The organism is Draconibacterium halophilum (assembly GCF_010448835.1).
In the GTDB taxonomy this organism is placed as follows: Bacteria; Bacteroidota; Bacteroidia; order Bacteroidales; family Prolixibacteraceae; genus Draconibacterium; species Draconibacterium halophilum.
Genome location: NZ_CP048409.1, coordinates 1 through 230,686 on the forward strand (window position 1 = coordinate 1; position 230,686 = coordinate 230,686).

Annotated in this window: 146 protein-coding genes, 1 tRNA gene, 1 pseudogene and 1 riboswitch (1 of these 149 cut by a window edge); of the genes and pseudogenes, 63 read left to right on the top strand and 85 right to left on the bottom strand. The window is 41.3% G+C overall.

All coding sequences use genetic code 11. The annotated features are described in order from the left end of the window. The first annotated feature begins 88 nt into the window (after positions 1-88). The gene (locus tag G0Q07_RS00005) at positions 89-841 is read left to right on the top strand and encodes a LytR/AlgR family response regulator transcription factor (RefSeq protein WP_163344042.1); all 753 of its coding nucleotides are present in this window, start codon (positions 89-91) and stop codon (positions 839-841) included. 117 nt (positions 842-958) lie between these two features. On the opposite strand, the gene G0Q07_RS00010 is transcribed toward G0Q07_RS00005, so the two are convergent. Then, on the bottom strand, positions 959-1,384 hold the full coding sequence (locus G0Q07_RS00010) for an OsmC family peroxiredoxin (RefSeq protein ID WP_163344044.1): 426 nt from the start codon (positions 1,382-1,384) through the stop codon (positions 959-961). Positions 1,385-1,408: 24 nt separating this feature from the next. Then, on the bottom strand, positions 1,409-1,933 hold the full coding sequence (locus G0Q07_RS00015) for a peroxiredoxin (protein WP_163344045.1): 525 nt from the start codon (positions 1,931-1,933) through the stop codon (positions 1,409-1,411). A 305-nt stretch (positions 1,934-2,238) separates the two neighbouring features. On the opposite strand from G0Q07_RS00015, the gene G0Q07_RS00020 reads away from it, so the two are divergent. Both G0Q07_RS00020 and G0Q07_RS00025 read left to right on the top strand, forming a co-directional pair. Beyond that, positions 2,239-3,747, top strand: a complete 1,509-nt coding sequence (locus tag G0Q07_RS00020; RefSeq protein ID WP_246222951.1) for a Gfo/Idh/MocA family protein — start codon at positions 2,239-2,241, stop codon at positions 3,745-3,747. 146 nt (positions 3,748-3,893) lie between these two features. Then, positions 3,894-3,967, top strand: a tRNA-Ile gene (locus G0Q07_RS00025). 122 nt (positions 3,968-4,089) lie between these two features. On the opposite strand, the gene G0Q07_RS00030 is transcribed toward G0Q07_RS00025, so the two are convergent. The 5 genes from G0Q07_RS00030 to G0Q07_RS00050 form a co-directional block, all read right to left on the bottom strand. Further along, positions 4,090-5,553: a sulfatase-like hydrolase/transferase gene (locus tag G0Q07_RS00030; RefSeq protein WP_203532621.1), complete on the bottom strand. Its 1,464-nt coding sequence runs from the start codon at positions 5,551-5,553 to the stop codon at positions 4,090-4,092. 5 nt (positions 5,554-5,558) lie between these two features. Next, the gene (locus G0Q07_RS00035) at positions 5,559-7,166 is read right to left on the bottom strand and encodes a sulfatase family protein (protein WP_163344047.1); all 1,608 of its coding nucleotides are present in this window, start codon (positions 7,164-7,166) and stop codon (positions 5,559-5,561) included. A gap of 81 nt (positions 7,167-7,247) precedes the next feature. Further along, positions 7,248-9,962 carry a PAS domain-containing hybrid sensor histidine kinase/response regulator gene (locus G0Q07_RS00040; protein WP_163344049.1) on the bottom strand — a complete coding sequence of 905 codons (2,715 nt, stop codon included), beginning with the start codon at positions 9,960-9,962 and terminating at the stop codon, positions 7,248-7,250. A 5-nt stretch (positions 9,963-9,967) separates the two neighbouring features. Next, the gene (locus G0Q07_RS00045; protein ID WP_163344051.1) at positions 9,968-10,591 is read right to left on the bottom strand and encodes an MEDS domain-containing protein; all 624 of its coding nucleotides are present in this window, start codon (positions 10,589-10,591) and stop codon (positions 9,968-9,970) included. Between the two features lie 631 nt (positions 10,592-11,222). Beyond that, positions 11,223-11,495, bottom strand: a complete 273-nt coding sequence (locus G0Q07_RS00050) for a DUF493 family protein (protein ID WP_163344053.1) — start codon at positions 11,493-11,495, stop codon at positions 11,223-11,225. Between the two features lie 201 nt (positions 11,496-11,696). Here G0Q07_RS00050 and G0Q07_RS00055 point away from each other — a divergent pair, with 201 nt between their 5' ends. The 7 genes from G0Q07_RS00055 to G0Q07_RS00085 all read left to right on the top strand — a co-directional run bounded on the left by G0Q07_RS00055 (position 11,697) and on the right by G0Q07_RS00085 (position 25,819). After that, entirely contained in the window at positions 11,697-14,567 is a 2,871-nt protein-coding gene (locus G0Q07_RS00055; RefSeq protein ID WP_163344054.1) for a ligand-binding sensor domain-containing protein, read from the top strand. A gap of 422 nt (positions 14,568-14,989) precedes the next feature. Next, positions 14,990-18,220, top strand: a complete 3,231-nt coding sequence (locus tag G0Q07_RS00060; RefSeq protein WP_203532622.1) for a SusC/RagA family TonB-linked outer membrane protein — start codon at positions 14,990-14,992, stop codon at positions 18,218-18,220. A gap of 19 nt (positions 18,221-18,239) precedes the next feature. Continuing rightward, positions 18,240-19,955: a RagB/SusD family nutrient uptake outer membrane protein gene (locus G0Q07_RS00065; protein ID WP_163344056.1), complete on the top strand. Its 1,716-nt coding sequence runs from the start codon at positions 18,240-18,242 to the stop codon at positions 19,953-19,955. 22 nt (positions 19,956-19,977) lie between these two features. Further along, entirely contained in the window at positions 19,978-20,769 is a 792-nt protein-coding gene (locus tag G0Q07_RS00070) for a hypothetical protein (protein WP_163344058.1), read from the top strand. Between the two features lie 187 nt (positions 20,770-20,956). Then, positions 20,957-22,219 carry a T9SS type A sorting domain-containing protein gene (locus tag G0Q07_RS00075; protein ID WP_163344060.1) on the top strand — a complete coding sequence of 421 codons (1,263 nt, stop codon included), beginning with the start codon at positions 20,957-20,959 and terminating at the stop codon, positions 22,217-22,219. A gap of 9 nt (positions 22,220-22,228) precedes the next feature. Continuing rightward, entirely contained in the window at positions 22,229-23,560 is a 1,332-nt protein-coding gene (locus tag G0Q07_RS20105) for a family 16 glycosylhydrolase (protein WP_203532623.1), read from the top strand. Between the two features lie 18 nt (positions 23,561-23,578). Next, positions 23,579-25,819, top strand: coding sequence for a glycoside hydrolase family 3 N-terminal domain-containing protein (locus tag G0Q07_RS00085; RefSeq protein ID WP_163344062.1), 2,241 nt, complete (start codon positions 23,579-23,581; stop codon positions 25,817-25,819). Between the two features lie 98 nt (positions 25,820-25,917). On the opposite strand, the gene G0Q07_RS00090 is transcribed toward G0Q07_RS00085, so the two are convergent. After that, positions 25,918-26,475: a Tll0287-like domain-containing protein gene (locus G0Q07_RS00090; RefSeq protein WP_163344063.1), complete on the bottom strand. Its 558-nt coding sequence runs from the start codon at positions 26,473-26,475 to the stop codon at positions 25,918-25,920. Positions 26,476-26,766: 291 nt separating this feature from the next. After that, positions 26,767-26,877: riboswitch (SAM riboswitch) on the top strand. Between the two features lie 207 nt (positions 26,878-27,084). On the opposite strand from G0Q07_RS00090, the gene G0Q07_RS00095 reads away from it, so the two are divergent. From G0Q07_RS00095 to metF, 6 genes are all read left to right on the top strand, one after another. Beyond that, a complete protein-coding gene (locus G0Q07_RS00095) occupies positions 27,085-28,248 on the top strand; it encodes a homocysteine biosynthesis protein (protein ID WP_163344065.1) in 1,164 nt (387 codons plus the stop codon). Further along, complete coding sequence (locus tag G0Q07_RS00100; protein WP_163344067.1) at positions 28,241-28,651, top strand: NIL domain-containing protein; 411 nt, start codon at positions 28,241-28,243, stop codon at positions 28,649-28,651. Before G0Q07_RS00095 ends, G0Q07_RS00100 begins: the two co-directional genes overlap by 8 nt. A gap of 89 nt (positions 28,652-28,740) precedes the next feature. Then, entirely contained in the window at positions 28,741-29,493 is a 753-nt protein-coding gene (locus G0Q07_RS00105) for a UPF0280 family protein (RefSeq protein WP_163344068.1), read from the top strand. A gap of 95 nt (positions 29,494-29,588) precedes the next feature. Beyond that, positions 29,589-29,966: an endonuclease domain-containing protein gene (locus G0Q07_RS00110; protein ID WP_163344070.1), complete on the top strand. Its 378-nt coding sequence runs from the start codon at positions 29,589-29,591 to the stop codon at positions 29,964-29,966. A gap of 69 nt (positions 29,967-30,035) precedes the next feature. Next, positions 30,036-33,704: a methionine synthase gene (gene metH / locus G0Q07_RS00115; protein ID WP_163344072.1), complete on the top strand. Its 3,669-nt coding sequence runs from the start codon at positions 30,036-30,038 to the stop codon at positions 33,702-33,704. A gap of 141 nt (positions 33,705-33,845) precedes the next feature. Then, a complete protein-coding gene (metF, locus tag G0Q07_RS00120) occupies positions 33,846-34,868 on the top strand; it encodes a methylenetetrahydrofolate reductase [NAD(P)H] (RefSeq protein ID WP_246222952.1) in 1,023 nt (340 codons plus the stop codon). A 109-nt stretch (positions 34,869-34,977) separates the two neighbouring features. Here metF and G0Q07_RS00125 read toward each other — a convergent pair whose 3' ends face one another. The 6 genes from G0Q07_RS00125 to G0Q07_RS00150 all read right to left on the bottom strand — a co-directional run bounded on the left by G0Q07_RS00125 (position 34,978) and on the right by G0Q07_RS00150 (position 40,891). Beyond that, positions 34,978-36,021: a DUF4837 family protein gene (locus G0Q07_RS00125; protein WP_163344074.1), complete on the bottom strand. Its 1,044-nt coding sequence runs from the start codon at positions 36,019-36,021 to the stop codon at positions 34,978-34,980. Positions 36,022-36,174: 153 nt separating this feature from the next. Next, on the bottom strand, positions 36,175-36,375 hold the full coding sequence (tatA, locus tag G0Q07_RS00130; RefSeq protein ID WP_163344075.1) for a twin-arginine translocase TatA/TatE family subunit: 201 nt from the start codon (positions 36,373-36,375) through the stop codon (positions 36,175-36,177). A gap of 45 nt (positions 36,376-36,420) precedes the next feature. Further along, entirely contained in the window at positions 36,421-37,761 is a 1,341-nt protein-coding gene (rseP, locus tag G0Q07_RS00135; protein ID WP_163344077.1) for an RIP metalloprotease RseP, read from the bottom strand. Between the two features lie 10 nt (positions 37,762-37,771). Beyond that, positions 37,772-38,932, bottom strand: a complete 1,161-nt coding sequence (locus G0Q07_RS00140; protein WP_203532624.1) for a 1-deoxy-D-xylulose-5-phosphate reductoisomerase — start codon at positions 38,930-38,932, stop codon at positions 37,772-37,774. 1 nt (position 38,933) lies between these two features. Continuing rightward, positions 38,934-39,782, bottom strand: a complete 849-nt coding sequence (locus G0Q07_RS00145) for a M23 family metallopeptidase (RefSeq protein ID WP_246222953.1) — start codon at positions 39,780-39,782, stop codon at positions 38,934-38,936. A 104-nt stretch (positions 39,783-39,886) separates the two neighbouring features. After that, positions 39,887-40,891 (bottom strand): SRPBCC family protein, encoded by a 1,005-nt coding sequence (locus G0Q07_RS00150; RefSeq protein WP_163344081.1) that lies wholly within the window; start codon positions 40,889-40,891, stop codon positions 39,887-39,889. A gap of 245 nt (positions 40,892-41,136) precedes the next feature. Between G0Q07_RS00150 and G0Q07_RS00155 the strand changes: the two genes are divergently transcribed. From G0Q07_RS00155 to G0Q07_RS00165, 3 genes are all read left to right on the top strand, one after another. Next, on the top strand, positions 41,137-43,293 hold the full coding sequence (locus G0Q07_RS00155; protein WP_246222954.1) for a S46 family peptidase: 2,157 nt from the start codon (positions 41,137-41,139) through the stop codon (positions 43,291-43,293). Between the two features lie 166 nt (positions 43,294-43,459). After that, the gene (gene rnhA / locus G0Q07_RS00160; RefSeq protein ID WP_163344083.1) at positions 43,460-43,921 is read left to right on the top strand and encodes a ribonuclease HI; all 462 of its coding nucleotides are present in this window, start codon (positions 43,460-43,462) and stop codon (positions 43,919-43,921) included. Positions 43,922-44,022: 101 nt separating this feature from the next. Further along, positions 44,023-44,991, top strand: coding sequence for a phosphatidylserine decarboxylase (locus G0Q07_RS00165; RefSeq protein ID WP_203532625.1), 969 nt, complete (start codon positions 44,023-44,025; stop codon positions 44,989-44,991). Positions 44,992-45,073: 82 nt separating this feature from the next. Here the strand turns inward: G0Q07_RS00165 and G0Q07_RS00170 are convergent, their stop codons facing one another. Both G0Q07_RS00170 and G0Q07_RS00175 read right to left on the bottom strand, forming a co-directional pair. Beyond that, positions 45,074-45,685, bottom strand: a complete 612-nt coding sequence (locus G0Q07_RS00170; protein WP_163344085.1) for a ribonuclease HII — start codon at positions 45,683-45,685, stop codon at positions 45,074-45,076. A gap of 49 nt (positions 45,686-45,734) precedes the next feature. Further along, positions 45,735-46,859: a glycosyltransferase family 4 protein gene (locus G0Q07_RS00175; RefSeq protein ID WP_163344087.1), complete on the bottom strand. Its 1,125-nt coding sequence runs from the start codon at positions 46,857-46,859 to the stop codon at positions 45,735-45,737. 97 nt (positions 46,860-46,956) lie between these two features. Here G0Q07_RS00175 and G0Q07_RS00180 point away from each other — a divergent pair, with 97 nt between their 5' ends. Then, on the top strand, positions 46,957-48,405 hold the full coding sequence (locus tag G0Q07_RS00180) for an oligosaccharide flippase family protein (protein WP_163344088.1): 1,449 nt from the start codon (positions 46,957-46,959) through the stop codon (positions 48,403-48,405). Continuing rightward, positions 48,392-49,027: a DUF3267 domain-containing protein gene (locus tag G0Q07_RS00185; RefSeq protein WP_163344090.1), complete on the top strand. Its 636-nt coding sequence runs from the start codon at positions 48,392-48,394 to the stop codon at positions 49,025-49,027. Before G0Q07_RS00180 ends, G0Q07_RS00185 begins: the two co-directional genes overlap by 14 nt. 92 nt (positions 49,028-49,119) lie before the next feature. Here G0Q07_RS00185 and frr read toward each other — a convergent pair whose 3' ends face one another. The 10 genes and pseudogenes from frr to G0Q07_RS00235 all read right to left on the bottom strand — a co-directional run bounded on the left by frr (position 49,120) and on the right by G0Q07_RS00235 (position 63,962). Beyond that, positions 49,120-49,683 carry a ribosome recycling factor gene (frr, locus tag G0Q07_RS00190; RefSeq protein ID WP_163344092.1) on the bottom strand — a complete coding sequence of 188 codons (564 nt, stop codon included), beginning with the start codon at positions 49,681-49,683 and terminating at the stop codon, positions 49,120-49,122. 103 nt (positions 49,684-49,786) lie between these two features. Next, positions 49,787-50,497 carry a UMP kinase gene (pyrH, locus tag G0Q07_RS00195; RefSeq protein ID WP_163344094.1) on the bottom strand — a complete coding sequence of 237 codons (711 nt, stop codon included), beginning with the start codon at positions 50,495-50,497 and terminating at the stop codon, positions 49,787-49,789. A 452-nt stretch (positions 50,498-50,949) separates the two neighbouring features. Beyond that, positions 50,950-52,602: an AMP-binding protein gene (locus G0Q07_RS00200; RefSeq protein WP_163344096.1), complete on the bottom strand. Its 1,653-nt coding sequence runs from the start codon at positions 52,600-52,602 to the stop codon at positions 50,950-50,952. A gap of 15 nt (positions 52,603-52,617) precedes the next feature. Continuing rightward, entirely contained in the window at positions 52,618-53,193 is a 576-nt protein-coding gene (locus tag G0Q07_RS00205; protein WP_163344098.1) for a helix-turn-helix domain-containing protein, read from the bottom strand. Between the two features lie 291 nt (positions 53,194-53,484). Continuing rightward, positions 53,485-56,057 (bottom strand): annotated as a pseudogene (gene glgP / locus G0Q07_RS00210) (alpha-glucan family phosphorylase). Between the two features lie 153 nt (positions 56,058-56,210). Further along, on the bottom strand, positions 56,211-57,539 hold the full coding sequence (locus tag G0Q07_RS00215) for a glycoside hydrolase family 57 protein (protein ID WP_163344100.1): 1,329 nt from the start codon (positions 57,537-57,539) through the stop codon (positions 56,211-56,213). 10 nt (positions 57,540-57,549) lie between these two features. After that, positions 57,550-58,842, bottom strand: coding sequence for a glycosyltransferase family 4 protein (locus G0Q07_RS00220; RefSeq protein ID WP_163344102.1), 1,293 nt, complete (start codon positions 58,840-58,842; stop codon positions 57,550-57,552). Positions 58,843-58,894: 52 nt separating this feature from the next. Further along, entirely contained in the window at positions 58,895-60,841 is a 1,947-nt protein-coding gene (locus G0Q07_RS00225; RefSeq protein ID WP_163344104.1) for an amylo-alpha-1,6-glucosidase, read from the bottom strand. Positions 60,842-60,911: 70 nt separating this feature from the next. Continuing rightward, positions 60,912-61,943: a GSCFA domain-containing protein gene (locus G0Q07_RS00230; protein ID WP_163344106.1), complete on the bottom strand. Its 1,032-nt coding sequence runs from the start codon at positions 61,941-61,943 to the stop codon at positions 60,912-60,914. Further along, positions 61,944-63,962 (bottom strand): alpha amylase C-terminal domain-containing protein, encoded by a 2,019-nt coding sequence (locus G0Q07_RS00235; RefSeq protein ID WP_163344108.1) that lies wholly within the window; start codon positions 63,960-63,962, stop codon positions 61,944-61,946. It lies immediately after the preceding gene. A gap of 689 nt (positions 63,963-64,651) precedes the next feature. On the opposite strand from G0Q07_RS00235, the gene G0Q07_RS00240 reads away from it, so the two are divergent. Further along, on the top strand, positions 64,652-65,884 hold the full coding sequence (locus G0Q07_RS00240) for a PLP-dependent transferase (protein ID WP_163344110.1): 1,233 nt from the start codon (positions 64,652-64,654) through the stop codon (positions 65,882-65,884). A gap of 314 nt (positions 65,885-66,198) precedes the next feature. Here the strand turns inward: G0Q07_RS00240 and G0Q07_RS00245 are convergent, their stop codons facing one another. From G0Q07_RS00245 to G0Q07_RS00300, 12 genes are all read right to left on the bottom strand, one after another. Beyond that, entirely contained in the window at positions 66,199-74,574 is an 8,376-nt protein-coding gene (locus tag G0Q07_RS00245; RefSeq protein WP_163344113.1) for an Ig-like domain-containing protein, read from the bottom strand. A 133-nt stretch (positions 74,575-74,707) separates the two neighbouring features. Continuing rightward, complete coding sequence (locus G0Q07_RS00250; RefSeq protein WP_163344115.1) at positions 74,708-75,085, bottom strand: GxxExxY protein; 378 nt, start codon at positions 75,083-75,085, stop codon at positions 74,708-74,710. A 147-nt stretch (positions 75,086-75,232) separates the two neighbouring features. Next, a complete protein-coding gene (locus tag G0Q07_RS00255; RefSeq protein ID WP_163344117.1) occupies positions 75,233-75,955 on the bottom strand; it encodes a hypothetical protein in 723 nt (240 codons plus the stop codon). 138 nt (positions 75,956-76,093) lie between these two features. Next, positions 76,094-76,582 (bottom strand): hypothetical protein, encoded by a 489-nt coding sequence (locus G0Q07_RS00260; protein WP_163344119.1) that lies wholly within the window; start codon positions 76,580-76,582, stop codon positions 76,094-76,096. A 688-nt stretch (positions 76,583-77,270) separates the two neighbouring features. Beyond that, on the bottom strand, positions 77,271-78,512 hold the full coding sequence (locus tag G0Q07_RS00265; RefSeq protein ID WP_163344121.1) for a hypothetical protein: 1,242 nt from the start codon (positions 78,510-78,512) through the stop codon (positions 77,271-77,273). A gap of 1,129 nt (positions 78,513-79,641) precedes the next feature. Then, positions 79,642-79,998, bottom strand: coding sequence for a hypothetical protein (locus tag G0Q07_RS00270; protein WP_163344123.1), 357 nt, complete (start codon positions 79,996-79,998; stop codon positions 79,642-79,644). A gap of 988 nt (positions 79,999-80,986) precedes the next feature. Beyond that, complete coding sequence (locus G0Q07_RS00275) at positions 80,987-91,321, bottom strand: HYR domain-containing protein (protein WP_163344125.1); 10,335 nt, start codon at positions 91,319-91,321, stop codon at positions 80,987-80,989. An 11-nt stretch (positions 91,322-91,332) separates the two neighbouring features. After that, on the bottom strand, positions 91,333-99,657 hold the full coding sequence (locus G0Q07_RS00280) for a PKD-like domain-containing protein (protein WP_163344127.1): 8,325 nt from the start codon (positions 99,655-99,657) through the stop codon (positions 91,333-91,335). A gap of 293 nt (positions 99,658-99,950) precedes the next feature. After that, positions 99,951-100,895, bottom strand: a complete 945-nt coding sequence (locus G0Q07_RS00285; RefSeq protein ID WP_317165138.1) for a PorP/SprF family type IX secretion system membrane protein — start codon at positions 100,893-100,895, stop codon at positions 99,951-99,953. Between the two features lie 281 nt (positions 100,896-101,176). Further along, a complete protein-coding gene (locus G0Q07_RS00290; RefSeq protein WP_163344131.1) occupies positions 101,177-102,280 on the bottom strand; it encodes an HYR domain-containing protein in 1,104 nt (367 codons plus the stop codon). A 53-nt stretch (positions 102,281-102,333) separates the two neighbouring features. Then, a complete protein-coding gene (locus G0Q07_RS00295) occupies positions 102,334-115,758 on the bottom strand; it encodes an HYR domain-containing protein (RefSeq protein ID WP_163344133.1) in 13,425 nt (4,474 codons plus the stop codon). A 478-nt stretch (positions 115,759-116,236) separates the two neighbouring features. Further along, complete coding sequence (locus G0Q07_RS00300) at positions 116,237-117,451, bottom strand: dipeptidase (protein WP_163344135.1); 1,215 nt, start codon at positions 117,449-117,451, stop codon at positions 116,237-116,239. A 145-nt stretch (positions 117,452-117,596) separates the two neighbouring features. Here G0Q07_RS00300 and G0Q07_RS00305 point away from each other — a divergent pair, with 145 nt between their 5' ends. Both G0Q07_RS00305 and G0Q07_RS00310 read left to right on the top strand, forming a co-directional pair. Then, positions 117,597-118,673 carry a DUF3810 domain-containing protein gene (locus tag G0Q07_RS00305; protein WP_163344137.1) on the top strand — a complete coding sequence of 359 codons (1,077 nt, stop codon included), beginning with the start codon at positions 117,597-117,599 and terminating at the stop codon, positions 118,671-118,673. A 50-nt stretch (positions 118,674-118,723) separates the two neighbouring features. Beyond that, positions 118,724-119,560, top strand: coding sequence for an MBL fold metallo-hydrolase (locus G0Q07_RS00310; RefSeq protein WP_163344139.1), 837 nt, complete (start codon positions 118,724-118,726; stop codon positions 119,558-119,560). Here the strand turns inward: G0Q07_RS00310 and G0Q07_RS00315 are convergent. The 9 genes from G0Q07_RS00315 to G0Q07_RS00355 form a co-directional block, all read right to left on the bottom strand. Continuing rightward, complete coding sequence (locus tag G0Q07_RS00315; protein ID WP_163344141.1) at positions 119,552-119,974, bottom strand: META domain-containing protein; 423 nt, start codon at positions 119,972-119,974, stop codon at positions 119,552-119,554. The genes G0Q07_RS00310 and G0Q07_RS00315 overlap by 9 nt on opposite strands. A gap of 85 nt (positions 119,975-120,059) precedes the next feature. Next, entirely contained in the window at positions 120,060-121,079 is a 1,020-nt protein-coding gene (rlmN, locus tag G0Q07_RS00320) for a 23S rRNA (adenine(2503)-C(2))-methyltransferase RlmN (RefSeq protein ID WP_163344143.1), read from the bottom strand. 112 nt (positions 121,080-121,191) lie between these two features. Next, entirely contained in the window at positions 121,192-122,796 is a 1,605-nt protein-coding gene (locus tag G0Q07_RS00325) for an amidase (protein WP_163344145.1), read from the bottom strand. Positions 122,797-122,891: 95 nt separating this feature from the next. Continuing rightward, positions 122,892-123,875: a glycosyltransferase family 9 protein gene (locus tag G0Q07_RS00330; RefSeq protein ID WP_163344147.1), complete on the bottom strand. Its 984-nt coding sequence runs from the start codon at positions 123,873-123,875 to the stop codon at positions 122,892-122,894. Positions 123,876-123,986: 111 nt separating this feature from the next. Then, positions 123,987-124,229: an ATP synthase F1 subunit epsilon gene (atpC, locus tag G0Q07_RS00335; protein WP_163344149.1), complete on the bottom strand. Its 243-nt coding sequence runs from the start codon at positions 124,227-124,229 to the stop codon at positions 123,987-123,989. Between the two features lie 17 nt (positions 124,230-124,246). Continuing rightward, positions 124,247-125,752 (bottom strand): F0F1 ATP synthase subunit beta, encoded by a 1,506-nt coding sequence (atpD, locus tag G0Q07_RS00340; RefSeq protein WP_163344151.1) that lies wholly within the window; start codon positions 125,750-125,752, stop codon positions 124,247-124,249. A 135-nt stretch (positions 125,753-125,887) separates the two neighbouring features. After that, on the bottom strand, positions 125,888-126,871 hold the full coding sequence (locus G0Q07_RS00345) for a polyprenyl synthetase family protein (RefSeq protein ID WP_163348842.1): 984 nt from the start codon (positions 126,869-126,871) through the stop codon (positions 125,888-125,890). Continuing rightward, entirely contained in the window at positions 126,871-129,273 is a 2,403-nt protein-coding gene (locus G0Q07_RS00350) for an efflux RND transporter permease subunit (RefSeq protein WP_163344153.1), read from the bottom strand. Before G0Q07_RS00350 ends, G0Q07_RS00345 begins: the two co-directional genes overlap by 1 nt. Before the next feature lie 100 nt (positions 129,274-129,373). Continuing rightward, positions 129,374-130,732: an outer membrane protein assembly factor BamB family protein gene (locus tag G0Q07_RS00355; protein WP_163344155.1), complete on the bottom strand. Its 1,359-nt coding sequence runs from the start codon at positions 130,730-130,732 to the stop codon at positions 129,374-129,376. A 295-nt stretch (positions 130,733-131,027) separates the two neighbouring features. Here G0Q07_RS00355 and G0Q07_RS00360 point away from each other — a divergent pair, with 295 nt between their 5' ends. Beyond that, complete coding sequence (locus G0Q07_RS00360; protein ID WP_163344157.1) at positions 131,028-132,209, top strand: hypothetical protein; 1,182 nt, start codon at positions 131,028-131,030, stop codon at positions 132,207-132,209. 229 nt (positions 132,210-132,438) lie between these two features. Here G0Q07_RS00360 and G0Q07_RS00365 read toward each other — a convergent pair whose 3' ends face one another. Then, positions 132,439-133,143 (bottom strand): protein-L-isoaspartate(D-aspartate) O-methyltransferase, encoded by a 705-nt coding sequence (locus tag G0Q07_RS00365; RefSeq protein WP_163344159.1) that lies wholly within the window; start codon positions 133,141-133,143, stop codon positions 132,439-132,441. Between the two features lie 221 nt (positions 133,144-133,364). On the opposite strand from G0Q07_RS00365, the gene G0Q07_RS00370 reads away from it, so the two are divergent. Next, positions 133,365-133,793, top strand: a complete 429-nt coding sequence (locus tag G0Q07_RS00370; protein WP_163344161.1) for an RrF2 family transcriptional regulator — start codon at positions 133,365-133,367, stop codon at positions 133,791-133,793. A gap of 15 nt (positions 133,794-133,808) precedes the next feature. Here the strand turns inward: G0Q07_RS00370 and G0Q07_RS00375 are convergent, their stop codons facing one another. Further along, a complete protein-coding gene (locus G0Q07_RS00375) occupies positions 133,809-135,212 on the bottom strand; it encodes a PQQ-dependent sugar dehydrogenase (RefSeq protein WP_163344163.1) in 1,404 nt (467 codons plus the stop codon). A 182-nt stretch (positions 135,213-135,394) separates the two neighbouring features. Here G0Q07_RS00375 and G0Q07_RS00380 point away from each other — a divergent pair, with 182 nt between their 5' ends. The 3 genes from G0Q07_RS00380 to G0Q07_RS00390 are packed head-to-tail and all read left to right on the top strand — an operon-like array spanning position 135,395 to position 137,955. After that, the gene (locus G0Q07_RS00380) at positions 135,395-136,174 is read left to right on the top strand and encodes an SDR family NAD(P)-dependent oxidoreductase (RefSeq protein ID WP_163344165.1); all 780 of its coding nucleotides are present in this window, start codon (positions 135,395-135,397) and stop codon (positions 136,172-136,174) included. A gap of 4 nt (positions 136,175-136,178) precedes the next feature. Further along, a complete protein-coding gene (locus tag G0Q07_RS00385; protein WP_163344167.1) occupies positions 136,179-137,285 on the top strand; it encodes a metallophosphoesterase in 1,107 nt (368 codons plus the stop codon). A 1-nt stretch (position 137,286) separates the two neighbouring features. After that, the gene (locus G0Q07_RS00390; protein WP_163344169.1) at positions 137,287-137,955 is read left to right on the top strand and encodes an NAD-dependent epimerase/dehydratase family protein; all 669 of its coding nucleotides are present in this window, start codon (positions 137,287-137,289) and stop codon (positions 137,953-137,955) included. A gap of 7 nt (positions 137,956-137,962) precedes the next feature. Here G0Q07_RS00390 and G0Q07_RS00395 read toward each other — a convergent pair whose 3' ends face one another. After that, positions 137,963-139,462 (bottom strand): DoxX family membrane protein, encoded by a 1,500-nt coding sequence (locus G0Q07_RS00395; RefSeq protein ID WP_163344171.1) that lies wholly within the window; start codon positions 139,460-139,462, stop codon positions 137,963-137,965. A gap of 12 nt (positions 139,463-139,474) precedes the next feature. Next, positions 139,475-142,189 (bottom strand): family 78 glycoside hydrolase catalytic domain, encoded by a 2,715-nt coding sequence (locus tag G0Q07_RS00400; RefSeq protein WP_163344173.1) that lies wholly within the window; start codon positions 142,187-142,189, stop codon positions 139,475-139,477. A gap of 133 nt (positions 142,190-142,322) precedes the next feature. Here G0Q07_RS00400 and G0Q07_RS00405 point away from each other — a divergent pair, with 133 nt between their 5' ends. The 8 genes from G0Q07_RS00405 to G0Q07_RS00430 all read left to right on the top strand — a co-directional run bounded on the left by G0Q07_RS00405 (position 142,323) and on the right by G0Q07_RS00430 (position 154,160). Continuing rightward, a complete protein-coding gene (locus G0Q07_RS00405) occupies positions 142,323-143,615 on the top strand; it encodes a cysteate synthase (RefSeq protein ID WP_203532628.1) in 1,293 nt (430 codons plus the stop codon). Between the two features lie 830 nt (positions 143,616-144,445). Beyond that, positions 144,446-146,056 (top strand): glycoside hydrolase family 2 TIM barrel-domain containing protein, encoded by a 1,611-nt coding sequence (locus G0Q07_RS20535; protein ID WP_246222955.1) that lies wholly within the window; start codon positions 144,446-144,448, stop codon positions 146,054-146,056. Next, the gene (locus tag G0Q07_RS20540) at positions 145,945-147,642 is read left to right on the top strand and encodes a beta-galactosidase small subunit-related protein (RefSeq protein WP_246222956.1); all 1,698 of its coding nucleotides are present in this window, start codon (positions 145,945-145,947) and stop codon (positions 147,640-147,642) included. Before G0Q07_RS20535 ends, G0Q07_RS20540 begins: the two co-directional genes overlap by 112 nt. Before the next feature lie 77 nt (positions 147,643-147,719). Next, a complete protein-coding gene (locus G0Q07_RS00415; protein WP_163344175.1) occupies positions 147,720-149,225 on the top strand; it encodes a glycoside hydrolase family 30 protein in 1,506 nt (501 codons plus the stop codon). Positions 149,226-149,352: 127 nt separating this feature from the next. Beyond that, positions 149,353-150,042: a lycopene cyclase domain-containing protein gene (locus G0Q07_RS00420; protein WP_163344177.1), complete on the top strand. Its 690-nt coding sequence runs from the start codon at positions 149,353-149,355 to the stop codon at positions 150,040-150,042. Between the two features lie 11 nt (positions 150,043-150,053). Next, entirely contained in the window at positions 150,054-150,746 is a 693-nt protein-coding gene (locus G0Q07_RS20115; RefSeq protein WP_203532629.1) for a 3-deoxy-D-manno-octulosonic acid transferase, read from the top strand. Continuing rightward, complete coding sequence (locus tag G0Q07_RS20120) at positions 150,719-151,294, top strand: 3-deoxy-D-manno-octulosonic acid transferase (RefSeq protein WP_203532630.1); 576 nt, start codon at positions 150,719-150,721, stop codon at positions 151,292-151,294. The genes G0Q07_RS20115 and G0Q07_RS20120 overlap by 28 nt, the downstream gene beginning before the upstream one ends. A 313-nt stretch (positions 151,295-151,607) precedes the next feature. Further along, entirely contained in the window at positions 151,608-154,160 is a 2,553-nt protein-coding gene (locus G0Q07_RS00430) for an adenosylcobalamin-dependent ribonucleoside-diphosphate reductase (RefSeq protein ID WP_163344179.1), read from the top strand. Between the two features lie 111 nt (positions 154,161-154,271). Here the strand turns inward: G0Q07_RS00430 and gcvH are convergent, their stop codons facing one another. Further along, positions 154,272-154,652 (bottom strand): glycine cleavage system protein GcvH, encoded by a 381-nt coding sequence (gcvH, locus tag G0Q07_RS00435; protein ID WP_163344181.1) that lies wholly within the window; start codon positions 154,650-154,652, stop codon positions 154,272-154,274. A gap of 244 nt (positions 154,653-154,896) precedes the next feature. Here gcvH and tsaE point away from each other — a divergent pair, with 244 nt between their 5' ends. The 4 genes from tsaE (at position 154,897) to G0Q07_RS00455 (ending at position 158,241) form a co-directional block, all read left to right on the top strand. Further along, positions 154,897-155,319, top strand: a complete 423-nt coding sequence (tsaE, locus tag G0Q07_RS00440) for a tRNA (adenosine(37)-N6)-threonylcarbamoyltransferase complex ATPase subunit type 1 TsaE (protein WP_163344183.1) — start codon at positions 154,897-154,899, stop codon at positions 155,317-155,319. A gap of 107 nt (positions 155,320-155,426) precedes the next feature. Further along, positions 155,427-156,638 (top strand): alanine dehydrogenase, encoded by a 1,212-nt coding sequence (locus G0Q07_RS00445; RefSeq protein WP_163344185.1) that lies wholly within the window; start codon positions 155,427-155,429, stop codon positions 156,636-156,638. A 17-nt stretch (positions 156,639-156,655) separates the two neighbouring features. Then, positions 156,656-157,504 carry a LytTR family transcriptional regulator DNA-binding domain-containing protein gene (locus G0Q07_RS00450; RefSeq protein WP_163344187.1) on the top strand — a complete coding sequence of 283 codons (849 nt, stop codon included), beginning with the start codon at positions 156,656-156,658 and terminating at the stop codon, positions 157,502-157,504. A gap of 224 nt (positions 157,505-157,728) precedes the next feature. Next, positions 157,729-158,241, top strand: coding sequence for a hypothetical protein (locus G0Q07_RS00455; RefSeq protein ID WP_163344189.1), 513 nt, complete (start codon positions 157,729-157,731; stop codon positions 158,239-158,241). Here the strand turns inward: G0Q07_RS00455 and pulA are convergent. From pulA to G0Q07_RS00470, 3 genes are all read right to left on the bottom strand, one after another. Beyond that, the gene (gene pulA / locus G0Q07_RS00460; RefSeq protein ID WP_163344191.1) at positions 158,223-160,169 is read right to left on the bottom strand and encodes a type I pullulanase; all 1,947 of its coding nucleotides are present in this window, start codon (positions 160,167-160,169) and stop codon (positions 158,223-158,225) included. The two genes, G0Q07_RS00455 and pulA, sit on opposite strands and share 19 nt — an antisense overlap. Beyond that, positions 160,169-160,717 (bottom strand): hypothetical protein, encoded by a 549-nt coding sequence (locus G0Q07_RS00465; protein ID WP_163344193.1) that lies wholly within the window; start codon positions 160,715-160,717, stop codon positions 160,169-160,171. The genes pulA and G0Q07_RS00465 overlap by 1 nt, the downstream gene beginning before the upstream one ends. 113 nt (positions 160,718-160,830) lie before the next feature. After that, entirely contained in the window at positions 160,831-162,201 is a 1,371-nt protein-coding gene (locus G0Q07_RS00470) for an aminopeptidase P family protein (protein WP_163344195.1), read from the bottom strand. A 188-nt stretch (positions 162,202-162,389) separates the two neighbouring features. Between G0Q07_RS00470 and G0Q07_RS00475 the strand changes: the two genes are divergently transcribed. Continuing rightward, entirely contained in the window at positions 162,390-164,627 is a 2,238-nt protein-coding gene (locus tag G0Q07_RS00475) for a GH92 family glycosyl hydrolase (protein WP_163344197.1), read from the top strand. Positions 164,628-164,678: 51 nt separating this feature from the next. Then, positions 164,679-165,296 (top strand): hypothetical protein, encoded by a 618-nt coding sequence (locus G0Q07_RS00480; RefSeq protein WP_163344199.1) that lies wholly within the window; start codon positions 164,679-164,681, stop codon positions 165,294-165,296. A gap of 73 nt (positions 165,297-165,369) precedes the next feature. Here G0Q07_RS00480 and G0Q07_RS00485 read toward each other — a convergent pair whose 3' ends face one another. Both G0Q07_RS00485 and G0Q07_RS00490 read right to left on the bottom strand, forming a co-directional pair. Next, the gene (locus G0Q07_RS00485; protein ID WP_163344034.1) at positions 165,370-165,594 is read right to left on the bottom strand and encodes a hypothetical protein; all 225 of its coding nucleotides are present in this window, start codon (positions 165,592-165,594) and stop codon (positions 165,370-165,372) included. A gap of 24 nt (positions 165,595-165,618) precedes the next feature. Beyond that, positions 165,619-167,466, bottom strand: a complete 1,848-nt coding sequence (locus G0Q07_RS00490; RefSeq protein WP_163344201.1) for a Xaa-Pro dipeptidyl-peptidase — start codon at positions 167,464-167,466, stop codon at positions 165,619-165,621. A 264-nt stretch (positions 167,467-167,730) separates the two neighbouring features. Here G0Q07_RS00490 and G0Q07_RS00495 point away from each other — a divergent pair, with 264 nt between their 5' ends. The 3 genes from G0Q07_RS00495 (at position 167,731) to G0Q07_RS00505 (ending at position 170,710) form a co-directional block, all read left to right on the top strand. Further along, entirely contained in the window at positions 167,731-168,168 is a 438-nt protein-coding gene (locus G0Q07_RS00495; protein ID WP_163344203.1) for a DUF4395 domain-containing protein, read from the top strand. 276 nt (positions 168,169-168,444) lie between these two features. After that, positions 168,445-169,749 (top strand): MFS transporter, encoded by a 1,305-nt coding sequence (locus G0Q07_RS00500; RefSeq protein WP_163344205.1) that lies wholly within the window; start codon positions 168,445-168,447, stop codon positions 169,747-169,749. Beyond that, the gene (locus G0Q07_RS00505) at positions 169,742-170,710 is read left to right on the top strand and encodes a glycoside hydrolase family 130 protein (protein WP_163344207.1); all 969 of its coding nucleotides are present in this window, start codon (positions 169,742-169,744) and stop codon (positions 170,708-170,710) included. Before G0Q07_RS00500 ends, G0Q07_RS00505 begins: the two co-directional genes overlap by 8 nt. A 95-nt stretch (positions 170,711-170,805) precedes the next feature. Here G0Q07_RS00505 and G0Q07_RS00510 read toward each other — a convergent pair whose 3' ends face one another. From G0Q07_RS00510 to G0Q07_RS00540, 7 genes are all read right to left on the bottom strand, one after another. After that, positions 170,806-171,549, bottom strand: coding sequence for a LytR/AlgR family response regulator transcription factor (locus tag G0Q07_RS00510; RefSeq protein ID WP_163344209.1), 744 nt, complete (start codon positions 171,547-171,549; stop codon positions 170,806-170,808). Positions 171,550-171,644: 95 nt separating this feature from the next. Next, on the bottom strand, positions 171,645-172,022 hold the full coding sequence (locus tag G0Q07_RS00515; protein WP_163344211.1) for a GxxExxY protein: 378 nt from the start codon (positions 172,020-172,022) through the stop codon (positions 171,645-171,647). Between the two features lie 140 nt (positions 172,023-172,162). Next, positions 172,163-175,171, bottom strand: a complete 3,009-nt coding sequence (locus tag G0Q07_RS00520) for a sensor histidine kinase (RefSeq protein ID WP_163344213.1) — start codon at positions 175,169-175,171, stop codon at positions 172,163-172,165. A 230-nt stretch (positions 175,172-175,401) separates the two neighbouring features. Then, a complete protein-coding gene (locus G0Q07_RS00525) occupies positions 175,402-175,917 on the bottom strand; it encodes an OmpH family outer membrane protein (protein ID WP_163344215.1) in 516 nt (171 codons plus the stop codon). A gap of 199 nt (positions 175,918-176,116) precedes the next feature. Then, the gene (locus G0Q07_RS00530) at positions 176,117-176,827 is read right to left on the bottom strand and encodes an outer membrane lipoprotein-sorting protein (RefSeq protein ID WP_163344217.1); all 711 of its coding nucleotides are present in this window, start codon (positions 176,825-176,827) and stop codon (positions 176,117-176,119) included. Positions 176,828-177,000: 173 nt separating this feature from the next. Next, on the bottom strand, positions 177,001-177,669 hold the full coding sequence (locus tag G0Q07_RS00535; RefSeq protein ID WP_163344219.1) for a ferredoxin--NADP reductase: 669 nt from the start codon (positions 177,667-177,669) through the stop codon (positions 177,001-177,003). Positions 177,670-177,713: 44 nt separating this feature from the next. Next, positions 177,714-178,814: an Sb-PDE family phosphodiesterase gene (locus G0Q07_RS00540; protein ID WP_163344221.1), complete on the bottom strand. Its 1,101-nt coding sequence runs from the start codon at positions 178,812-178,814 to the stop codon at positions 177,714-177,716. Positions 178,815-179,007: 193 nt separating this feature from the next. Between G0Q07_RS00540 and G0Q07_RS00545 the strand changes: the two genes are divergently transcribed. The 3 genes from G0Q07_RS00545 to nagB are packed head-to-tail and all read left to right on the top strand — an operon-like array spanning position 179,008 to position 183,329. Next, positions 179,008-180,225: an ROK family transcriptional regulator gene (locus G0Q07_RS00545; RefSeq protein ID WP_163344223.1), complete on the top strand. Its 1,218-nt coding sequence runs from the start codon at positions 179,008-179,010 to the stop codon at positions 180,223-180,225. Between the two features lie 3 nt (positions 180,226-180,228). Continuing rightward, positions 180,229-182,535, top strand: a complete 2,307-nt coding sequence (locus G0Q07_RS00550; protein WP_163344225.1) for a glucosamine-6-phosphate isomerase — start codon at positions 180,229-180,231, stop codon at positions 182,533-182,535. 14 nt (positions 182,536-182,549) lie between these two features. After that, on the top strand, positions 182,550-183,329 hold the full coding sequence (nagB, locus tag G0Q07_RS00555; RefSeq protein ID WP_163344227.1) for a glucosamine-6-phosphate deaminase: 780 nt from the start codon (positions 182,550-182,552) through the stop codon (positions 183,327-183,329). A gap of 384 nt (positions 183,330-183,713) precedes the next feature. Here nagB and G0Q07_RS00560 read toward each other — a convergent pair whose 3' ends face one another. The 4 genes from G0Q07_RS00560 to yidD all read right to left on the bottom strand — a co-directional run bounded on the left by G0Q07_RS00560 (position 183,714) and on the right by yidD (position 186,533). Beyond that, the gene (locus G0Q07_RS00560; protein WP_203532631.1) at positions 183,714-184,523 is read right to left on the bottom strand and encodes a metal ABC transporter permease; all 810 of its coding nucleotides are present in this window, start codon (positions 184,521-184,523) and stop codon (positions 183,714-183,716) included. Position 184,524: 1 nt separating this feature from the next. Beyond that, a complete protein-coding gene (locus G0Q07_RS00565; protein WP_163344229.1) occupies positions 184,525-185,271 on the bottom strand; it encodes a metal ABC transporter ATP-binding protein in 747 nt (248 codons plus the stop codon). Then, entirely contained in the window at positions 185,271-186,146 is an 876-nt protein-coding gene (locus G0Q07_RS00570) for a metal ABC transporter solute-binding protein, Zn/Mn family (RefSeq protein WP_163344231.1), read from the bottom strand. Before G0Q07_RS00570 ends, G0Q07_RS00565 begins: the two co-directional genes overlap by 1 nt. A gap of 117 nt (positions 186,147-186,263) precedes the next feature. After that, entirely contained in the window at positions 186,264-186,533 is a 270-nt protein-coding gene (gene yidD, locus G0Q07_RS00575) for a membrane protein insertion efficiency factor YidD (RefSeq protein ID WP_163344233.1), read from the bottom strand. A 391-nt stretch (positions 186,534-186,924) separates the two neighbouring features. On the opposite strand from yidD, the gene G0Q07_RS00580 reads away from it, so the two are divergent. The 7 genes from G0Q07_RS00580 (at position 186,925) to G0Q07_RS00610 (ending at position 200,080) form a co-directional block, all read left to right on the top strand. Further along, entirely contained in the window at positions 186,925-187,902 is a 978-nt protein-coding gene (locus G0Q07_RS00580) for an ROK family protein (protein WP_163344235.1), read from the top strand. A gap of 121 nt (positions 187,903-188,023) precedes the next feature. Then, positions 188,024-188,431 (top strand): hypothetical protein, encoded by a 408-nt coding sequence (locus tag G0Q07_RS00585; protein ID WP_163344237.1) that lies wholly within the window; start codon positions 188,024-188,026, stop codon positions 188,429-188,431. Then, positions 188,428-190,971, top strand: a complete 2,544-nt coding sequence (locus tag G0Q07_RS00590) for a sensor histidine kinase (RefSeq protein WP_163344239.1) — start codon at positions 188,428-188,430, stop codon at positions 190,969-190,971. Before G0Q07_RS00585 ends, G0Q07_RS00590 begins: the two co-directional genes overlap by 4 nt. A 49-nt stretch (positions 190,972-191,020) precedes the next feature. Beyond that, complete coding sequence (locus tag G0Q07_RS00595; protein ID WP_163344241.1) at positions 191,021-191,770, top strand: LytR/AlgR family response regulator transcription factor; 750 nt, start codon at positions 191,021-191,023, stop codon at positions 191,768-191,770. Positions 191,771-192,188: 418 nt separating this feature from the next. Next, positions 192,189-193,217, top strand: a complete 1,029-nt coding sequence (locus G0Q07_RS00600; protein ID WP_163344243.1) for a hypothetical protein — start codon at positions 192,189-192,191, stop codon at positions 193,215-193,217. A gap of 36 nt (positions 193,218-193,253) precedes the next feature. Beyond that, positions 193,254-194,303 carry a hypothetical protein gene (locus G0Q07_RS00605; RefSeq protein WP_163344245.1) on the top strand — a complete coding sequence of 350 codons (1,050 nt, stop codon included), beginning with the start codon at positions 193,254-193,256 and terminating at the stop codon, positions 194,301-194,303. A 23-nt stretch (positions 194,304-194,326) separates the two neighbouring features. After that, positions 194,327-200,080: a T9SS type A sorting domain-containing protein gene (locus tag G0Q07_RS00610; RefSeq protein ID WP_163344247.1), complete on the top strand. Its 5,754-nt coding sequence runs from the start codon at positions 194,327-194,329 to the stop codon at positions 200,078-200,080. Positions 200,081-200,368: 288 nt separating this feature from the next. Here the strand turns inward: G0Q07_RS00610 and G0Q07_RS00615 are convergent, their stop codons facing one another. Then, positions 200,369-201,493, bottom strand: a complete 1,125-nt coding sequence (locus tag G0Q07_RS00615) for a DNA polymerase III subunit (protein WP_163344249.1) — start codon at positions 201,491-201,493, stop codon at positions 200,369-200,371. 540 nt (positions 201,494-202,033) lie between these two features. Here G0Q07_RS00615 and G0Q07_RS00620 point away from each other — a divergent pair. The 4 genes from G0Q07_RS00620 (at position 202,034) to G0Q07_RS00635 (ending at position 207,567) form a co-directional block, all read left to right on the top strand. Beyond that, the gene (locus G0Q07_RS00620) at positions 202,034-203,230 is read left to right on the top strand and encodes a phosphoglycerate kinase (RefSeq protein WP_163344251.1); all 1,197 of its coding nucleotides are present in this window, start codon (positions 202,034-202,036) and stop codon (positions 203,228-203,230) included. Between the two features lie 604 nt (positions 203,231-203,834). Next, on the top strand, positions 203,835-204,023 hold the full coding sequence (locus G0Q07_RS00625) for a YgaP family membrane protein (RefSeq protein WP_163344254.1): 189 nt from the start codon (positions 203,835-203,837) through the stop codon (positions 204,021-204,023). 234 nt (positions 204,024-204,257) lie between these two features. Next, a complete protein-coding gene (locus G0Q07_RS00630; RefSeq protein WP_203532632.1) occupies positions 204,258-206,852 on the top strand; it encodes a beta-mannosidase in 2,595 nt (864 codons plus the stop codon). Positions 206,853-207,039: 187 nt separating this feature from the next. Continuing rightward, the gene (locus G0Q07_RS00635) at positions 207,040-207,567 is read left to right on the top strand and encodes a hypothetical protein (RefSeq protein ID WP_163344255.1); all 528 of its coding nucleotides are present in this window, start codon (positions 207,040-207,042) and stop codon (positions 207,565-207,567) included. Positions 207,568-207,692: 125 nt separating this feature from the next. On the opposite strand, the gene kbl is transcribed toward G0Q07_RS00635, so the two are convergent. After that, positions 207,693-208,880, bottom strand: a complete 1,188-nt coding sequence (gene kbl, locus G0Q07_RS00640; RefSeq protein ID WP_163344257.1) for a glycine C-acetyltransferase — start codon at positions 208,878-208,880, stop codon at positions 207,693-207,695. 203 nt (positions 208,881-209,083) lie between these two features. On the opposite strand from kbl, the gene gltX reads away from it, so the two are divergent. After that, positions 209,084-210,610, top strand: coding sequence for a glutamate--tRNA ligase (gene gltX / locus G0Q07_RS00645; RefSeq protein ID WP_163344259.1), 1,527 nt, complete (start codon positions 209,084-209,086; stop codon positions 210,608-210,610). Positions 210,611-210,685: 75 nt separating this feature from the next. On the opposite strand, the gene G0Q07_RS00650 is transcribed toward gltX, so the two are convergent. Genes G0Q07_RS00650 through G0Q07_RS00670 form a run of 5 tightly spaced genes read right to left on the bottom strand, consistent with a single transcriptional unit; the run spans position 210,686 to position 216,692 of the window. Continuing rightward, positions 210,686-210,931, bottom strand: a complete 246-nt coding sequence (locus G0Q07_RS00650; RefSeq protein ID WP_163344261.1) for an LPXTG cell wall anchor domain-containing protein — start codon at positions 210,929-210,931, stop codon at positions 210,686-210,688. A 24-nt stretch (positions 210,932-210,955) separates the two neighbouring features. Continuing rightward, positions 210,956-212,899: a tetratricopeptide repeat protein gene (locus G0Q07_RS00655; RefSeq protein WP_163344265.1), complete on the bottom strand. Its 1,944-nt coding sequence runs from the start codon at positions 212,897-212,899 to the stop codon at positions 210,956-210,958. After that, positions 212,892-213,809: a glycosyltransferase family 2 protein gene (locus tag G0Q07_RS00660; protein ID WP_163344266.1), complete on the bottom strand. Its 918-nt coding sequence runs from the start codon at positions 213,807-213,809 to the stop codon at positions 212,892-212,894. The genes G0Q07_RS00655 and G0Q07_RS00660 overlap by 8 nt, the downstream gene beginning before the upstream one ends. A gap of 8 nt (positions 213,810-213,817) precedes the next feature. After that, positions 213,818-215,158 (bottom strand): Gfo/Idh/MocA family protein, encoded by a 1,341-nt coding sequence (locus G0Q07_RS00665; RefSeq protein WP_163344267.1) that lies wholly within the window; start codon positions 215,156-215,158, stop codon positions 213,818-213,820. 1 nt (position 215,159) lies between these two features. Next, complete coding sequence (locus G0Q07_RS00670) at positions 215,160-216,692, bottom strand: SUMF1/EgtB/PvdO family nonheme iron enzyme (RefSeq protein WP_163344268.1); 1,533 nt, start codon at positions 216,690-216,692, stop codon at positions 215,160-215,162. A gap of 279 nt (positions 216,693-216,971) precedes the next feature. Between G0Q07_RS00670 and G0Q07_RS00675 the strand changes: the two genes are divergently transcribed. After that, the gene (locus tag G0Q07_RS00675) at positions 216,972-219,449 is read left to right on the top strand and encodes a LamG-like jellyroll fold domain-containing protein (RefSeq protein ID WP_163344269.1); all 2,478 of its coding nucleotides are present in this window, start codon (positions 216,972-216,974) and stop codon (positions 219,447-219,449) included. A gap of 9 nt (positions 219,450-219,458) precedes the next feature. Here G0Q07_RS00675 and G0Q07_RS00680 read toward each other — a convergent pair whose 3' ends face one another. Beyond that, complete coding sequence (locus tag G0Q07_RS00680; RefSeq protein WP_163344270.1) at positions 219,459-220,853, bottom strand: tryptophanase; 1,395 nt, start codon at positions 220,851-220,853, stop codon at positions 219,459-219,461. A gap of 380 nt (positions 220,854-221,233) precedes the next feature. Between G0Q07_RS00680 and G0Q07_RS00685 the strand changes: the two genes are divergently transcribed. Then, positions 221,234-222,001, top strand: a complete 768-nt coding sequence (locus tag G0Q07_RS00685) for a beta-phosphoglucomutase family hydrolase (RefSeq protein WP_163344271.1) — start codon at positions 221,234-221,236, stop codon at positions 221,999-222,001. Positions 222,002-222,043: 42 nt separating this feature from the next. On the opposite strand, the gene folK is transcribed toward G0Q07_RS00685, so the two are convergent. From folK to ileS, 9 genes are all read right to left on the bottom strand, one after another. Beyond that, on the bottom strand, positions 222,044-222,922 hold the full coding sequence (folK, locus tag G0Q07_RS20545; RefSeq protein WP_246222957.1) for a 2-amino-4-hydroxy-6-hydroxymethyldihydropteridine diphosphokinase: 879 nt from the start codon (positions 222,920-222,922) through the stop codon (positions 222,044-222,046). Positions 222,923-223,070: 148 nt separating this feature from the next. Continuing rightward, entirely contained in the window at positions 223,071-223,424 is a 354-nt protein-coding gene (locus tag G0Q07_RS00695; RefSeq protein ID WP_163344272.1) for a dihydroneopterin aldolase, read from the bottom strand. Positions 223,425-223,428: 4 nt separating this feature from the next. Then, positions 223,429-223,836: an SDR family oxidoreductase gene (locus tag G0Q07_RS20925; RefSeq protein WP_163344273.1), complete on the bottom strand. Its 408-nt coding sequence runs from the start codon at positions 223,834-223,836 to the stop codon at positions 223,429-223,431. Positions 223,837-223,862: 26 nt separating this feature from the next. Continuing rightward, complete coding sequence (locus G0Q07_RS20930) at positions 223,863-224,156, bottom strand: SDR family NAD(P)-dependent oxidoreductase (RefSeq protein WP_163344274.1); 294 nt, start codon at positions 224,154-224,156, stop codon at positions 223,863-223,865. Between the two features lie 732 nt (positions 224,157-224,888). Further along, complete coding sequence (locus G0Q07_RS00710; protein ID WP_163344275.1) at positions 224,889-225,500, bottom strand: riboflavin synthase; 612 nt, start codon at positions 225,498-225,500, stop codon at positions 224,889-224,891. Between the two features lie 123 nt (positions 225,501-225,623). Beyond that, positions 225,624-227,105: a cysteine--tRNA ligase gene (cysS, locus tag G0Q07_RS00715; protein ID WP_163344276.1), complete on the bottom strand. Its 1,482-nt coding sequence runs from the start codon at positions 227,103-227,105 to the stop codon at positions 225,624-225,626. A gap of 114 nt (positions 227,106-227,219) precedes the next feature. Beyond that, complete coding sequence (locus G0Q07_RS00720) at positions 227,220-227,876, bottom strand: lipoprotein signal peptidase (RefSeq protein ID WP_163344277.1); 657 nt, start codon at positions 227,874-227,876, stop codon at positions 227,220-227,222. A gap of 87 nt (positions 227,877-227,963) precedes the next feature. Next, complete coding sequence (locus G0Q07_RS00725; RefSeq protein ID WP_163344278.1) at positions 227,964-228,341, bottom strand: TraR/DksA family transcriptional regulator; 378 nt, start codon at positions 228,339-228,341, stop codon at positions 227,964-227,966. Positions 228,342-228,435: 94 nt separating this feature from the next. Then, on the bottom strand, positions 228,436-230,686 hold the 3' portion of the coding sequence (ileS, locus tag G0Q07_RS00730; RefSeq protein ID WP_163344279.1) for an isoleucine--tRNA ligase. Its footprint extends 1,187 nt past the window's final position; only the last 2,251 of its 3,438 coding nucleotides appear in the window; the start codon falls outside the window, past its right edge; the stop codon is at positions 228,436-228,438.

Consider the following 230,686-nt stretch of genomic DNA (forward strand, 5'->3'; position numbering starts at 1 on the left):
AACTCATCCTGAACCGCAATGTGGAAACACAGGAAACTGCTGATGAATTTATTGTGAAAGTGCCATTAAAACTGAACAACCAAAGCAAATGAAGGTAGTAATTGTAGAAGACGAGCACTTTGCTGCTGAAAAACTGATGCAGCAATTAAATACCGTCGCCCCGGAGGCGGAGGTGCTTGCGGTGTTGGAATCGGTGGAGGAATCGGTGAACTGGTTTGCTGAGAATCCTGCTCCCGATTTGGTTTTTATGGACATTCAGCTCGACGACGGACTTTCGTTCGAAGTTTTTGATGAACTGGAAATAAAAGCCCCAATAATTTTTACCACAGCTTTTGACGAATACGCCATTCGTGCCTTTAAAGTAAACAGTGTTGACTACCTGCTAAAACCCATCGAGCTGGAAGCTTTGCGCTCGGCTTTGGAGAAATACACGGAGTTGTATGGCCAGCACCAACTGCTGGAAGACAAGGTGGCTAAAGTGATCGAACAGTTGTCGAGAACCTACAAGTCGAGGTTCTTTATTAAAATCGGTAACCGTTTTCAGTCCATCCAGGTGAGTAAGATCTGCTGCTTTTTTGTGCAGGAACGCAGCACTTTTATAAAAACCATGGAAGGCAAAACGTACGACCTTGACTTTTCGTTGGATCAGCTGCAAAAAATGGTCGACCCCGATCAGTTCTTCCGCATTAGCCGGAATTACCTGGTAAACATTAACTGCATTAACGAAATTGTGGGCTACTCCTCTACTCGATTGAAACTAAAACTGGCTGCGGAGCTGGGCGAAGATGTTATCGTTAGCCGCGATAAGGTTTCGGGTTTTAAGCGGTGGATGGATCAGTGAGAAAAGAGTTGGAAGCTCGAAGTCCAAACTTCCGTCTTCGGACTCCAGTCTTACGTCTTGCACAAAAAAAAGGAGCCATCGCTGACTCCTTTTCTATATACAATTATAGCTTTTCTTTTAAGCCAATTTTGCGTCAAGTTCAATTTCTGCAGTACCACCTGCATACAAGCGCGAAATCGGGCATTTTTCTTTTGCAGCTGCTGAAAGTTCCGCAAATTTCTCTTGCGACAAACCTTCGCATTTTGTTACGTTTGTTAATTTAATCTTGGTAATGGCTGGTCCGCCATCCACTTCGCCAAGCGTAACTGCTGCCTCTGTTTCAACACTTTCGGGTGTTAAATCTTCGCCGCTAATTAAAGCTGCCAAAAACATAGAGAAACAACCCGAGTGTGCTGCACCTACCAGTTCTTCAGGGTTGGTTCCTTTTCCATCTTCAAAACGCGATGCAAAAGTAAACGGCCCGCTGTAACCGGTGATGTTCATATTTCCTTTTCCCTCTTTAAGAGTTCCGTTCCAAACTGAATTTACTTTTCTTACTGACATAATTCTCAAGTTTAAAGTTTTCGATTATAATGTTTCGTCGCCTGGATTCCAGTTACATCCGGTAAGACCAGGATTCTGAGTAGCTTCCAAAGCACGTAATACTTCTGTTACGTTTCGTCCGGTAGCATCGTTGTTGCAATTTACCCATTGTATTCTTCCTTCCGGATCAACAATAAATGTTGCACGATAAGCAACGCTACCAGGTTGTAAGATACCTAATTTTTTGCTTAACGACTTTGAAGTGTCTTCGATGAGTGGATAGCTGAGATTTGACAAACGCGGATCATTCGATTTCCATGCCAGATGAACCTCTGCAGTATCGGTTGATACACCGTACAATTCGGCATTCAGCTCTTCAAATTTAGCGTGGTTGTTGTTAAACTCAACAATCTCGGTTGGACACACAAAAGTAAAGTCTTTCGGGTAAAAATAAATTACCATCCATTTCCCTGCTTTTTTATGATCTTCAGATGTTACTGTTCCGAATTGATTGTCGGCTAAAATTGCTTGCTTTTTAAACTTTGGGAATTTATCTCCTACTGATTTCATGATTCTTTGTTTTTGATTTTTAAAATTCTACACAAATGTAGATGGAAATACCACTCGTGTCAAATTGATTTTTTTTAAGCTAAATAGACAAAAGCTATACTAAAAACAGTAAACCACTGAGGTTGAAGTTTGTTCACAATCGATAATCAAAAAAATGACTCCGAAAAGAGCAACCATATTTCGTTTTTTCTGCTTGTTTCACAGCATTGTTTGTTGAACCGTCAGCATATATCATTATATTTAACCGTTTTTTGAATTATATTTCAAGATTATTTAATACCTATCCGATTAAAACTAGTATTGTTATGGAGGAAAAATCAAAAATGACATCAGTATCAAGAAGAGCATTTCTTGGTACAACAGCAGCAGCCGCTGCAGGATTTACAATTGTTCCGCGCCACGCAGTAGCAGGTCTTGGGCACAAAGCACCAAGTGACAAATTAAATATTGCCGCTGTGGGTATTGGAGGAATGGGAAATTCAAACCTTAGAAATCTTCAGTCTGAAAATATCGTTGCATTATGCGATGTTGACTGGAAGTACTCAGCACCTGTATTCGAACAGTATTCGAGTGCAAAAAAGTACAAAGACTGGCGTAAAATGTACGATGAAATGGGTGACAGCTTTGACGCTGTAGTAGTTGCAACTGCCGACCACACGCACGCAATTGTTGCCGCTCATGCCATTACAATGGGTAAGCACGTTTATGTGCAAAAACCATTAACTCACACTGTTTACGAATCAAGATTACTTACCAAACTGGCAGCCAAACATGGTGTTGCTACGTCAATGGGTAACCAGGGTTCTTCTGGCGAAGGTGTAAACCTGACCTCGGAATGGTTAGCCAACGGCGAAATTGGTGAAGTAACAAAAGTAGAAGCATTTACCGACCGTCCTATCTGGCCTCAGGGATTGAATACTCCTGAAAGAGGTGATTGGGTGCCGGATACATTAGATTGGGATCTGTTTACCGGTCCTGCAAAAATGCGTCCGTTTAACCAGGTTTATCATCCATGGAACTGGCGTGGCTGGTGGGATTATGGTACTGGTGCACTTGGCGATATGGCTTGCCATATTCTTCACCCGGTATTTGTTGGGCTTGATTTAGGTTATCCTATTCATACTCAAGGAAACTCTACACTGTTATTACAAGATTGTGCTCCTACTGCCCAATCGGTAAAACTTACTTACCCGGAACGTAAAGCAAATGCCGATAAACCATGGAAAGGCTTGAAGAAAAACACGCTTCCTCAAGTTGACGTACACTGGTACGACGGTGGTATTAAGCCAATGCTCCCTGAAGGTTGGCCAGATGGAAAAGACCCTAACGATCAGGGTGGTGGCGTAATTTTCCACGGAACAAAAGACAAACTGATTTGCGGATGTTACGGTGTAAACCCATGGTTATTATCGGGTCGCGAGCCTAACGCTCCTAAATTCCGTCGCCGTGTAGAAACCAGTCACGAAATGGATTGGGTACGTGCATGTAAAGAAACTACTGAGAATCGAGTTCCAACTGCATCAGACTTTAAAGAAGCAGGACCATTTAACGAAATGGTTGTAATGGGTGTTCTGGGTGTTCGTTTACAAGGGCTGAATAAAGAACTGGATTGGGATGGTGAAAACATGCAATTCACTAACCTTACCGACAGTGAAGAAATCAGAACTGTTATTAAAGACGGTTTTGCTATTCATGATGGTCATCCAACATTCCAGAAAACGTGGACTGATCCTGTTCCTGCAAAAGATTTTGCTGCTGAATTGATCAAGCATACTTATCGTAAGCCTTGGAGTTTACCTGATATGCCTGCATAATTTCATTTTTAACAGATAATAGAAAGGTGTTTGCAATTGCAGACACCTTTTTATTTGTCTAATTTTTAGCAAATGCTTGCGTATATTCATCCAAATTTGTAAACTTGCACCCCGAAAATCGTATATATTAATTACATTTTCACTCCGGGCCTATAGCTCAGTTGGTTAGAGCACCTGACTCATAATCAGGGGGTCGCTGGATCATGCCCAGCTGGGCCCACTTAAACATCAAGCAGTTACGAAATTAATCGTAACTGCTTTTTTATTTCCTTGCATACCATTTACGTACAAAGTTGTAGATAACAAGCAACCAAAAGAAGTTTCCAAAGTAACTTTTAGATTTTAAAATAGCTCTGGGAAATAGGAATGTAAATTCAACGGGTCATCCATAAGTTTCTGTTGTTGTTTTAATCTCTCGGCCAATTCTTTAACTACCTTCTTATATTCAGGTTTTTCTGCCAGATCGTAGATTTCTTCCGGATCATTTTCTACATCGAACAAAAGAATTTTATCTGCTTCAGGATAGACTATCAACTTATATTTTTCATTGCGGACCATACGCTGTAAATTTATATAAGCGCCATAAATTTCAGAATAGGGACTCGATTTAACGTCATTGTTAATTGCCGGCATTAAACTATTAAATTCAACGTATTGCGGTTTTTCGATTCCTGCCAAATCCAGGGTAGTAGCCATAACATCCTGAAGATAAACCTGCATATCTCTTTTCTCATTTCCCGGAATATTGGGGCCTACAACAACCAGTGGCACTCGCATACTATGATCAAACATATTTTGTTTTCCCACAAGCCCGTGGTGCCCTACCGAAAGACCATGGTCAGCACTAAAAAGGATATATGTATTTTTATCCTGCCCCGTTTCCTTCAAATGAGATATAATTCGTCCAATCTGCTCATCCATGTGTGTGATAATTGCGTAATATTCCTGGCGGTGCACTTTAATGGAATACGCTGTGCGTGGGAACGGAGCTAGTTTTTCATCCCGTAATTCGGCTCCACAACCAATTGCGTCTTTATAAGGATACAAGTCCATAAAGTTTTCCGGCACAGCAACATTCTCCAACGGATACATATCCACATATTTTTTTGGCGACTGACGCGGATCATGCGGCGCATTAAAAGCCAGATACATAAAAAACGGATTTTTACTCAATTTTGCTGAATCCAAAAATTGAATTGCATTGTCGCCAACCACTTCGCTCCAGTGTTTTCCTCCTTGCCAAAAACCGCCCCGCTTTTTTTGCCAGGGTAACCAGGTTGTATCGGCTGAAGATTGTGGCCTGTTATAGGCTTCGGGAACTGATGCCGGCATTCCCGGGCGAATATCAATGGCTGTATTAAAAATGGTCTTTGCATCTTGCTTCACATGCCATTTGCCGGTCATATAGGTATCGTATCCGGCATTTTGCATCAATAAACTCCAGAATTGACCATCCTCTTTCATTTTCGGATAGTTTTTTTCTGAATTGCGGGCATGCCATATAAATCTTCCGGTATTCAGCATTGCACGACTGGCAACACAAACTGCACCATTCCAACCTCCCATATTATAGGTATGAGTGAATGTAACTCCCGAATTTGCCAGTTTATCAAGATTTGGCGTAATTACTTCAGAATTCCCCATTGCATTCACTCCCAGGTAGGTTTGATCATCAGCAAAAATAAAAAGGATGTTAGGTTGTGCGTCTATAAACCCTGGTGTCAAAATCAATAGTATAAGAAAGAAATACATCGATTTCGAGGTATTTCCCTTTAGATATAACTGGTCAAGGTTGAATAAAGCCATTGTTTTCAATTATTGTTTCGATTTCTTCGTTGTTCCTGATGATCGAGATATGCTTTCAGGTATTTTTGATTTAGTTCATCGCTGTCGCCATATTTAACGCGAACCTCTTCAAGTTTTTCATGAAGCATCTTTTGCACATCGGCATACTCCGGATTGTTGTAGACATTTTGCATTTCCTTAGGATCTTTCTCCAAATCGTACATTTCCCATTCGTCGATATCGTAATAAAAATGCATGAGCTTGTAACGATCGGTGGCCACTCCATAATGCCGTTTTACCATGTGTACCGATGGATATTCATAGTAAGTGTAATAAACGGCATCGCGCCACTCATCAGCTTCGCCACTCACCAGTTTGCGGAACGATTCTCCCTGCATCTCTTCCGGAACCTCAACACCTGCATAGTCAAGAATAGTCGGCGCAAAATCGAGGTTCTGTACCAGCCTGCCAATTTCTGTTCCGGCTTCAATTTCTTTAGGGTAACGCACCAAAAGTGGTGTGCGGAAAGATTCTTCGTACATAAAACGTTTGTCGAACCAACCATGCTCGCCTAGATAAAATCCCTGATCAGAGGTATAAATTACGATGGTGTTTTCTGCCAGTCCCGATTCTTCGAGATAGTCGAGCACTTCACCCACACCGTCGTCTACCGATTTAATGGTGCGTAAATAATCTTTTATGTAACGGTTAAATTTCCAAAGGCCAATTTCTTTTTCAGAAAGATTTGGATATTCAGCTTTGAAGGCATCATTCTTTGGCGTATAAGCAGCAAGCCAGTCCACTAACTGTTTTTCGTTAAAACGGTTTAATTCGCGCTGAAAACCGGTGCTGTCTCCATTCGGATCAACAATCATTTTAAAATCGTGTCCCCAGCCTGCATGTCCGTCAATTTGCATTTCCTGCTCTCTGGCAGCTGTTCCCATACCACTGTAATCATCAAAATAATTTGATGGAGGATTGAATGTTTTGTCATCATACAAACCAAGGTATTCCGGTGCTGATTTCCAGTTGCGGTGTGGTGCTTTCTGGTGGTAAAGCACACAGAAAGGCTTATTGGGATCGCGTTTGTTTTTTAACCAGTCGAGAGTGGTTTCAGTAATAATATCGGTACAGTAGCCTTCTTTTCGTACCCGTTCGCCGTCAATCAGAAAATCCGGATTGTAGTAATTACCCTGTCCGGGAAGTACCATGGAAAAATCAAATCCCTGAGGAATTCCGTCCAGATGGATTTTACCGATCATAGCAGTTTGGTAGCCGTTTGCCTGAAGCAACTTTGGGAAGTTGGGTTGGTCCCAGTTAAAAGGCTGAACATTGTCCACTTTCCCGTTGATAAAACTGTGCTTGCCCGTAAGCAAAACTGCTCGGCTCGGAGCGCAAATGGAGTTGGTTACACATGCGCGGGAAAAAATGGCACCCTCGTTGGCCAGCCGGTCGATGTTTGGTGTTTCATTCAATCCATGCCCATAAGCACTTATAGCCTGGTAGGCATGATCGTCACTCATAATGTAAATAATATTGGGGAGTTGTTCGGTTTCTTTCTGTTTTGATGAACACGAACATAAAAAGGCCCCAACTAAAAAAATAGCAGCAACTATTCTAAATGGTCTAATCATAGTATTGTACTTAAGATTCTAATATAAATATTGCAAAAGATGGCCTCCAGCTAAAACTGGGAGCTATCATAACTAACTATGTTATTCAAAATACCTATCAATCATTTCAATAAGTTTTCCCTTGTTTATAGGCTTGGCAATATAATCATCACAACCAGAGATTCTTGCCTGTTCCCGATCACCTTGTAAAGCATGTGCTGTTTGAGCAATTATTTTTACCTTCTTATTAAATTTTCTTATTTTTTCAGTTGCTTCTAAACCATTCATTCCCGGCAATTTAATATCCATTAAAACAAGGTCGAAATTTGAGTTATTTTTACATATTTCAACTGCTTCAGTTCCGTTTCTGGCTATCTGAATATTTTTAGCTATGTCTTTTATAATCGTTGATAAGTATAAAGAACTGACATCATCATCCTCAACAATTAGAATATTCAAATTTTTTGCTTTGTCAGAGATCTTATTTTGAACCTTCGTTTTACTTTTTGTCTCTGATTTTACGGGCTTATATGATACTGTAAAGAAAAATGTTGAACCTTTGTTTTCTTCTGATTCCACCCAAACAGTTCCACCTAACATCTCGACATAAGATTTCACAATTGCCAGCCCCAGTCCAGATCCTTCACGTGCCTGTTTGTCTTCAATGTCGGCCTGCTCAAAACGGTTGAAAACAGCGTCTTTCCTTGCAGCAGGAATTCCAATGCCAGTGTCTTTCACATAAAATTCAAGTAAATCAACTTTCTTTTCACAGCCAATTTTAATGCTTCCTTTTTCAGTAAATTTAATTGCGTTTTTTATAAGGTTCGTAAGAATTGAATCTAATTTGTTTTTATCCGAAATTATAAAAGATTCATTCTCCGATAATTTATTTTCTAGGGTTAACTTCAATCCTTTCTTTGTTGCTTCAAAATTGAAAAAATCATATAGGGCTAAAATATGTTTACTAATATTTAGTTTATTTGAATTTATAGTTATTTGTCCGGAATCAATTTTTGAAATTTCAATGATATCATTGACCGTACTCAACATCCGATTACCACTTTTTTTAATAATCTCAATGTATTTTTGCTGCTGTGCTCCAGTCAGGTCGTGTTCTTGCAATAAACTAGTGAACCCCAGAATTCCATTCATAGGTGTTCGGATTTCATGGCTCATATTAGCCAGAAAAGCTGATTTTAAGCGGTCGCTTTCTTCTGCTTTTTCTTTGGCTTTTCGTAGTTCTATCTCCATTTGTTTTCGCTCGGTGATATCAATTTCAATACCATCCCAACAAGCTACTCCATTAATTATGCGTGGTTTTGAGATGAAATAAGCCCACCTGATGTTTCCATTGGGAGTAATTGCTCTTGCCTCTGCTTCAAATACAGACATGTTTTTTAATGCTTCTTTTTCTTTTTCAATAAGCCCTTCAACATCATCAGGGTGCAACTTGCCATAAATTAAATTCGCATCTTCTTTTGCTTCTTCCTCCGTACAGCCATATAAATCTTGTACATTGTTACTAATGTAGTTGAATTGCCTACGATTTTCATCAAGCATGGCTACCTGATAAATCATGCCATTAACAAAATTATCGGAGATAAGTCTTAATTGTTTTTCACTTTCTTCCGCTTCTTTCTTGGCTTTCAGTAATTTTTCTTCGGCTTTTTTACGATCTGTGATATCTCTGCCAACACCAAGAACTCCGATTATATCATTGTTACTACCGGCTAGCGGCGTTTTTATAGTTTCCAGTATTTCAGAATGACCATCAATAGCAAATGTAATTTCTTCTTCATTAATGATAGGACCTCCTGCATTCATTGCGCGGTTATCATGATTTCTGAAAAAATCCGCTAATTCTTTTTCTACAAAATCATAGTCAGTTTTACCGATTATTTCACTTTTACTTTTACCAAAGAAATCTTCAAAACGTTTATTACAATTTAAGTATATTCCATTGGTATCTTTCACCCAAATCAAATCAGGAGTAGCGTTAACAATTGTCTTGAGTAATCTTCTGTTTTCTTCTGCTTTTTCTTTAGCCTCAATAAGTTGGCTTTCCAACTCTTTTCTTTCCGAGATATCAACGCCCACGCCCACGCTTCTTCCATCGGGAATTTCCACATTGGCCCAGGTAGTTTCAATATCTCGCCCATCTTTTGTGCGCATAATTAAATCCTGAAATACAGGCTGGAGAGCTGCCATAAATCCTAAAACGTGCTCACGATATTCAGGGTCAGGATAAGCGAGTTCCATAATATTATTATGCTGCGCATCTTCATTCGTCCAGCCAGTTATGTTTTCTACCGCATTATTCAAAATTACCGAATTTACTTCACTGTCGTAAATAGTTACCATAACCGGTATAGTGTCGATAATGGTTTGTAGAAGCTGTTTCTCGTTATTCAGCTGTTCTGTACGTTCTTTAACTTGTTGTTCTAATTTTAACTGATGATTTGCAAGTAGCTTTCGTTGCTTTTTTTGTTCCAAAATTACACCAATCATAAACATAAAGTTGGAAAGATAATCTTGGTAGGGCTGAAACTTATTCGTATCTGAAAGCGTCAGGTTTATATATCCGTAAAAAGAATCATCCACTTGGATTGGCAGGGAGATTTTTTTTGATTCATGATTGGAAATTTCCTCCTGATTGCCGTAATATTTAGCTTTTTCAATGCCTGGCACATCCAATAATCCTTTACAAACAAAACTAAATATTGAATCTTCATTTGGCAGGTTTATAACAAAATTTTGCATGAGCATTAGTTTCCCTAATACTTTTGAATCAAGCGGATCTAAGGATTTTGATAACATTCGGATCAATTTGTAAGATCGTTTAAAAATTCATCAGGATTTATATAAAATGGATTGCGAACTACAGTCCCCCGAAGAATCATATAGGGATGTACTTTTAAAATATCCAGAATAGATGAACCACTGAAATCATTACTGTTATACTGGCAAACGGTTGTTATGGGATATTCTTCAATCAGTTTATTTACTTTCGACTCATACTCCAACAGTTTTTCTCCACCCTTTATTTGCTCAATATTTTTTGTCATCTCGCCAATTATCCTTGCTCCGGACAAATTTTGGGTTACGCTTCTGTTGTGAAAGCTTTTTAATAGAGATATCATTCTGTTAGGATCGAATTCATTGTCTTCAAAATAGGTTTCATTGGCACCAGACAAAGTAAACTTATCTGATTCCAAATAATCATAGAGTGATATTCCATTTTGCTGTAAAAAATGATTAATTTTCTTCTTGTCTTCCTTATCTGAAAAACAGGCGACTTTTTCGTTTGATTTCAGACCGCTAAGGATAAATTTTGAAATGGAATCAGTACGTTCTTCTTCATCACTATAAATTTGACAGATATGAATTCCTGAATCAAATTGCTCATTTGTAAATCCTAATGATACCTTTTTATTCTTTATACACATGATTCAATTAATGTAATTAATTTTAACCAGCAATGCAAAATATTACCGATTTATATGGTTCATGGTGCCTGTGTAACAGGTATGTATTGGAATAGCCAACAAAACAGACCGCGGTCCTTCAGCTGTTTAAACTCCTATATCAGCTAAGGCTCTGACAATTCCCGGAAGGGTTTAACAAAGTAACTTTATGATTTATTTTTTTTTTGATATACTGATACATTTTTTCACCAAATGATTAGCTGAATATTAAAAATAATACTTGCAATTAATACAACTATAGTTTCACTAAATGTATAATCATTGTAATATCGATCATCTAAAAAAGATCAATCAAATCATTTGTATTATGCTATTTTTGAAGGAAACTTTTATTCAACTAAATCGTTTTGGATTAAATTTGGTGTTCTTTCGCATAAACATGTTCGTATAGTTCCTTTAGTGCTTTATTAATGAACTCCCCCGCCGCAGAGCAGAAGGGGTATCAATAAGGAATTAATCGTTTAATCGCCCCAAGGGGCGGGGAATAAAACCTATAGATCACTCGACAAAAGCTCGGGATCAGTTCGACTTTGTAATTCCAGTTCACTTTGTTTCTGAAATCAAAGTCTCACTGAGATAATTCATAAGCGAGTTAAAGAACAATCACCCCTTCAATTTTATCCGCCTTTTCAGTTATCTCAACAATCTGATCCGCCGATTCCATAAGTGTTACACAGGTAACCGAAACGTGTTTCAGGTTAGCAGTATGCTTAAATGTTACATTTCCTTCCTTCGGAAGAATGGCTTTTATTTGCTCAACCTTACCATCTTCATTAGGTGTTATAAATTTAAACATATATTTCAGCGGCCAGGTTTCCGTTTCCATTAACCGGTAGCGCAGGTTTTTATATTTATCAGTACTCATATTTTTCACTTACTTTTAGTAATACAGCTAAGGCTTTCTTTTCGTTCACTATTTTAACCAAAAATTTAATTTTGGTGCTGCGATACGAGGGCTTAAAATTCCATGCAAATATTAGAATTTTAGACTAATTTCAACTCTTAACATTATTATTGTATTTTAGGAACTGGTTTTAATTAATTATTCAACCAACAAACCTGAGATTTGAAAAAGACTTTACTTATATTAATTCTTATTTTCCCCTTGCTTGGTATTGGCCAGGTAAAAAGGATTGGAGTACCCAATATTCTGAATTATACGAAAGCAGCTTATAATGCCGGAACCCAAAACTGGGGGGTAGCACAAGACCCGAATGGGTTTATGTATTTCGCCAATAACGATGGCCTTCTTCGTTTTGATGGTCTTAACTGGGATTTGTTTCAGGTCTCAACCACTTCTGCTGTGCGGTCAGTTTGTATCGATGATGAAGGAGTAATTTATATTGGGCTGGATGACGATTTTGGAATTTTTGAAACCTATTCGGAAAGTGGCCCGGTATTTCATAGTTTGCTCGACAAACTCCCCGACAGTACTATTGAAACTGATATTATCTGGAAAATTTACAACACACAATATGGCATCGTCTTTCAATCCTATCAGAACATTTTTATTTATAACAATGGAGCGATACAGACAATTAAACCTGAAGAAGCGTTTTCCTATTCATTTTATGTAAACAAACGGCTCTTCTTTCACGAACCGGGAGTGGGTTTGTTCGAATATATAAATGGGTTTGTAAACAAAGTCCCCTGGGCAGAAGAACTTCAGAACAACGAAATATTGTCGATGGTAAGTTTTTTCGAGAATCATTTATTAATTGGAACAGCACAGGAAGGTTGGTTCGAATACAAAAGTGGGAAGCTCGAAAAATGGGATGTCCCTGCCAACGAACAGGTTAAAAAAGATATTTTGTTTTGCGCAATAAAACTAAGCGGCAACAACCTGGCCATTGGAACAATATTGAACGGATTGATTATTGCCGATTCTGATGGCAATATTATTCAACAGTTAAACCGCGATAACGGACTGCAAAACAACACCGTTCTTAGCCTTAACACCGACCATTCAGGCAACTTATGGCTTGGCCTCGATAATGGTATTGACTATATCGAGCTAAACTCGCCTTTAAGCTATATATCAAGCGAAGAGGGAATAAGTACCGGCTATTGCTCCATTGTGCATAATAATATTCTTTATTTGGGAACCAACCAGGGACTTTTTGCCAAACCCTTCAGTCCAACCGTTCAGAATACTACTGAATCTTTTGAGTTGATTTCAGGAACAGAAGGCCAAGTATGGAGTTTAAAAGTAATTGATAAGCAATTGTTTTGTGGCCACCACCTGGGAACTTTCATTATTAATGGAAAAAAAGCCACTCAAATCAGCAGTGAGCCCGGAGGCTGGACTTTCATTCAGTTAACCAAATCGCCTGAACTGGCTATTGGAGGAAATTACAGCGGAATTTCCCTATATCATTTTGAAGAAAACCAATGGAAATTTAAACAGAAAATTAAAGGCTTCAGCGAGTCGAGTCGTTTTTTAACGGAAGATAACAACGGCAATATTTGGGTAAGCCATGGAACACGAGGTGTTTTTCGTGTTCGTTTAAACACCCGCCGCGATTCGGCAATCAACGTTAAAAAGTATAGTACTAATGATGGATTACCCCAGGATCATCTCAATATTCTTCTCAACATTGGTGATCCATGGATTATTTCAACAGTTGACGGAATATACATTTACAATGGTGCTACCGACCGCTTTGAAAAAGACCAGTCAAGAAACGAGATGTTTGACCTTGACGATCGCCTAAAATATGTCGAGGAAGATATACAGGGAAATTACTGGTACATTACTGAAAGCGGTGTAGGAGTTCTTCTTAAAAACGACGATGGGAGTTACACCAAGCTTACAACTCCATTTAAACAACTGAACAACAAACTGGTGCAAGAGTGGGAATTCCTCTATGTACATGGTACCGACAATGTGTTTATCGCCACCGAAGATGGCTTCGCACATTACTCTTCGCGTATTGTTGCATCATACAATCAGCCATTTCCCAGTTTTATTACCAGCGTGGATATTCCTAATTCCGACACGGTTATTTTTCCAAACGAACTGCAAACCCAATTTGAGTTCCCCTTCCAAAAGAATGCATTTCGTTTTCATTTTTCAGCACCGTTCTATCCCAACCCCGAGCAACTTGAGTTTAGCTATTTTATCGACAATTATTCTGAAGCCTGGTCCCCCTGGTCCTCCGATAATTACCGCGATATAAACAATCTGCCTGAAAATGATTATAAATTTCGAGTAAAGGCCAGGAATAGTTTTGGCATTGAAAGCGAAGAGGCCAGCTTTTCTTTTGTGATCACCCCGCCCTGGCATCGTTCAAAAATGGCCATATACGTTTACATTTTCATTCTATTTATATTGGTGTTAATTGTGGCCTGGATTATTAACAGACGCTTTGAAAAATCGCGAAAAGAAGAACGCAAGAAACACGAAAAAACACTTCGGAAGAGGGAAAAAGAATTTAAAGAACAGTCGTTGGTTGCCGAAAAGGAAATTATTCGTTTAAAGAATGAAAAACTAGAGGCCGAAAAACTCGCACTGGATAAGGAGTTGGCCAACCAAACGTTGAGTATCGTCAATAAAAATAAGTTCCTCATGAAAATAAACCAGGAACTAAAGCAGGTAGCTAATGAAACTTCTGATGGAGCCCTTAAAACGAAAATGGCCATTTTAAAAAAACGTATTGAAAAAGAGATCGATAATCAGCATCAAAAGAAAATATTCGAAAGTTATTTTGAAGAAGTGCATGCTGATCTCTTTAATCGTTTAAAAGATAAATTCCCGCAGTTATCACCAAAAGATTTGAGGCTTTGCGCCTACATTCGAATGAATATGTCGACCAAGGAAATAGCAACATTGTTAAACATCTCTGATCGCGGAGTGGAAATCAGTCGATATCGACTTCGAAAAAAACTTAATATTTCACGTGATGTAAATCTATCTACCTTCCTTCTGAACTTTTAAGAAAATCATTTCCTGTTGTATAGCATATATAACATGAGATATTAAATCCCATTAAAACACAGACACACCAATGCTGATTATCAATTGTCTAACTAACTATTGATGTATTTTTGATGTATTTTTGATTTATCCGAGATGTGTTTTTGAAGGGCTATTTTCTAGTCATTTTCGGATTAATTCATCAATCTTCGAATTGTTAATTTTTGTTTAACCAATAATAAATGTTTAAGATTGTACCAATATTGTACATGTAACAATAAGATATTAACTATTGCTAATCTAAATACTATGAATTTAAATCACACTTTGGATCCCTCCAGAACTATTATTCCATTTATAAAGGAGTCTTAAACAATCTAAATTCACAATTTAGATATGATGTGCATAAATTGACTATTAATACTATTATCAAAATTAGATCTATGAAAGAAAAACTAGTAATGAGAAAAATGCTCATGTTATTCGTGGGTACATTTTTCGTCTTGGGGGCATTTGCCCAGGAAGTTGTTCTGAAAGGTGTTGTAACCTCTTCTGACGATAATCAGCCTTTACCAGGGGTGACTATAACAGTTGCAGGAACCACCAACGGAACAGTAACCGACTTTGATGGTAATTACGAATTTACGGTACCATCAGATGCAACGCTTGTGTATTCGTATATAGGAATGAAGACACAAACAATCGGTGTAGAAGGAAGAACAGAGATCAATGTTCAACTTGATCCTGATTTATTTAACGTTGACGAGGTAGTTGTTGTTGGTTACGGTGTTCAGAAGAAAATCCTGACCACTGGAGCCAATTTAAATGTAAAAGGAGAAGATATTGCAGAACTTAATACTGGTTCAGCAATGGAAGCTTTACAGGGAGTTGCTGCCGGTATTAGTATTACACGAAACAATGGTTCGCCAGGCGCAGGAACCCGGGTTACTATTCGTGGTTTAGGAACCATCGGAAACTCCAACCCATTATACATTGTTGATGGTGTGGCTGTTGGAGACATTGACTACTTGAGTCCTTCGGACATTGAGTCAATTGATGTATTGAAAGATGCGGCATCTGCAGCGATTTATGGTTCGAGAGCTGCAAACGGAGTTGTGTTGGTAACAACCGTAAAAGGAAGCGAAGACCGACCAGCAAAGATCTCCTACGACGCTTATTATGGAATTCAGAATATATATAAAAATCTGGATCCGTTAACTGCCCAGGAGTATATGTATATTATGGATGAAGGCCGAGTTAACGATAACAAGGCGCCAATGGATTGGCAGAAGGAAATTACAGGAAACAACTGGCTTAGAAGCAACTATGGCGACGCATTAGCAGACCAGTTAGGTAATGACGTTTGGGGAGCACTTCAAAATGGTTGGGAAGGTACCAATTGGATTGATGAAATTACCAGTAGTAATGTTCCAATGCAAAGTCATGCTTTAAACATTACCGGCGGAAGCAAAGATATAACCTACTCTGCAGGGATTTCGTATTTCGACCAAAAAAGTATTATCGGAAGTGAAATAACTGATGCCGGATATAAAAGATTGACAGCGAGGTTAAATACCGAGATGGTATTGAAGAAGAATAAGGAACACAGTATTATTACAGTTGGGGAGAATATCACCTATACCAATACAGAAAACAGAAGTGCCAGAACCGGTAATATCTACTGGAACGACTTGCACAATGCACTTGTTCAACACCCTTTAATGCCTGCTTACTGGCAACCAGCTATTGATAATAATATCAACCAATTTGGTTTTACGCCAACCATGGATGACATAAATCAAGCTACCAACCCAATAGCCTCAATGTACTATGCTACTAACTACAACTATGGTAAAGGAAACCGGGTTGTTGGAAACGTGTATGCAATAGTTGAACCTATTAAAGACTTAAGATTAAGATCTTCATACGGACTCGATGCATGGTTTGGATGGGGCAGATCGATGAACCCGACTTATCGGTTAGGAACACTTTATACCGATGCCACTGACGGAGCTTCGCAAAACCAATACCTGGGAAGTAACTGGACATGGACAACCACACTTTCATACGATCGTCAGTTTGGCGACCATGACATAACTGGTTTAGTTGGTTATGAGCTACTTCAAAACGACATCAATATGAATGTATCAGGTTCAAGAAATAATTTATTATTCCCTGGTGATCCTCGCTATGCCTATATTAATAATACCGAAAGTCCGGGTTCTATCAGCGATATTACTACATCAGGAGCTGACTGGGCTGCCGGCGGTGGCGGTTTAATGTCGTACATGGCAAGAGCACAATACAATTACCAAGAGAAATACCTGCTCTCTGTTACAATGCGTGCAGATGGTTCTTCTAACTTTGCAAAAGGTAACCGTTGGGGATATTTCCCTTCAGTATCAGCAGGATGGGTGCTTACCAGTGAAGACTTTATGGAAAGCACTTCAGATGTTCTTGATTTCGCTAAAGTGCGTTTAAGCTGGGGACAGAACGGTAACCAATCAATCGACAACTTTATTTACTCTTCGCAAATAACCTATGCTTTCCCTGGTTATTTCTTTGGAGATACAAAACCGGTATCGGGTACAACAGCATATCCTTCAAAAGTTCCAAACCCAGACGTAACATGGGAAACTTCGGAGCAGTTGAATATCGGACTTGATGCGAGACTACTTGGTTCAAGACTTGGTGTTGCGTTAGACTGGTATAAGAAAACCACAAAAGACTGGCTGGTTGTAGCACCTATTTTGGGTACGTCAGGCGCCGGAGCTCCTTTTATCAATGGAGGAGATATTGAAAATAAAGGTTTTGAATTGGTACTAAACTGGAACGACAATATCAGTGATTTTAAATATGGTGTTATTTTAAGCGCTGCACATAATAAAAACGAGGTAACAAGAATTGCCAATACCGATGGAATTATTCACGGACCTTCTCACGTAATATCGCAAGGTACAGCAGAGGTTTCAAGAGTTGAAGTTGGTCAGCCAATCGGTTATTTCTACGGATACGAAACGGATGGAATTCTGCAGAATCAGGATGAAGTTGATGCTTATGTGGGACCTGATGGAGCACCTTATTTTAACGATCAGCGTCCTGGTGATGTTCGTTTTGTAGATAAAAACATGGACGGAACAATCGACGAAAATGATAAAGGATATTTGGGAAATCCTAATCCTGATTTAGAAATGGGACTGCAACTAAACCTTGCTTACAAAGGATTTTACGTAAACACCACTTTGGCCGGAAAATTCGGAATGCAGGTAATGCAATCGTATCGTTCATTTGCTGATAGTCCAACACAAAACTACACCTCAACTGTTTTTGAACGTTGGCATGGTGAAGGTACTTCTACTAAGATGCCTCGACTGTCTTCTGTATCAAACCGAAATCAGCAGTACGTTTCTGACATTTACATGCATGATGCAGACTATGTGAGAATCAATAACTTGACATTTGGATACGATTTCAGCAAAATGCTTTCAAGTTTTGATGCTGTTTCAACACTTAAAGTATACGCTGCAGTAAATAACCTGCACACTTTTACAAGCTACGACGGAATGGATCCTGAAGTTCGTTTTGGACACGATGCCGGTTGGGCATCAGGAATTGACCTCGGATTATACCCATTACCAAGGACAGTAATGTTTGGATTAAGTGTTGCCTTTTAAATTTTAAAAACAAATGATGATGAAAAAACTAATATATATTACATTCCTTGCAGGATTACTTTTTGCAACGAGTTGTAGTCAGGATTATCTGGATACAGATAATTTATACGGGAAAAGTTTAGAAACCTTTTACAGCACTCCTCAGGATATAAAGGAGGCAATGGCAGGGGTTTATAATGCAATCTATACGCCTAACGTGCACAGTAACGAATCTGTTGCTGCAAGTTTAATGTCTGATTTAATGCTTGGTGGCGGTGGTGCTGATGATAAATCGGCAAAATGGGTTGATAACTTTGAAGACCCGGCAGAAGATACTTACAGAGATATGTGGGTACAATGCTACAATGGTATATCAAGGGCAACTGCAATTATCGACAAAACAGCAGAAGCTGACTTTTCAACCTATTTCAGCAGCCCTGAAGAAGCTCAGAACTTTAAAGATCAGGCGATTGGTGAAGCACTGTTCATGCGTGCGTTCTACTATTTCAGATTAGGGAAGTTTTTTGGTGGTGTACCTTTGATTGTTACATTCGATGCGCCAAGAGATGTGCCAAGATCGACTTATACAGAGACTTTTGCGCAAATTGCATCTGACCTTAAACTTGCAATCGAAACCATGCCAGCGGTTGCGTTTTCCAATATTCCGGAATCTGATTATGGTCATGCAAACAAATGGATAGCAGAGGCATATCTGGCCAGAGTATATTTGTTCTATACTGGTTATATGACCAATATTGAAGGTCAGGCTACCACTACATTACCTCTTGTTGATGGAGGTTCTTTGTCGGCATCAGATGTACAGAGCCATTTGGAAGACTGTATGAATAACAGTGGCTACGGACTGGTTGATGATTTCAGAAACCTTTGGCCGTACTCGTACGTAAACATTGCAGCCGGTGATACAACCATATTACCATGGGCAAATGAAAACGATCTTTCGTGGGTAGGCCAGGATGGCCACACACCTACTTTTGGTCGTGGAAATAATGAATCCATGTTTGTACAAAGGTTCTCTTTTGGTGACTGGGGATGGTCAAACGGAAATATTTATACCAACAGACTTGCTCTATTCACAAGCCTTAGAGATAACTCTTTAGTACCTTTTGGTCAAGGTTGGGGATGGTGCACTGTTAATCCAAGATTGTATACCGGATGGGATGACAACGACCCAAGAAAACTAGGTTCTATCCTTCAGGTTGGACAGGCCGACCAGGGAACCGGCGATTATGTGGGAGACAAAGGTGATCATGAAACAGGCTTTTTTAACAAGAAATATACTGCTATTCAATACTATAATACTGATGACCAGGCAAATGTGGGTATGTTCATTCAGTTGTACAATTGGGGAAATACCGATATGCAATTAATGCACGCACAGGATTTCATTTTTATGCGCTATGCTGACGTTTTGTTGATGCACTCTGAAATTTCAGGAACAGCAGATGGAATGAACGCTGTTAGAGCAAGAGCCGGATTAGATCCTGTTGCTTATTCTTTAGATGCACTTAAAGAAGAAAGAATGCACGAGTTAGCTTTTGAAGCGTTACGTTGGTTCGACCTTGTTCGCTGGGGAGATGTTAACACTGCTTTTGATGAAACAATAAGCGTGAGAAATTCAGGAAGTGAAGCGAATTACTCAGTTAACTACCGACCAGAGACCAAAGGGTTGGTTCCGATTCCGGAAACGGAAATGAGGTTATCAAATGGCATTTATGAACAAAATCCTGGATGGTAACAGGTTTTTAATATTAAAAGATATGAAAAGAAATAATATAATAATAAGTCTTTTTGTTGGATTGCTGGCACTGCTAATTGTGTCGTGCGATGCCATTGTTGACGAACAATTCCTTGAAAACAGTACAACTGTTGAAGGTGTTGAATTAGTTGCAACCCAGAACTCAGCAAATGGTAATCTTGTTGAGTTAAGCATGAATACGCCGGGAGTTACCGGTTATTGGGATTACAACTTAGGTGTGGCTTTAACCAATAAAGTTGAGATTGTTTATCCTATTCCAGGAACTTCAACTTTTACATTTGTAGGTACTTTGGGTGCTGAGTTTTTCGAGAAAACAATTGAAGTAACAGTTGATGTACTGGATACTCCTCTGGAGCAGGATTGGTACGACCTTGTTAGTGAAAATACGTCTGCAGGTAAAACATGGGTATTTGATGGTGGTCCCGAACCTGATGGTGGAATGTGGTGGTTTATGTCTGATCCCGGTAATCCATGGGGATTATGGTGGAATGCAGCAGGAGATTGCTGTCCTCCGGGTGATGCCGCTGGAAGCATGACTTTTAACCTGGATGGTGCTGCAAATTATATTTACGACGATGGTAACGGCAATGCAACCAATGCTTCCTTTGTGTTGGATACAGAAAACCAACAACTCCATCTGAACGGAGCTTCAATATTGGGTTATGATGCTGATCGAGTAAATCCCGACGGTGTTTATAATATTGTTGAACTGACCGAAGATAAAATGGTTCTTTTTACACCTACAAACGCTGGTGGCACAGGCTGGACTTGGGTGTTGGTTCCTGCTGAATAATAGTTTTGATTATTTATAGAGTTTAGCTATCAAAAGGGGAGGTAATTCTCCCCTTTCTGATAGCTTTTTATTCACCACTTAATGGTACTTAAAATTGTTGGTATCAGGGTTTTGTATTGTCTAAACCAAAATAATTCTTATCATACTAACAATCTGAATTCCTTTACTTTATTACTTAAAAAAACAAATGAAATCCAGTCTTTTCATACTGTGTATTTTTCTAACCAATCTTAACACTTTTGGGCAGGTTGGCGAATTATTGTGGGAAGACGATTTTAACGCCGGACAGCTCGACCTTGAAAACTGGAATATCGAAACAGGAACCGGGGTAAACGGCGATTTTGGAACAGGACAGCTAGATCGTGCGACAAACCGCCAAGAGAATATTAGTTTCCAAAATGATGTGTCAGGAGCAGAAAATGGCTGCCTGGTAATTACAACACGAAAAGAATTTTACATCGACAGAAATTATACCAGTGGCAGAATTAATACAGCCGGGAAAAAATCGTGGGGACCGGGACACCGAATTGTAGCCAGAATTTATCCGCACGATGTAAAACAAATGGGACAAGGTTTTGCCTTTTGGATGATGCCCGATGAAATTCCGGAGGGCTGGAACAGCCTGATGTGGCCGCAAGGTGGCGAAATCGATATTATGGAATATGTTGGACCTATTCCCTTTCATAATCTTGGTAGCGTACATTATGCCTGGTTTTGGCAAAACAACGAATGGGCCGAATGGAACCATGGACACCAGGGAGCATATTACAGCTACGAAACAAAACAAGTACCGAATCCTGTTGAACCGGGCTACGGAAATTATCCGCCCGATGAAAACGATTTGAATGCCGGGAGTTACGGATTTCATACTTATGGAATCGACTGGTATTCAGACCGGATAGAATTTTTTATCGATGACAATACCTATCATATCCATCACTTGAACGACGGCGGCGTCTTCGCTGTGGATGGAGAAGACGAATCAGCTGTTATACTAAAGGAAGGAAGAAGAGTTAACGTTTCAGAATATTCCAATCATTTCTCTGAGTGGCATCCGTTCGAGCACAAAATGTATCCAATTCTAAGCGCCGGAGTAGGTGGATCTACCTATTCATATGGTGGAGCCATTGTTTCAGCGGCAGAATTCCCATGCTCTGTTTTTATCGATTGGTTGCGGGTTTATAAACTGGATATTAATGTAGGAATTAATCAGGTTACATCCCGGGAATTTAAAATCTACCCTAATCCCGCAAAAGACAATTTTACTATTAGCGCCAAAAATACCGGTAAATACGAAGTTAAACTGGTCGATATTTCAGGAAAAACAGTTAACCAGAGCACCTTTAGCCATACAACAGAAATAAATACCTCTGAAATTGAGAAGGGTATGTATATGATTCTGATCGACGATGGAAAACGATCTGTTTCAGAAAAAATAGTAATTCAATAAGTAAAAAATATGCTTAAATCATTCAATAACCAAAAACAGAACTGGCCATTTTTACTGGCACTTCTAATACTCATCTCACCCTTAAACGGATGCAGCGAAGATGATACTGATGCAGGTTTCACTTCCGATTTTTCGTATTCATTTATTGATGATAATAACGTTCAGTTCACCAATGAATCAGAAGGAGAGTACTTAAGAATGAACTGGGATTTTGGAAACGGGCAGACCGAAACAACAACATCTAAAACACAATCTTATGATGTTTATTACCCGGTAGCCGGAGATTACGATGTTAATCTTTTGGTAATTGGTTTTGATGGAGAGCAAAAATCTGCCTCGAAAAAAGTAAACATTGCAACTACTGATTTTGCAATTAGTTTTACTGCCGAACCCGATGGCAGCAATGCGAACCTAATCAACCTCGAAAATACTTCAGACGGGAATTACGATTCCTTTCAATGGGAATACCGCAATAAAATTGTAGCTGACGAAACCAATACAGCTGCCTATTTCCCTTATGCCGGAACGTATAAAATCGAACTTATTATCACCAAAAATGGGGAAACCTATACTACTACAAAAAATGTAACCATCGCAAACGACGACCCCGATCACTTTTCAAGATTGGAAATGGTTTGGTCGGATGAATTTGATGGAGATGCAGTTAACTCCGACAACTGGACTTTCGAAACCGGCTCAGGAGGTTGGGGAAACAACGAGTTGCAAAATTATACCAATGCCGCAAATGCAGAGATAAATGATGGTATTCTTACCATTACTGCCGAAAAAGTAAACGACAATAAAGTTCCGGGGTCCTATACTTCAACCCGCATAATTACCAGCGGCAAACAAGAATTTACTTACGGACGAATGGAAATACGAGCCAAACTGCCTTCGGGCAGAGGAATCTGGCCGGCAATCTGGATGCTAGGTGCCAATATTGGCAATGTAGGCTGGCCAGCCTGTGGCGAAATTGATATTATGGAATACGTGGGCTACCAACCCAACACCGTGCATGCAACAGTGCATACTTCGGCAGGTTCCGGCGGAGATGGAAGCGGAAGCAGCAAAACGCTCAACACGGCCGAAGAAGAATTTCATGTTTACGGAGTGTTTTGGACCGAAAAGGAAATGGTTTTCTATACCGATTCACCTGAGAATGTGACTCATCGATATGCACCGTCAAATAAAACCAGCGACAACTGGCCGTTCGACAAACCACAGTTTTTTATTCTGAATGTGGCTGTCGGAGGTAATTGGGGCGGCGCACAGGGAATTGATAATTCAATCTTCCCACAAATGATGGAAGTAGATTACGTTCGTGTATACCAGGAAATGTAGAACTAAAAACTAACTAAAATGAAGATTAGAGCATTAATTTTGATTATTGGGACTTGGCTACTGGCAGGTTGTTCAGCCACATTCACCGACAGTCCTGATCAGACAGAACAAAGAATCAACAGTTTGTTGAACGAGATGACACTTGATGAAAAAATCGGACAGATGCAGCAGGCTAACGATGGTTTTTTCGGAGATGAAGAGGCGACAAAACAAGCCATTAGAGATGGAAAAGTTGGATCATTTCTAAATATGATTGGCGCTGATAAAGTTGCCGAATTTCAACGTGTAGCACTTGAAGAAAGTAAACACGGAATTCCATTGCTTTTTGGACGTGATGTAATTCACGGATATCGAACCATTTTCCCAATTCCACTGGGAATGGCTTCGTCGTGGGAACCTGAATTGGCTGAAAAAGCTATGCGCATTTCGGCCATTGAAGCCTCATCGATGGGTATTAACTGGACTTTTGCACCGATGATGGACGTTACCTGGGATCCGCGCTGGGGACGAATTGCTGAAAGTTGTGGCGAAGATCCGCTGCTGACTTCTGAATTTGCAGTGGCCATGGTAAAAGGTTTTCAGGGCGACTTAAGTGATCCAACGGCAGTAGCCGCATGCGCCAAACATTTTGTAGGTTACGGCATGTCAGAAGCCGGCCGCGATTACAATACCACGTACATTCCCGAAGCGCTGTTACGAAACGTTCATCTTCGTCCGTTTAAAGCTGCAGCCGACGCCGGAGTACTAACATTTATGTCGGCATTTAACGATTTAAACGGCGTGCCAACATCTGGAAACGAATTCACGCTGAAACAAATTTTACGCGACGAGTGGAACTATAAAGGGATGGTAGTTAGCGACTGGGGATCGATTGAGGAAATGATCAACCACGGTTATGCGGCCGATAAAAAACATGCCGCCGAAATTGCAGCAAAAGCCGGTGTTGATATGGAAATGGCAACTACCTGTTACGCTGATAATTTAAAGACTTTAATTGAAGAAGGCGCGATTACCGAAGCAATGATTGACGAGTATGTTGGCAATATTCTGCGTGTAAAACTAAAAATGGGCTTGTTCGAGAAACCTTACAACAACCACGTTTCAACAGATACGATTTTGGCACCTTCACACCTCGAAGTATCGCGCGAAGCGGCACGAAAGAGTATGGTTTTGCTGAAAAACAATAATAACACTTTGCCCATCTCAAAAAATATTCGCTCCCTGGCAGTAATTGGCCCACTTGCCGATGCAGCCCGCGATCAGTTGGGAACATGGATCTTTGATGGACAAGGCGAAGACTCGACAACTCCAAAAGAAACTTTCGGAGAGATTCTTGGAAGTAAAATGAACTATGTTCCCGGATTGGAATACAGTCGCGATAAATCGACAAAAGGATTTTCAGCAGCCATTGCTGCAGCAAGAAATTCTGACGCTATTTTATTCTTTGCCGGCGAAGAGTCAATTCTTTCGGGTGAAGCAAATGCACGCGGAATTATTGATTTGCCGGGTATTCAAACAGAACTGATTACAGAACTCAAAAAGACGGGGAAACCACTTATTTTGGTTGTGATGGCCGGAAGACCACTGGGAATTGGTGCCGAGATGGAAATGGCTGATGCGGTTCTTTATGCCTGGCATCCGGGAACAATGGCCGGACCGGCAGTGGCAGATTTAATCTTTGGCGACTTCTCGCCTTCAGGTAAATTACCCGTAACTTTTGTTAAAGGTGCCGGACAAATTCCATTCTATTACTACCGTAAAAACACAGGCCGCCCTGCAACCGAAGATGATGTTACCTATATCGATGATATTCCTCGCGATTCAAAACAACTTTCGCTCGGGTTTAAATCCATGCACATCGATTATGGAGTTACTCCTCTCCTGCCGTTTGGATATGGCTTGAGTTACACCGATTTTGAGTACGGCAATCTAAAACTGTCTTCTGATGAAATGTCAACAGATGGAACGATCACGGTTTCGGCCGACATTAAAAATATTGGGCATTACGAAGCCGAAGAAATTGTACAGCTATATATACGAGACCAAGTGGGAAGTATTACCCGACCTATTAAAGAATTAAAAGGTTTTGAAAAAATCAATCTAAAACCGGGAGATGTAAAAACAGTGAGCTTCGAGTTGAAAGCAGAAGATCTGCAATTTTTTAACGGCGACGATTTCGTAATTGAACCGGGAGATTTTGATGTTTGGGTCGGTCCGAATTCGGATGAAGGATTGCACCATACTTTTAGTTTACAATAAGTTCATTTAACGCGAATAGCAGACCTGAGGAAACATCAGGCTGACATTCAGGAACAGGCATTTCCATTTGCGAAATGCCTGTTGTCGTTTATAACTATTTACATTTCACGTTCAAACTCAACCTTCCACAACCCCCTAAAATCATTTAAGTGGTAACCCGTTGCCAAATCAGCCGGATACAACTCTTCAAGTTTTTCTTTGGTTGCGGCGTTTATATCTGTTGTATTCCCATGGCACTTTAAACAAGCCGGCATACCAATTCTTATTGGCTTATAATACACCAGTTCGTTACCACTTTGTATTACAGTGTCAGCCAGCTGTTCTTCCGTAAAAAGTTTCCACATCTTTTTTTCCTGTTTTGTATCCAGGGCATTTTGCGGATTACGGTTTTTAGCAGAAACTCTTGAAATATTACAATTAAATTCTTTGTTCAAACTGTCGACAATTGAACTGGCTTCCAGGTTACAAAACTCAACAGCATATTCTGGTCCGCCGGTTTGAATGGCTTGTCCAACGTTACTTAAAAGCACAGTTTGTACATTCGCAGTAATTTCCTTTCCGCTTTTTTGATACTTTTTATACGTCTCAATATCCATCTTTGTGGAACAGGCAAAACAAAATAGCATCAGTAAAATTGGTAAGAATTTGTTTTTCATAGCTTACATTTATTAAGTTAATGGTTTAAAAAGTCTTTAATTCGTTAACTGCAAGTTCTACTTGATACCAATTTTAATTCCAAATGAACTTTACAAATTTTTAGAGATTTTGGATTTAGACAAGTTAATAAAATTTTGGCATAGCCTAAGTTCTGGCAAAATTTTTTAGCGAAGTATAAATTCAAAAGAATAATAATTTTAAGCTTATTTGGTGTTAATATTGGTATTGTTTGTCAAATCACAAAATCAACTATATTTGCGGTATCAAATATTCTTTTGATTAAGAGTGTTTGCTTATACAGAAGAGTGGAGAGATCGGGCTCTGCGAAACTCTGGCAACCTTGTCAGCCAAATGGCGGATGAAAAGGTGCCAATACCCGGCCGGAAACGGAATTATAATTTAAACACTATCGATGAAGAAACTGCACTACAAATTATTTTTTACAAGCTATCTGCACGGGGCAAATATGTGTATGCGCCAGCGGTTTTAGCCGCATATAAAATAAGCAGAGTAAAAAATATCAGTAAAAACTTTTAAATGAAGATAGTTGCCGAGTTTGAAGCTACATGCTTCGGTCTTCCGGCTACGAACTTCCGACTTTTTTAAATATGTCGAAAACAAAATCGTACGAAGAAATTAACCAAAAACTGAAGGCTGGAAAAGCAGTAGTTTTAACTGCCGAAGAAGTTGCTGAAATGGCGAAAGAAATGTCGCCCGAAGAAATAGTTGAAAAAGTAGATGTAGTAACCACAGCAACCTTTGGCGCCATGTGCTCGTCGGGGGCAATTATAAATTTTGGGCACGCCGACCCGCCAATCCGAATGGAAAAGATTCGCCTGAACGGTGTTCCGTGTTATGAAGGACTTGCCGCAGTAGATTCATACATTGGTGCTACTGCCTGTGATCCTGACAATCCGGAATACGGCGGAGCACACGTTATTCAGGATCTGCTGGAAGGAAAAGATGTGGTTTTGGAAGCCTGGGGAAAAGGCACCGATTGTTATCCGCGGAAGCACATAAAAACCAAAATCAATATTAACACCATAAACGAGTTTACGCTTTTTAATCCGCGAAATGCGTATCAGAATTATAATGTTGCTGTGAATACCACTTCCACTATAAAATATACGTACATGGGCAGTTTGCTTCCTAATTTGCGTAATGCCACCTACTCCACTTCGGGCGAATTAAGTCCGCTGTTGAACGATCCTGAGTTTAAAACAATCGGGCTGGGTACACGCATATTTTTAGGAGGTACACAAGGATTTGTGGTTTGGCCGGGAACACAGTTTCATACAACAAAACCCAAAAACGAGCTGGGAATTCCGGTTACCAATGCAGCTACTATAGCTGTTATGGGAAACCTGAAAGAAATGTCGGCCGATTATATTCAGGCTGCATCGTACGAAAAATATGGTGTGAGTATGTTTGTGGGAATTGGAATTCCTATCCCGGTATTGAATGCTGATATTGCCAAACGCGTTTCGATTAACAACAGCCAGATTGAAACTTCGGTGCTTGATTACGGAACGGTTGGAACACCCAAGTTGGGTCAGGTTACTTACGAAGAATTACAGTCGGGAACGATAAAAGTAAAAGGCAAAAAGATTCGAACAGCGCCGGTAGCAAGCTTAAAGAAAGCTCGCAAAATTGCCGATGAACTAAAAGAGTGGTTAAAAAACGGTAATTTCGAAGTAACCAAACCCGTGCAAATGTTCCCTTCAAATACATCGTTAAACGGACTAAAAGAAACGGAGGTTGACAATGATTAAAAAAAGATACATACTGAATTTCCCTCCGCAAAGCGGCGACAAAGCGTTTACCTATCACCTGGTGAAAGAATACGATATCCGGATAAATATTCTGAAAGCAGAAGTCTATCCGGGAAAACGCGGTAGTCTTTTACTTGAACTGCAAGGCAAAAAAGAAAACATTGAAAAAGGCGTTGAATACATTAAAAGCCACAAAATTACCTGCGAATCACTCGACAAACGCATTCGCTGGAAAGAAGAAAAATGTATCGACTGCGGAAACTGCACCGCCGTATGTTTTGCCGGAGCCTTGAATATGAACAAGGAATCGTGGGAACTGGAATTTGACAAAAGCAAGTGTGTGGTTTGCGAATTGTGTATTCCGGCTTGCCCGCTAAATTTGTTTGAAATTGATTTTAGATGAGTTTACTCGTAAACCGTCATTCCGAACTTGATTCGGAATCTCATCGTAAAAATGCTGAATCAAGTTTAGCATGACGTAATTAGAAAAATATGAAACTTTTTGAAGAACGTACATACCGCAGCCAGTTTAACAACGAACGTTTTACAGGTTTTGAAGTAAAACATCAGGAAACTGATCTCTGGATTGGAGTTGATCCGGCTTCATACAAAGAAGAGATGAAGGAAGTGGCTTTGGCAAAAATGAAAACGCTGCGCCAAATTTTCGATGATTATATCGAAAAAGAACCGTTTTTCAGGAAAAGCCTGAAACCATTTCAGCCGTCTGATTTTGCTCCGGAAGAAGCAAAAGCAATGGCGCTGGCTGCCGAAAAAGCGGGAATTGGCCCGATGTCGGCAGTGGCAGGTTTGTTTGCCCGCGAAATTGGAGAAGAAATTTGTAAAAACTTTTCGGTGAAGGAACTGTTAGTTGAAAACGGCGGCGACATCTTTGTGCTTTTACAGGATGAATTGATTTTATCGGTTTTTGCAGGCGAATCCATTCTATCCGAGCGTATCGGGCTGGTAATTCCAGCAGGGAGTAGTACCTTTGGTATTTGTACTTCGGCCGGAACCGTTGGCCCATCGCTGAGTTATGGAAAAGCGGATGCAGTTGTGGTGGTTTGTGAAGACATTCTTATGGCAGATGCGTTGGCGACAGCCCTGGGAAATAAGGTGAAAACACCTGACCATGTTGAGAAAGTGATTAAACAGGCAGAAAATTTTAACGAGATACAATCGTTGCTCATTATTTGCGAAGACAAGATCGGAATTAAGGGAGACAACGAAATTCGAATATTGAAGTAAATGAAACAAACGATAAATTAAATAAGATGCTTGACCTACTTATTCAGTTCCCCCTTTGAAGGGGCCAGGGGGATGAACTTATTAATTTTAAAACCATGTCCGAAGATTTTTCAAATAATAATTACAATAAAAATCTAAAAGAATATGCCAGAAAACTTAGAAGTAATTCAACACTGGCAGAAGTCATTTTATGGGACGAAGTTTTAAAACAAAAACAACTAAAAGGATATGCGTTTTTAAGGCAAAGACCAATAGGAAATTATATTGTAGATTTTTTCTGTAAAGAGTTGAAAATGATTATAGAACTGGACGGAACAATTCATCGGTTTCAGAAAAGTAAGGATAAAAAGAGAGAAGAGGATTTACAAGCAATGGGATATAATATTATACGGTTTCATAATGAGGAAATTCTAAAAAATATTCGCAATGTGAAGATATCTTTGGAACTTTACATAGAGGATATAAAAGCGTAAAATCACCCCTTAATCCCCTCAAGGGGAGATCAGAAGAAACAAAGGTTGGTAATAAGAAAAAGAAACAGAATGAACGAAAAGAAAAATATACGGGAAGAACTCAAGAACAGAGTATTGGTATTGGATGGAGCAATGGGTTCTCTGATTCAGGAATATAAACTTGACGAGGCAGATTACAGGGGCGAACTTTTAAAGGATCATCCCAGCGATCAGAAAGGGAACAACGATATGTTGTCGCTAACCCGCCCTGATGTAATATCAGAAATACATGAAGCTTATTTGGAAGCCGGTGCCGATATCATTTGTACCAACACCTTTAACGCAACCAGCATTTCGCAGGCCGATTATAACACAGAAGGCTATGTTTATAAAATGAATAAGGCTTCGGCAGAAATCGCACGAAAACTGGCTGATAAATACACAGAAGATAACCCGGATAAACCACGATACGTGGCCGGATCGATTGGTCCTACCAACAAAACATTGTCGCTCTCCCCCGATGTAAACGATCCCGGATATCGTGCTATTAGCTTCGACGAGGTGAAAATAGCTTATCGCGAAGAGGTGGAAGCATTAATTGATGGTGGTATTGATCTGATACTCATCGAAACGATTTTCGATACATTAAACAGCAAAGCAGCCATTTTTGCCATTGAAGAAGTTCTTGATGAAAAAGGAATAAGCATTCCGCTGATGGTTTCGGGAACAATAACCGATGCCAGCGGCCGCACACTTTCCGGACAAACATTGGAAGCTTTTCTAAACTCCGTTTCACATATCGATTTGTTGAGTATCGGACTGAACTGTTCGTTGGGAGCAACCGATCTTCAGCCATACATTAAAGAGCTGGCGGGTAAAGCACCGTTTCACATTAGTGCACACCCCAATGCCGGATTACCCAACCAGTTTGGGGAGTACGACGAAACGCCCGAAATTATGGCCGGACACATTAAACAGTACCTCGACAATAACTATGTAAATATTATTGGTGGTTGTTGCGGTACTACACCTGCCCATATTAAAGCTTTTGCTGATATGGCAGCCAAAGCCAATCCGCATCACCTTGCCCAACCTAGCAGCTATACTAAACTCAGTGGGATGGAGCCGGTTACCATTACCGAGAACACCAATTTTCTAAATATTGGCGAACGTTGTAACGTGGCCGGATCACGCAAATTTGCACGTCTCATCAGCGAAGAAAAATACGAGGAAGCGCTGACCATCGCACGTCACCAGGTTGAAAACGGTGCACAGGTAATCGATGTAAACATGGACGATGCCATGCTCGATGCCGAAAAGGAAATGACTACTTTCCTGAACCTGATTATGGCAGAACCCGACATTGCCAAGCTGCCTATCATGATCGACTCATCAAAGTGGTACGTGATTGAGGCCGGGTTAAAATGTCTGCAGGGAAAAGCCATTGTAAACTCCATCAGCTTAAAAGAGGGCGAAGAAGTTTTTATCGAGCAGGCACAAAAAATTAAACGTTACGGTGCGGCCGTAGTCGTGATGGCTTTTGATGAAAAGGGCCAGGCCGACAACACCGAACGCCGCAAAGAAATATGCAGCCGGGCCTATAAAATTCTTACCGAAAAAGTTGGATTGCCTGCACAAGATATTATTTTCGATCCGAATGTGCTGACGATCGGTACCGGAATTGAAGAGCATAACAATTACGCCGTTTCGTTCATCGAATCGGTAAAATGGATAAAAGAGAATCTGCCCCTGGCAAAAGTTAGCGCCGGTGTAAGTAATGTCTCGTTTGCTTTCCGCGGAAACAATGTGGTGCGCGAAGCTATGCATTCGGTGTTCTTGTTTCACGCCATTAGAGCCGGTCTGGATATGGGAATTGTAAACCCGGGAATGTTGCAGATTTACGATGAAATTCCAAAAGACTTTCTTGAAAGAATAGAAGACCTGGTATTAAACCGCCGACCGGATGCCACAGAAAGGCTGCTTGAGTTTGCTGAAAATCTGCAGTCGACTTCGAAGAAAGAAGTAAAAAAAGATGAATGGCGCGAACTGCCTCTTGAGAAACGAATTGCACACGCTTTGGTTAAAGGATTTCCTGAATTTGTTGACGAAGACATGGCCGAAGCTATTAAAAAATATTCGCCGGCACTAAATATCATTGAAGGTCCGTTGATGGACGGAATGAATGTGGTTGGCGAGTTATTTGGATCAGGAAAAATGTTCCTGCCACAGGTGATCAAATCGGCGCGGGTAATGAAAAAAGCGGTGGCTTATTTGCTGCCATATATTGAAGCTGACAAGGCCAAATTTAAAAACAGCACTGCGCAGAAAAAGGTATTGATGGCCACCGTAAAAGGCGACGTGCATGACATTGGTAAAAACATTGTTGGCGTGGTACTGGCTTGTAACAACTTCGAAATTATCGATTTGGGTGTTATGGTTCCAACCGAAAAAATTCTCGAAGAAGCCATTAAAAACGAGGTGGATGTAATCGGGCTGAGCGGACTTATTACTCCTTCGCTGGAAATCATGGTCGATGTTGCCAAAGAAATGGAACGCCGCAAGATGAATATCCCGGTGATGATTGGCGGTGCAACCACTTCAAAAATTCATACCGCTGTTAAAATTGCGCCTGAATATTCGGCTCCTGTAGTTCATGTAAAAGATGCCTCGTTGGCCGTAAATGTTGTTTCGAATCTGGTATCTAAGAACGAGACGTTCATTAAAAATCTTGATGCTGAGTACGCCCAGATTCGGGAATTCCAGGGAAAACGGAAATCGAAAGAATACCTTAGCCTTGCTGAAGCGCGTAAAAATAAATTCCCAATCGACTGGAACAACACACCAATCTACAAACCAAATTTTACGGGTGTAAAACATTTGATCGACTTCCCGCTTGAAGAACTCCGGAAGTATATCGATTGGACATTTTTCTTCATCACCTGGGGATTAAAAGGGCATTACCCGCAAATTCTGGCCGATGAGAAACAGGGTGAAGAAGCCAAAAATCTATTTAAAGAAGGGAATGAATTCCTGGATGAAATTATAAAGAAAAAAATGCTGCAGGCCAATGCTGCGTTTGGAATATGGCCGGCTCAATCGGATGGCGATGATGTTGTTCTTTACGAAGATGAATCGTGCCAGAAAGAAATCGGGCGATTCTATCACCTTCGTCAGCAGGAAAAGAAAAAAGAGGGTGTGGCGAATTTTTGTCTGGCTGATTTTGTGGCGCCAAAAGAATCGGGGAAAGTTGATTATTGTGGTGGTTTTGCCACCACTGCCGGTATTGGTATTGAGAAATGGACCAAACAATTCCGCGAAGAACACAACGATTATAAGGCGATAATGGTGGAGGCTCTGGCCGACCGTTTAAGTGAAGCTTTTGCAGAATTGCTTCACCTCGAGATTCGTAAAAATTATTGGGGCTACGCACCGGATGAGAATTTGTCGCTCGACCAGATATTGAAAATAAAATACCAGGGAATTCGCCCGGCATTGGGTTACCCGGCTTGTCCGGAGCACTCTGAAAAAGAGAATCTCTTTAAGCTGATCAACGCCGAGGAAATTGGCATTTCTCTTACCGAACATTTTGCTATGTATCCGAATGCATCGGTTTCAGGGCAGTACTTTGTACATCCGGAATCGCGTTATTTCAGCCTCGAGAAAATGAGCAAAGACCAAGTTGAAGACTATGCAACACGTAAAAACGTATCGGTGGAATTTGTCGAGAAGTTCCTGCCGACAAACCTGAATTACAAGTAAAGTATAATATAATGTACAATGGGAAATAGGTCGCAAGAATTGAATTCATTTTAAAAAACTGTCATTTATTTTTCAATTCGTTGTTTAAACAAACGATCGGGTGCTAAATTGTTAAATTTGCATTCGCAAAACAGATTAAAAATGAAACGAGTTCTGATTGATCGGAACGAGTTCCATGTGATGCAGCTAAAAACAAACTATTTTAATCACATGAAAGTTATAGACACAATAAACCAGGCAGAGAAAACCGTATTTTCTTTTGAACTTCTGCCTCCTTTAAAAGGCAACGATGTTTCGCGCCTGCACAAAACGATTGAAAGCTTAACAGAGTTCGATCCTAAATACATTAATATTACCACCCATCGCGACGAGATTGAATTTAAAGAGCTTCCTGATGGGTCGATTGTAAAACGAACGGTACGAAAACGTCCGGGCACAGTTGCCATTGCTGCCAATATTCAACACAAATACGGCATTCCGGTGGTTCCGCATATTTTATGCGGCGGTTTTACAAAAAGCGAAACCGAACATGTTTTGATCGACCTGAACTTTTTAGACATTAACAATGTACTTGCCATGCGTGGCGATGGACTTAAGAGCCAGCATGTATTTAAACCAACTGTGAACGGGCATTCAAATGCCAGGGAGCTGGTAAAACAAATTAAAGATCTTGGAAAAGGAAAATACCTGGAAGAAGACCTGAAAAATAATAAACCGCTTGATTTTTGTATCGGTGTTGCCGGTTATCCGGAGAAGCATTTTGAAGCGCCGAACATGGATCAGGACATGGCTTTCCTGAAACAAAAAGTGGACGAAGGAGCTGATTACATTGTTACCCAGATGTTTTTCGACAACCAGGTATATTACGATTTTGTGGATAAGTGCCGGGCAATGGGAATTACAGTGCCAATTATTCCGGGTATAAAACCTATCAACCTGAAAAACCAACTAACAGTGCTTCCGAAAATTTTTAGCATCGACCTACCACAGGAGCTTACAAAAGAACTGGCAAAATGCAAAAATAACGATGATGCACGCCTTGTTGGAACAGAGTGGGCCATCCACCAATCGAAAGATTTGGTTGCACACAACGTACCGTCATTACACATTTATACTTATGGCATTTCTGATAACGTTAATAAGATTGTAAAAGCGGCATTCTAACAGGCTGGTATATTTACAGTAAACAACAAAAAAAAGGCAGGCTGGAAAAATCAATTTCCAGCCTGCCTTTTTTATATTCTGAAAGTTCTAAACGCTAAACGATGAACTTCTATCCTTCCACCTGTATTTCAACATCTTGCAAATTCAATTTATCGTTATCAGCCTGGTTGTTTTGTTTTAGCGAGTAAATCATTGCCTCCACCTGGCGCAAAAGGTTTCGTTTATCTTTGTTGGGAGCATAAACAAAACCAAACGCATTAATTACGCGTTGGTTCGAGATATCTAATTCAGAAAGTGAAACGTAAGGTCCACCCATAAAATCATTCTCAACGCGCCATAAACCACGCATTTCTGATGCATAATTCCCATTATGCGTAATTACATTATGGATCTGGTCGAGTCGTTTTTCTGTTGACATGTAACTCCCATCGGTTGGTCCGGGAACATATTTTTTTAACAAACTGTCGCGAATGGGCAACTGGTAACCAACTGTAAAAGCACTATCAGAAACATAAGGATACGAATAGATTACAATTCCCTGTGTAATTTCAGGCGAATCAAACTGTACCCACAGAAAATCCTTTTTCTTTTCCATGATCCGAAAGCCCGGCGGTACTTTCATGGTTACACCAAAATCAGTATTAAGCGTATTAAAAACGGCTTTTTCGTAGGTGTTCTTGTAATTCATTGTTACACGCTCTTTCTCGGCCTGCACAAAATACGAAAGTATCCTTTCCTTATTTTCATTAAAAATCTTTATAAACTCGTCGGCATTTTTAGCCCTTATTTGTACAGTAGCCTGAGGATAAGCCCACACATCATCGGTAAATTTAATTCCGCTTTCCTCCACATTTGATGAAATAGATGTTTGTATGATATTTCGTGTCGACCGAAAAATATCTTTAAAGGCGTTGTGTGGCACATCTATCAAATCGAAAAGGGGCTCGTCTTGTGGCAATCCGGCATGTGGTTGTGCCAGTGTTTCACGAACAACTTTTCCGGGTGCACCATCCCACGAATTTTTTGAAATAACAATAACCATTTCTCCGGCTTTTCCGGTAATGTTCTTGTACATATGAGTTGAATCGGATCCACAGCCGGAAATTATTGCGGCGATGAACAATAGAAAAACAAGGTGGTTAATACGTTTCATATAATCAGTTTTTTGGATTTCTAACTTAGATAACAAAAACCTTACCATACTGTTAATCTGCAATATGGGGAAATAAAAAGCAATCCGTTGAGAAACAAAAAATCCCGTAACTGTAACACAGAACGGGATTTGTAATATCTGATTCGATATTAATTACTTCTCAATTTTTTCGCTTTCCGGATTTTTCTCCTCAGCCTCTTCCTCTTTTGTGGCATTCTTAAATTCCTTCATCCCTTTTCCAAGTCCTTTCATCAACTCCGGAATCTTACGGCCACCAAACAGAAGTAAAACAATTATTAAGATGATTATTATTTCCTGAGGTCCGACAAATCCTGCTACTACAAATAAATTCATATCTAATAAGTTAATTGGTTCCACGACAAAAGTAATTTTTTTTCATTAAAATGTACCGTTAATCATTTTAATTATATCGTTGGCATTAGCATAAAGTACCAGTGCCAAAAGTAATATCATTCCCGCAATTTGTGCATACTCAAGGAATTTTTCTCCCGGTTTGCGGCCAGTAATCATCTCGCCAAATAAAAACATTACGTGTCCGCCATCCAATGCAGGAATAGGCAAAAGGTTCATAATAGCCAGTATAATTGAAATAAACGCTGTCATATTCCAGAAATGCGCCCAATCCCAGGTGGGTGAAAAAATATTTCCGATGGTTGCAAATCCTCCCAACGATTCGTATGCTTTTGTTTCTTTTTTAAAGAATAGTTTGAACTGTTTCAGGTAATTTCCGGTAGTTTGAACTCCACGGTTGATGCCTGCGGGGATGGACTCTAAAAAACCATATTTGATGGTTTTGTAATCGAAAATTCCTTCCGGATTGTTAAATGCCGCATTAAAGCCCATCTTCCCATCTTCATTCACGGTTAATGTTTTAGTCATTTTCTGACCATCCCGCGTAATGTCAATCGTTATTTCCTGACCTTTCTTAGTGCCTAAATAACTGATAAACTGATTGTAATAGTCGAACGATTTTCCATCTACATCTCCCAAGACATCACCAACTTCCAGTCCAGCTTGTTGCGCCGGTAAATCTTTAGCCAATCGGCCAATGTTGATGTCGTATGGAATACGCTCTTCCCAAATACCTTTGCTTTTTAATAGCAGCGCCAGGTCTTCACCTGTTATCTCCACATCAACCTTTCGTCCATCGCGCTCTACCTGAACGGTTTCTGCACCATCTAATACAATGGTTGGCACAATTTTGCTGAATTGCTCGATGTATTGATTGTCAACCGTAAGAATTTTATCGCCGGTTTTAAAGCCGATTTGCTCGCCTGTATCGTTAACAACAACGCCGTATTTTACATTCTCGGTTGGCAGATATTGTTCTCCCCATGCGTAAAGCACACCAATGTAGATTACCATGGCAAACAGGAAATTCATTAACACACCACCAACCATAATCAGCAGCCGTTGCCATGCCGGTTTTGCGCGAAATTCCCAGGGTTGAGGTGGTAGTTTCATCGCTTCCTTGTCCATCGACTCATCGATCATCCCCGAAATTTTCACATAACCACCAAGAGGTAACCACCCTATTCCATACTCCGTTTCGCCCTTTTTTATTTTAAAAAGCGAGAACCAGGGATCAAAAAAGAGGTAAAATTTTTCTACCCGTGTTTTAAATAATCGGGCAAACATAAAGTGACCTGCTTCGTGCAGAACCACTAATATTGACAAACTTAAGAGTAACTGCGCTGTTTTAATTAATATCGACTCCATTAAATTCCTTCTAAATTTTGTTTTCTGTTAACAACTGTGCCACTGTTCTTGTTTCGTTGTTGGTCTCAATTAAATCATTGAGTGTTGGCCGACTTACAAAATCAATCTTATTCATGGCTTGTTCTATTATTTCGGGCATCTGTAAAAACTTAATTTTTTGCTCTAAAAATGCCTCAACAACTATTTCATTTGCCGCATTTAAAATACAAGGCATATTTCCGCCTTTTTCCATTGCCGCAAAAGCGAGTGCAAGGTTACGAAAAATTTCTGTATTTGGCTGCTCAAAACTCAAAGTTGGGTAATCTAAAAAGTTGAACCGTGGGAAGTTATTTGCAATCCGGTTCGGAAATCCCATGGCATATTGTATAGGCAACTTCATATCGGGCAATCCCATTTGCGCTTTCATCGAACCATCTTCAAACTGAATGATGGAGTGAATAATTGACTCGGGATGCACGATAACATCGATTTTTGAAGCCGGCAAACCAAAAAGCCAGTGCGCCTCAATTACCTCGAAACCTTTGTTCATAAGCGTTGCCGAATCGATGGTGATTTTTGCACCCATATCCCAGTTCGGATGAGCCAGCGCATTGTCAACAGTAACATGCTGTAATTCTTCCAATGTTTTGCCTCTGAAAGGACCACCTGAACAGGTCAGGTAAATCTTCTCAATCGGATTCATAAATTCGCCAACCAGACACTGAAAAATTGCTGAATGCTCGGAATCTACCGGCAGCAAATCAACCTGTTTTTCACGAGCGGCTTTTGTAATAATCTCGCCGGCAACAACCAGGGTTTCTTTATTGGCAAGAGCAATTGGTTTTCCGGCTTTTACAGCATTGTAAGTTGGTATCAATCCGGAATATCCCACCATGCCAGTTAGTACCAAATCGATGGTATCCATTTCAACTACCTGGTTCAATGCCTCTTCTCCGGCGTATACTTTTATATCTTCAGCCTCAAGGGCATCAGAAACCAATCGGTAGTTGCCCTTGTTGGCAATAACCACCACATTCGGCAGAAATTTTTTGGCTTGCTGAATGAGCAATTCCACACTGTTATTTGCCGTTAAAACCTCAACTTCAAACAAATCGGAATTTTGCTCAATTACCTCGAGTGCCTGGGTTCCTATGGATCCGGTAGATCCAAGAATTGCTATTCTTTTCTTCATCTTAAAAGTCAATGTACTGTTCCGGATCAAGTGCTATTCCATCGTGCCACAGCTCAAAATGCAGATGCGGTCCACTTGATAATTCTCCTGTATTTCCGATTATGGCAATTGCCTCGCCGGCTTTCACCGTCTGTCCTGTTTTTTTCAATATTTCAGCATTGTGTTTGTACACTGATACCAAATTTGCTTCGTGTTGAACGTAAGCTACATAGCCAGTCTCTAATGTCCAGCCGGCAAAAATTACCGTTCCATCGAGTACGGAAGAAATTCGCGCATTGGGCTCACTCACTAAATCCACACCAAAATGATCGGGCGTGTTTTTAAAATGCCCCGAGATCACTCCTCTTACCGGCACAAAAAAATGCACCTGACTGATCTGTGTAACATCCTCGTTATTGTTCCGAATGGATAGGCTCAACTGTTCGGCCATTAATTTATCCTGAAAAACAGAGTCGTGATTGTACTCTCTAAATTCTACCTCATCTTTTTCAATATCGGCTGCTGCCAACTGATCATCTTCAGGAACCTCACCTGCCATGATCGCCTGAATACCTTTAAAAAACTGATCGCGTTTTGCTAACTCCTGTTCCAGCGAATCCACCACCAAAGCATTACGCACCAATATTTGACGATACTCTGCTTTTGGGTAACCCGGAATATATTCGCGTAATCCGGTTGTTGCAATCAGCAGAATGACCAGGATAACCAAAATCGCCGATGTTAAACTGGTTACGGTGAACACTTTCAACCGTGAGAGCTTCATGCTCCACACCGACTGAAACGTGGTGTCGTTGTAAATAATTAACCGGTATTGATTCTTTAGTTTCTCAAAAAACTTCTTCTCTTCCACCCCAAAATTTTTAAGGCTACAAATTTAGTAAGAATTGAGACATAGCCCTGCCGTTTAGCTATTTTTAACCAATTGATTTATAATCAGCAGAATTTGAATTTTTCCTATTGTTCTATAGGATAGCAAATTCGGGTTATCCATTTTGTCGGATCGGTTTCCTGTTGTGGATCGGTGAGGTAAAATTCCATTGGTGCACTTATCAGGTTAAAACCGTGTGCTTCCACCCATTTTTGCAAGGCAATGTGTCCCTCCTGTAAATTGTTGTAGTCGCCATAAAAATCTAAGCTGGCACAAGTAGTCGTCGGGAAAGTAGCGATTTTTACTTTAGCATTCCCTTCAACAGTTTCGTCAATCGGAATACCACATTCAAGGTCTATTTCTTCTTCATCCATCAGGTGATACATGGCAAAAGGTATTCCGGCCATTTCAACTTCCTTTTGCGCCAAAAACTTGCTGATTTCGTTGTACATCTCACTCATCTCGCGGCTCACCTCAATAAAAGGTACGGTTTCGCGAATGCCGGCGTAATTCATTTCTTTAATTTCGTCCAACAATATCACTTGTTCTTCTTCTTTTTCTATCACGTGGCAAATTGCCTTGAGTTTCACCAAACCATTATCGAAGTCGGTTGCCATACTTTTCTTCATCAACAGCCCGATCCACCGTGCAAAAGGGTTATTACCAACATCATAAGTCAGTGTCCACTTCACCGTTGTTCCATCGCTGTTTTCCGTTAGAATAAAACTACTTAAAGCTTCTCCTCGTTGCATAAAATCCAGCGATACGGTAACTATGCTATACGGATTTGCCTCGGTAATTATTATGGTAGCACCGCTCCCTTCTTTATTTTCATTTTTCCAAATGTAGCCTCCGCCCAAACCAACTCCATGATTGATGTACTCCACACTTCCGTTTTCACTCATGCGTTTCCATGGCGACCAATGATCCCATTGATGCAAATCAATTAGTTGTGCATAAACGGTTTTTGTTGGAGCCTGAATATCGGCACTCCGCTCAACTATTACCGTTTTGGGCAAAAAATAAGCGATGGCAACAAACAACGCTCCCCACAACAAAATCCACATAAAAATTCTGGCAAATCGGCTCATAACAAGTTTTTAGTTTCAATATAATGCAATATGTGTAATTCAGGCAGTATTTCAAATACAAATGTTAAAACCGGATCAAAATTTGCAGGAAAGTTAAAAGTGCTCCTGTTTAACGACCTATCAACTTTAACCTTTATAGTCTTCCTTTCTGGTCAATTGTAAGAACAAAAGAGATATAAATCACGTTGTCAAATATTTTGAAAAACTATATTTGCACAAAATTTTTGAAAAGAACAATTAATAATATGATGAGAAAATTAAATCTTTTACTGCTGTTAACGATCTTCGTGTTTGGTTCGGCAGTTGCAAAAGAAGGAATGTGGCTTCCTTCGCTTATTCACAAACTGAACATTAACACCATGCAAGATATGGGTTGCGAATTGAGTGCTGAAGATATTTACAGCATTAATCAATCGAGCCTGAAAGATGCCATAGTAGCACTCGATCGTGGATCATGTACGGCAGAAGTAATTTCAAAAGACGGTTTGCTTTTAACCAACCACCACTGTGGTTTTGGCGAAATTCAACAACACTCGAGCGTTGAGCACGACTATTTGCAAGATGGTTTCTGGGCGAAAACAAGAGACGAAGAGCTGCCAAATCCGGGAAAAACAGTTACTTTCCTTATCTCGGTTGAAGACGTTACCGACAAAGTTTTAGCCGATGTAACCAGCGAAATGAGTGAAAGCGAACGAAATAATAAAATCGATCAGGTAGTTCGCGAACTGGAAAGAGAAGCAAAAGGTGATTCGCACTACGAAGTTTACATCAGAGATTTTTTTAAAGCCAACCAATACTTCCTTTTCGTTACCGAAACATTTAAAGATGTTCGTTTGGTAGGTGCTCCTCCACAAGCATTAGGTAAATTTGGCGGCGATACCGACAACTGGATGTGGCCACGCCATACCAACGACTTTTCGATGTTCCGCGTATACTCCGGGCCTGATGGGAAACCAGCAGAATACTCGGAAGACAATGTGCCTTACCAGCCAAAATACCACCTGCCAATTTCTTTAAAAGGTGTTGAAGAAGGCGATTTTGCTATGGTATTTGGTTACCCTGGAAGCACCAACCGTTATAAAACATCGTGGGGTATTGATTACACCATGAAAGTAACAAACACTGCACGTATTATTGTTCGCGAGAAAAAACTGGACATTATTGCCGATTATATGGCTAGCAGCCAGAAAGCAAAAATCCAGTATGCATCGAAACATGCAGGCAGTGCGAACTACTACAAAAATGCAATTGGCCAAAACGAAGCTTTAATAAAACTGGGCATCATTGCACAAAAGCAGGAACTGGAAAACCAATTTACTGAATGGGTAAATGCTAATGCCGACAGAAAAGCAAAATATGGAGAAGCACTTCCATTGATTAAAGAATCGTACGAGAGTGTAGAGGCTGAAAAAGCCATGACATTTGCTGCCGAAGCATTGTTGCGCGGACCAGAAATTTTCATGTTTGCCTACCGGGCAAATCAATTGGCAGACTTATTGGAGAAACCAGATGAAAACAAAGATAAGATTGATGCTTTTACCTTAAGGATAAAAGAATCGTTGGATAATTTCTATAAAGATTACAATGCCGCTACTGATGAAAAAATTGTTGCTGCATTAATGAAGATTTATGCAGAAAATATTTCATCGAATTACTACCCTTCTTTCTTTGCTGAAATTCAGAAAAAGTACAAAGGTGATTATGCCAGGTATGCGGAAAAGATGTTCAAAAAATCGATCTTTGACGATCAGGAAGAGCTGACAGAATTCCTTGAAGATCCAAAATTGAAGACACTGGAAAAAGATTGGGTTTTTCAGGCAGCTGTTGATATTTTTGACATGTACCGTTCTACATCAATGACACTCAGCAGTGGAAATGAAAAGCTGCTAAAAGGAAGAAGATTGTTTGTAGCCGGGTTAATGGAAATGCAGCCCGACAAGAAATTTTATCCTGATGCCAATTCAACCATGCGTTTAACCTACGGAACTGTAATGCCTTACAATCCACGCGACGGTGTAAAATACAAATATTATACAACCACCGATGGTTATCTGGAAAAAGAAATTCCTGGCGATTATGAGTTTGACGTTCCAAAACGGATGAAAGAACTGTTGCTGGATGAAAACTTTGGTGAGTATGCTGACGAAGATGGAAAACTTCATGCCTGTTTTATCACCGACAACGACATTACCGGAGGAAACTCAGGAAGTCCGGTAATTAACGGAAAAGGAGAGTTGATAGGTGTTGCATTCGACGGAAACTGGGAAGCCATGAGTGGCGATCTTGATTTTGAAGAAAATCTGCAACGCTGTATTAACGTTGATATCCGTTTTGTACTTTGGGTGGTAGACATTTATGCCGGAGCGCAGAATCTGATTGATGAAATGACAATTGTTCGCTAAGCAAACAAAAGATATTCAACTAAAACCTCGTCAGTATTTGGCGGGGTTTTTTGTTTATCAGATATGAGATTAATAGTATTGAGCAATGAGACTAATAAAAACAAAGTTTGTTTATTAAAAAGAATACTCACTACTTTGCACTTTTAATCTCACTACTATAAATAAAATGGCTCGTCCAAAAATAACGATATATACTGATGGTGCAGCCCGAGGAAACCCCGGCCCCGGAGGATACGGCATTGTATTGCTTTCAGGACCTCACCGAAAAGAACTTGCGGAAGGATATAAATTAACTACCAATAACCGAATGGAGCTGCTGGCGGTTATCGTGGCGCTTGAGTCGTTGAAGATCGAAGGCAGCGATGTTACCATTTACACCGACTCGAAATACGTTGCCGATGCCGTAGAAAAAGGCTGGGTTTTTAATTGGGTGAAGAAACGTTTCAAAGGCAAAAAAAATGTCGATCTTTGGATGCGTTTTCTCGAAATCTATAAAAAGCATGTAGTAAAGTTTGTTTGGGTGAAAGGCCACGCCAATAATCCGCTTAACGAGCGTTGCGATGAGCTGGCGGTTGAAGCATCATTACAGCCCAAACTATTGGAAGATGTTGGTTATAACCCTGAATAATTTGAATATAACGACCTTGAGAAATTCTTTCACACATATGCAGATAATTATAATCAAGGGAGTTCCATCTGTTACCTTAAAGATTAAGCAATTATAAACAGATGAAAAACCTTAGTTTGTTGCTGCTTCTTTTGGCTTTTATTTCCTGCCGCCGAGAAGTTGAGCCGCATAAAAAAATGGATAGCATAAAATACATAGAAAGAACAAGCGGGGAAGTTAAAACCGAAAAGGTTCCCAGCGACGGAATGCTGAAATGGTTGTATTCATCGGCTACCGGAAAAGCTGCCCTGCATTTGCTGTTTAAACGCAAAATTATTTCGGCAATTGGTGGCTGGTATATGAACACGAGCTTCTCAGCACGGCGAATAGAAGATTTTGTTAACGAGCATCAGATCGATAAAAAAGAATTTGAAATTGAAGAGCTATCAAAATACAAATCATTTAACGATTTCTTTTATCGAAAATTAAAACCTGAAGCTCGTAAAATTGGCGATCATATCGTTTCTCCTGCCGATGGAAAGATTCTGGTTTTCCCAACGTTAAACGATGTTGCTGCATTCTTTGTAAAAGGTTCGGAATTTACACTGCAGGATTTCCTTCAGGATGAAACACTTGCAGATAAATATAAAAATGGCGCGATGGCCATTATCCGCCTTGCGCCACCTGATTATCACCGCTATCATTTCCCTGCATCAGGCAAAGCTTCTGAATCTGTTAAAATTAATGGCCACTATTTATCGGTTTCGCCACTGGCCTTGCAAAAAAGCCTGAAAATTTTCTGTGAGAACAAACGTGAGCACTGCACACTTTCAACTGCAGATTATGGCGATGTGCTGATTGTAGATGTTGGTGCTACCATGGTTGGAAGTATTATTCAAACCTACCAGACAAATACCAAAGTGAATAAAGGAGACGAAAAAGGCTACTTTGCTTTTGGCGGATCAACGCTAGTACTGTTGTTCGAAGAAGGAAAAATTTCGTTTGATACGGATTTGATCGAAAACACAAACAAGGGAATGGAAACCTCCGTGAAAATGGGTGAAAATATTGCTACCACTGTACACGAATGACAGCATGAATTTGAGTCATACTATCACAATCCCTTTTCATTAATCAGATTTAGTTTGTAACACTCGAACCATCATAAATTTATTAAAATTTTAATTCAAGCTGTTCATCCAACAAGCGAAACGACATACGGTGGTATTTACAAGGGCCGTGTTCTTTTATTCCAGCCCGATGTTTTTTTGTGGGATAACCTTTGTTTTTGTGCCAGTCGTAATACGGAAACTCCTTGTGGATCTCTGCCATATAATCGTCGCGGTAAGTTTTTGCCAATATTGATGCTGCAGCAATGGAATAAAACCGTCCATCGCCTTTAATCATACAGGTGTACGGAATTTTACATCTCGTTCGGAACCGGTTCCCGTCAATCAGCAAATGTTGGGGCACAGTAGTAAGCTTTTCAACTGCCCTGTTCATGGCCAAAAAAGAGGCATTTAAAATATTCACCTCATCAATTTCCTTGTTATCAACAGCAACAACAGCCCACGCCAGGGCTTGCTCTTCAACAATCGGTCGCAACTGATAACGTTGTTTTTCGCTCAATTTTTTAGAGTCGTTTAGCAAGTCATTCTTAAAGTCGGCAGGAAGAATTACGGCTGCTGCAAATACCGGACCGGCCAAACAACCGCGCCCAGCTTCGTCGCAACCGGCTTCAATTGTATTTTTGTAATAAAAGGAAAGTAGTGATTGTTTATTCATGTGTAAAACTGCCAATTTGTAATTGCTGTTTAACGGCGACTGGAAACTGTTACTGAAGACTTTTTTCCACGCTCATCCACAGCAAACGAGCTGTTTCGTCCCAACTAAATTTATTTTTCTGAATAAAACCTTTGTCCACCAGTTGGCAACATAAAGCATCGTCTGTTCTGATACTTACCATCGCATCGACAATCTGGTCAATCTTTATTGGATCGGCATACAACACCGCATTTCCACCCACTTCGGGAATAGATGTAGTATTCGAACAAATCACCGGAATACCGGCGCTCATAGCCTCCACTATCGGAATACCGAACCCTTCGAAAAAAGGGACAAAAGTAAGCGCCATTGCTGCTCCAAAAATATCGTGCAGGTCGGCTGTTGATACACGTCCGGTAAAAACAACATCATCTTTGTGACGCAGGTTTTCGTATGTCTCAAAAATAGGTCCTGTTTTGTGCATTTCTCCTCCTACAATTACCAGTTTTGTCGAGTCGTTTACCACACTTTTAAAGGCATCGAAAGCTTTTAAAAGTCCACAAACATTTTTGCGTGGATGCAGTGCTCCAACAAACAGGAAATATTCTGCTCCGTTGGTAAACATCGAACGTACTTTTGTTTTATCCTCGTCTGAAATCGGTTCAAAAACCTGATTTATCCCGTCGTAAACCACATCAATTTTATCGTAATCGACCTTAAACGAACGGGTAATATCTTCTTTTGAATAAAACGAAACCGTAGCAATTCGTTTGGCCAGTTTTGCAAATTTCGGGAAATAGTAATTGTAGTATTTTGCTTTTAGCCAGGGCAGATCATCGGGTCGGTGTACAAAGTTAATGTCGTGAATTACGCCCAACTGCGGCACTTTGGTACGTCGCGAAAGGTAACCATCGGGCGAAAGGAAAAGATCAGCTTTGTACTTTTTCAGGATCTTTGGTATCTGATATTCAAACCACAAATACCACAACACCGGATGACGGGTTGGCGGCCCAATAACAACCGGAGTAACATTTTCGGCAAAAATAAAATCCTGACTATAGGCTCTGTCGAATATGAAAATAAACTCATGCTCCGGATGGTTGATCGTCATCCGTTTGAGCGTTTCATAAGTAAACCAACCTATTCCTTCAAGCTTCCCTTTTAATAATAAACGAGTATTTACGGCAATAACCATAAGTGCTGTCGATTTTTCGTAAATGTACAAAGTCTGTTCAAATATTTGTTACTTTTAAACGTTCAAATTCTATGTACAATACAAGAAGCCCGGTGTTTTGAAACGCAAATTTGTAACCAATCTTATATTACTGCTTTTTCTCAATCTTTTAATTAAGCCATTTTGGCTATTTGGTATCGACCGAACAGTTCAAAATACCGTTGGTGACGAAAGTTTCGGGATGTACTTTGCGCTGTTCAATTTCTCGATGCTTTTGAATATTCTTCTCGATGTTGGAATTACAAATTACAACAACCGAAATATTGCACAGCATAACTTTCTTTTATCCAAACACCTTTCAAACATTGTAGGGCTAAAGTTTATGCTTGCCATTGTTTATGCTGTTTTTAGTTTGTCAATTGCTGCAATTATCGGCTACAACAATGTACAGTTTCATTTACTCTTTTTCCTTATTCTGAATCAGTTCCTTATCTCATTTACACTGTATTTGCGATCGAATATTAGTGCGCTGCATTTATTCCGAACCGACAGCATTATTTCGGTACTCGACCGAAGCTTTATGATCATAATTTGTAGTGTGCTACTTTTTACCAACATCCTTCCGATACAATTTACAATCGAGTGGTTCATTTATGCTCAAACCATTGCGTATGCGCTAACCACGCTTATCACTTTTGCCATCGTTTTAAAAAAATCAGGAAAAATAGAAGTACGTTTCAACTTTACGTTTTTTGGGGTCTTTCTCCGAAAATCATATCCCTATGCACTGTTAATTTTATTGATGTCGTTCTACAACAGAATAGATTCTGTGATGCTCGAACGCTTACTTCCGCATCCCATCGGAAAACAACAGGCAGGAATTTATGCACAAGCTTTTCGTTTATTGGATGCCGTATCAATGTTTGGTTTGTTATTCGCCGGGTTGCTGCTACCCATTTTTGCTAAAATGATCAAACAAAAAGAACATGTTGGGCAAATAGTAAAACTCTCTTTTACCCTATTAATTATTCCGGCCATCATAATTGCTATCTCATCTATTTTCTACAACATGGAAATAATGGGAGCTTTATATACGTCAAACACCGAACATTCATCCGGTATTCTGGGTATTCTAATGACAGGATTTATTGGCATTGCCTGCACTTATATTTTCGGCACACTTCTCACCGCCAATGGCAGCATGAAACAGTTGAACATGATGGCTTTTGGCGGCATGGTACTCAATGTAGTACTTAACCTGTTTCTAATTCCTCGATTTATGGCCTTTGGGTCTGCTTATGCAAGTTTATCGACTCAGCTGTTTACCGGATTTGCACAGCTTGCACTCGCACTTTACATTTTTAATATAAAACCTCAGATTTCTTACATCGCCCGGTTAGCCCTTTTTGCCGGGGCAGTAGTAGTACTCGGGTTGCTTTCAAAACAAATTGGCCAATGGTTTTACGGCTATCTCATAATGCTGGCAGGTGCGGTAATTTTGGCAATTCTATTCCGGCTTTTTAACCTGAAAGACCTTTATCAGATTATTCGTTATGAACAGGCCTAATCCATCAATTGAAACATTAAAAAAAGGAGACAATTACGAGCTTTTTGCAGAATTGGAACATGATGAAATAAAATCGTTTGTGCTTTCACAACTGGAAAAAGGAGGTTGGCTGGTTAAAGGATTTATGTTGTACCAGATATTTATGGTTCTTTTTGGTCTTTTTATCATAGCCCGGGTGCTGATCTTAAGTTTCAAAGGCCTGTACGCACCACTTTGGTATAGTATCGGAACCCTAATTTTCTGTGTAACGGTATTAATTATCATTCACGAATTACTCCATGGTATTGCCCTAAAACTTACCGGTGCAGAAAAAGTTCGGTATGGAGCTTATTTAAAAAAGTTTATTTTTTATGCTGAAGCCAACCGGCATGTTTTTAATCGGAAGCAATTTACATGGATTGCTATAGCCCCTCTGGTGGTGGTTAAGCTAATCACTTTGGCTGGGGTTATTCTTTTTTTTAATGATCCTCTGATTTACACCTTTTTACTGATAATGTGTATTCACAGTTTGTTCTGTGCCGGCGATATTGCATTACTATCCGTTTTCTATTCTACAGAATCAGAGGTATTTACATTTGATATTAAAGAAGAGCGAAAAAGTTATTACTTCAGAAAGAAGTAAAGTTTAGGGCAAAAAAAAGGCAGCTTCTACAAGCTGCCTCAAAGCCATGAAAACAATTAAACAATGTTCAGAAAACAGAAAACTAGAAACAATTAAATAGTCATTATATCTTCTTCCTTAGCTTCCACCAAGGTATCGATAGTCTTTCCAAATTCATCAGTCAGTCGTTGCACTTCCGCTTCTGCGTCTTTCTCGATATCTTCTGACAAACCATCTTTTTGTAGTTTTTTCAACGTGTCGTTCGATTCTTTTCGTGCACCACGAACACTTACTTTTGCGTGTTCACCTTCCTGATGGGCTTGTTTTACCAAGCTCTTTCTTCTTTCTTCAGTCAGTACGGGAATATTAATTCTAATAATCTCGCCATTATTATCGGGGTTTAATCCCAGATTTGCATTAATAATTGCTTTTTCAATTACCGGGATCAAATTCTTTTCCCAAGGTTGAACGGCAATTGTTCTTGCATCGGGTGTACTAATATTAGACACCTGACTTAGTGGCGTTTGACTTCCATAATATTCTACCAGAACTCCATCTAACATAGCTGGATTTGCTTTACCTGCTCGGATATGAACTAATTCCTTTTCAAGGTGTTCAACGGCAGCTGCCATCTTCTCTTTACAATGATCTAAAATGAATTCTACTTCTTCTTGCATCGGTATTACACTGTCTTTCCAACTACGGACTGTCAAATATAGAAAAAATATAAAACCCCGAAAATTTTTTAATTAATTTATTCTTGTTTCAAATAAATGAAAGTTAAATATAAACCAGTGTCCCAAGATTTTCGCCGCTCATAACCTTCTGTAAATTACCCTTTTGATCCATATTGAACACATAAATTGGCAGATTATTCTCTTTACATAAGGTTGTAGCGGTAAGATCCATTATTCTGAGGTTACGATTATAAATTTCGTCAAAACTGATCTTATCGAATTTGCTTGCCGTTTTATCTTTTTCCGGATCGGCTGTATAAATACCATCAACGCGAGTTCCTTTTAGCATCACATCGGCCTCAATTTCAATTCCGCGCAGAGCACTTGCTGTATCGGTAGTAAAATATGGGTTTCCGGTTCCGCCTGAAATAATTACTACTTCGCCGTCTTCTAAAGCCTCAACAGCCTTGTCTTTCGAGTAATATTCACCAACGGGCTCCATTCGGATTGCGGTTAGCACTTTTGATTTGATTCCTTGATTAACCAATGCAGAGTTTAAAGCCAGACTGTTTATTACGGTTGCCAGCATTCCCATCTGGTCGCCTTTTACCCGGTCGAAACCTTTGTCTGCACCACTTAATCCACGAAAAATATTACCACCGCCAATTACAATTCCAACCTGGATACCAGACTTTACAATTGCTGCAATTTCTTCGGCATAGTCGGCTAGTCGGTTCTGATCAATTCCGTGTTGCTGATCACCCATCAACGACTCGCCACTAAGTTTTAGAAGTATACGTTTATATTTTGTCATAATAACGATCTGTTTTTTTGCTACACAAATATAATATAACCTCTATTATATTAGAACGTCGATACTGGTTTATACCAAATAAAAAAGCCACTTGCATTTTGCAAATGGCTTCAAAAAACTCTGTGCTGTCTCATCAATTACCCTTCGCAGTGATAATTAAATACTCATAAAAAAACTGCTTTTCTGAACGCCTGCGAAAATTGCGCTTTTTACACAGCCTAAACATGACAAATGTCAATAGTTATCAGAGCTAAAATCTGTTCGATTTAACGCTTCTTAAGTGAATTCGAAAAAAATAAACGAAACCTTAATTGAAAATGCATGAAGGATAGAAAATGACAGTGTTTTTTCTGTTTATCTAGCAGAATGAAACTTACTAAAAAGTTAAAATTTTTCTTCGGTAATTTCAATATAAAAACACATTTACATAGGCAGATTCGATAGTCTTAGCTTCAAATAATTTCGATTCCTTTCTCTTTGCAGAGATCTACCGACATTTCGCTCAGTTTGTATTTTTGAATCTTTCCGCTGGCAGTCATCGGGAAATCATCGACAAAAAAGATGTACTTTGGAATTTTAAAGCGTGCAATATTACCGCGGCAAAAATCAACAATCTCTTCTTCGCTGAGGGTTTCTCCTTTTTTCAATTTGATAAAAGCACCAACAGCTTCACCGTATTTTTTACTGGGAACTCCGGCAACTTCTACGGCTTCAATTTGTGGTAAACGATAAAGATAATTTTCAATCTCGCGCGGGTATATATTTTCACCACCACGCACAATCATATCTTTAATACGTCCTGTAATTTTATAAAATCCATCTTCGGTTTTTACAGCCAAATCGCCCGAGTGTAACCATCCTTCTTTATCGATAACCTTTGCTGTTTCATCAGGATTATTGTAATACCCTTTCATTACATTATAACCGCGACAACAAATTTCTCCCTGCTCTCCCAGCTTACATTCTTCGCCGGTTTCAGGATCTACTATTTTCACTTCAACATTTGGGAATTCAAAACCAACCGTGGCAGACCGAACTTCAACAGAATTATGGGTACGGGTAGCAGTCATTCCGGGCGAACTTTCGGTTAAGCCGTACACAATAATAATGTCTTTCATGTTCATTTTATCCATCACCTGTCGCATGGTTTCAATCGGGCAAAGAGAGCCCGCCATAATTCCGGTTCGCAACGACGACAGATCGAACATATCAAACATGGGATGATTCAGCTCGGCAATAAACATGGTTGGCACACCGTAAAGTGCCGTACACTTTTCTTTTTGCACCGAAGCAAGAACCAGTAAGGGATCAAAATCTTCGGTGAATACCATTGTTGCTCCGTGCGAAACAATGGCGCATACGGCCAGCACACAACCAAAACAATGGAATAATGGAACACAAACCAATAAACGGTCATCTTCGGTGTATTTCATGCATTCGCCGGTTGCAAATCCATTATTCAGAATATTGTGGTGCGTAAGCATTACTCCTTTCGGAAAACCTGTTGTTCCTGAGGTATATTGCATATTCACCACATCGTGGCAATTGAGCGTTTCTTTTACACTTTCCAGTTCCAGGTCATCAATGTGGCTTCCCAGCAGCATCAACTCATCGGTATTGTACATACCACGATGTTTCTGCTGGCCCACAAATCCAACATTTTTAAGTTCCGGAAATTTTTCAGACTTCAGCTTTCCGCGTGCCTGGGTTTTTAGTTCCGGAACCAGCTCAAACATCATCTTCACATAATCGCTGTCGCGGTAACCATCAACAATAAAAAGCGAGTTGATATCGGCATTTTGCAGCAGATACTCCAATTCGGCCAGTTTGTAATTGGTATTAACCGTTACCAGGATTGCACCGATTTTTGCCGTGGCAAACATTAGCGTAGTCCAGTCAGGAACATTTTTTGCCCAAACACCTACTTTATCTCCCGGTTTTATACCAATAAAAAGCAGCCCTTTTGCCAGGCGGTCAACCCGTTCGTTAAACTGCTTATACGAAAAACGCAGGTTACGATCGGGATAAACAATAAAATCTTTGTCTGGTGTTTCGAAAGCCCATTTTTCAAGTATATTTCCTAAGGTATAATCAAGTAGTTGCATGTAAACGGTTTTAAATTATACGGGTGTGTAAACTACTGCAAGAATTTTGGCAGCTTGTTCGCCGGCTGCGTGAATATTATGAGCTACAACCGAATCAAGGTAAATGGTGTCGCCTTTATGCAGGAGATACACTTCTTTTCCATAATTGATCTCAACACTTCCGTCGAGTATATAAAGAAACTCTTCGCCCTCGTGCGATGAAAGTTTATAATCCGACTCTTCAGAAGGCTCTATTTCCACCAAAAACGGCTCCATATGTCTACCGGCTTTTGCCTGAGCCAACGAGAAAAAGTTCAGGTGCTCACGCGTACTTTCGTCTTTGGTAGAAAAGCTTAAGCTCTCTTCAGCATTGCCGGCATTTACCAATGCCGGACCAATTGTTTCCTGATCGTCGAGAAAAGTACCGATTCGTACTCCCATTGCTCGCGATATTTTAATCAATACGCCCAACGAAGGAACATTCCCTTCGTCTTCGATCAACTGCAGTTGTCCTTCATCTAGATTAGCCTGCAATGCCAGATCTTCACGAGAAAGTTGTCTGAACTCACGAAACTCTTTAATTTTACTACCTATCTTTTTCCGGTTTTTCATCTTAGTAAATTTTTACTTTGTATGATATAAGATGCCTGCCTGTCGGCAGACAGGGAACTCGCCCCGATTTACCGAGGCTCGTTTCATAAGACATATGATTTTGGTGTAAAAATAATAGTTTGAATGAAATGTAAAAATGACGTAATTACTATTTTGTCTTTCATTTATTTTTTGAAACTTAAGTTGCACTGCAGCCAGAACAAATACGGCAATAAAAAAGGTGCCCAAACGAGCACCTTTCCATATATTTCATTATTGTTTTGTAAACAATGTCAATGTATCACCGCTGATTTAGCTAATCCATTTAACAAATCTGAAATCCTGGCGATGTGGCAATTCCGGATGTTTGGCATACAACCTGAAACTGTAGGAGAAGGATCCCGGATGATCAGGTAAAATTGCATGTTTATAACAACAGGTTGTACCTTCGGTTTTCTCAGGAATAAATTCAACTGTATCTACAATTTTTTCCTGTCCGTCGTCTTTACTTTCGGCAACCAACAACTCAACACCAACTTCCTCCGGCTTAAGACCTTTTAAGTCAACCGTTACTTTTACCGGATACTTATCGCCCATCATCATAGTGTGTGCAATACCATCGATGATTTCGATGTTTTTCACCTCAATACCATCCCACTTTGCAGCCACTTTTGCTTTCCAGGCAGCAATTTCTTTTGCCAGCTTAAAACCATCAGCATTCACACGTTGTGCACGCTCAAACTGAGGGTTATAATACCGATCCTGGTAATCGCGCACCATTCGTGATGTGGTAAAGTTTGGCGATACATTAGCAATGGTATTTTTAACATACCCCACCCATTTTTCCGGAATATCGTGCTGGTTGCGACCATAATACGCAGGCACAACTTCCTCTTCCAGAATATTGTAAATGGTTTCGGCATCCAGTTCATCCTGAAAATCCTGAACATCGTAGGCACGTTCGGCAGGCAGTGCCCATCCGGCATCTTTCTTATAGCCTTCAACCCACCAGCCATCAAGAACAGAAAAGTGCAGGGTACCATTCATTACACCTTTTTCTCCACTGGTTCCCGAAGCTTCTAACGGCCGGGTTGGCGTGTTCATCCAAACATCAACACCTTGCAACAGCATTTTTGCCAGGTTCATGTCATAATTCTGAACAAAAAGAATTTTACCTCTAAATTCCGGGCGTTTTGATACTTCAACAATATTTTTGATCAGATCCTGTCCTGCTTTGTCGGCAGGGTGAGCTTTACCGGCAAAAATAAACTGTACCGGACGACCGGGATCGTTTACAATTTTAGCTAAACGGTTGAGATCGCGAAACAACAAGTGGGCACGTTTATAAGTGGCAAACCTGCGCGCAAAACCAATTGTCAATGTATTCGGATTCAGTTTTCCCAGGATTTCGCTGATCAACTTCGGATTCTCCGACCGCTTAATCCAGTTATCTGAGAAACGATCCTTAATATAGTTAATCAGCTTTTGACGTAATTTTTTACGCAGCTCCCAAATCTCGGAATCCGGAACGTTGTATATATTTTTCCAAACATCAAAATCCAATTGATTGGTTGGAAATTCCTCACCAAAATATTTTTTATGAATGTCTTTCCATTCCTGTGCTGCCCAGGTTGGGTAGTGAACTCCGTTGGTTACATAGCCAATTTCCAGCTCTTCCTCCAAGTATCCCTGAAACAGATCTTTAAGTACTGCTTTACTAACATCGCCGTGCAACATACTTACCCCGTTAATTCCCTGCGATAGGTTGCTGGCCAGGTAACTCATGTTAAAATGATCTTCTTCAACCCTGGCTTTACCCAACATTTCGAAGTCTTCCCAGGTCAGTCCAAGCTTTTCAGGGAAGAAATTCATATAATGACGGAACATATCATTATGGAAAGAGTCGTGCCCGGCCGGAACCGGCGTGTGTGTTGTAAACACTGTTGATGCATTTACAGCCTCTTTTGCTTCAGCATACGAAAGCTTCTGTTCTGCCATTAAGTTAGCAATGCGCTGTATACCTATAAACGCGGCGTGTCCTTCGTTACAATGGTAAATATCTGAATTTACTCCCAGTTTTTTTAGTGCCTGAATACCCCCAAACCGAGTAACATTTCTTGTTTCAATCGGTTTTCGTTGTCGCCACCGTATAAATGGTGGGTTACAAAACGGTCGGCATCGTTGTTTTCGTGATGATCGGCATCAAGCAAATACAGTTTTACAGAACCAATATTGGTTTGCCAAACACGTGCAATTAATGTTCTTCCCGGATATTGCGCCTCAACGCGCACCCATTCGCCATTTGCATCCAAAGCGGGTTGCACCGGAATTTGCGAGAATTGCTGTGCATCGTAAACAGCCATCTGCTCGCCATGTAAATTCAGTGTTTGTTTAAAATATCCATAACGATACAATAACCCTACAGCAACCAGCTTTACTTTCATATCACTAGCCTCTTTCAGGTAATCACCGGCAAGAATCCCCAAACCTCCTGAAAATATTTTTAAGCTATCGTGCAAACCATACTCCATGCTAAAATAGGAGATTCCAGGTCCTGAAAGATCCTTACGTGCATCGAGATATTGGTTGAACTTTGCATTTACTTCGTGCATTTTAGCTACGAACATTTCGTCGCTTTCCAGCTCTTTGAAACGATTATAGCTTACGCGGTCGAGTAAAACAATTGGATTATGGGCACATTCTTCCCAAATATCTGCATCAATTTTCTCGAACAATTCGCGTGCTTCAGTATTCCAAACCCACCACAGGTTTTTTGAAAGATCACGCAGTGGTGAAAGACTTTCGGGAACGTTTGATTCTACAATTATCCGTTTCCATACCGGTTCTCCCACAACCGGGTTCTTTATAAATTTTTTATCTTCCATTTTCTTCTTATTTTTTAAATTACAAACTATGCTCCACGAGCAAGTTATTCGCTTTAACTCTCTTATTGCAATCTGCAAAACTAACCTAACATTTTTATAAACTGTTTGTTATACAATTATCATTAAGTGAATTTAATGTTAGCAACAAATTGCCTATTTCTTTTTCCGTGAAGTCGTCTTTTGCTTTTTTGTTTTTTGCAAACGTCGCAAATCGGCTTCCATTCTTATTATCTTTTCTTCTTTCTCCTCCAATAAACGATGAAGTGATGCTATTTCATTTTCCACTTCACTTTCCGGAACGTGCGCATTTAAACGGATTTTAAAATCACTCAGCACATTCATATAATTTATAAAAGCTTCGTAGGGCGAATCGAAATGACTATATGACCGGTGCGGATTTCCATCGGCAAAATACTTGGTCGACATATAAAAGAAATGGTCGCTTGCCTGCAGGTAATTCCAATCTTTCCGAATTTCAGCATCGGTGCATCGGGCCATTTGTGCTTTCATTGCATACAACTTTTCAAAGGCCTCTTTCTGCATCTCGTTACCCAGCCAGGCACTTAAATCGCGCTCTTCGTCGGACCATGAAATTGGATGCGGAACACTAACAACCGAAACCGGCTGAAGTTCCTCCACCGCTTCGGACGGTGTTGCAAACTTTAAGGTCTCGCTTTTTATTATTTGCTCAGCCAACGCTTTTAAAAAGGCAAAAATTCCGGCCTCTTTTGGTTGGCGACTTCCGAACGAATCGTAGCCCATAAATAAGTTTATAAGCTCTTCTTTCTCTCCGGAATTTTCCAACCAGCGCACATACTTTTCTGCTGTCAACGGGTACTCATCCCAGTTTTCATCTGAAAACCGAAACCCAATATCGTCGCTGAGTGTATAATTGCGCATCAACACTTTTAAACGCGGGTTTATGGCGTTTACATACAGGAAATTCGGACTTTTCCATCCCAGAACATGTTTTGCTCCTTCGGTTAACATGGCCGAATAGCCCAATTTGGCCACCTTCTCTCCAATTTCGTCGGAATATATCATTTCGGTATTTCGAAAAACACGTGGCTTCTGACCGAATAGCCTGTATATCTGATCGTCGTGCGTTTTAACCTGATCGGTAAACGCCTCTAAATCGTTATAGAAACTTAACGAATGCGAGTATGTTTCGGCTAAAAATTCAACACAACCTGTTTTTGCCAATTTCTGAAACGACTGGATAACTTCTGGCGCATAAAGCTCCAACTGCTCAAGAGCCACGCCGGTTATCGAAAAAGCCACTTTAAACTTATCGCCCAGTTTATCAGCCAGCTCGAGTAACAATTTATTGGCCGGTAAATAACTTGCATCGGCTATATTTCGGAGAATACTTTCGTTTGAATAATCGTCGTAATAATAGTGGTCGTTACCGATATCGAAAAAACGATAACGCCGGTGCCTAAAAGGTTGATGTATTTGAAAAAACAAACAAATTGACTTCATAATAGCTGGATTAATGATCTTGTAAAGTACTCTGATAAACTTTTTTCACTTCGTTGGCCGAGTGGGTCCACTTTAATTCCTCCACTTCAATTTTTCCTTCACTCTTAAAGTGCTGTGCCAAAGAGGTATAATTTAATACACCATAAATGGCATCGGCCATTGCATAGGTATCCCAAAAATCGATTTTTATGGCATGTTTTAAAATTTCGGATACTCCCGATTGGTTGGATATAATAACCGGAACGTTTAGCTGCATGGCTTCAAGCGGTACAATTCCAAAAGGTTCCGACACCGATGGCATTACAAACACATCGGTCATGCTAAAAAGATCTATCACATCGTTCCCTTTCAAAAAACCGGTAAAATGAAATTTGTCGGCGATACCAAGTGCTGCTGTTCGCGCCACCATTTCGTTCATCATATCGCCACTTCCGGCCATTACAAAACGGGCATTCTGCATTTTTTTCAGCACCATGTTTGCAGCTTCAACAAAATAACCGGGGCCCTTTTGTATGGTTATCCGTCCTAAAAAAGTAACCACTTTATCGTTTACACCTTTTGTCGGCAAAGTTCCTTTTTCTTTATTTACTGAATCAACAGCATTATAAACAGTAACTACTTTTTCGGGGGAAATACCGTATTTTTCGATTACCATTTTCCGGGTGAGATTGCTCACTGCAATAATTTTATCGGCAGCTTCCATTCCTTCGCGCTCAATGGCATAAACCCGTGGGTTTACATCTCCTCCGCTTCGGTCGAAATCGGTGGCATGCACATGAATAACCAATGGTTTTCCACTGGCCTTGCTGGCAGCAATTCCTGCCGGATAAGTAAGCCAATCGTGTGCATGAATTATATCGCAGGGATTATCTTTAGCTATTAAACGGGCCACAAGCGCATAATCGCGAATTTCTTTTAGCAAATCGGGGCCATAACCTCCGCTAAATTCAATTTTAGAGTTTTCGTCGGTTTCAACAAATTTTGTTTGGCGCGTGTAGCGTTTGCTTTTTAATGTCCAGAATTCGTCTTCGGAAACATAGGGAAGAATGGGCGAATCTACTTCAAGGTATTCCATTGTTTTCTCGCTCTCATCAAAACTAAAGGTCGTTCGGTTAACGGGAATAGTATTGGCTCCAATCAATTTCATTCGCGATGGATCTTCATCGCCAAAAGCCTTCGGAACAACAAAAGTCACATCAATTTCTTTAATTTCCGCCATCCCTTTTGTAAGTCCGTAACATGCCGTCCCCAATCCACCGGAGATATGGGGAGGAAATTCCCATCCAAACATTAATACCTTCATGTGCTATTTAAATTAACCGGTTGTTTCCAATACTCAAAAACATTTTTTTGGTTTACTCTATATAGTTCTGTACTAAATCGAGAGCATACGATACTCCTGCCACATTCCACGCCTGAGAAATTGCTCCCTTACCAACATGCGGCGGATCGCCATCATACATCTCAGGAATATTCCCAATACAATGCTCTGTCATTTCGGCTTCAAAACTTTCCATAATCTGTTTCACAAACGGCAAGCCTCCCCGCTTATGAATTTTTAAATAGGCTTCAACAAAGAACTGTAGTAACCACGGCCACACCGCTCCCTGATGCAACGCCAACTCCCTGTCTTTCGGGCTTCCTGAAATAATACCAAAATAGCGCAAATGATCGGGCGACAATGTTCGCAGCCCCCTGTTTGTTAACAACTTACGCTTAACAACACTCAACACCTGCTTTTGCTGTTCTTTTGCAAGCGGTGTATAATCCATAGCCACGGCAATAAGCATATTCGGCCGAACTGCCCATTCGTGCTGCTCGTCTTTCACTACATCAGCCAGATAACCGTGCTCCGCGCTCCAAAAGGTTTTAAGAAACGACTGTGCTACTTTTTTGCACATGTGTTTCCATTCAAGGATAAACTCGCGATCGCCTGCCATATCGGCCAAATCAAGCGCAAAACAAATGGCATTGAACCACAATGCATTCACTTCAACAGCCATTCCGGCACGTGGCAACACCGCTTTTCCATCGATACTGGAATTCATCCAGGTTAATGCCGTGTCTTTCTTTTCGGCATAAATCAACCCGTTGGGCAGTACTTTTATGTAGTCCAGTTTCTGATCGGTATAAGCGTTTAGAATCCGCTTAATCACTTCGCCATACATTTTCCAAAGCAGCTTTGGGTTGTTCTTTTTCTTTAAGTATTGCTGAATTACCCAAATAAACCATAACGAAGTGTCGGCCGAATGATATTGCAACTGTTTATCCTTAATCTGATCGGGGAAAAAACCTTCGTTAAAATATTTTAGGTACGAATCCAGTATTTTTGCGCAAAGTTTCGAATCGTTAAACGACATACACAATCCGGGCAGCGAAATAAAGGTTTGCCGTGTAATACTATTGTACCAGGGAAACCCGGCAATTATGTCGGCCGTATAACCTTCGTGCATGATAAACTGATGAGCAGCGCGTTCTAAAACACTGTTGAACGTCTCTTTGCCGCCACGTTTTTTCTGTTCTTTTGTAAAACGTTGTTTTAACGACACCGGATTGGCCTCTTTTAAACCTGCCGCAAAAACTATGGACTCACCTTTTTTCATCGCAAACTCAAAATAGCCCGGAACAAAAAGATCTTCAAGGTATTCGTAACCCCGGGTCAGCTCTTTCAGGTACTCAATATCGTAATACCAATCGGGCACGGCCACGTAGTCTACCGCTTTGCTGCATTGCATAAACAAATCGGGATAACCTTCGTACAAGCATGTTTTTATGCCGTTACCGGCCTTTCCAAACTTCCGGTTTACAAACATGTTTGCCTTGCTCAATTGATGAATATTTCGGAAAGCCAAAAATGGTTTCAATCGTAATGTTGTTGGCGAGGTGGCTTCTTCAAGCGTATATTTTATCAGTATTTGTTCCTCTTTTTCTACCAGCAACCGTTCTTTTGTAAGCACTACTCCGCCAACCCGGTAGGTTATTTTGGGTATCGCATCGAACTCTACATTACGGATGTATTTGTGCCCCTTTGGTTCATAGGTACCGCCTTTATAACGATGGATTCCTAGGTTGAATTCGGCCTCGTTTTGTATAACTGTTTCATCGAGCGATGAAAGCAACACATGTTTTTCACCCCCAAAATTTTCAATAGGACACACCAGCAAACCGTGGTATTTTCGGGTATTGCAGCCGTTTAGCGTGGTGCTTAAATAAGAACCGGCTCTGTTTGATCGCAGTATTTCTTTGAACAGCGAATATTCAAGATTTACCAGCTGTTCCTTATCAAATTGAAGGTAATGCATAACAGTATCACTTTGGTAAATTGAGTATTGATTCAGCGCAGAACGATGTTGCCCTACTAAGTTAAGAGATTTAACTCACAATTGTTTGATCGCCACCACCAAATTCCTCAATCTGTACATTAAAATATTCTTTTTCTAACTTTAAATTAAGATACGGAAATCTTTTTTCCAATAGCTCTAATTTTTTAAGAAAACTAAGGAGAAATTTGGAATATTCAAGCGATTTTTTGTTGATAGGACGATGCTTTACAGCATTGCCTATTTTTTGAACTTCTTTAGCAATTTCAATACTTTCAGCATCAATTAGTGCCGCTTCAAAACGCGACCAGATATGTTTTATAGCCACCTCCGAAATGTGCAACATATCTTCGGCATAAAAACGATAATCACGCAGCTCATCCATTACAATTTCATACGACGGAAAATACGCACATTTTTCAGAGTTAAATTCCTGAATAAGTTGATCTACTGCCAATATCAGTGTCGATTTACTACGTTGATTTTCAATAGCTCCATCTTTCCAATGGCGAATGGGACTAACGGTAAAAACTACTTTTAGATCCGGATTCACCTGCCACAGTTCTTTCAATAAATCGTTATAAACCTCAACAATCTGCTGTACCGATAATCGTTCGCGCAGAAACTCCCGTGCCGGAATTTTATGGCAATTCGAAACCAAATCGCCGCCTTTTTTGTGGCGATAAATCCAGGCAGTACCAAAAGTGAGAAAAAGGAAATCGGCATTTTTTAAAAAGGCCGCCGAGCGTTTAATACGACTGTTTATTTCATCCAGCGCTTTACTCTGCTCAGTATTCGAAAAGCGACCGTGATGACTAAAGCTATGCCACAGTCCGTTGTGTTCAATAAGGTCGTTGGTAGTAAACGTCTTTTCTTCGAGCAATAGTTGCAGTCCGTTGGCAACCGATAGCGGATTATATAAAATTCCAAACGGATTAATGTCGACCGGGTATTTCAGGGCTTCCATTTTTGCCCCCACATTCTCGGTAAAACACGACCCCATAAACAGGTTCTTTTTTTTATAACCTGTTTGCCACTGAAACTGTGGCACTTCTACTGTAGTTTGAAATTTTATTTCAGTCATTTATTTCACTTTCGGAATATCAACTTTTTTCAATACCAGTGCCGTTCTCGCCGGCAGGTAAAGTTTCAGATAATGCTGGCTGTCCATTCCTCTGCTTGGCATGGTATAATAACTGATTTCCTCATCAACCCTGTCGTGACCCCCAAAACGCCCGGAGTCGGAATTCAGCACAATTTGATATTTCCCGGCGCCTAGTGGAATTCCGTAATCGGTAAACGACTGTGTTGGGTTGAAATTGAAAACAAACAAAAACAGTCCGCGATGGAAAGCCAGTACTTTATCGGGGTTGTTTTCCAAAATCTTGTCAACCGAAGGAATGGAAAGTATTTTGTTTTTATTGATCAGTTGGATCATATCCTTATCAAAATCGTACAGCCAATGATACTTCAGATCCTGATTTTCGGCAATGCTCCACATTCTTCGCGCATGCTGGTAGGACCAGTTGTTGCCTTCGCGCGGAAAATCAATCCACTCGGGATGCCCGAATTCATTACCCATAAAATTCAGGTAGGCACCGCCTGCCGTACTTGCTGTTGCCAGTCGAATCATTTTATGCAGCGCTATTCCACGGTCAACAGTCAGGTTGGGCTGATCTTTTCGCATGGAATAATACATCTCTTTATCTATCAGTCGGAAGATTATGGTTTTATCGCCCACCAAAGCCTGGTCGTGCGATTCGGCGTAACTCACCACCTGCTCATCCATACGTTTCGAGGTTAGCTGGTGAAAAATATCGCCCACTTCCCATTCATCGTCCGATTTTTCTTTAATCATTTTTATCCAGAAATCAGGAACGCCCATTGCCATCCGGAAATCAAAACCCAAACCGCCATCTTCAATAGAAGCTGCCAGCCCGGGCATTCCGCTCATATCTTCAGCTACCGATAAAGCTCTTGGATTTATTTCTTTAATGAGCTTATTCGCCAATCGGAAATAAGTGGTTGCTTCGTGGTCGACATTGGCATTAAAATAATCGTCGTAATTGGTAAATGCAATCTCCAAACCGTGGTTGAAATACAACATACTGGTTACCCCATCAAAACGGAAACCGTCGAATTTATATTCCGTCAACCAATAGCTAATGTTTGACAGCAGGAAATGCAGCACCTCATTTTTATCATAGTTAAAACAATAGCTGTCCCATGCCGGATGTTCGCCTTTTCCTCCCTCGTGGAAAAACTGGTAACGCGTTCCGTCGTAATTACCAAGACCTTCAATTTCGTTTTTCACAGCATGCGAATGCACCAAATCCATAATAACCGCTATTCCCATTCCGTGTGCCTCATCAATCAGCTGTTTCAGTTCCTCGGGCGTTCCAAAACGCGACGATGCAGCAAAAAAGTTACTTACATGATAACCAAAACTCCCATAGTACGGATGCTCCGGAATAGCCATTAACTGAATAACATTATAGCCGTTGGCTTTTATGCGTGGCAACATCTTTTCGCGAAACTCATTATAAGTATGCACACACTCCTCTTCGCCGGCCATACCAACATGCCCTTCATAAATCAGTGGTGGCTCGTTGGCACGCTGAAAATCAGGATTTACCCACTGGTATTTATCTTCGGGTGCCCAAACCTGCGCATTAAACGTGTGTGTATTTTCATCCTGCACAACACGTGTAGCCCAGGCGGGTACTCGTTTTCCAAAATTTATCGACCAATGCACATTTAAGGCATACAAATCGCCATGCGCTATTTGATCCTCCCCGAGATGAAGCTCCCAAACACCATGATCGAGATGCGAGAACGTGTAATCAGTACTTTCCTGCCAATCGTTAAAAGTACCAACCAGGAATATATGCGTTGCATTGGGTGCCCATTCGCGGATTACCCATCCCGACCCGGTTCGGTGCAAACCAAAATACAGATGCCCGGTAGCAAAATCGGCCAGCGAACGGCCGCCGGTTATTTCTTTTTCTTTCCGCCCGGCAAGAATCATTCGGTCGGAAATAACTCCGGCATAGGGCTCCAGCCACTTATCGTTCTGGACTAATTTGGGCAGGTATTTTTTCATGGGTTTGGCTCCTTTCTTTTAAATCTTTTTAATCGGAACAAGGTTCCTGATTTTGTTTTTTAAAGATATAGATTCGGTTGTGAAAAAGAAGTTTATTAATAGAAAATGCGGTGAGAAAAGTTAAAACATTAAACTCCCTGCCAACAATCCCGTAAATTTCGTGGAAATACAAAAATAATATGCGCATAAACAAGCCGCTTTTCGGGAATGTACTATAGTCCCATGCTCACAAACGGGGAACTGTGGCGCAATAATAATTAGTGTTTGTTTATTAACAGTAGGCTTTCGTTAAGCAATAACAAATCCATTTCGATCGATTGGAAACGAGACTCATTTGACACAAGCATATTCGCTAACAAAATGGAGAAAATGAATTGCGCCATTAAATTTTGCAGCAAAACGCTATTACATAAACCTTAGAAAATCCAGCCTTTTTATAAGGCATAAAAAAACCATGACGGGGGACGTCATGGTTCACAAGTATTAATTAAATGCTGTTTAATTATAACTTAAAATTGAAGTTCTTACATCAACATTCGTACCAAATTCTTTCATTCAAAGAAAAACTTTTGTGTTGTACAATTGTTTTCGGGGTAACAAATATCAGGCTTTTTCATCTGGCAATTTATGATTGGCCGAAACAGATACAAGCAGCAAATGATTACTTTTACGCCTTTAAAAATCGATAAATGAAACGAACCGGATTTACTACTACCGCATTAAATGTGCCTTTTGCCAAACCCGATCCACACAAAGCATTGCAAATGCCTGTTTACGAATCGGTAGCATACGAATTTGATTCGGCAGAGCAAATTGAAGCCAATTTCAAAGGCGAATATATTGCCCACGTTTACTCCAGAACTACAAGCCCAACGGTTGAATATTTTGAGCTGAAACTAAAAGCGCTAACACAAAGCAGCGGTGTAATTGCTGTAAGCTCGGGCATGGCAGCCATTACAAATACCATTATGGCAATTACCAAAACGGGCGACAATATTATCTCCGGAAATCGTTTGTTCGGGCACAGTTATGCCTTGTTTCAACAAACGCTTCCTGAATTTGGAGTGGAAACACGGTTTAGTAATTTAGTCTCGGAAGCAGAAATTGAAAAGCTTATCGACAAAAATACCCGCGCCATTTATTTTGAAACGGTAACGAATCCGCAACTCGATATTGCTGATATTGAAATGCTGTCGAGCGTGGCAAAAAAGCACAACCTGATTTTAATTGCCGACAGCACCATTACACCTCCCAATGTTTTTACGGGCGGGAAGTTTGGTGTGAACATCGAGGTCATGTCAACCACTAAATATATATCGGGAGGAGCAACTTCGTTTGGTGGTGCCATTGTCGACCATGGTAATTTCGATTGGAATTTGAATCCGAACACAACCGCTTACTCCGAAAAATTTAACGCCAATGCCTTTCTAATGAAAGTAAGAAAGAATGTTTACCGGAATACGGGTGGAAGTATGGCTCCCCAAACAGCCCGTTTTCAGATTCAAGGCCTCGACATCCTTGAACTTCGGGTAGAAAAATGCTACCAAAACTGCCTGGCGTTGGGCGAATTTATGAACGCACATGACCAGATTAAAACGGTGAGTTATCCAGGATTAAAAACAGATCATCGTTACCCGCTGGCACAAAAATATTTTAACGGAATTCCGGGAACGATTATGAGTTTCGAGCTGGAATCGAAAGCTGCCTGTTATACCTTTATGAATAAGCTGCAGATCATTCGCCGCGCCACCAACCTGAATGATAATAAATCGCTGATTATTCACCCGCACTCAACCATTTATGCCGAGTTTACCGAAGAAGAACGCAAAACAGCCGGTATTAACAACCGCATGATGCGCCTTTCGGTGGGGATTGAAAATGTAGCTGATATTATTGATGATATTGAGGTGGCTTTATCGTGACAATCGGATTCTTTTAAACACGAAGACTCGAAGACACTAAGATTGTGAACCTCAAAGAACCCGAAGTACTCACCAAGTTTCACGAAGCTATTCTGCCATCGAAAATCGTTAATCTTGCTTCGAAATTCTTTTAGGTTTTCTCTCGCAAAGGTGCGAAGACGCCGAGTTTTGAGAATACAAAAAGATCCGATCCGTATTTGATAAAGTTAATTCGGGTCGGATCCTTCGTTATTATGAACAAGGCGCAAACTTCACTAAAAGTGAAATCATCACCTGGCTATTCTTTAATCATTCATCAATTATCCTTAATCCTTCTAGTAGGCCAACATTACCGTACCATTCTTAACGGTACCTTTTCCATCGTTCAGTATCAGTACATAAATGTAGTTACCGGCCGGCAAGCCTCCTGATCGGCCAATGGTAAGCACGTTTTCTGACGTTCCCCACCACCATGCATCGTGGTAAGTTCCCCAAACATCGAGGATACCGTAGTGTTCTTTTTCCCACAATTTAACCCCGTTACGGTTAAATATCATCAGTTTGTTATTCGGATATTTCTGAATACACAAGATCTGGAAGAAATCGTGAACACCGTCATCGTTTGGCGAGAATCCTTCAGGAATAAACAGCTCGCAATTCAACTCGGTATCCAGGTATTCCGGATAACCATCGAGGTCGAGGTCATCGTCGCTGTAATCACCATTACCATTCAGGTCTTCATTTACGGTTTGGTATTCATCATCTTCGTCGTTGGTATCGCGCCAGTCGCGTGTTCCATCGTCGTCAAAGTCTTGCAGCGGCGCATTACTTCCCAGCTCATTACCATAATCGGCCCATCCGGAGTAGGTATCATAAGCATCATCCAATCCATCCTGGTCTTCATCGCTGTACCATCTAATTACATCGGCAATACCATTGTGGTCGGCATCATGTCCTTCAATCATATCAAATACACCGTCGTTGTCCGAATCAATATCCAGATAATCCGGCATCGAGTCGCCATCGGTATCGGTAAGCTGTTCATCAAAGGTAATAACACCGCCAATGGTTACATCGTAAACATCATCCCATCCATCGCCATTTGCATCAATTCCCGAAGGCGGTACATAATTGTTCTCGCCCTGACCTTCAATATTATCCGGAATACCATCATTATCCGAATCAATATCCATATAATCCGGTATGCCATCGTTATCGGAATCTATCAATCCCATCTGATCCTCAGGCCAGAAACCACCATTTTCAATATTATCCCTGATACCGTCGTTATCATCATCAATATCAATAGCATCGGCAACACCATCACAATCGTTATCAGGAACTCGCGTGATGTAAACCCATGCCGTGTCGCACAACGATGGTATTCCGTTATCGCAAATTACATACTGGAAGCTATCGGTTCCGAAGAATCCATCAAACGGAATGTATTCGAAGTTTCCGTTATCGAACAAGGTTAATGCGCCACTATCAGGTGGTGTTACCGGTATTGGATTAACGAAGATTTGATCACCATCAGGATCGGAATCGTTCAGCGTAACATCACCAAACAACTCGCCACATGGAACTTCGTAATAATCATCTACTGCTACTGGTGGTTCGTTAACCGGACGAACAGTAATAAATACTATTGCTTCACCACATTCCGGCTCACAAGGTATACCATCATCACAAATCGTATAGCGGAAGACATCCGGACCTTCATAATTCAGGTTAGGTGTGTAAGTTACAATACCGGTTTCATTATCAACCACAACCGAACCGTTACTTGGACCAATCAGAACTCCAAGTGATTCAAGATTAATATTTGTTTTCAGGTCGTAGTCGTTGTTGGTCACCGGAATTTCAACGGCCACATTCACTGCAGTTACGGCCGTATCGTTTTGTACATTTGGCGGAATATTACCGAATACCTCAAACTCGGCTTCACAAGTGCTTGAATTTCCGTTTACATCGTATGCTGTTACTGTAATTATGGTGAAACCAATGTTATCACAATCAAGTTCATAATCGTCTAACAGTACGGTATCAATTCCACATTCATCCGAAACGCTGTCGGTTACAAAATCCCACGATAAATCGAATTTACCGTATTCATCGAGTTGAATGGTTTGTAACGGACGACAAACGATATAAGGATCAACAGGATCAATAACGGTAACGATACCAATACAAGTGTCTCTTAAACCATAAACATCAACGGCATACAGTTCAACTTCGTTTTCGCCTACATCAAAACAGTCGAAACGATCACGCGAAATCCAAATGCTGTCGAGCTCACAATTATCGAAGGATCCGTTATCAATATCCGGTGGTGTTATGTATGCCACGCCTGTTTCGTCGAGATAAATAGTAATATCCTGGCAAATAGCCTCCGGCGGAAGATTATCAACAACGGTAATGTTTGCCGTACATTCTGCAGAAAGACCGCCCTCATCATAAACCGTTATTCGTGCCTGTGCTCCCGATTCTACATCTTCGCAGGTAATTAGGTCTATTTCTATTTCCACCCGCATGTCTTCAGGAGCAGTACAATTGTCGTACATACTATCCACCATTGTCATTGAATCCTGAATCGTTAAATGATACTGCCCGTTTTCATCGAGATAAACGGTAATATCGGCACACCATACTTCAGGAGCCTCATCGTCGGTAATCAGGTAATAAGTGGTATCGCGGCCAATGTTTCCGCAGAAGTCTTCAATACTGAAATAATAAATTACCTGCGAACGACCCGGCTGTAAGACAATGGCTGTATCGCGAACAGTGAATGTTGATGGATCGATTGTACAATTCGGATCGTACGCATCGGTTCCCGTCATTGCCAAGAAATCAGCAAAGGTTTCAATTGTCGGTACAATAGTCGACAGACATTCAGCTGTATCACCATCAGGAGCAACTATTACCGGAGGAACGAGATCGTAGAAATCGATTGTTTGTGTACATGAATCCCGTCTTCCGTAAATATCTTCAACTACATAAGTACGCTCGATAGTTAAACAGTATTCCGTTGTATCCACCACATCGAAGTAATCCAAATTGCGGAATATACTGATCGGATCATAATATCCGCCCATCGCAATAAACTCATTTATATCGTTGGTACCCGGGTATTGCGTAATATCCGGACATTCAATCAGCGTATCAGGCGGACAGCTGAATTCCGGCTCATAAGCCAGCAAGGTAACTGAAAGGCTATCATAACAACCAATTTCATCGCTTACTTCCACCCAATAATCACCGGCATATAAGTTTGTGATGTCTTCTGAATTTGCCGAATAGCCATTTGGAAAATTCCAGTTAATGGTATACGATCCGCTTCCTCCGGCAATATCCAGATCGATACTTCCAACAGGATTTGGATTATAGCCCTGATCAAGGTGTGTTTGCGTAAGCTCGATGGCAGGAAGAATTTCCACCACAATATCTGCCGGACCGGCACACTGACCTGAATCGGGATAGAAAATGTAGGTAAATGTACCCACCACACCGGTTGGAATGGAATCGATTTCCCAATGGCCGGTAATACCGTTTTTCGAGGTATCGGGCAACTCCGGCGACGGTGTAAACTGACACAGTGGTGAAAGTCCGTCGAATTCGGCCACTTCATCAAGTACCACTGTAATTTTCTGAACTACCGGCACATCGTTACAGCCATCACTAAAGGTATAGAAGCGGTAAACAACACCCGGCTCGTCAATACCGCCAAGCGAATCTTTCTCATGAATAATCTCCACGTCTTCACAATCATCGTTAGCATACAGGCTTGCATCGGTATATGGCTCCGGCACATCGCATGAAACGGTTAATTCGTATGGAAAGTTTGTTACATCCGGCGGAATGGTATCGTTAATGTATACCAACTCTGTTTCAAAACTAAAGTTTCCACATTGATCGGTAATCCTATAAACCCTTTCCTGAACAGTAGGACACGTTCCAGTAACATTGACACTAAACAAGGCAACCGAACGAATCGATCTGTTTCCACAATTATCAAATGCATCGTTTCCATGCGAATTTCTGAACTGAAGTACATCAACATAATCACTATATAGTGGCCATGATTCATTACAGTAAATATGTTTATCCGGAAGAATGAGTGTTGGCGCCACATCATCCAGTACTTCAAATGTTTGCGTACATGTTACTGTCTGGCCGGCTACATTGCGTAAGGTATAGGTACGATTTATTGTAGGACAATAGACTCCATCCACTTTATCCGTGTAAAAGAAAGTATCAATTGGTACTGAGCTATAATACCGACCACCAGCAGCCCAAAAATCACTTGTGTCTCTGTAATTAGGTCTGAAATCACTACACTCATAATACACCTTAGGCAGGTTCGAACAAACCAAATCAATAGCAACATCTGAATAAACTTTAATTATGTGCACACATTGATTTACATTTCCACAATAGTCAGTTACTTCATATGTTCGAGTCACAAGTATGTGATCAGAAAGGTCTTGTGTTTGCTCATCAATTAGTTCAAAGCTTACTATTCCGCAATTATCATACATAGAACCTCCTTCATCCCAGAATTCCGTTGAATCATATGCAGCCGGAATAATTCCGTTTGAAACAGAGAAGTCAGGAGGACAATATATTTCCGGAGCTTCCCGGTCATCAACAATTATCCGATGTGTAGCACTAAGCGTATCGCCACAAATAGTAACGATACTATATCGGCGAACCTCTTCGTAACAATAGACATCGTTGCTTATACTAACTATTTCTGCATCAAAAGTGGAAGTATCAAGATCACAATCCAAAGAATAAGCTTCTGCACTGGTATCAAGCGCCAGGTATTCCGAAAGATTCTGCGGAAGAGAATAGTTAACTAGCTCTTCATAGCAAATCTCATCCGTCAGTGGCGCCATGTACTTATCCAGCGGCACAGGCTCAGTAATTGTAGCGGTAAATGTTGCAATACAGCCATTGTCATCAGTTACCGTTAAAGTATAATCTCCTGCAGGCTGGTTGAATAAGTCTTCGCTTATATCAACTGTGTCGCTGGCTTCATTTATCCAGGCGTAAGTATAAGCGGGAGTACCACCAGCCACAGTAACTTCAATGCTACCGGTTGATTCACCCATAACGTCAACATGTACTATTTGGTCTTCGGTAATGGTAACCGGAGTTGGTTCGGTTATTACAATATCCATTGTTGCATAACAATCCAGCGTATCGGTTACCGGTGTTGTAACGGTAACGGTGTATATACCGGCAGTGAGGTTGCTAATATTTTGCGTGGTTTCTCCGTTACTCCATTCGTACGAATAGCTATTCATACCTCCACTTACCGTAAGTTCTATCAATCCGGTGCTGTCGCCGTAACAAAGTACATGCTGAACAAGCGTATCGATAACAATTGGCGGACTGATTACCATGTGCAACCACGATGTATCCGGGCAAGCTGTTTCGCTTCCAACAATATGGAAGGCATCGCCGGTTGTGGTATACGTTTCGTCTGTTGCTTCCCAGTAATATTCTTCGCAAGCGAAAATGGTGTCGTAGGTAGAGCCACCTTCCAGTAAGGTTGTATACAGTATAGCAACCGAATCGCAGCCATAAGCAGTTTGCAAAGTTGCTTCATAAATATCTTCCTCAGTTGTTGATACCGTCCATCCGTTCCAGTCATACCCCGGATCTCCAACACACATCGTGTCGTAAACTAGTGTGGTATCAGGTGGCAAAATGGTTACAGTATAGGTTAACAAGGAGTCGCAACCGTAACTGTTAACTAAAGTATCGAGATAGAAATCACTAGCCGTTCCTGAAATTAAACGATTGTTCCACATAAAATCAGGTAATCCGTAACACAGCGTGGTATCAAGATCCTCATAGGTAACAGGCAAAATAGTCACTTCATAATACAGTAAAGTATCGCAACCTGCCGGACCCGGCACATTGTGAATGTATACACTGTCCTTTTCTGATGATATAACTTGTCCATACCAATCCGCAATAGGTTCACCATAACAAATAGCTTCGGGGAAGGTATCTTTAAACGCAGGTACGATCTCGACATTCAATGTTATGGTTGAATCGCAACCATACATATTTGGCAAGGTGTCGAGGTAAGTACTGTCCATAAATGTGGATACGGTATGCGTATTCCAGGCAAATTCAGGACTTCCCTCACATAGTATAGTATCGATAATCGTATCTGAAATCGGATGCGAGATTAATGTTAACTCCAATCGCAGCGAGTCGCAACCCGCCTCATAATAGAGCGTATCGGTGTAAATACTATCTCTGTAGGTTAAAATATCAAGCGAGTGCCATACAAAAGCCGGTTCGTTTTCACAGATTTCTATGGTATCGGTAATAACAACCGGGCGAAGTATGCGAACATCAAGATTAACAATGGAGTCGCAACCAAACTGGTTCTGCAATACATCGGTATAAATACTATCGGTATACGAGTCTACCTGATGAACCGGATTTACTCCCCATGCAAAAACAGGTTCGCCTTCACAAATGGTTGTATCGATGTTCACCGTATCCGGATATTGAACCTCAACATTGAGGAACAATACGGAATCGCAGCCCCATTGGTTTATCAGCGTATCGGTGTAAGTACTATCCCATCCGGCATAAAACTCTTTATCGGTACTCCACGGGTACCAAAGATCGGCATAACAAACCATTGTATCGAGTTCGGTTTCCGATTTTGGAAGTATATGAACTTCGAGGTAAACCAGCGAATCGCAACCCAAACTATTTTGAAGTGTGGCCTCGTAGGTACTGTCAAAAGCGGTTTGAACAATTACGGTATCGTTCCATGCATAGGGTTCTGTATCCTGACAAAGCGTATCGAAAACGAATGTTGTATCCGGCGGATTAATAGTAACATTATAAGTTAGCAGCGAATCGCAACCAAAGCTGTTTACCATTGTATCAAGATAAACTTCGCTGTAATCGGTTTGTATCCAACGGTTGTTCCACTGGAACTCATCAGCACCCGAACAAAGTTCTGCATACAACAGGGTATCGGTTACAGGCTGCGAGAATACATTAATGGTAACCAACAAAGAATCACAACCCGAGTCAACGTAGCGAACCGTATCGAGGTAAATGCTGTCGCGATCGGGTAAAATAGTAATGTTGCCATATGGCTGGTAGGGTGCATCGTTCTCGCAAACGTATATTATTGTATCGTAGGTTTCCGGGAACAATACATCAACTTCTAAAGTAAGTAACGAGTCGCAACCATACTGATTTGCCCCAAACAAGGTATCGAGGTAAATCCTGTCAGCGTCGCTCGTTATGGTTAGGTTATTCCAGGTAAACGCAGGTTCTCCGAAACATACTTCCATAAAATTGGTACTGGAAGTTGGCGGATATACATTCACTACAATCGAATCTGAAGCTTTGCATAAAGCTTCATCAGTAATGGTGTAGGTAAATACATAACGTCCTGCGGGTGCTCCGGCAAAAGTAGTAACGCTATCGTTAACCGCACTCAGGAATACCGATCCGTTGCCGGTCCATTCGTGGGTAAGCTCCCCTGTTCCGCCCACCGGATTTCCGTGTAAGATTACCACGTCGCCTTCACATAAAATGGTATCATCGGCAGTTATATCTACCAACAAGATCTCGGGCTCGGGAAGTACTACCGTATCAAAAGTTGTACAGCCGTTTTCGTCGGTAACGGTCAGGTAATAGGTATCGGCAGGCAGGTTGTATATGGAGTCGCCCGCGTAGCTCGCCCCCAGTTCGCTGGTCCAGGAGAACGACAGTATGCCGGTGCCACCACTTGCCGATGCCGCAATAGCTCCGTCGGAATAGCCGTAACAACTGACCTGAATTACATTTTCGATAGTGTCTACCAGTTCCGGAGGATTAACAATCTCCACTGAATCGATATCGTAACAATCATTGGCATCGGTAACGGTCAGGTAATACCAACCGGCACCAAGGCCTGTAATACTGTCCGAATCAGCAGAAGTATATCCATCGGGGCCGGTCCATGCAAAATCAAACGGAGGCGCTCCCCCCAGCATGTTTACCCTTATTATTGCATCCTGGTCGTTATAACAAAGCAGAGGTTCTACGTCAAATTCAATTTCAGGTTTGCTAAAGCGGTACGTTACTGAATCCACTGCAGGAATACAGGTCCCGTTGTCGGCCAAACCTTCGGCGGTAAGGAAGAGCGTTACTTCACCAACCACACTATCGTTGGAGCCAAAGCTATAGGTAGGATGCAGGTTGTATTCATCGCTGAACGTTCCGTCGCCGGTGCTTGCCCAGTACAATACGCTGTGGTTCCAGGCGGTATCGCCCTGCACCACAAAGTCATTAAGGTCACACAGTACGATGTCTTCGCTTACCCGTACCTCCGGAAGCGGGAATACCCGCACCTTTCCCTGTTCTACGGTATCACAACCGTGTTCAGTAGTTACATAAACAAGCAGATCATAATCGCCTTCGGCATCCCACAAATGGGTAATTTCATTTCCCCAGGTGGTATCATTACCTGCCACCTCTTCAAAATCAACGCCGGGTACTGCAAAGGTATCAACCAACTGGTGGTCGATAATATGCCAGTCGTACAAATAGAGTTTTTCACCATCGCGACGATAAGTTCGTTCGGCGCCTACACATACTGAATCGACGACATAGGTTTCCTGGGCGAGCAGATTTGTCGCCATCATCAGGAAGAATACTATGTACATCAATTTTTTCATTTTCTATTTTTATCTCGGTGGTTCTCCGTGGTTTAAATTTTTTAACCGCAGAGAGCACAGAGCAGTCGCAGAGGGCCGCAGAGTTTTTTCTGTGTTCTTTGCGTATCCTTTGCGATCTTTGCGTTTAAATCTTTCATAATTTATTCACTAATCTTCTTATTCCGTCACTCAATCTATAAACATTAAAATTCATTAACAGCCCAAGTTTACACCCCGATAATTTTAAGTAGGTTAATACCTGCGCTGTATGCACATCATTTAATGCCTCCACTGCTTTTAATTCAACCACAACCTTTCTTTCAACCAATAAATCAATCCGGTATCCCGCCTCCAGTTTCACTTCCTTATAAACTACCGGCAAAGGTTTCTGTCGTTCCACTAACAAACCAGCTGCTTTTATTTCATAGAACAGACATTCCTCGTAGGCACTTTCCAGCAAGCCCGGACCAAGTGCCTTATGCACCTCTATGGCACAGCCTATTATTTTTCCCGATATGTCGTTCTCTTTCATTTTTCTAATTTTTTATCTGTGCTTCTCTGTGCCTTCTTTGTGTTCTCTGTGGTTTATTTTCTTTTTAAACACAGAGTTCACGGAGTTTTCACAGAGCGCCGCGGAGCACTATTTCATTTCGAATTTACAATTATACTTTTCCATTCACTAATCATCTTTTAGGTAGATTGGTTGTTTAGCCGGTTTCGGATAGATCACAATACCCGTATTCGGTCGTTCATCGCCTGTAAACTCATATGCTTTACAATTGTCTTCCACCTTAATTACCCAGAAAGTTGTTTCGCCCACGGGCAATGGATCGGTTACAGGTATAACCAGTTCCGGATCTTCAACATCTCCATTCACATTCACTACACTTGGTGTGAGCTGGTCGCCAATGGTGTAATATACATCATAAGGACCGCGACCAGTAAACCTGATATATACATTGGTAGCCTCTCCAATACAAACCGAGTCGGCATACAACGTCATATCAAGCGTCGATTCAATCACCTCCATTACATACATTTCAACATTGTCGGTACAATCTTCTTCGTCCCAAACATGGATACGCACATAATATTTCCCAACAGGAAGATTAGCTACCTGAACTGTTTTTCCTACACCACTCGCATACATTCCATCCACAAAATACATATCAGAATCGAGTGTTGTATTCGGATCAAGCACATCTACCGGATCATCAGAGGCATTGTAAATACCCCAAACAAAACGGGTCTCGTGGATGTATTCGCGACTGTCAACCGAAAAGGTCATTGTATCACACTCCTCAATGGTAATAGGCGTCTGTGCCGCAGCATTAGCCACAGCCAGCACCGCCAGCAGTATTGCCAGGGTAAGGTGGATGATATGTTTTTTCAGTCGGTACATGTTATTTAGCTGCGAGCTGCGCGTTTTTTATGCTCACGCAAAGGCGCCAACCTGCCTGTCGGCAGACAGGGACGCTAAGCATTCTGCAATCTAAAATCGTTAATCATCATTCGATATTCATTCTCGCATTCCAATACTCTAATATTCTAATCTTCCTATACTCCAATATTCCACCATTCCAACACTGGCGTTTTCCTCCTGCAAGCGAACAACTTCCGTGCAGTTCGTACGGAATGCCTTGGTTGGATTTAGTGCATTAACCGCTGCGTTCTCTGTGGCTTCTCTGTGTTCTTTGTGGTTTATTCTTTCTTTTACCACAGAGCTCACAGAGTGCACACAGAGGTTCACAGAGGATTTTTTAATAAGCGTGACAAGCCCGTTGACCGGAGCAAACCGAGTTGCCGGTGCACGGCCACGAGGCCCGTCGCGCATATTTAGCAATAGCTGGCCGCCGGTACTTGCCATTCCGAACGCAGTGAGGAATCTGTTGCTTTTCTGCTCTGCAGATACAGATTTCTCCATCGTTCCTCCGTCGAAATGACAGCAGAACTGGTCAACCCTAAAAGGATTTACCTTTTCTCCAGGCGGTGCATTGCCTTTGCTGATGTTGTGTAGATTATGCTTCACATTTCATCATATTTTTATGTTTTATTTAGTTGCAAGTCTCAAGCTTCAAGTTGCAAGTCGTAAAACTTTGCGAACTGTTTACTGAGACTGTAAACTTTTTCTTTGCGACTCTTCAGATCGTTTGTCATTCCGAACAAAGTGAGGAATCTGTTATTCCTTTACTTCGCTGTTACAGATCTCTCAGTCGTGCCTCCTTCGAGATGACAGAAAAACTGTAATGACAAGCGCATTTCTGAAACGCCGTTTTATTTCGTATGCCCTAACGGGCTTCTCTCCATAGTGCTCCGTCCATTGACGGATAGATCGTTTTAATCGTTAATCCTGCGCTACCCCTAATCCGTCAGTTGACGGAGAAGACCAACGCATTTCTTCATCATCTTTTTTCATTAATTCCCGATGCAACGACCGGAACTAGCTCCACTTACAATTTTTAGCTCACCGCTAATCGCGGCTCCCAAAAACAGCGTGTCACTGAGCAATAATCATTTTCTAATTTCTTCTTCATAACCTGTTCGCTTCGAGTTACGAGTCGCAAACCACTAGTTCTTTTGCTAAAAACTATCAACTGCGACTAAAACTGTTCACTTTCTTCTCTCCATATTGCCCAGGGCGAAGAGCAAAGGGCAAATGCCCCATGCTCCTTGCACACTGCGCTATATCTTAGGTTATGAAAAAGCAAAGTTCATAACTAGTTATCTCCGAAGTTTGGATCATTCGGATCACCCGTATTGAGTTCGAATGGCAACGTTGGAGTACCTGTAGCAGACTCGACCTGAGGTCTTGGAGTTAGATCGTAATTTGCCCAATCATTCTCAAAACCATCAACAATACAATCTGCATAGTGCAAGTCACCTAAACTAGCATTAGCATATTCATCACCAGCTGCAGCAGTAGGATCTTCCATAATACCATCAACAGCAATATTCAATGTCTGCGTTAGAGCTTCAGCATTTTCATTAGCTGTTCCGTGATCAATCCTTGCTCTTACAATAATACATTGTCCTGCTGTATCAACAGCTGTAACACCTCCTTGTGGAAGGACAGGGGTTGTACTAGCTGTTCCATTAGTAACTGAATTCCAATTTACATCTGCGACTGCATCTGCAGGATAAGCCCACTCAACTGTAATAGCATCACCTACACCACCAGAATACGTCCAATTAAAAGTAGGTTGCCATGAATCTCTCCAGTTTGCAGCAGTCACAGTAAAGAATACCCAGTTCTCACCATAATCAACGGTTAATGTTCCTTCTCCAGGATCATTTGCAGCTACGTCATCATATATTGCACTCTCAATTGGCGAAACACATTCTTCGTAGTTTGCAGTATCTCCGATCAAAGCACCCGCATCAGTTATAGCAGCTAAATCAAGTGTAAAACTGTGTTTTGGTTTGATTCGGTACACCTCAATATTGTCAGTACAATCATCAACATCAACAACATAGGCAACCAACAAAACGACATCCGTATTTCCATCAAAATATTGCCATGTTATATCAATATTATCAGTAGTCTGACTTGGCACGTTATATACACCTGTTGTTGGATTGACACTCGATATAAAAAGTCCATTCCCATCACCGGGATCAACCTGTCCTGACATCCCCGTAATATCATTGTTTGGAGCAATAATGTTTGTAACATTAGCAACTACAAACCAATGAATCTGATCATCTCCATCAGCATCACTCGTTGTAACCGAGTATGTATATTCAATACCAGCCTGAGGCTCCAATTCAGTAAATGAATCCAAACAGCTCAGTGGTAATACCGGGGCACAATCCGGAGAACCAGACAAATATTTAACATAGTCAGCGGGAAGTCCATCAGCAATTTCCTCTGTGAATGTTGCATCGTTTTGCCCAAATGCATTAGTCCCGGCTAAAATAGCCGCGATAAAAAACGTTAGAAATAAAATTTGCTTTTTCATAATTTAAAATTTTAAAGTTTGTTGTTCTTTAAAATTCTGATTGGATTATTTGCTATGGGCCAATATACCCCCTCCCCGTCAGCTGACGGGACTCCCCCTCACGAGGGGAGAATGTGGCCGGTGGCTAAGAGGAAGGTTTCCATACCTTCTTATTCACCCGGCAAATTCTCTTTTCAGTATTTCTCAGAACGTTTCATTTTTGTTTGTTGACCCCCTTGTCCTTCGGACATTCCTCCGTCAGCTGACGGAAGGAAAAAGAAGAAAAAAGAAGTCGGATTGACATTTTGGTTTTTGGTTTACTGTCAATCAGTTTTTACTTAATCAATTTTCAAGTTATACCCTCTCACCCTCTCCCGACGCTTCGGTCGGGATCTCCCTCAAGGGAGAACAAGCTAACTTGTTCCTGTTGTGGCAACAAGTTTGGCTTTAGGCCAGAAGGTTTGTTCAACATTTCAATTTTACCCTCTTCTGCTTTTCAGAAAAGGTTGGTTTTCTCACCCTCTTTTTTTGAGAGGTTCAGTTTCATATTCACCCTCTCCCGACGCTTCGGTCGGGATCTCCCTCAAGGGAGAATTTGCTTTGATGCAACGTTTGTTAGACAAACATGGCTTTGAGCACTGAAGGTTGTTTCATCATTTCATTTTGTTCTTCTGCTTTTCAGAAGAAGCTTGGTTTAATTTCCCCTCTTTTTTTGAGGTTCGTTTAATAGTCACTCTCTTTTGAGAGTTTGTTATCACCCTCTGTCCGTCAAAGCCGGACATCTCCCTGAAGGGAGAATTCTCACTACTGTAGCTTTTGCTTCGAAAAGCTGGGCCTTAGGCCAGAAGGTTTGTTTGCTAAATCAGGGGGGCATGCCTCGTTTGGCAATTCCCCTGATTTCCTATTACAGATGGCCGGGCCTTGGAGAACGTGATAATCATTTTTTGTATCGCCTAAATACTTGTTGTTGTTGTAGAGAAAATAATTATCACAGTTCTCTTTAGCCAGAAGCAACCGCCTGTCCCCACGGGGAAATCAGTTAGCTTCATACAGAACCATACTTTCCGCTGCCGCACGATTCTATCGTGTGGCTTAAACCCCACGCGATAGAATCGCGCGGTAGCTCCGGCAGAAAGATTCAACTCTTTAGTCATGTTTCATAGGCACTTGTTTTATTTTTGTTAGCTACTATCGTACCCCTCTGTCCCTTTGTTGCTGCCGCACGATTGCATCGCGCGGTAGCGAGGGCATGTTCTTCCATCAGGAAGAATGGGTTTAAATTATTATCACCTGTGCCCATGTTTTCCACCTTGGAAATATGGGCGTTATTATTTGTTGTTAAATCAACACAATCCCCACCGGCTCCAGTTTCTCCGCCTTTTAGGCGGAGGGGACCGCGTTTACAGCGGTGTGGTGGTGCAATTAAATCATCTCCAAACAACCACCTCCCTCCCGACTTTATCGGGAGTACTCCTCCTGTGCAGGAGGAGAAATATTCTTTTTCCAATTCATCATTTTGGAATATGGTATAAGTCTCACAGCACGGTTGTTTGTCATTTACCACGCGATACAATCGCGCGGTAGCGGGGACCGCGTTTACAGCGGTGAGGTGGTATAACCCGCACCAACCAATCTCCGATGTTACAGATCTCTCGCTCCTTTGTCGCTTCGAGATGACAACATTCTGCTTGGTTCCGTTCATTTCTGAATCCCGCATCTGGTCTACTCCCCCGGCAAGGTTGACCCGTCCCCGGACAGTTTCTGCTGTCCCCGGGCAGGTTTGAGCCTCCACCGGGTAATTTTTCGTGCTCACCGGCATTGTTGAGCTCTCCCCGGACCATTTTTCGCGCTCACCGATGGTTGTAACCCATCCCCGGGCAATATTTTTGCTTCCCCGGGCACAATTGGCCCTTCCCTGAGCAATTTCTCCCGTCCCTGAGCAATTTGAGCCGTCCCCTGAGCAGAGTTATTAACTTCTGAAACCCTTAGGGTTTGCGAAACACCTAAAGGTTGCTTTGCGACAGCTGCTGAAACCTTCAAGTGACTTAAAGTGCTTGAAGTGTTTGAAACCACCGGCCTAAACTTCTCCTCCTTTTTTAGGAGGAGGGGACCGCGTTTACAGCGGTGAGGTGGTGTACTTACATCTTCCTTACTTACCACGTGATCCAATCGTGCGGTAGCGGTGCTTTTATGCTTCATACCTGGTGTCATTTCGAGTGCAGCGAGAAATCTGTTGCTGCTGAGCTCTAGTGTTAGAGAACTCTCAGGCGTACCTTCTTCGAGATGACAGTTCGTTTGTTGCTTTGCTGTTACAGCTCTCTCAGTCATACTTTCTTCGAGATGACAATAATGCGCAGTAACGGTGCAATCAGATCCTGAATCCGTCAGCTGACGGACAGGATGACGGGCTGCCAACTTCCGGCTTCGTGCTTCCGGCTTCGTGCTCCGTGCTTCACGCTTCCGTCTTCTCTCTATGTCGCTATCTCTTCTCATGCTTAATAATCAGTCTTTTTAACTTCCGGCCGCGGAGTTATGGTTATTTCTTCCCACACCTCCCCGGTACTGTTTCCGTTACAATCTTCTACCCAATAGAAAATACTATGTGTTACCGCAGTAAATAATACTCCATCGCCCCACAAATAAATATCCTTTGGAATACCGCCTACTTCATATTCGGATGGTTGCCCGATTCCTGATATATCAGGATGGCTAACCGGATCACCAGTTACCGGATCGGGTGTATCGCTAAATTCAATTCGCCAGTGTATAGTCATTTCAGTTGAGTCGCAGCAATTATCTTCCAGCGAAGTAAGATCGAGAATGGTATCGCCGGCAAACATGGTTCGGTAATCTACCGGGAATTTTTCTACCAACGGATCAACATGATTAAACACCGGATTTGGATTGTCCTCGTTATAAACCGCCCAGTGCAACGGGTCCACACAATCTTCGTAAGGTGCTGTTGTAAAGGTTGGTGGAATGGTATCCAGAACAAGAATATGGTGATCGCAGGTATCAGCTCCTGAAATATTAGTTGCTGTCCATGTAATAGTGGTTGTACCCAGTTCAAAATCATAAGGATTTGGAATAATTGATTGTGGCGTTGGTCCGTCATCTGGAGTGGTACTTGTACCGGTAAGAACATTACCATTAGCATCTTCCAGTGTCCATGTCCATGTAATTGGCTGAACTCCTGAAATTAAAGTTGGAATTCCGGGATCGAAAGGATAGGTACAACCGCTATCGTCAAGATAGAATGTATCGCTTGGCGGACATTCAATTACCGGTGGGCCTGTTACCTCTACGGTAAAGTTACAATTTACTTTATTTCCGTTTCCATCTTCAAAATAATAGGTAATTGTAGTTACCCCAAGTTGGTAAGTAGCTGTGTCTAATAGCAGGTTAATATCCGACGGATCGCCATAAATGGAGTCCAGCGTGCCGAAAGGATCCAAAATCGTATAGGTAAGTATGGAATCACAGTTATCCTGGTAAGTTGGTAAACCTACACCAACTCCTGTAGCATAAGTTTTATTAAAATCGGCCGGAACGGTTATACTTGGCGGACATGTTAATGTTGGCAACAGGTCGTTTACAACAACATAAACCGTACAGGAATCAATATTCCCTGAATTGTCTTCAATGTACCAAACTACTGTTGTCGTTCCAATCGGGTAAAGTGTATCTGCATCAGCTGTTCCTGTGTAATCATTTGTAATAGTATATGTGGCTGTTGTACAAACCTCGGTAATTGTTGGTGGATCAAGATCAACAAAAGCTTCACAGTCGTTAGCTCCAACAGTAACCGGTGCAGGATCCGTCGGACAATCAATCACTGTTGATGGTATTTCGTCCTGCAACATGGTAACTGTAAAGTCGCAAGAGTCTTTATTTCCATCAGGGTCAGTTACAATGTACCATACGGTGTTTGTTCCTACTGGGAATGGTAATCCGTTTACTTCGCCAACACCTGTGGTATCCCAGGTTCCGTTGATTATTCTGAATGTCAAATCCAGTGAATCGGTATCCCAACATGGCGCAGTTAAAGTTGGAGAACCTATTGTTGGCGGTATTGCATAACAATCGTCAGCAGACATTGTACCTGTTACGGGTGAAGGACATGTGATCTCTGGTAACTGAACTCCACTTACATCAACATTAACTATACAGGAATCAATATTCCCTGAGTTGTCTTCAATGTACCAAACTACCCTGGTAATACCTACATCGAATGATTCGTCGATAATTGTCGATCCAGCATTAATATTGTTGGTAATGGTATAAACTGCTGTGGTACAAACTTCGGTTATCGTTGGTGGAGTAAGAGTTAATATCGCTTCACAGTCTGTCGGTCCTAAAACTACCGGTGCAGGATCCGTCGGACAGTCAATCACTGTTGATGGTATTTCGTCCTGCAACATGGTAACTGTAAAGTCGCAAGAGTCTTTATTTCCATCAGGGTCAGTTACAATGTACCATACGGTGTTTGTTCCTACAGGGAAATTCAATCCGTTTACTTCGCCAACACCTGTTGTATCCCAGGTTCCGTTGATTATTCTGAATGTCAAATCCAGTGAATCGGTGTCCCAGCATGGCGCAGTTAAAGTTGGAGAACCAATTGTTGGCGGTATTGCATAACAATCGTCGGCAGACATTGTACCTGTTACGGGTGAAGGACATGTGATCTCTGGTAACTGAACTCCACTTACATCAACATTAACTATACAGGAATCAATATTCCCGGAGTTGTCTTCAATGTACCAAACTACCCTGGTTATACCTACATCGAATGATTCGTCGATAATTGTTGATCCAGCATTAATATTGTTGGTGATGGTATAAACCGCTGTGGTACAAACTTCGGTTATAGTTGGTGGAGTAAGAGTTAATATCGCTTCACAGTCTGTCGGTCCTAAAACTACAGGTACAGGATCCGTCGGACAGTCAATAACGGTAGATGGTATTGCATCCTGTAACATGGTAACTGTAAAGTCGCAGCTTACCATATTACTGTCTGGATCCATAACCGTGTAAGTAACGGTGTTTAATCCTACGGGAAATTCCAGATCGGAAGGAATAAAGCCTGTTCCGGTAGTATCCCAGGCTGCATTCTCTGAAACGATGTAATAAGTCAGCTCCAAAGAATCATTCGGCCAACAGGGTGCAGAATAAATGGGAGGATCAATGGCAGGTGGCACTGCCTCACATAAATCGGATGTCATTGTGCCTGTTACACTGGTCGGACAGGTGAGTATAGGATCGTTCGTTCCGCTTACAACAACATACACGGTACAGGTGGTATCGTTCAGTGAATTGTCGGTAATTGTCCATACCACCTCAGTAGTTCCTACCGGGAAAGTATAGTTGTTCAGAACCGAATCGCCGTTAATGTTATTTGTAATGGTATAAGTTGCGGTCGGACAATTTTCATCGATTGTTGGTGGATCAACTGTTACCTGTGCATCACAATCGCCAGGATCTACGGTAGCGGGTGCCGGATCATCAGGACAGGTAATTACTGTGTAAGGAATATCAGCACGAAGGATAGTTACGTCAAACGAACAACTCGCTTCATTTCCATCCGGATCGGTTACGGTATATACTACCGTTGAAACTCCAACATTAAAATCAAGTCCGCTAACCGAACCCGAACCTGCGTCTTCAGTATCTCCGGTAATTACATAGGTAAGTACAAGTGAATCATCAGGCCAGCAATTATCGCTGTAATCCGGGTCTGGAATTGTAGTTGGGTTAACGGTACAATCGTCGGCTCCAAAAGTTTCCGTTACATCCTGGCAGCCATTTATCTCAAGGGTTGGTGGCACGGTATCAACTATGGTTACGCTGAATGAACACTCAGCTGTTAAACCTGCATTGTCGGTAACTGTGTAGACAACAGTAGAAGTTCCCACCGGAAAACTTAATGCGTTTACTGTACCAATACCATTATCTGTAGTTCCATCAGGTAACACACGCTCGTAAGTTAATTCCGGCACCGAACAGTCATCGCCATAAGTTGGAAGACCGAGCGTTGCAGGAGTTTTGGAACAGCTGTCGGCAGCTGCAATTTCAGATACACTACCCGGACATGTAATAGTTGGAGGTAGTGTATCAATAATGGTAAACGTTGCCGAGGTAGTATCCGAATTTCCACAACCGTCGGTAACGGTAAAGGTTACTTCTCGTTGGAGATTCCCCGGAACACCTGTCCAGGTGGTAAGCGCTGTATCGGCTGTCCACACTAAATTCGGATCGCATAAATCATTTGCCCTTGCTCCGGCATGATTGGCCAACCAGGCGAGGTAAAGTGGTTCAAGATCAGGATCGGTAGTTGAACACTGCATAGTTGAATCCTGTGCTTCCGGATCAAATTCCGGCTTGGTATTATCAATTATAATAATGGTTTGAATTTGTGTGTTTTCACCACCGCAATCGTCCAACAGTGTCCAGTAACGGTAAATGGTATCCACACAAGGGCCATATCTTAAGGTATCAGCGTAAATAGCTTCCAGTCCAACAGCGCAATTATCAGCCTCATCGGTTACAGAGCCGGTGATTGAAGTATCGGCATCGAATGTACAATCGGCATTTTTATATATGGTAAAATCAGCCGGTACGGTAAATGTGGGTGGGTGATCATTATCGGCCACCGCAATGGTTTGAATTTTTGTTATTTCGTTTCCGCAATCGTCAATCAATGTCCAGTAGCGGAATATGGTATCGGCACATAAACCGGTAACCACTATATCAGCGTAAGTTGCTTCCAATCCGGTGGAACAAGAATCCCATTCATCGGTAACATCGCCGGTAATTGAGATATCGGCATCGTATAAACAATCTTCATCTTTCGTAAGAGTTGTATCGTTTGGCACCGTGAATTCCGGAGGAGTTTGGTCAACTACCCTTATAAACTCAGGCGATACGCTACAATCGCTTACCGTACCAATCGGGATAGAATCACATAAAGCAGAAGTGATATAACGGGTATGAATATGGTAACCATCGCAATTGTCTGCAGTTGGCGGAACGTTTGGTCCCCAGGTTGATCCTCCGTCGAAACTGTATTCAATGTCAAATCCTTCCACGGTTGGCGGAGGCGTTACGGTAAAAGGACCACAACCTGTATCTACAACAGGCACAGGCGCAACCGGGAAAACCATAAAACTTGCCGATCCGAAACAATCACCGGAGGTAGTTGTATAAATTGCTTCGAAACAACCTGCAGAATCTGCTGTAAATAGGCCGTTATTGTCGATGGCACCACCTCCTGTAACCGACCACGATCCGTCATAAGAAGTTGATTGAAAGAAGGTAGCTGTATCGCCAACACAGGTATTGGTGGTAAAAACTTCGGGATTTTCAACCACACTAACCAGGTATTCGGTTGCCGAACCGGGACATCCGGCAACGTAAACGGTTAAAGTATACTCTGTGGTGGTTGGAGGAACCACAACCACTGTCTGTCCCGAACCGCCGGGTATTTCATAAACCGGTCCCCATTCGTATTCAATATCAGGTGCCGGAGTAGGTATTGATATGTCGTCAACTGCCCAAACACTGCATTCGTCGTCGGGACTATCATATTCAAACCTGATACGCAGGTTGGTCATTCCCAGGTAAGGCGATAAATCGATACCTACATCGTTAACAACATTAGGCATTCCATTCATCAGATTGCCTGAATATTCCGCCAAAACAATATTAAAAGGTCCACCATTTAAAGAAAGCGTTATTCTTGCGGTTGCATTGGGACCAAGCATATAGGCATGAACAAAAGAAAGCTCGGCTGCGGGCATCCCAACCAGGTTAAATACCGGTGTTTCCATCCAGGAATTAACTCCGGCACCTGCTACAAGTGCAAATTTCTTGCCTTCTTTTTCATTGAGCCATCCTTGTCCACAGAAACTTATCGGGTTATTTTCGTTACTGTTGGTTTCCGCCCATGGACCAGGTACTTCGTTATCATGATCAGCGGGGAATGGATCCATTAACTCTCCATCTTCATAAATCAGCCATCCCTTTGGATTGGCCTGATTGAAATGTCCACCTTGAATAATTCCAACCGTATCGGGTAAAATAAAGGCGTTAGCGGTAAGCGTTATAGGCTCTCCGGAACATACATCTCCGCCTATTGCCGTAATCTCGGGAGTAAACGACGGGATTACAACTATACGGGCAGTATCGGAATAAACTTCTCCACAGGCTGCGTTTCCAACTACTGCCCTAAACTGGGTGAATTGCGGAAGATTGGTATACGTAAAGGTATTGTTTGTGCTATCATTATACTGGGTCCATGTAAAGCCGGCATCAATCGACGATTCCCAGCGTAAAACGTTACCGGTGTAGCTCTGCAAAGTCAGCGTTCCGGTGTTTATTTCGGTACATACTTTAAAGTCAGCAGGAGATATCACACCTCCAAAAGGCATTGGCTCTATTGTTATTAAGGCAGTATCTGAAACATTAAGGCAGGAACCTGTTGTTGATACAGTGAAATCAAAAGTCCCCGTTTCGGTTGGTGTACCCGAAATGGTAAAAACAGTATCGTTGGTTTGAGTAAGATTCACACCATCGGGTAACGAACCCAATGAAATAACTGCACTGGTGGCCGAACCGCCAATGGTATAGGTAAGCGGATCAATACCTGTTCCGATACACCACGTTTGATTGTCGGAACCGCTTGTTAATGTAAGGATTGCATTGTCGGTTACTGTAATCTCGCCTGATAATGCTGGATTATCACATAATGAACCTGAAGCTGAAACAGTGAACGGATAGGTTCCGGCTGCCGTTGGCGTTCCGCTTATGGTAAACAACCCGTTAGTTGAATTATAAGAACCGCTAATACCCGGAGGCAGCGAACCGGCAGTTATTGAAGCAGAATCAGCATTACCTCCGATTGAATAGGTAATTGTTGGCAACGGATTATCAATACAAAGACTGACTGAATCATTTCCACCGGCTAGGATTATTGTTCCTTGTCCTTCAACAACAATTGTTCCGCTTACTGAAGGATTATTACAGGTGCTTCCGGTTGTTGTAAGGGTATAATCAAAGGTTCCTGTTTGTGTTGGAGTACCTGAAATCGTGAAAACATCTCCGCCCAAACTATCTAAACTCACGCCGGAAGGTAAAAAGCCTGTTAAATCAACACTGCTTGCGGAGCCTCCCAATGTAAAGGAGATGATGTCTAATGCTGTATTTTCACATAGGGTCGTGTCTTTGTTTACCGGCTGGCTGATGGTTCCGTCGGTTCCAATCGTTAAAGTTGCCGGTGCAGAAACTGTTGAATCGCAGGTAAAATTCCCCTGCCCGGTTATAATTACATCATAGTCTCCGGCATCCGCAGTGGTTATTCCCGTAATAAAATAATCCGAATTAGTTGCTCCCGGGATTTCGGTTCCGTCTTTTCTCCATTGATAGTTCAGTGGGATTCCGTTAGCGCTTGCAATCACATTAAAAATTACATCTGCGCCCTCACATTCAGTCTGCGATGCGGGTTGTGATGATATGGTTATGGCTGCATCGACATTTAGCGTTACCGTGTTAGAAGTTACCGGCGAACAATAGGGAGAACCCGTAATTTCCACATAATAACTTGCATCATCAGCCAGACTAACCGGATCAATTTGAAGATCAGGTGAATTTGTTCCTACCGGTGACCCGTCGATGTACCACTGATACGATAACTGACTTCCTGTAGCAACCACTGTGAGAGCAACCGAATCACCAACACAGGCACCCGTGTTTACAGGTTGAGAAGTAATCACCACAGCTTTATAAATGACTATTCTGGTGGTATCACTTTGCGGCCCGCAAGCTCCTGCAGGATCAGCGGATGTTAATGTAAGTAATACAGAACCTGCAGCCACTTCGGCAGCGCTTGGCGTATAGGTCGCATTCAGGTTAGAACGTCCAGGATTGAATGTTCCGGCACCTCCTACCCATGAACCGGTGCTGGCACCTCCACCAATGGTCCCTTCCAATACAACTGAATTGCCCTGGCAGATGGTATCGTTTGTACCGGCATTCACGGTCACAGTCGGATCAATAGTAATTTGCACATCTTCAGAAACAGCATCACACAATCCCGGAGGATCGTCGGTTGTCAGGGTTAATGTTACAGAACCGGCAACAATTTCTGCTGCACTTGGCTTATAAGCTGCGTTTAATGTTGTGGCATCCGGATAAAAGCTGCCTGCGCCTCCACTCCATGTTCCTGATGTGGCAGAACCGCCAACCGAACCGGCTAAATAAACCGAATCATCAGCACAAATGGTTTGTGGTGCACCGGCATCAACCGTTGGCGCAGGACGAATTGTAATGGTACGTGTTGCACTAACGGCCTCACACGTTCCAACAATATCGGTAGTAAGGGTTAAACTTACCGTTCCATTATAACCAACAGCAGGAGTGTACGTTACCGTATCAGGGCTAGCGCTTGGCGTAGTATGTCCTAAAGTTCCACCACCTGAAGTAATGCTCCAGATTCCGGTGCTTGCTCCACCTCCTACGTTTGCACCGGATAATGTAATTGGAGTGGGTATCGCCGACTGACAAACCGTATCCGGGCTACCGGCAACTACCGTAGGTGCTGGTTCAACTACAATTATCCTTGTGTCGATAACTGCATCGCATGATCCAGAGGCATTTGTTGTTAAAGTTAAAGTTACTGTACCCGTAAAATCAATCTCAGGCGTATAGGTAACTGTTCCCGGAGTTGCTGTTTGTGCTGTACTGCTGAGATTTCCTCCGCCAGAGGTAATTGACCAGGTTCCAGTGGTAGCACCACCTCCAATAGTAGCACCACTTAAAATAATTGCATCAGGACTACCGGATTGACAAACTGTATCCGGATCACCTGCCTCAACAGTTGGCAATGGATCAATGGTAATTACCACATTGTCGGGAATAGAATCACAACTACTTGCCGGATTGGATGGAGTTAAAGTCAGTGTTACCGAACCAGCAGTAATTTCAGAAGCACTTGGTATATAATAGGCGTTTAATGTTGAATTATCAGGATTAAATGTTCCTGTTCCGCCACTCCATGTTCCTGAAACAGCATCTGTTATTGTTCCGGCCAAAAGAACACTATCGTCGGCACAAATGGTTTGGTCGGTTCCCGCATCGGCTGTTGGCTGAGGATCAAGCGTAATGGTGGTTGAACCGGAAATGGGTTGGCTACAGGCAGGAGCATCAGTATATTCAACACTAATTAGATTGTAGGTTGTACTGGCAGTTATAGTGGCAGTAGTAAGCGTTACTGACCCTGTTCCATCAATATCAACGGTTTGATCACTTCCGCCATCGATATTATATGTAACCGTAGTATTAGCTGTTCCAGTGAATGTAACCGGGCTTGTTTCTCCTTCACAAACCGGGCTTAAAGAACTGATGCTGGCTGTTGGATCGGGCAATACAATAATCATCATTGTATCTGACAGAAAACCACAACCTCCAACACTACTGGTGGAATGAATTTCAACATATATTGTATCTGTATTCGAAGGGAGATAATATAAAGTATTTAAATTATCCTCACCCTTAAATTCAAGGGACCCGCCGGAAATCAAAGTCCAATCCCAATCATTCTTATGATTTATGGCACCACTAATTTGCCCTGCCAAATTTACCTGGGTTGTTCCTGCGCATACTTTCTGGTCAGGTCCTGCATAAACAGATCCATCCGAGGCAACCGTTACTGCAAGTATCTCCTGACTACTACTGCCACAAACATTATTGGCGGTTACAGTTACATTTCCTGTTTGACCCACTGTTGGAATCGTTACAGAAAGTGAAGTTGTACCTTGTCCGGATTCGATGATCCAGCCGGGAGGAACTGTCCATGTGTAATCAGATGCACCAGCGACAGTATCAATCGTATATACGGTTGACAATGCCGGACAAATAGCTGTAAGCCCGTCAATCGGACCAGGCTGCAGCGGTGCACTTGCCACGATGGTAACCGGTATAGAATTACTGGTTGCAACACCTGATACACAGGTACCATTAGAAATCAATTCAACAGTAACAACCTGGCCGTCAGAAAGCGCACTTGTTGTAAAGGTTGAATCATCAGGCGCTCCAACAGAAGAGCCATCTACCAGCCAGTTATAACTCGGAGATGTGCCTCCATTAACAGGAGTTGCAGTAAATGTAATATTATCTCCATCGCAAACCTCTGTAGCATTGGCGGCAATACTTACAGAAGGAGTAAGTGGTGTTTCCACTGAAATGGAGTAAGTAGCTGTTGCTTTTGCCGTACCACAGGTATTGCTACTGGTAACAGTCATAGTCAGGGTTACTACATTTCCTTCATCACCCGAAGCAGGAGTATAAGTTGGTGTCAATGTATTTACTCCGGCAGTAATGTTACCTGCTCCGTTTTCTGTCCATAAAATCGTTCCGTTGGAAGCACTTGCTGCTCCTACCGGCAATGTAAAGATTGAGTCGGAACAAATTGTGCTGCTTCCTGCAGTTGTTGCTGTAGGCAATGAATCAACGGTAATGGTATAATATGCGGTATCGCTTGCTGTTCCACAAGTATTATTGCTCGTAACAATCAGGGTTAAAATCACATCATTTCCTTCATCGGCAGCATCGGCTATATATGTTGGAGTCAGAGTGGTTGGATTGATCAACGATCCTGATCCGTTCTCTGTCCATAAAATTGTGCCGTTGGAAGCCGAAGCTCCACTTACCGTTGCTGAGGAATTTGAACAGATGATATCGCTGCCTCCAGCGCTTGCAACTGGAAGAGGATCCACATTAATAAAATAAGTAGCCGATGCCGATGCCGATCCACAAGTATTGTTACTTGTAACCGTCATGGTCAGGGTTACTAAATTTCCTTCATCACCTGAAGCGGGGTATAAGTTGGAGTTAAGGTTGTTTCTCCGGCAGTGATAGTTCCTGCCCCGTCATGCGTCCAAAAAATTGTTCCATTTGAAGCACTGGCTTCGCCGGCACCCAGCGTATAAGCCGAATTAATACAAGTTGTAGCGCTGCCACTAGCTGTTGCTGTTGGCGGTGTTTCAACCGTTATGCTTATCGGGGTTGCAATAGCTGGATTCCCACTCGCACAAGTTTCACTTGAAGTCAATTCAACATTTACTACATCACCATCCTGAGGAGTATAAGTATAAGTTGAATCACTACTGATATTTACAGTCGATCCATCAACCGTCCATTCGTAAAGTGGATTCAATCCTCCGTTTTCAGGAATAGCCGTAAAAGTAACTGTTGCTCCTTCGCAAACCGTATCTGAATCAACAGTTAAAATCACACTTACCGGAAGAATTGGATCAACCGTCATTACAATTACGTTACTGGTATCCGGAGGCCCCGGACAAGATGCGCTAGACGTTAATACTACTTTTACATCATCGCCATTTGATGGCTCATAGGAATAAGTTGAATTACTGCCGGTGCTTACCGTAGATCCGTTCACAATCCATTCAAAGTCCGGAGTTGTACCACCGTTTACTACCGGATCGGCAGTAAAAGTTACCGAAGCCCCATCACAAACCGGATTTGCTGATTCATATATTGTAACGTCCGGAATATTCAGGTCGTTTACCGTCATGGTAACCGGGTTGCTTGTGGTAGTTGAGGGACAGGGTGTATCAAAAGTTTCAACTTCAAAAGTAATCACATCACCATTTTCAAGTGTTGATGAAGTAAAAGTCAGACTGTTTTCACCAAGCGTATCAACTCCATTGATTTTCCACTGATAAGCCGGATTAGTGCCATAATTGGCCACTACTGCCGTGAAGGTTACCGGTGTGCTGTAACAAATAGTAGTCGCCGAAGCTGAAATAGAGGCAGTAGTGATGGGCTGAACGACAATAGTTGCCGTATCGTCAAGAACTGTCTGGCATAAAGGATCAAACTGGTAGCGAACACCGGTTAGCACATAATGGAAAGTTCCCTGCGCACTTATGTTTGCCGTAACCGTTGAAACATCGTTTGCCGCAATATCGAGCGTATAGTTAAATCCACCGTTAATATTATAGGTAACCGTAACCGGTTGATCCGTAGGATTGGAGAAGGTAACCAGTGTTGATCCGGCATTGTCACAAACCGTATCGCTTCCGCTAATGGCGGCAGAAATAGGTGGATTTACAGTAACATTTACATCAAAGGTATCGGGTGAACATCCGGCTGAAATTGCTTCCACAGTATAAGTAACAGTTATTGCGGTATTGCTGGAATTTGTTAAAATACCACTTATATCAGCCGATCCACTTCCCCCAGCCTCACCTGTAATATCAGCAGGTACGGTTGGAGCATTCCAGCTATAAATAGTCCCCGAAGGAACAAATCCGTCGGTTCCGTTAAGCGGGGTAATTGAGAATGGCACACCGCTGCACACTGTTGTGTTCATATCATTGATGGATGGAGCAGGATCAACCCTAACAATAACCGTGAAAACGATCCCATCGCACGCTCCTGATGTTGGAGTTACAGTATAAGTTGCCGTTTGAACAGAATTTGTTGTATTAATTAAAGTACCATTTATCGATGAACCGCTACCTGATACGCCGCCTGTGATTCCTCCTGTAACACTTGGTGCCGGCCAACTGTAGGTAATAGTTCCGGTAGGAATGGAACCGTTGATTCCGGCAAGTGGTATCAGATTAAAATCTTCGCCACTACAGATGGTATCGCTCATTGGATTAATTTCCGGCACCGGATAAACAGTAACCACCACCTCAAAAGGTGTTCCGGCACATCCTCCAACAGAAGGAGTAACCATATAAGTTGCAGTTTGTGGTGTATCACTGGTGTTTGTAAGTGTACCGCTTATCGTGGAAGCACCGCTTCCGGGCGACCCCCCTGTAAGGCTGCCAGAGGTAGTGGGTATAGGCCAGCTATAGGTTGTTCCGGCAGGGACTACTCCATCATTAACTGATCCGTCAACCGGCGTAACGGTAAAGCTTTCTTCGCTGCATGCTTCCGCAGTTAAATTGTTGATTGCAGGCGCCGGCTTAACTGTTACATCTACGGTAAAAGCTACTCCCTCGCATGAACCTGCTGTCGGTGTAACAGTGTATGTAACTAGCTGATTCGTATTGCTAGAATTGAGCAGTGTATCGGTAATACCCGTTCCGCTGCCACCATTTGCACCTGTTACTTCGGGTGGTACCGATGTCACTACCCAATCATAAGTCGTTCCGGGCGGAACAATTCCATTGGTATTGTTTTGGGGAGTTACAGTAAACGGTTCACCACTACATACCTCTGTATTTAAGTCATCGATATCCGGTTCCGGCGTAACGTATACCGTTAGATAGAATAACTCTCCTCTTGGGCAACTACCGTAGTAAGGTGTAACCGCATAAGTTACGTATTGTGTTGAATTGGAGGAATTGGAGAGTGTACCACTGATACTTGTTACTCCATCCACATCTGAATCTGAAGCTCCCGAAATTCCTCCGGTTGTCGAGTTGACCGTCCATTTGTAAGTCGTACCATCTGGAACAATTCCATGAACACTGTCGACAGGTGAAAAATCAAAAGTTCCAGCATTACAAATTATTTCAGACGTATCGATAATGTAAGGTGTTGGATTCACCAGAACTGTTGCCGTATCAGGAATTCCTACACATCCGTTGGCTGTAGGTATAAAGATAAAACTTACCGTTATTGGTTCACTGGTAGTATTTGTAACTGTGGACGTAGGAACAGCTCCTGTGCCGGAAGCCGCTATGCCGGTAACATCAGCTACATGGTCTCTTGTCCACGTAAAAGATCCCCCGCTTGTGCTTGAAGGTACGATAGAACTGATTGCTTCTCCTGAACATCTTATTTGTGTATATGGAGATAAAATTACCACGGGGGTTGGATAAACAATTACCTTCGCTGTTGTTGATGTACCGGGGCAACCATCATATTCCGGTGTTATGGTAAAGGTAACCGTTACCGTTGATCCTGTGTTATTGGTTAACGATCCGCTGATATCTCCCTGACCGGAGGTTTCAATACCGGTTATTTCAGCATGGTCTCTCGTCCAGTTAAAAGTCACACCTGTGATACTGCTGGTTAACTCAATGGAGGTGATGGTTTCGTCCGAACAAATATCCTGAGTCTGTGGGGTAGCACCGGCAATTGGTGCAGGATTGACAACGACGGTTGCTGTTCCGGACATCGACTCATCACACTCAGGTGCATTCTGGTAGGCTACCTTAACCGGATCATAAATAAAAGTTCCTGCGGTTCCTGTAGGAACAGCTACCTGAGCTGTACTATTGGCGGGTACATTAATAACAGGTTGTAAAGCACTGTTCCTGTTGTAAGTAATGGTGACAGGCGATCCAATTGGGTTTGTAAAAATTATATACGGAGTTGGATCGTTCAGACAAACGGTATCGCTTCCGCTGATGGAAGCTGATAAAGTTGGCCGTACGGTAATTGTAAATGTTTCCTCTGGTCCTGTACAACCATTGGCAGTAGGAGTGACCGTAACGGTCGCGCTAATCGGATCAGTTGTAGTATTCGTTGCGTCGAACTCAGGAATATTTCCTGTTCCGCTTGATCCAAGACCGATAGCGGTATTATCGTTTGTCCATTCAAACGTTGTTCCAACTGGCGAACCTGTTAGCGCAATACCCGATATATAATCACCGTTACAATACGTCTGGTTAGCTATGGCATCAACAGTAGGTGTTGGGTGCACCGTTATGGTTGTTGTAGTACCTATTGGATTCGAACATGTTGGAGCAGCCTGGTATGTTACACTTTCAAAGTTATAATTAAATACATTCGCACTTGTTGTGGCTTGTTGTATCGTAATGGTTTCACCTGCATTTAAAGACCTCGTCTGTGTTGCTCCCCCGTTAATGTTAAAATAAACAATTACCCCCAAAGCCATCGGATTGAAAACGGTAATTTCAGGATCAGGTGAAGTATTCTGACAGACTTCGTCATCGCCGGAGATAGTAACTGTAGGAGTTGGTCTTATGGTAATTGCCGCACTACCCGAAACAGTTCCCGCACAGTTGGCATCACTTACATCGGTTAAAGTATAAGTTGTATTCCCGGCAGGAGAAACATTAAATGTATATGGATTGCTGGTAATATTGTTTTGTGTCACGGGCGTCGTCCCATCTGTATAAGTAACAGACCAGGGCTGAGTTCCTGTTAAATCGATTGTAATTGTTGTAGCATCGCTTTCGCAAATCGTAGTTGTGCCACTGATGGTGGCGGTTGGGAGCGGATAAACTACAATTGTTAAATCCTCGGTTGTGGTACCGCATAAACCAGTAGCAGTAGCCGTTATCGTAGCTGTACCACTAAAAGAAGCATCCCAGTTCATCAATCCGGTTGAAGAATTAATGGTTCCTGCTCCTGCTGGTGATACACTGTAACTTATTGAGGTACTGTTTGCAGCAGTGGCTGTATAAGTTTCATCTGCAGCATCCTGACATACGGTAATTGCTCCCGAAGTAAATAGCGGTGTACCTGTTGATGGATTTACTGTAACAATCAAGTCCTCAGTTGTGGTACCGCATAAACCGGTAGCTGTAGCAGTTATGGTAGCCATACCGCTAAAAGAAGCATCCCAGTTCATCAATCCGGTAGAAGAATTAATGGTTCCTGCTCCTGCTGGTGATACACTGTAACTGATAGAAGTACTATTCGCAGCGTTGGCTGTGTATGTTTCATCCGCAGCATCCTGGCAAACGGTAGCTGCTCCTGCAGTAAACACCGGTGTTCCGGTTAAAGGATTTACAGTAACATCTACTGTTTCTGAATTTGAACAGCCGTTACCATCAGTTACAGTTACGGTATATGCACCTGCATTAACCAAACCAGCATTTGAAATTGATGGATTTTGTTGGGTTGAAGTGAATCCATCAGGCCCAGACCAGCTGTAACTAGTACCTCCTGAAGCTGTCAGATTAATGGTTTCGTTCTCACACACCGGAGAATTACTTTCTGCTGTTGCAGTTGGTAAAGCATTGATTGTGACAGTAACCAAAGTTCTTGAAGCGCTCTCACACCCTGTTGTATTATTTCTTGATGCGGCATAAGCAACATAAACTCCGACAGCACTTCCGGATGGTGCACTGATTTCACTTCCACCTGTATCTGCATTATACCAAACAACACTTTCGCCAACTCCAGCCGTGACTGAGCCCGTATATGTGGTGCCATCATAACATTCGGTAACATTTGACTTCGTTGGAGCATTTGGCAATGAATTAACCGTTACACTTGATGTCGTATTAGAGCAACCTGTTGAAGATTCTGTGAATGTAAAAGTTACAGTTCCAACAGATACCCCGGTTATCGTTCCGCTTGCATCAACGGTAGCAACTGAAGGATTGTTGCTAGTCCAAGTCCCTCCTGTGGTTGGGCTTAATGTTTCGGTCTCACCTACACAAACATCAGTTGGTGCACTAACAGTAGGTAAAGGATTTACAACTACATCAATATCATCGCTTGCAGTAAAACCATTTCCATCGGTAACTGTTACGGTGTAGGTTGTATTCGCTGAAGGACTGGCGGTTGGACTGGCAACATCTGTTGCACTTAATCCTGTTGCAGGTGACCATGAATAATTCCATCCCGGATCTCCCGTTGGAACTGCTGTTAACACTGTTGAAGCCCCATCACAAAACTCTACATTTGTTGCTCCACCATTTATTTCAACGGTTGGTGCATCCAGGGTAATTCCTGAAAGAATAATCGTTCCTCCGTCAGTTAAACCTGTAGCCGAGATTGTATTGCCACTTGCCGTATTACCTTTTATCCACGGTGTACTTCCGGTCCAAACTGCGGCAGCAATCTCCGACTCTGTTCCGGCAACATCGACAGATGGATAATTAGCAGATAGTGAGTAGTTCGGTCCATTTATATCATTAAACGTAATCGTCCAGTATCGCGAAAGGTAATTTGTACTACTTGCATTATCACCGTGTTTTTCATTGGTGGTTGTAATTTCTATGTATGGACCTGCCCCGTAGGAACTTACCGAGTTTATCGTTATATCAACCGAAACATCGTTTCCTGAACCATCATCCAGCGGGAAAGAATACGTTCCGGTACCGGAAATAACTTGTATTAATGAATTTCCATTTAAGTCAATTGAAGTCGCATTGTTAAGCGAAAGATCATTAACAATAAGATCTCCCTCTAAAACAAGGTCGGCATTTGCCGATGAAGTGATACGATCAACTGGTATTTCACTTGAAATATTAAAGGAAGAACTTGCCGGTGTTGATGTATTTCCAAACTGGAATGTTCCGCCGGTAGTATTTTTTGTTCCGGTTCCACTCAACAAACCGAGATCGAGCTCTGTTGCTGCTGTACTTGGTCTTTGGAAAACAATGGTTCCACCCGAAAAATCAAAGTTACCCGCAGAAGTTACTTGCAAAGATCCGGTACTGCTTGCTCCATTACCAACAGTACATAAAGTAACTGTACCTCCTGATATCGTAATTCCTGAGGTAATGTTCAAGCCTCCGGAGTCGAGTGTTCCTGATGCCGAATTATAAAGTCTGCCGGCAATATCAACGGTTCCTCCTGTAACAATAAAAGCTCCATCATATTGTGTATGGACTTCGTTACCCGAATTGGTGCCAAAACTCACTGAACTGCCGGAAGCTATGCGAATTAAGCCCTCGTTGGTAATCGTAAAATTACCTGTGGTTAAATCGCCTCCCAAAACATCAAACCCGGCAGGTTCTTCAATATCCAAATTACTTGACGGATTGATGGCTAAACTTCCGCTTCCAGGAATAGCAACCAACCCGCTTGCCATTGTGAGCGAACCACTGCTTAAAACACTAACGTCGCCGCTAATTGTAAGGATTGATGAAAGGCCATCCGATTTGTTTATTTCCAGTCCTTCGAAATTTGTTGTGCCTGAAATGGTTGCATTTCCTGCACCAACAAATGCAACTATTCCATTGGTTCCTCCGTCGTAAGTTCCATTGTTTGTCCAGTTGCCATTTACCTGTAATGTTGTCGCCAGCGATCCCCCGTGATTTAGCTCTCCTCCTGCATCGATAGTAATATTATCGCACACTGCTGCGGCATCAACAGTAACAACATGTGTATTCAATATAGTTACATTATCAGCTGCTGTTGGCACAACTCCACTACTCCAAACCGTTGGATCATTCCAGTTTCCTGATTTCACAGTAGTGTAATCTGCCATCCCCGATTTCAAAACAACAGGTGCTTCCTCTTCTTCCCCTTCTCCCACATAAATCAGATGCTCCACCTCGGCCACATTTCCTTCACCATCAGCAATACTGTAGGTACGGGTAATGGTGTAGGGGCAGCGTATACCGGAGCTTTCCTGGCCTTCGTACTTAAAACTGCCAAAATCGATGTTGCAGTTATCGACGGCCATTCCACCGGCGTCGTAAAATTGCTGCCAGTTGGTGAATGCATCGGGTATAGCATCTCCACAATCGAGCGTTATGGCATGTGGGGCAAATAGCTCAGGAAGTTCTTCATCAACAACGGTAACCGTAAAGCTGTGCTCCAAATTATTGTATTCAATACCATCGTTAATGGAGTAACTTACCTCGGTTGTTCCTACCGGGAATGAATTACCCGGCTCATGGCTGGCGGTTATCAGAATCTGGCCGGGGCTGGCACAGTTATCACTCACCACCGGCTCGGCCCAGTTTACGAATGCATAACAATCTCCGGCATCAGCCGTAACAGTTATATCTTCCTGAGGGTTCTCCAGGCGTGGAACCTGGTTATCAGAAACAGTAACAGTAAAGGTGCAGTAAATTGAGTTGTTGTAAAGAGTTGCACCGCGGTAAGTTATTACTGTTGTTCCCTCGTTAAAAGAATAACTGTTTAGCTGGTTGATGCCGGAACTGTTTGACGAGGCTTCGTTGGCCCCCGTCATTTCCCAGGTAAGGGATGAAATTATATTGTTGGGATCGTTTATATTTAAACCGGTACTGATAACAGCAACACACGAGTTTAAATCGGTATATGTTGTAATATCATCCGGACAAATAGCTGTGCTATCATCGAAAGCCCTATGGTTTGAATGATTAATTGAAAGTGGACGCGCATTCGTTTCAGGACGCGAAGCTAGCTCTACAGATGCTGAAAGTTCATTTAAAAAGGGCACAGAACTCTCCCAACATACAGATTTAGCTTCTATAATAACACTCGTAAAAACAGCCATAATAATTAAAGCTATTTTGAAAGTCCGGCTATGTCGGGTTTCTGTCAACTCAAATATTAATTCATTATTATGAGTTCCATCAACATACCTGTCGAATTATCATTTCAACAGTTACCAGCAAATTAATTGTGCTTCAGCTCTATCACACACCTCTGCCCTTTTTTACTGGATTTTCTACACCACCGGATTTTGAACTTTACAGTTCTACTTTCCGGTTAATATTTCTGCATTTTTTCTCATCTCTTATTGTTTTTTGGGTTTAAACAATTCAATATTATTTACATTCTCATAATTTAAAAATATCGTGATCTTAAATAACTTCTTCCAAAAAAGTCCATATCAAAACCAAAAGTAAATTCATACGTTCCGTTCTGGTATGGGTATATATCGTTTGTTGTAATATCCATTGCAAATCCTACTCTAAACTTGTTGCTAAACATCCAGTTGCCGGTAAAACAAATTGCACCACCGGTACGCCCCAATATCCCAAGCCATAGTTTTTCGCGTATCATAAAATTGGCCGCAAGATCAACTTGTAAAGGAGCACCCCAGGTTGCTTTTACCAGCATGGTGGGTTTAAAAACAAAATAGTTAAATGGATCGAGCGGAAGTACATAACCACCGTTCAGATAAATAGTGCGCACCTCGGCACTGGTAGAATAATTGTGGAAATTCTCTTTCAGGTCGTTCTCTACGATCTTTGGAATGGAGAATCCGGCATAAAAGTAGTCCTGGTAAATAAAGACTCCGAAACCGAAATTGGGTAGGAATTTTAAGTCTACATCTTCATCAAAAGCTCTGTCGTATTCACCATCGGGATATAACAGGTATTCGGTAAGTGGATTTTTATAGTTGGTAAAGCCAAATTTAACCCCCATTCGCATTCGCGTTCGGCGCGAAAGATATACTTCGTAGGCATAATCCCCAAGCACAGTCAGTCTTTGCTCCAGTCCAAACCGGTCATTCATGATGTTGAGACCAACACCAACAGCTTCGTTTTTTAAAGGTGAGTGAAATGAAATGTATTCAGTCAGAGGCGAACGGTTAATGCCGGCCCACTGTTTTCTTACTAACGTGGTAAAACCTATTTTCTCCCAGATACCTGCATAAGCCGGATTAATGATCTGGCCATTATACATATACGAGGTAAAAATAGGATCTTGTTGTGCACCACATCGCAGCGATATTAGCAAGACAAATATCCCTAATACAACAATTCTTTTAATGACGATACAAATTTTCTCTTTACAACTTTGGAAAACTACGACATTTTATTAACAAATGCAACGGTTGTTAAACTAAAAAGATATTCACAAAAGCCTAAATAATTCAGGGCTTTCAGAAATTTACATGTTAATTGTCCCGATACGGGAATTGTTAATAACTGCCGGGAAACGCTAAAAAAGGTTAAAACGAGCAATAAATCTCCTTAGCAACAGTTGCCCCACAGCTTTAGAAATGCTTAAATTGAACTCCCTTTTTTGCCTCATAAAACAAACTCAGATTATGAATAAGAGTATCAATAATTTGTCTTAATTATTTCAGGGCGGGGCGTAATTATAATTTCTTCAACAACTGTTTCCGACGTATTTCCGTTGCAATCTTCAACCCAATAAAAAATATGATGTACGACCTCGGTAAAAGTCACTCCATCGCCCCATAAGTAAATATCGGTTGGCACATCGGTTACCGGATGCCTGTACGAAGCGGGTTGTCCTGTTCCTGAAATATCATCATGGGTTACCGCATCTCCGGTTTGTGGATCGGGAGTATCGCTAAATTCGATCCGCCAGTGTATAATCATTTCTGTTGAGTCGCAACAGTTATCTTCAAGCGTTAATAGGTTTAGGTATTCATCGCCGGCAAACATGGTACGGTAATCAACCGGAGATTTTTCTAACAAAGGATTAGTGTGATTATACACCGGATTGGGGCTACCCGGACTATAAACCGCCCAATGCAACGGGTCCACACAATTTTCGTATGGTGCTGTTGTAAAGGTTGGCGGGATAGTATCGATCACTTCTATCCAGTGCGAACAGGTATCGAAACCTGAAACATTTTCGGCCCTCCACGAAATAGTGGTTACACCAACCGGAAAATCAATATCGCCCAAAGTTAGTGCATTGCCCGGTGCCGGGCTGGTATAATTTCCGGTTAAATCTGTTCGGCCATCAGCAAAACTAACTGTATACGTCCATTCTATTGGAGGCACTCCCTGTATTAAGCCGGGAATACCGGGATCGAAAGTAGTCTCGCAATTGTTTTCTGTTCCGTTAAGATAAATGGTAGTATCAGGCGGACAATCAATGTCGGGAGCTGCCTGCACCGTTACAGTAAAACTGCACGAATCGCGGTTTCCATTCGAGTCCTCCACATAATACCAAATGGTAGTTTCGCCCACCCAAAACGTATCCGGACTTACGTAAATTCCACTACCTGAGCGTTCGCCGGAATTGTATTCCGACTCATAACCAACCGGAGGAATTAAAGACCATGCTAACTCCGGATCCGGGCAGTTATCGGCATACACAGGAACCTGCAATATAACAGATGAATTATACTGTTCGCCAAAATCAGCTGTTGTATCCACATCGGGCGGACAATTCAGCGATGGAGGCAAATCCTCGACAATTACAGTTACTACACAACTGTCAATATTCCCCGAGATATCGGTTATGTACCAATTAAAAGTTGTGGTGCCGACCGGATAGGTACCACTTGCATCTTTGGGCTAGAACGATGTGGCGATTCATTCCACACCGAATCTATTTCGTTACATGGGTCGGTATAGGTTAAAGCATCAAGTGTAACATCGGCTTCACAATTTCCGATATCCGGGGTGGCCCAAACCGAATCCTGCGGGCAGGTGTAATTATCGACAGGAACATTAAGGTGTTTTACCCAAACCACAAACTCACAAACATCTGTATTGTTGTTCGAATCGGTTATTACATATGTTACTGTTGTTTGCCCAATGTTAAAGGTTTCGCCACTTGCCGAACCGCTGCCGCTGCCCATTGTTGCCCCCGATAATGTGTAGGTTAATACCGGGGTACAATTATCAGAATATGTAGGATCGGTTAAGGGGAGATTAGTTATTGAACAACTATCGTCGGCAATCACATCTTCCACATCCGACGGACAAGTAATAAACACCGGAGGTTCAACGTCGTTTACGGTTATCACAACCGTACAACTACTGTCTATATTTCCTGATAAATCGGTAATAAACCATCTAAATTCGGTAACTCCCGCCGGATATGAGCCACTTGCATCTCCTGCACTTGTGCCGTAAGGCGAATTATGCCAAACCGAATCAATTTCGTTACAGGGATCGGCAATGACCGGTGCATTAAGATTTGTCACTGTAGCTTCACAACTTCCCGGATCAATATTTTGTGTGACCGAATCGGCAGGACAACTAATATTTGCCGTGGGCAAATCAAGGTGTTTCACCCAAACATTAAAACTACACGAGTCAATATTTCCGGCAGCGTCTTCAATTCTATATTCAACAGTTGACTGCCCAATATTAAAAGCCACCTGCCCGTTAACCGAACCGGTGCCTGTTGCATTGGTAGTACCCGAAACGGTGTATGTTAAAGTAACATCGCAAAAACCATTATAATAAGGATCAACAATGGTATCATAAGTAATACTGCAACTGTCGGGGTCTATTATGTCTTCGTAATCAGGCGGACAATTTAATATCGGAGGCGGAGGCTGCGGAACAGTTACCTGGATATTAGCTGCTGCACAATTGGCAGAATCTGTAACATATACGTTATAAATTCCTGCCGGAAGATTAAACGCCGTGTCCTGGTATACACCCATAGGATCGGCATTATTATCCCAATTGAACCGGTAAGGAGGAATACCTCCTGAAACTTCAACAAAAGCCCAACCGTCTTCAGCACCAAAACATGATGGCGAAACAACAATGGGAGAAGTTGGTGAAATAACAAAAGGTTCCGGTTCGGTAATAATAAAAGTATCGGAAACAGTACATAAATTCGCATCGCTTACCTGCACCCAAAATGTATCGGCTCCAAGCCCCGACACAGAAGGTGTTGTGTGCCCGGTACTCCATAAATACGAATAAGGTTCTGTACCTCCTGCAATATGGACATTTGCCGTACCATTAAGAACATTATTACACAATGGTTCAGTTGTTACAATCGAATCAATTTGTGGCGATTCATGAATAGAAATGAAAAGTGTATCAGTAGCCGGTTCGCAAATTCCTGGCGGGTCATCGGTGCTTAAAACAAGCATTGCCACACCAGCATTTATTTCTGCCGGGCTAAGCGTGTAAGTGGCAACCGGACTGTTTACTCCCGGATGGAAAATTCCGGTTCCGCCTGTCCAGATAGCTGAACTTGCCGAACCTCCGATAATACCGTTAAGATTTATTACAGAGTCAGCAGAACACACCAAAGTATCTGGTCCTGCATCAACTGTTGGTGCAGTTTCTACAATTACTGTTACTGAATCGGGCAGAATTTCGCAACCGTAACCATCGGTTGCTTCCAGTTTATATTGTCCTGCATCTGCCAATGATACATTGGGGATAATTGGGTTTTGTTCAGAAGATGTCCATCCGTTTGGTCCGATCCAGGAATAGGTAATCGGTTCAAGCCCGTGAATTGAATTGGAGGACAAAAACAGGGTATCGTCTTCACAAACTTCATTGGCATAAACATCAATTTCAAGCGGCAGAGGATCCAGTGTACCGAATGAGATATCATCCAAACCAAAATCGTTACCACCAGCTGCCGGTTCAACGTTTCTAATACGGATGGTAATCGGACCACTTACACTTCCCGAATTCCATAATGGGTCACTATAAAACCGAGTCCATCCATTATTGCTATTATTACTTACCCCCGGAGAAAGCCTTGCTTGTGTTCCTACCAATTCACCATCTACTTCAAACTGCAATACTGCATCATTACCTGCACTATTCAGACTCATGGACCAGGCAGAGAAATAGTAATTAGTATTTGGTTCCACAATAACAGTTTCTTCCCAAATTGGGGTGCCGGCAGTTCTATTGCCGTTAACAATCATAAAATTACCATTGCCATCAGTATGATCTTGTCTTCCCCAAAAGTTAGTGTGATAATACCTGGCATTTGTCCCAATGCCGTATAAATCCTCAGGCCATAATGAACTTCCCGGAGTACCTGAAGATGGTGCGTCACTTGGAGGACTATTTAAATAAGGATCGACAAATCCGTATCCAGTTGAAAAACCTGTGTTACCGGCTTCAAAATCGCCATTCACAACAAGCTCATTGCTTACATCAAGATAACCGGTTGCTGAACAACCATTAGGATTGGTAATGATTACTGAGTATATATTAACTTCATCAACTATAATTGCCGGGGTAGATTCTCCTGTGCTCCAGCTGTAAGTTGCACCCGAAGCTCCACCCAGTGCTGTTAATTCAATTTTTCCGTCAATGGAGCAATAATCAGCTGCAATATGGGGATCTGGAGTTTCATTAACAATAACAGGAATATCAAGCGTAGCAATGCAACCGTTGGCATCTGTGGTGGTTGCGGTATAGACACTTGCACCGTTTGCGTCGGGGGAAACTGTTACAGTTGCGTATTCATTTAAGGTCCCAGAATAAGCAACAGAACCGATTGTGCCCGGTCCTTCGAATGAGGTTATAAAGCCACTACCCACCTGCTTAACAATAGACAATGACCAGTTATCCAGCGTTCCAACATCCTGATTATATGCATCGAAGACTCTAAGTTCCCAATCTCCAGCAATTAATGCACCTTCTAAAGAATTATTGGGTATTACTAAATTATAATTTCCACTTTCGTTTGGCGCAGCTCCGCTTCTATTTGGGGCTGTAGTTATTGATCCTTCAGGAGCATAACTACCCAAAAATGGTGCAGTATTATTTCCACCGGAACCTATAATATTAGCCACATCTGTTCGTATTTCCGTGTCCTGATAGTTATTTCCTGAACCACCATTATTTGTTGATATTTCCATTGCATAATTTCCACTTGGATCTACAAGGAAAATATCTAAATCTGCATCATAAGTATGGGTAATATTTAATGTAACAATTATTATATCGCTCGCACTAACTACCTGTGCACCACTTCCTGAAAGATTTATTGAAGAATACGAATATGCAGTGCTGCTATTGTCAGGTATATTTAAATTTATATTACCTGATGAACCGGAGTAGGTTTGATTTACCGAATTCCCAACACTACGGGTTGTTATGGTTACTGCTTCTCCTCTGCAAATTTCCGCAGGATCGGGATTTATTGCTGACAATGTTAATGTTGGTGGTTCATTAACTGTAATAGTATGAACAGTTGTTGCATCCGGAGCACATCCTGTTCCCGTAGCTGATAAATAAATGGTACCATTGTATCCGGGAGCGAAAGTAACTTCACCAGTATTACTATCTACTGTGTTCCCCGCAGCTTCGCTTGCTGCATCAATTGAATAAGTAAGAGTTAAACTATTTTCAGCTGTGGCTGAATAGATATAAGAGTCTGCATCCTGACAAACATCTGAAATAGCCCCATCTGCAAAAATTGGTGTTCCTAACGTCGTATATACGTTTATAGCCACGGGGTTAATATCATAACATCCATTCACTGTCTCTCCTTTAATGAAATAAATACCGTCGGTTGCCGTCAAAGAATCATCATAAGGAATTGTTGCCAGATCATCCTCCCAATAGGTATAATCCAAACCACTTGAGGATCCTGCAGTTATTAGAGGATCAGTCAAATCAATAGTCCCTGGTGCACAAATAGGATCTGGATCATTAATAACCACTGTTGGTGAAGGAACTACTTTAACGTTTACAGGAGCAATTGCGTAGCAATTGGTTGCGGGGTCTGTAGCCTTTATAACATAGGTTCCGGTTGTGGCATTTGCAGGGTCGGGATGATAACTAAAAAGTGTTGAGTCGAGGTAATATTCGTAAGTTAAACCCGGGGTTGAGCCAACTACAATTGCAGGGTCTGTTATATCAACGGATCCGGGTTCACAAACTGTATCGGGCTGGGTAATTACCAGTTCGATAGCGGGCTGTACAGTGATTCCAACGGTATTAGCCAGTCCCGGGCAGCCATTTTTTGATGATGTAACGGTATAAGTTACCGTTGAAGCAGTTGTGCCCAAATTTATAAGCGTTTGCGAAATACCGCCTGCCAACGAATCGCTTACTGCACTCCATCCGCTTACGGTTCCCGATGGGTCGTCAACGGTCCAACTGTACGAAATACTATCTGTATTTCCGGTAAAAACAATTGAAGCTTCATCGCCCGAACATATTGTTTGAACCGGAGGGGCGACCGAGAAAATTGGTTTTGGCTCTACATTAATCGTAAAAGTTCTGGGTGTTCCAACGCATCCATTTGCTTTTGGTGTTACGGTTACTGTTGCCATTCCCCAGGTTACAAAAGACGGAAATGCTATTTCGCCTGTTGTTATATTGGTTTGATCGAATAAACCAATGTAATTACTGGCTACTAAATCGTAGCTTACATTTGCCGGCGAGCCACTTAGCGTAATCGGTGCCGGATAATCTCCTTCGCAATAAGTATAATCATGAATACTGTCGAGAGTAGGTGTTGGAAGCACATCTAAACGTCGTTCAAATAAAGTATTGCTTTCAATTGTACACCCTGTTCCACTTGTATTGCCGAAAGTTACTACTACTTGGTATTCGCCACTTTCGGCAACAGTTGCTCCGCTTAATAGTAACCTGTTGCTTTGTGATCCGGAGATGACTGAATTATCAACTACATTATCCCAGTCTGTTCCGTTAAATTTTTGCCACTGATAAACCGGATTGTTGCCAATGGTATTCACTGTAAATGAAGTATCTGTCCCCCCGCAAATTTCAACCGTTGTTACATTGGGAATCAGATCAAGAATAGCATTTACTGTTAATGTCACAGCTTCGGAAGTATCGGCCAAACAATTGTCTTCAATAATTAAACGGTATAAACCGGCGTCAGCTGGTTCTATATTCGCAATTTGCAAAGTCGCCAAATCAACACCGGTAATATCTTCTGCATTTGCAAGGTCTGTCCACGTGCCCGAACTTTCTTTCTGCCACGTGAAATTAACAGCTCCAACACCAGAAGAATGTCCTACCGAAAACTGAGCAGTACTCGCTTCACAATCTGCAAAGTCAACTGGTTCAGTAGTAATTTCCAAAGGCACCGGTTCTGTGAGCACCAAATTAGCATCCAGGGTTAGTTCGCAGGCAACAGCATTCGAATCGCGCAGAATTACCTGATAAGTTCCGGCAATCAAATTTATATAACTGCCGGAGGCTTGCCAGCTAACTCCATTGTCGATTGAATATTCGTAAACGCCCGAACCACCAGTTTCATTTGAAACAGTGATTGTCCCGTCGTTACCACCGTAACAGGAAATATTGACTGAATCGAGATCGGCAGCCAAAGGCGGAAGTTCAGTAATTTCCACGATTTCCAGTTGTTTTGTGCACAAGCTTCCATCTCTTATCCATACATCATAGAAACCTGCCGCTATAGGACCAAAATTGCCGGATGATTGCCAGGTTGAGCCCCCATCAATTGAGTATTCATACGAACCTGTTCCACCTGAAGCTGCGCTTATTGTTATGGTACCATCATCGGCACCACCACAACTCACGCTGGTTGAAGCAACCGTTGCATCCAAACTGTCGGGTTGTGTAAGAATTACCATTGAATCGAGTACCACAATACAGTTGTCGGCATCGCGGATTTGCACCTTAAAAGTATCGGCTGATAATCCGGTGAAAAGTCCTGTTGTATTGGTGAAATCTATGGCGTCAATTGAATAGTGATAAGGAGAAGCTCCTCCGGCTGGATTAGTTATGCTGATGCTACCATCATTGCCATTGTAACAGGTAATATCCGTTTCAGTAATAGTAGCAGTAAGAATATACACTTCTACGTCAGACTGAATTTCAATTTCGCAGGAAGAGGAATTGGAATCACGCATCCAAATATCATAAAAACCAGGAGAAAGATTAGCAAAAACCGAATCGCTTTGCCATGGACGATTTTCAATGGAACTCTCCAATCGATATTCGTAATCGCCCGATCCGCCATACGAACCAATTACTGTAATTTTACCGTCATCACCTGATGAACAGGTTACTTCGGTTAATGCAATATTAGCATTCAATTCGCCGGGTTGGGTTACCACAAAATCACTGGCCGAAATGGTATCACCACAATGTTGCGGATCAGTAATGCTCCAACTGTAAGTGCCAGCAGATACATTATTGAAAACTCCGGTTTGATTTGATGCTGTTCCGAAAGTATACGTAAGCGGACCTACACCTCCTGATGCCAATATAGTAACTGTAGCTGTTCCCCCATAACAATCGATTGACGTTTGCGAAATATCATTTACCACAATATCCAACGGGTTGGTGTTGTCCAAAACCGTAACAACAGCCGGACATTGATCGGTAAAACCACTGCTGTCGCGAACGGTTAAGGTTACCATATTGTTGCCAAGGTTGGTACAGTCAAAAGAAGTGATATCAAGCCACATACTGTCTATGCCACAATTGTCGGAAGATCCATTATCAATATCGTTAACAGAAATAGTTGCCAATCCGTTTTCATCCAGTTCAACAGAGAAATTTTGACAACTGGCTGTTGGAACCTGGTTATCGGTAACTGTAACAGTGGAAGAACAGGTAGCCGGCCCGTTTCCGGCGGCATCGTAATATTCGTAAGTAACAGTGGTTGTTCCCTGTGGGAACGTTTCTCCCGAGGCAAGACCGGCAACCAATGTTCCGGGGAGGTCGGCTCCGTCGCAATTGTCATCGAAGGTAGGCGGGGTGTAACTTACCACTGCGCCGCAGGTTCCGGCATCGGCTCCAACCGTAGTATCTGGAGGGCAGGTACCGGAGCTTAGTGTCGGAGCAATTTCATCGCCAACATCTATGGAAACCTGTTGGGTTGATTCGCAACCAAGTGCTGTTGCACCTGTAATATTAAATGTGGTAGTTAAAAGCGTTCCAGGCGATCCACTGTTTAATGTTCCGGAAATAATCAAAGTATCACCTATAGTCATTTCACTTAGTGTACCCGGGAGCACACTTTCATTAGTTCTGGTCCATGAATACGTTACACCAGATGCACCGTTGGCATCGTAAATTTTAATTTCAAAATAATCCCCGGCACAAATTTCGGGGGTTGAAGTAACAGCTACTATTTGTGGTCCTGGATCAACGGTAAAAGCCACTGCTTTTGTGGTTATTAAGGTGCGTTCGCAATCGGTTGCCGACATATTATTGGGCTTGTTTATAGGGAATACTGCCCTAAAACGATATTCTCCGGTTTCAGAAACAGTTGCATTGTTAATTGTTAGTGTGGCAGAAGTCACCCCTGAATAAGCACCTCCGTTTGTTAAATCAATCCATCCACTTCCATCATCAAATAACCATTGGTGCGAAAGTGGTGTAGCACCAGATGTGATGGCAGTAATAGTTGTTCCTTCACCTTCACAAACCGTTTGAACTGCAATGTCAGCCGATTCAACATTATTTGCCGTTAAAGTGGTAATAGTAGAAATATCGGTATTTCCACAAGCATCGGTAACCGTTACGCGGTACTGCGACTGGTCAGGATTATCCGGGTTACCAATATTATACACCCGCAACTGACTGCTATCGGCATTAAACTCAATATTATTTACTGTTGCAGCCTCAATCCAGGCAGAGGCTGCGGTTTCACGCATTTCCCAAAAATAAGAGTATGGAGTGCTTCCTTGTTGTACCACCACATCAAATTCAACCAGGTTGCCATCGCAGTCGGTTTGAGAGGCTGGCTGAGTTGTAATTACCGGGGCAGAAGTGACCGATAAGGTTGCCGGAGCAGAAATGGCGGTTCCGCAATTGTTTGTTACTTCAACGGTGTAGCTACCGGCGTCGATTTCCTGCACGTTGTTTAAAGTTAGCTGGTCACCTGTCTCGCCCGGTATTTCTGTTCCATCTTTGTACCATTGCCATGTAGCGGCAGGTGTACCTGTTGCTGCTGCTGTAAAGGTGGCCGAACCGGTGGTTGAACAAACCGACTGATTGCCTTCGGTGATGCTCACTGCAGGCATTTCATTTATCTCCACATCGAATTGGCAAGTTGAGGAGTTCCCGTTTACATCGGTAGCTGTCCAGGTAACAGTCGTTGTTCCCACGCCAAATTCAACATTGTTGAGTGAAGTACCGGTTCCGGTTGTTGCACCCGAAAGTGAATAGGTTTTTGTTAATGATCCCGAACAATTTTCAGTAACCTCTGGTTCCCATGCGTCACCAATCATGATGTAGGGACTTCCGGCCGGGGCACATTCCGCCTGGTCTCCAATGCAAGTCCAAACCGGAGGTTCATCATCGGGAGCCACCGTAATATCGAAACTGCAGTTGCTTGTATTTCCGGTGGCATCGTTAGCGAGGTAACTGATGGTGGTGGTTCCGGCCGGGAACAGATCGCCGCTGTTGTAACCGGTTCCATCGGTGCGGGTTAAGGTGGGTGCAACATCGCAGTTGTCGTCAACAGTTGGCTCAGTCCATGTAATTACCGCGCCGCATTCATCTGCATCCATTGGAACATTGAAATCACCTGGGCAGTTACTTATTACCGGGGCCTCGTCGTCGGTGACGGTGACATCGAAAGTACACTCCCTGAAATTGGATGGTGTTTCTTCCACCCTGTACGTGACCGTTGTTGTTCCTATTGGGAAATCATAATTAGCAATGTTTTCGGAACCATATCCTCCGTCAGACGTACTCCATGAAGTTGTAGTTCCCGGATCGCAGTTTAAAATTAAAGGATCAGGTGTCAATGTTGCATTGCAGTCTCCAGGATCGGTATTCAAAACATAATCACTTGGGCATTCAATTGAAAAAGGTCGGATTGTTATAGTTTTAGAATATGCTGCACCAGCACATTGTTTTTCCCAAGAACTCCAGTTATTACCACAACCGAAAAAACAAAATCGAGATCGATAATATGCCCACGGGGTAATTGTAATTGTAACTACTTGGTCTTCATCCGTATTATTTATAATATCAAAAGCTATTCTGCCTTCATCTCCATCGGAAGTTCCCGAATAAGGCTCAATTAAAATTAAGTCCTCCTGTAAATTTTGCAATGTCACATTCGTATTATTTATAGACCATTCAAACCGGGTGTACCATTGCCAGTTAGTTCCGATAAATGTACTTCCACCTGCATTATAAGAAGGACTTGCTCCTTGAAACTCAATGAAGAAAGAGCTGCCAGAGCATAAATTAGATTCTGAGGTAACATTTGTGACATTGGATAGAAGATTGAAATTTTCATCAAATACTGTAACCGTTTCTGTGGCCTGATCAGCCGGGCAGCCATTCGCTGATAAATTAATGGTATAAGTAACACTACTTGATATATTTTGGGCAATTATTAGCTGAGTACCTGTTCCGCTTCCCGATGTACCATTATTTCCTGACCAAGAAAACGTAGAATTAGTCACATTACTGCTCAAAACAATATTTGTTGTTCCATTTTCACATAAAGTTTGTGTGTTATTAGTTATTGTGAGCTTAGGTATCGGATTCACCGTAATGGTAAAGCTTTTTGGTAATCCTTCACAACCTTCGGTAATGGATGGTGTAACCGTAATCGTTGCCGTTATTGGTGTATTTCCTTCGTTTTCCATTGTAAACGCAGGAATAACATCTGTTCCGCTGCTTGCAGCAAATCCAACTGAAGTATCGTCGATTTCCCATTCATAGGAATCTGCAGCACCGGTTAGGGTGATGGCAGAAATAACCGTTCCGTGGCAATCTTCAATATCTGTAGGGATATTCATGGTTGGTGTAGCATGTACAGTTACATCTGTTGTGGCTGTGGCCATACAATTATTGGCATCGGTGACGGTTAGCTCGTATTCTCCACTGGCAGCAGAGGTGGCATTGGGAATGGAGGGATTGGGTGAGTTGGAGGTAAACCCGTTGGGGCCTGACCAACTATACGAAAGGTTACCTGTTCCACCTTGTGAGGTGGATGTAAGAGTGAGAGTTTCCCCTTCGCAAATATCGCTGTTGGAGCCAATCGACGTAATTTCCACTGCCGCAGGTCCCTGTATTTCGTAAGTGCCTGAAAAAGAACATCCGTTATCATCTTCCACTCTCCAATCATAGGTTCCAGCCAGTATTCCTGTAAATTCACCGGTCATATCATCCGGTTGTCCTTCAAACGAATATGTTTTGGTACCTGTTCCGCCTGAGGCCGTGATGAGGATATCGGCTGTTCCGCCATTGCAGATAATAGCTGCAGTTTCAGAAACCGAAGCGGTTAAAGCATTTGGCTGGGCAACGGTTAATGTTCCGGTAACCGGTCCACATCCATTAGCGTCGGTTATACTCCAAACATAATTGTTGCCGGCAACAATTCCTGTAAAAACATTTGAGGTCTGAGGAACTCCATTAAACGTGTAAAGCAGCAAACCGGTTCCGCCTGATGCGGTAATTGTAACTTCCGCAGTTTCTCCATTACAGCGTATTTCGGAAGACACGGCTGCATTAGCTGTTAACGCCGGTGGTTCAGCCACATCAATACTTTCAAAGGCAGGTCCGCAGCCATTGTCATCAACAACACTAATGGATAAATTAGTACCGGCATAAACACCTGAGAAAACACCGGTGGCATTGGTTTGCCCGTTAAAAGTATAACTATAATTTCCGCTACCCCCCGTAGCCTGAATTTCAACTGTAGCTGTTCCTCCATTGCATGTAATTGGAGAGGTTATATTAGCTGAAGAAATAGTAACCGGATCGGATTCATCAATGCTAACCGAACCGGGTACCACATTACAGTTATTATCATCAGTAACACTCCAGGTGTAATTTCCAGCGGTAATCCCGGAAAACGTTCCGTTGTTTTTAGTTACTCCGTTTAAAGTATAGGAAAGTGGAGAAGTACCGCCTGTGGCAGTGATGGTAACGGTTGTTGTTTGTCCGTTACAGGTAACATCGGGCGCATTGGCAGATGCGGTTAACTCAGGTGGCTGAGTAATTGTTATGCTCTGTACATTAGTTGTACAACCATTGGCATCGGTAACACTGTAATCGTAATCTGTTCCAGCTACCGAACCTGAAATACCCGTGAAAATCCCTGTAGAATTGGATGATTCTCCTTCAAAATTGTAAGTGTAGGGAGAAGTACCGCCAGAAGCGGAAATTTGAATGGTTGCTATGCCGTTGTAGCAGAGGATAGGGCTGGTTGCAACAATCGAAGCACTAAGAATTGCAGGTTCGGTAATTGTAACATCAGCCGTTGTGGTACAACCATTCGCATCGGTTACAGTGAATGTATGCAAGCCCGCTGATAATCCTGTTTGTGAAGGAGATATTGTATAAGGAGACGTTCCGCCTGATGGTGTTACGTTTGCAATCCCATTACTGCCTCCAAAACAACTCACTGCTTGTGTTTGCGTAACCGAAGCACTAAGATTTGTAGGTTCGGTAATTGTAACATCAGCCGTTGTGGTACAACCATTCGCATCGGTTACAGTGAATGTATACAAGCCCACTGATAATCCTGTTTGTGAAGGAGTTATTGCATAAGGAGACGTTCCGCCTGATGGTGTTACGTTTGCAATCCCATTACTGCCTCCAAAACAACTCACTGCCTGTGTTTGCGTAACCGAAGCACTAAGATTTGCAGGTTCGGTAATTGTAACATCAGCCGTTGTGGTACAACCATTCGCATCGGTTACAGTGAATGTATACAAGCCCGCTGATAATCCTGTTTGTGAAGGAGTTATTGCATAAGGAGACGTTCCGCCTGATGGTGTTACGTTTGCAATCCCATTACTGCCTCCAAAACAACTCACTGCCTGTGTTTGCGTACCCGAAGCACTAAGATTTGCAGGTTCGGTAATCGTAACATTTAAATTCTTAGTGTTATTATCCTGGTCGCGAACTTCGATTGTATAGTTTCCCGCACTTAGATTCGAAATCGTATACGAAGAACCGGTTTGATTCGAAACATTTCCAGAAACCGGACCAGACCAATCTACTGCATAAGGAGGACTTGTTGAAGAAACATTAACTATTATTGCTCCATTACTTTCTCCGTGGCAGGTCACATTTGTTATTCCTCCCTCTGTAATATTCACTTCGCTTGTACCCGTTCCCGATTTCAAAACCGGTTCAGATCTACCTGCATTTTCCTGGCCTACTTGTAATTCTTCGCCTGTAACCTCAATAACACGGCTTACTTCAGCAATATTCCCATTCACATCCGCTATACTATAAGTGCGGGTGATGGTATAAGGACAACGGATGCCGCTTGATTTTTGACTCACATAGCGAAAGCTGTTGTAATCTATTTCGCAGTTGTCACTTACCGAACCGCCGGCTTTTTCAAACTGCTCCCAACTTGTAAATGCATCTTCCACCTCTTCGCCGCAAACGATAATTTCTGGATTCGGAGCAATTAAGTAGGGTTGCTCGTTGTCAACAACCATAACATTAAAACGATGTTCTGCTTCATTTAATCCATCGGTAACCTTGTAAACAACTTCTGTTTTCCCCACCAAAAAAGTATCTCCGGGCCTGTAATTTGATTCAACAACAAGCCGATCTGAAGAAACGCAATTGTCTGCAACAACAGGTTCTGACCAAATTACTTTAGTATTACATTCTCCCGGAATAGTTGAAACGATTATATCCCCGGGTGAATAAATAAAACGTGGAGCCTGTTTATCAATAACAGTCACAGTAAAAGTATCGGCTACAAGCTCGTTGTTCTGGTCTATGCCTTCATACACAATCGTTGTCTTCCCTTTGTTGAATATGTGAGAACTCAACTGATTAATACCCGTTTTAGAAGATTGATCAATTGTTGCCCCCAACATTTTCCATGACAAGCTTTTGAGATGATTAGCGAGATGATTAATATTTAAACCTGATTTAATGACGGCTGAACATGAATTCTCATCTGCGGGATGAATAATGTCATCAGGATAGCCAAGTTGCGGAAGATTAAAGTGTTTGATACCAACTTCTTTGAGCGAATCTGGAAAAGGAGGCACCAAGACCAACCCATTGTTTGACAGGCACTTGGATTTGGACAATTCAATAGCATTGACACATTCCGCCGAATTTATCTCCATATTGTTGAGGAAAATACCAGCTATTAAAAGCATCAGTATTTTCCTGATTGGGTAATAGTAACAAATTGTCACCAACACTTTCCTGGTTAATTTTGCTACCCGAAATTATGCCCTGAGTTATGCTATCTCAAAACATAATTCTGTACAATAACAAAACACTTTTAGTCAAACATTCGCCCCAAAAGTACCTCAAAATTATTTCATTAGCAATAAATCCCTTTTATTGGCAGCCTTTCACCATCAATGCCCATTTGTTTATGAATGGACTTTTCAACCTTTAGCTTTTTAATGAACAAAAAAAGATCTGATCAGTATTTGGTTTTACTCTACTGATCAGATCTTTCTAACCTTTTAAACTTATTACAATTGAAAGTTAAAGCTCCTTGCCGAAAAGCAATTATTGCTTATTTTCAATCACCTCAGCAAATACCCGAAGAAAGTTACCGCCCCAAACTTTAGCAATTTCTTCTTCGGTGTAACCGCGCTTTAGCATTTCGGCAGTAATGTTTGGCATTTGGCTTACATCTGCACAATCGGCTAAACCGCCGCCGCCGTCAAAATCAGAACCAATTCCAACATAATCAATGCCTACAAGATTTTTTACATGATCGATATGATCTACACAATCGGCAACAATAGGCAGGTGCTTTGGATATTTCTCATCCAGTTGGCGCCATTGTTTCCTCACTACTGCCTGTTCCTCTTCGCTCATTTTTGCAAAGCTTGTATTAAAAACTTTCCGAAGTTCTTGTTCTTTCTGGTAACGCACAGTGGTGGTATCCGGATCTTTAATGTAGTCATCAAGTAAGCAGATTTGAATTACACCGCCATTTTTTGCCAGTGTTTTAATCATATCGTCTGTCATGTTTCGCTTATGATTTGCAATGGCACGCACACTCGAATGCGAAGCAAAAACAGGAACCTCACTCAATTCAATTACATCATAAAACGATTTATCAGAGATATGCGAAACATCGACAAGCATTCCGAGGCGGTTCATTTCCTTCACCACCTTTTTCCCGAACGGACTCAAGCCACCGAACTCCGGCCCCTTTCTGTCGGTTGAAGAGTCGCAAATATCGTTGTTCGACGAGTGGCAAAGTGTAATATATCGAACACCTTTATTATAAAATTCTTCAACCCGGTCGAGTTCCTGCCCAACAGGAAAGCCATTTTCCATGCCAATATAAATGGCACGTTTTCCTTCTTTTTCCAGGCGAATAACATCTTCCGGAGTAGTTGCCACCTCGGCCATGTTATTATATTTTTTACACGCCTCGTAGGTAAGCTCAATCATTTGATTGGCCAGCTCATAGGCTTTCTGTGTATTTTCTTCGGTGCGCTGGCGCTGGCTGGTAAAAGCTGCAAAAAAGATGGCATCCAAACCGCCTTCTTCCATCCTGGGGAAATCAACCAGGCTTCCCGGTGCCTTATTTTTTTTACCAACATCTAAATCGCCTCGAAGCAAACCCATTGGCGTATCACAGTGCGTATCAATAGTAATTATGCGTTTATGTATTTCCATTGCTAAACCATCTTTTCCTTCACAAAATCCATTTAAACCTGCCAACAATCCCCCAACCATCAGCAAAAAAGTGCGCGCCTTTTTCATTATAAGTAATTTTGATTTTAAACTGAAAACAATAATAACAAAATGTATTTTAGAATAGCGGTATTTCGATCAAAAAGAATTCATAATAAACAATAAAATAAATTTTAGTCTTTACAAAACGAAAATTTATCTTTACAGCAAAAAATTGAAGGCAAACAAAAAATACAAATGGCTGATTCTTCCGGCTCTGGCAGGAATTATATTTGGGTTAACACTTATCCTGCGTCAGCAACCCAGGCTTGTTGAAACGTGGTACGCCCGGGGAATCTATCCACAAATAGCCGCTTTACTTTCAAATGTCTCTTCCATTTTTCCTTTTTCGCTTGATGACGTATTATACGTCGTACTGTTATTAATGCCCGTCGCATTGATCGTTAGGGTTTTTACAAAAAGTATGAAATGGAAAAACGCCGGCAAGTTTTTGCTAAATATACTTGCAGCAGCCTATATTCTGTTTTATGTGCTTTGGGGATTTAATTATTTCCGCTCGCCATTACAAGAACGCCTTGAATTGCAGGACAGAGAGCCAAACACAGAGGAGTTTGTACAATTTATACACCAATATATTCAGGAGGTAAATGCACTGCATTGTTCTTTCGATTCCATGGATAAAAAGAATGTAGATGAGCTTATTGAAGCATCTTACAAAGAGTTAGCTCCGGCTCTGCATTTCGATTACCCAATGGGAAAACGCCCGGACAAACAAATCACGTTTAGCGGATTTTATGCAAAATCAGGTATTACAGGTTATTTTGGGCCGTTTTTTAACGAAGTGCATGTAAACCAAAAGATTTTGCCCATTGAATACCCCTTTGTACTGGCACACGAAAAAGCGCACCAGCTGGGTGTTACCAGCGAGGCTGAAGCTAATTTCTATTCGTGGCTGGTTTGTTCAAACAGTTCGTCGCAACAGATCCGATATTCGGCTAATTTGTTTATTTCATTTCATTTTTTCAGACAGTCCAGAGGTTTGGAGGCTTACCAAGAACTTGTTGCTGAGATCTCTCCGGAAGTACAGACTGACATCAATAAAATCCGCGAACACTGGAATAAATTGCGTAACGCTACCATGGACAAAACAGCTTCGAAACTCAACGATGCTTACCTGAAGCACAATAATATAAAATCGGGGATAAAAGATTACACCGGCGTGGTTGACCATGTGATGAACTTTTCGTTAGATTCCGCTTTTCAGCAACGGTACGATCTTGCGCCCCATTAAATACTTTTACTTTTACAGCTTATATCAATTGTTAGAAAAAGGATTTTTATATGAAACTTATTCCAATATCTGCCGGTCATTTTCAGTGCGATGGAGGAGCCTTGTTTGGCGCCATTCCAAAAGTATTGTGGAACAAAGTTTACCCCTGCGATGAAAATAATTTCACCCAACTAACATTACGTTGTCTGCTGGTTGAAACCAGTGATCGGAAAATACTTATCGAAGCCGGAATTGGGAATCATTATCCCGAGAAACACCTCAGGAATAATGGCGTTACTTCGGTTGACGAACTGGAAAGATCATTGGCCGGAAAAGGTTATTCAACAGCCGATATTACTGATGTATTTTTTACACACTTACATTGGGATCACTGTACCGGAGCCGTTAAAAATGTGGATGGAAAACCGGAGCTTGTTTTTCCGAATGCCACTTTGTGGAGCAGCAAAACACAGTGGGAACATGCCCAAATATCGAATCCACGCGAAAGAGCTGCCTTCCATCACCCGGTGCTGGATTTTATGATGGAATCAGGAAAACTAAAGCTGATTGAAAAAGAGGGAGAATTGCTGCCGGGCTTTGAAATCAGGCTATTTGATGGCCACACTCCGGGACAAATGCTTCCCATTCTCCACACCAAAAAACACTCGTTTGTTTACACTTCCGATCTGTTTCCAACAGCCGCCAACATCCCTTTGCTGTGGATTTCAGCTTACGATCTCGATCCGGTAAAAGTAATGGAAGAGAAAGGCAGATTTTTGAAAGAGGCAGCTGAAAATAACTACATTTTCTTTTTCGAGCATGATTATTACACCGAATGTGCTTCGGTGCAGAAGACTGAAAAAGGTGTTCAGATGAAAGAGAAATTCAGCCTGGCAGAATTACTTTGATACCCGATTTAAATTAATCCATCCCCACCCGTCAACCGTTAAACGAAGTTCATCTCCGTTAATACTCCAGGTAGAAATCCGAGGCAACATCGTCGTAATCTTTTTCGAGAATTCACTGTCACAACAAATCTTTGTACAACCCGCCGAGGAAATACTAATGCTATCGGTTGAACTCAAAGAATATTCGCCTCCGCAAACATTCACATCCAAAGCTAAATCGTAAGTACTATCTCTATTAAATTCAATTAACGGACTGTAATTATCATCTTTCGGGTAGGTTGACGATTCAACAGACACAAAATCGGCAATTTCCCACTGCCCCAACATTTGCCCATTGCAATCGCAGTCATCATTACAGGCATTAAATAACAGCCCTGATAATACAAAGAAAAGTATAAGTTTTGCTCGTTTCATCGGAATTGTAGTTTCCAATATGATGGTGTGTTCACTGTTAAAGTTGCGTGCTTGCACAAAATATTACCGGGTTAAAACCAGACGTCTACTTCACCAACTCTTTAGTAGATAGCAAACCACAAGCCGCATAAATATCCTGTCCGCGCGAAGCACGAATTGTAGTGAGAATTCCTTTATTATTGAGCGCATCTTTAAATCGCTGGATGGTTTTTTCTCCCGGACTTTTTAGCGGTGTTCCCGGTACCGGGTGAAAACGAATCAGGTTAACACGGCATTTTAAACCGCTAAGCAAACGGGCCAGTTCATCTACATGTTTCTGTGAATCATTCAGATCTTCAAACAAAATATACTCGAACGACACACGACGCTGACGGCCAAAATCCCAGCTTTTAATTTCATCCACAACTTCGTTAACCGGGTACGCTACCTGCACCGGCATAATTTTCTGACGCTCTTCGTGGAATGGCGTATGTAAACTCACGGCTAAATGCGCTTCGCTTTTCTCCAAAAAAGTCAGCATGCCTGGAATAATACCAATAGTAGAAACGGTTATCCGCCGCGGACTCATCCCGAATCCCCATTCGGAAGTAAGAATTTCAAGGCTCTTTAATACTTCATCGAGGTTATCGAAAGGTTCGCCCATTCCCATGTACACAATATTACTTACCTCTTCAACTTCATCAATACTTTTAATTTGATTAACGATCTCGCCGGCAGAAAGCTGTCCCTGAAAACCTTGTTTGGCGGTAAAACAAAACAGGCAGCCCATCTTGCAGCCCACCTGCGAGCTCACGCAAACGGTCTTCCGGTCGCGTTCCGGGATCATTGCCGTCTCGATAAATTTATCCTGAATAGTTGGGAAAAGGTATTTTCGGGTGCCATCAGTACTGGCCTGTACTTTTGTGTAGGGTGTTAAGCCAAATTCAAAACGCTCGTTCAGCAATTCACGTGCTTTAAGCGAGAGGTTGGTCATCTCATCGATCGAACTGATTGGCTTTTTATACAGCCAGTCTGTAATTTGTTTAGCGGTAAATTTTGGCAGCCCCAGCTCCACAACCAACTCCTGCAATTCTGCTAATGTTTTCCCGAATAATGGCTCCTTCATAACTTTCAGTTTGCTGCAAAGATACACCACTTTGTCATTTCGACGAAGAATGAGGAGAAATCTCTTTCTGATACAGATTTCTCTCCGTCACTTGACGGATCGAAATGACAGCTCATTCCATCAACGATTTTTTAAAATCCGGCGATTCCCGGTGTTTGGTCGCCTGCTCAAAAGCATAGGCAATCTCCAGCAAAACAGGCTCGCTCCAGGCGCGGCCAAAGAATGAAAGTCCAATGGGCAATCCCTCAACAAATCCCATGGGCACCGTAATATTCGGATAGCCGGAAATAGCTGCCGGCGAAGAACTACCGCCGGTAAAACTGTCGCCATTTACCCAGTCGATACTCCATGTTGGGCCGTTTGTAGGTGCAATTAAAGCATCCAAATTGTGTTCGTCCATTAAGGCATCTATTCCTTCTTTCCCGGCAAAACGTTTCGAATCATCCAACGCTTTCAGGTACTCCTCCGAGTTTAAATCCCCTTTTTCCTGTGCCTCCTCAAAAATCTCCTGGCCAAACCACGGCATTTCCTTATCGGCATTTGTCTTGTTAAATTCTATCAGCTCTTTCAGCGATTTCCGTGGAGCAGAAGGATGTTCTTGCAGATACTTATTCAGGTCGGCTTTAAATTCGTAAAGTAAAACTTGGTAGGATGGTTCTCCCCACTTTCGGTTTGTTTCAAATTCCAGATCTTCAACCAACTCAGCCTCGTTTTGCTGCATGGCCTGAACTGCATTTTTGATCAATTCCTTCACTTTCTCGTGCGACGGAATCATCTGCGAAGCTATACCAATTCGCTTTCCCTGTAATCCTTCCAATTTCAGAAAAGATGTATAATCATTGTAGATTTTCTCTTGTTCTAAATGTGTTTTAGCATCGCTGGCATCAAATTCAGCCAAAGCCCCCAGCAAAATAGCGGCATCGGTTACATTGCGTGCCATCGGCCCGGCTGTATCCTGGCTATGTGCAATTGGGATAATCCCCTGTCGGCTCCATGTTCCCAAAGTTGGTTTTATACCCACAACACCGTTTATTCCTGAGGGACAAACAATAGAACCATTGGTTTCGGTACCAATACCGATGGTACACAGGTTACCCGAAACAGCGGCTCCTGTTCCGGAACTGGAACCACACGGGCTCCGATCGAGACAGAAAGGATTTCTCACCTGTCCGCCACGGCCGCTCCAACCGCTTGACGAATTCGTAGATCGAAAATTCGCCCACTCGCTCAGGTTGGTTTTACCGAGTAAAACAGCTCCGGCATCGCGTAATTTTTTTACTATAAATGCATCCTTTTCTGCCACATTCCCTACCAATGCCAACGATCCGGCGGTAGTTTGCATTTTATCGCCGGTATCGATATTGTCTTTAATCATCACCGGTATACCATGCAACGGGCCACGAACTTTCCCGTTTTGTCGTTCTTCATCCAGCTTTTTGGCGATATCCATAGCATCAGGATTTAGCTCAATCACCGACTTTAAATGAGGATCAACCAGCGCAATCCGATCGAGGTACTTTTTACAAATACTTTCTGCAGTTAGCTCTCTCGATTCCATTTTTTGCTGAAGCTCTAAAGCTGATGTCTCATTTAAATCGAATGCAGTCAGATCAACTTCTTCCGGCACCTTCGACTCTTGCACACATGCAGTTACACCACTTAAAGCCAGCACAGAACCACCCAGGGCGGTTGTTTTAAAAAAGGAACGACGTTTCATTTATTATAGATTTATAAATTTTGAGACACAAGAATTGAGACTGAAAATAAGAATTATTTTCTTGCCGTTAAAAAGTATTGCGCCACGAAAGATTTTTAGTAGTTTGTATTGATCCACTCAACCGCCTTTTTAACATCAATATCTTCCATACATTTAAAGTGTTTCATCGGACATTTTCTATAGCCTAATTTTGAGCAGGGGCGGCATTTCAAACCGGTTACCTGAAGAATCTCCGACGACTCTCCGGGCTGATAAGGCACCATCCCAAACTCAGGAATGGTATTTCCCCAAAACGAAAAGATTTTCTTTTTAAAAGCCGCTGCAATGTGCATTAATCCGGTGTCGTTTGCCAACACTACCCGCGAGTCGCGCACCAGAGAAGCCGACTGATTAAGCGAAATTTTTCCGGCAAAGTTCAGTATATTTCCTTTCGATTGCGAAAGCACCTGTTCGCCTTCATCGTATTCATTTTTACCTCCCAGCAAAATAACCGGATATGGAATTTGCTGACATATTTCGCTGACTTTATGAACAGGAAGTTTTTTAGTGAAATAGGTTCCGGCAATTACAAAAGCCACATAACCCTTTTGAAAAGTTTCGGGCAGGTCACTCAATTTAAACGAAGTTGTGTCGTCGATGAAATAATCCAGCCCCTGGTCATCGTTTTTCACATCAAAAATCGAAACCGTTTCAAGATACCGTTCTACAATATGTACATCGGGCAAACGGTTCATTTTAAAACGAATCATCAGAAACTTCTCCCAGTTGATTTTATTCACCGCAAACGACTGCATTTTTAACCGACGCTTTATTTTGTTACTTCTGAAATTGTTATGAAGATCGATAATATAATCAAAGTCCTCTTTAGCCAGTTCATGAATTAGGGAACCAATGTTATCTTCAAGAAAATGAACTTTATCGATATACGGGTTGGAATAAACCAGGCAGGCAAACTTCTTTTTGGTAACGAAATGAACTTCAGCATTCTCAACCTGCTGTTTCAATCCGCGAACAACCGGCGTTGTAAGAACAATGTCGCCAATGGAACTAAAGCGTATTACCAGGAATTTTACTTTCATATTTTCCAAAGTATCGAAGATATTGAATTTTTGGAGAACTCAATTTTCTAACACAAAAAATCCCCGCAGAAAATCTTCTACGGGGACTTTTCAATATCTTATTTTATTGTATTATGCAGATTCAACCAATACTATAATTTTATTTGCTTTATTCTCAATTACACCACCATCAACTTCAAAATGCTGCTCGCCTCCATTAATTTCTTTTATTTTCAGCACACCCTTTTCGAGTGTTGAAATAATCGGAGCATGGTTTTTAAGAATCTCAAAACCACCTTTACTCCCTGGCAGTTGAATGAGGCTTACTTCGCCCTCAAATATTTTTTTATCCGGTGTAATTATTTCTAAATGCATAGTATTCCTTTTCGATTTTAGTTGTCGGCTAACAATTTTTCACCTTTTTCGATGGCTTCTTCAATTGTTCCAACAAGGTTAAAAGCTGCCTCCGGATATTTGTCAACATCACCGTTCATAATCATTCTAAAACCTTTGATCGTATCTTCAATCGAAACCAGTTTTCCTTCCAGTCCGGTAAATGCCGAAGCCACAAAGAATGGCTGCGAAAGGAAACGCTGCACACGACGCGCACGGTGAACCACCAGTTTATCTTCTTCTGAAAGTTCATCCATTCCCAGAATTGCGATAATATCCTGCAACTCCGTGTAACGCTGTAACAACATTTTAACGTCCTGAGCACAATTGTAGTGATCGTCTCCAACAACTTCAGCCGAAAGAATACGTGAAGAAGAATCAAGCGGATCAACCGCCGGATAAATACCTAACTCAGCAATTTTACGACTCAATACTGTAGTTGCATCGAGGTGCGCAAATGTTGTTGCCGGCGCAGGGTCGGTCAAGTCATCAGCAGGTACATAAACCGCCTGAACAGAAGTAATCGACCCATTTTTAGTAGAAGTAATCCGTTCCTGCATCTCCCCCATTTCAGTAGCCAACGTTGGTTGGTAACCTACTGCCGAAGGCATACGCCCGAGCAGCGCTGATACCTCAGATCCTGCTTGTGTAAAGCGGAAAATATTATCAACAAAGAACAGAATATCGCGACCACTTCCTGTTGAGCCATCGCCATCGCGCAAACTTTCGGCAATTGTTAGTCCTGAAAGCGCAACACGGGCACGTGCACCCGGTGGTTCATTCATCTGACCAAATACCATGGCCAGTTTCGATTCTTTTAATTTTTCAGGATCTACTTTTGAAAGGTCCCAGTTTCCCTCTTCCATCGATTTTTTGAAGTCTTCTCCATAATCAACAATGTTGGCTTCAATCATCTCGCGAAGCAAATCGTTTCCTTCACGGGTACGTTCTCCAACACCTGCAAATACCGATAAACCGGAGTGCGCCAATGCAATGTTATTGATCAATTCCTGAATCAGAACGGTTTTACCTACTCCGGCGCCACCAAACAATCCAATTTTACCTCCTTTTGCATAGGGTTCAATCAGGTCGATTACCTTTATCCCGGTATATAATACCTCACTTTCTGTTGTCAGATCTTCGTATTTAGGAGGTTGGCTATGTATGCTTAAACCTTCTTTTGGCAGTTGCTCCAATCCATCAACAGAATCTCCCACCACATTTAGCAGGCGACCGAGTGAAATTTCACCTTTTGGCATGGTAATCGGACTGCCCAAATTCTTTACCGCTGACCCTCTCTGCAAACCATCGGTCGAATCCATTGCTACACATCGGATTGTATTTTCGCCAATGTGTTGCTGACATTCTATTATTAAACTTTCTTTGTCTTCGCGGGGAATTTCAAGTGCATCGTGAATTGAAGGAAGTTCGCTGCCTTCACTATCAAAACTAACGTCTACTACAGGTCCGATAACCTGTAATATTTTACCTATGCTTTGAACCATATTTGGATTAGATTTAAGTCCGGTTTAACCCGTTCTTTTGTTTCAATTTTATAGACCCAACAAATTTAACATTGTTTTGTTTTTATGCAAGGTTGCGTTTGGTTTTTTGGATATTTTTTATCCTATTATATTGCTTTAATGCTTGCGGGTAAGCATTTTGTTTGCAAGGTTTCGAAGTGGTTGTTTTACAACATCCTGCACATTTAAATCATCTAAAATGCGCATCGCTTTGTTAAAATAGTCGTTCACTTTTTCTTCGGCAATATTTTGCACTCCAATTGTTTGATACAATCCGGTAACGGCTGCAATTTTTTCTTTCGGATTAAAATCAGTTTTTTCTATCCAGCTTATTAATCTCTGTTTTTCATTTTCCGATGCTTTTTCCAAAGCGTTAATAAGTAGCAACGTTTTTTTGTTGGCCAGTATATCGCCGCCAATTTGTTTACCAAAAACGGCCTGATCGCCAAAAGTATCCAGAAGATCATCCTGCAGCTGGAAAGCTAACCCGAGGTTAATGCCAAAATCGTAGAGTTGGTTTGCCAGAGTTTCGGGAGCATTTGCTAAAAGTGCGCCAACCTTTAAACTGCAAGCTAAAAGAACAGCTGTTTTTAAGCGGATCATTTCCAGATATTCCACTTCGGTAACATCCATTCGCTGTTCAAAATCCATATCGTATTGCTGACCCTCGCAAACTTCTATTGCGGTTTTACTAAACACCTCCAGCACTTCAGGCAGCGCGTCCGACCGTTCTTCCAAAAAATAGCGGTACGACTGAAAAGCCATGGCATCGCCGGATAAAATAGCGGCATTTTCGCTGAACTTTTTATGCACTGTAGGGCGACTTCGGCGCACATCGGCTTTGTCCATTATATCATCGTGAAGCAAGGTAAAATTATGGAAGACTTCGATTCCTATTGCTGCCGGAATTGCGTGTTCAATTTTCGTGGAAAACATATTGCAGGCAAGCAAAGCCAGCACCGGGCGCAAACGTTTTCCACCCATTTCGAGTGAATAATGTATTGGATCGTACAGTTCAACCGGCTTATTTTTCAGTAGTTCTTTGGAGCGCTTTTCAATTTCAACACTCACTCTGTTTTGAAGTTCTTCTACGGTGTACATCAATCTCCCAATTTTAATTTGTCATCCGAAACAATTTCCAGGTCTTCCAGTTCAATATCTTCTTCTTCGTCGTAAATATGAAGCAGTGGTTCTTTAAAGGCCTCAGTTGTAGTAATCCGCTCAAGTCCTGATAATAAAGACGGCAGCAGTACCAGATTTGATGTTACCGCAACCAAAAGTGTCAGCGAAACCAAAATTCCCATGGCTTGCGTTCCTCCAAAATTAGAAATGGTAAAAATTCCGAAACCAAAGAACAGCACCACTGACGTATACAGCATACTCACACCGGTTTCTTTTAACGCGATCACCACCGATTTTCGGATATCCCAATTGGTCATGTTCAGTTCCTGCCTGTACTTCGCCAAAAAGTGAATCGTATTATCAACCGAAATACCAAAGGCAATACTAAAAACCAAAATGGTAGATGCCTTTATAGGAATGCCGGTAAATCCCATAACTGCTGCTGTAAATATCAGCGGAATAATATTTGGAGTAAGCGACAGAATTACCATCCTCCACGATGAAAACATGATGGCCATAAACGACGAGATCAGCAAAATAGCCAAACCAAGACTCGTAAACAGGTTCTTTAACAAATACTGGTTTCCTTTAAACGAAATAATACTCGATCCGGTAACGGTTACATCGTATTTGTCGGAAGTAAATATCGAATCGATATCGGCATTAAACCGGGCGTACAATTCTTCCATTCGCTTGGTACCCACATCCTTTACCCGGATACTTATTCGGGTATTCTGCTTGGTACTATCCATAAACGAATGTAACATTTCAGCATTTTCTTCACCCGTTGATGCATATTGCAGAATAAAATTCTTTTCGCGATTATTGGGCAAACTGTAATACCGCTCGTGACCATTGTAAAAAGCCTGTTTGGCAAATTTCAGCAAATTGAGTAATGAAGTAGATGCCGATAATTCAGGGTATTCTGCCAGCCGGTCTTCCAACTGCTCTATTTTACGGAAAGTTGTTAATTGCATAACGCCCTGTGGTTTTTTGGTGTCGACCATAATTTCCAAAGGCATTAAACCGTTAAAGTTGCGTTCAAAAAATTTCAGATCGACATAAACCGGATCATCTTCAGGAATATCATCGAGCATATAACCCGAGCTTTTCATCAGAGTAATACCGTAAATACTCACCACAATTACACCTATGGTTACAAGATATACCACCTGTCTGTAATTTTGGGTAATGTGCATCAGCTTGCGGATGGCCGTTGTTACGAACTTATTATCGAGGTGACCAACGTGGCGCGATGAAGGCGCTCCGATAAAACTAAATATGATTGGTATAAGCAGTAGCGAAAGTATAAACAGGCCAAGTATATTTAAGGAGGCGATTATACCAAACTGCCTTAAAATATCACTCTTTACAATAATAAAAGTAGCAAACCCCGAGGCTGTTGTAAGGTTGGTTAAAAAAGTAGCATTACCAATTTTAATGATCACCCGCTGCAAAGCCTTTATTTTATTCCCATGGCTCACGTATTCGTGGTGAAATTTATTAAGCATGTAAATACTGTTTGGGATTCCAATCACGATCAACAAAGGCGGAATCATTCCCGATAACAAAGTAATTTTGTAGCCAAACAGCGACAACATTCCCATGGCCCAGATAACGCCGGTGATTACAATCAGCACAGGTACAAAAACAGCTTTGAATGAGCGGAAGAACAGGAATAAAACCACGATACAAATTACCAGAGCCAACACACTGAACATATACAGTTCGCGTTTAATCTTAACCGAATTAACCACCCTTATGTAGGGCACTCCCGAGTAATGGAGAGTAACATCTTCTTTCTGTTCGTAATCATGACACACCTCCTGGATTTCGGCAACCAGGTCTTCGCGCTCCTTACTTGCCATTTTATCTTGGTTTACCGTAATGGCCAGCAAATAAGTATCAGTTTCATCGTTATAAACCAGCTTGCGGTAAAAAGGCAGCCGTTTAAATTCTGCCACATAGCCATCCAGCTCTTCCTGACTTGTAATCGTATCAGGAAAGTTATTTACAACCTCAAACTGTTTCTCTTCTTTATTTTTTTCAAGATTGTAGGTGCTTGAAACCGAAAGCAAATTTTCAACGCCATCGACTTTTTTCAAATCATCGCACAACGATTTCCATGCATTGAAATGATCGAGACGAAAAAAATTCGTGTCTTGCACACCAACAATAATCAGGTTCCCTTCCTGACCGAATATCTCAACAAAATTCTGATAATCTTTATAGGCCTGATCTTTCTTTGGCAGCAATGAGGCATACTCATACGACATCTCCACTTTTCGGGCATGATACCCCAGAAAAATAGTAATAACAGCCAAAACTGAAAGAAAGAGGATTCGATTCCTAAGGATTAGTCTGGATAGTTTAATCCACATGTTTACATTTCTAAATAACTCGACGAAAGTATATAAATTCCATTGTTTTGAGAAATGCTTCAATCCAAGGTTAAGTGAATTTAAAACTTTTTAAAATTTATCATTCCACTTTAGAAACAGCAATAAGGTGGTCGGCAGTTCTAAACAAAAGGTAATCTTTGGTAATGGCCGGTGTTGACATTACAATTTGGCTTAGTTTATTGGTTGCTAAAAGTTCGTATTCCGGCCCCGCTTTAACAGCATACACATTGCCTTCGTTATCAACTATGTAGATAACTCCATCGGCTGCCACCGGCGATGATGTGTAACTGTTTCCCCATCCAACTTTTTGCGAATACATTTCCTCTCCGGTTTGGGCATTGTAGCAGGTTAGTCGCCCGTTCCAACGTGCGTTGTAAAGGTAGTCGCCATACAACAACATGGTTCCCATATAAGAGCCACCACGTAGTTTTGCCCACTTTACATATTCATTTGAGGTTGCTCTGTCTTCTAAAGTAATATCTCCAACCGCATTTTTTTGAATAGCATAAACAGGCGAAACCTTCCCGTGGGCGCTGTTAAAATAAATGAAATCGTTGCCAATAACGGGCGATGGAACAGGAATGTCTCCTCCTCCGGACATTCTCCATATTTCTTCGCCGGTATTAAAATCGTAACCTCCACGATGTTTGTAACCGTTTACCGCAACAATATCCTTTTCACCATCGGAATAGACATTTGGAGTCGACCAGCCTGGGTATTCATCGCGATTTTGTTTCCAGATTTCGTGACCGTTTTTAATGTCGTAAGCAGCAACAAAAGAATTTTCCTGCACATCGCACTGAATAACTACTACGTTTTTATGAATCAGCGGCGAACTTGAAAATTCCCATTCGGCATCCGGCACCAAAAAGAAAGTCGATTTTAAGACACCAAAATCTTTCGACCACTGTAATTTTCCATTCATATCGTAACAATACAGTCCTTCCGATCCAAAAAATGCCACCACATATTCTCCGTTTGTGGCCGGCGTACAATTGGCATGCGACGACATAGGATGGCGTTTTTGTTCGGGAATCCCGGTGTACGCAGTTCTTTCCCACTCAATCTCTCCCGATTGTTTATCCACACAATACACCCGCCAATAGTGCATCGAACTGTCTGGCACCGAACCTATCGATCCGTAAATACCGGTTTTTAAATCTCCCTCATCTTGTTCACTAACGGCTGTAGTTACAAAAATCTGATCGCCCCAAACAATTGGGCACGAATGCCCTAATCCGGGAATAGCAGTTTTCCATGCAATATTTTTATTGGTGTTCACATCCCATGTTTCGGGCAAGTTGGCCTGGTCTAAATATCCGGAAATAGATTTTCCCCGGTACATACTCCACTGCCGCGACGGATCGACCTGCTGCGAATACACTGATAAGTACAAAATTGCTGCGAATAAAGTTAGAAACGACTTGATGTTCGACATATGGATATATTTTGTTTTTGCCAATTTAATTAATTTTGATCTATCTAAAAACCCTGATTCCCGGATGTATTCGAGAACAATTTAAATCTTTCCTGCACGAAAAACTAATTATTATCCGGCGATTGGCCAACAATAGAAAAGATAATCCACAATAATTTAGCAATGATCTACTGAAACCCATACTCCTAATTTTGGGTATAAAGGCACGAGAACCATCCTGTTTTGAACTCGCCCTTCCTTTACTGTTTCATACAAAAGATGAATCTTGTATAAAAACTAATCAACAACTAACAACATGCAAAAGACACTGGTTTATAGCTTCGTTTTCTTGTTTGCAGGCTTTTTTTCATCGGTGGCACAAATACCCGAACCCGAATGGAATAAACAATCCGGGACGAGAGACTGCGACTTTTATACTGATATTATTGAGGATGCAAACAAGGGCTACACCGTTTCAGGTGCCGTAAAAGTAGATGGACACCTGTTCGATTTTCAGCTCATACGTTTTGCCGAAAATGGCGATACGCTTTGGACAAAATCTATTGGAACCGAGAAACATGAAATTCCAAAACGACTCACGCAACTCACCGATAAAAGCTACGTTTTGCTGGGTACTTCCGCCGAAGGAGAAACACAAAGCTGCCTTCTGGTGCGTTTAGATGAAAATGGAACGGAAATCTGGCGAAAAACATTAAGCGCAGATTACCTTTCGGTGGAAGATATTATTTCGCTGCCGGAAAACCATTTTGCCATCGCCGGATCGAAGAGTGAAAATCCGGACGACCCAAAAATATGGATGGCAACCCTGGATGAAAATGGAGGGATAACAATGGAACGGTTATTCATGACCGACATGTCAGGATGTGCCCGGTCGATAAAAAAACTTCCGGATGGCGATTTTGCCCTGGCGGCGCAGATTAGCGAAACCGGCGAAAACAGTTGCGACATTGTTGCCATACGCATTAGCTACACAGGAAAAGCAAAATGGTATTCATGGATAAAAACGCCCGACCAAAAAGTATGGCCAGAGTGTATTTGTTGCTCTCCCGACAGTGCTTTTATGATTGTTGGCTGGAACGGAAAATGTTTAAACGATATCAACTCCGAAAATCCCATTTTTGATTACGATCTGGTTTTAAATAAGATCAATTCAACAGGGGAGATTTTGTGGACAAAAAGTGTGGACCGCGAAGGCTCAGAAGGAGGCAATGCCTTGACAATTCGCCCCGACGGAACATTTATTGTTGCCGGAATAAAAGCCACTTCATTTATTGGAAAAATCGGTCCGTGGTTATTAAATATCGATGCGGATGGTAACGAGCTTAACGAGAAATTACTTCGCCTGCGTTTTAATAACGACCACGCATCGCGAATTATAAACAGCTCCGATGGTGGATTTGTCGTTATCGGGCCGGGGTTGCAAGAGGAAACAAACACCCGAAGCGATGGCTGGATTATTAAATTTGGCGCGCTATAGCAGCCAGAAAAAGAATGTTGGAATATTGGAGTATTGGAATTTTAGAGAATGAAAGAATAGGCATATATCAATTGACAAACAACAATCCTTCAAGGTTTTTAAAGCACTGCGGCTAAACCACTCTTCTTTGTTCTATGCGTCTATTGTAGTTCAGAAAAACGCCTCAGCATACTTACGTTAAAAAAATCTTAGTGCTTTCGAGTCGTGGTGTTGAAAAAACAACATAAAACTAATATTTCTTTCCACCCTCATTAATCATGGGTACAAACCGAACGGGCAATTCATTTTTCTTTCGCATTTTACCTTTCTTTTTCTGTAAAAGCACTAGTTTTTGTATACTGCCTTCGCCTACGGGGATTATCATTCTGCCACCTTCAGCCAACTGCTCTTCCAAAGGTTTGGGCACATGCGATGGCGAACAGGTAACAATAATGGCATCAAAAGGTGCTTTTTCAGGCCACCCCAGGTAACCATCACCAACTTTGCAGTAAATATTATTGTACTCCAATTGTCGGAATACCTTTTTAGCCGACCTGCTCAATGCTTCAAAAAGCTCGATGGTAAAAACCGAATCGCATAATTGTGCTAAAATAGCCGCCTGGTAGCCCGATCCGGTTCCAACCTCCAAAACACGGTCTGAACGACTAAGGTTTAAAACCTCGGTCATGTATGCAACAATATAAGGTTGAGAAATAGTTTGCCCTTCGTTTATAGGTAATGGAGAGTCGGCATAAGCGAATTTTGCATATCGAGGTAAAACAAATTTGTGCCGCGGAACTTGCCGAAATGCGGCTAAAACCAATTCATCGTTAATCCCTCTGTTTTCAAGTTGTAGTTTCACCATTCTCTGGCGTTCATTAAGAAACGCATCGTTTTGCGAAACACTTATCATTGGTGCAAACACCAGCAGTATGGCAATTAAAATTCTGAACATATCAGTAATTTAAAAAAACTCTGGTTTTATAACGATGATAACACGATTAAGGTTACCGATAACTCTTCCGGCGGGAAATCCTGCAATGTAAAAAGTAAGCTGATTAAAAGATTGTGAAATAATGGCTTACTCTTACTCCTCCTTGGCCGGTTACGAATACGAATCTGATAGTTTTACTACCTTCGCAATCAACAAAAACCGAAAGAAAAAAACCAAAGGACTTGAAATTTAGTACAAGAACACGATATGGATTAAGGGCTATTCTTGAAATAGCATTAAATGGCAATGAGAATGGAATCTACCAAAAAGATATTGCCGCCAACCAAAATATATCCTATAAATACCTCGATCAAATTATCAACTCGTTAAAAGTGGCCGGCCTTGTAACTAAAGCCGGTGGCCGGCGAAGTGGCTATGTTCTGAACTGTAAGCCGTCGGAAATTACGGTTTACGACATTCACAGCGCTTTTGAGCATGGTGTTTGTGTAGTTGACTGCGTATCTGACAACTACAAATGTGATCGAAAAGACATTTGTGCACCGTTTGGCTTTTGGGAAAAATTAAACAGTCAAATTGTTCAGATACTGAAATCAACTACACTTGAAGAGTTGATGGCTGAACAGGTAAAACTCGAAGAATTTGTTCATTAACTGCGCTGCAAGTTTTTACTCGTTTTTCGGAACTAATTTAATAACCGTTCCCGGCTTATTCAGCACAACATAAATGGCTCCATCGGGTCCGGTTGACACAGCGCGCACTCGTCCCTGATTTTTTACAATTACCTCCTGATGAATCACTTTGTCTCCTTCAATCTGAAGTAAACGAACCTCTTCGTATTTTAAAGCTCCCACCAATAATTTATTTTTCCATTTACTGAAAAGATCTCCACGGTAAAAATCGAGACCACAAACAGCAATCGATGGGCGCCAATACAAATTGGGTTGCTCCATTCCGGGTTTATGAGTTACTTCTGTAATAACAGTGCCGTTATAGTTTTTGCCGTAAGTTATAGTTTCCCAGCCGTAGTTTTTACCCCACTCAATCCGATTCAGCTCATCGCCACCCATCGGGCCATGCTCGGTTACCCACAGCTCGCCTGTTTGCGGATGAATAGCCATTCCCTGAATATTTCGGTTTCCCAGCGAGAATAAAGATGGTATTGCTCCTTCTTCATCAACAAAAGGATTGTCGTCAGGAATAGTTCCGTCTTTATAAATGCGGTGAACTTTCCCGTTTGGCAAGGTAAAATCCTGCGCCTGGTATCCGGCACCGCGGTCGCCAATGGCAAAATACAAATGTCCCCACGGATCGAAAACAATCCGACAGCCATAGTGGTGGCGTGTTGTTCTGTAGGTTTCGTGTGGCGCTTCAAACAATACTTCCTCATCGGTCCATGTGTTGTTTTCAATTTGTCCACGTACAATGCGGGTCATTGCAGGAGGTCGGTTTCCATCGTAACCACTTGTTAACACATGACTATAAGCGAGGTAGATCCAGCCATTTTCGTTGTAGTCGGGATCAACAGCAACGTCCAGCAAACCACCCTGCCCTTCATTCAAAACTTCGGGTGTATTTCTTACAGGCTCATCAAGCAAGCTCCCGTTTTCAACCACTCGCAGTCGGCCCGGACGTTCGGTTATTAAAGCTGTATTTTCATCAATAAAATCGATTGCCCACGGAACTTCCAGTCCTTCAGCAAAAATCTCCACATCAATTTTATAATCAAGCGTTTCTATTTCTTTGGCAATGGGCGGTTTTTGAGCACCTACCTTATTTTCCGCTTCACGGATATACGACATAATCGCGCGAATTTCTCCGTCGTTAAGCGTTGCTTCGTAAGATGGCATTCCCAAATGCGCAATACCAAATTTTATATTTCGGAAAACATAGCCGTCTTCGGCACCAAATTGCCAAATTCCGTCGACCAAACTTGCTGCGTTTCCTCCGCCTAAATTAGCGCCATGGCACGAAGCGCAGTTCTGACCATACAATTGTGCACCATCCTGTGCATTAACAGAAGCAGAAAAAAAGAACAATAAACCTGTGATTACAAAAGCTAGTGATTTCATTACCGTTGATTTAGATTTTATTATACATAAAAGATAAGGAAATTTTAGCAATTTTGTTCAGTATCAATGAAGTGCTTTTTCACATAAAAAGTATCAACTGCTAATCATTCCATTAATTTCTTTGTTTAATAACTGAAACAGACTAATATTAATGTTTTGAAAAACAACGTAAAATAAAACAGATGAAGAATGTTGCACTAATAACCGGCGCATCAACCGGGATAGGAAGAGAGCTGGCTCATATTCATGCCGAAAAAAGTGGCGACCTGGTAATTGTTGCCCGCAGTAAAGACAAACTCGTAGCATTAAAAAGTGAGCTCGAAAAAAAGCATGATATTGAGGTTTTTGTTATTGCCAAAGATTTAGGAAAACCTGAGGCACCAAAAGAAATTTACGATGAAATTAAAAAGGCCGGTATCGAAATTGAATTTCTAATAAACAACGCTGGTTTTGGAGGTGTTGGCGTATTTCACGAACTGGATTACGAACAACACATGGACATGATCAACTTGAATATTAAAACTTTAACTGCGATAACCCGTTTATTCCTTCCCGATTTTGTTGAGCGGAACTCCGGGAAAATTCTGAATAACTCATCTACTGCCAGTTTAATGCCCGGACCGTTACAGGCGGTATATTTTGCCTCGAAAGCTTATGTGCGCTCACTCAGCAACGCACTTTCGGAGGAATTGGCACACACAAACATTACCGTTACCAACCTGATGCCCGGAGCCACCGAAACTGAATTTGGCGCCTCATCGGGAATGGACAAAACAGCCATGTTTAAAAAACCAGCCAGTGCACGCAAGGTTGCCGAAGCCGGTTACAATGCCATGATAAAAGGAAAGATCGATGTAATCTCGGGATTAACAAGTGCCCAAAAATTTATGATGGCATTTATTCCATTTATGCCCAAAAAGCTATTATTAAAAACGGTTAAGAACATGCAGCAAACCGATTAAGCTTATGAGACAAATCATTCCCTGGCTATTTTTTATTGTTTTTCTGGCGTTTTTGGTGGGGGCCAATATGTACCTGGCCAAACGATTTTTGTTTTATTTTGAACTACGATCAGCGCGCTATCTTTATATGTCTTTCGGCGCATTAACGGTTTTTATGATTGCCGGCATTGCCACAACTACCAATACACAGGCGGCTTTTGGTAATATGGTTTACATTGCAGCGTCGATAGTAATGGGATTTTTACTTTACCTTTTGCTTTCAGTTGCGGTTGTCGATCTGCTTAGTCTTTTTATAAAATCAGTACCCCGCTTGTTGGGAATCTCTGCACTTTCGCTGGCTGTTTTTGTTACTGCAGCGGGAATCATTAACGCACAGTACCGACGGATTAGCGAAGTGGAAATTCCGATGAAAGGCCTAACCAACGGAATTACGGTTGCCCACCTCTCTGATATTCATATCGGGCATTTCTGGGGGCCAAAAACGCTGCAGAAAATTGTGGACAAAACCAATGCCCAACACCCGGATGTGGTATTTATTACCGGCGACCTTTTTGATGGTAAAATCCGATTGAACAGCGAGAGTCTGGAGCCGCTAAAACACCTAAACGCTCCCGTTTATTTTGTGGAAGGAAACCACGATGGGTACTCGGGTGCTAAAGAAGTAAAACAAAATCTGCGCGAAATTGGAGTTGCAGTTCTCGAAAACGAAGTGACGCACTTTAACCAGATACAAATTATCGGGCTTGATCACATGCGCGCGGATAACGGCGACCAGGAAATACCCGAAAGAAAAAACAGACCGAGCATCCGTTCCGTTCTGGATGAATTGAACCTCTTCCCCGGAAAACCAACGGTTTTGTTGCATCACAGCCCCGATGGAATTGAATTCGCCAATCAGCATGGCGTTGATCTCTATCTTGCCGGTCACACGCACAACGGGCAGTTATTTCCGTTCAATTTTGTAGTGGGAATGATTTACAAATACAATAAAGGATTGGGCGATTATAAAGGAACACGCATCTACACCTCGCAGGGAGTGGGAACTTTTGGCCCGCCAATGCGCGTTGGCACAAAAAGCGAAATTGTACTTTTGAAACTAAAACCCGAATAAGATGAAGGTAATAATAACAGGTGCTACCGGAATGGTGGGGAAAGGCGTTTTACTGGAATGTCTCGATCATGAGTCGGTTGAAAAGGTTTTGGTAATCGGAAGAAATCCGGTTGATGTAAGACATCCAAAACTGGAAGAACTCATTCACGGCGATTTTGCTGATTTCTCCACTGTAAAAACACAACTTGCCGGTTACGACGCTTGTTTTTTGTGCATGGGAATCAGTTCAGTTGGATTAAAAGAAAACGACTTTAAAAAGATCACTTATGATTATACGCTTTCGCTTGCCAAAGAACTATTTCCGCTTAACCCGGAAATGACAATCACTTATGTGTCGGGCGAAGGAACCGATTCATCAGAAAAAGGAAGGATTATGTGGGCGCGTGTTAAAGGTAAAACCGAAAACGACTTGCTTAACATGGGATTTAAGCAGGCCTTTATGTTTCGCCCGGGAGTTATTATTCCCTTGCGCGGGATAAAATCACGAACCAAAGCCTACCAGTTTATTTATGATTACTTTATGTGGCTGGTGCATTTATTTAAAGCAGTGGCACCAAATGCAGTGGTTAATACTACACAAGTCGGAAAAGCGATGATCAACGCGGCATTGTATGGCTACAATTCTGTAATTATTAAACCAAAAGACATTATTCAACTAGCTGAAAAGTAAAAACCCATTAACCATACCATTTTCGCGTACGCCCCTGCAAGTTATTCAGCGTATCGATAGTGATATTTACATCGTTCACTACCTGAAAATCGAACATACCCACACAAATAAAATCAGCACCATTCCGAAAAGCCCAGTTAAATCCATCTTCGGGTTGAATAGCACCGGCTGCCAACACTTTAAAACCCATTACCGGAACAGTGGCACGGTTCACAAAGTCAATCGTTTTATCAGGATATAAACAAAAGAGGTTATCGTGAAAACGGTTGTGATCAGCATATTTTTTACCATCCACTTCAAACGGGAAACGATTCTCGCGCGGGTGTGCCGACCAGTAATTATCGTGATGCATGGTTTTCATGTAATAATCCGGAATAATTCCCTGCTCCTCGCAGGCAATCAGCGAATCAACCGTATGCGAAGCCAGGCCGGCAGTGTAACCTTGTTCACGAATATGATTTAACATCAGATCAATTTTATCCAGTTTATTGTCGCGCACCAGCCAGTCGCACCAGTTTCCCTGTACCTGAATAATGTCCACACCAAAATCGATGGCTTTATTAATATTCACCAGGTAATCGTTGTTATCGGCATCGGGATGTACCTGCGTGATGACCTTAATTTTACTGCCGGTAAGCTTTTTATACTTCTGCATGGTGGCATTTGTAGGAAACCCGATATTGATCGCGTTAATTCCGGCTTCCTCGGCCAACATCAGCGTTTCAAAGATCTTTCTTTCGGTATTGTAAGCCCTGAATAGCGACGGCACGTAATGCAAATCGCGCGAGTGCGCCCAGCCACCAATCAGGTTTCCACCGGCCACCAAACGGCTTATTTCGTGTGGCCCAATCTTTCCTTTCGGAAGCTCTCCTTTTAGCTCTTTGATATCTGCTCCGCCAACTTTTATTGTGGCTCCGGATAGTGTATCTACACCAAATTTTTGTGTTTCATTAAAAGCTCCCAATCCCAAAACACCCAATGCCGGAATTGTAGCCAGATTCTTTAAAGCTTCGCGACGGGATTTTACAGCAGTTGATTTTTCACCCGGTTCTTTCTTCTTCGGAAAAAATAAAAGCGCATACAATCCCCAGCCTTTCTCTTTCAAAACAAGCAAAACGAGCAAAGCCAGCGCCTCAATTACATTTTTATTTACGATGTAAAGGCTTCCTTCGGTATTGGCCAGCAATGAACCACCAAATGGCGGATGTGCAAAATAGTAGAGCAAAAGCAAAAGAATGCCTGAAACAGCAGAAATCCGAATCGCCAAACCAAGAGTGAGACCCAGCCCAATTAGAATTAACGCCGCCATATTTAGTGGATCGACGACATTCATAATTCCTTCAGAACTGCCCATCCACTGATACAAGCCAGATAATGGCCCTGTTGAGCTCGATAAATATCCGGCGGCACTCCAGTTTCCATCTGCTAATTTTGCTATTCCTTCGTACAAAAAGTGCCATCCTATGGCCACTCTAAAAATTGTGATACTGAGTTTTTTCCAGTTCATATAGCAGATCTTTTAGTTACTAAAATTATAGGTCCCCGATCCAATTTCCAGCACCAGTTCGTTTGGGGATTTCGAGACAATTTTCACCTCGTCGCTTCCATCGGCAACAAAATCTGGTCCCGGCAAAATTACTGTTGCCGTGCATCCCACGGGAACCGTGACATCAACATTCAGTTTCCCCTCCTCCAGCTGCCATTCTATGCCGGCCTTTCCATAAGGTGTTTTGTTATAATATTTGGCAAGTTCCATTTCATCAACCGGTTGCGGATGAAAAATAATGTGACGATATCCCGGGTTATTTTCATCAGCCTGCATTCCTGCCAGCTTGCGATACAACCAAACCAATCCACCGCCAAACATCGGGTGATTGTGCGAACCATCTGTATTCCATTGCTCCCAACTTGTTGTAGCTCCAAGTGTTAACCAACGGCCGTAACCGGGCTCTTCTTTTTTGTTTATCGCCTCGTAAGCCAGCTCGTGCATACCGTTTTCCGTAAGCACTTCGAAAAAGAACTGCGTTCCGAAAATTCCTGTATCCAAATGTCCTTTATTCTTTTTAATATTCTCTTTCAGTGCTTTTATTACCCGGTGATATTCGGATTCGGGCACGCCCATTTTTAGGGCGAAAATATTTGCTCCTGAATTTCCATAAGTTCCTTTTTCATCATCGAAAAATCGTTTATGAAAGGCTTCTTTTGTTCTTTCGGCCAACTTTGCAAATTTTCTTGCTTCATTTCTATTCCCTAATGCCTCAGCAGTTTTTGCGGTAATATCGGCACAGCGCCAAAAATAGAACGTATGTACCAGGCTATCAGGTGGAAGATCGCCGGGTGTAACCCATTCACCCAGGTTAAACCATCGCAAAACATCGCCGTTAAGGCCAACACGTTGCGAGTTCATTATTCCCTCATCGTCAACCCAGGTTTGCATGTAGCGCACATATTCCTTCATTGGTTCGTAAGCCTCTTCCAGCATGTCCACAGCACCGTAATGCACATAAAACTCCCAGGGCATAATATTTACAGCCGCTCCCCAGGCAACTCCGCCGCCACAACCGGGTTGCCACGGTGCGCCATTTGGTACATAACCGGTTTCAACATTTTGAGCGCCGATAATATCCTGAATCCATTTGTAGTAAAAGTTTTGCGCATCGAAGTTGTGCATCACGGTAACACACGCCACCTGCCCGTCGCCTGTGTATGGCGAACGTTCGCGGTGCGGGCAATCGCTGGCAATACCGCCGTGCATGTTATCGGTCTGACTGCGTTTCCAAATCTTATTAACCCGGTTAAAAAGCGGATTTGAAGTTTCGAAATGGGCCGACTCTTCAATGTAGGTATTTATCACTTCAGCGCATATATTTTCGGGCTCCAGTATACCCGGCCAGTTTACAATTTCCACTTCACGAAAAACAAACCAGTTAAAACGTGCCGCATAATTTTCTTTTCCTACGCCCTTAAAAATATATGAATTATCACCCGAGTAAGTATTTGACAAATACTTGATTTCGATTTTGTGTCCTTCGGGACCTTCCACATCTTTTAGCCTTGCCCAGCCCGAAATTTCTTCTCCAAAATCGACTTTATAGTTGCCGTTATACATTTTTTCAATCCGGATAGGTTCAAGCGTTTCATAAACTTTATCGGCGTGTGCCGTATGCGCCACCAACTTTCCTTCAGGCGCTTTTCTAAGAACAGCATTTTGCCACAATGAATCATCAAAATCGGGAGAACACCAGCCATCCTGTTCCAGTCGCGCATCGTAATGTTCGCCGTAATAAACCATATCCATTAAAATCGGGCTTTTAGCTGCCTTCCAGCTTTCATCGCTTACCAGAACATCCTCAGTTCCGTCGGTGTAGGCTACATGAACCTGCAACAAAAAACGCGGAGAACCATAACCTAAAGCCCAATGTTTAGCTGGATTATAAAAACCGTTTCCTAGGATCGCCCCAAAAGTATTTGCCCCGGTATTTAACTTGTCAGAAATATCATAAGCCAGGTACATCACTTTGTATTCCCTAAAGTTATCATCAAGCGGAATATATTGTTGCGTGAGTGCTGGTCGCTTTCCGTAGTTAGTTTGATTGGGAACCAGCACATCGTTGCCAATTTTTTCGCCATTCAGATAAAGCTCAAAATAACCCAATCCGGTAACATATGCCACAGCTTTTTCAACCTGTTTATCTGCGTTAAATTCTTTGCGTAAAAGAGGTGCCGGAGGCGGAAGTTCTTCCGGCAAGTCAACTGCCGGTGAATTAGGCTTTGGTAAAGCCGCCTCTCCCTGCCAGGGTGCGCCAATCCATTTTGCCTGCCAGTCTTTTTCATCAAGCAATCCCATGTGCCAAAATGCAGGCTCGCTCCATTCCGAGACCTCTCCGTTTTTATCCCAAACACGCACCTGCCACCAGCAATCCTGCCTTGAAATCAATTCTTCTCCGTCGTACTCCACGCGGTTTGATTGCTCACTTTCAACCTTTTTACTATCCCATAAATCGGGCGTTTCTAGCTTTTCTTTTGTAGTGGCCACCCGAATCTGAAAGGCCGTTTGAAATTGCCCTCTTTCGCCTTTTTCGGCTACATTAATCCATGCTAAACGCGGTTGCATAACATCAACAACCGGGGGATTTTTTAAGTATTCGCAAGTTAATTGTGTGGGGCGGATTTTAGCGTTCGACAAAAAACTGTTAATTGATAAAAAACAAAATAACAGTAGTAGGTTTTTCATAGTTTTAGGTTTTGTTGAAATCGTTTAAATATACCAATAAGTTTATAATGCCTGATTTAAGATTTGAAAAATTTCGTTTGTTTTATGTCTGCATTTTCTACATTTGTCCTTCTTAAAACAAAAAAGACGTAGAATGAGCAGAGATTTTTCGCCCACAAAATACATCCTGAAGTCGGTTAAAACAGGCAGGGAGTTTAAAGATGAAGGCTGGATGCTGGATGCTCCGGGTGAAGCTGAACCGACATTAATTCGTGCTATTTACGATAAAAAACAAATTGATGTAAAAGACGATTCGTGGGGCTTATATAAATTTGCCGACTGGTTACCAATTGGCCGGATGCTTGAAGGATCATCAGCACCGGTTACCTACAAAAGCCAGGGTTTGGCAAAAGAATTGGGGCTCGAAAATCTTTGGATCACATTTAGTGGCTACTGGCCTGAAAAAGGCACAAACATGAAAACGGCGTCGTTTAAAGAAACCGAAGCTTATTCGGTTGGCGGACGCATGACTGAAGATATGAACCAGGTTTTGGTGGTTGCTTCGGCCGGAAATACTTCGCGTGCTTTTGCCCGTGTTTGTTCTGAAAATAACATCCCACTTATTATTTGCGTTCCGGAAGACAACATCAGCGCACTTTGGTTCGACGCACCAATAAATGATTGTGTAAAACTAATTTGCAGCAAATCGGGCAGCGACTATTTCGACGCCATTCACTTATCGAATATTGTGGCTGGAATGGAAGGTTTTGTTGCTGAAGGTGGCGCCAAAAACGTGGCCCGCCGCGACGGAATGGCAACCACAATGCTTTCGGCAACTACAACAATTGGTGAAATTCCTGATTATTATTTTCAGGCAATTGGTAGCGGGACCGGAGCAATTGCAGCCTGGGAAGCCAATTTACGTTTGATCGAGGATGGACGATTCGGTAACAAAAAAATGAAACTGATGGTTTCGCAGAATTCGCCATTTACACCCATCCATGATGCATGGAAAGCCGATTCACGTGCCATGTTATCACTGGACGACAATCTGGCACGCGAGCAGGTGGAAAAAATAGTAGCGAAAGTTTTATCAAACCGAAAACCACCCTACCCTGTTGCAGGTGGTTTATATGATGCCATGAAAGATGCAGGCGGCGATGTTTTATTGGCTTCAAATCAGCAGGCAGCAGAAGCAGGAAAACTGTTTCTCGAATCGGAAGGAAATGATATTCATCCGGCATCGGCCATTGCAACTGCAACTTTAATTGATGCTGTTAAGAATAAAACCGTTAAAAAGGATGACCTGATTATGCTGAATATCACAGGTGGCGGCGAAGCGAAATTCAAAGCTGAAAATGATCTGTTCTTCTTAAAACCGGAAATCGTTTTCGATATAAATCCAAACGAAGAAGAGGTAAAAGAAAAAGTGGAAAAGCTGTTTTAACGGAGAGATTATCCAATGCGCCGGAGGGATGCATTTTTATCCCGAACTAGCTTTCCCCGGTACTACCCGTAAAATCCGATGTACTAAAATTTTGGAATGCACCTAAACGAATAGAATTTTCTGCCTGCTGGCGGCCTTCATCTTTGCCTTAAAGCAAAGACGAAGCAGAAAATTCAAGGCTGCTTTTGATCTTCACCTTCCGTTTTCATAAAACCTAAGTTCGGACGGGTGATCTCCTCGCTCACTCGGAGCTTCCCGCTCTCACTAAGGTTCTATTTCAACTCCAGGCAAAGCCCAAAAGAGGCCGTTCCACTATTGTAACGTCAGCTTCATCGAAGCCTGGCCTCGTGCGGTGAGCCGGAAAACAAGCGGTGATGGCGTTAAAAATTACTGTTGTTTGAAGAGGTACGACTGCCTGTCCCGATCGTAGCATCGGGAAGTTTCAGTAATTTTAGCTGGCAACGCGTACCTGCCTGCCGGTAGGCAGGGCTTTTCTGAGGGAAGCGGGCGCAGCCTTGAGTTTTTTGTTTACTTATTGCCTCAAGACAAAAAGTAAAATCCGTCCGATACAAAGTATATTTCTGGAGTGGGTGCCTGCATTCAATATTGAAACTACTGGAGCAAAACATTTATCTCGCTAGCTCCACCGAAAATATCAGGTGATCCCTTTTCCACTCTTACCTGTACCATCGCAAATACGGGTTTTTTATTGCCAGAATTGGAGCAAGTCCAAATAAATTCTAGTTTTTGCACGTTTTGTTTTATTCTTAATTAGGTACAAAAATTAAATTTGCTGTCTCTTAAAGTAGAAAACATTTAATTCCACTACTATGATAAAAAGATCATTTTTGACACTAACTTTATTCTCAATCGCACTGATTACACTTGTTTCGTGCAACAATTACACCGACTATTCCAATGTGCCTTATGAGGAACCCAACCCAAAACCCTGGGAAGACCCGGGAATTTACCAGGTAAACAAAGCGGAGCCACATGCTCACTTTATTCCTTTTAAATCAGCCGAGCAAGCACGTAGCGAAGACAAATGGGAGTCGCCACTGCTCAAATCCCTTAACGGAACATGGCAATTCCACCTGGCACAAAACCCATCGGAACGCCCGTTTTGGTTTTTTAAGAATGATTTTGATACGCGTGAATGGGACGAAATTCAGGTGCCTGCCAACTGGGAAGTGGTTGGATTTGATTACCCGATTTACACCAACGTAAAATACCCGCACGAAAAAACTCCTCCCTTAATTCAGGAGCATTATAATCCGGTAGGATCGTACAAACGCACTTTTGTAGTTCCTGCTGAATGGGATGGTAGCGAAATCATCGCTCATTTTGGTGCCGTTTCGTCGAATATGAACCTTTGGGTGAACGAACAATACGTGGGTTACAGCGAAGACAGCAAAACACCTGCTGAATTTAATATCACCGAATATTTAGTGCCGGGAGAAAATACCATGGCCGTTGAGATTTTCCGTTGGAGCGATGCATCTTATCTGGAAGATCAGGATTTCTGGCGCTTAAGCGGAATCACACGCGATGCCTACCTTATTGCACGAGGCGAGCAAGCCTTAAAAGATTTCCGCGTTGGTTCTAATCTTGACGATACCTATACAAATGGTTTGTTTTCTCTGGACCTCGAACTGGCAAACAGCGGTAATTTAACTGTTGAAGCTGTCCTTTCGGATAACGAAAATGTGGTGGAAGAATTTTCGGAAACTACCGATGGAACAGCTGTTAGTTTTGAAACTGAAATTCCAAACGTAAAACAGTGGTCTGCCGAAATTCCAAATCTTTACGAACTGGTAATCACCCTGAAAAATGGAGATGATGTAGTTGAAGTAATCCGTCAGGATGTTGGTTTCCGACGCATTGAAATTATCGATGCTACACTTCGTGTAAATGGAAAATACGTTTACATAAAAGGAGCCAACCTACACGAACATAACGATAAAACCGGCCATGTTCAGGACAAAGAAACCATGTTGCTGGATATTAAAACCATGAAAGAAAACAACCTGAATGCAGTTCGCACATCGCACTATCCACAACCTGAATTGTGGTACGAGCTCTGCAATAAATATGGTTTGTACATTGTTGACGAAGCAAACATCGAATCGCACGGGATGGGCTATGGAGAAGAATCGTTGGCGAAAAATGAAGATTGGAAAGAAGCCCATTTGTACCGCACAAAAAATATGTTTGAACGCGATAAAAACCAACCTTGTGTGGTAATTTGGAGTTTGGGTAACGAAGCCGGAAACGGTGTAAACTTTAAGGCTACTTACAATTTCCTGAAATCGGCAGACATTACCCGCCCGTGCAATACGAACAGGCACACGGCGGCGAGAACACTGATATTAACACTCCAATGTATATGCGCATTGAACGCATGGAGCAATTTGCCAAAGAAAAAGCCGACAAGCCTTTAATTCAGTGTGAATATGCACACGCCATGGGTAACAGCGTTGGTAACCTGCAGGATTACTGGGATGTGATTGAAAAATACGATGTCCTGCAAGGTGGTTTTATCTGGGACTGGGTTGACCAGGGCTTGTGGACTACAAACGATGAAGGCGAAGGATTTTGGGCTTACGGAGGCGACTTTGGCCCCGATACAGTTCCTTCAGATGGGAACTTCTGTAACAACGGGTTGGTTGATCCCGACCGTACTGTAAAACCACATCTGTTGGAAGTTAAGAAAGTTTACCAATACATTGGCTTCGATGCTGTTGATCTGAAAAAAGGCATTATCTCGATCGAGAACAAATACGCATTTATGGATCTGTCAGCTTTCGATTTTGTTTGGGAAGTTACAGCTGATGGAAAAGTTGTAGACAACGGAACACTTGAAAACATTGATCTTGCGCCGGAAGAAAGTAAAAACATTAGCATCGGTTTTGATGTACAACCGGAAGCCGGTATTGAATATTTCCTGAATGTTCATGCAAAACTAAAAGAAGACTGGAGCCTTGTTAAGGCCGGTTGGATTTTGGCTGAAGAGCAATTTGAAATCCCATTTGTTGTTCCAACAACCTTAGAATACAAAATTCCTCAGATGCCGGACGTAAATCTGGAAGAAACAGATGAAACAGCAACGGTATCGGGAGAAGGATTCACGGTAACTTTCGATAAACAATCAGGAATTATTTCAAGCCTTAAAAAAGGAGAAACTGAAATGTTGATTAGTGGTCCAATACCTAATTTCTGGCGCGCACCAATCGACAACGATTTTGGTAACAACCTGCACAAACGAAGTCGTGTTTGGCGAAAAGCCGGTGAAAACAGGAAAGTTGTCGATGTTTCGGTAAAAGTGCTACGGAATAATGCTGTTGAAATTGTTTTTGATTTTGATTTAATCAACGAAGAAAACGCAAAAATTGCTTCGTACAAATCGATTTACACAGTATATGGCAATGGCGATATTATGGTTGAAAACAACTTTAAAATGACTGCCGATGAATTGCCGGAAATCGTTCGGATGGGAATGAACCTGGTAATGCCACGCAAATTCGACCAAATGAGCTGGTTTGGACGTGGCCCGCAGGAATCTTACTGGGACAGGAAAACAGGCGCCTTTGTAGGTTTGTACAGTGGCAGTGTTGCCGATCAGTACTGGGCTTATTTGCGCCCACAAGAAAACGGAAACAAAACTGATGTTCGCTGGATGACCATCACCGACGATACCGGTAACGGCCTGTTATTCTCGGGAATGCCATTGCTGGAAGTTAGTGCGCACCACAATATTATGGAAGACTTTGAAAGTTCCGAGCGTACCGACGGCCGTCAGGTTCCGGGAGTAGAGGTAGTGAACCGCCATATCGACGATGTAAAAGCACGCGACCTGACTTCTGTTAACATCGATTACAAACAAATGGGTGTTGGTGGCGACAACAGTTGGGGCGCTCGCACACACGACGAATATCGCCTCACCAAAAAAGAATACAGCTACGCATTTAAAATCAGCTTTATCTCTGTTGAGGAAGATCCTGCCAAAAAGGCAAGGATGAACTATTAAAAAGAAATTTAAAATATTAAATTTAAAGGCGTAGCGGCAACCAGAAGTGTCACTACGCCTTTTTTAAGCTCAATAAAATGAAATCACTTACCTTAATTCTTTTCTTGTTTCTTGCCGGCTGTCAGTTAAAAAACAACACCGACGATAATATCAAGATGTCAGACGTACGTATTAACACTAAAGTTGAATTCCAAACCATCCATAACTTTGGTGCTTCCGATGCCTGGAGTTGTCAGCATGTGGGCAACTGGCCCGATGAGCAAAAGAACAAGATTGCTGATTTACTTTTTAGTCTTCAAGAAAAGGAAGATGGTTTGCCTGCAGGAATTGGTTTAAGTTGCTGGCGATTTAATATTGGCGGTGGAAGTGCCGACCAGGAGGGAGACACAAAAATAAGCGATCCATGGAGAGAAGCGGAGTGTTTTTTGCAGAAAGATGGTACGTATGACTGGAACAAACAAAAAGGTCAGCGTTGGTTTTTGCATGCCGCCAAAAACCGCGGAATAGAATACTTTATTGGTTTTGTAAACAGTCCGCCGGTGTGGCTAACGAAAAACAAACGAGCCAATTCTGATGAAGGAAATTCAACGAACTTAAAGGCCGGAAATTTTGATCAGTACAGTAAGTTTTTAATTGATGTAACACAAAATATTCAGAAAAACGAGGGGGTTTTATTCAACTATCTATCGCCGGTGAACGAACCTCAATGGGGTTGGGAAAACGGACAGGAAGGTTCGCCCTGGACAAATTCTGAAATAAGCAGAATTTGTCAAATAATTGGAAATGATCTTAAAAAAGCTGGTCTTTCAACAAAAATTGAAATTTCAGAAGCCGGACAACTCAACCACTTATATGCGAAAGCTAACGATGTAGAAAGAGGCTTTCAAATAAAAGAATTTTTTTCTCCTGAATCTGAAAACTACGTTGGCAACCTACCCAACATGGCGCATAAAATTGCAGGTCACAGTTACTTTACAACAACAAATGATTCAGTTTTAAAAGCTGTGCGAAGCAAAGTTCGAAGAGAAATCGAAAAAGTTGATCCACAGCTGGAATTTTGGATGAGCGAGTTTTGTGTGTTGGGCGACAACAACGGATTTACAGGAAACGGTCGTGATTTAGGTATGGAAACAGCACTGTTTGTAGCCAATGTAATTCACTCCGACCTTACCATTGCCAATGCAAGTGCTTGGCACTGGTGGCTTGCAGTAAGTCCTTACGACTTTAAAGATGGACTGGTATACATTGATAAAAACGAGACCGGAGGCAATATCTACGAATCAAAACTGCTTTGGGCGCTGGGAAATTATTCTCGGTTTATCCGCCCCGGGGCAAAACGTGTATCGGTAAAATCAGCAAAGAATTTAAACCTCAAAATTTCGGCCTACAAAAATACAGACAACCAGGTGGTTGTGGTTTGCATCAACCGAGGAGAGGAAGCCGCGAGCATTCAGTTCGACCTTGCCGGAGAGGCAAAAATTTATGAAACGTCGGAAGAACAAAACCTTTCGCTCATGGGGAAACACAACCTGAACAAAGCTGTGCTATTGTCAGGCAGAAGTATCACAACCCTGGTTATTTAAAAAATATAGATCGAAGATTTAAATACCGGCTAATTGAAATAGCCCAACAAGATAATTGCTGCTAAAAAAAGAAATACCAAATTTAAATTTCCAACAAATCCAATACCTTTGCTGAAAATTCAGAAAAATGGATATAAAAAACCTGTCGTACCTGTTGTTATTGCTGATCTTTTTGGTAATTCCGATTACACTCAGCTTTCAGAAAAAGGTGCGTTTTGTTTTCAGGTTAAAGTATATTTTACCTGCCATAATTTTTGCCGGGGCTATTTTTGTAATGTGGGACATCCGGTTCACACAAATGAGAATCTGGAGCTTTAACCCCGATTATCTTTCCGGAATTGAACTGCTGAGGTTACCCATTGAAGAGTGGCTTGAATTTCTTATTATTCCCTTATCATCCATCTACATATACGAGTGGCTGAAAGTTCGTTTTGAAGATTTTGAAAAGCCCGAATTTTTTGTGATAGTCAGCCTTGTACTTTTGTTAATAACAGGCGTTTTAGCTTACGTTTTCCGTACCCGAATGTTTAGTTTTTTTACCTTCTTCCTGTCGGCAATATATTTGGGTTACACCGTTTTTCGCAACCGCTTTAAAAAGTACTATACCAAGTTCTACCTGGCGCTGGTTATTTCATTAATACCTTTTTTAATTGTCTCGGCAATTTTAAATTCACTTCCGGCAATCGTTTACGATTCGGCCCACACAATGGGATTGGCCTTTTTGGGCGTTCCGGTAGAAAAAATCGGCTACTTGTTTTTGTTGTTACTGATTAACGTAACGATCTACGAATATTTAAGCAGCCGGCGGCATTATTAATTCAGAAAACGATGAGTTTAATCTACAACCTTGGAATTTTATTTTATGGATTTTTTATCCGAGTTGCGGCTTTGTTTAACAAGAAGGCAAAACTGTTTGTTGCCGGGCGTAAAAACTGGAAAGCGCAGCTTCGTTCGGCTGTCGACAAAAATGCCTCGTACATTTGGTTTCATTGTGCTTCGCTGGGCGAATTTGAGCAGGGACGACCGGTACTGGAGGAAATAAAAAAACAGTATCCCAACTACAAGATAATACTAACTTTCTTTTCGCCATCGGGCTACGAAATCCGGAAAAACTATGAAGGTGCTGATATTGTTTCGTATTTACCAATGGATACCAAAACGAATGCACAGGATTTTATTCGTCTGGTTCGTCCCAAAAAAGTATTCTTTGTAAAGTACGAATTCTGGTACAACTACATTACGGAACTCAAAACACAGGAGATTCCATTGTATATTATCTCGGCTATTTTCAGAGAAACCCAGCAGTTTTTTAAATCTACCCCTGGGGAAAATGGTACAAAAAAATACTACACAGTTTCGAGCACATTTTTATACAGAACGAAACCTCAGCCAAACTTCTTGAACAGATCGGCATTAAACATTTCACCATTTCAGGCGATACCCGTTTCGATCGCGTGGCAGAAATTGCCCGAGGTGCAAAAAAATTTGAGATTGTGGAAAAGTTTAAGGGAGAAAACGTAACCCTTATTGCAGGAAGCACCTGGAAACCCGATGAAGAGCTGCTTGCAGCGTTTATTAACAACAACAGTAATGTGAAGTACATTATTGCTCCGCACGAGGTTGCACCCGCAAATATCAACAGAATTCAGGAATTGTTAAAAAAACGGGCGATTTGTTTCAGTAAAGCCGATATTTCCGATATCGATACCTACGATGTGTTAATAATTGATTCCATTGGTATTTTATCATCGTTATACCAGTACGGAAACATTGCATACATAGGCGGTGGCTTTGGTGTTGGGATTCACAATATTTTGGAAGCTGCCACTTTTAAGCTGCCTGTTTTATTTGGCCCCAATTACCTCAAATTTAAAGAAGCTGTTGATCTGGTAAACGAAAAAGGAGCATTCCCAATTCAAAATTTTTCGGAGCTGGAAGCTTTACTGAATAGGCTCCTTAACGACAAAAAGAGCCTGCAAAAAGCTTCAGAAATCTGTAAAAAATACATAGAAAATAATGTGGGCTCTACAAAAATTATCATAAATAAAGTTTTTAACAAAAAGGAATAAGCAGCACGCTTTTTGTTGGCAAAATATTCTTCGAAAAATTGAATTTTTACAAGTAATATTCTGTTAACAAAAATCTCCATCGTACAATACAAATTTTCAGTTTTGGTAAACTTTTTTCGACTATCAAACACCTATCCTCCTGTGCCACTGCCTCATAACAAATCAAAGTTGATAACTTTTAATTAATTAAGCCTCAAATAAATTCTAAATATTTGTTTTCTGTCCTATCTTGCATTACACAATTTGTTGTGATGGACATCTAAGAAATTCGAATATACATTCTTATAATATTTAATACACTTACAGGAAAAAAATGGCAGTAAACGAAGTATCCGTAAAAGCCCCGGCAGGCAAAAAAATTTACTCTCAGGATGAAGCAGTAAACGCCTCGCTCGAGTACTTCAGTGGAGACGATTTGGCAGCAAGAGTTTGGGTGAACAAGTACGCCCTTAAAGATTCGTTCGGAAATATTTTTGAGCTAACACCGGACGACATGCACCATCGACTTGCAAAAGAAATCGCACGCATTGAAGAACGCTACCCAAACCCTTTAACCGAAGACGAAATTTATGGCGTTTTAAAAGATTTCAAACATATTGTTCCACAAGGAGGACCAATGACCGGCATTGGAAACGACTATCAAATAGCGTCACTATCCAACTGTTTTGTTGTTGGCAACGATGGTGATTCCGATTCGTATGGTGGGATTATGAAAATTGACCAGGAACAGGTGCAATTGATGAAACGCCGCGGAGGAGTGGGTCATGACCTGTCACATATTCGTCCTAAAGGTTCGCCGGTAAAAAACTCGGCTTTAACATCAACCGGAATCGTTCCGTTCATGGAGCGCTACTCGAACTCAACACGCGAAGTTGCTCAGGACGGACGCCGTGGTGCACTTATGCTTTCCGTTTCGATAAAACACCCGGACTCGGAAAGTTTTATCGATGCTAAAATGGAACATGGCAAAGTAACCGGAGCCAACGTATCGGTAAAAATCCAGGATGATTTTATGCAGGCCGTTGAATCAGGAACACCTTATACGCAGCAATACCCAATCAATGGTAAAGCGCATTACACCAAAAGCACCGATGCAGGTAAAATTTGGAAAAAAATTGTAAAAAATGCCTGGAAATCGGCTGAGCCCGGAATTCTTTTCTGGGATACGATTATTAAAGAATCGGTGCCGGATTGTTATGCCGACCTCGGTTACCGCACAGTTTCTACCAATCCTTGTGGCGAAATCCCGTTGTGTCCTTACGATAGCTGCCGCTTATTAGCAATCAACTTATACTCATACGTAGAAAATCCATTCTCGAAAGATGCGAAGTTCAATTTCGAATTGTTCAAAGAACACATCCATTATGCACAGCGCATTATGGACGACATTATCGATCTTGAACTGGAAAAAATTGATGCCATTATAGAAAAGGTTGAAGATGATCCTGAAGCAGAAGATATTAAATTCACAGAAAAAAATCTTTGGGAAAGCATCCGTCGCAAAGCCGAAGAAGGCCGCCGTACCGGAATTGGTATTACTGCCGAAGGCGACATGCTGGCGGCATTAGGATTACGCTATGGTAGCGACAATGCAACTGACTTCTCAGAAGAAATTCATAAAACTATTGCCATTGAAGCTTACCGTTCATCGGTACACCTGGCAAAAGATCGTGGAGCTTTTTCTATTTACGATGCAGAGCGTGAAAAGAACAATCCGCTGATCAACCGTATTAAAGATGCAGATAATGGTCTTTACGAAAAAATGGTAAAATACGGCCGTAGAAATATTGCTTTGTTAACCATAGCACCAACCGGAACAACCAGTTTGATGACACAAACAACATCAGGCATCGAACCTGTTTTCCTTCCTGTGTACAAACGCCGCCGAAAAGTAAATCCAAACGACAAAAATGTTCGTGTTGATTTTATTGATGATATTGGCGATCACTGGGAAGAGTACATAGTTTTTCATCATCACTTTAAAACCTGGATGAAAGCGAATGGCTACGATACCACTCGCAAATACGCTCAGGAAGAATTGGATAAGTTGGTTATGGAGTCGCCCTATTACAAAGCTACATCAAACGATGTTGACTGGCTGAACAAAGTTCGGATGCAGGGAAAAATCCAGAAATGGGTAGACCACTCGATTTCGGTTACCATTAACCTGCCTGCCGATGTAAAAGAAGAGTTGGTTGGAGACTTGTATTTCCAAGCCTGGAAGAGCGGTTGTAAAGGAGTTACCGTTTATCGCGATGGCTCACGCTCGGGCGTTCTTATATCAAACGATGATAACAAGAAAAAAACAGAAGACGGCTCATTTCCGCTAAACCGTCCTGACAAGCTGGAAGCCGACGTTGTACGTTTCCAAAATAATAAGGAAAAGTGGATTGCTTTTATTGGATTAATGGATGGCAAACCTTACGAGATTTTCACTGGTTTGCACGACGACGAAGATGGAATTTTACTGCCTCGCTCGATAACCAAAGGTTATATTATTAAAAGCTGGGAAGGTGAAGATTCGCGTTACGATTTCCAATACATCAACAAACGTGGTTACAAAACCACTATTGAAGGTTTGTCGCACAAATTCAATCCGGTATTCTGGAATTATGCCAAATTAATTTCGGGAACCTTGCGCCACGGCATGCCCATTCATAAAATTGTTGAGCTGGTAACCAGTCTGCAATTGGATAACGAAACCATTAACTCGTGGAAAGCAGGAGTTGCACGTGCACTGAAGAAATACATTCCGGACGGAACAATTGCTGATGATGCAAAATGTGGCGAATGTGGATCTGACGATGTAGTATACCAGGAAGGCTGTTTGACCTGCCTGTCTTGTGGCTGCTCAAAATGCGGATAATAAATTCGAACAAACTATACAAAACCGGAATCGATATCGATTCCGGTTTTTTTTGCACAAAAAATGCCCCACCGAAAAACGATGAGGCATTTACATCTACTATAAAATCTCTTAAGCTTCTATCATTGCTTTGTAAGCATCGGCATCCATTAAACTATCTAGTTCTGATGCATCAGCCACTTTAATTTTAACCATCCACCCTTTTTCATAAGGATCTTTGTTTACCAATTCCGGATCGTCGGCCAAATCTTCGTTAAACTCAGTAACTTCTCCTCCAACCGGCATAAACAGATCAGAAACCGTTTTCACTGCCTCAACTGTTCCAAAAGTTTCGCCTTTGTCTAACGTTTCACCTTCCGTTTCAATTTCAACAAACACAACGTCGCCCAATTCTCCCTGAGCAAAATCAGTAACACCAACAACAGCCACATCTCCCTCAACACGTACCCATTCGTGGTCTTGCGTATATTTCAAATCAGCTGGAATATTCATATTTTTAGTTTTTAATTATTTAAATCGTATCGGATGAAACTTGCCTTTACATTTGTCTTTCTTTCAAATTCGCCTGGCGTACTTCACATTGAAAAATTATTCATGATTTTTGCCAAAATTAAAACATTTTACTGAAAAACATACCCCTTACGCCCATGCATTTACGTGATTTTTATCGCATTTTGTTTTCAGGGGTCTAAAATATGTGGTGCTTTTTGTATAATTGCAAAAATTGTTACAACAAATGTATTCAAAAAAGATCAATTCGCCCGAAGAGCTTAAAATTGCTGCAAAGGAGTTAATTACAGCATTTAGTGACGACCGTGTGTTTGCATTTTACGGAAAAATGGGGGCTGGCAAAACAACCTTCATCCAATCGATTTGCCGGGCACTGGGATCGGACGACAACGTTACCAGTCCTACTTTTGCGCTGATAAACGAATACAACACCGCCGATCTTGAATCCATTTTTCATTTCGACTTTTACCGGATAGCAGCTATTGAAGAAGCGTTCGACCTGGGTTACGAAGACTACATTTACAGCGGAAGTTACTGTCTGATTGAATGGCCGGAAATGATTGAACCGCTGCTTCCGGAGAAAATGGTTGAGGTAAAAATTGAAGTTCAGGAAGATGATACGCGCCTGATAACAGCGCAGGAAATTTAGTTTCTGAATACCACATTCTACTTCCGACTTATTTTTTTTTGAAAACTCCCCTTTTGCTTGTAAATTGGTGCTGTTGAATTCATCAGAATTATACATAAATTCCAACCATGGAAAAAGCAAAAGAAAAGGTATCGATACCAAAAACCATGCTTCTGCCCAAAGAGGAGATGTTGGAGGTAAAAAGCAAGGGCAGAAAAATGAAAATTGGCGTTCCTTCCGATTTATCCAAAGTTGAATACCGGGTCCCTTTATCGCCGCAAGCTGTTGATTTACTGGTTTCTTACGGCCATGAAATTTTAATTGAACGCGACGCCGGAAAATCAGCCAGCTACACCAATGAAGATTACCAAAAAGCCGGAGCTACTATTGTTGAAACAAAAGAAGAATCTTTTCAGTGCGACATTATTTTACGCATCGCACCTTTTGATTGCGATGAAATTGATGCCCTGCGCGGCAACCAGGTTATCATTTCCAACATGCATATTCAGGCGCATTCCAACGAATCGATTCAGAAAATGATGCGCAAAAAGGTAACAACCATTGCTTTCGAGTACCTCGAAAACGAAGATGGTTTTCTTCCTTTTGTACACCAAATGAGCCAGATTGCAGGAGTTACCTCAATTACCATCGCCAGCGAATACCTAAGTAACTCGCGCAACGGTAAAGGTGTTTTATTTGGGGAGGTTACCGGTGTTACCCCAGCCGAATTGGTAATTATTGGCACCAGCACCGCAGCCGAATATGCAGCTCGTGCGGCACTCGGACTGGGTATTTTTGTAAAGGTATTTGATACTTCCGTTTACGAACTCAGCAAACTGGAAGAGAAACTTGGCCGACGTGTTTTTACTTCAGTATTCTACCCTAAAGTTTTGCGCAAAGCACTTATATCGGCCGATGCAGTTATTGGAGCCACCTCGTTTAACACACCGCCAAAATTTAAAGTCTCAGAAGATCTGGTAAAACAGATGAAAGAGGGTTCGGTAATTATTGACCTGAACGTTAGCCAGGGCGGATGCTTTGAAACCTCGAAATGTACTGATTTCAAAAATCCAACATACACCAAACACGGGGTTGTACATTACTGTGTTCCTAATACTCCCGCTATGGTGTCACGAACAGCATCCATTTCGCTGAGTAATATTTTAATCCCGATATTACTTGCCATTGGTGACAGCGGCGGGGTTGAAAACTACATAAAAGTGTCGAAAGGATTCAGAAAAGGAGTTTACATTTATCATGGTATTTTAACCAACCACGATGTTGGCCGCATGTTCAACATCGCATCAAAAGACATTGATTTGTTACTCGCTGTATTTTAATCAACAAAGAATTTGTAATGCTGGATTCGCTAAACAAAAAATATCCTTTTAACGACAACCTCAAAGTAAACATACGCTCTATTTCATCGGTGAGCCTGGGCATTTTTTTGTTTCTATTGTTCTTTGAGCCTTTCGAAATTCAAAATCCTGATTTTAACAACCGCCTCATCATCCTTGCAGCATTTGGCGCCATAACATTGGTTTTGCTTAGTATTTTCCGGTTGATTATTCCCTCCATTTTTATCTCTGCTTTTTCCGAAAAACGCTGGACCATCTTGAAGGAAATTATCATCGATCTGCTCTTTGTAATTTTCAACTCGGTAGCTTTTGCGTTTTTTGCACGCTATGTGGGGCGCATTCCAATGACCTTTCCAATTGTGATCAACATCGTTATCATTTCAATAACGGCCACAGTAGTAGTGGTGCTTACCAACCAGTTTTATCTACTGAAAAAGAAAGTTCAAAAGCTGGAGTTTAGTTCGGAAGAAACCAGTTCAAGCGAGCCCTTAGAGGTTCCTGAAGAAATTGAGTTCGAATCGGAAAATAAAACGGAATATTTCACCCTTTTTCTCGAGCAGCTAATTTTAATAAAATCGGCAAACAATTACATCGAAGTGATCTACAAACAAAACGATGAAATCAAGAAAAAGCTGATCAGGAATACCATGAAATCTACAGAAAATTTACTTAAAAAATATGCGAAAATCATTCGTTGTCATCGCTCATGCATGGTAAACAAAGATTACATCAAAAAAGTATCGCGCGGTTCCGATGGTTTGGTTCTGAATCTCTTCGATTACCCTCAGGAAATTCATGTTTCAAGGCAATACGTTCTCCATTTAAAAGAGGCATTAAAAACATCCTAAACACATTTCCCCATAAATTTTTCCTTTGTTGATTTGTAAATATCGCTTTAAAATAACTGCTGAAAGCGAATGGTGGGATAATTGTCGCTTATCCCTGATAAATGACAAAAATCCCAAATCAACGTAAATTATCACATTTACAGGGTAGAAATCCCAAATACTTTTTTTTCGAATAAAATGGTCGTTAATTTGAAAGCACATGAAACAATGTAAAGTTTATAGCCATGAACATATTACTGATTTATCCGGAAAAAGAGAACACCACAAAAGGATTTGAAGCCTTTTTTCAGAAGCTTTTAAACAAGCCAACTGAAGATCCACGTGCACTCATTGAGATTTCTATACAGCTACCAATTACCTGGGAAAGAAAATTACTGGACCTCAACCAGGAAAAGCTGAATACAAAAGATTTGCAATGGGCCGACTATGTAATTATTAAAGCAGATTTGCAACAACGGCTTTCAACAGTAAATCTTATTGAAAAGTGCAAGCTCGCTGGAAAAAAGATCATTGCAGAAGGAGAATTGTTTGATACGCAACCCAACGATTTTGAAAATGTTGATCACCTTATTCTGAACCAGGCGACATTTGACCCTTTTGTGCGGGATGTTGAAAGCAACACAACCAGACGAATCTACAGCACATACTTCAGAAAAGAAAAATTACGACAAACGGCGTATTCTTTATTGGGATTTTCGGGTTACTTTTCGCGAAACATTCACCCGTTTTCTGCCTGAACAAGGATTTTAAGCGAAACAGGATCTACCCTAACCGATTGTTCAACAATTTCCATCCCCTCTTCATTAATACTGATGGCATCGGCCACAACGCTATAATTTCCTTCAGGCAAAGGAATCTCAACTTCTACCTTATTGCCATTAAAAATGAGGAATATCTTCGACCAGCTGTCGCCAACTGATTTACCATCTAAACAGTATGATACCACACCGACTTGATACTCCGTGCAAAAATTCAGGTCTCTTCTTATGGAGTCGGCAGTAGTCATTCGGAAAGCCGGATGATTCTTTCGTAACTGAATAAGTTTCTGAAAATATTCAAAAACATCAATGAATTCATTTTTACGACTCCAGTCTATTTGATTTACCGAATCGGGCGATTTATATGAATTTCCATTTCCACCTTTTGTCCGGCAAAAATCAACACCGGCGTGTAAGAGCGGCACACCCTGCGATGTTAAAACCAGTGCTCCGGCAAGTTTCACACGTTTTTGTAATTCTTCATTGCTCACCTTCGGCAAACTTTGTTTCAATTTGTCCCAAAGCGTGTAATTATCGTGGCACGACACATAGTTAATGCACTGATCAGGTTCGGCAGCCCAGGCTGATTGTACGGTTTCGATATACCCATAATTCACCTGAGGATGATGGATGGCGGCAGTAATTCCAAATTTTATAGCTTCCTCACGCAATCCGAGTCCGCTAACAAAACCTTTCGATTTTTTATCGCCGTGGTTGCCTTTTAGTGCATCGCGAAAATCGTCGTTAAAACTGGCAATTTTTCGCATTGCTGAAGTATTTCGCTTAACAGCACGTTTCGATTCCGGCATTGGACTTTGATCGGCCGCCCAGCCCTCGCCGTAAAGAAACAATCCGTGGTCGATCTTATTCAACGATTTTCGAATTTCCTGCATGGTTTTTATATCGTGAATGCCCATCAAATCGAAACGAAATCCATCAACATGAAATTCTTCCACCCAATATTTAAGGGTATCAATAATGTATTTCCGCACCATTTCGCGCTCCGAAGCCACTTCGTTTCCACACCCTGATGCATTTGAAAACGATCCATCCTCTTTTTGGCGGTAAAAATACCCAGGTACTATTTGGTTAAATACCGATTCTTTGGCGTAGTAGGTATGGTTAAATACCACATCCAGAATTACGCCTATCCCGCTGGCATGCAATGCTTTTACCAATTCTTTGAACTCGACAATACGTTTTCGCCCGTCATAAGCATCGGTTGCATACGAACCTTCAAGTGCGTTATAATGCATGGGGTCGTAACCCCAGTTGTATTTTTCAAGTGGTTTTTCTTCGTCAACCGTTACAAAATCGTTCACCGGCAAAAGATGAACGTGTGTAATGCCCAATTCTTTTAAATGATCGATGCCCGTTTTTACCCCTTCTGGCGATCGTGTTCCTTCTTCCGTAAATCCAAGAAATTTCCCTTTGTTTTCAATACCTGAATTTTTGGCAATGGAAAAATCGCGTACGTGCGTTTCGTAAATCACCGCCTCAGTAAAACTTTTATATCGCGGGCCATTGTCGTATACCCAGTTTTCAGGGTTCGTTGTGTTTGGATTATAGATCATTCCACGCAAACCATTGGCGCCAACGCAGCGGGCATAAATTCCGGGAACTTCTTCCAGCCACTCGCCATCGTTTACTTTAAAAGTATAGAATTTGCCTTCGTAATCGCCGGTAAGAACCGTGTCCCAAATTCCCTTTTCTTTTTTCTGAAGGTTGGTCTTGTGATAGGCCTCACCACGCACTCCATCTTTATATAAGCGCAATTCCACCATTTTAGCGGTTGGTGCCCAAATCTTTATTGTAGTCTTTTCGGGCGACCAAAAAACACCCAAATCCTTCCCCTCATACCCGGGATAAGTTGAAAAATCGATATGATTAAATTTCCAGTTTCGCATTAAAATTTAACTAATGTTTTTCGTAAAAAAACCGCTTTATGCCCCAGCTTTTTCCCCTTTATATCTTTCATATAAATCTTGGCCTTAGGATACTTTTTCAGTGATTTATCGTGCGAATAAAAACGATTCAGATCAATTTTTAACTGATGTGATTTTCCGCCTTCAAGATAAAGTGGATAAAAATTGTAGTTATCCATTCCCTTTAGTTTAAACTTTCGTTTCAACCAAAAATTATCGAATACCAAAAGCGGTTGATCTAAATCGATAGCTGTTGAGCCATTATTTATTACGGTAAGAATTAATTTATCAGGATAAAAAAGTGCATCCTTCTCCAGCTTGATGCTCAGCCTTTTTAATTGAAAAAATGGTCGGCGCTCCGTTTTTGATTTCTTCATATAAGAACGGCCACTTACAATAAAAGCCACCGTTATTGCAGCCAAAAACAGCAACACCCACAGCAATTTATGTCCTTCAGGGCCTACCTCATTTTGGGCAAAAAGCCATAGCGAATTTAATAATAAAACGGCAAGAATACTTCCCTTCTTCATTGTTGCTAATTTGGGGCAAAAGTAAAGTTTTTATTGGTTTAAGATCGCTGATACTTGCAGGATTCGCAAGGTTGCTATTCATCCTTAACGTGAAACACGTAAGCATCAGCAATTTATCCTCGCAAAGCTTCTACCTCATCAATAGTTTTGGGTTTTGGTTTACCCAGTAACTGTGCTCCATTTTTGGTCATCACAAAATCTTCTTCGTTACGCATTCCCCCAAAATTCCGATAACCGTCCACCTTTTCCCAATTAATAAAATCGTTGAATTTGCCTTGTCCGCGCCACTGATCGATTAGTTGTGGAATAAAATAAATTCCAGGCTCAATGGTAAATACATGCCCGGCTCTCAGCGGTTTTGCCAGGCGAAGCGACTTTAAGCCAAACTGCTTACTTTTTGGCTGCCCATCATAACCCACCCACACTTCACCCAGATCTTCCATGTCGTGTACGTCCATGCCCATCATGTGGCCTGTTCCGCAAGGGAAAAACAAAGCGTGTGCACCGCTATCAAAAGCATCCATGGCATTTCCCTTTGTGAAGCCCATTGCTTTTAATCCATCGAAAATTGTGGTAGCCGCTGCTATGTGCGCATTTTTGTAGGGTTTGTCCAATTCCAGTGCATTTATTGCAGCTTCATGTCCTGCCAACGATATTTCGTAAATCTCTTTTTGTTCGGTCGTAAACTTTTTACTCACCGGGAAAGTACTGGATAGGTCGCCCGAATAGCATAACTCATTCTCGTAACCGGCGTCAACCAAAAAGAGGTCACCTTCTGTTATTGTGTTGACATGAAAATGATTGTGTAACGTTTGTCCGTTTTTTGTAGCAATTATAGGAAAAGCAATGTTTCCTCCTGCTGCCACTGCAACTTTGTGGATTTCGGCTGTTACTTCAGCTTCGGTCATTCCCGGACGTGCAAACTTCATGGCCGCTACGTGCATATCAACCGATACATCAACTGCCTGATGCAGCTGTTCGATTTCTTCTTTGGTTTTAATCTCACGCTGACTAACCACTGCTTTTACCAAATCGAGCGAGTAGGTATTCGCCACGTCTTTTGGCGCCACATCAATCAGCTCAAATAATTTTATTTTATTCTCGGGACGATAAAGCGGCAGAAAATGAATCTTCTTGCTTTTCTCAACATGCAAAGACAATTCTTTCAACGGAAAAACTGTTGACACACCACATTGAGCTGCCCGCTCGGCAATAGTTGGCTGAGGCCCCATCCACACAATATCGTCGATGGTATAATTATTCCCGAAAATAATTTCCTTGTCGTTATCAACATCGATTAGCGCGGCCAGCCCCGGATGCTGTATTCCAAAATAATACAAAAAGGTGCTGTCTTGCCTGAAATGATAGGTATTATCAGCATAGTTCATCGATGATTCATCGTTGCCAAATAACAAAATCAATCCTTCGCCAACCTTCTCTTTTAGAACTTTTCTACGCTCGATGTAAATCTCTTTGTGAAACATTTATGAAATTTTTTTATGAAAACGTGAATGTAATAAATTCTCTATTTTTCACTATGACAAATGTTCGGATTGCATTCACAGCAATTCTTTCACAACCTATAAAACCACGAAATGATTCAAATCCTTCAATTTTTTTCTTTTTAATATTTTTTAAAAAGTACCTTTGCGCGAAATTTATATAAAAAGAAATGAGAGCACTAACTGTATTTATCTCCCTTATTTTATTCCTTTCCGGATGTGTTTCAGAGCAAAACCAAACAGAATCGGATGTATTGAACTACGTTGATCCGTTTATCGGAACCGGATTTCACGGACATACTTTTCCGGGAGCCACCACACCATTTGGCATGGTTCAGCTAAGTCCGGATACGCACATTATGGGCTGGGATGCCAGTAGCGGTTATCATTATGAAGATTCTACCATTTATGGTTTCAGTCATACTCATTTGAGCGGCACCGGTATTGGCGATCTTGGCGATGTACTTTTGCTCCCTTACTCCAACTCCGACGAGTTAAAACCTGTTGGATTGTTTGACAAAAAAGACGAAACAGCATCGCCCGGTTATTATAAAGTGCGGCTAAAAAACCTGAATGTTACTGCCGAATTAACGGCTACAAAACGCGTAGGCTTTCACCAATATACCTATGACGAAAGTAACGATAGAAATGTATTGCTCGACCTGGGCCACATTTTGCAGCCCAACTGGGGACACAAAATGATAAAAAATACCATTCACCAAATTGATGATAAAACTTTTGAAGGCGTTCAGAAAACAAAAGGCTGGGCCGAAGATCATTTGGTTGCTTACCGGATTGAATTCTCTGAGGAATTTGAACGGCTAAAAATATATTCTGAAGGGGAACCCAGCTCAGAAACCAAACTTTCAGGAAAAGATATCAAGTTACATTTCAGATTTCCGGATAACAATAAAGCCCTGCTGGTAAAAGTAGCTTTATCGGTGGTTGACGAAGAAGGTGCAACTAAAAATATACAAGCTGAACTTTCGGGGTGGGACTTTGCACAAACTGTTAGGCAGGCCAAAGCCGGGTGGCATGACGCCCTGCAGGGAATTACGATTTCAACAGATGATGAAACGGTAAAAACCAATTTTTACACCGCACTTTACCACAGCATGATGTCGCCGTTTATTGCGCAGGATGTAGATGGCCGTTACCGTGGAATGGACAAAACCATCCGCCAGGCGCCCGAAGGATTTACCAACTATACGGTATTTTCTTTGTGGGATACTTTCCGTGCTTTTCACCCGCTCATTACCATTATACGACCTGAAAAGGCCGGCGAATGGGCCGAGGCGCTGGTTCAGAAATACCGTGAAGGAGGCCTTCTTCCGAAATGGCCGTTGGCATCGAATTACACCGGAACAATGGTGGGCTATCCGGCAACATCGGTTATGGCCGATGCGCTGGCAAAAGGCTTGGTTCCAAATGCCGATTTGAATGTATGGAAGGAAGCTGCAATAACATCAGCTACATGGCAACCCGAGTGGTTTGAAAAACATAAAGGAACACGTGCCGCAGAAGTGATGATGAAGCACATTTATTACAAAGAGAAATATGGGTTTGTGCCATCTGATTCTATAACAGCTTCCGTTTCGTATGGTGTTGAAATGGCTTATTATGATTGGTGTGTAGCCGAAATTGCCAAAACTGCCGGCGACGATAAAGCAGCAGATGAGTTTTACAAAAAGTCGAAATACTACGAAAATTATTTTGATGCCACGACAGGATTTATGCGCGGGAAAAACGGCGATGGCAGTTGGCGTACGCCTTTTAATCCCAAATACTCCGATCATAATCATGCCGACTACACCGAAGGTAATGCCTACCAGTGGAGCTATTTTGCGCCGCATGACACGAATGGAATGGTCGATTTGTTCGGTAGTAAAGATGCTTTCGAATCGAGTTTGGACAGCCTCTTTACAACCAGCTCCGAGATATTGGGAGAAAATGCTTCGGCGGATATCACCGGACTGATTGGGCAATATGCACACGGAAACGAGCCAAGTCACCACATGGCTTATTTATACAACTACACCAACGCAAAGTGGAAAACACAAAAATACCTCGACCACGTGTTGTACGATTTCTATCTGCCAGAACCTGCAGGAATAATTGGTAACGAAGATTGCGGACAGATGTCAGCGTGGTATGTATTAAACGCCATTGGTTTTTACCAGGTTTGCCCCGGCGACCCGACATATACAATTGGGCGTCCTGTCGTTGATAAAGCTTCGGTGAGAGTTCCTGGGGGTAGTTTTGAGATCCTTGCTCATAACAATTCAAAAGAAAATAAATACATCGACAAAGTTTTATTAAACGGAGAGACATTGAATGAGCCATTCTTTTCGCATGAAGACTTGATGAAAGGTGGCAAACTGGAATTTTTTATGTCAGCAGAACATTAGCCCACGCAACCTTTAATAAACATTGTTCATCTGTGTACTAAACAAAAGACAATGCGAACTAGTTATTTTTTCTTGTTAAGCCTGCTACTGCTGGCTTTTACTTCATGCACCGACAGTTCTGATGACGAACTTGAAATGCCGGAACGTAGTTATACCAAACTGATCGAACGTAATTCAGACAATACTTTTGAGGCCGAATTGATCACAAAAGGCGAATCGTATTACCCTCCACGCCAGGATGTTATTGACGCCACTGAATGGTCGGGCATGGAAGTACCTGAAACAGCTTATTGGTATTACAATCATTTTGATGGGGTACTGATTCCATACTGCATTACCACCGACGCCATTGATTATTATTCCGACTTAATCGATCAATACAATGCGAACAAAGACGATGTTTTCTTTCTTACCGCTGAATTCACCTATACGGCAAATGTTTCTTTTCATGATGTTTACACTTCACCCGACACCAATTCTGAAGGCCACAATGTTGAGCCGCAAAATTTTGAGTCGGTTTATGTGGTAACACTCGATTTATACTGGATGGACTACTGTGGACCTCTTTGTGCCATGTGGATTGAAAAACAACGAATTGTTGTTTTTGATGAATCGGGCGATTTACTTGAAGTCTTTATGGACGGAACGATATCAGTTCCGGTTTCCTAACCAATTCGAATATAAAAAGAGCCTTACGATCTTTTATCGATCTATGTAAGGCTCTTTTACTTTTTAAACTGTATCAGAAGAGTATAGCATCCAAGTATTGAATCAGATTACTGCCGATGATTGTACTGTCTGCCGGATCTACTTTTACATTTAAATGATAATAAGTGAGATCCCACCAAACTCTTTCCGGCGTAATGCTCCCGCGTAATGTATCCTGATGTGTAAAATTTGTTTTTTGTGCAGCTGCATTCAATACCAAAACAACCAACAATGCTGCAATAAATAATCTGTGTCTCATCAAACTACAATTTAGAAATCCGTGTTATTGAATTGCTTTATTGTATGCATCTGCTCCGCCAACAACCGGAATCTCAATGCTTGTTCCGTTCAAATCAACCGTTAATTCTGTTCCGGGCTTTGGATGAAGCGTAAAATCTTTATCACTTGAAAAAATCATCAAGCCAATCTGCTGCCCGGCTTTAATTACCTGATCATCGGGTTGCAGCTCGAAAGTTATTTCGTAAAACGTACCCGGTTTTAGTGGTTGGCTTTCACGCAGTGATTTATAATTCTGCAAATCGGCCCAGCCACGGGTGATAATATTATCGGTAATTTTAACACGGCGACCATTATTCCATGGCAACGACACCAGGTAAACTGAAAGATTGACGGCCGGTTTGCTGCTGGCAGCTTTAATCGTAATTTTTGATTTACCGGAAAGATGCAGTTCTTCTTTCAACTCGGGACTTACATACATTAAGCGGTGTTCTGTAATTTCAGCCTCTGCCAGTGCCTCTCCCGAAAACGAGTAATTATCAACCAGCGTTTCATTTGCTTGCTCTGAAGGCTGCACGGTAACAAGTGCACCATGAGCAGGTGCTCCTGAAGTAAGGAAAAACGTCACCGGACTGGCATCAGGGTTTGGATAATCTTTATACGGCGTAGGCTTGTCGCGTTCGTCATCTTCGCGAACGATCCAGGCTTTTGGATCGTTTTCCACACCATTTTCTACACCAAACAAATAGCGCGTAAACCAACGGTTCATCATACTAATTGGTGGTGGTCCACCGTGTCCGTTTTGGTGATAGTAAATCTGGGTGGGAATTCCTTTTGCTTTTGCAGCTTCGTAAATGCGATAACTGTGCTCGGGCATAACATTCCAATCGTTAAACCCGTGCGACATCAGCAAAGCTGCTTTCATCGGCTCCATATCATTCAGGTAATCACGTCCGGCCCAAAAGTCATTATAGTCGCCGGTAATTCGGTCCTGTCCGTTTTTCATTTCATCATCGCGAACTGTTTTTCGGGCAAATGCACGTTTATCCAAATCACCGCTGTGAATAAAATCGAAAAGCACATCTACATCTTCACCCAAATAACCTCCGGGAGACCGCACCAAACCATTCGAGCGGTAATAATGATAATAAGAAGTGTTTGGTGCCACAGGAATGATTGCTTCCAAACCTTCCACTCCTGTTGTTGCAGCTGCCAGTGGCAGTGTTCCGTTATACGAAGTTCCGGTCATTCCCACTTTCCCTGTACTCCAGTAGGCCTCAACTTCTTCGTCTCCTCTTCTGGTTTTGTAACCTTTTGCACGTCCGCAAAGCCAGTCGATAACTGCTTTTGGTGCCAGCGATTCGTTATCGCCACCAACTGTTGGTGAGCCATCAGACAATCCCGTTCCGGGCGATGAAGAATGAACAACAACATAACCACGAGGTACCCAGGTAGACACATGACCTTTTGAAATGATCGGCCTTTTTCCTCGTCGTTGAATTTCGGGTGGATGCACATGTTGGGTTGGTTTCTCGCCAATTTCGTGACGCACATCCCAAAAAAACTCGCGATTATTTCCTGCTGTACCGGCAAAATACGGGCTTGAATTATATACCACCGGAAGTTTTAATCCTTCGCTTTCGGTTTGTCGTGGACGCGTTACATCAACATGCATACGGTCCAAAAGACCATCGCCATCCGAGTCAAATTCGGTTTCCACCCAAAGGTCTTCGCGAATCCAGTAAGCCGGATCTTCAAACGCTTTTACAATTTGCGCCTCTCCATTTTCAAAAAAAGGCTTTGCCGGTTCTTTCTGTGCACGGCTATCAATAGGGCACAACTGAACAAGAACCAAACAAACAACACTTAAAATCAGTTTTTTACTACTCTTCATCCTAACAATTTTTTTGCAGCCCTTGATGGTAAAAACACAACCACAGACTGTTTTATTACAGTTTTTTTTATGATATGCCTACAAAAAACAGGGGGTAACAGGCTAATTTATTTGAAAAGTTAAATATAAACACACTCAGGATTAATTTGATGACGAATGACAGACTTTGTTAAATATTTGTAAGGAATTAAAGCATAATTCATCCTTTTCTTAATTTAAAGAGTTATTTGTATTTTATTTACATCAACTATTAATTCGACAGTTATGAGACAAATCGTTTGCCCAATATCGAAAGATAAAGTGGACGAAAAAATTACCCGAATAAACGCCCTAGTTGGAATTTTACTGGTTATAACAGCTTTTGTAATGAATTCGTCAATCTTTTTGATTGTGCTGATGGCCGACTTTTTTATGCGTGCTTTTACCCAGGTAAAGCACAGCCCGATTAGTTATGTTAGTCATCGTTTGTCGAATGCACTTAACTTAAAAGAGAAACCAATATCTAAAGCACCAAAAATATTTGCTGCCCGACTTGGTTTCGTAATGTCGCTTATAATTGTTGGCTTGTTTTTAACGCAGCTAAACACTGCAGCAATGATTGTTGCCAGCATGCTGGTATTTTTTGCATCGCTCGAATTTGCGTTGGGTATTTGTATGGGCTGCATTATATACACTTATATCGTACTACCATTTTATAAATAATTCTACTTAATACAATTTTTCGGTTTAAAGGCTTCTGTTTAATTACAGAGGCCTTTTTTATTTTCCATTTCCAACAAATCGAATTAAGAATGCCACCGTCACACAAATTGGTGAGTGTAAATTTCTTAGTCTTCATATTAAATTTTTGTCGACATTCGGATTGTTTACGAAGAAGTTTGTGGGCTAGCTTTTTAAATTTATTTAAAATTGCTTCACTTATTTATAAAAAATCGCACGGCTTTTTCGATTATCAACTTGTAACGGTAACAACCACTGATGGTAAAAACAAGAAACAACGTCACTAATCCTGCGCTGTGGGTTCCAACTGCCTATTTTGCAATGGGATTGCCTTTTATGGTACTGGCACAATCAACAGCTATCATGTATAAAAACATGGGGATCTCCGATTCGAAGATTGCGTTCTGGACCTCGCTGATTATGCTTCCGTGGACCTTAAAACCATTGTGGAGCCCGGTTTTAGAGATGTTTAAATCAAAGAAATTCTTTGTTGTAACCAGCCAATTTATTACGGCAATAACTTTTGCATTAATTGCTTTTGCGCTTCCCCTACCCAACTTTTTTGCATACACCATTGCCTTGCTTGGGGTTATTGGATTTAGCGGTGCCACCACCGATATTGCAACCGATGGCGTTTACCTCAGCGTTCTATCATTAAAAGATCAAGCAAAATACATTGGTTGGCAGGGGGCTTCATATAACGTTGGGAAATTTCTGGCCTATGGTGGATTTGTTACCATCGCCGGAATTCTTGAAAAACAAATGGGCGTGGTAAATGCCTGGGTAGCTGTTATGCTTGGAATTGGTGGCGTGATGGCTCTAGTAGGTCTTTATCACTCGCGCATGTTACCCGGCGGCGAAACTTCGACATCGGAAGTAAAAAGCCTGAAGGAAGGATTTACCACACTTTGGGATGTACTAAGAACATTTTTTCAGAAAAAATACATTTACTGTTACATTGCCTTTATTGTATTGTACCGTTTTGCCGAAGGATTTGCCATAAAAATTGCACCGCTGTTTTTTAAAGCTGCCGTTGCCGATGGCGGACTAGGGTTATCAACCACCGAAATTGGCGTGATTTACGGAACCTTCGGAACAGCTGCATTTGTAGCAGGTTCGATACTTGCAGGCTACTTTATTGCGCGCCGCGGATTAAAAAAAGCATTGTTAATTCTGGTTAGTACCTTTAATATTCCTTTTCTGGTGTATGCTTTGCTGGCCCATTATCAACCATCGAGCCTTTACCTGGTAGGCGGCGCAGTTGTTCTCGAATATTTTGGCTATGGTTTTGGTTTTGTTGGCCTAATGTTGTTTATGATGCAGCAGGTAGCTCCCGGAAAATACAAAATGGCACACTATGCTTTTGCCACCGGAATAATGAATCTTGGCTTTATGGTGCCATCGATGCTAAGTGGTTATATTAGCGACTGGCTGGGCTATAAAATGTTTTTTGCCTGGGTGTTGATAGCTACCATTCCAATATTTATTGCTGCACGATTTGTGCCTTTCGGACACTCCGATAATGAAGATGACGAAAAAATAGAAATAGAGAAAAATGGCTAATAAAGTAAACATACCTTTTGAAGAGCGCCCTAAAAATTGCACCGATGTTATGTGGCGCTATTCCCAAAATCCGGTAATTGGCCGGTACGAAATTCCTACATCAAACAGTATTTTCAACAGTGCTGTTGTGCCTTTTGAAGATGGTTTTGCCGGCGTTTTTCGCTGCGACAACAAAGCTGTTCAGATGAACATTTTTGATGGTTTTAGCAAAGACGGAATCAACTGGGACATCAATCATGAACCCATTGAAATGGTTGCCGGAAATACGGAGATGATCGAATCGGATTATAAATACGATCCGCGGGTTACCTGGATTGAAGACCGCTACTGGGTAACCTGGTGTAACGGTTACCACGGACCAACAATCGGCATTGCCTATACTTTTGATTTCAAAACCTTTCACCAGTGTGAGAATGCCTTTTTACCTTTTAACCGGAATGGTGTGCTTTTCCCTGAAAAAATTAACGGAAAATACGCCATGTTAAGTCGCCCAAGCGATAATGGTCATACACCTTTTGGCGATATTTACATCAGTTACAGCCCGGATATGAAATACTGGGGCGAACACCGCTGTGTAATGAAAGTTACTCCGTTTGAGCTGAGTGCCTGGCAGTGTACAAAAATTGGCGCCGGATCGGTTCCTATTAAAACTGAAGAAGGCTGGCTGGAGTTCTATCACGGTGTAATCAACACTTGTAATGGATTTCGTTACTCAATGGGAGCTGCCATTCTCGATCTGGAAGATCCAACAAAAGTGCTGTACCGCACACAGCCATATTTGCTGGCTCCTGCAGCGCCTTACGAACTGGCCGGCGATGTACCGAATGTAGTATTCCCTTGTGCCGCACTTAGCGATGGTGAAAAAATAGCCGTTTATTACGGTGCTGCCGATACGGTTGTGGGAATGGCTTTTGCTTACCAGCAGGAATTGATTGATTTTATTAAGGAAAATTCGATATAAAATAGTAGTTCACGCAAAGACGCGAAGGTTTCGCAAAGGGCGCAGAGAAAAATCTTCATGAACTTTGCGCTATTTATTTCTTTGCGTGAACCTTTTTATGCCTTTAGTAAATTCAGCACATCGTCCTTTCTCCGTCTGGATATTAAAATCCTATCGCCATTAGAAAGCTCTAGGGTTCCTCCATCGGTTTTCGAATATGCCACTACATGTTTTAAGTTTACCAGATGGGATTTATGCGTTCTTACAAAAGCATATTCCTTTAACAGGTCCTCAAACTCGACGAGTGTTTTCGCTACGAGCAAATGCTTTTTTTCTTGTAGATAAATATGTGTGTAATTGCTTTCTCCCTTGCAATGAACGATATTTTTCACTTCCACAAATTCAATCCGATCATTGGTTGGCAATCCAATACGCGGATTTTCAGGCTGCAAAATATTACGATTCAATTCACGAATTTGCCGGTTTTCTTCCTTCTTCTGAATGCGCTGAATCACCTTTTCAACAGCCGTTTTCAGCTCGTTGTAGTTTATGGGTTTAAGAATGTAATCGGCAGCCGAAAAGCGTATGGCTTTAATCGCGTAATTGTCGTAAGCTGTTACAAAAATTACCTCGAAGTTGATCTCAGCAAAATGCTCAAGCAGCTGAAAACCATTTTCCCCGGGCATTTCAATATCGAGAAAAACCAATTGCGGCTTTTCATTTTTAATAAGCTGGATAGCTGACTTCACTGAATTTGCTAGTCCCACCAACATTACATCCGGGCAATGTGACTCAAGCAGCCCAGCCAAATTTTCGCGGCCGTGTTTTTCGTCGTCAACTATAATTGATTTTATCTGCATTTTAAAAAGTTCTTGCAAAGTCACAAAGGTTTCGCAGAATTCGCCAAGTACATCTGCGAACTTTGCGTTTCTCCTTTTCTTTGCGTGAAACAGTATTACAAATTATTTACAATCCGATGGATCCCATCTTTTAGGACACTGGTGTTAAAATTAATCAAAAGTCCAAGTTTCAAACCCGACAACTTCAAATAGGTTAAAGTTTGAGCATAATGAACCGGAGCCAAAGTTTCAACAGATTTTACTTCAACCAGGATCTTGTTGTTAACGACTAAATCAATTCTGTAACCAACATCCTGCTTTACATACTTGTAAACAAATGGCATTGGGACTTGCTGTTTAACTTCAAAACCCATTTCTCTCAATTCAAAAGCTAATGCATTTTCATAAGCTGACTCTAAGAGCCCCGGGCCAACAACTTTATGTATTTCGATTGCGGCTCCGATTGTTTTGTAAGAAAGGTCGTTTTCATTCATTATTTGCGAGTTTACAATTTATGATGAACAATTTATGTAAAAATGCAGGTTCACGCAAAGAACACTAAGATTTCGCAAAGGGCACAAAGCAGGTCTTTTACAAACTCTGCGCTCCTTATTTACTTTGCGTGAACTCTTCTTTATTTTTCTTCAGGCAAAATAATTTGCACGCGCGTTCCTTCCTCCAAGTCGGTGGTGGTAAGCGCATATTTCTCACCTTGTTTTTGCTGAAGAATCTCTAACCGTTCTTTCATCAGTTTTGTGCCTTTCCCGTTCTTTTGTTGCTGTATTTCTTTTGCGGCAGTGCGGCCAATTCCGTTGTCGGTGATTGTGATTAATACAAATGCGTCTTTCTTCGTAACATCAATTTTTAGATGTTTCTCACCATTTTTATTCTGAAGGCCATGAAGAATGGCATTCTCCACAAAAGGTTGCATCAACATCGATGGAATCTGCGTATTGTGCGCATCAATTTTGTCATCAACACCAATTTCAAAATAGAAATTGAAACGCAGCTTTTCCAAATTCAAATATTGCTGAATCATTTCCAATTCTTCGGCCAGCGACACCTCTTCCTTCTCTGAATTATTCAGCACTTTTCGAATCAATCCGGCAAAATCGCTTAAATACAAATGGGCCTCGCGGCCCTTGTTTTGCTGAACCAGGTTTTGCACCGAATTCAAACTGTTAAAAAGAAAATGGGGGTTCATTTGACTCCGGATAGCCGTAAGCTCCAACTCCCGGAGTCGCCTTTTTTGCTCCTCCTTTCGGAATTGCTGCCGAACCCGCCATTTCCATAATAGTAAACCTATTATCAAAATGGTTAGGATGCTGAGTAATACTACTATTATAATTTGTAGTTGCGATTTATTCAGTTCTTTTTTTTTAGGCTGCAGACTTTGTTTGGCGTAATTTATTGCATCCTGTGGATCATAGGCAAATGCTAAACGTACTCCGTTATTGTCGTAAACAATTATATGGCGAGAGCCTGATTTGAAAATATCTTTTATACTAACATCTGTATTAAGAAGAAAAAGTTGGTTTGCAACCGGTTCTGCTCTTGACATATAGTCCATCCACTCCTGATAATTACTCCCTTCAACTACCATTACAAAGTTTATATCCGGATTCTTTTCCGCCAGTTCATCAAAACTATAGCGACCTGCTCCCCAGCGTTCCGTCACGTAAAAAATAGTTGGTTTTTCACCAAAAAAGTCTTTTAAATACTCTGCCTCTCCTTTTTCATTAAAGAATTTGGTGTCGGGTACATAATCCTTTTCGTTCCATTGAGATTGCGTGTGTATGATATTTTCAAGCGATTGAGTAAATTCAGGATCGTTGCACAATCGTAGAATCAAATCAAGGTATTTATCAACTTCATTTTGGCGAAAAATTGTAGCTTTTGATTCCTGTTTATCAATTGTAGTTTTTCCCTGAACCAACATTTCTGCAATTTGTCCGTAAAGTGCCGGACCTGCCAGTAAAGTTTTTGCTATTTCAATTTTATTCGGTAAGTCGCTATAAAATCTTAATTCAGTTGTCGCGGTTGTCATTGTTGCGTAGCCAAAATAACTTACATCGTATACCTTTTTTACGGTTTGAAAATAATTGGACAAATAACTGTTGGCAAACTGTCTGGAGAAAACGCCATATTCATTGTATATTTCATGAAGTGCAACTTTATTTAAAACCTTGTTTAAATAGTCTATGTCTACCAGATCCTCTTCTGGGAAATATACTCGTCCCCATTTCACTCGCTGCTTATATTCCCACGTAGAAAGAAATTCCAGGACACCACACATTAAGTTGGCTTTTAGCTCATTGGTAATAAAATCGAAAACATATTCGGGAATAACGTCTTTATAAGCCATCGTTTTAGCATCAAGATTATCAATTGCATCTTTTAAATTAGCGAATTTCATATTGGAGATCCACCACCAGTTTACGGCATTAAAATTCATTCTTTGTTTAAGCCAGTTATGCTCCTTGTTAAAATTATAAAGCAACTCCTGAGCCTCATTAAAATCCCCAGAAAACTCTACATCCCAAGGGAATTCTCCGTTTGCAGTTAAGTTAATATTGCTTCCCGGCTCAGCATAGAGTGGAATTGTAGGTAAATCGATTGTAGAGTTAGTTTGACCAAATAGCAGAAAAACCAAGCCAGGATGTTCAAGTTCCGTTTCAAAATGAAATGAATTGTTTTCATCCAGAAATGTTGTTTCCTGGTACAATTCTGTTCCATAAGAATTACGCAGTAATGCCAGCGTAACCTTTTTATTTACCAAGCCACGTAAAGTTCCGGAAACAGTTAAACGATTACTTGTCTTTGCCTTAATGCTTACCAGTTCGATGTTCTGCTCGCTATAAGATATACTATAATAATTTTCATCAATAAAGCTTGGTCGTTTAGTTGAGTCCTGCAAAATGATTTGATAATCCCTGAGAAACTTTTCCTGATTATCCACGGAATACTTTAGCGCATAAATTCCAGGCTTTTTTTCTAAACGTCGGTTCAAAACCGATAAAACATGATCCTTTGTGGCAATCTTAATATCATATTCCTGCGGATCAACCAACTCATTATTTACCTGATAAAGTAATTGAACATATTTGGTTATTTGAGGTATCGCCTTTGTGTTAAAAGCTTCTATTCGTCGGTCCTTTGAGACTTGATCAAATGCTTTTTTGTCTAACCTCTTTTTAGCAGCCAATAAAACTTCATCGCGGTTGTAAAGCTTAAGCTCACTGGTTTCTTCATTAAACTCATATTTAAAAAGTATATTACAAACCAAATTTTCATACGCATCAGTTCTCACTCTTCCGTAATACTCATTTTGAAACTCCGGATATTCGTAATCCCTGTATGCAAATGGAATTTCACCAGGCTTTTGGAGAGTGTTTTTGCTAACAGTTACAAATAGCAATTTTTTGTTATCTGGCTCGGTCGTTCTATATTCTATTTCCAAAATCTTGGTCCACAGAACTTCGTCCAGTTTTTTTTCATCTTTCGATAGATGATAAGTCGATTTATTAAACTGATAAATATATTTCTTACCAATTTCAGGATGCAAAAGAATAGTTTCGTTTTGAGCAAAAGAGGAACAGCAAACCAGAAGAAGTAACAACGTTATAGTTGGGATTGATTTCATAGCCATAAATTTAAAAATTATGTTATTCAAATTTGGCTGCTATTATTGAAATTTAAAAGGGCAACTTATCGAACGGTTGGATTGATTTATTTAACGGCACAAAAAAGGATAAAGGATTATTGACGAAGGATTAATTTCACGCAAAGAACGCTAAGGTTTAGCAAAGTTCGCTAAATGATTTCTTTGGGATCTTTGCGCGTCTCCGAAACTTTGCGTGAACGAATTTTTCTTTATTTTCCTTTTATTGCCTCCAAAACCAAAGGCGTTAGATCTTTACTTTCGGGCGAAATATAAGCCACGTTTCCTGCACTAACATCAAGCACATAGGTGAAATTTTGAGCTCCGGCCAGGTTGCTAATCTCTTGGTTAATTTGCTTGTATACCGGCTGAATAAGCTCCATATTCCGGTTTTGCAACTGCTGTTGTGCCGTTTGGTTGTAGGTTTGGATCTTTTGCGATTGTTCCAAAATATCGTTTTGCCGGGTTTCTTTCACAAAATCAGAATAACCTTCACTTTCTGCTTCAAACTTTTGAATGGCAGCTTCGTGTTCTGAAATCATTTCCTCGTAAATCTCTTGCATATCTTTTGCTTCCTGCTCAATTATGGTTTGAATACTATCCATTAACGGATGTTTTTGAACCAGTTCCTGAATATTAACGTGGCCAATTTTTAAGGTTTGTTGTGCATTAACTGTAGTGGCCAAAAACAGAACAACGATTGCGGATAAAAGGAATTTTATTTTCATTATTTATGTTTTTTAGATTTTTATCAAAGATGATTTAAATATTGCCCCACAACAGCTAAAAGAAGTTAAACTAACCGGGGTTAATAGTTAACAAACTAAAAGAATCTGAAAGTAAGTCTTAATTAGTGTTTCTAGTCTTAAAAAGTGTGCATTAAAAAAGGGCGGAAAACCGCCCTTTAAATTTTATATGTAGTAAAAATTATTTTGCAGGTTTTTCAAAAATAGTATCGTCAATTGGCTCATCAATTTTAATTTCTTCCATAACCACCGACTGTTTGCCCATTGGCATTTCAATTTCCATTTTACTGGCCATCTTAATTCCTTTTACGTCTTTGTACTCTACCATTTTAGTTACAATATCCATGGATTGTCCCATGGCTTCAGCTTTCGATTCAACTTTTGAGATCATATAGTCGTCAGCATTAATGTAATACGTTTGAACGGCGCCATCCTTATCCGTAAGTTTTAATTTGTAAGCTTCTGCTCCATCAGCATCAACTTTACCCAGCATTTCAATGTTACTGCCTTTTGCTTTGTAGTTGTAAAGGGCACCTTCCATATCGGCCTGCCCCATTGCTTGTTTTAACTGGGCGCCTTCAAGATCCTGAACACCGGCTCCCATCATTGGGTTAATCATCCATCCATTTTCGCCATCAAAAGCGCTTGTGGTTTTTTGTCCCATCATTTCCATATCCACCCTAAACTTGTCAGGGTTTTTCACTCTAATGTGCATGGGCATTTCCATTCCCATTACGCTAACTTTTGCTTCAATATCGAATGTTTTTACATCGGCAATTTTATCCAGGCCGTTGGCTTTGTAGTAACTATCCAATACTTTGTCGAGTGATTGTGCTTGTGTGCTGATTAATGCAAAAAGCATTAAGGCGGCTAATAAAAAGGTACGTTTCATGTGTTTATGAATTTAAGTTTTTAAAGGTAATTTTCTGAAACTTGCATAACAATACCACCCTTTTAAGATGTGTTTTGCATGCGTGTTTCATTTTGATTTTATTTTATAAAATTAAGTGCACAGAATTAGTATCACTAAAATACAAATATTACACTCCGAATCAAATAAGGGGACTAAAAATAAATTTCGGCAATAATATTTCCGTAATCCACACCTCTTTCAATCAGCATATCGCGCACTTCTACTACCATCAGCGCCTTTCCACACAGGTAATATTTTACATCGGGCAACTCTGTTAATCCCTCCAGATAGCTGGTAACCCGACCCGGAAAAACATCGCACGACTGTTCCTGCGAGCAGCAACGAACATAATTTTTTCCCATCGACCACTCCAACTCATCTTCAAAATAAAACTGGTTTAAATACCTCACTCCGTGTATTAGTGTTTTGTTCTCCGACATTCCCGACCGATACATGGCATAAAAAGGAGCGATCCCTGTTCCGGAGGCAATCCACCAGGCCGGTTCATTGGTACCCAAAAAACTTCCGTAGGGTTCCGATACATACAAAATATCGCCCGGAATCATACCAGCCATTTTAGGTGTTAAAAAACCATCGTCTTTAATGTTGAACAGAATTCGAATCTCGTCTTCCTGGTTGCCGCTGCAAATGCTGTAAATACGGGGAGGATTCTCGGTGTCAACTCCAATTTTCACCACCTGACCGGGCAAAAAATCAGAATCCCTGCGAAACGATATCACATGTACACCAGGCGAAATCTCTTCGTTATTGGTAACGACCTGCTCAATTAATGCGGGTTCTTTTTTTGTTCTTGCTGACATTTATATCGGAATAGAAAATTACAGCATCGTAACAAAACATACGGCTAATTGTTTCGGAAAGTGAAGGTTACCACAAGCTTGTCGTCAACACCGGTAAGCATATTTTTTACCTGGTAATAAACATTCAGGTTACCTGTATCTGCAATCTCATCAGAATTTCCACTTAAACTCAGAGCCGAAACATGATGCGCTTTCAGTGTAATACTTTCCGGAGCATCAAAACCTACGCCTGGCTGAACCAGCTCCAGTTCGTAATCTACATCTGAGTTATTGGTAATATTTACCACTTTTGATTCTTTATTTTTCAACTTCAAAGGTGTTTTACTGTATTCCAACGACTCGAAAAAAAGTGGCTCTAAAAATTCAGAACGACCGGCAATAATGTTGTCAAAATAAACGGCAGTTCGCCTGTTGAACAAGGCCTCTTTTATTCCGCTAATCGATCGGTTTTTTGCAAAAACAAGGGTAAGTGGGCGGTGTCCGTCACTTACATCCATTGGCCCGTGCACATCAGAATTCCCCAGCATGGTTAAGTTTTTTTCGTTAGCCCAGTCCATGGCTTCCGGGCAAAACTCCCAGTTATAAACCTCAATACCGTGTAACATATCATTCTCGAAAAAATAGGAATGTTCTTTCCACCACAATACCGAGTCGGGTTGCTGTGCATCCCAGCACGGGTGATTCCACATGATAAAAGCTCCCTGGTCGCGCGCTTCTTTTATTGCGGCCTGCACGTCTTCCAGTTCAAGCAAATTGGCATTTGTAATAAATAAAGCATTTAAATGGCCCGGCGGCATACTACGCGTAATTTCAGTTCCTTTAATCAATAAAATATCCGACTGATTGGCCAATGGTTTTGCCAAATCGTACGAACGGTTATGATCGGCTACAACATCAATCGAATGTGGACGGTATTCAATATGATCGGTAATGGAAATGGCATCCAATCCTTCTTTCCAGGCCTCTTCAACCCTAACAGTTGGCCAAACAGTACCATCAGAAAAAACGGTGTGCATGTGCAAATCGCATTTCAATGTTTTGTAACCATCAATATCCGGAATATTGATTATTCGTCGTGTCTGTGCGCTCAAAAACTCGCTGCATACAATTAGCAATACAATTATAAACCCTAATCTTTTTATCATACTGGATAATTTTAGCTGTTCAACCCTATTTTAAATCTCTCCGAAAATAGCCAACATTAAAACATTATCATATTAATTTTTTATGAATTGTAAATGAAACATTAAATTTAGGAAAATTACACGGTTCTTTTTAATTTTTTTAAAAAGAAGCTTGTTTCATATTTAAATTATTCTGATTTTTGCGAATACAGTTATGGAAAAACTATTTAAAACCACAGGAAATCAAAGTCAGGCAGTTGAGCAAAAGAAAATTGCCCAGAAAAAACAGATTCTTCGTTCAATTTATTTTAACGGCCCGCTTTCAAATTCTGATCTTGCCCGCCAAATTAAACTAAGTACACCAAAAATAAACAGCCTGCTACTCGAGCTAATTGAGGACCAATTGGTAACCGAGCTAGGACGAGGCGATTCGAGTGGTGGCCGGCGCCCGAATATTTACGGACTTGTTGAAAACGGTTTTTATGTAGTTGGAATAACCATAAATGTGGCCCGAACTATTATTTCCATTTTTAACAGCTGCAACGAGGAAGTTAGCGGCCCTCACTATTTCCCCATAAAAATGTCGTCAGACATTAACCTTTTTAACCAGGTTAATGCCGAGTTGGAGAAAGTTATCAAAGATAGTAATATCGACCGCGAAAAGATTTTAGTGGCCGGACTCGAATTACCGGGATTGATTAACCAAAAAGAAGGCATCAACCAAACCTATTTCCCTGAAGAAAAGAACCTGTTTTCGCAATTACAACAAATATTTGGTATACCGGTTTTTATCAACCACGATGCAAAATTGCGGACTTTTGCTGAACAGTATTTTGGTTTGGCGAAGGGTAAGAAAAACGTATTGATGTTGCAGGCCGACTGGGGCTTGGGACTAGGAATTATTGTTAACGGGAAGCTTTATACCGGGAAATCCGGCTATTCGGGAGAATTCGGGCACCTGCCACTGGCCGATAACGGAGTGCTTTGTGTTTGTGGAAAACAGGGCTGTTTGGAAACAATTGTTTCAGCCAACGCCATTGCACGGCAAGCCCGCGAAGGAATTCAACAGGGACATTCTTCGCTGATTAAGGACCTGGTTAAAGATGATTTAGACAAAATAGATATTTCAACAGTCATTCAGGCAGCCAATTCCGGCGACCAGTTTGCTATTTCTTTATTCTCCGAAGTAGGAAAATGGTTAGGAAGAGGAATGGCCTATCTAATCCAGATATTTAATCCTGAATTGATAATTATTGGTGGACAAGTTGCAGTGGCCAGTCAGTTTATTTTGGCGCCCATTCAACAAGCCATTCATACATTTAGCAACCGCGACATAAGCAACGAAACCAAAATCCTTTTTTCTGAATTGGGTACCAAAGCGGGAACCATGGGAGCCGCAGCTTATGCGCTGGAACGTATTTCAAAAAAATAAAATATGACAATCAATTTTACAAAGGTTGAAGAAGCATTTTTCGAAGAAACAAACTCAAAAGAAATTTCGACCAAAATTCCGTATATCACCACCGAAAGTTTTCCAAAACTGGGGTTGCTTTCAGCGTTAAGCTTTTTAGAGTGGGCAAGTATAAACCCGACTGGTGTAGTAAGTTTACCAACAGGAAAAACGGCACAATATTTTCTTGATTTTACACACCTTTTACTCAATAACTGGGACAACAAGAAAGGAAAAGACTTTTTGGAAAAATATGGTTTGGCCGATGTAAATAAGCCCGATCTGAGCGAACTCTCTTTTGTACAAATGGGCGAATTTTTCCCCATTAACCCGGAACAACATAACAGCCTTTACAACTATGCACAAAAACAATATATCGATGGTTTAGGCTTTAATAAAGATAAAGCTCTGCTCATCAATTCACAAGAAATTGAACTGGCAGAAGGCAAACACTATTCCGAGATTTTCCCTGATTTTAAGATCGACCTGTCCTTGCGTTATCGCGAAGCAAAAACGCACCAGGAGCAATTGCAAAAAGAGTCGATTTTCAAAATCGATAACTGGTGTACGGCCTACGAAAATAAGATCCGCGAAAAAGGAGGAATCGGCTTTTTCTTGAGCGGTATTGGCCCCGATGGACTGATCGCTTTTAATACCCGCGGATCTGATCATTTCTCATCAACACGTTTAACCGAAACGAACTTTGAAACGCAAGCCATAACCGCAGCTGATTTGGGTGGAATTGAGGTATCGAAAAACCGACTGGTAATTACTATTGGTTTGGGCACACTTACTTTCAATCCTGAAAATAAAGCAATTGTTTATGCTGCAGGAGAAGCCATTGCCGATACTATAAAAGCTTCGTTAGAAAGCGAACCGAGTGTGACTTATCCGGCGACAGCTCTTCATAAATTGAAGAATGCCCGTTTTTACCTTACAGAAGGTGCAGCGGTTGCACTTGAAGACAGCATTGAGAGCTATTACACTTGCACACCGTGGAACCACCAGAAAACAGAAAGAGCGGTAATTGAGCTCTGCAAAAAAATAAACAAATTTGGCTCTAAACTGGATTTGGAAGACCTAAAAGCTGATAAATACTGCAGTATGATTCCTGATTTGAACGAAAACACGGTTCAGTCGGTAATCGATTCCATTTTAGCAAAACTGCAAAAAGGGATGGAAAAAGAGGTGGACCAGGTGTATTACCATACCGGCCCGCACCACGACGATATTATGCTTGGCATTATGCCATCTACCAATCGCCAGTCGCGCGATGCCAGTAACGAGCTTCATTTTTCGGTAGCTACATCAGGTTTTACTGCGGTTACAAACACATTTCTATACGATCTTCTGGTTGATACGAAAGACCTGATGGACCAGGGGAAAATTGAGATGATTGACTTCCCCGACTTTTTTAAAGACGGGTATAAATACAAGTGGGACAAAGATATTTACCACTACCTCGACAACATTGCGGCGCAGGATGAAGAAGAAAAACGTCGCGGAGTTTGCCACCGCGTTATACGTGCATTGGTTTCCATTTGGGGAATTAACAACGAGGAAGAACTTCGTGAGACCATTTTTGAAATCCATACCAGTTTGAAAAATACCTATGACGGTGGAAAAAATCCATCAAAAATTCAGAAGCTGAAAGGTATGATCCGCGAGTTTGAAGAGGAACTGGTTTGGGCGCACTACGGCATTATGGTGAAAAATGTTCATCACTTGCGATTGGGCTTTTACTCGGGCGAATCGAACTACGAAAAAGACATCCTTCCAATTTTGGAAGACTTTAGAAAATACAAACCAACTGTAATTAGTCTGGCTATGGATCCGCAGGGAAGCGGCCCTGATACGCACTATAAAGTGTTGATGGCAATTGCAAAAGCCGTTGAGGACTGGAGCAAAGAAGAAGACCTGAGCGAACTGCGAATTGTTGGTTACCGTAATGTATGGTTTAAATACAACCCGTGGGATGTGGAGGTGATCGTTCCGGTTTCGCTTAACTCGCTGGCAACACTGGGCAAGTCGTTTTCGGAGTGTTACATTACTCAAGTCAATGCTTCGTTCCCGAGTTACCAGCTCGATGGAAAATTCAGCGATCTGACACAACGCGTTTGGTTCGATCAGCATAAACAAATACAGCTGCTGCTGGGTAAAAACTTTTTCTACCAAAACGATTCGCCGCTGTTACGCGCCACACATGGTGTAATTTACCACCGCGAATTAACTGTTGAGCAATTCCTTGAAGAAGCCCAGAAACTGGGAAAAGCAATGGAAAATATACTTTAAAAAAACCACATATAATGAAACTAGTTATTCATAACAACTACGACGAATTGAGCATTTGGGCTGCAAATCATATTGCCGAAAAAATTAATGATTTTAAGCCATCGGCAGAAAAACCGTTTGTGCTGGGGTTACCAACCGGATCAACACCACTTGGCACTTACAAAACACTGATCGACTTATACAACCAAGGGAAAGTATCATTTAAAAATGTGGTAACTTTTAACATGGACGAGTACGTAGGTATTGCCGAAGATCATCCGGAAAGCTACCACTGTTTTATGTTCGATAACTTTTTTAACCACATCGATATTCAGAAAGAAAATATCAATATTCTTGACGGAAATGCAGCCGACCTGGATGCAGAATGCGAGCGTTACGAAGCCAAAATAGAATCGTACGGTGGCATTGAATTGTTTATGGGTGGAATGGGTGCCGATGGTCACCTGGCTTTTAATATCCCGGGGTCATCGATTCAGTCGCGCACACGTTTGGTAGATCTTAATTACGATACGATTGTGGCCAACTCACGTTTCTTCGATAACGATTTGAACCAGGTACCTAAACAGGCTTTAACTGTTGGTGTACAAACTGTGCTCGACTCGAAAGAAGTGCTGGTTTTGGTAAACGGATATAAAAAAGCCCGCGCCCTGCAAAATGTAGTGGAAAACGGAATTAACCACATGTGGACATTATCGGCCATGCAAATGCACCCTAACGGAATTATAGTTTGCGACGAAGATGCCACAATGGAACTAAAAGTAGGAACTGTAAAGTATTTTAAAGAATCAGTTTAAACCAACTGAGTTTTAATAAAAAACTGCCCGCCTGAATCTTCAGAGCGGGCAGTTGTGTTAAATAATAATCCCGAATTGATTAGTGATTATCACATCCCGAAAATACATTTTCTTTTCAACTGAACCAAAGAAGAACTGCTTGATTCTACAATTTTTTAAACATGTTTTTTTTGTGAAGTAACTACCAAGATCCTTTATACTACTGACCTGCAGATCTTTTCTTCACTGGCTTAACAACCACCTCATTGTTGCACGATGGACAACTATAAATTTCGCATCCGGTGCAGGCAAAACAATTACTGCACGAACGTGGAACATCGAGATTTGAGAATTGAAAATTACAGTTTGGGCAGGTGTGTATTTTTTCCTTCTTCTGCGCAAACATCACACAAATGATTTTACCAACCTCAGTACACCAAAAATAACAACCAGCGTAAAAATTATTGCAGCGCCCGAAGGAATATTCAGGAAGTAAGAAATAAACAGTCCGGCAATTGTTCCCACAAAGGCAAACAACGATGAATAGACCAGCAAGCGTTTAAAATCGTTAGTGAATAAATTGGCTGATGCCTGCGGTATGGTGAGTAACGACAAAATAAGAATGATACCCACTACCCTAATGTTCAAAACAACGGTTAGCGCAATAAGTACGATAATGAGGTAGTTGAACAAGGCTACCGGCAAACCGGCAGTGCGGGCAAATTCTTCGTCGAAAGCTATGTAAAGGATTTTACGCAGGAATACGGCGAAGAAAACAACAATCAACAGATTAAGCGCAAACATCCACCAAAGCTCGGAAGTAGTGACAGTAAGAATATTTCCGAACAGGTAGCTCATTAGATTGGGTGTATATCCCGGAGTTAGGAAAACAAATATAATTCCCAATGCCATTCCCAGCGACCACCAAATTGCGATAGATGAATCCTCGCGGATTTCGGCTACTTTGGTAAAAAACTGAATACCCAAAGCTGATAAAACGGCAAAAAGCACTGCTCCCAGCAAAGGATTAAATCCGAGGAAAAAAGCAAGTCCTATTCCACCAAACGATGCATGAGTAATTCCGCCACTGATAAAAACAATACGCCGCGAAACAATGTAAGCACCAATTATCCCGCACGAAATACTGGCAAACACAGCGGCCAGAAATGCTTTCTGAAAAAAATCGTATGAAAATAATTCTATAATTGCATTCATATCAGTGGTTATGCTGCTTTAAAACGGTGTGTGGTATTTCGCCGTGCGATAAAATTTGTATCGGACAGTTGTAATTGGCCAGCTGTTCTTGCGAAATAATATTACTTGGATGATAATGCACGAAGGTATTAACACAAGCAATCGACTTTACATAACTGCTAATGGTTCCCAAATCATGCGAAACCAGAACAATGGCCAAGTCTTTATTCAGTTGTCGGAGTTTTTCGTAGAGTTCACCTTCAAAGCGGTTGTCAACAAAAGTATCCGGTTCATCCAGAATTAGCAGCTTGGGCTTACTAAGCAAAGCACGACATAAAAACACGCGTTGCATTTGCCCGCCAGAAAGTTCGCCAATGGCTTTGTTCCGAATTCCGGCAACACCCATTTCTACCAGTAAAGCTTCTGCCCTGTCTTTAGCTTCACTCTTTTCTTTTTGACGATTTTGCATAATTGCTCCCGAAAGTACCACATCAAAAACAGTGATCGGGAATTTCTGGTCGATATGTTTTACCTGCGGCAAATAACCAATTGGTTTTTTTCGGCCACTCATTTCTTTTGAAAAATGAATTTTTCCCGATTCCGGTTTCTTCAATCCCAAAATGGCTTTTAACAATGTTGTTTTGCCACCACCATTAGGGCCTATCAAACCCAGAAAATCCTTCTCAAAAATTTCAAGATCGACATTTTCCAGCACAGGCACTTTATCGTAAGCAACCGTCAGGTTTTCTATTTTTATTAATGGACTCATTAAAAATTATCAGTCAGAATTTCAGTGATGTGTCTCAGGTTTTCTTCCCATTCTGGGTTCAGAGGCCAAATCTGGATGATCTCGCCACCAATCTCATCGGCAAAAACACGTGCATGCTCCCGGTCAAATTCGCTTTGTATGTAAACGATTTTAATTCCTTCCGTTTTAGCCATATCAACAACATTGCGCAACAGCTGAGGTGTTGGTTCTTTTCCTCCGGTTTCAAGCGAGTGCTGGTCGAGACCATATTCGCGGGCATAATACGACAGGCTGGGGTGAAAAACAATAAACTTTCGTCCTGCGTAATCTTTAAGTTGATTTTTAAGATCGACATGAAGCTGATCGCATTCTTTAACAAAACGCAGATAATTGGTCTGGTACTCTGCTGCCTTTTCAGGTTTTAAGGTTGAAAGCTCGTCGAGAATTACCTTTGCCATTTGTTTTACCAAAACCGGCGACAACCAAACATGCGGATCAACACCATCGATATGTACATGATCACCATGTTGTTCCATTTTGTCGGCAATAAGGTCGAGGCCTTCCGAAATATTAACCACTTTCATATCTGAATTGGCTTGCGCTATTTTATCCGACCACGAATGCTCAAAACCTATGTAGCCAATTCGGAACCAAATAGCCGAACGCGTAATATCTTTCAGTTGCGAAGGTAAAAGCGTATAAGCTGCCGGACTCGATCCGGGAGGAATAAGCAGATTCACCTCAAAATCGTCGCCCGCTATTTTTTCAACAAATGTTTTTTGCGGTAAAATACTCACGGTAACAACATCTGCCGCAGCACTTTTTTCTTCTTTCTTTTGGTTTCCACATGCGGCAAACAAAGTTGCCATAACCAACAAAAGTATTATTCTCTTCATCAATGTATTTTTTAATGTCTCATCTTAACAATGTTCCACAAATTTAGTTTTATGTTTTGGAATAATTAAAAGGAATCGTTTTTAATAATCGGAATTCGATTTTAAGACAAACTCGGATTAAAACTTTTTTGCGCCGGGTTCTTTTGGCGGAACAGGGTCGTAACCATCAGTTCCCCACGGATGACATTTTGAAAGGCGCCTCACGGTCAACATAAATCCTTTAAACGGGCCATGTATCTTAATCGCCTGCACAGCATATTCCGAACACGTGGGGACATGCCGGCACGAGGCAGGAGTAAGTGGCGATATGGCGTATTTGTAGATATAAATGGGAATTAAAAGTATCCACCCTAAAAACTTCAAAATTACTTTTCCAACTGCTTTCATAATTTCAGGGAACAAATGTACGATTAAAATTTAGCGTTGTTTTGTGATTTGGATTTACGATTCGTCTTAACCTGAAAAATTCATAGAATTTTTCACACTATGTGTTGACGATTAAAAATCTGTAAAGTATACGTTTTTATTGAATCACATTTAAGATTTTCAATGTCAAGGTTAACCCGGACAAATAATTGTTTTCCAATTATTTCGTCCGCCCGCCGGGTGATTAATTTATTTCTAAATTAATCAGGTTAAAAAACGTTAAAGCTTAACTGAATTCAAAATAAATAGCCATAAACCACTGTGGGTTCCCATGTCAATTGCATAATATTTTTAATTTTGCTAACGCACTAAAAAAAACAGACAGAATCTAAATTAATTAAGCATAATAAAAATGAAGAAAGTAGCAATTGGAGTTGATATTGGCGGAACAAATACTGCCATTGGCGTTGTTGACGCTGAAGGAAATGTGATGGTAAAAGACAATATTTCTACACCATCGCATGGCAATATCGACCAATACATCTCAGATTTGGCAGCAGCCATTAAAGAATTGATCAAATCAGTTAAGTTATTGAATGAGAATTTAGAAGTTTTCGGTATAGGAATTGGCGCTCCAAACGGTAATTACTACAGCGGAACAATTGAATATGCTCCTAACTTGTCGTTTAAAGGAGTGGTGCGCTTAGTAGAACTGCTTCGCACACACTTCCCTGAAATGGAAACACTTGCACTGACAAATGATGCTAACGCAGCAGCCATTGGCGAAATGATTTACGGTGGAGCCAAAGACATGAAAAACTTTGTAATGTTTACATTGGGTACCGGCGTTGGTAGTGGTATTGTTGTTAATGGCGATCTGGTTTACGGTCACGATGGTTTTGCAGGCGAGTGCGGACATACAACGCTCATTCCCGGCGGACGTCTTTGCGGATGTACAGCACTGGGGCACCTTGAAGCTTACTGCTCGGCTCCCGGAATGAAACGTACTGCGTTTGAAATTATGGTGCAGAAAAATGCTACTGATAGTTTGCTTGCTGACAAATCGTTTAACGAGCTGGACTCGAAAATGATATACGATGCTGCCGAAAAAGGCGACAAAGTTGCATTAGAAGTATTTGAAAAAACGGGTGCATGGCTCGGACAAGGATTGGCTGACACAGTTCACCACCTGAGCCCCGAAGCAGTATTCCTGTTTGGCGGACCAACCGCTGCCGGCGATTACATTTTTGCGCCAACTAAAAAACACATGGAAAAACACTTGCTTCCTATTTTTAAAGAGAAGATCAAAATCCTTCCATCGGAATTGAAGCCCGGCGATGCTGCCATTGTTGGAGCGAGTGCATTGGCCTGGAAAGAATTGGAAAAATAACATTTATCAACATACTTTTTAAAAAACAGAAGCTCAATGAGTTTCTGTTTTTTTTTGACTTTAATCTAAAATTACTATAGGAATAATTTATCTTAGCAACTAAGAATCCGCTATAAAACAAATGCCAAAAGTTGCCAATATCAAATCAATCCTTTTTTTCATTTATAGCTTCATTTTTTGGCTTCTGCTAGTTCAAACAGCTCCTGCACATTCGCAGGAAGCTACCAAAGAGTTCAGCTATAAACACTACACCGTGCAGGATGGTTTGGCACAAATGCAGGTAATGTCTATGTTTATCGATAGCAAAGGGTATTTGTGGTGCACAACCAAAGCCGGACTAAGCCGTTTTGATGGTTACCGTTTTAAAAACTACCCGAAAGCAATTTTGCCGGGTTTTGATTTAACCTTGATTGGCGAAACCAGAGACCAACAACTGCTATTATTTGGCTCCCATTCTTTTGCCAATCTCGCAGGCGACAGCATTTTAACTCGCAACTACCCCGATGGGAAAAAAGTTCTTCTACGATGAAACAATCCCATCGTTTTAAACAAAAAATTATTTACGATTCTTCTCCTGATTCGGAGATGCTCCAACAGGTAATGGACTATTCAACTATTGATTCCATAAAGCTATATAACATCAATCCGGAATGGGGCTCCGTAATTTTTATGGAAGAAGGCAGCCAGAATTACATGTGGCAAATGAATGCCGACAGCATTTATATTTCGGATGTTACAACCGGTAATTTAATTCGCCAATTGTACACCTCAGAAAATATTATCAGTGTTGTTCAGTTTGGAAACGACTTTGCTGGATATAATAACCAACATGAGGTTTTTCTTATTCACAACGATAAAATTTCGCCTCTTTTTTCAATAGCAGAACCAGCCGGGTTTTTTAAACTAATTTCAAGCCCTGCAAACGATGCTTTAATTGTAAAAACAGATCAAAATCTGTACATCTATAAAAACAAATTAACAGTCATCAAAGAAGAACTGACACATATTCGCGACCTTGTTTACGATGTGGAAGACAACCTGTGGGTAGCTACTGAAGAAGGGTTGTACAATTTTTTCCAACTGAATTTCCAGAATTTCAAATTTAATATGGGAAACAAAGACTGGGTTTGGTCGGTGCAGGAAGATGAGAAACACAATTTTTGGTTTGCGTCGTACCAAAATGGACTGTGGAAATGGGATGGGGAAAACATTACTGATTATACAAATGTGGTTAATCGCCAGCTTCCGAAACACCTGAAACGCAGACCTGTTCCGAACTATTACGCCTACTACATGGGTGCAAGCCGACGCGGATCAACCCTGTTTTTCCCTACCGAATATAATGTACTAAAATACGAATCAGAAAAATTTTCTCCGGTTTTGGGCTTGCCGGAATTACCTTTTCAAATGACAAAAGTTTACCCCGATGGGAAACTTTATTGCAGCGGATATCCCGGACTATTTATTCTTGATGAAAACAATAAGGTAAAAAGCTGGACAAGAGAAGAACTGGGCGTTTCGAGTGTATTGAATTTTGAATTCGATAAAAATAACAACCTTGTGGTAATTGGAAGAAACGGCCTAAGCGTTATTAAAAACAACCGCATTATTCATTACGATAATGCACATCTCCTGCATAGCTATTCACTGGCAAAAGATCATCACAAAAATATCTGGGTAGCCGGCATCGAGCATGTGAATTTATTTAACGGCAACTCGGTAAAACAGATTGAATCGAGGGAAGGAGAAGCTTTTTATTCGATGATATTTGTTAAGCCCCACTTCCTTTTTCTGGGAGGAATAAAAGGATTATACATTGCCGATTTGCAAAAGTATTACGAAAGTGGCGTGTTTGAAACCATCTTGTTCAACCAAAGTAATGGTTTTACGGGTATTGAATGTGGCCAAAACGGGTTCCTCACCGACGCTGAAGGAATGCTTTGGATTCCAACGAGCGATTTGGTAACTCGCTTTGATCCAATGCAATTAATTCAGCAACAGATTATTCCACCGCGTATCTTTCTCAATGTCAACTCATCAGTGGATAATATTCAGTGGAATCCGGAAACCACTGTCAAAAGCACAACTTTTGATTACAAACACAACAACCTGAAATTTTCAATCGATGCGGTTTCATTCACTAATTCCGGTAATATTCGATACTATTATCGATTAAAGGGATTGCAGGAAAATTGGTCGGAAGCCACCGACAATAACGAAATAATATACTACAATCTGCGCCCTGGAAAGTATGAATTTGAGGTTAAAGCCGATGCCGGTGTTAGCCAGGCTACTTCCGAAACATTACACGCTACATTTACCATTAAACATCCGTTTTGGGAGAAATGGTGGTTTATTGTTATCGAGGTGGTGGTTCTTTCTGTTGCAGTATTTTTCTTAATTCAGTATTTCAGAAAACGGGAAAAAAAGAAAGCGGCCACCAAACAAAGACTCACCCAATTACGAAGCGAAGCACTAGCAGCACAACTTGATCCACATTTTGTAATGAACTGCCTGAATAACATTAGCGGGCTGGTTAATGCAGGTTATAAAAAACAAGCCAACCAATACATTGTAAGTTTTTCGAAATTATTGCGTGTAATTCTTCAAAATGTAAAAAAGGAATCCATCAGTTTGAACAGCGAAATTGAAATCGTGAGTAAATATATGGAACTGGAGCAATTTAGGTGTAATCATTGTTTTTCATTCAAAATTGTACTCCCGCAAAATCATTCAACCGAAAAAATACTGGTTCCTCCAATGATGCTGCAACCTCTTGTTGAGAATTCGATAAAACATGGTTTTAGTGGTGTAAAAATTAATAATGCTGAAATAGTAATCAATATTGAAGTCAGAAATCGGTTTTTATACATTTCGGTACTCGACAACGGCAAAGGATTTAAAGAACAATCAAACTCATTTGGCACCGGATTAGGAACCAAGATTACGCGAGAACGAATTGAATTACTTCAGAAACGACAAAATTTACAGTTTGAAATCAGCGACCGGAATCCGGGAGCAAATGTAAGTTTTCGGATACCGCTGGTACTTAAAGCTGATGATTTTTAAATGGCAAAGACGATAATTGAGATGTATAAAAGAGCTTAACGATATAAATATGAAAGCAGTAATTGTTGAAGATGAAAAACTTTCAGTACTGAATTTGGAAAAGATATTGCAGGAATACGCTCCTGACATTGAGATTGTTGATGTTTGTTATTCAGGCCGCGAAGCTATTGAAAAACTTCCCCTACTAACATTCGATCTTGTTTTTCTCGACATTCAGTTTAACGACGATTTTGATGCTTTTGAGATGTTGAAAGCATGGAAATGGGATAAACTGCAAATTATTTTTGTAACATCGTACAACGATTTTGCACTGAAAGCCTTTAAATTTAATGCAATCGACTACGTTACCAAACCCATCGACAAAGACGATTTGCTACGAGCCATTGAAAAGGCTAAAAGTAAAATATTCAGAAAAGAGGAACTGGAACAATTACTGCAAACCATTAACGCACTGCACAACAAACAACTGGTTATTAAGGGACAAAACAAAACTGTATTTTTACCGGCCTCACAGGTTTTGTATTTGAAAGCGGAAAAAGAATATTCTGCAATTCATTACCTCGATGAACAAAACCAAATCAAAGAGTTATTTACCTCGCGTCACCTCGGTTATTGGGAAAACGAATTCCGCGAATTTCCGTTTCTGAGAGTTCACAAATCGTTCCTCGTAAATATGGAACATATTGTGGCGTATGGCGGGCGCTTTATTAAACTGAGCCACGGAACGCGTCTTGAAGTTGCCCGCGACCGGCGTAAAGAGATTGAAATGAAAATTTTGACCTATAAAACACAGAGCTAAAAAAACACCTTTCAATTGCGATAGAAAATGGCTATACCCCTACACCGTTCTTATTCGGATTAATTCTGAATTAAACGGTTAATCGGCATATCAGTGCGGATGGTTGGTTGAAATCAACGGTACGTTGAATCGTTCTGAACGGCTATATGATAGCACACAAAATCAAAGTATTTTTATTCAAAATGATTCATTTCCCCTGATTGGGAAATTAAAATGTATGTACCAAAAGTTTAACTAACATTCCGCAATTGTGTGAGATTGAAAAGAACTGCTGCCTTGTAGCTTGGCTAAGAAACCAATGCATATCACAGTCATTTAATCCGGCTCTAACTTAAAAAAAGGCCGGTAATAATAACTTTTTTGATGGTGAAAATTTTTTACAATCCGCACAAGGGATCAAATTCTAAATGTAATAACCATGAAAAAGCTTTACTTTTTACCCTTACTGTTTTTGGCAATTACAACATTTGCCCAAAAACAATTTGTTGTGCAAAACGGCACAGCTCAAACTTTCGATGACCTTAATGTAGCAATCACTGCAGCATCAGTCGGAGATACTATTTATTTGCCGGGCGGAGGATTCTCCATCTCTACCGCAGTTGATAAAACCCTGCATTGGCGAGGTGTTGGACATTATCCCGATTCGACAGTTGCCACCGGCCACACACAAATTACAAATCAAGTCACCTTCTCTGGCAGTTGTGACAACAGCTCTTTTGAAGGTATCTTTTTTCAAAGCAATGTTATATTCGGATCAACAGATGATGATTGTACCGGTGTGGATATGAAACGTTGCCGAATAGGAGGAACGCTGTATTTGAGAAATACTACAGATATTGGCAGCGGCAATCCTGACCTTTCGTTTCATCTTACTGAATGTGTTACCCAGGGAATTGATGGTCGTTATGGGAAAAATGTCCGAGTCGAAAAAAATCTAATTTTCAGCACTTTAAACAATTTCTATCAATCATTCTTTAATCACAATTCTGTAAACGACTACGATTACAATAATCGTGTTATTGAGTATTGCGAGAACTGCCAGTTTACAAACAATGTATTTAGTTATTCATACGGACTTTATAACACCTACAATTGTAATTTCGAAAATAACCTCTTTCAGTCTTCTTTGCCTTATGATCCAACTACTTCTACTATGACGGGTTCCGGAAATATAACTGATGTTGGCTGGCAAAATATATACACCGATATTTCGAATAGCGCGAATATTTACACGTTTTCTTACGACAACGATTATCATTTAAAATCGGGTAGCCCGGGAATTAACACAGCAACCGACGGCACTAACATTGGAATTTATGGTACTTCTCTGCCATACAAAGAAGGAGCAGTTCCGTATCATCCACACATTCAAACCGCTGATATTGATAACGAAGCTGTTGGCGGAAACCTGGGTGTTCAAATTAGAGTAGCGGCTCAGGAACGCTAATAAGTTGTATTCATTCTCATTAAAAAATTGATAATCATGAAAAAAATAATCATACTTCCATTTCTATTTCTTGCACTTATTAGCTGGGGACAGGCACAATTTGTAGTGCAAAACGGAACCAAAACCGAAGTTTACAGCAACATTAATACCGCTATTACCAATGCCGTTGCAGGCGATACGCTTTATCTTCCGGGCGGGGGATTTACTATTACGACCAAAACCATTGATAAAACCCTGCATTGGGTGGGACACGGACATTACCCATCGGAAACTGGGGCAACCATGCAAACTCGAATTACTTCCGGCCTTACATTTACCGGTAATTCCGATAACAGTTCGTTTGAGGGAATTTTATTCACCAGCTATCTGAATTTTGGTAGCTCCGACGATGAGGTTGTTAATATCAAAATGAAAAGATGCAGAGTTATGAATACAGTAACTTTTCGCAACGTTGAAACAGGAAATCCCAACCTAAACTTCCAAATTTCAGAATGTGTATTGCAAAGTATTGATGCAAAATATGGAAGCAACTGTCTTGTAGAGAAGTCTCTTATATTTTCTTACATCGATAAATTCTACCAATCAAATTTTAACCACAATTCAATAAATGTAAACGGATCTTCATCTTACGGTAATTCATCAATAAGGTGGGCAAGCGGTTGCACATTTACAAATAATGTGTTCGGATTAAGGGGAGGACTATATAATTCAGAAAGTAATAACCTCTATAATAATGTTTTTGCAGAAGGTATTCCTTACGGCGGTACGAGTTCAAATGGAGGGGCTAACAATATTTATAATGTTGGGGATGCTGCAGCCTACACAACAATTAACGGAAACGTATATACATTTGAATATGATAATGACTACCATTTAAGCTCAGTAACCGGAACAGCAGAAAGCGATGGTGCAACCGTAAGTATCTTGCTGTCTGCCAACGATGGGACAAATCCTGGAATTTATGGATCACCAACGCCTTATAAGACTATTCCGTATTACCCGCACATTAATACGGCTGTTATTGCAACTAAAGCAACAAATGATCAACTGGGAGTTGATGTAAACGCACAGGCACAAAGCAGGTAAATCCGATTTTCAAACTAAAAAAAATGAAAAAGAAACGATTTATCTATCTGATAATTTGGCTGTTGCTACCTACATGGTTATCGGCGCAAACCAATATTTCGGCAGTGGAATACTGGTACGATGGCGATTATGGCACAGCTGTGCAGCAATCGGTAACACCGGGCACAAATGTCTCGTTCACCGATCTGCTCGACTTAAGTTCCCTTGAACCGGGTCTGCATACCTTTACCGTGCGCTTTAAAGACACACGTGGTATGTGGGGTTCGGTGCTCACTCAGTTTTTCACCTATTACCCGGGATCAGATGCAGGAGTGCACTTGGTTACCGATGCCGAATACTGGTACGACGGCGATTATTCATCAGCAATTGAAACGCCATTAACACCGAACAGCAGTGTTGACTTTAACACCTTGCTTGATGTAAGTTCGCTAATTGATGGTTTACATACCGTGACTGTTCGTTTTAAAGACGACCGTGGAATATGGAGTTCACCAATGGTCCGCTTTTTCAAGAAAGAAGGCACCAGTGGATTAACACAACTAATTGCGGCGGAATACTGGTTTAACGATGATTATTCGTCGAAACACGATTCATCATTTGCAGCCACCTCATCGCTCAATTTAACAGGTATGTTTGATGTTTCTACACTTCGTGAAGGATTTAATTTTGTAAGTTTACGCGTACAGAATGAAGCCGGAAAATGGGGACCGGTTGCATCGTGGTTTTTTACCAAAGAAAATCCGGAATCACTTCCTGAACTACATAAAATTACGGCGCGGGAATATTGGTTTGATGGCGATTATTCATCTGTTCATAATGATCCGGTTACCGATGCTACGATACTTTCCATAGATGAACAGATTGATGTTGCTAACTTAAGCGATGGACTTCATGCGGTAAGTAGCAGATATCGCGACGAAGCCGGAAACTGGAGCCCGGCATATTCCACTTTATTTGTGAAATACCCTCCGGATCCTGTACCCACATTACGTGAAGTTGTGAAAGTTGAGTACTGGATTGATGGTGATTATTCGCAGGTAAATACAGAAGCTGTTGTACCTGCCGAATTACTCGTTCTTGATGAAGAACTCGATGTTTCAATATTAAACAATGGATTACATACACTTACCTATCGCTTTGGCGACGAAGCCGGCAGTTGGAGTAGTGCGATAACGACATTCTTTAGCGTATACGAAGATGATGTATTAACTGCCGATAACAAAATAGTAAGATATCGTTACTGGATCGACAGCAATATTGAAGCAGCTACCGAAATAGATCTGACAGTTCCGGTGCAAACACTTGAACTCGATGAGATACTGGATGCCATAAATTTTGCAGGTGGAGAACACCTCATTAGCTTCCAGTTCCAGGATAGTCAAGGAAACTGGAGCAGTGCATTTAGTGATACGTACCAAAAAGAGATTAATCCGACACTTTCCATTTCTGCTTCAGTTTCAACAATTTGTGAGGGCTCAACAGTAAGCTTCACGTCTGATTATTCGGATGCAGATGTAATTGAATGGAACTTTGGCGACGGAACAACTTCGCTGGATTTTATGCCCGAACACACTTATACTAACGCCGGCACCTTTGAAGTTACTGCAATTGTTACTCACACCGACAGTGCAAAATCGGCATACGATACAATTGTTGGTGGGATAACTGTTAACCCATCACAAAACATTTGGATGGGAGATGTTGATACCATTTTCTTTAGTTCATTTGAAAATGATAATCTAAATGCTGCTCCGGCTGACTGGATTCAGAAGTACCACGGAACCGGCAGTGCAAATCAAATTGTTGTGGATGACCCGGTCAAGAACGGAACAAAATCATTTCAGATGGAAGGCTCCTCTGGCTATGCTTCAGAATTTTATCAACGGCCCCCGACAATGCCAACAGAAGCAACACTTGAAGCCTGGGTGAATTGCGAAAAAATCCTTTCAGGCTTAACGGGAAGTATTGGCGTTGGTAATTTTAATGTAGGAACGTGGGGAACACGTACATCACGTTTACAATTTTATGGTGGAAAAATCTCTGCTACATATTCGGGTGGCCCCGTCTACGAAATTATGGATTATACTCCTGGACAGTGGTACCACGTAAAAATGATCCATAACCTTGTTAACCGAACATATCGGGTTTTCATCAACAATACACTGGTAACAGGTACGAGCAGCACTGAGACAACGTCAGATTTTCCGATGCATCCAACTGTTGAAACAATTGATGTTATGCTTTGCGCCGGAAACAGTGGAACAACCAAACTATTTTTTGATGATATCCTTCTTACTGAAAAAGGCAATTTTGAAGTATGTGAAACGGATTTACCCTATCAGCTGGGAAGTCAACAAATAAGCACTGAAGGATTTTATTCGGAAACCTTTTCAAACAGTTATGGTTGCGATAGTGTAGTTTCTTTCAATCTTAAAATTAATCCGGTATATGAGGTAGAACTTGATTCGGTTGCGATTTGCCAGGGAGACAGCTATATTTTCGGGACAGAAACACTGACCACTCCGGGTAATTACACTGACACCCTGCAAACGGCAAATGGTTGCGACAGTATTCTAACACTAAAACTAATAGTACATCCAACCTACGAAATACCTCTTGCAGCAAGCATTTGCGAAGGCAACAGTTACCTATTTAACGGGAATGAACTGGTATCCGAAGGAATTTACAAAGACACTTTGCAAACCGTGAACGGCTGCGATAGCATATTAACTTTAACACTAACTGTTGACCCGGCAATTGAAACTCTACTTGAAGCCGACATCTGTGAAGGTGATACATACAATTTTGCAGGGGAAGAACTATATGCCGACGGGATTTACAGGGATACTTTACAAACGGTTTCCAACTGCGACAGTATTGTTGTATTAACACTAAACGTTCATCCGGTTTATGAAATCCCGATTGACTCTTCAATTTGTGAAGGAGAAAGTGTAAGTTTTGCAGGAGAAACATTAACAACATCCGGCAGTTATAGAGATACACTGCAATCAGCATTATTATGCGACAGCGTTATTGTGCTAAACCTGCAGGTAAATCCGGTATATAGCGACACGACTTTAGTTGCTATATGCGAAGACGACAGCTACTCTTTTGGCGGTACATCTTATAATACCACTGGAAAATATGTGCATACCTTGTCCTCTGTTTCCGGTTGCGATAGTGTAGTAACCCTTAGTCTTGTTGTAAACAGTACCTCTGTTATTGCCGATGCAGTAACAATATGTGAAAACGATTTGCCCTACACCTTTGGCGAATCCTCACTAACATCAAGTGGTATTTACACCGAAATATTTACCAATGTTAATGGCTGCGACAGCACGGTTACACTCACACTAACTGTTAATGATACTTCGTTAACAGAAGTAGAAATGTCGGTTTGTGAAAACGACCTGCCACTTATAATTGGTTTAGATACCTTTTATAATGAGGGTATTTACACAAAAAATCTAAACAATATTCGGGGTTGCGACAGTACTGTAATCCTGTCCCTAAATGTACTTGACACCTCGCTGGTAACTGAAGAATTTGAAATATGTGAGAATCTAATACCCTTCACTTTTGGTACACAAAGTCTCAGCACCAGCGGGGTTTATTCCGAAACTTTTACCAAGGAAAATGGTTGCGACAGTACTGTAGTTCTAACACTCATTGTGAGTGATACTTCTGTGGTGGCGAAAGAAGTTTCGGTTTGTGAATCCGAGTTGCCATATATTTTCGGGACACAATCTCTGTTGGCTGACGGAAGTTACACTGAACAATTTACTGCATCAACTGGCTGCGACAGCACCGTTTCTCTCATTTTATCAGTACTTGACTCATTTTTGACAGAACAAGAAGTTACGATATGCGAGAGTGAATTACCTTACAATTTTGGATTACAAAAGCTTGATTCAAGTGGTGTGTTTACTAATGTTTACACTGCTGAGAATGGTTGTGACAGCACCATTATTCTTACGCTAAATGTACTGGACACTGTTCTTCAAAATAAAGAAGTCGTTATTTGCGCCGGAGATGTGCCTTATTCATTTGGGACACAAACACTAACAGGCACTGGCACTTATACCGAAGCATTTACAGGAAGCAATGGTTGCGATAGTACGGTAATATTAAACCTGACGGTAAGCGATCCTTTCCGTATCTCCGATACCCTCACTGTTTGCGAAAATGAGTTACCTTTTACTTTCGGAACACAAACGTTGCTGGCTGAGGGAATCTACACCGAACAATTTACATCATCTTTTGGATGCGACAGTACTGTTGTTCTGGTTTTTGCAATCAACGATACTACTAACTCGTTTTATGCTGATACGATTTGTGAAAACGATTTGCCATACGCTTTCGGAACTCAGTCACTTACTGCAAGTGGTGTATTCTCCGAAACTTTTATAGCTGCTAATGGTTGCGATAGTCTGGTAACTCTTGATCTTACGGTTTATGAGAGTTATACAACTCACTTTTACGAAACAATCAGCCCATCGGAGCTGCCTTATATTTTTGGTTCTCAACAACTAACAAAAACCGGAACATTCTCAAATACCTATTCAACCATTTTAGGATGCGACAGTACAATTACCATGCATCTACAGGTGCGGGATGATATTGCTCCTGTAGCAAAATGTAACCCTATTGAAGTTGAACTCGATCAGAATGGATTCTATTCACTTAGCAATTTTGATTTGGTAGATATCGCACAGGGATCAAACGATGATATCAGTAAATTTGAAGATCTTGAGATCATTGTTTCTCCATCAACATTTACTTGCGAAAACATTGGCGAAAATACTGTTAGTGTTAAAGTAAAAGATGCTGTTGGAAATCAGGCAATCTGCGAAACTATAGTTACAGTTGCAGATCTGGTTTCGGATCCTAAAATTGACGACATTCCCGATCAAATAATAAACGAGGACACTACGCTTCAGCTTGTACTAAGCGGGATATCGGGAGGAACAGCTTGCGAAGTCTGGGATGTTGATCTTTCTGCAACAAACCAAAATACAGAGTTGATAAGTGCGCTTAAGATCAGTCATTCAGCATTTGACAGCACTGCAGTACTAGAGATCTTGCTACAAGAAAACCAACACGGTACCGACAGCATATTTGTTACCGTGCAAGATTCGCTAGGAAACACTTCTGAAATTAGCTTCCTTCTAACTGTAAATGCAGTAAACGATATTCCTGAAATTGTGCAGGAAATTGAAGATCAAATAATGACTGCCGGCGACTCTGTAACAATAACCGTGAGTAAGATACCAGGCGAGTATTTTAATGATACCGACGACACGACTCTTGTTTTCGGGTTAAGTCCAGGAGAACAGGGTATACCAGACTGGGTTGTTATTCAGGAAAAAGATGAGCAGTACATTTTAACCTTTATTCCAACTGAAACAGACACCGGATGTTTCAACTTAGTACTAACAATTGAGGATGAGACCGGAGCAACAACACGAGATACTTTCCGCGTTTGTATTGATCCGTTAGAGGTTGGAATCTCACAATTGGAAGCAAACAATTTCGAAATAAATCTTTATCCAAATCCAACCAGAGGCGAGGTAAATATTGATCTGTTTAATCCTCCAACAGGAGAAATTGAGCTGCTGGTAACAAACATTACCGGAAGCCAGGTTCTACGAAAAACATATCAAAGCGGAGAACGAATCACTTTTAACTTATCAGAAAATATTAGTGGCTCTTATCTGGTTATTCTACAAATGCACAACAAACGAATTGTCAGGAAATTAATTCTTGATAAAAAATAAGGGAACAAAAAAGCGGGCCAATACGGTTCGCTTTTTTTTGTGCATGTATTGGCAGCAAGCGCCTGCAATATTCTTTCAAAATCTTATGGTCTATCAGAATTAAGATTCATTCATCCGCTGTAGCAAACGATATTTCCAGAAAAACAAGTCAATAAAGTATTAACCGTTGTGTATACTACTTGGCTCAAGCCAATTAGCATGGCCGTCGGCAGGAAGAAACGACCATCGCCTATTACTTGTATGTACTAAGCGGTGCAGAACCGCATAGGGCATGAGAAACACATAACTTTACCGTTTAATCAGCCGCACCATACGCAACCCGGTATCCATAAAAACAATGCGCGGATTACCGTTCATGGAAATGTGTTTTATGGCCAGTTCAAATTCGTCGGCAAAAGCCACAATGTTGCGCTCGTTAATAAAAGGTGCGAACTTTTTGCCCCACTCTTTTTCGGCGCGGTTCATATACACAATTTCGCTGCGTTTCATGTTCGATACAAAATACTCGCGCACCAAACGCAAGGCAGCTGCAAAAAAGGCTTTTTGTTTGTCGCGGCCAATCTTTGCCATTTCATCAGCCCAGTCAATCAGTTCTTTCACCTCGCGCTTGTATGCAAATCGCATCATTTCCTGAAATTTCTGAAAATAAAACTGCTCGTCCTCCGATGGCGATAAAAAATTCAGTGCTTTCAAATAACTTCCCGAAGCCAGATGAACCGCATCAGGGATAATCTCCGGATTAACGCCCTCAATTTGCCGCATCGCATTTTGAATGGATTGATTATCGACAAAAGGAAATTTTACCAGTTGTGCCCGCGAACGAATGGTGCCAATAACACCTTCCTCGTTTTCGGTTACCAAAATAAATAGTGTTTTGCTTGGTGGCTCCTCAATCATTTTCAGGAGTTTGTTCGAGCAGGCGATGTTCATCTTCTCGGGCAACCAAATAATCATCACTTTAAACTCCGATTCAAACGATTTGAGGTTCAGTTTTCGCAGGATCGATTCGCTTTCGCGTTCGTAAATTTCGCCTTGGGCATTTCCGGCATCAATGTGGCCTAACCAGCCGCTTAATTCAAAATACGGATTTGCCAGTACCTTCTCGCGCCACTGCGGAAGAAAATCGTCGCTAACCGGTTTGTTAAACTGTTTGGCGTTAAAAATCGGAAACACAAAATGCAAATCGGGGTGTGCCAGTTTTTGGTATTTGTGGCACGACGGGCAGGTGCCGCACGAATCGGTTTTGCTACGGTTTTTACACGAAACATACTGCGCATAGGCCAAAGCCATGGCCAGCTTGCCAACTCCCGACGGACCGGAGAATAATTGTGCGTGACTGATTCGTTGTTCCTGAACCGACCGAATAAGGCGGCTTTTTATATTGTCTTGTCCTACTACATCTTTAAAAAACATAAGCCAAAAATAGCACTTAATTCTGAAAGTTGGCAATATGCAAAATACAGTTGGCAAAGTTTGGAGCCACGAGCCACTAGCTTCGAGCTAATCTTCTTTGTGGTAGAAATCTTTTAACACGAAGACGCAAAGACACAAAGAACTGAACCACAATAGACACATAAAAAACATTAGGATTTAAATACTTCAAGGTTTCAAAAACTATTGAAGGTTTATCTGTTTGCCTATTGCTATTTGCCTATTGCCAATTTATACCTTTTTAAATTATTCTGTTCTTAAATGATAAAACTGTAAACTTTCTTCCCACTTCTGCAATCTAAAATCGTTAATCTGCATTCGCAAATCAAATGCTCATCATTTCTAATTCCAATACTCCTCTATTCATCATTCTAATATTCTAATATCCAACCCTTCCAACACTCCACTAAATCTTACCGCAACATTAAATTATGAAAAGCCTGAAAAATCCACTGTTTTTTCGAGCTATTAATTTTTATCTTTGGTTGAATTTTTCAAAAAACACTAAAAAAATAAAATATCATGCAAACTATTAGCAGCTATGACTTTAAAGGAAAGAGAGCTCTTATCCGCGTTGATTTCAACGTGCCTTTAAACGAGAATTTTGAGATTACCGACGATACACGCATGCGTGCCGCGCTTCCTACAATTAAGAAAATTATAGAGGGTGGTGGTTCGCCAATCATTATGTCGCATCTTGGCCGTCCGAAAAACGGTCCGGAAGAAAAATTCTCGCTGAAACCATTGGTAAATCACCTGAGCGAGTTGCTTGATGGTGCTACGGTAAAAATTGCTCCTGATTGTATTGGCGACGAGGTAAAGGCAATGGCAGAGAATGTAAAACCGGGTGAAGTGCTGATTCTGGAAAACCTTCGTTTTTACAAAGAAGAAACAAAAGGCGACGAAGAATTTGCGGCTAAATTAGCCGAAAACGGCGACTGCTGGGTGAATGATGCTTTTGGTACTGCTCACCGTGCACACGCTTCAACAGCTGTTATTGCAAAGTTTTTCCCGAACGACAAAATGTTTGGCTACCTGATTGAGAGCGAAGTTAAAAGTTTGGATAAAGTAGTAAAAGAACCACAACGTCCGCTTACAGCAATTATGGGAGGAGCTAAAGTGTCGTCAAAAATCACCATCATCGAAAACCTGCTCGACAAAGTAGACAACCTGATTTTAGGTGGCGGAATGAAATTTACCTTTATTAAAGCACATGGCGGCAAAGTAGGTAGCTCAATTTGTGAAGATGACTTTTTGGAAACAGCGTTGAATATTGAGAAACTGGCGAAAGAAAAAGGCGTGAATTTATACATGGCCAGCGATGTTCTTGCTGCCGATGCTTTTAGCAACGATGCCAACACAAAAATTCTTCCGGTAGGCGAAATTCCTGACGGATGGATGGGATTAGATGCCGGCCCTGACAGCATTGAAAGCTTTAAAAAAGTAATTGAAAAGTCAGGAACGATTCTTTGGAATGGCCCAATTGGTGTTTTCGAAATGGAAGCTTTCGCTAAAGGCACAAAAGAGATTGGTGAAGCCGTTGTTGAAGCAACAAAAAATGGTGCATTCTCGCTTGTTGGTGGTGGCGACTCTGTAGCTGCTGTTAACCAGTTTGGTTTTGCCGATGGCGTTTCGTACATCTCTACTGCCGGTGGAGCACTACTGGAATACCTTGAAGGAAAAACACTTCCTGGGGTTGCTGCTGTTCGTGGCGAATAATAAGAAACTACAATACTTTTGAAAAGCCTGGTTCGTTTTCGGACCAGGTTTTTTTTTATGAATGTCAATTTGAACAAAATTCTTTACTCTACAAACCTTAGAATTGATCACGAGTCCTGAAAAGCTTTATAATTGTTTCAGACGGAAAATACTTTTTCCTATAGCTGAAAAAGTATTCAAAAAAGCCACCGCTGACGATAAAAAGCTAAAAATAAATTCCTTTCACTAAAATCAAGAAACTCCTCCTTTTAGCCCTTCATTCTTCAGGTCTAACGAGTGTCAAACAGACTTGATTTTTAACGCGCTCTCCATCTATTTTCTTAACACTTTTTCTCGAAGGCGGACTTTAGGGCATATCTGGTGCGGGCTCGTCAAAAATCCGCCATTCGGGCTAATCAGCCGCTTTGAAAAAACGCAAAGGTTTTTTTTAACAAGATTTTTGGTTCCTTTTCATCGAATGGAAAAAGAACTGCCCGTCTGGCATAAAGACAAAAGCTACTTATAACCACTAATTTTGATATTTTATCGACAGAATAACGAAATCTACAATTTTGAACATAAAGCCTCGATCAACTGTTTGATAACAAACTTTAAAACAGAAAAAATGAAATGTAACGTAGGATCAGTCGACAGGTTAATACGAATTATTGCAGGATTGATAATTGCCATTGTTGGCGTTATATTCGACAGCTGGTGGGGATTGATTGGTATTGTTCCTTTAGCTACCGGACTTTTTAAATTTTGTCCTTTGTATTTTCCTTTTAATATTTCAACAACCGGAAAAAACGAATAATTCGAATACCATACAACATTCATAAAAAACCCCTCCCTTCTGCATTACTAATTTGTCTGTAGCTATCGCTTATTATAAATTGGTACCACTTGTTTTAATTATTACTCCACATTTTCTTATTGTATTTAATACACATAGGTTCTCAGGAACGAGAATTTTGAATATATTTGGGGCTTATCTCTAGGTTATTCCTCGTGTTTTTATCAATTTTGAAAACTAATAAACTATAATACTATGAATGCAATTAGCCGTTGGCCACTTCTGGCCATTTTTGCGCTGCTCTTTTCGGTAGCTTGTACAACTAATGAATCCGACCCCAACCTTATGATACAAAAAGAACTAAACACCAACTGGACTTTCAACCAGGTGGGTGAGGACGAATGGTTGCCGGCCACAGTTCCGGGAACAGTACATACCGATCTGCTAGCCAACGAAAAGATTGAGGATCCTTTTTATCGTTTGAACGAACTGGATCAGCAGTGGATTGATAAAACGGATTGGGAATACAAAAGCACTTTTATGGTTGATAAATCATTCCTGAAGCGCGATAAAGTTGTTATCGATTTTGAAGGACTCGACACATACGCCGATGTTTTTGTGAACGGAGAGAAAGTTCTTTCCGCCGATAACATGTTTCGCGAATGGCAGATTGATGTAAAAAATCTGTTAAAAGAGGGCGAAAATGAGATGCACATTGTTTTTCGCTCGCCAATAAAGGAAGGATTGGAAAAATACAATGCCAACGAATTTGTGTATCCGGGAGCCGAGAACGACCAAGCGGAACGCGGAGAAGTGGAAGGCAACAAACGAGTAAGTATCTACACACGTAAAGCGGGTTATCATTATGGTTGGGACTGGGGCCCACGGTTGGTTACCAGCGGAATTTGGAAACCTGTTTACCTGAAAGCGTGGGACAATGCAACTATTGAAAACCTTCAAATAGTACAACACGAAGTTTCTGACGAGAAAGCAACATTTACAGCTGTTTTCGAGGTGGATGCGGTGAAAAAAGCAAAAGCTGCAATTACCATCAATAACGACGGTCAAAGTCTTGCATCAAGCGATATTAATCTTACTCCGGGGATAAATAAATATTCAGTTGATTTTGAAATTGCCAATCCACAACTATGGTGGACCAACGGTTTGGGAGAAGCACATTTATACAATCTTTCCGGAGTTTTGGATGTGAAAGGCCGCACGGTAGCTGAAGATACCCGAATCGGAATTCGCACCCTTGAACTGGTGCGCGAAAATGACGACGATGGTACTTCGTTCTATTTCAAATTGAACGGGCACCCGGTATTTATGAAAGGTGCCAACTACATCCCGAACGATATGTTCATTCCTCGAGTTACTGATGAAAATTACCGCACAGTGGTTGAAACAGCTAAAAACTCGAACAACAACATGCTGCGCGTTTGGGGTGGCGGAATTTACGAAAACGATATTTTTTACGAACTCTGCGATGAGAACGGAATTCTGGTTTGGCAAGACTTTATGTTTGCCTGCGCCATGTTCCCCAATAATCCGGAATTTCTTGAAAATATTAAACACGAAGCGATTGACAATGTAAAACGTTTACGCAATCATCCATCAATAGCTTTGTGGTGTGGAAACAACGAAATTCTTACCGCCTGGAACACTTGGGGGTGGAAAAAAATTGCTGCAGATCAGGGCGACGATGTACCAGAAAAAGTATGGCAGGCTTATGTTGATATTTTCCATAAAACCTTACCTGATGTGGTTGATGAATACGACCCTTCGCGCAGTTATTGGGGATCAAGTCCATCATCGGGTCTTGGCGTACAAGCCGACCTTGTTAATGGCGACGAACATTACTGGGGTGTTTGGTGGGGCAAAGAGCCGTTCAGCACTTACGCCACACACCTGGCGCGTTTTATGAGCGAATACGGATTCCAGAGTTTCCCAGAAATGGCGACAGTACGAAAATATGCTGAGCCCGAAGATTACGATATCTACTCGGAAGTGATGAAATCGCACCAGCGTTCATCAATCGGTAACGGAACCATTGAATATTACATGCTTCAGGAATATAAAAAGCCAAAAGATTTTGAATCGTTTCTGTATGTAAACCACGTGTTGCAAGCCGACGGAATTAAATTCGGTCTGGAAGGTCACCGCCGTGCAATGCCTTTCTGTATGGGAAGTTTGTATTGGCAGATCAACGATGTTTGGCCGGTGGCTTCGTGGAGTTCAACCGACTACTACCAAAACTGGAAGGCGTTGCAGTACTACGTGAAAAAAGGTTTTAGTCAGGTTCTGGCTAGTCCTTACGAAGAAGGAGTCAAATTTAAAGTAGGTATTGTTAACGACCGACTGGAGCCTATTGAAGCTGAGCTTCGCATGCAAATGGTAGATTTCGATGGACAGGTGATTTGGGAAGAAGCTCACCTGATTGATATTCCTGCCAATTCAAGCGACGACTATTTTGATGTCAATAAAAACGAGTGGCGATACAAATACAGAAGAAATCTGAAAAACGTTGTATTCACCACCGAGCTGGTTGAAAATGGCAAAGTACTTTCGAAAAACCATTATTACTTCCTGCCATTTAAAAACCTGAGCGTTAAAGCGCCGCAAGTTGAGTATGCCATTACAAAAGCCGACAACGGTTTTGACATTGTTTTAAAAACCGATAAGCTGGCTAAAAATCTTTACCTGCAAATGGGTGATGAAGAAGGTTTCTTCTCCGACAATTATTTTGATCTGCTACCGAACGAAAAGGTGTCGATCAATTTAAAAACTGATATTTCGGAAGAGAAGTTAAATGAAGTGTTGAGTATTCGCACTTTGGATGATGCTTTTTAAACGATGATATTTTGAAGGTCATTCTGAGCGAAGTCGAAGAATCTTAACAAACGAGATGTTTCGACTTCGCTCAACATGACTTCTCATCAATCGGTATTTAGGTTCGCGTTGTTGACATCCCACTGTTTAAAACAAATCCACACGCACATTCCTATTCAACTCCAATTTCCCCAACTTTAAGCTCAATATGAATTTATTTATTGCACTCTTTTTTACCATTTTCTCCATTTTTATTGGCAAACCGGCCGAAAATACTGAGGTGTACCTGGAAAAAGGAGGCCAGTTAATTGCTTTTCAGGCTACCGGCGAAAAAGGCAAGGTGAGCTTTAAACATCTCGACGAGGGCAGCTACAAGTTACTTTTGGTTTTTCCGCAACAGGAGGGGAAATACATCAAGGAAAAACCCAAACACCAAACGATGACCAAAGCCACCTACAACCCTAAAAACAAAAAGTACTACTACCAGGGAACCGAAGGATTTTTCTCTATAAAATTCAGGGGCATTTCAAAAATCAAAAACGAAAATTTCTCAGCGGTCTTTCGGGAGGAGCGGGATGGAGAAGATAAATACAATGCGATTGCTGAATTTGGGATTCACAATTCTGGCGGATCTATCGGGATATTTGTGGAAGCAATAACTGCTGCACAATTCAAAAAAGCAGCTGATAAAATTGGCCAGGATATTTCAACACAATCTATTCGGGGGATAAAATAGTTTTAAACCATTTCGCGGATGAGTTTAAACTGTATGTCATTTCGAACGAAGAGAGAAATCTGTCACTTGAAATCTCTGATGTAACAGATTTCTCAGTCGTTCCTCCTTCGAAATGAAATAGTTATTTAGATAATCCCCAATTCTTTTCCAACTTTAATAAAGGCTGCAACAGCCCGATCTATTTCCTCGGGTGAGTGTGCCGCTGAAAGCTGAACCCTGATCCTGGCCTTTCCGCGAGGCACAACCGGAAAACAGAATCCGATAACATAAACGCCTTCTTTTAACAGTTTGTCGGCAAATTTTATAGCCAGCGGCTCGTCGTAAACCATTACCGGAACAATGGCCGTATCGCCTTTTACCAGGTCGAAACCGGCGCCTTCCATTTTACTGCGGAAATGTTGTGCATTTTCTATCGTTTTGGCAGGTAGCTCGGCTCCTCCCGAAAGTATTTCAATTACTTTTAACGTTGCTCCAACTGTTGCCGGTGCTAAAGTATTCGAGAACAAATACGGACGCGAGCGCTGACGCAACATATCGATAATCTCGCGACGTCCCGAAGTACATCCTCCGTTTCCTCCACCCATGGCTTTTCCGAAAGTGGTTGTTATAATATCAATTTCGCCCAGTAAATCGTAATGCTCGGCAGTACCACGGCCGGTTTTTCCGATGTAGCCTGTTGCATGCGAATCGTCAACCATTACAAGTGCATCATACTTTTTGGCCAGCTTAACAATCTCGGGCAAGTTGGCAATATCTCCGTCCATTGAGAACACTCCGTCAGTTACAATCAGGCGGTATTTTGCACCCGAAGCATCTTTCAAACATTGCTCCAGCTCCGCCATATCAGAGTGTTTGTAACGAAAACGCTGTGCTTTACACAAACGCACTCCATCAATAATCGAGGCATGATTTAACTCATCCGAAATAATGGCAGAATCAGCACCTAAGAGTGGCTCAAAAACTCCACCGTTGGCATCAAAACAGGCACAGTATAAAATCGTGTCTTCAGTTCCCAAAAACTCAGAAACCTTTTCTTCCAAATACTTGTGAATGGATTGTGTTCCGCAAATAAAACGCACGGATGAAAGGCCAAATCCCCATTCGTTCATAATATCCTGAGCCGCTTTAACCACCTCTGGATTGTTAGCCAGTCCAAGGTAATTGTTGGCACAAAAATTCAGTACCGATTCTCCGGACGACACAGAAATTTCAGAGCTTTGCGAAGTGGTGATGATCCGTTCGCTTTTATATAGTCCCTGCTCTTTCAACTCTTCGAGGGTGTTTCGTAGATCGTTTTTTATTTTTCCGTACATGATTTCAATTGTTTTTAAACTTTACACAAAGTAATGGAAAGCTGCACGATTAAACATTGATAAAAGACAGAAATTTCAGGTTGACAATAATCGGTTCCTGTTTGCAGAACAAGCTCAAAAGTTACTTCAGTAAAACTGCTTACTGCCCCTGCCAACTGATCACTATTTTCTTCTATCTTTGCAGCGAATAAATAAACGACAGAATGAGCGACAAAAAAGTACGGGTACGATTTGCCCCAAGTCCAACCGGGCCATTGCATATGGGCGGTGTGCGAACAGCCTTATTTAATTACCTGTTTGCCAAAAAACATGGTGGCGAATTTATACTCCGAATTGAAGATACCGATCAAACCCGTTTTGTTCCGGGTGCCGAAGATTATATTATTGAAAGCCTGAACTGGTGCGGATTAACACCGGTTGAAGGACCAGGTATCGATGGTGATTTTGGCCCATATCGTCAGAGCGAGCGTAAAAAGTTGTATAAAAAATATGCCGATCAGCTGGTAGAAAGCGGCTGGGCTTATTATGCTTTTGATACCGCCGAAGAGATTGATGCTTTGCGCAAAGAGGCAGAAGCAAACAAGGAAACTTTCTCGTACGGAATTGCCACGCGCGACAACCTGAACAACTCGCTCAAATTATCGGAAGAAGAAGTTCAGCAAAAAATAGCTGCAGGCGAAGCTTATGTAATTCGTTTTAAAATGCCTGCAGATACCGACGTTTCAGAGGACGACCTGATTCGTGGCAACGTAACTTTTAACACCACAAAAAGTCTAGACGACAAGGTGCTTTTTAAATCGGATGGTATGCCAACATATCACCTTGCTAATGTGGTCGACGATCATTTGATGGAGATTTCGCACGTGATTCGTGGCGAAGAGTGGTTGCCATCGATGCCTCTTCACGTTTTATTGTACAAAGCCCTGGGTTGGGAGGCTACCAAACCACGATTTGCGCATCTCCCGCTAATCTTAAAACCTGTTGGAAAAGGCAAACTCAGCAAACGCGATGGCGACAAACTGGGATTCCCGGTATTTCCATTGTTGTGGACCGACCCTAAAACCGGCGATGTTTCGCGCGGATACCGCGAAGACGGTTATTTCCCTGAGGCATTTATCAACCTGCTGGCATTATTGGGCTGGAACCCGGGAACAGAGCAGGAATTTTTCTCGCTGGAAGAACTGGGAGAAATCTTTAGTTTGGAACGAGTAGTGAAATCGGGATCACGTTTTGATCCGGAAAAAGCCAAGTGGTTCAACAAACATTATTTCCAGGAAAAATCGGTTGATGAACTTGCTGAATTATTTATGCCGGTACTTGCTGAAAAAGGAATTGAAGCTTCAGACGAAAAAACAAAAGCGGTGGTTGCCGAAATTAAAGAGCGCTGCGAATTTGTTGCCGATCTTTGGGATCAGAGCAGTTACTTTTTTGAAGCGCCAACAGAGTACGATGCTAAAACAGTAAAAAAACGCTGGAAAGAAAATACGCCGAACCAATTGACTGAAATAGTAAACGTTTTTGAAACGGTTGACAACTGGAAAGCAGATGCAATAAAAGATGCTTTTTCAGCATTTATGAACGAAAAAGAATGGGGATTTGGCACTATTATGAATCCGCTGCGCCTGGCGCTGGTTGGAGGAAATATGGGGCCCGATCTGTTTGTAATTTGCGAACTGCTGGGAAAAGAAGAAAGCATTGCCCGCATAAAAACGGCAATTGAAAAAATTTAAGAGATAACGATTATACCATAAAAAAACCGGCCTTAACCAAGCCGGTTTTTTTTGTGATCAGATTTCTATCCTTAATTACTTTTTCTTTTTCTTCATAAAAAAGAAAACAGCCGCCGCAATAACTACAACTGCAACAACAATAATAATTACAGTTGTGTTTGAACCTGATGCCTGTTCAACTCCGGTAAGCGGAGCCTCTTCCAAATACGAACTGTCCTGAGCTCCCAAGTTATCAATATATGTTCCCTGGTCTTGCGCCATAAGCAACATCGTTGGTAAACTTATAATAAACAACCCGATCATTGCAATAACTCTCTTCATCTCTCTAAATTTTAATTATTGATATTACTTATTTAATTTCTCCTTCACTCTCTTCAATAGTGGTGCCGCATTTTTGTAGCGTGGATTCACCTCCATCAACTCCTCCAAAACAGTATAACTCTCTTCAAATTTTCCCTGATCAAAGAATTTTTGCGCTTCAAGCAAAAACAACGGCTCGTAATAAGGATGTATTGCTCTGCCATCTTCCAACAATTTGTCAAGCTCAGCATAATTGCGCTGCGCTAATTTTAAATTCGCCAAATTTACAAACATCCAAACATTATTTGGGTCGGTTTCCAGTTCCTTTTTTAATAAAATTTCGGCATCATCCCATTCTCTGTGTTTCAAAAGGTCGATCCCTTTATAATCATCCTTCGATTTCCTTTCTAACAGCACCACCAGCGGATTGCCTTTGTGGTAAAAAGTCTTTACAATTCGTGTCGACTGCCAGGTATCGTTTTTCAGCAAATACGGATGAATGTAATTCACCCCAAACAATGCGTAGTCCCAATCTGCCGAACTTCGTTCGAGGTAGCGCGAATATTGAAAATCGATATTCGCTATCTTTTCAAAATAATTCGGCAACTGACAATTCATCGCCACAACCGCTTCGTCATCACCAATTTCGGAGATCAAGAAATCAGTAGCCTCTTTTATTCCATGAAAATAATAATCGTACTCGTAATTACTCCATGCAGCTTTATTCCCGCCGGAAATAGCATTAAAATAAATATAATCGGCAGGAAAAGTTTTCGCCTGATGCTGAAAGGGTAAAATCATTAATACAAAAAACAGGGCTACTGCCGGAATTTTTATTCTCTTTCGGATGTCCAGATTTATTAGCTGAAATAAACCACTAACAGCCAAAACTACCATTACCGGAACAACAAACAACATTTGACGCAGTCCGCTATACAGATTCGATCCAATTAAAATTACATACACTACCGGGAAAAGCAGTGTAAAAAAGACGAACAACTCAATACTGAGTTGTTCGCTTCCAGGTTTAGAAAATTTATAGGTTAAAAAGGCTATAAAGTATAGTACCCCAAGCAATATAAACTCGGGTGTTGCTATCAAAATCCATTTTAGCAGGTAGTGCCACGGAAGCGATGAACTCCAGATTACCTCGCCTTCGAACAACTGTTTAATACTGATTTTGTAGTGCTCCATCACCGACAAACTTTCGAGCGGATGACGCACCACATCTTGCAAGGCATAGGGCCAGAATAATAGTCCAAGGAAATACCCTGAAAGGGCTATTACAAGCCACTGGCCCATTAACCTTACAAAACAAGATTTAGTTGAAACGATATATTTAAGTAAAAAAGGCTTCGAAAGAATTACGATCACAATTCCCACTCCCAAATAAACAAACAATATTAATCCGCCTATCCGTACTGAACAGGCAAAAGCAATAGCCAAGCCAAGGCCGATCACTGTTTTCCAGTTTACTTTCGGAAATTGTTTTAAATACTTTATGATGAAATATATGCCGGCAACATAACTGACTGCAAAAGGAATGTCTTTTAAATTGCCAAATGCCTGCCCAAACAAACGCGGTGTGAGCATCAGCGATAACACAACGGTTGCCGCCACCCAGTATGAGTTACTTATTTCTTTACCCAGTAAACCGGCAAACAATAAAAGCAAAAAGAAAAATACAGCTCCGGTAAAATGCCGGGTTAAAAATTCATTTTCGATGGAGAATACACGATTAATTAATGCAGTTAGATTATCAACCGACTGGCCATAATATTTTAAGTTGTGAACAGGAGTATTAAGGCAAGATGCATCTTCTCCACCAGTATAATACCAGTTTACCACACGCTTAGCATGTGGATAATGCAACATTTCGTCGACATTAACAGCCGCTTTTGGCGCTAACGACAGCAAGATCACAGCAGCTACAAACAAGCTGATGCGAAACACGTTGCGTGCCGTTAATATGTCAACTAATTTATTCATAAACCTCCTTCACCAGGTAAACAGGTCGCTTTTGCACCTCTTTGTAAATGCGGTAAACGTATTCGCCGATGAGCCCCAAAAAGGTAAGCTGCACCGAACCAAAAAAACTGATAGCTAAAAATGTGGATGACCAACCGAAGGGTGCCAGTCCTGCAAATTTTGAAACCAGCGCGTAAATAATTGCTAATAAAAACACCACCACGCCCAGCAAACCCAGGTATAAACATAGTTTTATGGGCCATTTCGAGAACGAATAAATGGCATCGGCCGCCAGTGAGAACAATTTTCTGCTGTTCATTTTGGCAATACCGTCAGCGCGCTCCGGGCGATCGTAAACAATTGTATCATGCTGAAAACCGATAAAATTCCGGATACCCGGAAAATAGCGGTTATGCTCTGTAAATTTCAGAATGGCAGAAACAGCTCTACGGCTCATGATACAAAAGTTACCCGCCTGCTCAATCTGCGCTTCTTCCGAAATATTCCGGAATATCTTATGAAAAACATTGATGTAAAAGCGTTTGCTAAACTTTTCGCCACGTTCCGATCGAACAGCCGAAACCACATCACCTTTTGTCTCTTGTATTTTTTGGAAAAGATCTTTTATCAGTTCCGGCGGATCCTGCAGATCGCCATCCATAACCACCACAAACTCGCCTTTGGTGTATTCCAATCCGGCAGCAATGGCAGGCTGTAAACCAAAATTTCTTGATAAGGCCACAACTTTCAATTCCGGCTTCTCACCTTTTAGCTGAAGAAGTTGCTGAAGCGTATCGTCTGAACTTCCGTCGTCAACACACACTACTTCGAAAGCTTCACCCAGCGCCACCAAACTTTGGTATACTTCGGCAATTAACCGCGATAACACGGCGCTTTCGTTAAATAATGGTATGACAACTGATAGTCTCATATTCTGATTTATGCTTTATGTTGCGTTCCTTGTTTTGGTACTGGGAATTCCATATCAACCGGGCCCATTTCGTACTTTTTGGGTCCGAGTTTTTCGTTCGAAGTCATCATTTCTTCCCAGGTTACTTTTTGCCCGGTGTAAGCGGCAGTTCGGCCCATTACGGCTGTAAGTGTAGACTCAGCAGTACGGTGCGCCTCAACCACCGGTTTATTTGTACGGATAGAAGTTACCAGGTGAATGTGTTCCTGCACATAAGGAGAAACGGCCACAACTCCGGTTGAACGCCCATCTTTATTTTTCGGATAATCATAAGTCCATTTTACCGAACCATCGTGATTAAAAATCGTGTTTTTACAGTTGGTATATCCTTCGGTTCCCATAATTACTTCGCCGAGTTGGTTGGCACAACCATCTATCTGGCGTGAGAAACTGTGCGACGATATACCTTTTCCAAAATCAAAGTCGATGCTGAAAAAATCGTACTGATCGCCGGTCAACCTTCGATGACGTCCACCAAAACCAACTGCTGATTCGGGTGTTCTTCCCATAAACCAGTTTACAATATCAATATTGTGCACGTGTGTATCCAGAATATGATCGCCACCTAACCAACAGAAACTGTTCCAGTTACGTAGCATGTATTCCATATCGCTCCATCCTTCTTCGCGGGTGCGAAACCAAACGTGCGACTGCAACCAATAAGCTTTTGCAGCTACCAAATCGCCAATAGCACCCGATGCTACCTGACGATAAGTTTCCACGTAATCGCGGCTGTGGCGACGCTGCGTGCCGGTAATAACCGACAAACCAATGTTCTCTGCTTTTTTTGCAGTGGCCATAATCTGGCGTGCTCCTACCGGATCAACACAAACGGGTTTTTCAAGAAATACATGTTTTTTTGCCTGTACGGCAGCATCAAAATGCATGGGGCGGAAATGCGGCGGAGTAGCTAAAATTACCACATCCAAATCCACATCCAGCAAACTTTTATAGGCATCAAACCCCCAGAAACAATTTTTCTCTGGCACTTCAACACGTTGTTTTAACAATTTATCGCGACAATCCCAAACCTTATCTTCAAACACATCGGCAAGTGCTACCAGGTGCAAACCGTGTCCGGCAGCCAAAAAGTTTAACGCGGCACCGGTTCCCCTGTTTCCGCAACCTACTAATCCTACTTTTAATTCTTTTCCGTCAGGAGCCTGATCAAGCAAGGGAGGAAACTCGTAATCAACCTCTTTTGTTGTGTTTTTACAAGAACTCAGTGCATTTAAACCAATTACTCCGGCAGCACCGATTAGTGCTGATTTCTCCAGAAAATTCCTGCGCGATAGTTGATCTTTATTCATTTTATTCTGATTTAATTTTTTCTGTTGTAATCATTTCTTCGTCGTACTCGCAAACCACTCTGAAACCAACACTTTTGGTATCAGAGTACCACCAAATACTTTTTGGTATTTGCGGATCGGTAACCAACCATGCTTCGGTTTTTGTAAAATCGCGTGCTGCCACACGTAAATCTTTTGGCGAGTTACGGAACGATCCTCCCCGAACCACGTGTTCCATTCCGTTACGCGGTCCTCTCGGATTTTTCACCACGCCTTTTGGATATTTACCATATACCTGCGGGTCGTAATAATCGAGGCAGAACTCAGCTACATTTCCCAACATATTTTTCAGGCCGTAAGGATTGGCCTCAACCACATCGGGTTGCTGCGTTTTATTCGGACTGTTTAAGTGAGAAACCACATACTTGTTAATTACCTCTTTGTTGCTACCAAATAATTTCTTTATAAAACCATCAGCTTCAAAATCCTTTGGCGATCCCTCGAAGAAATAAGGCATTTGTGTTCCTCCACGTGCTGCATATTCCCACTCTGCCTCGGTTGGCAAACGGTAGTTTCTTCCGGTTTCCTGGCTCAACCAGCGGCAATAAGTTTGTGCCGCATGGTGACTCATCGTAATGGCCGGACGTGTTCCTTTTCCCCATCCCTGATCGGGAGCTCCCCAAGGTGGTGTTGCCCCCGAAACGCCATCGGTTTCCTCATCAACTTCAACAGCTTCTTTCCTTCCCTGCGAGCCGGTAGCCGTAAAAAAAGCCAGGTATTCATTCCACGAAACCTCGATTTCGCCCATCCAGAAATTATTCACTTCTACATCACGTACCGGACCTTCATCCCTTTCGCGATAAGGTTCGTCTGCCGGGCTACCCATTTTAAACTGACCTCCCGGAATAGCGATCATTTTGAATGATACTGCCGTTCCGGGAATTTGCTCTTCGAAAGTTTCAAATGCTTTTACTTCAGCAGGTTCGGTGTATATCTCTGTTGGGTCAACAGTTTCTTCCAAACCAACCAGCAAGTTGGTTTCTCCACGGTAATGCCCCACATCGTGATGACACTGCATACATGAATTATTTTCCGGATCGCGAATATATTTTATATGTTGCTGGGAACCCTGCTCGTTTAGTGTTGACGGAAACATATTCGTATGACATTTTAAACAACCGTCTTCGTAAACAAAATGTTTTGATGCTTCAACAGATCGTTTTGCTGCCCAATCAATCTCTTCCGGATCCATTGTCAGGTAAGCATAAAAATCATGAAATCCGTGATAAGCTTTCCGGGTTAAAAAACGAGCGGTTTGATCCTCGGGTGGCAAGTGGCAATCGACACATTTAATTGAAACTCCACTGGGAGTATTATGATGAACGGAAAGTTTCCAACTGGTTTCGGCATGTGGATGAACATGACATGAATTACAAAATTCGTTCGTAGAAGTATAGTGAACTGTTTTATTAAATAACAGCAAAAAGAGTATTACACTCAGCCCTCCCGCAATAAACAGCATGTAATGCTTACGTTTAATCGTCTTATCGGTCATTCCTTTTCAATTTAAACCACAATTATACGCGCGCGAAATTAGTTTCACCTTAATATTCATGCTAAAAGTGTCTTAACGACGTCTTAATTTTATCTTAATTTATTTTGTAAGTTATTGATTAAAAAGGTTTTTACAAGTCGTTATTTTTATTGAAAAAAATATTGTTTTCGGTATATTTTAATATATTTGGGCTGAAAATAATATCAAATTAAGGACACTATCACAAAGATTAAAAGAACATATAAGCTGCTGCTTACAATAAGATTAAAGCTATTCTTATTGCTTTTTACAGGACTTGCTTTTTGTTTACAGAGCTATGCCAATGATTTTGCCGACAACTCATTTTTGATCGGACAATTAACACCGGCAGAATTCCGAAACAACCGGCTTTTAGACTTTATAAAAGACAATAACTGGACAGGGATTGAATTAACGGTTGATTCCGATACTAAAGGAATCAATTTAAAAGACAGCCGGATTCCGTTTTCTGCTATTCTTGAAAAGATAGAACTTCTGCTTCAAGAAGAAGAATCTAAGGTCATTCCGGTATTCATTAATTTTTCAGGTAATGCACATGTTCTTGATTCGGTAATAAATACCTCCAGCCTTTCCGATCAGATATTCTACTTGCCACAGGGCGAAAGGTGGCCATCGTTAGAATACCTGGTGCAGGCCAACCGCCGGGTAATATTTTTTGTTGAAGGCGAGTTACAAAATGAAAGCCGGATTTTGCACGAAACCTCCAACTATGCGCTTGAAATCGGAGCAAGCCAGATCACTCCAAATTCTGCCATTCTGAAACAGGAGTCGAATATCAATAAAGAGCTCTTCAATATCAGGAATTTTGATCGATTACCAACAGGTGTTTCTACATCGCTGGTAAACCGGAATCTGTATCCCGAGTACATTAACTTTCTGCTTGAAAGCTGGACGAAGTATGGCAAGAAACCCAATTTTATCTTTGTTGAAAACAGCATTTACAATTTTGGTTTCATTATAGAGCAACTGAATTCTTTTGAGGCAGTAAAAGGACAAGTAAGAACAGTAGGAAAAAACTTTGAACGTGTTTTCTGGAAAAATGCCGAGACATTAATTACCGGCGGAAAATTCAGTTTCCCCATTCGAGGTGGCGAAGAGATGATATTAACGCCCTTTGTTCCTGGGTTCAGTTTAAAACCCTCGCAACTTACTATTACCGCCGAGATGGTAAAACCCGAACAGTATTCAATACTGGCAACTCCACTGGATCTGAACCGAAGTTTGGTGGCCAGTTTTCATTTCGATAATGAGCTGTTGGATGTGGTTAATCCCGAGCGTACTTTTGACGGAAACGGATACACTTTTAGCCAGGACATTGACCAGGGAGCCGTGCTTCGTTTGCCGGAAAATTCCAATGTAAACCTTGGTCATCCTGAACTATACGGCTTACCGAACAGTAGTTTTACAATTAGTTGTTTTGTGAAATTTATCGATATTCTTGAGTTTGGCGACAATGCTATTCTGGGAAACGATGAACAGGGTTATCGACGGGGCCTTCACCTCGTTTTGCGGTCAGGGCATCCCTATTTTGGACTTTGGGCCAACGATTTTATGTCGGAAGAACTGCTTGAAAGCAATAAATGGTACCACCTCACGTGGCGCTATATTCTGGAAACCGGCCAACAAGCAATTTTTGTTAATGGCCAGTATGTTGGTGGTTCTGATGGTCACCCGCCCTATTCCGGCACCAACGACATTTTTATTGGCAGTGCTCTCTCTGGCGGAGCCAGCCTTAGAGGCTATATCGACAACCTGCACATCTGGAACCGCCCGCTGGGTTACGAGGAAATCAACCGACTGGCACTTGACGAAGAAATCAGTTATGAATCGAAGGAAACCTCATCGGCCTTACTTTCAACCAAAACGATTGTAATAATCTTAATCTCCATTGCATTTGTTTTCCTGGTTTTCATTTTTGTTCTACTACGAAAAATAACCGCCAGAAAACAGTCGATATTGGTAAACAAACCTGATACACCAACAAAGAATCAGATTCAACTTTTTGGCGAATTCAAGGCAATTAATAACAAAAACGAAGACGTTTCTGATCTTTTCACACCAAAAGTACGTGAACTATTTATTTACACCCTGATCCAAAGCCTGAAGAATGGAATCGGGGCGCCTATTCCCGATATTAACGAAACACTCTGGCATGGAATTGAACCTAAAAAAATAGCCAACAACCGAGCGGTTACACTCAATAAATTACGCAAGATTCTGGCACATTTCAACAAAGTAGAAATTACCTCTCAGAACGGTTATCTGCATTTAAATCTTTCGGAAGACTTTTTCTGCGACTATGTGGAAGCTTATAATCTTTGCAAGATACCTGAAGGAATGTCTCGGCAACAGTTGCAGTTGTTTTTCCATTTGGTAAAAAAAGGCCGGCTTTTAAAAGGCGCCGATTGGCCCTGGCTTGACGAGATCAGAGGTTTTACCGGCAACCAGGTGATTGACAACCTATTAAAACTGGCGTCTGATTACAAAAAAGAAAACAAACCCAAAGAAGTTGAAAAAGTATCGCAGCGAATTTTGGATTACGACGACCTGAACGAAGAAGCTCTTTACCTGCAAATTTGGGCTTTGCAAAAAGCAAATAACTTGCACCTGGCCAAATTCAATTTCGAATCATTCTGTTCAAAATATGAAAAAACGATGGGCGAATCCTTTTCAATGAAATTCAAAGAATTCACCCATTATTATTCCAATCAGCTTTAACGATCTTCCTTATTTATTCACGCCTCTTTCAGCATGTTCCAGCTCCACAGAAAAATGCCGCATAATTGGTGCTTCTTTTTTAATGCGGTAACCGTGATCAATACCTTCCCGGCGATCGAAAATATTTTTTAATGCCACCGCTACCACATCCATGTGATTATTGGTGTAGGTACGTCGTGGAATCGCCAAACGTAGCATTTCCAGTTTAGGGTAACGATTTTTACGTGTTTGCGGATCACGATCGGCAAGTAAAGTTCCTACTTCTACACCACGAACTCCTGCCTCAAGATACAGTTCAATGGCCAGGGTTTGTGCAATGTATTCCTCTTTGGGAACGTGCCCCAGAAACTTTTTGGCATCAACAAAAACAGCATGGCCACCAATGGGTTTTTGCACCGGAATGCCCCATTCTATGAATCGGTTACCCAAATATGCCACTTGCTGAATACGGTTTTCGAGGTAATAACCCGTTGTTACTTCATCCAAGCCAACAGCCAGCGCATTCATATCACGTCCGGCCATTCCGCCATAAGTGTTAAACCCTTCGAACATGATATTGTAAACCGAAGCATCTTTTAATAACTGTTCATCTTTCATGGCAATAAAACCGCCAATATTTACAATGCCGTCTTTTTTACTACTCATGGTCATCGCATCGGCAAACGAAAACATCTCGGCCACAATTTCTTTAATACTGCTGTTTCGATATTCATCCTCGCGTTGCTGAATAAACCAGGCGTTCTCTGCAAATCGCGCCGAGTCGAACACCAATTTTACACCGTACTTTCTCGACAATGCATGCACATCCCGTAAATTTTGCATCGACACGGGTTGCCCGCCCGAAGTGTTACAGGTAAGTGTAACAATAACCATAGGAATTTGCTCCACCGGATGCGTTGAATAAACAGCTTCCAGTTTTTCCAAATCTATGTTACCTTTAAACGGATGCAACGATTCCGTATCAAAAGCCTCGTCAATAGTGCAATCAACGGCCGATGCTTTCCGGTATTCAATGTGTCCTTTTGTGGTATCAAAATGACTGTTTCCGGGAACCACATTTCCTTCTTTTACCAGTACTGAGAACAAAACATTCTCAGCTGCCCGCCCCTGATGCGTAGGAAGAAAATAATCAAAACCGAGTATGTTCTTAATTGCATCTTTTAAATGGTAATACGACGATGATCCGGCATAACTTTCGTCGCCGGTCATAATTGCTGCCCACTGATTCTGGCTCATAGAGCCCGTTCCACTGTCGGTTAATAAGTCTATAAAAACCTGCTCGCTTCTTAAGTTAAAAAGGTTGAAGTTTGCTTTTCTTATCCACTCTTCGCGTTGTTCGCGCGTACTTTTATAGATGGGTTCCACCATCTTAATTTTATATGATTCTGCAAATGGCAATTCCATAATTCTTGTTTTTGATGGATAGATTTTCAGGTTAAAAGACAACAGAAATATTCTATCCGAAATTATATTAGAATGATATAGAACGTTATTCCGAACTTGTTCCGGAATCTCATCTCTAAGATGCTGAAACAATTTCAGCATGACGAATGCAAAGAATTATAGAATCGTGTAAGCGTCCCTGTTTTTGATATTCAGGAAACTTCTATTGTGGAGGTAGATAGCCATTAAAAATTTAATCATGACTTTTTAGTTTTACTACGCTACAAATTTAATGAGCTTGCGTTGATTTGCAACACGATAAATATCAGTTTTATACATTTTTAAAGTCTCGTGTGTAAGAAATGTCTTATTTTGCCTCAAATAAGAAAAATGAATAAAAAATGGGAAACTTAGCATTTGAAGCGGTTATTTTCGATATGGACGGTGTTATAACTAAAACCGCCATAACGCACGCTGCAGCATGGAAAAAGATGTTTGATGAATACCTGCTAAAACACGCTGAAGAAACAGGGGGAACGTTTAAAGAATTTACGCAGAGCGACTACCTTTCCTTTGTTGATGGTAAGCCACGCTATAAAGGAGTAGCATCGTTTTTAGAGTCACGAAAAATTATCATGGAACTTGGAGATCCTTCTGATGCGCCGCGCCTGGAAACCGTTTGTGGATTGGGCAACCGCAAAAATGAAGCATTTAATGAAGTTATTGATCGCGATGGGGTTGAAGTATACGATTCGACAGCTAAAATGCTAAATGATTTGAAGGAAGCAGGTATAAAACTGGGAGTGGCTTCCTCGAGTAAAAACTGCGCACCTGTTTTAGAAGCTGTAAACTTGCTAAAAATATTTGGTGCCCGTGTTGATGGCGTTGTTTCGGCAGAACTGGGATTACACGGCAAACCTGAACCGGATATTTTTACCACTGCATGCGATATGCTTGAATCGACTCCGGCAAAAGCCATTGTTGTTGAAGATGCTGTTTCGGGAGTTCAGGCAGGTGCTAAAGGCAAATTTGGCTTAACACTTGGTATTGCCAGCGAAAACAACGAAAGAGAGTTGGCTGCTGGTGGTGCTGATTTTGTGGTTACCGACCTTGAAGAAGTTGGAGGAATTTCAGGTTTAAACGAACTGTTTTTAAAGAATAAAAAATAGATACAATGTCACACACTAATCATAGCATGACTTGAAGTCATGCTATGATTCTAATAGTTCGGCAACATTCTTCTGCAAAAAATCGCGCGTATAATAATCGTCATCAACAACCTCTCCATTCCATACAACAATATCCAAATCGATACAACGAGGTCCGAATTTAGGCCCCGTCCGATTACGTCCCATCCGGTCTTCAATTTGTTTGAGTAGCTTTTTCAGATTAGCTCTATCCAATTCGGTGCTAATTTTAACAGCACCATTTGTAAAATCTGCTTGGTTTTCCATTCCAATGGGCTTGGTTTTTATCATGGACGAAATCTGAAGTACTTTCACCTCTTGGTTCAATATTTCAAGCATTGTGGCGATATTTTCATCGGCATTAATGTTTGAGCCTATGCCAACGATTACAATGTTGATGCTCTCACTCGAAGTGAGGGTATCAATCAGCTTTTCCCGACGTACCAATTCAAAATCTATCAGTTTTCCTTTCCTCATTCCTAAATAATCGAGCATTGATGAAAATTTCCAATCTTCAGCCCTTACCACCAATCCATCAATAACCGGATTTAGATGAACATATTCAACACAAGTTGCTAAATAGCTTTTACCTTCTGCACAATTGATTTCGGTTCCAAATTCAGTAATCCAATAAGAAGGGTCTATTTTAATCTCATCAACCAGAGGCTTAGCTTTTGTATGTTGCTGAAAAAGTGATCCAGTAATATTTTGTTGTTTTTGAATGGTTCGCGTATAAGAACGAAGTAGAATCCCAATTGAATAATTGAGTGAACGCTCCTTTGTCATACCATCACTCATAGTGATCGTATGACTATTACGATGAACAAAAACCACCCAATGAAAATGATTGGGCATTAAACACCAGGAAACAAAAGAGACATAAGGTTCCAATTGCTCCTTCATCTTTCTCAGGAAAAACACATAATTTTCTCTTGTATAAAAAATCTTTCGTGAACTATTTCCCCGGTTAAAAATGTGATAATATTGACCGCTTTCAAATTCCATTTTAAAATTAATTCATACTATGACTTTGGAGTCATAGCATGATTGGTTAACGGTGAGCCTCCATTTCCATCGATACCGATTCGGCAAAACGTAAGGCATGTGGTTTATCCACTTCAACACGAGCCCACTTTACTTTTTCGTCCTCCATTATCGTATCGAGAATACGCTTGGTAAGCACTTCCAATAATTTGAAACGCCCTTCCTGAACTAATGCAATTATTTTTTTGGTTATCACTTTGTAATTGAAAATATCTTCGGGTTCGTCTGATTCCAAAGCCGATTCCGGAATATCTGTTTCAATTTCAAGGTTGATTAGTACATCCTGTTTGTTTATCAGTTCATCGGGGTTGAACCCGATGTAAGTTCTGATTAGCAAATCTTTAACACGTATTTTAGCCATATATTTAAAGGTTTTTTCCAAGGTTTTCTCCTCCGTCGGCAAACAGCAATTGTCCGGTGAGATGATCGTTTTCCAAAATATAATTCAAACTTTTTAAAATTGGCTCTACTCCGCCAGGTTTTTTCATCGGAATGCCTTGCGCCAGCTTTTCCAGGTAGTCCTCATCCTCATCCTCGGGGGGTAAAGTTACACCCGGAGCAATGGCATTTATCCTTATGTCAGGAGCAAATTCCAAAGCTGCCATTTTTGTTAAGTCCCATAGTGCCTTTTTCGAGATGGAATAAGCTGCAAAATTCGATGCATTCGATGTTATCCGCGTATCGACAAAATTAATGATATTACCGGCTTTAAAATAATTGGCAAAGTCGCGGATAAGAAAAAACGGAGCTTTTAGGTTTACATCCAGCTGCAAGGCAAAAAGTTCGATTGATGTACTTTTTATATATCCCGATTAAATACCGAAGCATTATTTACCAAAAGATCAACCATAATATTCTCTGCTGCAAGTTTAGGTATTAACGCCACGACCTCATCAGTTTCGGCAAGATTGGCTTGCACGGCTTTGAAATTTTGGTCGGGATATTTTGATGATAGTTCTTCAACCAGTTCGATAGCGCCTTGTGCCGATGAGTTGTAATGCACCACCACATTCCAACCTTTTTCTGCCAGGTGTTCAGTTAACGATCGGCCAATACGTTTTGAGGCTCCGGTAATTAGTGCAGTTGTATTCATATGTAAAAGTTAGCAATTTTTTGTAATAAAAACAGGGCGACCAGACTTATGTTCACAAAACAAGACAGGAAAATTCGTTGCATTAGAAGCTATTAACCTGAGCTCAATTCTAAATATAAACCTCAGAAATACAGAAATGTGCAAGATTTGGATTAAAAATATGGCAAGAATAGCAGGCTATTTTAAGATATTTTTGGTTCAAAGATTGTGCACTTCTGTATTTTCTTTCGGGTTTTACTAATTTTTGCATAAATCGTTTCATATTTTCTTGAATTATCCCGATAGTCCTTCAAAAATCTGCAATAATTTCTGCTAAAAATTTCCAGAAACTGAGGCAAGATTTAGAGTCGAACTCAGGTTATTAATCAGAACGATAGTCGCCCGAAAGAAGGATAAAACCCGATCGTCAAAATGCATGTCGACAGCCGTCGAAGTGAAAAAAAACCATCAGAATGAATGTCGACACGCGTCGGCAACAAAAAAAACCGTTGAATTTGTTCCCGACAGCCGTCGGGGTGAAAATTGATCGTCAAAAAGCATGTCGACAGCTGTCGAGATGAAAAAAAACCATCAGAACGAATGCCGACGCGCGTCGGCAACAAAAAAAACGGTTGAATTTGTTCCCCACAGCCGTCGGGGTGAAAATTGACGGTCAAAAAGCATGTCGACAGCTGTCGAAATGATAACGATACAAAACAAAAACGGACCGTTTAAAAACACATTAAGATTTTTCTATTTGCTGTATGAATTTAATTTGCTCAGGTATTTCCCAATAATATCGAATTCAAGGTTAATAACCGTACCTTCTTTAAAGGTATGGAAATTAGTAACTTCTTGAGTAAAAGGAATGATAGCTACCTGAAAAGAATTGTCTTTCGAATTCACCACGGTAAGGCTAACACCGTTAACGGTTACCGACCCTTTTTCTACGGTCATATAACCTTGTTTGGCTTTCTCAATATCAAAGTCATATTCGAAAGTATAGTACCAGCTTCCGTCGGCTTCTTCAACTTTTGCACAAGTTGCTGTCTGATCAACATGCCCTTGAACAATGTGACCATCCAAACGGCCATTCATCATCATGCTGCGTTCCAGGTTCACTTTCGATCCCACTTCAAGTAAACCAAGATTCGACTTAATCAGCGTTTCTTTAATGGCTGTAACCTTGTATTTTTTTTCTGCTTTATCCACCCAAACAACAGTTAAACAAACTCCGTTGTGCGATAAACTCTGATCAACTTTCAGCTCGTCGGCAAACGAACAGGTTAGCGTAAAATGTACATTCTCCTGATCCTTTTCAACGGCTACTACAGTTCCGAATTCTTCAACTATTCCTGAAAACATATAAAGTCCCCTTTAATTCCCCCTCGGGGGAAGATTTTCTATATTAATTATTAATTGTCTCTCTAGGATTTGCTGTATCAACTGTTTAATAAAAATGCCTTCATATCCCTCCCCTAGGAAAGGTTAGGAGGGGCGTAAATTCCACTCTACACCGTCTTTGGTGTCTTTTAACTCAACGCCAATAGCATTCAATTCGTCACGAATTTTATCAGCAGTTCCCCAATCTTTATTGGTTTTTGCATCTTTCCTCAGGTTAATAAGTAATTCAACAGCACCACCCAGCACTTCGTTGTTTCCGCTGCCAGCCTCTCCTTCTTCTTTTAATCCAAGGACATCAAAAACCACCGCATTGTAAAAGACTTTCAAATCCTCGAGATCAGCAGCAGAGATTTTCTCGCTACCGGCTTTTATCGAGTTGATCATTTTAACGCCATCAAAAAGATGTGCAATAGCAATCGGGCTATTCAGATCGTCGCTCAGTGCGGCAAAACATTTTTCTTTTATGCTGTTCACATCAACAGTCGACGAATCAGAGGCAGTTAACTCAGCCAGCGTTTTTAATGCACTCATTAAACGCTCCAATCCTTTTTCTGATGCTTGCAGAGCTTCATTCGAAAAATCGATGGTACTGCGGTAATGTGCCTGCAAAATAAAAAAGCGGATGGTCATTGGCGAATACGACTGTTCAAGAATTTCATGACTGCCGGTAAATAATTCATCGAGCGTAATAAAATTACCCAGCGAGCGTGCCATTTTCTGTCCGTTAATGGTAATCATGTTATTGTGCATCCAGTAACGCACCGATTCTTGTCCGCGGCAAGCTGTATTTTGTGCAATTTCACATTCGTGGTGCGGGAAAGTCAAATCCATTCCACCACCATGAATATCAAACTGCTCGCCCAGGTATTTTGTGCTCATTGCCGAACACTCGAGGTGCCATCCCGGGAAACCATCGCTCCAGCGCGAAGGCCAGCGCATAATATGCTCGGGCGCCGCTTTCTTCCATAAAGCAAAATCAAAAGAGTTCTTCTTTTCATCCTGCCCATCGAGCTTGCGGGTGTTGGTTTTTATGTCATCCAGATTACGACCCGAGAGTTTTCCGTACTTGTAATCGTTGTTGTATTTATCTACATCAAAATAAACCGAACCGTTTGCCTCGTATGCGTATCCGTTTTTTAAAATACCTTCTATCACCTGAATTTGCTCGATGATATGGCCCGATGCACGTGGCTCAATACTGGGAGGAGTAACGTTCAGGTCGTCCATGTTTCGGTGAAAAGTGTTCATGTATTTCTGAACTACTTCCATAGGTTCCAACTGCTCCAAACGTGCCTTCTTCGCAATGCGGTCTTCGCCAACACCTTCCACCTCATCTTCGAGGTGACCCACGTCGGTAATATTGCGTACATAACGAACCTTGTTCCCAAGGAAAGTCAGGTAACGGTACAACAAATCGAAAGTGATAAACGGACGTGCGTGCCCCAAATGCGAATTACTGTAAACGGTTGGCCCGCAAACATATAAACCAACGCTACCTTCAACAAGTGGTTTAAATTCTTCTTTTTTACGGGTTAATGTATTGTAAATAAAAAGTTGATTACTCATGGTTATTTTAAAATCGTATGATTTTGCAAAGGTAAAACAAAATGAGTGATTTTGTGGCTGTTAGCAAATTGCTCTGCACAAAGGTAAATCGGACTTAACCTGAATCTGAAATGCTTATGCAGTTTGCTCAGCTTCTGTATTTTCATCCACGTTTTTGCTCTCATCAAGTTTGTTAAAATACTTGCGATAGAAAATTAAAATGGAGAAAATTCCAACGGTAATAGCTGAATCGGCGATATTAAAAACCGGACGGAAAAAGATAAACGGATTTCCTCCAATTCTGGGTATCCATTCCGGGTAACGACCTTCAATCAGCGGGAAATAAAACATATCAACCACTCTTCCATGAAGAAAACTGGAGTAACCACCTTCAGCCGGAAATAAGGTTGCCACCTGCCCATAGCTGTGATTAAATATTATTCCGTAAAAAAGGCTGTCGATGATATTGCCAATGGCACCGGCAAAAATTAGCGCAATACACGCAATAAAACCAAAAGGTACTTCTTTTTGTCTGGCCAGCTTAAACAGATACCAACCAATGGCAATTACCGCCACAATACGAAAAACACTCAAAAACATTTTTCCGTACTCTCCGGCAAACTCAAAGCCAAAGGCCATTCCGTTATTCTCAACAAAATGAAGAATAAACCAATCTTTAAAAACCACGATCTCATCGCCAATCGACAGGTTGGTTTTAATCCAAAACTTTAAAACCTGATCGACAATTAGAATGGAGAATATAATTATTAACGATTTTACGCTACGCGACATATGCTAACCCTTTATAACAGAATTGCCCTTCGAAATTTTAAATACATTTCCCGAAGAGCAATTCCAGTTTCTTTTTTCTTCTAACGATTATTTCCCGTTATTCTTCGCATCAATACTAAGTGTTGCATGTGGAACAGCACGCAATCTTTCTTTCGAAATTAATTTGCCGGTATCGCGACACACACCATAGGTTTTGTTTTCGATACGAATAAGAGCAGCTTGTAAGTGCTGAATAAATTTTAACTGGCGTTGTGCTAGTTTTCCAGCTTCCTCTTTAGAAAGGGTAGCAGCGCCCTCTTCCAATACTTTAAATGTGGGTGATGTATCTGAGATATCATTCCCATCACTTTGAGTTATTGAATTCTTGTACATCTTATAATCTTCCTGAGCCATCTCAAGCTTTTTACGAATAAGCGTTTTGAATTCCATTAACTCCTCGTCCGAATATCTGTTTTTGTCTCCCATAATTTTTGGGTTTTAATTTCTTCCCCATTTTTTTCAAAATAAGGCTCTAAAATAATAAAAAAGTCCATCATTCACAGACCTTGTTGACAAATAACTAGCTAAGCTTTTTTATCTCAATTTTAGCTGTTACATCTTTGTCAATCTCCACCTCGCTTGCCACTGTTAAATCAGCATTTTCAGCCAATTCAAGTGCATCGGCAAGCGTTTGTGCACAAATGTATTCCCTGTGGTTTTCAACAGCCACATTGTACGCTTCGTGCTTTGCAATACGCAACTTAATCCTGTCGGTTACCTCAAAATCATTATCCTTTCGTAAGTTCTGTATTTTATTGATAAACTCGCGGGCAATTCCTTCTTGTTTCAACTCTTCTGTCAGGTTGATATCCAGCGCAATAGTCATCTGCCCTTCCGTGGCAACTGTCCATCCCGGAATATCTTCGGTTTGAATCTCAACATCGTCCAGCGACAGCATAATTTTCTCATCTCCAACTACCAGTTCAAATTCGCCGGCACTTTCAAATGTCGAAATTGCATCCTGATTCAGTTGATTTACTGCCCCGGCAATTTGTTTCATCATTTTCCCGTATTTCGGCCCAAGCGCTTTAAAATTCGGTTTTATTTTCTTTTTAATCACCCCGGCCGTATCGGTTAAGAACTCCACTTCTTTAACGTTTACTTCTGCTAAAATTATATTTGAAACTGCCTCAAACTGCTCTTTAAAATGCGGATTTAACACCGGCACCATAATTTTGGCAAGCGGCTGGCGTACTTTCAGTTTCTCTTTACGGCGCAAAGCCAGGATCATGGAAGAAGCTTTTTGCGCAATAGCCATTTTTTCTTCCAGGTCGCTGTCGATCAACTCTTCAGTAAATCCCGGAAAATCTCCCAGGTGAACACTTCGATCGTCGACTCGGCCCGTTGCTTTATTGAGATCGTTGTACAGCATATCGGCATAAAACGGCGCTATTGGAGCCATCAACTGAGCCACAACTTCCAAACAAGTGTAAAGCGTTTGATAAGCTGAAACCTTATCTGTCGAGTATTCGCCACCCCAGTAACGTTTGCGGCTTAAACGCACAAACCAGTTACTCAGGTTTTCGGTTACAAATTCCGAAATAGCGCGGCCGGCACGTGTTGGCTCGTAATTTTCGTAGCTGTCGCCCACCTCTTTAATCAGTGAGTTTAGCAACGAAATAATCCAGCGATCGATCTCCGGGCGCTGCTCAACAGGAATTTCTTCTTCGGCATATTTAAAACCATCAACATTGGCATACAATGCAAAGAAATTGTAGGTATTATATAGCGTTCCGAAGAATTTACGTTTCACTTCTTCAACACCTTCGATATCAAATTTCAGGTTATCCCATGGCTGCGCATTGGTAATCATGTACCAGCGCAATGGATCGGAACCATACTTATCGATGGTTTCAAACGGATCGACAGCATTTCCCAGACGTTTCGACATTTTAACGCCTTTTTTATCCAGTACCAGTCCGTTTGATATAATATTTTTGAAAGCTACCGACTCATCGATCATTGTTGCAATGGCATGCAAGGTAAAGAACCATCCTCGGGTTTGATCAACACCCTCGGCAATAAAATCGGCCGGGAATACATCTTTAAAATTCTCTTTCCACTCGAAAGGATAATGGCGCTGTGCAAAAGGCATCGCTCCCGAATCGAACCAAACATCGATCAAATCCGTTTCGCGTTCCATTTTTTGTCCTGATGGTGAAACTAAAACGATATTATCGACATGCGATTTATGCAGATCGATCTTTTCGTAGTTGGCTTTTTCGTAATCGCCAACTTTAAATTTGGCGAACGGATTCTCTGTCATAAAACCAGCTTCAACAGCTTTATCTATTTCTGCCATCAGCTCTTCCATCGAGCCGATGCAAATCTCTTCCAAACTATCTTCTGTTCTCCAGATTGGCAGCGGTGTTCCCCAAAAACGCGAACGGCTCAGGTTCCAGTCCACCAAATTTTCCAGCCAGTTACCAAAACGTCCTGTACCGGTCGATTTCGGTTTCCAATTAATGGTGTTGTTCAACTCCACCATTTTGTCCTTAACCGCGGTTGATTTGATGAACCACGAATCAAGCGGATAATACAATACCGGTTTATCGGTACGCCAGCAGTGTGGGTAACTGTGTACGTGTTTTTCAATTTTAAAAGCTCTGTTCTGCTGTTTCAGCATTACAGAAATATCAATGTCGACAGTGGAAGCATCCTCTTCCAGTTTATCGTCGTATTCGTTTTTCACCGAACGACCGGCAAACTCGTGATACGATTCTGTGTTTACATATTTTTCAACGAACTTCGGATCGAGATCGATGGTCGGG

Coding starts and splice junctions, on each gene's coding strand:
- G0Q07_RS00005 (WP_163344042.1), top strand. CDS start 89: ATGAAGGTAGTAATTGTAGAAGACGAGCACTTTGCTGCTGAAAAACTG.
- G0Q07_RS00010 (WP_163344044.1), bottom strand. CDS start 1,384: ATGTCAGTAAGAAAAGTAAATTCAGTTTGGAACGGAACTCTTAAAGAG.
- G0Q07_RS00015 (WP_163344045.1), bottom strand. CDS start 1,933: ATGAAATCAGTAGGAGATAAATTCCCAAAGTTTAAAAAGCAAGCAATT.
- G0Q07_RS00020 (WP_246222951.1), top strand. CDS start 2,239: ATGGAGGAAAAATCAAAAATGACATCAGTATCAAGAAGAGCATTTCTT.
- G0Q07_RS00030 (WP_203532621.1), bottom strand. CDS start 5,553: ATGGCTTTATTCAACCTTGACCAGTTATATCTAAAGGGAAATACCTCG.
- G0Q07_RS00035 (WP_163344047.1), bottom strand. CDS start 7,166: ATGATTAGACCATTTAGAATAGTTGCTGCTATTTTTTTAGTTGGGGCC.
- G0Q07_RS00040 (WP_163344049.1), bottom strand. CDS start 9,962: ATGTTATCAAAATCCTTAGATCCGCTTGATTCAAAAGTATTAGGGAAA.
- G0Q07_RS00045 (WP_163344051.1), bottom strand. CDS start 10,591: ATGTGTATAAAGAATAAAAAGGTATCATTAGGATTTACAAATGAGCAA.
- G0Q07_RS00050 (WP_163344053.1), bottom strand. CDS start 11,495: ATGAGTACTGATAAATATAAAAACCTGCGCTACCGGTTAATGGAAACG.
- G0Q07_RS00060 (WP_203532622.1), top strand. CDS start 14,990: ATGAAAGAAAAACTAGTAATGAGAAAAATGCTCATGTTATTCGTGGGT.
- G0Q07_RS00065 (WP_163344056.1), top strand. CDS start 18,240: ATGAAAAAACTAATATATATTACATTCCTTGCAGGATTACTTTTTGCA.
- G0Q07_RS00070 (WP_163344058.1), top strand. CDS start 19,978: ATGAAAAGAAATAATATAATAATAAGTCTTTTTGTTGGATTGCTGGCA.
- G0Q07_RS00075 (WP_163344060.1), top strand. CDS start 20,957: ATGAAATCCAGTCTTTTCATACTGTGTATTTTTCTAACCAATCTTAAC.
- G0Q07_RS20105 (WP_203532623.1), top strand. CDS start 22,229: ATGCTTAAATCATTCAATAACCAAAAACAGAACTGGCCATTTTTACTG.
- G0Q07_RS00085 (WP_163344062.1), top strand. CDS start 23,579: ATGAAGATTAGAGCATTAATTTTGATTATTGGGACTTGGCTACTGGCA.
- G0Q07_RS00090 (WP_163344063.1), bottom strand. CDS start 26,475: ATGAAAAACAAATTCTTACCAATTTTACTGATGCTATTTTGTTTTGCC.
- G0Q07_RS00095 (WP_163344065.1), top strand. CDS start 27,085: ATGTCGAAAACAAAATCGTACGAAGAAATTAACCAAAAACTGAAGGCT.
- G0Q07_RS00100 (WP_163344067.1), top strand. CDS start 28,241: ATGATTAAAAAAAGATACATACTGAATTTCCCTCCGCAAAGCGGCGAC.
- G0Q07_RS00105 (WP_163344068.1), top strand. CDS start 28,741: ATGAAACTTTTTGAAGAACGTACATACCGCAGCCAGTTTAACAACGAA.
- G0Q07_RS00110 (WP_163344070.1), top strand. CDS start 29,589: ATGTCCGAAGATTTTTCAAATAATAATTACAATAAAAATCTAAAAGAA.
- metH (WP_163344072.1), top strand. CDS start 30,036: ATGAACGAAAAGAAAAATATACGGGAAGAACTCAAGAACAGAGTATTG.
- metF (WP_246222952.1), top strand. CDS start 33,846: ATGAAACGAGTTCTGATTGATCGGAACGAGTTCCATGTGATGCAGCTA.
- G0Q07_RS00125 (WP_163344074.1), bottom strand. CDS start 36,021: ATGAAACGTATTAACCACCTTGTTTTTCTATTGTTCATCGCCGCAATA.
- tatA (WP_163344075.1), bottom strand. CDS start 36,375: ATGAATTTATTTGTAGTAGCAGGATTTGTCGGACCTCAGGAAATAATA.
- rseP (WP_163344077.1), bottom strand. CDS start 37,761: ATGGAGTCGATATTAATTAAAACAGCGCAGTTACTCTTAAGTTTGTCA.
- G0Q07_RS00140 (WP_203532624.1), bottom strand. CDS start 38,932: ATGAAGAAAAGAATAGCAATTCTTGGATCTACCGGATCCATAGGAACC.
- G0Q07_RS00150 (WP_163344081.1), bottom strand. CDS start 40,891: ATGAGCCGATTTGCCAGAATTTTTATGTGGATTTTGTTGTGGGGAGCG.
- G0Q07_RS00155 (WP_246222954.1), top strand. CDS start 41,137: ATGATGAGAAAATTAAATCTTTTACTGCTGTTAACGATCTTCGTGTTT.
- rnhA (WP_163344083.1), top strand. CDS start 43,460: ATGGCTCGTCCAAAAATAACGATATATACTGATGGTGCAGCCCGAGGA.
- G0Q07_RS00165 (WP_203532625.1), top strand. CDS start 44,023: ATGAAAAACCTTAGTTTGTTGCTGCTTCTTTTGGCTTTTATTTCCTGC.
- G0Q07_RS00170 (WP_163344085.1), bottom strand. CDS start 45,685: ATGAATAAACAATCACTACTTTCCTTTTATTACAAAAATACAATTGAA.
- G0Q07_RS00175 (WP_163344087.1), bottom strand. CDS start 46,859: ATGGTTATTGCCGTAAATACTCGTTTATTATTAAAAGGGAAGCTTGAA.
- G0Q07_RS00185 (WP_163344090.1), top strand. CDS start 48,392: ATGAACAGGCCTAATCCATCAATTGAAACATTAAAAAAAGGAGACAAT.
- frr (WP_163344092.1), bottom strand. CDS start 49,683: ATGCAAGAAGAAGTAGAATTCATTTTAGATCATTGTAAAGAGAAGATG.
- pyrH (WP_163344094.1), bottom strand. CDS start 50,497: ATGACAAAATATAAACGTATACTTCTAAAACTTAGTGGCGAGTCGTTG.
- G0Q07_RS00200 (WP_163344096.1), bottom strand. CDS start 52,602: ATGCAACTACTTGATTATACCTTAGGAAATATACTTGAAAAATGGGCT.
- G0Q07_RS00205 (WP_163344098.1), bottom strand. CDS start 53,193: ATGAAAAACCGGAAAAAGATAGGTAGTAAAATTAAAGAGTTTCGTGAG.
- G0Q07_RS00215 (WP_163344100.1), bottom strand. CDS start 57,539: ATGAAGTCAATTTGTTTGTTTTTTCAAATACATCAACCTTTTAGGCAC.
- G0Q07_RS00220 (WP_163344102.1), bottom strand. CDS start 58,842: ATGAAGGTATTAATGTTTGGATGGGAATTTCCTCCCCATATCTCCGGT.
- G0Q07_RS00225 (WP_163344104.1), bottom strand. CDS start 60,841: ATGCATTACCTTCAATTTGATAAGGAACAGCTGGTAAATCTTGAATAT.
- G0Q07_RS00230 (WP_163344106.1), bottom strand. CDS start 61,943: ATGACTGAAATAAAATTTCAAACTACAGTAGAAGTGCCACAGTTTCAG.
- G0Q07_RS00235 (WP_163344108.1), bottom strand. CDS start 63,962: ATGAAAAAATACCTGCCCAAATTAGTCCAGAACGATAAGTGGCTGGAG.
- G0Q07_RS00240 (WP_163344110.1), top strand. CDS start 64,652: ATGAAACGAACCGGATTTACTACTACCGCATTAAATGTGCCTTTTGCC.
- G0Q07_RS00245 (WP_163344113.1), bottom strand. CDS start 74,574: ATGAAAAAATTGATGTACATAGTATTCTTCCTGATGATGGCGACAAAT.
- G0Q07_RS00250 (WP_163344115.1), bottom strand. CDS start 75,085: ATGAAAGAGAACGACATATCGGGAAAAATAATAGGCTGTGCCATAGAG.
- G0Q07_RS00255 (WP_163344117.1), bottom strand. CDS start 75,955: ATGTACCGACTGAAAAAACATATCATCCACCTTACCCTGGCAATACTG.
- G0Q07_RS00265 (WP_163344121.1), bottom strand. CDS start 78,512: ATGAAAAAGCAAATTTTATTTCTAACGTTTTTTATCGCGGCTATTTTA.
- G0Q07_RS00275 (WP_163344125.1), bottom strand. CDS start 91,321: ATGACGGTTACAAGTAACAATACTTGTGGATCGGCATCGGCATCGGCT.
- G0Q07_RS00280 (WP_163344127.1), bottom strand. CDS start 99,657: ATGGCTGTTTTTACGAGTGTTATTATAGAAGCTAAATCTGTATGTTGG.
- G0Q07_RS00300 (WP_163344135.1), bottom strand. CDS start 117,451: ATGAAAAAGGCGCGCACTTTTTTGCTGATGGTTGGGGGATTGTTGGCA.
- G0Q07_RS00310 (WP_163344139.1), top strand. CDS start 118,724: ATGAAACTTATTCCAATATCTGCCGGTCATTTTCAGTGCGATGGAGGA.
- G0Q07_RS00315 (WP_163344141.1), bottom strand. CDS start 119,974: ATGAAACGAGCAAAACTTATACTTTTCTTTGTATTATCAGGGCTGTTA.
- rlmN (WP_163344143.1), bottom strand. CDS start 121,079: ATGAAGGAGCCATTATTCGGGAAAACATTAGCAGAATTGCAGGAGTTG.
- G0Q07_RS00325 (WP_163344145.1), bottom strand. CDS start 122,796: ATGAAACGTCGTTCCTTTTTTAAAACAACCGCCCTGGGTGGTTCTGTG.
- G0Q07_RS00330 (WP_163344147.1), bottom strand. CDS start 123,875: ATGAAAGTAAAATTCCTGGTAATACGCTTTAGTTCCATTGGCGACATT.
- atpC (WP_163344149.1), bottom strand. CDS start 124,229: ATGCATTTAGAAATAATTACACCGGATAAAAAAATATTTGAGGGCGAA.
- atpD (WP_163344151.1), bottom strand. CDS start 125,752: ATGGTTCAAAGCATAGGTAAAATATTACAGGTTATCGGACCTGTAGTA.
- G0Q07_RS00345 (WP_163348842.1), bottom strand. CDS start 126,871: ATGTACACCGTAGAAGAACTTCAAAACAGAGTGAGTGTTGAAATTGAA.
- G0Q07_RS00350 (WP_163344153.1), bottom strand. CDS start 129,273: ATGTGGATTAAACTATCCAGACTAATCCTTAGGAATCGAATCCTCTTT.
- G0Q07_RS00355 (WP_163344155.1), bottom strand. CDS start 130,732: ATGTCGAACATCAAGTCGTTTCTAACTTTATTCGCAGCAATTTTGTAC.
- G0Q07_RS00360 (WP_163344157.1), top strand. CDS start 131,028: ATGCAAAAGACACTGGTTTATAGCTTCGTTTTCTTGTTTGCAGGCTTT.
- G0Q07_RS00365 (WP_163344159.1), bottom strand. CDS start 133,143: ATGTTCAGAATTTTAATTGCCATACTGCTGGTGTTTGCACCAATGATA.
- G0Q07_RS00375 (WP_163344163.1), bottom strand. CDS start 135,212: ATGAAATCACTAGCTTTTGTAATCACAGGTTTATTGTTCTTTTTTTCT.
- G0Q07_RS00380 (WP_163344165.1), top strand. CDS start 135,395: ATGAAGAATGTTGCACTAATAACCGGCGCATCAACCGGGATAGGAAGA.
- G0Q07_RS00385 (WP_163344167.1), top strand. CDS start 136,179: ATGAGACAAATCATTCCCTGGCTATTTTTTATTGTTTTTCTGGCGTTT.
- G0Q07_RS00390 (WP_163344169.1), top strand. CDS start 137,287: ATGAAGGTAATAATAACAGGTGCTACCGGAATGGTGGGGAAAGGCGTT.
- G0Q07_RS00395 (WP_163344171.1), bottom strand. CDS start 139,462: ATGAACTGGAAAAAACTCAGTATCACAATTTTTAGAGTGGCCATAGGA.
- G0Q07_RS00400 (WP_163344173.1), bottom strand. CDS start 142,189: ATGAAAAACCTACTACTGTTATTTTGTTTTTTATCAATTAACAGTTTT.
- G0Q07_RS00405 (WP_203532628.1), top strand. CDS start 142,323: ATGAGCAGAGATTTTTCGCCCACAAAATACATCCTGAAGTCGGTTAAA.
- G0Q07_RS20535 (WP_246222955.1), top strand. CDS start 144,446: ATGATAAAAAGATCATTTTTGACACTAACTTTATTCTCAATCGCACTG.
- G0Q07_RS00415 (WP_163344175.1), top strand. CDS start 147,720: ATGAAATCACTTACCTTAATTCTTTTCTTGTTTCTTGCCGGCTGTCAG.
- G0Q07_RS00420 (WP_163344177.1), top strand. CDS start 149,353: ATGGATATAAAAAACCTGTCGTACCTGTTGTTATTGCTGATCTTTTTG.
- G0Q07_RS20115 (WP_203532629.1), top strand. CDS start 150,054: ATGAGTTTAATCTACAACCTTGGAATTTTATTTTATGGATTTTTTATC.
- G0Q07_RS00430 (WP_163344179.1), top strand. CDS start 151,608: ATGGCAGTAAACGAAGTATCCGTAAAAGCCCCGGCAGGCAAAAAAATT.
- gcvH (WP_163344181.1), bottom strand. CDS start 154,652: ATGAATATTCCAGCTGATTTGAAATATACGCAAGACCACGAATGGGTA.
- tsaE (WP_163344183.1), top strand. CDS start 154,897: ATGTATTCAAAAAAGATCAATTCGCCCGAAGAGCTTAAAATTGCTGCA.
- G0Q07_RS00445 (WP_163344185.1), top strand. CDS start 155,427: ATGGAAAAAGCAAAAGAAAAGGTATCGATACCAAAAACCATGCTTCTG.
- G0Q07_RS00450 (WP_163344187.1), top strand. CDS start 156,656: ATGCTGGATTCGCTAAACAAAAAATATCCTTTTAACGACAACCTCAAA.
- G0Q07_RS00455 (WP_163344189.1), top strand. CDS start 157,729: ATGAACATATTACTGATTTATCCGGAAAAAGAGAACACCACAAAAGGA.
- pulA (WP_163344191.1), bottom strand. CDS start 160,169: ATGCGAAACTGGAAATTTAATCATATCGATTTTTCAACTTATCCCGGG.
- G0Q07_RS00465 (WP_163344193.1), bottom strand. CDS start 160,717: ATGAAGAAGGGAAGTATTCTTGCCGTTTTATTATTAAATTCGCTATGG.
- G0Q07_RS00470 (WP_163344195.1), bottom strand. CDS start 162,201: ATGTTTCACAAAGAGATTTACATCGAGCGTAGAAAAGTTCTAAAAGAG.
- G0Q07_RS00475 (WP_163344197.1), top strand. CDS start 162,390: ATGAGAGCACTAACTGTATTTATCTCCCTTATTTTATTCCTTTCCGGA.
- G0Q07_RS00480 (WP_163344199.1), top strand. CDS start 164,679: ATGCGAACTAGTTATTTTTTCTTGTTAAGCCTGCTACTGCTGGCTTTT.
- G0Q07_RS00485 (WP_163344034.1), bottom strand. CDS start 165,594: ATGAGACACAGATTATTTATTGCAGCATTGTTGGTTGTTTTGGTATTG.
- G0Q07_RS00490 (WP_163344201.1), bottom strand. CDS start 167,466: ATGAAGAGTAGTAAAAAACTGATTTTAAGTGTTGTTTGTTTGGTTCTT.
- G0Q07_RS00495 (WP_163344203.1), top strand. CDS start 167,731: ATGAGACAAATCGTTTGCCCAATATCGAAAGATAAAGTGGACGAAAAA.
- G0Q07_RS00500 (WP_163344205.1), top strand. CDS start 168,445: ATGGTAAAAACAAGAAACAACGTCACTAATCCTGCGCTGTGGGTTCCA.
- G0Q07_RS00505 (WP_163344207.1), top strand. CDS start 169,742: ATGGCTAATAAAGTAAACATACCTTTTGAAGAGCGCCCTAAAAATTGC.
- G0Q07_RS00510 (WP_163344209.1), bottom strand. CDS start 171,549: ATGCAGATAAAATCAATTATAGTTGACGACGAAAAACACGGCCGCGAA.
- G0Q07_RS00515 (WP_163344211.1), bottom strand. CDS start 172,022: ATGAATGAAAACGACCTTTCTTACAAAACAATCGGAGCCGCAATCGAA.
- G0Q07_RS00520 (WP_163344213.1), bottom strand. CDS start 175,171: ATGAAATCAATCCCAACTATAACGTTGTTACTTCTTCTGGTTTGCTGT.
- G0Q07_RS00525 (WP_163344215.1), bottom strand. CDS start 175,917: ATGAAAATAAAATTCCTTTTATCCGCAATCGTTGTTCTGTTTTTGGCC.
- G0Q07_RS00530 (WP_163344217.1), bottom strand. CDS start 176,827: ATGAAACGTACCTTTTTATTAGCCGCCTTAATGCTTTTTGCATTAATC.
- G0Q07_RS00535 (WP_163344219.1), bottom strand. CDS start 177,669: ATGTCAGCAAGAACAAAAAAAGAACCCGCATTAATTGAGCAGGTCGTT.
- G0Q07_RS00540 (WP_163344221.1), bottom strand. CDS start 178,814: ATGATAAAAAGATTAGGGTTTATAATTGTATTGCTAATTGTATGCAGC.
- G0Q07_RS00545 (WP_163344223.1), top strand. CDS start 179,008: ATGGAAAAACTATTTAAAACCACAGGAAATCAAAGTCAGGCAGTTGAG.
- G0Q07_RS00550 (WP_163344225.1), top strand. CDS start 180,229: ATGACAATCAATTTTACAAAGGTTGAAGAAGCATTTTTCGAAGAAACA.
- nagB (WP_163344227.1), top strand. CDS start 182,550: ATGAAACTAGTTATTCATAACAACTACGACGAATTGAGCATTTGGGCT.
- G0Q07_RS00560 (WP_203532631.1), bottom strand. CDS start 184,523: ATGAATGCAATTATAGAATTATTTTCATACGATTTTTTTCAGAAAGCA.
- G0Q07_RS00565 (WP_163344229.1), bottom strand. CDS start 185,271: ATGAGTCCATTAATAAAAATAGAAAACCTGACGGTTGCTTACGATAAA.
- G0Q07_RS00570 (WP_163344231.1), bottom strand. CDS start 186,146: ATGAAGAGAATAATACTTTTGTTGGTTATGGCAACTTTGTTTGCCGCA.
- yidD (WP_163344233.1), bottom strand. CDS start 186,533: ATGAAAGCAGTTGGAAAAGTAATTTTGAAGTTTTTAGGGTGGATACTT.
- G0Q07_RS00580 (WP_163344235.1), top strand. CDS start 186,925: ATGAAGAAAGTAGCAATTGGAGTTGATATTGGCGGAACAAATACTGCC.
- G0Q07_RS00585 (WP_163344237.1), top strand. CDS start 188,024: ATGCCAAAAGTTGCCAATATCAAATCAATCCTTTTTTTCATTTATAGC.
- G0Q07_RS00590 (WP_163344239.1), top strand. CDS start 188,428: ATGAAACAATCCCATCGTTTTAAACAAAAAATTATTTACGATTCTTCT.
- G0Q07_RS00595 (WP_163344241.1), top strand. CDS start 191,021: ATGAAAGCAGTAATTGTTGAAGATGAAAAACTTTCAGTACTGAATTTG.
- G0Q07_RS00600 (WP_163344243.1), top strand. CDS start 192,189: ATGAAAAAGCTTTACTTTTTACCCTTACTGTTTTTGGCAATTACAACA.
- G0Q07_RS00605 (WP_163344245.1), top strand. CDS start 193,254: ATGAAAAAAATAATCATACTTCCATTTCTATTTCTTGCACTTATTAGC.
- G0Q07_RS00610 (WP_163344247.1), top strand. CDS start 194,327: ATGAAAAAGAAACGATTTATCTATCTGATAATTTGGCTGTTGCTACCT.
- G0Q07_RS00615 (WP_163344249.1), bottom strand. CDS start 201,493: ATGTTTTTTAAAGATGTAGTAGGACAAGACAATATAAAAAGCCGCCTT.
- G0Q07_RS00620 (WP_163344251.1), top strand. CDS start 202,034: ATGCAAACTATTAGCAGCTATGACTTTAAAGGAAAGAGAGCTCTTATC.
- G0Q07_RS00625 (WP_163344254.1), top strand. CDS start 203,835: ATGAAATGTAACGTAGGATCAGTCGACAGGTTAATACGAATTATTGCA.
- G0Q07_RS00630 (WP_203532632.1), top strand. CDS start 204,258: ATGAATGCAATTAGCCGTTGGCCACTTCTGGCCATTTTTGCGCTGCTC.
- G0Q07_RS00635 (WP_163344255.1), top strand. CDS start 207,040: ATGAATTTATTTATTGCACTCTTTTTTACCATTTTCTCCATTTTTATT.
- kbl (WP_163344257.1), bottom strand. CDS start 208,880: ATGTACGGAAAAATAAAAAACGATCTACGAAACACCCTCGAAGAGTTG.
- gltX (WP_163344259.1), top strand. CDS start 209,084: ATGAGCGACAAAAAAGTACGGGTACGATTTGCCCCAAGTCCAACCGGG.
- G0Q07_RS00650 (WP_163344261.1), bottom strand. CDS start 210,931: ATGAAGAGAGTTATTGCAATGATCGGGTTGTTTATTATAAGTTTACCA.
- G0Q07_RS00655 (WP_163344265.1), bottom strand. CDS start 212,899: ATGAATAAATTAGTTGACATATTAACGGCACGCAACGTGTTTCGCATC.
- G0Q07_RS00660 (WP_163344266.1), bottom strand. CDS start 213,809: ATGAGACTATCAGTTGTCATACCATTATTTAACGAAAGCGCCGTGTTA.
- G0Q07_RS00665 (WP_163344267.1), bottom strand. CDS start 215,158: ATGAATAAAGATCAACTATCGCGCAGGAATTTTCTGGAGAAATCAGCA.
- G0Q07_RS00670 (WP_163344268.1), bottom strand. CDS start 216,692: ATGACCGATAAGACGATTAAACGTAAGCATTACATGCTGTTTATTGCG.
- G0Q07_RS00680 (WP_163344270.1), bottom strand. CDS start 220,853: ATGGAATTGCCATTTGCAGAATCATATAAAATTAAGATGGTGGAACCC.
- G0Q07_RS00685 (WP_163344271.1), top strand. CDS start 221,234: ATGGGAAACTTAGCATTTGAAGCGGTTATTTTCGATATGGACGGTGTT.
- folK (WP_246222957.1), bottom strand. CDS start 222,922: ATGAAGGAGCAATTGGAACCTTATGTCTCTTTTGTTTCCTGGTGTTTA.
- G0Q07_RS00695 (WP_163344272.1), bottom strand. CDS start 223,424: ATGGCTAAAATACGTGTTAAAGATTTGCTAATCAGAACTTACATCGGG.
- G0Q07_RS20930 (WP_163344274.1), bottom strand. CDS start 224,156: ATGAATACAACTGCACTAATTACCGGAGCCTCAAAACGTATTGGCCGA.
- G0Q07_RS00710 (WP_163344275.1), bottom strand. CDS start 225,500: ATGTTTTCAGGAATAGTTGAAGAATTCGGAACTGTAGTAGCCGTTGAA.
- cysS (WP_163344276.1), bottom strand. CDS start 227,105: ATGAGTAATCAACTTTTTATTTACAATACATTAACCCGTAAAAAAGAA.
- G0Q07_RS00720 (WP_163344277.1), bottom strand. CDS start 227,876: ATGTCGCGTAGCGTAAAATCGTTAATAATTATATTCTCCATTCTAATT.
- G0Q07_RS00725 (WP_163344278.1), bottom strand. CDS start 228,341: ATGGGAGACAAAAACAGATATTCGGACGAGGAGTTAATGGAATTCAAA.